Here is a 210,695-nt window from a genome sequence, read left to right on the forward strand (position 1 = left end):
GGGCAGCAGGAGCAACGGGTCCGACCGGTCCAGCAGGAGCAGCAGGAGCAACGGGTCCGACCGGTCCAGCAGGAGCAGCAGGAGCAACGGGCCCGACCGGCCCAGCGGGAGCAGCAGGAGCAACGGGCCCGACCGGCCCAACGGGAGTATTAAGCTTTGCTGATTTCTTTGCGTTGATGCCTCCAGATAATGCAGTACCGGTTGCTCCCGGTACAGCCGTAAGTTTTCCGCGAAATGGACCTACTAGTGCGACTACTATTACCCGTACCGGCCCAAGTACGTTTAATCTGGCTGCAATTGGTTTTTATCAGGTCTTGTTTCAAGTCAGCGTGTCTGAACCGGGCCAACTGGTTTTAACTCTTGATTCGGGAGCAGGAGCGGTTGAACTGCCCTATACGGTAGTTGGGCGAGCAACGGGTACTACGCAAATCGTAGAAATGGCTATTGTACAAACGACAGTCATCAACTCCATACTAACTGTACGAAATCCTGCTGGTAATCTAACGCCACTGACTATCACTCCTTTGGCTGGAGGACAACAATCTGTATCGGCACATCTTGTTATCACTCAAATCGCATAGAAGGAAACTCGAGCTAATCATGCAGTTGCCTGCTGCAATCAAGCCTGGATAGTTCATCCATGCGGAATGAACTAGTGGTAATCTGTTTAAAATATTGTTTTCACCGAACAATAAAGCAAGGGTTTACCAAGGAAAAAGTGCGGGCGACCTATCAATGGCTGATCGATACGACAGATGACGTCGATTTGCAGGATAGTCTAAAGTTTTTGCGCGAGCGGGAGATTATCCGCTCGCAGCGGTTCCGTGAGGCCGGGGAGATTTTGAAGGAGGAGCAGGGGAGATAGAAATTCTATTAGCGAACATAGAAAGGGGAGCCAAAGGGCTCTCTTTTTTGTTTGTGTTTACGCAATCGAAGCGCAGGGGTTATGGTGAACTGGTAGTTAGAAGGGAATAAAAAAAAGCAGCCAGCATTACTATAATGACAAAGGTTTTACAAACCTTAGTCAACGTATAGTTAGGCGGGCTCATAATTGTAATTCAATCCCTTAGAGAAAAGGATTTCCCATTAATTCTGATGTTGACTCGACGCGCCTTTCTTTCTCTTCTTTCATGCTCTCATTCCTCATATGTTTTAGATACGGATTTGCTTGAATAACGTGTGCAGTGGAATGATAGTCTTCCTCTTGATGTACAATCGTGAAGTAGAAAAAGAAGAGGATTTCAAGGATTGACCAATTCTTTAAAAGAAAAGTGTGTTCGACAAAGTTCATATTTTCCCTTTGTGAGAATTAGTGCTTCGGTGGCCGCAATTATTTACGCCAGAGCAGATGGAAGAGGCTGGATTGGGGGCGCATTATGCCAACCATGACAAGGCGCCGCAGAGGAAAAGGCGCGCGCGACCTATCAATGGCTGATCGATATGACGGATGATGGGCCCCCTTTTATTATTGATTCATCCTTTGTTTACGCAATCTTAACAAATATACATATTGATATAGCTATATGGCTATATTATTATTTTTGGTGTGAGGAGGGAGTTCTCAATATGGAATTTACGAAATTAGCGAATGCCTTAAAAGCACTTGGCGACCCGACGCGGCTAAAAATCATTGCTCTGTTGAACATGCGAGATTGGTGTGTTTGCGAGTTTGTTCCGATATTCGGTATATCTCAGCCATCCATTTCAAAACACATGAGTCGGTTGAAAAGTGAGAACCTGGTGACCGAGCAAAGAAAAGGACAATGGGTTGTTTATTCGCTGAATCGAAAACAGTTTGAGGAGATCGGATATTCACTTCATCATCTCCCGGATTTTTCAGATGACATAAGGAAGTTAGAGAGGCAAGGGCTGCTCGTGAAGTGTGAGTAGAAGGGAGTGTTCAATCATGAGTGAAAAAGTTGGGAAACGGTTATCTTTTCTCGATCGCTATTTGACGTTATGGATTTTCGTAGCAATGGCCGTTGGAATTGGGTTAGGATTTCTTTTTCCAAGTCTCGTTACTACGCTTGAAGGATATCAAACGGGGACCACATCGATTCCAATCGCAATCGGATTGGTTCTGATGATGTACCCGCCATTAGCAAAGGTACGATATGAGGAATTGGGAAGAGTATTTCGAGACGTGAAAATAGTAGGATTATCCCTCATTCAAAACTGGGTGATTGGCCCAATTCTTATGTTTGTTTTAGCAATCGTATTTCTTCAAGGATACCCAGAGTATATGGTAGGGCTAATCATGATTGGTTTGGCTCGCTGCATCGCAATGGTTATCGTGTGGAATGACCTCTGCAAAGGTGATAGTGAATACGCGGCTGGGCTGGTCGCATTCAATTCCATTTTCCAAGTGTTGTTTTACTCCATTTACACCTATGTGTTCATCACCGTTTTGCCTGGTTGGTTTGGGCTGCAAGGCATGGTGGTCGACATCGCTATATCAGAGGTTGCAAAGAGTGTGCTCATTTATTTGGGCATCCCGTTCCTTGCTGGGATGATTACCCGCTATTCGCTTGTGAAAATGAAAGGGCGCGATTGGTATGAAAAAGTGTTTCTCCCAAAAATTAGCCCGATCACGTTAGTAGCGCTCTTATTTACGATCATCGTAATGTTCTCGTTAAAAGGGGAAGTCATTGTAGCATTGCCGCTTGATGTGATTCGAATTGCCATTCCGTTGCTCATTTATTTTGTGGTCATGTTCTTGGTATCGTTTCTTATGGGGAAAAAAGCAGGAGCGAGCTATTCCGTCACTTCCACACTGGCATTTACGGCTGCAAGCAATAACTTTGAGTTAGCGATTGCAGTTGCGGTCGGAGTCTTCGGGATTCAGTCGGGAGCTGCTTTCGCGGCGGTTATTGGGCCATTAGTGGAGGTCCCGGTTATGATTGCTTTCGTGAACGTAGCCTTGTGGTTCCAAAGGAAGTACTTTCGAAAATCGGTCACGTAAAAGGGAGAATGAAACATGGAGAAGAAACCACTCGTTTATTTTCTTTGCACAGGTAACTCATGCAGAAGTCAAATTGCAGATGGATTCTTACGGGCTCTCGGATCGGACAAGTATGAAGTGAAGAGTGCCGGCCTTGAGGCGCACGGATTAAATCCACGTGCAATACAGGTCATGAAAGAAGCGGGAGTGGATATTAGCTCACATACATCAGATGTGATTGATGCCGAAATATTGAATCGCGCGGACTATGTCATTACACTCTGTGGTCATGCGGATGAGCATTGCCCGCTCATACCAAATAAAAACGTAGTGAAATGGCACTGGGGATTCGACGATCCAGCAAAGGCAACCGGGACCGAAGAAGAAATTATGGCGAGCTTCCGAAACGTTCGTGACTCCATTAAAACGAGAATTGAGGCCTTTCTAAAAAACGGCAAATAAATTCCATCAAAAAAATTTGATGTTTATAGTTGCAACTGGATAAAATAGGTGATACACTTCAATCATCAAAAAAAGTTGATGGAGGTGATCTCACCGTTGAATGAACTACCGATTGTCAACAATATCGATGACACGCTCGAAATGTACGAAGCAAAGTTTAAAGCCTTAGCGGATAAGAAAAGGTTACAGATCATGTACGAACTTACACAGCGCGGTAAGACATGCGTTTGTGACCTAGCAGAATCAATTGATATGGCTCAATCCAAATTGTCTTACCATCTGAAGATACTTTTAGATGCTAACCTCTTAAAAAAAGAAACCGAGGCAACGATGAATTACTATGAGCTAAATCATAAAGAGGTCAACCATCTGTTATCTGAGGAGCTTTGTTGTCTGTTCAGATCTGAAAACAATTGCTGCTAATTTTTTTTCGTTATTTCATCAATTTTTTTTGATATAAACATCAAAATAAATTGATATTAGGGGGCATTTTAATGAAATATGCACATGTAGGTCTTAATGTTACGAATCTGGAAAAGTCAGTTGAGTTTTACAGCAAGTTATTCGGAGCAGAACCTGTTAAGGTAAAGCAAGACTATGCAAAGTTCCTTCTTGAGAAACTAGGTTTAAACTTCACACTAAACCTTTGTGATGGGGTGAGTGGTAATCAAGTTGGGCATTTTGGAATTCAGGTTGAAAGTACGGATGAGGTTATCGCGCATAAAAACAGACTTGAACAAAATGGGATCCTATCCATGTACGACGAAATGAACACCACATGTTGCTATGCTCTTCAAGATAAATTCTGGATTCACGATCCAGACGGGAACGAGTGGGAGTTTTTCTATACAAAAGCAGATACGGATGTTCACGGTGAAAAAGATTCCGCATGCTGTGTACCTAATTCCAGTGAAGGTTTAAAAGAAAGCAAAGATTGCTGCACAAAATAAAAAAAGGGTGAAGTTTATGTATGACAATTTGTATGTTGAAGAATTTCGGATGAAGCAAAAACAAGAACGGTTAGAAAAACAGTTACGTCAATCGTGGATGTGGGCGTTTACAGTTGATCAAAGCGAAAAGCATGTTCAAGTATCGTCGACAATTAGTTGCCAGCCAACATGCTGCCCGGCAACGTAAGGAATTAGCTTACATTACTTGAGATCAGTTGGTTTTGTCGAATAATGTCTCATCCTTTCGTTTGTTGTAAAAAGTGGAATAGCATACTTACAGACAGCTGACTTCCCAATCAAAGGGGGTCAGCTTTTTTTGCATATTCATCCCTACTCGGAATTCTTACAAACCTCTCAGCGGATTGTTAGGAAACTATCATTCCCCTTTAAATCGATTCTCAGATCAAAACGATATCATCATTCATGTAAGACAAACAACACATCGCCAAGGAGGATGAAATAGATGATGAAGCTCGGATGGAAAATGAACGCAGCAGTGGCGGTACTGATGTGCAGTTCGCTATTGGTAGGGGGACAAGCACACGCAGCTACCTACAGTCATCACCACAGCCATCACAAACATCAAGCACTTGGGCATGCACAGTGGAGTAACTCCAACGGAAGTGGTACGGATTCGTTGCAGTCGTCAACATCAACACCAGATACGCAAACGCAGGCCGGTAACGATACAGCAGCATCGCAGGGCAGTAACGCGGGTGAACAGGTGATCAAAGCAGGGGAAAAATACATGGGGACGCCGTATCAATACGGCTCAAGCCGTTCTGATAAAAGCACAATGGACTGCTCGGAATTCGTGATGTGGGCATTCAAAGAAGGAGCTGGAATCGATTTAGGGCGCGGGGGCGCCAGGTCGGAATACAAAAAGGTGACTCCGATTTCGCGAAACGATTTGCAAGTGGGCGATCTGGTCTTTTTCTCCACACGAGCCACAATGAAATACAGCCCTGGCTCAATTAACCGAATTGGACATGTGGGCATTTACGCCGGTAACAACAAAGTACTTCACACGTATGGAAAAGGCGGCGTAACGTACAGCAACATGTCTAGCGGATGGTGGGACACACATTTCGTCGCGGCGGGTCGTGTTCTAAAATAACGCTTTAATCATTCATAGGAGAACCGTTGGCATTCAATACGCCAACGGTTTTCTTGTTCAGATAAGAATTTATAAAATTCTTATCCAGTATAAGTGCAACCGCGACTTAAGCCAAAAGCATGGCGTAGCCAGGTTTTCTAACGTAAATTAGGCAAGCTTTTACTGCAATGCTAGTACAACCAACCATCCTTTTCCAAAGCTTGTCGAATAGCATGAAGGAAGAGATCGGTAACATCGTCAAACAAACGGAATGAGGGATGTGTAGTGAATTTACAAGGGAGGCGACCGTACAGCAGAATCAGGGGAGTCTCGGTCATAGCGTCTACTAATCGGCCTCAATTTTTTAAAAATCTACTCAAAAATTATCGAAAGCAAAGTCTTGTCAAAAAAGAACTCATCATCATTCTCAACAACGATCGCATGAACCTTCGTACCTATCAGAGGATTGCGAGAAAGTATCAACATGTGTCGGTATACAAATTACCGCAACGGTACACGTTAGGGAGTTGTCTCAATTTCGGGATAACGAAAGCGAAATATGCCTATATCGCCAAGTTTGATGACGATGATTACTATGGACCTCGTTATTTGCAGTCTTCCCTTCGTACTTTTGCACGGACAAATGCACACGTCGTGGGGAAACGTTCGTACTTTTTGTATTTGAAAAAGAGAAAGCTTCTACTCATACGCTTTCCTTTTCAAGAAAATCGATATGTGCGGACGATTGCTGGGGGAACGATAATGGCCAAGCGAAGCGTCTTTACCGTCATTCGCTTCCCGCATCGATCATTAGGTGAAGATGTGGGATTCTATTCAAGATGCAGAGCAAAAGGCTTCCGAATTTTTTCTGCAGACCGATTTAATTATGTGATGGTTAGAAGAATAAATAGAAAGAGTCATACCTGGCAGATCAGCGATCGCCAAATATTATCGGGTTTTCATAAAAAGGTTGGCTACACGAAGCGATATAAGGCGGTTGCAAGAAGGTAATTGCGATCAAACACGACCCATCTATGTATAGATCCCCTTCATAGACGTGCTATTTTTGCTGTCTTTGATTAGGGATCTTTCTTTTGGGCAGGAGCGTTTTTTGTTTCTCCTTTCGCAAACGTGCACCCATGTTTCATCTAGATAACTATTAAACGGTTGATTACTGTCCTCGGTTAAGTGTTGACAATGATTCTCAATCGCTATACAATCGCATTTGTGAGTGATAATGGTTATTATTTTCAATATTGAGTATATAGACATAAGGGGAGACAAACATATGAAAAAAACCAAGTACATCGCAGCAATTGCCGTATCAATCGGACTTCTTACAGCGGGCTGTAGCGCAGGAGAGAAAAATACAGCAACTACTGCCAGCACTGACCAGAATCAAGCCCAATCCGCAAGTCAACAGCCTGCGCAGGAGCAGAAGAAAGAGCAGTCGCCGACCGATTACGCCAAGGAAGCGGAAGCGCTCGTCGCGGAATTGGAAAAAGGAAAAGACGGCGGTACTGTCGATTGGGACAAAGCGCAAAAGATGTACAGCGAGAATTTGAAAGCATTAGTTCAAGCGCGGGACAGCGAAAACGAAGGGCAAGTGAATGGCCAATTGGAAGCTGCCATGAATGCCGGCAAATCCGGTTCTTTGTCTGCAGGAGTTGTAGCGGAGCTGCATGAGAAACTCATGCAAAATATCGGCTTCTTGTCCATGCGTCATGATTTCAAGGAAGCGAATGAAAAATTTAACGATAAAGAGTCTGCCAAACACGAAGTGAACGAAGCCAAAGAATTTTATGATGGTTTGTTAAAAGGAATGGTTGAAAAGCGCGACGCCGCGTATAGCTCCCAAATGGGAAGTGCGATCGATAGCGGGTTCACCGAGATGACGAATGCGATCGATAAAGGGGACAACCTTTCTTTCAATCTGGGCAAACAGATCGTGGATAAAACATTGATGAAGGCGTTCTACTTTGCGTCTGGCGCAGAAAAAGGATATGGCTACAAGCTGGAAAACATGGTTAAGGAAGGAACGAAGGAGGATTTGAAGGCGGAACAGGCGGAAGCATGGGCGTTCTTCCAATCTCTCAAGGGCTATCTCATCGAAAGTGACAAAGCGTCTACCGAATTCATTAGCCAACAGTTTGACCTGAGCAATGATGTGAAAAACATTAAAGGCGACGCGATCAACCAGGCTTTTGTGCGTGCATTCGCAGCGACGGCAAAGGGCGAATATACGGAAACGATGGAAAACTGGGGCAAGGATAAAGCTGTGATCACTGCGCTTGAAGGCGCGCTGTTCATTGATGTGATCAACGCTGATTTGCCAAAAGCGCTCGGCGGTGAAGCACAGGCCAAGACATTGGTAGGGACTGCGCAAAAGCTGCTGGATGAAGTGAAGGCAGGCAACAAGGAGAAAGCGGTGGAACTGCATAAGCAAGTTCTGGCTGCTCTCGATAAAATAGCTGCGTACGGCAAATAAAACGGACAAAAACATGCGTGCCCAACCAAGGGTACGCATGTTTTTTTGGGGGCGAACAACCCAGAAGGCGCGGGAATGGTGGTAGATGAGGTGAAGCGGCGATCATGCAGGCAATCTCACCTATGGTGACTTAATCCTGCTCGACCTCCAACCGATAGCCAAGTCCTCTGATGGTCACGATGCGAAAGGATGATTCATGTGCAGAAAAACGTTCCCTGAGCCGTTTGATATGAACGTCAACGGTACGCTCGTCACCGGCAAAATCCATGCCCCATAATTGTTCAATAAGGCTATCCCGCGTGAACAACTGCCCCGCATTGCTTCCAAGCTTATACAGCAGCTCGAATTCCTTCAAAGGGATGGTAGTCGTTTTGCCGTCGCTGAAAACGACTCGATAGCTTTTGCGGTCCAATGTGATATCCCCAAGCTTTACGATGTTGGAGGTCGCGGTGCGGTACCTTTTGAACAAAGCCTTCACACGCAGTACCAGCTCTACAGGGTCAAAAGGCTTTACGACATAGTCATCGGTCCCCAGCTTAAAGCCTTTAATCCGGTCGGTAGATTCGCCTTTTGCTGTGATCATTAAGATCGGCATGTCGCCAAATTCACGGAGATTTTGGCAAAGCGCCCAGCCATCCATCTGTGGCATCATGATGTCGAGGATCACCATGTCCACATGATTGTTTTCTGCAAATTCGAGTGCATCGGCGCCATTCTCTTTTTCAATAATCTCGAACCCTTCATCCTCCAAGTACAGGCGTACCAGTTCCCGGATGTGTTCTTCATCGTCTACCACTAACACTTTCGGCATTTCTTTTCCTCCTCGAACGTGACTCCCGGAGACGATCAGAGCGCTGCCGATCAACTCCAGTAGATTCACGAATCTTTAGCCAAATTATAGCCCAATTTCGGCAACGCAATAAAACTCATTTTATTTCAACCACAAACGGAAATGCCCGTACGGTTCCGTTTTGTTTAAACTCGGCCCAAATTTTGTAGAGGCCTGGCTGTGCAAAGGTTGTTTGGAATACCGGTACCTTTTCATTCGCCGGATGGACATGAAGGAATCGCTGTGCATGCTCATCCAGAATGACGACGTGCCCCATCGCTCCCAAATAAGGGGTTAGCTTGGATTGGTCCAGGTCAAATGACAAGGTGGCGGGTTCATTGGCTCGCAAAGAGCTCATGGTGAGTTTGACGGTTTCCCCATCGACTTGCTGTACAAGCGTGCGGTCTGGCGTAAGCTCCTTGCCGGCAGCAGTTTGGATCGGATCGCCGACGATAAACGGAACCGGTGTCACATGGTACGCCATATCCTTTGGCTTGATATCGACAAACGCTTTGTAAAATCCATCAGGCAATCCATTTGTGATGCGAAACTCCCCATCGCCCATTTGTTCCGGGTGCAGGTGATAATACTTCTGCAGCCGGTCGTCGACGATAATAAAATGCAACAGCTTTTCATGATTCACTTCCAAATCGTGTACTGGTTTACCGGTCTTATCTTTTAGATAAATCTTGATGTCATCTTTTTGCGCTTTCACGTACACGTTCACTTCACTGTCTTCCCCGTGCTGTGAATTCTCTCCATGGCCTTGGCCGGTGCTGGCGGATTCATGTTGATGCTCGCCTGTTTCTGCGGCAGCGATTTTTGCCTCGGGGACGAGCTTGTCATAGAGTGTGAATCCGCCGATGACGACAGCCATGTACATAATAGCCGCGAATACCCATTTATTCATCATTTACCTCTCCTTGCCGGTTTGTTGATTCTTACTATACCCTCACTCTGTGAACGCAAAATGAACGGGGGTGGGGAGAACTAGTATTTTTGGCGAAGAAAAAGCCCACGTCATCGAGACGTGGACTTTCCTGGGAACGATTTACGAATAGTAATAGAAGTCATCGTACGTTTCTGTCATGGTGGCCGGTACGCTGTTCATTGGGGAAGCCTTTTTGTTCTGTTTTATTTGTTTGTAGTAGATGATATTTTTATACGTTCTCATCTCCGGCAGCTGTTTGAACCAATAGATAGCAGGGGCAAAGTTTGGCTCAATAATCCATATATGGCCTTCGGTGTCGATTCCTACATCAAATCCAATGATTTTCAATCCAGGATAGTAGAGCTCAAGCTGTCTGGAAGCCTCAAGGGAAATGCGTTCAAGTTCATTCATCAATTGGTCGACGGAAGACTGCCCGAGTGAGGATTTGTGTAAAACACTTTCAACGGGGCGGACGAATTCCTCCGGATTGGTTACGGCGTATCCTTTATAGGCTACCTTTGTAAGCATGCCTGTTACGATCCAGCGGCTGTGTTCGTTCAATTGGGTCATGATTCGGATATCAAAAAGCCGGTTATTTACTTTCGCGAAATAGAGGTACTGCTGGATGACATAGTCGCGTCCTTTGGTGATCCGTTTTACACCCTCATAACATTGTCTTGCATTTGCGTAATGCCATTTCCGGTGTCTCATTTGAACGACGTAATGATCTGAGGAGAAAGAAGTGACGACAACAATACCCGCGCCCAATGCCCCTCCGTCCGGTTTTAAGACAACCTTCCGATATTTTTGTAGTAATGTATGAAACGATTGTTCTGAAAAGAGCATTGTCTCTGGTAAATATTCAACTAGATGAACGTTTGTCATCATTTGTTTATGCTTCTGCCATTTTCCCGTCCGTAACGTCTTCATTTACTCACCACCTTCATCATTGTTACCTGATCATTCCCTGATAACGTATGCGATGTCAAAGCGTTTGGATAAGCCAAATATCCAATAAAGAATAAAAAACGTAAGGTAGTGGACAAATGTTGATAGATACTAATCTATTTATGAGATTTTAGTGAATTCGCTTATATCAAAGGATTCTTGTGCTCATATACATGCAGTATAAATAAACCTTATGGACAAATGAAAGGGGATAATCAGAATGGCGAATAGTTTTGACGCTGCAACGCTCGCTGGCTTGATTGGCAAGGTTTTGCGGATTTATAAAGGCGGGCCTGAATCAAAGCTTGGGAAACTTGTCGGCATGAATGGAGACTACCTGTTGGTAGACACGGAAAACGAAGGGGTGATTTATTACAATATCCAGCATATCAAAAGTCTTGTCGAAGATTTGAAGGGAGCCCCTCGATTCCCGGATCGGCCCGCCGACTTTTATACGCGGTATCTGGCGCCTTTGAACCTGAATGCAGTATTAACAGGCATGAAGTATGAGGTTATCCGGGTGGATCGCGGTGGTCCTGAATCCCGTGTAGGCCGACTTGTGGCAATCGGAACCGATTACTTTGTCATTCTCACCAAAGAGGACGGCTTGCTGATCTACCAAACCCAACACGTAAGGAGCATCACCGAAGAGCCAAACCAAAACAGCAAGCCGCTGAACACGTACCCTGGCTTTGTGGAAGCAGCAACGTTAGCAGGAGTGTACACGAACCTGAACAATTACTGGATCAAAATCAATCGCGGCGGCCCCGAATCTGTGGAGGGTGTGTTAAGCGACAACAGTGCGGACCATATCGTGCTTGTGAAAAACAAAGAAATTTTCCGCATTGCGTCCGATCATATTCGTAATTTCAGCTACCAAGACCCCAGCCTCGCAACTCCAGATGAAGCAGAAGCTCAAGCCAATGGTGGTGGAGGCGGCGGGGGCAACAACGACGAAAAAAAAAAAGGGGTAACAACTAACCAAGGCTCGGGTGATGCTGACTCCGGAGAGAATGGGAACGGAAGAAGAAACGTCTGGAATCGAAAAAGAAGAAAGACAAATGCGAGAAGAAACAGGAAACGTTTCTGCAAAAAAGTCTGCCTGAAAAGAATGAAAACAATCAAAATTTGCTTCGGGAAAAGAAGGAAAACAACAAAAATTTGCTGCCGTAAGAGAATGAAAAGAACAAAAATTTGCTTCCGGAAGAGAATGAAAACAAACAAATTTTGCTTCCGGAACGTATCAAAATGCGGAAACCGCAAAGTGAAGTTTATTCAAGTATTGAGAAAAGCAGCGAAACGAATTGTTCGGTCGAGATGTAAATAATCGAAAAAAAACAAACAACTGCCGGAAACAGTGTGTTTGTCGCAAAGGGTTTCGTGGAATGTTCGCCGTTGGTTGAGTAACATCAAAAATTCGGGTAATTGCTTGCGGATGAAGAAGGCAGCCAAAAAATGACCATGAAAGATACAGACAAAGGCACGAACGAGGCATCTTCCTGAACGTTTGGCAGATTCAGTTCATATCAGGCGTAGAAACCCCCAGTAGCAGGGAGAGTGCCTCGTCGTGCCCGCCTGTGGCTGTTTTGAACCTTTCGCTAAAGGAGGTGCAATCAAGATTGACAGGAGTTGATCAGCTTCATCATAAACAAGTTGTGCTTGAGCTCTCTGGAAAACATCTCTTTAAAGGAATTTTAGTCGATTACGGCCTTGATGTGGTCGTCATCTATAATGGGAATGACTTTTTGTACATTCCGATTATGCAGATTCAGAACATGAAGGAAAATCCTTATCCCGATCCACAATTGTACTATCCTACCAACCTGCCGTTTGAAACGAATAAAGAGGGCATTTCATTGCGGAAAATGATCACAAACGCAAAGGGGATGTTTGTGAAGCTGTATGTTGTGGGGAATCAAACGCTCCATGGATACGTGATCAATGTGCTCAATGATTACTTTGTTTTCTATTCCCCTGTATATAAAAATATATTTGTATCCATCTACCACTTAAAATGGTTGATTCCCTATACGCAAAATACCACACCGTATTCACTAAAAAGCCAGCAGATCGCCTTCAATCCTTCCAGCGTCTCGGTTTCCCGTTCCTTTGAGGAACAACTAAAACGTCTGGAAGGGAACATCGTTGTATTCGATATTGGCGATAATCCTGCCAAGTCTGGTTTATTAAAAAAAGCTTCTGACAAAATGATTATTCTTGTAACAGGTGAAGGGGAAGAGATTAGCTGGAACGTACAGCATCTAAAAACGGTCCACACACCGTGATTCGAGATCTATCTTACGTCCCGCTCTGGAGAAAAAAGCCGGTATACTGAAAAATGGGGATTACCGGCTTCCAGATTTATTTTCGCTCCAAACATACATAGGCTTTACCTTGCCAACTTAGCGGAAACGGAAATTTCCATAATCAATGTAACAAATTTCCCCGTTACGCTTTAACCGTAAATTCTTGATGTTAGGCTCTCCGAAACGATTGAATACATCATAGGGGTAGATTCCTCTTCTACGAAAAAGGCTGTTTACATTGCTGAGCTTGCTCCGATAGGTGCTTGATTGCGGAAATTTATGATTGTACCGCTTCATAATGATCCAGGAAAAGTCATTTTGAAAATCTACGATTTTGCCCAAGTGGTTTCTCAGTGAAGATGGGGACGACTGATAAATCATTACTTCTTTTTTGTTGCACATTCTACCGTATTTTGACTTCGCAACTTTCAGTACATAGCCGTAACCCAAATTATAGACGTCACGATACACACCTTGCCCGATCGTTTTGTGCGAGGACATATTTTTTCTGGCACCTCCAAAATACGCTTTCTACTCTCAGACTATTCGCTAGGTACAGCCATGTCCCCCTATCAAATGCTTATTTTTGGAGGCAGATGCGAATTTGGGTCTCGTCGAGTAAGCGCAGCGTGACTTTACAATGATCTACAAATGGGTCTTTCTTTCATAGACGATCGTTGCTCGTATCATCGTTACCGTTGTCTCTGCCCGGTTGGCAATGGTGATTTTGTACATCGTACTCATGTTGCTAAAGATTAGCAAATCACCTTCTTGCAGCTTTACTTCGTGCTTGTCATCGCGTGTGATCGTGATGGTGCCGTCCAAGCAGTAGAACGCTTCATCGACACGGAGCTCTGGATGCTCCCGATTGCCAACCGTTTCAAGGTGCACCCCGGTTTTGATCTGACTTGCCGTAAGTGCTCCTCTGCATCCCACTGCCAGCATCAGATTGAAGTCCCTCACCTTGCCTTTGCTTCGCGTGGTCCATCCGCCGTTGAAGCTGTCTTGTTGAAAAGGCTGTAACGCGATCCGGTGATGCCCTTCGTGCTCAATCAGCAATTCTCCTTCAAGGACCATCAGATGCCGCCAAAAGCCGGGGAGATGGGTGAACACCGATTCTTCCGCCTCTACTTTAGCCGTACTTAATCGCCAAAGGAAATCGCGTCTGCTGTAATCGGCATCTTTCGGAAAAATGGCAAGCTGGGTGGTTAAGCCACCCGACCATTGGGTAGTAGGCTGGTCCTGTTTTCTGCAGATGGTGATCGAATCGTTCATAAGGTAATCCTCCTCGCATGCTAGTTACCTCCATTGTACGAGCGGGTGGCGCCTTTTTATCTGGAGGAATCGGCGAAAAGCAAGCACGATATTGCGAAAGCGAACTAGCTGCATGGCAAAAAGGCGGCTCGGCCTTGGGCCAAACCGCCTTTTTGCGTTATCGTTTCTTCCTTTACTTGGCTTTTACATTTACGAAGATCGGGTTGGAGTAGAACCACAGATCGGCATAGTTTCGCTTGTTGATTTCGGTAAAGCGGGTTTCGTTGTCCGCGATGTCGGTTTTCAGATCGATCAGCGGCTCGCCTTCGCTTGTCTCCCCGGGAACGTTCAACTCCAAATTGGTGCCGCGCAGTCGGAAATACTGGTTTTTGTTCACTTTCGTCGTATACGTGATCACATGGTAACCGTCCCGATCGGTTTTCCAATCTTTGCTCGTGAAGCGCTTCACTACTTTTGTCGTATTGTTGGTGTTTTTGTTGTAGGCGTCTGTACCAGGCTCGGCTTTACCGGTGACTTCTCCGGCAATCAGGTCGACGTGATCGACGGTGACGGGATCCCCGTTATTGTTCTTTTTCGGGCTTTTGAACCGGATCGTCATTTGAACGGTCTGTCCTTTTTTCGCTTTCAGCTCTTCGCCCATTTCGGCTTTGCTGCTTCCGGAGGAAACGTGAAAATCAAGCGCGTTGATCAAATCGCCGAAAACCGAGAACGATTTACCCGAACGCATGCCGTCAAGGACCGCCTGCATGGTTGAGCCTTTGACCCATGTATAGTTTTTGGAATACTCACCCGGCCAGTAGCCGCTCGAGTAGAGGCGGTTATCGCTGATTTCGAAATGGGAGTCGGAATTGGCGAACGTCCAGAATTTGCGCCCCTCGCCCAGAAGAGCATCCCAGGTGCCGCCGACTTTCGCGAGCATGTAATCGGCGCCGCCGTATGTCCGGTTTTCCGGCGTGGTCAAATTCAAGCCGCCGCGGTCAGGTTCCATTTGGTTACCAGGCATGCCCTCAAAGCCAAATACGACATCGGGAGCGATATTATTGAAGTCGCGGAAATCGGCAATGGTGTACACTTGTTTGCGCGAAGGATGGTTTAAGATGGCGTAGCTTGTTTTTTTGTAGTTGTTCTCCAGCCAGGCTAGCGCTGTGCGCGCGTCTTTGGATGTCGTATAGGCTCGTTCATCTTTTGCGTTCCACGCGGCTACTTGCGCTGGATCGAACAGCTTTTCGTCACGATTGGTAAACAAGTATTCGAATTGGTTGGCGGCTTGCAGGCTGTCCTTTGAGCCTGCCCGTTTCCCCACGATCCCGATTCCGACATGCTCGTAGGTAGGCATGTCCCATTCAAATCCCGAGAATATGATTTTATTGCGGTAGTTGCCTTCATTTTGTAGCTGTTTGATTTTCGGTGCTTGGTATTGGGCGATTCCTTGCGACAGCGGAATGGGGCCGCCTGGAATGGGATTTCCTTCATCATCCCGGCTGGACATGCGCAAATGGTCGGAAAGCGCGATCCAATCCATCCCGTACTTGGTAAACGCATGGTCGAGGACGCTTTGTAACGACTGCTGCGCATCGTCGGACTGATAGGTATGGGCGTGATATTCTCCAATCATCCACCGGCCGCGCGACTCGGTATGGCTATTGCCTTCCGAATCTTTCGCCGCCACAGGCAGACCTTGGGAAAGGACGGTCAGGCTGAGGGCCAAAAACGTAACTGATTTGACTTTGTTGAACACGCTATCGATACCTCCGAAGAATGTGAATTTTGACATGCTTTAGCGTACGAGATAAATATAAAGGGAGTATGGGCGGAAGGTATCGTTTTGGTTAATGTGCTCGTGAGGAAGGGGAAACCATGCATGTTTTTGATCGGAGAAATCGCCAGGCTGTTCCAAATAGATATTCGCACGCTGCGTTATTACGATGAGATCGGCTTGTTCAAACCGGCTCATGTGGATGAGCATTCGGGCTACCGGTACTACTCGATTGAGCAATTCGAGCAGCTCAATACGATCTTGTATCTCAAGGCGCTTGCGATTCCGTTGAAGCTTGTGAAGCAGTTTTTGGAAAACCGCGACGTTGATCGTATGCTGCATCTCTTGGAGGAGCAGCAGCGAGAAACGGAGAAGCGGATCAACGACTTCAAGCAGATTCAGAAAAAGATCACGAGCCGTATCGCCCAAATCGCAGATGCGACTAAGGGGCGGGAGCTGGGCAAGATCCGGGAGGTCGAGCTGCCCGAGCGGACAATTGTGCGGTTGAAGCAAAACATCCATAAAACGGATAACATCGAAATGTCGATTCGGCTTTTGGAAAACAGCACGAACATGAAGGCGACGATCTTTTTGGGCAAAGTGGGATTGTCGATTTCACTTGATAACCTGCGGCATAGGACCTTTGATCAGTACGATTCGCTTTTCGTAATTGTTGAAAATGAAAGCTACCGCATGACGGAAGCAACCGAAAAGATATTGCCACAAGGCACTTATGCCACGATCCGGTTTACAGGGACTCATGCCGACGCCGCCCCTTATTATGAGAGGCTGCTGGATTACATGGAAGAAAAAGGATATTCCATCACAGATGACGCCATCGAAATTACGCTGATCGATTACGGGCTGACGAACGACCGATCCAAATTCGTGACCGAAATTCAGCTTTTGGCGAAATGACGGATTGACCCTCCAGCTGCTGGAGGGTTTATTCTTTCTCCAATACTTGTGTAGGAGGGAGTCGTCGTGATCGGGACGATTGTGAATGCTGGTTTGATCGTGGTCGGAAGTGTAATTGGCAGTGTCGTTAAAAAGGGGATGAAGGAATCGTATCAGGATATCCTGATGCAGGCGATGGGACTGGCCGTCACAGCACTGGGCATCTATTCGCTTGCGAAGCACATGCCGAACAGCCAGTATCCGGTATTGTTCATCGTGAGCCTCGCGCTAGGTGGAATCATCGGCGAGAAGCTCAACATGGAAGAACGGTTCAAAACGGTTGTTTCCCGGTTTTCAAAAGGGAATCTGGCAGAGGGGTTATCAACGGCGGTGCTATTGTTTTGTATCGGCACACTGTCCATTGTTGGACCCATTGAAAGCGCACTGAATGGCAATCAAACGTATTTGTTCACCAATGCAATCCTGGATTTGGTCACCTCCATTGTGCTGGCGGCAACGTTCGGCATCGGGATCGCCCTTTCCGCAATCGTCCTGTTTTGCTGGCAAGGATTTTTTTATGTGGCGGCCGGGGCAATTGCTGGCTGGATTACGCCAGCTCTCTTGACCGAAATTTCGATTGTCGGCGCAGCCTTGATCCTCAGCTCGGGATTGAGCATTCTCGGGATCAAAAAGTTCAAAACGATGAACCTGATTCCAGCGCTGCTTGTACCGGCACTCTTCATAGCGGTGAAGAGCATGATCGGAATGTGAAAAAACGAAACCCTCCTTTGGAACGATTCCGAAAGAGGGTTTTTGCCCTACAGCACGATTCTGTTTTCAAAGATGTTTTTCAGTGAAATGTGAGACTTGGAAGGGCCGAGCTGGACCAGTGCATCCTGGAATTCGGCAAGCTCTTCGACAGTGGCTGTTTGGACTTTGATCAAATAATTGTATTCTCCACTGATCCGAAACAGATCGGTCACTTCCTTGGCACCTTTGCAAAATTCAACGAACCGTTCGCATTGCTCCGTTTTTACCAGAATGAAAGTCGTTGTTCCTCTGTTCAATTCACGTAAATTTAGCGCCGTACCGTATTCCGCAATGATGTTCTTTTCTTCCAGTTTGATGATCCGTTCTTTCACGGAGGGCTGTGACATGGAGATTTCCTTGCTAATTTGGGAAATGGGCATGCGGGCATTGTGCTGGAGCAGCAGCAAGATTTTTTTATCGATGTCATCGAGTGGATCACTCATCGGGGCACCCTCCTTTTTGGCGGCTTTACTATCGAAGGCAGTTGGCCTCGGAAAACTTAGTTTCCTTAACCACATTACCATAAAGTCCTTATGTATTGCATGTGAATACAAGGTGTATCTGACTATAATGAAAGCAGCTAACCGATGAGGAGAGATGTGTGATGAGTGTAAAAGGCCTTGCCCATGTGGCCATCCAGGCGAAAGATTATCAGGCGACCATAGCGTTTTATACGCAAGTTCTCGGATTTACCGTCGGCCATCATTGGAGCTTGCCGTCTTTTCAGATTAAGGATGCCTCCATGCTCGTTTCGCTGGACAAACGAACCTGCATCGAGGTCTTTGATGACCAAGCTCTGATTCCCGCACAAGGAAAAAAAGCTTTGTCCGAAAGGGAGGTCGCTCACGGAGCGCTGCTTCATTTTGCCTTTTATGTCGATGATGTAGACGGCATGTATCAAAAATCGCTGGCGCACGGGGCGAGGGCTTGCGTGGAGCCGAACCAGCTGTCGCTCGGCGAACCGCCACTGGTTGTAAGCAATGCGCTGGTTTACAGTCCGAACGGAGAAGTAATTGAATTTCTTGAAGACGTTGATTTTGATCGGTCATCCATCCGATAGATAAATTGGAATATTATGTTACCTTGTCCAGCCCTCAACCGTCTTACGTTTTGATGCGTTACTGAGAAGAAGTTGTGGGAGGGACAAAATGAAACGAATCAGCCAAACCGTTCTGACGCTTACGGCGGCGTGCGTGCTGACCTCATCGCCTGCGTGGGCAGCCCAGCCGGAGCCGCCGGCGCCGATCAAAAAAGTGAAGCAGGATCAGGGCCATGAATTTTCCCAGGAGCTGCAGAAGTCACTCGACCGCCTTGCATCAGCCGTTCCGGTGTTAAAGGACCTGCGTATCGAGGATAAACGCTATGAGGAAAACGATCGGTACCGCTACCCGTTCCCAATCTGGGAAGTGACGTTGACCAGCGAGCCGGAAGCTCGCGGCAGCAAAGAGCGGGGGGCGGACGTTTCCGCTCGCGTCGAGCTGGATGCACAAACCGGCCGCGTCCTTTACTTCGATATCCGCCATCCGGATTGGGCTTCCGCCGAGTATCCCGATGAACAGATTGCCCGGGCAGCCGCGGATGGATTTCTCCAGTCATTTTTTGGTGCAGAGGCAAAGCAATGGAAGGCAACAGAGTCGCTTGGCAGAGGTAAAGCGGGAATGGGCGATGAAAAAGGCAACAAGCTCGAATGGGCGCGTTCTACCGTTCACTATCAAATGCTCATCAATGAAATTCCGCTGATCGGTGATTCGCTCTCTGTTTCTGTGGATGCAGCAGGGCACATCATTCGATACGAGGCTTTTTCCGTTGTTGATCAGGCCCAAGTAAAGTGGCCGGACCCGCAAAAAGTGATCGCAAAAGGGGAAGCGGCGAAACGGTTGCAGGACAAGCTGCAAACGGCGCTGATGTACTCGCTCGATTATCCGATCGCCAAAGAGCAGGATGGGAAGCCGACGGAACGAAAGCCGCTGTTGGTCTATGTCGCCAACCCCGATCTCTGGATCGATGCACTTACGGGCGAAGCGGTCGGAGACGAACAGGCCGCCCCAGAGGAAACCATCCCTGTAAAAGGAAAAGGGAAGGGAACGAACGTCAAAATCAGCTCACGGCAAGAGGCGGAAATCTGGATCAAGTCGCAGTTTGGCATCGATGTCAGCAAGGCGTCATTCGAATACGACGATCACAAGGAAAACATCAGTGAAGGATTGCAACAAATCAAATCGTACCACTGGTCCAACGAGTCGACGGAAGGAAAGCGGGCCTATTCGATGGTAAGCCTAATTACCGATGCGAAAAGCGATCGTCTGATCGATTTCAATCTCAATGTGCCGGACGAATCGGCTGCAACTAAAAGCATCGACGTGGCCGAAGCGAAGAAGAAAGCGATCGAGACGCTGCTGCCTTATCTCGACCCTGCGCTGGAGGAGCTCAAGCTGGTCATGGAGCCTGCGGATAAATGGATCCCGGAGTGGGTTGACAAAAGCAAGCTGAAACAAGAGGAGCAGCGTGAGTATTCCTTTTGGTTCCATGCCAAACGCAACGGTGTCGACGTGCCGGATGAATCCTATCAAGTCGGCGTAGACAAGCGGACGGGCGCCATCGTCGAGCTCTACCTCCATCCGTTAAACGGTGGTGTAGCGCTGCCCGATGCAACCAAAATCATCAGCGCTGCCGAGGCGAAGGAACATTTCAAGAAAGATTTGGATGTGCAGCTCGTGTATTACTGGGAGCAATACGATGGCCAACGGGCACCCGCACCGCAGTTGATTTATCAGCAAAAGTGGAAAACGGATTTTTATTTTATCGACGCCACCACTGGCAAGCCAGTACAAGTGACACAACCATAGGATCGACGTCCAGAGCGAAAAGACGATTTGCCCGAGCGGCAGGTCGTCTTTTTCTTTTGAACGAAAAAAGGCCGACATCTGTCGACCTTTCGTTTTTTTAGTGGAACACCTTGAATCGCTCGTCGAACGGCATGAATTCCTTTTCGCCCGGTGTGGCTGTCGGTTTACCGAAAGGCATTTGCGCAATCAGCTTCCACTCAGCGGGGAGGTTCCATGTCTTACGTACCTCGTCGTCAATCAGTGGATTGTAGTGCTGCAGAGATGCGCCCAATCCTTCCGCCTCAAGCGATGTCCAGATGACAAACTGGAGCATCCCTGACGATTGCTGCGACCAAGTCGGGAAGTTGTCCGCATAGGAGGCGAACTTCTCCTGCAGCCCTTTGATCACGGTCTGGTCTTCAAAATAGAGGACGGTGCCATAGCCGTTGCGGAATTGGGAATTGATCTTTTCCTCCGTCTTGGCGAATTGATCGGCCGAAACCATTTTCCGCAATGTTTCTTTCGTAATATCCCAGACTTTATCATGCTGGTCGCCAAGCAGAAGCACCACTCTCGCGCTTTGTGAGTTGAAGGCGGAGGGTGTATAAGCCACGGCATCCGCGACAACCTGTTTGATGCGCTCGTCTGAGATAGGGGAGCTTTTGCTGATTCCGTAATAGGTTCGGCGCTCTTTTACTGCTGTGTAGAAGTCTTTTGACAAATCGATCTCTCCTTAGCTGGGCCGTTTGGCAAAGTGTGGTACCGTGACCGGTGCAAACACACTCATTTTGTACCAAGCGAAAGGTTTTTACTCGCTGCGCGTAAGCTGACGATTGTGCGAATTGGGCACACAGAGAGCAGCGCATTCACGAAACGCAAAATGCTTGCAGCCGATGCATTTTTGTTGATCGAGCAGTGCCAGTGCGCTGGACAGCGCCTCACCGGTATGCGCAAAAAAACGTTCCTCGCCGATTTTGCACGCCAGTCCTGTCCGTTTCATCATGTCCCGTGGCTGCGGCTGTAGACCGGAAATAAGTACGATTCCGCCACGGCGCTGGAAATCGTTGACGACGCTTAAAAGATTGGCGGCGCCGGTCGTGTCCATGAAGGGCACCTTCCCCATCCGCAGGAGCAAAATGCCGGGATGCTGATGGAGCGTATCCAAAATCCGCTGCTCAAAGATGGATGCCGCCCCGAAAAACAAGGCTCCTTCCACCGTAAAGACGGCGATCTGCGGGCAATCGTGGCCGTCGCGGACCATATGGGGAAGCATTTTTTCATGGGTGACCGTAGGGTCGGGCAGAACCTTCGCCACGGTCAACAGATCGCTCATCCGTTTGACGAACAAGATGACGGCAAGTACCATCCCAACCTCCACGGCTGTGGTCAAGTCAGTTAAAACCGTTAGCGAGAACGTGAGTAAAAGCACCCCTGAGTCGCTCGTCCGCGTTTTCAGCACATGGGCGAATTCCTTGCGCTCGCTCATGTTCCAGGCGACTACCATTAAAATCGGCGCCATGCTGGCCAGCGGGATCGCTGAGGCGAGCGGGGCGCAAAGTAGGAGGACGAAAAGGACGACCAGACTGTGGACCATGCCGGACACAGGGCTCGCAGCTCCCGTCTTGATGTTGGTGGCTGTGCGGGCGATAGCACCTGTGGCGGGGATGCCGCCGAACAGCGGGGCAACGATATTGGCGATGCCTTGCCCGATGAGCTCGCGATTGCTATGGTGCCGCGTTCCGGTCATACCATCGGCGACGACAGCGGAGAGCAGCGATTCGATCCCGCCCAAGAGCGCGATGACAATCGCCGGATGGATCATCAACTTGATTTGTTCGAATGTGACGGAAGGGAAGTGGAAAGCGGGCAAAGAGCTGGAGATCGCTCCATAGGTTGAGCCGATCGTAGCCACTTTTCCGTCAAAAAACCAGGCGGCGATCAAGCTGGACAGCACCAGGCCGACCAAGGAGCCAGGAACCTTCGGCATGTATTTGGGCGTAAGCAGAATCGCGGCCAGGCAAATGAGAGCTGTCGCGACGCTGTACGGATTCGTTGCAGCAAGATGGGTGCCGATCTCGCCCATGTTGGAGAGAAAGTCCTCATGCTTTGGCAAGTGTGACAGTCCCAAAAAGTTGGCGATTTGCCCGGTGAAGATAATAACGGCAATACCTGCGGTGAAGCCGATCGTGACAGGGCGAGGAATGAATTTGATGAGGGCTCCGAGCCGAAACACTCCCATCAGCACCAACAGTACTCCGGCCAAGAGACCGGCAACCAGCAGGTTTTCATAGCCGTATTGCGCCACGATAGCGAACAGGATTGGAACGAAGGCACCGGTCGGGCCGCCAATTTGGAACCGCGAGCCGCCAAAGAGCGAAATCAGAAAGCCGGCGACGATGGTCGTGTAGATGCCGTACTGCGGACTGACGCCAGAGGCAATGGCAAAAGCCATTCCCAAAGGAATGGCAATAACTCCGACAATCAATCCAGATGTGAGATCACGGCGAAAAAAAGCAGCGTTGTATCCAGCGAATCGTTCCCACAGCTTCATTTCTAACCCTTCTTTTTCTTTGTATATTTGATTATTTGAATATATAGGGAATATACATCCGCTACTTCTGTCTGTCAATGAACAATTATAGGTGCTTGGACTGTAGCAACACCGCGCAAACAAAAAAAGAGGACGTTTTCAGTGTGAAAGGTCCTGTGGTGTGTAGATAGGAATTGCTTTGAATTCCTATCCGTTTTTCGTGTTGTAGGCTGGTATGATTCAATCGCGTTCGTTACGGATATTTTCCAAAAGGGAGATGGCGTCTACCAAGTGGTTGTCAAAAATCTGTTTCGCCACGCCGAGCAGGTCTTTGATCAGGGGATCGCGGAGGGAGTAGATGACGGAAGTGCCTTCCTTTGTTCCGTTCACCACGTTTTTGTTGCGGAGGACGGCTAACTGTTGGGAGACGGCAGAGCCCTCGGTACCCAAAATCGCCTGCAGCTCATTCACGTTCCGGTCGCCTTCGGACAATACTTCAAGGATCCGAATCCGCATGGGATGAGCTAATGCTTTGAAAAATTCAGCCTTAAACTGTTGGATTTCACGATTCATTTATCTAATCCCCTTAAAATATGAAGATTTGACTATACAAATAGGATACCACATGGGGGAGGTGAGTTGTAAAATAGTCTGAAGTTGTTATTCTATTATTATATTCAAATAATCAAATATTCATTAATGACTGCGCAGGGGGAGGATGGGGTGCATGCAGACAGGGATTGAGCGTTTCGTTCCCTCCGTAGGTGGAGAAGCCGATTCTGAAGACAACAAAACGTATCCGTACCGCACAACAAAACAAGAAGTCATCGAGATGGGCTTAAAATATCTCGCCGGGGTCGGTACGGATGCGATTTGCCGGGTGTGTATCGCCCATGGCGGCTCGTGCTGTGAAGGCTGCGAGTTTTTGCGCAACGGGGTCGGCTGCCAGCTGCGGAATACGAGCTGTACAGGATGGCTGTGCGGGTTTTTCAAATTCCTTTTTTACGAGATGGGCTTGATTCGGGAGTGGGTTGCCTTCTGGGATCAGGTTCCAGGACGCGACTTCCGCTTTGATTACACACCCTCCCGTTTTCATGTAGAGCTATGGTTGAAGACGCCGAGCATCCGGGTGGTCGCGGAGGCGTTTGCGGACGATTTGCTGGCGCACAAAGATGACAGTCAGCCGTATTGGCTGATCGAGTTCAAGGAAACGTTGGACCAGCATATCGATGAAATCCTCGATTTTGAGGACGAGATGGTAACGCAGACGGTAGAGAAAAAGCTCGCTTACATGACGAGGGATTTCAAACGGTATCATGCGGCCAAAGCGACAATGTGAGTGAGGGGGAGCTTAAGGCAAGGGAGCTGTGAAGCTCTCTTGTTTCATTTTACCGCGACTCCACCAAAAAGGATGGCGTAGCCACGTTTTTTAAACACAAACGTGCACGAAAAATTGTTGCTATATAAAACTAATTACAGTAAAAGAAAATAATTCTTTACAAAAATACAGTATATGAATAATATTATTTCATGATACAAAAATCAGAAAATGGTTTTAATTCTGACAGGGGGTACAGGTCCTGGATCGCATCTATGAAAAAATACGAATGCTGCGCACACAGCAAAACATGACCTTAAAGGAGCTCAGCAATCTGTCGGGCTTGTCGACAAGCTTCTTGTCGCAAGTGGAACGGGGCAACAGTTCGCTAGCCATTACATCGCTGCAAAAAATAGCGGAAGTGCTGAACGTTCCGATTACCACGTTTTTTGAGGAGCAAGCAAACGAGCAGTATTTCGTGCCTGAAAGTGACCGTAAGCAATTTCAGATCGCCGGGTCAGGCTCGATTTATGTGAGATTAGGTGGTGAATTTACGGGGAGGGCGCTGGAGCCGCTGCATGTTACGCTGCTGCCGCGACAAAAGCAAAATTATGTGTTCAACCATCCAGGCGAGGAGTTTTATTATGTGCTGGCGGGCGAATTGATCCTGACGGTTGACGGAACCGAGTATCATTTGGCCAAAGGCGACTCGATCCACTTTCCTTCCACGCTGGACCATATGTTGTACAATCCGACGGAAGAGGACACACAAGTGATCAGTGTGCTTACGCCAGTCATTTTTAAGCCGACGAATGAATCGATACGAAATGAACCGATATCGCAGAAAAAATAACTGAAATTTCTGTTTATTATGACTGCGTAAAAAATGCCGTAGGAAAGGAGCTTTACCATGATTGTGAAACGTGTGCATGAAGTTCAACCGGACAATCGCCAAGACGACGCAACGCTTAAGACGCTGTTCCACAAAGGAATCATCGACGGAGGAAAGGTCACATTCGGTACGGTGGTGATCCCGCCCAAAGCACGTGTTCCACTGACCGGGGAGGGGGCGCATGAACAGGATGAGTATTCCTACATCATCCGCGGTTCCATCCAAACAGGCAGCGGGGGTAAGGAATATACGGTTTCGGCGGGTGAGGCAACGCTGATCCCGGCCGGCGAGCAGCACTGGGCATACAACGCTGGGGAAGAAGACTGCGAGATCGTCTGGATGCTCGTCGATCGTTAATGACGCATGGTGCTTGCGGCGAAGAGCCGTAGCGATAGAAGAAATAATAAGGGGGACATTTCATGAAAAAGGTGCTGAAAATCCTTGGAACGACAGCGCTTCTGGCGAGCTTGGCGCTGGCCGGATGCAGTCAGCCGCAGGCGACCGACAAGCCTGCCGAGCAGGCCAAACCGGAAGGGCAAAAAGCAGCAGCTGACGGGAAAGCTTTTTTGCGGGCGAATCTGAAGACAGAGCCTGTCTCGCTCGATCCGCCGAAGGCGTACGATCCGGTTGCCTTCGAAGTGCTGTACAACGTGCTGGAAGGCTTGGTGAGACTGGATGAAAATCATGTGCCGCAGCCGGCGATGGCAGAGAAATGGGACATTAGCGACGGCGGCAAAACGTACACGTTCAAGCTGCGCGACAGCAAATGGTCGAATGGCGATCCGGTGACTGCGAAAGACTTTGAAGTCGCCTGGAAGCGCATGGTTGATCCGAAGAATGGCTTTCCAGCAGCTTTCCTCGCATTCGTGATCGATGGCGCAGAAAAATTCAACAAAGGCGAAGGCACGGCAGACGATGTGAAAGTGAAAGCGCTGGATGACAAAACGCTGCAAGTGACGCTGAAAGCGCCAACCGGCTACTTCCTCAGCCTCGTAGCGACCCCGGTGTTCTACCCGGTGAACAAAAAGAATGTGGAAGCCAATCCAAACTGGTCGGCGGAAGCGGCGACCATTGTCTCCAACGGCCCGTTCACATTGACGGAATGGACGCACGACCAATCGGTCAAAGCGGTGAAAAATGAAAACTATTGGGATAAAGACAAAGTGAAGCTGGCGGGCATCAACTGGGTGATGGTCAATGATGAAAACACGCAATTCCAGATGTTCCAATCGGGCGAGCTGGATAACATCGAGTCGGTTCCGAAAGATGTGAAAGGGAAGCTGCTCGATTCGGGCGAAGCCAAAATCGCACCGGAAGCGGCAACCAGCTTCTATCGGTTGAACACAGTGATGCCGCCGTTCACGAACAAAAATGTGCGCAAAGCGTTCGCACTGGCAGTTAACCGCCAATTGCTGATCGACAAGGTGATACAAGGCAGACAGGTGCCGGCGATGGGCATCGTGCCGATCGGCTTCCCGCAGCCGGACGGGAAAGACTTCCGCGCGGCAGGAGGCGACTTCTTCAAGGACAATGATGTAGAGCAGGCAAAAGCCTTGCTGGCTCAAGGTATGAAGGAAGAGGGCTGGACGACGCTCCCGGATGTGACACTCACGTATGACACAAATGATTTGAACAAGACCGTCGCACAGGTGCTGCAAGAAATGTTCAAGAAAAACCTGGGCGTAGAGGTGAAGCTGGAGAGCAAGGAATGGAAGGTATTTTTGGCGGAACAGCGCGCAAGCAAGCATCAAGTGTCGCTCTCGACGTACTACGCTGATTATGCGGATCCGCTGAACTTCATTGAGATTTTCCAAACCGGCCATCCAGGTAACCGCATCAATTACAGCAACAAGGCATACGACCAGCTGATCCAGCAGGCAAGCGTGGAGCCGGACGAGTCGAAGCGTTTTACGCTGATGCATGAAGCGGAGAAGATGTTCTTCGACGACATGCCGGTTCTGCCGCTCTACTACAGCACCAAAGTATACATGGAGCAGCCGAATGTCAAAGGCATCCTGCGTCATCCGGCAGCACTGATGGATTACAAGTCGGTCGAAATCGCACCGAAATAATGTTGGAAAGGGGAAGGGCGTAAATCCGTCCCCTTGCCTTTTCCTAAACCCGGACGGACCCGCATAGAGGAGGGATACCTGTGTCCCGTTATTTGATAAAACGCTTCCTGATGGTGCTTTTGACGCTTTGGATCATCGTGACGCTGACGTTTGCCTTGATGCATCTGATTCCAGGCGATCCGTTCGCGGCCGAATCCGGAAAGCTACCTAAGCAGGTGCTGGAAAATTTGCGCGCCAAGTACCATTTGAATGAGCCGTTGCCGGTACAATATGTACTTTACTTAAAAAATCTCGTGTCGCTTGATCTAGGTATGTCGATCAAGTCGGACACGCGCAGCGTCAACAGCATGATCGCGGACGGGGTTTCCGCTTCAGCGGTACTCGGGGCGCAGGCACTGGCGATTTCGCTAATGCTTGGGATCTTCTTCGGCATTGTGGCAGCGCTCAACCGCAGCCGAGGCCTTGATTATTTGATGATGGCGCTGGCCATCATCGGGATTTCGGTACCGAGCTTTTTGATGTCGCCGCTTTTGATCAACACGTTTGCGATCAAATGGGCGATTTTCCCCGTCGCCACGTGGGGGACATGGATGCACACGGTGCTGCCCTCGGTCGCGCTGGCGTTCGGTCCGCTTGCCGTGATCACGCGCTATATGCGCACAAGCATGATTGACGTGTTGAACCAAAACTATATCCGCACCGCGGAGGCGAAAGGGCTGCCGACCGCGCTTATCGTCATTCGGCACGGCATCCGCAACGCAATCATGCCGGTGATTACGTTCCTTGGTCCATTGATGGCAGCCTTGATCACTGGCTCCTTCGTCGTGGAAAAGATTTTCGCTATTCCCGGCATTGGCAAGTATTTTGTGGACAGCATTTTTAACCGGGATTATCCGGTCATTCTGGGCACGACCATTTTTTACAGCGCCGTGCTGGTGTTTACCATCTTGCTGATCGATATCGCCTACACGCTGATCGATCCACGCATCAAGCTGAACAACAAGGAGGGGTGAGAAGATGAACGCGCAGACGAATACGGATGATCTGTTCCGGCCGCTGGTCAGGAAGGAAAAACAGGCGGCAGCGCAACGCCCCAGCCTTTCGTACATTCAGGAAGTGATGCGCAAGCTGGTGAAAAATAAGCTGGCGCTTGTCGGATTGGTGTTCATTTTGCTGATTTTCGCTATGGCGATCATCGGCCCCTCGCTTACGTCCTACAGCTTTGCCGACCAAAGCTTGTTGGATGGCAACATGTCCCCTTCCGCCGAGCATTGGTTCGGAACGGACGATCTCGGGCGCGATATGTTTGCCCGCACCTGGTCGGGGGCGCGGATTTCGCTGACCATCGGGGTCGTGGCGGCGCTCATCGATCTGGCCATCGGCGTTACGGTAGGCGGAATCGCAGGTTACATGGCGGGGCGCGGCAAGCGCGGCGAGCGAATCGATAACATCATCATGCGTGTTATCGAGGTGCTACACGGCCTGCCGTACTTGTTGGTCGTCATCCTGCTCATGGTGGTGATGGAGCCGGGGATCACAACGATTATCACCGCGTTGACTGTGACGGGGTGGATCGGCATGGCACGACTGGTACGCGGCCAAATTTTGCAATTGCGCAATAGCGAATACATTTTGGCCGCACAGGTGCTCGGGGCTTCATTTGGCCGCATTCTTTGGCGCCATCTGATCCCTAACACGATCGGCATCATCATTGTGAACTTGACTTTCACGATCCCATCGGCGATTTTTGCCGAATCGTTTCTCAGTTTTTTGGGCCTTGGGGTGCAGGCGCCGATCGCCAGTTGGGGGACGATGACCAACGATGCGCTTGGTGTCATTTTAACTGGCGACTGGTGGCGCCTTTTTTTCCCGGGGTTAATGATATCGCTGACGATGTTTGCTTTTAACGTGTTCGGGGACGGTCTGCAGGATGCTCTCGATCCGCGTCTGCGCGAGTAGGAGGAGATGACATGGAGCATTTGCTGGATGTGCGCAATCTGAAGGTTCACTTCAAGACATATGGCGGTGAGGTGCAGGCGGTCCGCGGCGTCACCTTCCATGTGGACGCAGGGGAAACAGTAGCGGTCGTTGGTGAAAGCGGCTGCGGCAAAAGCGTGACGGCCCAGGCGATCATGGGACTGATTCCTTGTCCGCCGGGGCGGATCGCGGATGGGAGCATTTCGTTTCAAGGTGTTGAGATTACGAAACTTTCCAAGAAGGAGCTTCTGCAGCTGCGCGGTTCCGGGATCGGAATGATCTTCCAGGACCCGATGACGGCGCTCAATCCGACGATGAAGGTGGGATCGCAGCTGACTGAAGGGCTCGTCCACCATCAGGGTGTATCGCGGGAGCAGGCGCACCAACGGGCGGTCGAGCTGTTGCGGATGGTGGGCATTCCGGATGCGGAGAAGCGTGTGGAGCAATATCCGCACGAATTTTCCGGCGGCATGCGGCAGCGGGTAGTGATTGCCATCGCGCTCGCCTGCAATCCAAAGCTGGTGATCGCCGATGAGCCGACGACTGCGCTGGATGTCACGGTGCAGGCGCAGATTCTCGATCTGTTGAAGGAGCTGCAGGCGACTACTAATATGTCGATCATCATGATTACCCATGATCTCGGGGTGGTGGCCGAAATCGCTCATCGAGCGGTGGTGATGTACGCGGGAATCGTGGTGGAGTCTGGGCCGGTCAAGGCGATTTTTGCAGAGCCAAAGCATCCATATACGTGGGGGTTGCTCCGCTCAATGCCGCGGCTCGACAGCAACGAGAAGGAACCTTTGATTCCGATCAACGGGACTCCGCCCGATCTATTCCACCCGCCGCAGGGATGTCCGTTCGCGGACCGCTGTGATTACGCGATGGAAATATGCGAGCGGCAAATGCCGGCTCCCACATCGTTTGCGGATGGCCATCAGGCGGCGTGCTGGCTGCATGACTCTCGCGCACCACGGATCGAGGAGCTGATTGCAAGCGGGAGGCAGGCATAATGACAGAACCGTTAGTTGAAGTAAAAGAGTTGAAAAAGTATTTCACGCTTGGCACAGGCTTGACGCTAAAAGCAGTGGACGGGGTATCATTTTCCATCCGCAAAGGAGAAACGCTGGGCCTGGTCGGCGAAAGCGGCTGTGGCAAATCTACGCTGGGCAGGACGCTGATCCGCATCTACGAAAGCACGGAGGGTGAAGCCTTCTTCAAGGGGCAAAACATCGGCCGTCTGTCGCGTCAGGAAGTGAAGCGGTTTAATCGGGACGTGCAGATGATCTTTCAGGACCCGCATGCTAGTCTGAATCCCCGGATGAAAGTGGGGGACATCATCGCAGAAGGCTTGGAAATTCATCATTTGAGCAAAGCAGATCGGATGGGGCGGGTCATGGAGCTGCTGGAACAGGTAGGGCTGCGGCGTGAGCATGCGATGCGCTTTCCGCATGAGTTTTCCGGCGGACAGCGCCAACGCATCGGGATTGCTCGCGCGTTAGCGGTCGATCCCCAATTCATTATCGCGGATGAGCCTATTTCCGCGCTTGATGTGTCCATTCAGGCGCAGGTAGTGAACCTGTTGGAAGATTTGCAGGCGGATCGGGGGCTCACCTATCTGTTCATTGCACATGATCTTTCGATGGTGAAGCACATCTCCACGCGGATCGGTGTGATGTATTTGGGGAAGCTGGTCGAGCTGGCCAACAGCAATGAGCTTTACCGTGAGCCACTCCATCCGTACACGCAGGCGCTGCTTTCGTCTGTTCCCGTGCCTGATCCGACTGCTGTACGTGAACGGATCGTGCTGCAAGGAGATCCGCCAAGTCCCGCTGCATTGCCGAGCGGCTGCCGGTTCCGCACGCGCTGTGCGCACGTGAAGCCCGAATGCGCCGAGAGTGAGCCGATGTGGAAAGAAGCAGCGCCAGGCCGATGGGTCGCTTGTCACCTTTATTAAAAAACGTTGAGGTAGGTGTAAATGCATGAACGGTCGATTGCAGGAGCTATATTCCTTTTTGGAAAGCAATGAACTGGACGCAATGGTCATCACCCAGCCCAAACACATTTACTATTTGACGGGTTTTCTCAACGATCCGCATGAGCGTTTTATGGGATTGGTGTTACGTAAGGGAGAGGAGCCTTTCTTGGTCGTGCCGCTTCTCGATCTGGAACGTGCGCAGCAAGGGTCCAGCGTGACGGCTATCTTTGCTGTCTCTGATACGGAAGACCCTTATGCGCTGTTGCAGGAGAAGCTACAGGCTGTCTCGCGGCTAGGCTTGGAAGAGGAGCATCTGAACGTCATTCGCTACCGCGCGATGATGGCTGCGCTGAACGCTATTGAATCCGTCGATGTCACGAAGCCATTGCATGCGATGCGAACAAGAAAAAGCCCGGAAGAGATCGTCGTGATGAAGCGGGCCATCCATCTCATCGAACAGGCGCTGGCCGCCGGGGTCTCCCATGCAAAGCCCGGCATGTCGGAAATCGAGCTGGTGGCTGAGCTGGAATATCAGATGAAAAAGCTGGGGGCGGACAGTCCGGCTTTTAACACCATCGTGCTGTCAGGGGAAAAAACATCGCAGCCGCACGGGATTCCAGGATCACGCCAGCTACAGACAGGTGAGTTTTTGCTGATTGATGCAGGGGTGTTGGTGGATGGCTATCACTCAGATATCACGCGGACGTTCGCTGTTGGGGATATCGATGAAAAGCTCGCTGATCAGTACGATTCGGTCCTCCAAGCCAATTTGGCGGCGATCGCTTCGACCCGTCCGAGCTGTACCTTTGCCAGCGTCGATCAGGCGGCACGCAGCGTAATTGCAGAGCGTGGCTACGGAGAGCATTTCATCACGCGGGTTGGACACGGCCTTGGGCTGGAACTTCACGAATATCCGTCGGTTCACGGGGACAATCAGGATAAGGTCTACGAAGGGTTGGTTTTTACGATCGAGCCCGGCATTTATATCCCGCAGCACGCTGGCGTCCGGATCGAAGACAACGTGTGGGTGACGAAGGACGGCGTTGAGGTGCTGACCTCGTTTCCGAAGGAGCTGACGATCATCGGTCGCTAAGCCACCCAGCTCATTATGCGCTGTAATAATGCAAGGTCAGCCCGATCGAGAAAAGAAGCAGGAGGGTGCCGATGCTTAGCAAGCCGATGACCGCACGTTTGTAAACGTGTTTGCTCTTTTCGGTTAGGATGGGCCTATTTCGATAAAAATCGCTTTCCAGGACGCGAGCCTGTCGGAAAAACATCGCCTTCATTTTGGCAAAGCTTTGCAAAAACAGCTGGAAAAGTCCAGATCGCAGGACGATCAGTGCGCCGCCGAACATGAGCAGCACAAGTCCGGCGAGAAACAGGCGGTTGATGAGTAAAAGCTCGACTTCCGGCGTGACCGCTGACATGGCTTCGCTTCCTTTCCCGTTTTTTTCATTCTTTTCTAAAGATCATAGCACATCATGGCGATTTTGATTGGACGTTATGTGATTATTGTAAAAGAGGTGCATGTTGATGGCTTTGCTCGAGACAGAGCGACTACGGCTGCGCAGGATTTCGCTTGATGACGCGGCATTTATCCTGGAGCTGCTGAATGACCCTGCCTGGATTCGATTCATCGGTGACAAGGGGGTTCGGACGCTTGAGGATGCGCGGAACTATATATTGAATGTGCCGATGAAGATGTATGAGCAAACTGGCTTCGGGCTGTATTTGGTGGAGCTTGGGGAAACCGGTTCACCGATTGGCATGTGTGGCTTGATCAAGCGAGATTCGCTTCCAGACGTGGACATCGGCTTCGCTTTTCTCCCTGCCTATCGTTCAAAAGGATATGCCTACGAGTCCGCTGCCGCTGTTTTGGCTGATGGAAAAGAGACATTTGGCTTGCAGCGGATCGTTGCGATCACATCCATCGACAACCACGACTCGGCCGCACTGCTGCAAAAGCTTGGGATGCAGGATGAAGGACGGATCCGGCTGGCCGATGATCAAGAAGAGCTTCGGCTGTTCGGCATCGCGCTATAATGCATCCAGGTGAGGATCAACTTTCCATTTTCACTGAGGGAGGCCGACCAGAATGGATCGCCAACACGCCTTATTGACTGGACATCAACAGGATGCCAAGGCGATACAACAGATTGAATCGCTGACAGCAGCTTTTTTCCGAGCGTTTACGAATAAAGGAATGGAGCCCCCCGTCGAGACAATCTGTCAGCTCTTTGTTCCGGGAGGGATCGTCATTCGTAATACAACCGGGACGCCTGATATCTACAGCCTCCGCGAATTCATCGAGCCGCGAAAAGAGCTGCTTATGTCAGGGACGCTCACCGATTTCGAGGAGGAAGAGCTCGACAGCCGCACGGAGATATTCGGCAACATCGCCCATCGCTTTAGCCTTTATCGGAAAGCAGGCATCCAAAATGGGGCTGCTTTTGAAGCGAAGGGGATGAAAACCTTGCAGTTCGTCAGTACGCCAGAGGGCTGGAAGCTATGTTCGGTCGCGTGGGATGACGAGCGCGAGGGGCTCGCCGTGCCCGAATAAGCGTGTTTGGTAAAAATAGCAGCGGAAGTGGAAGCTATCATTTTGCTATGATGAAAAGAGAGCAGAGCGCTCTCTTTTTTTTCGTCATCTTCCCGTCACATAGACAAACTATAGTGAGATGATAGACTGCCATCCCTAGGCCTCTGGTGCCGGCGGGAGTACGGAGAGGAAAGGAAGTTTACGGTGAAACGTGTGCTTTTGATCGAAGACGAAATGCCGATCGCCCAGATGCTGACCGCTTATTTGGAGCGTGCGCAGTACGAGGTGACATGGGATATAGGAGAAGGAAACGTATTGGATGTGTATTTGAACTGTCGGCCCGACCTGGTGCTGCTTGACTTGATGCTTCCGGATAACGACGGGTTCGAGATTCTCCAGCAAGTGCGGCAGTACGGGAGCTGCCCGGTGATCATTTTGACGGCGAGGGGGAGCGTTCCCGACCGCTTGCAGGGGCTTGGGCAGGGGGCTGACGACTACATTTCGAAGCCGTTTGACCCCGAGGAGGTGGTGGCGCGGGTACAGGCTGTCCTGCGCCGCTCCGTCTATTTGGAAGATAACAAGGTGATCCGTATGGGGCACTTGGTCATTGATTTTACGGCGCGCACAGCGTCGCTGTATGACCAGCAGCTGGTACTGGCGCCGCGGGACTGGGCCGTCCTCGCCTTTATGGCGAAACATCCGAATCAATGCTTCACGCGGGAGCAGCTGCTCGATCAAGTGTGGGGAATGGATTATGAAGGCGGTGACCGCGCGGTGGATGCGGCGATCAAGCGAATCCGCCAAAGCCTGCAAAAATGGCCGGCCAGCGAGGGTGAAATCCTCACGGTGCGGGGCACAGGGTACATGCTCCATGTTTAGACAGCGCAACCACGAAAAAACCATTCCGTTGCTGCAGTTTTGGACGTGGCGCTATGCCTTGATTTTGCTGGTCACGCTGGTAAGCCTCGGGCTATTGGCGGGCATGTGGATACAGGTAAACGATGATCAGCAGCGGTTCTCGGTGCTGCAGGCACGAGCTGAGCAATTAGGGGATTCCTATACGCGCGCGACAAATGTCCAGGTCAAAATCGTCCGTCAGTTCCAGCTGCAAAAGGGGATCACCGTTAGCTCGGTAGCAACGGCGGTGCCCGCGAAAGCCGCGATGGTAACAGCTACGATGGTTCCGATGGAAATCGCCCGCCCGATCGAGAAATACGACGATTTCATGCAAATCTTCGACACGCATGACAAGGAAATCGCAACGATTAACAGCCGCAGCAGCATGGCCGTGCCCATGGAAGTAGTCAAGACGTCCGCCGATCCGGCTGTACTGGCGCAAGGGCAGTCAGTCCGGGAAAAAATCAAGGTGAACGACGAGACATGGCTGCGCGTGGGCGTGCCGCTCAGCGAGAATGATGTGATCACCGGAGCGCTGTATTTGAGCGCCCCGCTCGAAGAAAACACCGTAAAGATGAACCAGACCTATGTCATGCTGACGCTGATCATCGTAGGGATCGCATTTGGCGGCTGGATTGTGATCTATCTGCTGTCACGGAAGCTGACAAGCCCGCTGCGTCAGCTGGCTGGCGCTGCGATCCAGATTGCGGAGGGCGATTATTCGCCGACCCTGCCGATGATCAACGATGTGAAGGAAGACGAGCTGAGGCAGCTGGTCGCCTCCTTCGATGTTATGACCAAGCGACTGAAGCAACTAGAGCAAATGCGCACCGATTTGCTGGCAGGCGTGTCCCATGAACTGCGGACGCCGGTTACCTCGATTCGCGGCATGGTGCAAGCGGTACAAGGCGGTGTCGTGACAGGTGAGAAAGCGGATGAATTTTTGCAGACAACGCTTGAGGAAGCCAAGCGGATGCAGAAAATGGTGGAGGATTTGCTCGATTTCTCGTCGCTTGAAGCAGGCGTGATCCAGGGAGATCGGAAAGAACTTCTGGCAAGCGAGCTGATCGAAAGTGCCATTTCGCCGCTTCGTTCCTTATCGGCGTTCGCGTCTACACAAATCAAAGCGGAGCCGACTGATGACTCCCTTGCCGTGATCGGGGATAGCGGTCAGCTCAAGCAGATTTTGATCAATTTACTGACGAACAGCGCAGCAGCAGGGGCGACTGAGATTACATTTGCCGCGAGCAGGGCGGAGGATGGTGTCGTCATCGATGTAACCGACAACGGGAATGGCATTAGAGAGTCGGAAGTGCCCTATATCTTTGAACGCTATTACCGCGGGGACAGCAAACGAAAGAAAAAGCACGGCCTTGGATTGGGGCTGCCGCTTTGCCGCCTGCTCGCCCATGCCAACGGTGGGGAACTGTTCCTGCTGCGCACATCGGAACAAGGAACGGTGTTTCGCCTGAGATTGCCAAGCAGATGAGCTGCTTGGCATTTTTTTTGTCCCGCAAAGATCGTGGTGCCAAGCATTTTTGCCCATCGTCATTTTGCCGTCACATCCGTTTTGTACAGTATACGTGTAGCCGATCCGACAAGCAGTGGAAACGGCGAACATCTTGGAATCGCAAAAATCACACAGCGGTCAATACGAAGGAGGAACTTTCAATGAAAAAGAAAATGACAATGGCAGCAGTAGCTTTGGCAGTATCCGCAATGGCAACCTCGGCATTCGCCGCAGAGCCCGTTGCACAAAAAGAAACAATCCCGGCAAAAACGCTGGTTGCGGCACAGGAGCTGAAGGCGCCGGAAGCGGTAAGCTTCCAGGAGTTCGCAAAAGGGCAAGGAGTAACGGTAGACGAGCTGCTGGAGCAGATGGAAAAAGACGGGTCGTTGGCACAGCTTGCGAAAATGAAAGGTCTGTCCCTTGAAGAGATAAAGGATTATTTGAAAGAAGAAGGGAAAGTGGTTGAAGCGTTTGCCACACTCCCTGCTCAAGTCATTGACGTCAAGGAAGGCGTAGCGAAGGAAATTTCGCCAGATGGCAAAACTGAGGGGATGAAAATAACGATCGCGAAGCTTGCAGAAGCAGATAAAGATGGCGGCAAAGGGAACAAGGATGAAGCGGGAACCGCCGTTGCTTTAACCAAAATAGTGACGATTAACGCAAGTGATATCACTGACGACAATCATGCAGGCGATAAAACAGCCATGGTCAAAATCACCCGTTCAATCCCGGCTGTAAAAATGGTCGATGCGGCAGAAGTGAAAGGTCAAATGGCTGCGATTGTTACGACGGGTAACGCGGATTTGACAAAGATGGCCGCTGTCACCGTAAGCTTGAGTCTGGAAGACGTAGCGAAGAGCCAGGGGCTCACGGCAGATGAGCTGCTTGCCAAAATGGAGAAGGACGGCTCCCTTGACGTAATCGCCAAATCAAAAAACATGACAACCGAAGAAGCCATCGACTATCTGAAAAAAGATGCGAAATTTACGGAAGCTGCGGTCATGATTCCGGCAAAGAAAAAATAAGCAAATAGACGAATCCCCTGTTCGCGCAGGACAGGGGATTTTCCTTCGTGAACAGCAAAAAAAACGCCTCGCAGGTGAGTAAGCACCTCGAGGCGTTTTGGTTGTGAAAAAAGGATGTTTTACGTGATTGCCTTGACCAATTTGACCGACTTTTTTTGCTGGCTTCTGCGCTGGGACAGGTTGTTGAACAGCAGGGCCGCAATGACTAAGAAGGTGCCCATGACCTCAACCATCGTGATATGGTAGCCCTGAAAAACGAGAATCGCCAACGTCGTCAACGGCACGAAATTGATGAACAAAATGCCATTAAGCGGTGTGAGCAGCTTGATGCCCGCATTCCAGCAGAGCAGCGCGGCGATCCCTGGTAGAAGCACCATGAAGGCAAGCTCATATTTGACCGAAAGAATCGTTGAAAGCGCCGGAAACGACAGGAAGCCGAGCGCGGTTGCCGCCGACACGACGATCAGGGAAACGATCGTGCCAAAGAGGCAGCTAAGTGTGGAATAACGCAATGCGGACCAGGTGGAAAAATGATTCCCACCCATCGTGTAGATCACCCATCCGACGACGCCGGCAAAAATCACGCCGACTGGAAGCAAGCTGGATTTTGCCATCAGTAGAAAATGAAGGTCGCCTTTGGTGATGACGAGAAGCGCGCCTGCAAACGAGACCAGCATGCTGATCATGGTGAAACGGTTTGGCGTTTTGTGTTTATAAATCCAGAAGACCAGCACGGAAATCATCGGCATCATGGCTTCCATGAGCGAAGCGATGATTGTGCCTGTCCCTGGCAGCGAGCTTTGGCCCAAAAAGACGAGCAGGTTGTAGACGGTAAACGCCATGCTTCCGAAAAAAACAAGGCTTTTGCCCTTTCCTTCCAGCCGAAAGGCGCTCTTGCCTTCTTTCATCAATAAAATCACGGCAAGCAGCAGGCTGCCGATTAAATAGCGAAAGAATGAAAAATAAATCGGATCAATCCGTTGGAAAGCTCCTTCTGCCACGGGAAACATCGCTCCCCACGACATACTTGCAATCAAACAAAAAAGCCCTCCAACCACTACACCATTCTTACCCACAAAAAACTTCCTCCTTGCATCCTTCTGCAGCATCTTGTTGTGAAACATTTTGTTCCTGCATCCGGAACCGAAAAAAAACCGGTGTCGCGATGCCCTTACACATCGTAAGGGATAGGAAGTTGTTAGTAAAATGATTGAAATGAAACTTATCGATCATTTAAAATGATAGCACATAACACATGGAGGAAACGTTGATGGAATTGAACGATTTGACGGTTTTTCAGCGAGTGGCTTTTCACGGCAGCGTAAGCAAGGCGGCAGAGGAATTGAACTACGTGCAGTCCAATGTGACAGCGAGAATCAAGCATCTGGAAACGGAGCTCGGCACCTCGCTGTTTTACCGCCATCGACGCGGGATGACGCTGACTGCTGAGGGGAAAAAACTGATCGAGTATGCTGCCAAGGTTATGGCCAGCGTGGAGGAATTGAAGCGTGCATTCCAAGACGAGGAGACGCCGACGGGTGTGCTGGAGATCGGCACGGTCGAGATCGTCAATTGGCTGCCGCGCATCCTTTCTGCCTACCATCAGCAATACCCGGGCGTCGATCTGTCCCTGAAAGCGGGTGTGACCGAGCAGCTGATCAAGGATGTGCTGGATTACAAGCTGGATGGCGCCTTCATTTCGGGGCCGATCAAGCATCCGCTGATTGAGCAATACATGGAGTGCAGCGAGGAGCTGGTGGTCGTGTCCAAACGTGGGACGCTTACGACGGAAGAGCTGACACATACGCCGCTGTTGCTGTTCAACAAAGGATGTGGATACCGTGCCAAGCTGGGGAGTTGGTTTCGCCGGGAAGGGATTTTGCCCAAGCAGGTGATGGAATTCGCCAGCTTTGAGACAATTATCGGTAGTGTGGCAGCCGGATTAGGCATTTCCATCGTCCCGCGATCGACCGTCCGCTACATGGAGCAAAGCGGGCTGTTGTTTTGCCATGCGATTCCCGAGGAGCACCGGATGATCTCGACGGTTTTCATCCGGCGCAAAGATTCGCACATGACCAGCTCGATCCGCAAATTTATCGAAACGCTGCAGACGACTCCGCTCATCGAGTAAAAGAGTGGGGAACGATCAAAGAAAAGAACTGCCCCGCATCGGTGGAGCAGTTCTTTTTTTGTGCCGAACGAAATACTGCCGCCCGCTCACTGTGACTTGCCGTTTTTGGCTTTGTAATGCTCAATTGCCTGTTCCACATATTCCACCAGCTCCCGGTCGACCGGATATTGCCCTACGGGACTAATCAGGATGGGGGCTCCTGACGATGAGCATGATAGGTTGACTCAAAAAATCAATCGCAACTTATATGACCACAACATCAGTTGCGTTACTAAACATCCCAATCGATTATTTCAGGTACAATTCGGCTAATTTAACTAACTCTTCTTTGCTTATTGGATTGGATGCTTCTATATGATAGAGGATTGTTTGGGTCGTGTTTGGAACGTCATAAACCCATTGGATATTTTTACCTGTCCCAAAATCTGTGAAGAGCATATCTACTCCTTTGACAACCAGCTTTTCCTGTTTCAAGTCCCAATCCTTATGGACGAGAATCGTCTCTTTTTCGCTCGTTCTGGACATCTGGACCGTGATTTGCTTTCCTTGGCTGGTGTAGTTGATGAACATTCTCCAATGATCCTTCGAGAGTTCTACTGGTATCATGGCATACTCTTTTTTGGACTCCTCTGCTTGTTTTTTCAGTTTTTTTACAATCGCGGCCTGTTCTTCCGGGCTGGGAGGATTCACGTTCGTAATGGGTTCGAAGTCAACGCCTGCACTTGTGAACTTGTACTTGCCTTCCAAACTGTCGAAAATCTTGACGGACTGATCCTTCATTTTGGCGCGGAGTGCGGATATATCCGTAAAGTGCATTCTCTTGCTTCTGGTGTATGTTTTCATATCCGGGATGTCCGAGACGATATAGAAGATAGCAGCCGTGCCTTCTTTCAACAAGTCGTTGGCAAATCCGTGGCTTTTTAGCGAGCGTAGTTGTTCTTCCTTAGAAGGCGGAGTATAGTTCACTTCTTCCAGTGTTTTGTGCTCATAAACCACGTTGCCCAGTTTGTTTGTCAATGTATAGTTAACAGCGGCAAAAGCTGAAGAGACTGTCAAAACCATTCCTGCTGCTACCAATAGACCCACTTTGTATTTCACAAAAAATCGCTCCTTTGTTTTTTGTTCGGCATACAGCTTTCCCATCACTTTGCCAGCCAAGTCTATTTCGGGATGAAGTTGGTCATGAAAAAGTTTTCTCAAATCCTGATCCTTGTCCGATCTCATACGATCCCACTCCCTTTTCTTGCGCATAATACTTACGGAATTTTGCAGTCGAACGTTCGTATTTTTTTCGAAGAGTGGCGCTGCTTTGATTCAGAATGAGGCTGATTTCCTGATAACCCTTCTCTTCAACGCACCGTAAAATCAACAGGTTCCGCTCTTCCGAAGACAATTTCGACATGGCTTTATGCACAAACTCATCGAAATAAAGGGCTTCGATTTGTTGATCAATATGCTTGTTTTCTTTCTCATCCCGATAAAAGAATGGCAGATATTTAGCCAGCTTTCGCTTGCGAATCACATCAATGCATTGATGGTACGCAATTTTGTACAGCCAGGCACCAAAGGGGGTATCCCGGTTGTACTTCGCCAAATGGCGGTATGCTTTCAAGAAAACCTCTTGTCCGCAGTCCTCCGCTTCGGAATAATGACCGAGCATGTAATAACAGTAGAGAAAAATCGATTTTTGATAGAGGTGCATGATCTTCTCGAATTTCTCAGTATCACCTTTCAATACTTCATAAATGACCATTTGTAAATCGGTGTCATCCAACCCTCCTCAACTCCTTTCAACCTAAACAACGAATCATCAATACGAGAATGTGACGACAAAATAAAAAAATTTATGGAATGATGTAGTACCCGAACTCCCGCCATTTATGCTGCAACTCTAAGATACAGGGTAAGCGTAAAATAGTCGCCACCTTATGAAAATGGTGGGGACCTCAGTAAGGAGTTATTTATTATTAAATACTCGACAGATCAAGGGTAAGGTCTGCTAGTTCCCAGCAATACGTGGCTTTCTGGACAGGGGTGTAGAGCAAGACTATCATAAGAAGAAAACGACGGGTGTCCGTGTGGCAAAGCGACATGCGGGCAATCGGGATAAAGATCGAGGGTAGCGGACATGGAACGTTTGACAGAACAGATGATACAGGCGATACGAGACGAAGCGCTGCGGACAGAAAAAACGAAACGGCTGCAGCCGCAAGTGTTGGAACTGATTTATGAGCAAAAATGGTTCAAGCTGTTCGTGCCGGAGGAGCTGGGCGGGCGGATGGCCTCGCTGCCCGAGGCGGTGCGCATTTTTGAACGAACGTCATGGATTGACGGCAGCTTGGGCTGGGTCGTCACGATCGGTTCAGGCGGCGGTTTTTTCGTGCCTTTTTTGCCAAAGGAAGCGCGGGAGTCGCTGTTTGCGGCGAAAGAGGCGGTGGTAGCGGGAAGCGGTCATCCGTCGGGGACAGCGTATCCGGTGGAAGGTGGCTATATCGTAAACGGAACGTGGAAATATTGCAGCGGCTCGAGCTACGCGACCGTCTTCACGGCAAACTGTGTGATCGAAGCGGACGAACCGGGGCAAGAGCCGCACATTCGCGCCGTGGCGCTGCGGCCGGATCAGGTGACGATCGTGCACGATTGGAACGCGGTGGGGCTCAAGGCGACGGAGAGCAACACGATGGTGGTGAAGGATGCTTTTGTGCCGCATGATCGGACGTTTACCCTGGTTGAACCGCTCGCTTATACGGATGAGCCGCTTTATCGCTATCCGTTCATTCCGTTTGCCCAGTCATCTTTTGCGGCAGTAGGCGTCGGGATTTGCCGCCGCTTCTTGGAGGAAGCCATACAGTTGGTCGAGCGGAGCAGTGCCGGATGGCAAGCGACCAATCCGCAGCGTGCCTCAGTTGTGATGGACAGGATCAGGGAAGCGGAAGGGCTGTTTGAAAAGTCGGCGCAAGCGTTCTTCACGCAAGTCGATCATTCGTGGGATGTGCATGTAAAAGAGGGGGCCTTGCCGGAGGGAGTGGAGCAGGAAGTGTCGCGCCAATGCAAGGAGACCGCCCGAGCGGCTCTGACGTGCGCGAACGGGCTGCTGCCTTATCTGGGACTGCAAGCGATGCTGGAGGAGACGCCGCTCAATCAGGCGTGGCGTGATTTGAATACCGCATGCCAGCATTCGCTGCTGCTGTCGTTTGAGGATTAAAAGAAACAGCCGATCGGAGAACCATGTGTCTCGATCGGCTGTTTTATTTGGTGCGGCTATGACTCGGCGAAAAATCCCGGGGCAGCCGAATCGCCCGCCTTTTTCTCCAGCCGCTCCAGCCGCTTTCGATAGGCTGCGAGCTCCGTCCGCGGCTTGCTGCGCAGCAGCGCTGTTTTCTTTTGCCAGTGTGCAAATGCTTGCTGGGTGTAATGCAGCGCTTTTTCATAGTCCTTGAACTGATGCTCGCAAAGCTTGGCGAGCTCAACGTACAGCTCCTCGGCGATATGGCCCGGGCTTTTCAAACACGATTCCCATATGGCGAGCGCCCGTCCGTAATCGCGGTGCTTTTTGTACAGGAGCCCCAGTGCCAGTCGCGCTCTGCCATGCAGCGGATGGTCGCTTTTGGCGATCTGCGCATACCCGTGCATGGCTTCGCGGTCGCAGCCGAGCGTGTCGTACCAGCGAGCGATTTCGAACAGCTCATCCAAGGAAGGCGTCCCGCGCTTGTATTCCAGCAAAAGCTTGGAGATGTGGATATAAAGCGTGATCAGTGAGAGCACGTCCCACTCGTTGTGATGCAGAACGCCTTCGATCGGCGCGGGATCATATACGTGGAGATAGTCAAAATAGGCGATCGGCGCGAGATAGCCGGGCAAGTCGTTGGTCCGCTTAACCCCGAGCTTCTCCTGCTCAATAATCCCGAGGCGGCACGATTCCAAATCACGCCGCCACAGCCTGCGCGAACCGTGCAGCAGGTCAAAATGGCCGAATGTCGGCAGCGGGGGAACCTCGTCACGCACCAGCGTATGGCGCGTCTTTACCTGTGGCCAGTCAAACGATTTGCCATTGTACGTGACAAGATGCGTGGCCCCGCGCACATCATGCAAAAAAGATTGGTACAGCGTCGCTTCCGAATGGGGACTCGCCAAAAAATGCTGCTTCACCACGACTTCATCCCGTTCAATGCGGCTGTACCCTAGCAAAAAGATCGTGTTGCCCGTCCCGCCGTTTAAGCCCGTGGTCTCGGTATCGAAAAACAGTAGCTGTTCGGCTAGAGTAGCGGCACCGGACAAAGGGTGGGACAGACCGGAGTCACCCCAGGCTTCAAGCACTTCATGCAGCTGGTCAAAGCTGTAACGACCGTGCCATTTCGCCTGTGGATACCGCACTTCGCGGACCATCACGTAATCCTCTTGGTCGCCGTAGGGCGTGGATTGCAGGGCGTCCCATCGATCCGCAAAAGGGACGATGATGGGAGAAGCGGCAGGGGTGGACGCCGCATTTGGCTGTTCAGACGTTTTTGACGGTTCAGCCAGCTGATCGCCAGCATCCCCGCCTTCATGCAGCGCCTCGCCCCCAGCGTTTGGAGTGGCAACTTGTTTTTGCCCCGCTTCCCGCGTCAAATGAGGCTTGAGTCGGTTCAGCTTGTTTTTAAGAGACATAGTGATGGCCTCCTTGCGCGGTGCGCACTAAGGAGAGGGCGAGCTCTTTCACGCCGGGTTCCATCCCGCCGATGCAGGAAGGGCAGCCAGAGGCGCACGCGCATGACGCGATCAGCCCTTCGGCTTGGCTTAGGATCGTGTCCATTTCTTTGTATACCTGCTCGGAGAGCCCGATGCCGCCAGGATAGCGGTCGTACAGGAAAATGGACGGCTGGCCGGAATGAACGGCTTTGCGCTGGGCGATGACGTGCAGGTCGGCTGGATCGCACATGACCAAAAGCGGTGCCGTGTGCTGGAGAACGTGCGCCAGGCCGATCAGGCCGCGCTCCACGTCCTCTTGTCCCAGCTCATCGAGAAGCGTCTCGGGAAAGCTGATCCACGCCGCATTGGTATGCAGCTCCTCTTCCGGCAGATGGATCGGGCCCGAGCCGATATTTTCGTGCGTCTCGAATTTGATTTTCTTGAAGATCGTGGCCATCGCGTGGACGGAAACCTCACCATAGGCCAGCTGAGTAGTCCCTTGCTGGCGGGCGTTGTCCTCTTCAAGCACCTTTAGCGACACGGCGAGGTTGGCATCGGTATAGTAGTCGACCTGGACCTCGCGCACGAACGCTTTTTTCTCCTCGTAATCCAATTTTTCTACCTGGTATTGAACCCCTTGATGCAAATAGATCGCTTCATCATGCAAAAGCGTAAGCGAGCTGAACCGGTCCATCTCTCCGATGACACGCTCGTTGCCGCGTTCGCTAATATCGACGATCACGACGTTTTCCTGTGAGGCCGAGCGCAGGCTGATGTTGTGCGCAGGAAACGAATCGTTCATCCAAAACCATTTGCCTTTGGAATGATGCAAAATCTGCTCCTCGGTCAAAAACTCGAGAATCTCCAAGATTTCCGCCTGACCGAACAGGTCGCCTTCTTTAAACGGCAGCTCGTAGGCGGCGCACTTGATGTGGTCGACCAGAATGATCAGGTTGTCCGGATTGATCCGCGCCGATTCCGGGCTGCGGTCAAAGAAATACTCGGGATGCTGGATCACGTACTGATCAAGCGGGGAAGAGCTGCCGACCATGACGACAGCGGATTCGCCTTGTCGACGCCCTGCCCGTCCTGCCTGCTGCCATGTACTGGCAACCGAACCGGGATAACCGGTGATGACGCATGCCTGCAGCTGTCCGATGTCGACGCCGAGCTCCAGCGCATTCGTGCTGACGACGCCCATGATGTCGCCCTGGCGCAAGCCGCGCTCGATTTCTCGTCTCTGGCTGGGGAGATAGCCACCGCGATAGCCTTGAATGCTTTTCGGGCCGAGCTTGCGCTTGATCAGCTCCTGCAAATACGTGAGGAGGATTTCCACGCGGACGCGGCTGCGCGCAAACAAAATCGTCTGGATGCCGTTGGTCAGAAAGGCGGAGGCGATATCCCGCGCTTCCAGAGTGGCGCTCCGCCGAATGTTCAGCTGGCGGTTGACGATCGGCGGGTTGTAGAACAAAAAGTGTTTTTTGCCGGTGGGCGCGCCGTTGTTGTCCACCAGCTCCATCGGCTCCTCGGTCAACTGGCTTGCCAGCTCGCGTGGATTGGCGATCGTGGCGGAGGTGCAGATGAATTGCGGCGTACTGCCGTAGTAGGCGCAGATCCGCTTGAGGCGGCGAATCACGTTGGCGACATGGCTGCCAAAAACCCCGCGGTATGTATGCAGCTCATCGATCACGATGTACTGGAGATGCTCGAAAAACGATACCCATTTCGTATGGTGCGGCAAAATGGCGGAGTGCAGCATATCAGGATTGGTGATGACAATGTTGCCTGCCTTGCGCACCATCTGTCTGATGTTCGCCGGGGTATCACCGTCATACGTTTCCGATTTGATCGGCAGTCCCGTTTCGTTAATCAGCTCGTGCAGTTCTGATTTTTGATCCTGCGCGAGCGCCTTCGTTGGGAAGAGATAGAGGGCGCGTGTCTGCGTGTCTTCCGCAATCGACTGGAGCACAGGGAGGTGGTAGCACATGCTTTTGCCGGAAGCGGTCGGCGTGACGGCGACCAGATGGCGCCCTTCACGCGCATGGCGGAAGGCGGTCGCTTGGTGCGTATACAGCGAGGAAATGCCTCGCTTGGTTAAAGTATGGCGGATTCGATCGTCCAGCTCCTCGGGAAACGGCACGGTTTTCGGTTCTCGTGGCGGAATCGTGTGCCAGTGGACGATATGGTCTTTGAAGCGCTCTTCTTGCAAAAAATGTTCAAGGATGTCCGTCAGGCTCTTTTTTCCGATCATATTCATCACCTTCTTCTCCCTCTATTCTACGAATGGATGTTCGGGATGTAAATGGGGCGGGGAATGGATTCCAGCGATCTACCAAAAAAAGAAAAACGCCACCTGCTTTATGCGGGTTGGCGTGGGTCGTTTCCTCTTAAACGAGTGTTTGAAAGTGGAGTTGCCGGGAAAAGCGCATGTGTCATCAGCGGCGTTCGACGAGCCGCAGCAGCAGCTCGATTCGTGGCATGATATAGTCAGGCGTTTCATGGGCACTTAGCACCATCAGTCCGGACAACACCGACAAGTAGCAGGCGATCAGCTCGCCAGCATCGCCCTCGGCCACTTCCCCAGCTTGCTGGCCTTGCTCGAATAAGGGCCGCAGCTGCTCGACGAACAGCTCTAAGGAATACTTCTCGATCAACAGTTTCGCCCGCTCGGGTACGCCCTCTGACGTGCGCGCCTGGTGGATCAGGAGAAAATACGGCTTCCCTCCTTCATCGAGCGTACTTTCGGTCAACATTCTGATTCTCTCAATCGGAGATCCCGGCAGTTCATAGACCCGCTTCATTTCCGCATGCGCTTCGAGCACGGCACCTTCGACGAGTGTCGTGAACAGGTCGTCTTTCGATTTGAAATAGTGGTACAGCAGCCCGTGGCTAATGCCGGCTTCCGTTGCAATCATGCTCATTTTCGTTCCGGCAATGCCGCGGCGGGCGAAAACCTGGAGGGCTGCGGCTATGATTTGTTCTTTACGCTCATCGCGAATTTGTGTTAATTGTTCGTCGTTTAAAGGCGCCATGTTCGTTCACTCCTTTTTACCAGTATACCATTTTGGAAACGGCTAACGGGAAACCGATTACGGCGCGACGTAATGCTGGCTTTGCTGATAAGGGGCCTCCGAAAAGACGGGCAGGATGTCAGCAAGGATGTCTTCCAAAGGTTTGCTGTGTTCCTGGATCAGCTGGGCGAGCAAATGCTGTCCCTCTTCGGAAGCGGACAAAACCGTCTTCACCATATCGGGGGCGAAGAGCGCGCGCGGCGGCACCGACAAAGAATTGACCGCCCAATACAGACCGTACAGCGCCCAGCTTTGCTCGGTTGTCGCGTGCTTCAGGAACAAATCCATGTAGCGCTTACCGAACGCAATGCCTTTCAACGGTTCGGAGCCAGCATACTCGACACCTTCCCATTGCAGGTCGGTGGCGCAATTCAGCCACCAGGCGGGCGCGATTGCCTCTTGCATGCGCCGCAGCGCGGTACGCTCGAATTGGGGCGTGTGTTCATCACGATCATCACGCAAGCTGAGTTCGAGGAGTTCCGCTTGAAGCGCGGCCACCGTCATGCCCTGACCGAAAATCGGGTCGAAGGTGCAGTAGGCGTCTCCCAGCACGAGTAGCCCGGATGGCCACCGTTCCATTTGCTCATAGCGCTGACGGTATGAGTGCGGCATGCGAAAACCCTTGGGAGGGGAGAGCGGCTCAAGCTGTTGCAGCATGTCTGCGATCAGCTGCGACGGAAGCGCTGCGACGGTCTGCTCGAATTGCTCCGCATCTGTCGGTGGATACTGCCCACCGGGGCGGTACAGCAGCATCTCAGCCACATGATTTTCGAGAAAAGAGAAGACCCCTGTAAACGTTCCATTCGTTGGCTGACCGGCGATGTTGATCACATCCCACGTTTCTTCCAGATGAGCCGAGCGAGCGGGAACCCGATAGCGGCGTGTGCTGTAGCCGATATTTGCTTGCAGCATATCCGGCTGCGGGACCGCGTAGCCCATTTGTTCCAGCCATGCTGCCAGCTTGGAGGAACGGCCGCTGGCATCGATGACGAGATCAGCCGACAGCAGCTTTTCATCGTGCAAGCCGCGTTCACGCGTAAAAATGCCGATTACCTCCGATTTGTCTGTACTCGTTGCCAGACCGATGACATCGTGCTTGGTGAGAACATGCACATGGGGGATGCTTTTCACCCGTTTGCGGATGACCCATTCGAGCAGCTCGCGGCTGAACTTGATATCGTCGCGCGGATATTTGCCGACCATGCTGCCGTATTGGTTCATGTGGTGCATGTCTTTGTTCCATGACGATGGAGCTCCCATTGCTACCAGGTCTTTTTCATACCCTGGAAAAAGACGCTCTGTAATCTCCTTGCCGCGAAATGTGAAGCGATGGGGGTGGTACGCATGCGGAGTACCGAGGCGAGTCGCGGGTGTTTCGGGCAGATCGTCCTTCTCAACGATCAAAACGTCCGCATAATGATCGGCCAATACCCGCGCAGCCAGAAGGCCAGCAATGCTTCCTCCGATGACAATCGCTTTTTCTTTCTTTTGCAGGTCGTTCATATTCATCGCTCCTTTGTTTTTGCCAGCCGTGTGGGCTGGTTTTTCCGATTCAACGATGGGGATGAGTTCTAGGGTGAACGATTTGAGTTTTTGGTTGATCGAATCAGTCAATCATAAAATAACCGATTTTCCATAAACCGTCAATCGTTTTCTCAACATGAATGTAAAAATAATGAAAAAACTGGTAAACAAATTGAAATTAATAATTCTGAAGATTATGTACAATCATGATGCTTGTAGAAACATTGACGGAGGTGTCATCCATGGGGGGTTTACGCAAGGCATCATCCTTTCTTCTTACCGCATCTTTATCACTTGGCTTGCTTGTCGGCTGTGGTCAGTCGACGACAGAAACAAATGGCGCAGCGAATCAGAATCAGAATTCAGCGAGCAACGGGCAGGTCACGATCAAGATGGTCGAGAGTATCACAAGCCCACAGCGGACCGAGCTGCTTAAAGAGCTGATCGGCAAATTCGAGGCGGCCAACCCGACGATCAAGGTGGAGCTGATTTCGCCACCATTCAACGGGGCCGACCAAAAAATTACGCAGATGCTGATGGCCAAGGAAGATCTCGATGTGTTGGAAGTGCGCGAATTCAATGCCAAGCAATTTTCCATGAATGGTTTCATTGAAAATTTGAAACCGTTTACAGACAAATGGAGCAATTATGACGCTCTCAACGACATCGCCAAGCGGCGAGCCAATTGGGTGGACAACACGCCGTACTATATCCCGAACGGCTTGTACCAGCGCGTCCTGTTTTACCGCACCGATTGGTTCAAGGAAGCAGGGCTAGAGGTGCCTAAGACGTGGGATGAACTGTATGAGGCGGGCAAAAAACTGACAGACCCCGCCAAAAACCGATTCGGCTACAGCTTCCGCGGCGGGCCGACAGGCTGGGATTACTTGATGATCACGCTGTGGGCCTACAATGGCGCCAAGGTTGATCCGAATAATGCGTTTTTCCTCAAAGACGGCAGCACCATCTTCTCCACACCGGAGTCGCTTGCCGCCACCAATTTTTATAAGCAGATGTACAAAGATGTCTCGCCGCCCGATTCGGTCAGCTGGGGCTTTCCGGAGATGGTCCAAGGCTTCGTTTCGGGAACGACGGCCATGCTAATCCAGGACCCTGAGGTGATCGATGCCGCCAAAGAAAAAATGCAGGAAGGGCAATGGGCAACAGCTCCGCTGCCGGTGGGGCCGTCTGGAATCGCGCAGCAGGTGGTCAGCGGACCGGGCTGGGGGATGACGGCGTACTCCAAGCACAAGGAAGAAGCGTGGAAGCTGATCGCGTTCCTCTCCGATCCAGAGCAGAGCACGTATTACACCAAAAAAAGCTCGGTGATTCCAGTCGTGAAAAGCGCTGCCGAGGATGCTTTCTACAAGGAAGGGTACTATAAGCCGTTCATTGACATGAATACGCAGTCGGACAAATTCGTCGATGTGAGCCGTCCAGTCGATTACAAAGGCTGGGGCGCCTGGCAAAACGCGGCGGACAAAGACATTCAGTCGTTCTTGCTCGGCAAACTATCCGCAGAGGACCTCATGAAGAAGTGGGATCAATACTGGGCGAAGGAAAAAGCCGCAGCCAAATAAACAAAACAGCGTTTCAACAAAAAGAAAATGGGCGGCCCGGCTGCCCATTTTTCTGCAAGACCGCTTGTGAGGAGGAAAGAAAAGTGGAAGCAGAAAAGCAAACTATTCTGGTCGAAAGGCAACAGGCTGTCCATGCGCCTAAAAAACCGTTCCGCTTGTCGCGGGAAGGTCTCTTCATCCTGCTTTGTCTCATGCCAGCGCTGCTCCTGGTGACCGTTTTCACCTATTATCCGTTGGTGAAAGGTGCCGTGATGGCATTTCAAAATTATACACTGTTCGATTTGACCGACATTCATTTCATCGGTCTGGAAAACTTCATCGCCGTTTTTACTAGCCCGGATTTTTTTACCGTGGCGCTGAACAGCTTTTATTGGGTCGCGTTTTCCCTTGTTTTTCAGTTCATTCTCGGCTTTGGGCTGGCGCTCTTGATGCGCAAGCGATTCCGCGGCAGAGGGCTGTACCAAGCGATGGTGTTTTTTCCGTGGGCGATGTCCGGCTTTCTGATCGGGTTGATCTGGCGGTGGATGTTTAATGCCCAGTTCGGCGTCATCAATGACCTGCTGCTGAAAGTGGGACTGATCGACGCGCCGATCCCGTTTTTGGCGGATGGGACGTGGGCGCTTGCGTCTGTCATCATCGCGAACATTTGGTACGGAGTCGCCTTTTTTGCCATCATGATTTTGGCTGCACTGCAGTCGATACCAGGCGAGCTGTATGAGGCAGCTGACATGGATGGGGCGAGCGCCTGGCAGCAGTTTCGCTATATTACCGTTCCTTTCATCATGCCGACGCTGGCAGTCACGATCCTTTTGCGCGTCATCTGGATTCTTAACTTCCCCGACATCATCATTTCGATGACAAACGGCGGCCCTGCCGGGTCTACTCATATTTTCTCGACCTATATGATCGACAAGGTGATTTTTGCGCAGGATTACGGGCAATCATCCGCCATCGGGATTGTGATCGTGCTGATTTTACTCGTGTTTACGGTGTTTTACGCCAAGGCGATGAAAGTGGATAAGGGGGCTGATTTTTGATGGCGAACGTAATGTGGCGCACAGGAAAAGCGGCGCTTCTCGCGCTGTTTCTGGCATGCACGGTCTTTCCGCTGTATTGGGTCGTCATCACCTCATTCAAAGGGCCGAAGGAGATTTTTTCTCTTCCCATCAAGTATTGGCCGGAGAATGCAACATTGGTGAACTACCTGGAAATTTTCAAAACATCGCATTTCCAGACCTACATCTTGAACAGCTTCTTGGTTTCGCTGGTCGCATCATCGATCGTCCTTTGTATCGCGCTGTTGGGCGGCTATGTGCTCGCGCGCTTTTCATTCCGGGGAAAGGGACAGGTGATGTTCGGGTTTTTGGTGACGCAGATGGTGCCGATGTTTATCGGGATGGCGCCGCTTTATGTGATGATGTCCAGCATGAAATTGTTGAACAGCCTGTTTTCGTTGATGTTGGTCTATTCGGTGATGCTGATTCCTTTTTCGACGATTATCATGGTCGGGTTTTTTCAGCGCATTCCAGCTGCGCTTGAGGAGGCGGCGATGATTGACGGCTGCTCGCGGATCAGCGCCTTGTTTCAGGTGATCATTCCGATCATGCTGCCGGGGATTGCGGCGACGTTCATCTTTGCCTTTGTGCAATGCTGGAACGAACTGATCATGGCGGTCATGTTCATCGATGCGGAGACAGTCAAAACGATTCCAGTGGCGATGAACTCCTTCATCAAGAAAACCGATATCGAGTGGGGTGCGATGTCGGCTGCAACGGTGCTGTCGGTGTTGCCGACGATGGTGCTGTTCGCGGTGTGCCAGAGATATTTGGTGGAAGGGCTGACGCAAGGAGCGGTGAAGGGGTGAACGTTCGCCTCTCAGAAAACCTCCCCTTTGCGGGAGTGTTGATGGGACGGGGGTGCGGTGGAGGGAGAATGCCGTTTCCTCCTGCACTCCGTCTTGGGCCAGCAGGGATGTGGGGGGTGTCCGCGAGCAAGGGAGCCGCGGGGCGGGCGCAAAAGGGTGCCTCTTCAGGATGATTAGGCAGAGGTTGCGCCCGGAAGATTCCCCGCGGCTCGCTTGCTCGCTGGGTGGGCCCGGCGAAAGTCGATGCTGGAGGAAACGGCATTCTCCCGGTCGATTCTGCTGTGGGTCAACACTCCAGCTTGAGGGACTGTTTCTTCGTGGCGCTCGGTTCTTTGGATAAAGTTGTGAGGGTTACGCCTCCGACGATGAAAAGCGCGCCGAGCAGTTGCTGGGAGGTGACTAGTTTATCCAGGATGAAATAGCCGAAAATCATTGCCACGAATGGCTCCAGGTTGGAGAACATGGCGGCTTTGGCCGCCCCGACTTGCTGGAGCTGGCTGTTCCAGATCAGGGTGACGAATCCGTGCATGAGCACGGCGGTAAGGATTAGCAGTCCCCATGCCCACAGCTGTCCGCTGATGTGCCAGCCGGTCGCGTTGATCGCTGTGACCGGGATCATGGCGCCGAAGCCGATCAAGGTGGAGTACAGCGTCGTCACGAGCGGCGGGATGCGCTGGGCTAGCATGCGTACCAAGATGATTGAGATCGCAAAGGTGACCATCGTCAGCCCGATCCACAAGAGTCCGACGCTAAGCTGCAGGGCGGAGCCGTTGTAGATGACGAGCATGACGCCGAGCGTGGCGATGATGGAGCCGGCGATCATTTTGGGCGTGAGCCTTTCCCGCAAAAATACCGCAGCCAAAAGCGCGGTGGTGACTGGCGTCAACGCGAGAATGAGCGCCGAGGTCGTCGGATCGGCGGTGACTAGACCTTGGTAAAACGTCCAATGGTTCAGGAACACGCCGATGATGCCGAGTGCAAACAACAGCCCCCAGTCTTTGCGGGATACGCGGCCCAACCGTCGCGTGATTAACGCGTAGCCGAGCAAGAACAGTGTGATAAACAACAGCCGTGTAGCTGCCAGAAAAAAGGGAGAGAACTCGCGGACGAGAATGGTGCCAAAGACGAAATTGCTTCCCCAGACGGTGACACAAAAGATCAATAACAAATAAGAGCGCAGCATAGTGTAAGGTCCCGTTCCTTTCATTCATGTGCAAAATGTTTGCCGACCGCTTTGCTGCACAAATAGAGCAGCACCAGCATTGTCGAGGCGGCCGTACTGATCCAGATCGCTTCCAGGTTGCCTACGTAGGAGCGGCTTACGTAGCCGCAGGCCATCCCGATGAGAGCGGAAAACGGGATGAAATTGCTCACCTTCCCTTTGGCGAGAACCATGACGACGACAGGGATCAGGAGTGCCGCATAGATAATTCCGAAGAAGAAAAGCAGCTCCAATAACGAAGGGGTGAAATAGAAGGTCACAAGAAACGATAACACCCCGAGAATAATCGCGATCAGGTAGCTCATGCGCAGCTTTTGCCGTTCGTCGGCTTGCGGCTTGAACAGCTGATACACATTGCTCACCATCAGGCTGATCATCGAGTGGATGCCTGCGCCGAAAGCGGATGTGATCGCGCTAAAGGAGCAGAGCACAAACAAGACAAGCAGAAACGGATTGTCAATCTTGCGAATCAGTCCGAATAAGAGCGAGTAAATGTCATGAAAGCCGCCGGTAAAAATGACGATCATGATCAAGGCGGAAAAGGCAAGCGGCACCGTCGCCCCGATGAAGCCGGACAAAAGGAAGGCCGGAACGATTTTTTTCTCCTCGATCATGTAGAGACGCTGCCAGGACGCCTGGTCGACGAACACTTGGCCAAACCCGATCAACATGCCGCAGACGATGAACAGCAGCCCTTCGTGATTGTTGGCGACGAGCAGATACGGATGATAAAGACGGATACCCGCATACACATGCTCCACGCCTTTTTCAATGAAAAAATAGACCGGAATGAGGATCGCGGCTGCAAACGTGAAGATCACCTGGATAAAGGCGAACCGATGAATGAGCACGATGCCGCCAAACCCTGCGTACAGCACACAAAGCAGAAAAAAGCAGAGAAGGCCGATCGGAATCGGTATCCCGAACAAAATATTAACCAAAACCCCCGCTGCAAGCCCCTGCATAAACATCGTTTCAAAGCTGATGACAAACAAAACCCCAATCAATACCCAATAGCCAGACCGATTCAGCTTGAAACGGAGGTAGTCCCCGATCGTCAGCCCCTCGGAAAACTCCTGCCTCACCCGCTTGCCCAGCCAGCCGAAAGCAATCAGGCCAAATGCGCCCATGAGCGCATAGCCGATCCCCCCGAAAATGCCGTACCGCACCAATGCCTCCGGAGAGGCGAAAATCGTATTGCCGGTAATCCAGCGCGCCAAAATGGAGACGACACCTAAGCCGATGCCAACCTTTGCTGTTCCCAGAACGTACTCACGAAATGAATGGTAGAACAACCTCATTTCTCCTTTTCACGGTATTCCTTTGGCGTGCTGCCCATCTGCTTGCGGAAGATCGTGCTGAAATAATGCTGGCTGTTGAAGCCGGTTTTCTCCGCGACCGTCGAAATACTCCAGTCGGGGTGGGTAAGAAGCATTTTTTTTGCCATCTGAATGCGGTACTGCATCAAGTATTCCGAGAACGATACGCCCACCTCTTCCGTGAAGCGGCGGCTCAGGTAGGTAGCATTGATGTGGACCTCAGCGGCGAGGTCGGCCAGGTTCAGCTTGTCCGCGTATTTTTCATGAATGATCGAGAGCGCATCGTGAATGACGCGGGAATACTCCGTATGTGCCGTGCTGTTGCGGTATTTGCTGAGGATGTCGACCAGCTCGCTTTCGATGACCGGCTTGGTCATGTAATCGACGACGCCGAGCCGGATCGACTGTTTGGCATAGTGAAAATTTTGATAAGCCGTGACGATGATCAAGTCGACATCGGGATTCAGTTGGCGCAGCTCATCACCCAGCTCCAGTCCGGATTTACCAGGCAGGTTGATGTCCAAGAAGGCGAGGTGAATCTTCACCTTTTGGCAAATTGCCAGTGCCTGGCTTCCGTCGTACGCTTTGTACAAATTCCAGAAAGGGAACAGCGGGGAGATGAGATACTCCAGCTGGTCGAGCTCTAGCGGTTCGTCATCCACCAATAAAACGTTCATGTTGCGTACCTCTTTTCCAACGAAAATAAAAGGAATGCCTTACGTTCAGGGCGCTGTGGGAGAGCCGGATTCATCCGTGGTGGACAAATAAGGCCATTCCACAAGGACCTCTGTGCCGGTTCCTTCGATCGTTTGAATGTGCAGCTTGGCCCGCTCGCCAAAGTAAAGGTGGAGGCGACGCCGGATGTTATCCAAGCCGTGCCCGCTCTTCTCCAGAGCAAGGTCGGCGACAGGATCCATCGATCCGTTGTCCAGCACCTTGAGGATGACCAGATCCTGCTGGCGGTAAAAGTCAATGCAGAGCACCGCCCGGCCGATTTTGCGCTCCAGGCCATGCTTGAACGAATTCTCCACCAGCGTCTGCAGGACGAACGGCGGAATGCGCGCAAGACCGATGCTCTGATCATGGATGGTGAGGCTGATGCTCAGCCGGGAGCCGAATCGCAGCTTCTGGATCTCGATGTAATGCTCCGTATAACGAATTTCTTCCGATAGCAAGATCATCGGCTCATTCGTCTTGTATTTGAACTTGAGAAATTGAGACAGCACCTCCAACGCCCGCACCAGCTCCTCATTGCGCTTCAGGCGGGCGAGGCTCAGAATAACATTCAGCGTATTGAACAAAAAGTGCGGCTGAATTTGCTGGTTCAATTGATTGTACAAAGATTGCTGCAGCTCTTTCTCGAGTTCCATCTTCTTGTTCCGGTTCTCCAGAAGGTCGATCCGCTTCTCGAAAATAAACAGAAACAATAAAGCAATAGCTCCTATGATAGGAGCCAAAATAAAGAGCAGAATGAGCATCGTGAAGCCTTCGAAGCTTATCATGCGATCCATCTACCTTTGGAGTGTTGTGTTTTTACTCTGATTAAACAAGGTGGCAGGCGACCTGATGCGTATTGCTTACGCCTGTCAGCTGCGGAACTTCTGTTTTGCACCGATCGACGGCAAACGGGCAGCGCGTATGGAAACGGCAACCTTGCGGCGGATTGATCGGAGATGGCACATCGCCGGACAGCATTACGCGCTCGCGCTTTTCCTTGCGGTTCGGAACCGGGATGGCGGAGAGCAGCGCTTTGGTGTACGGATGCTGCGGATTTTCGAACAGCGATTTCTTATCGGCGATCTCCACCACTTTTCCTAAGTACATCACCATCACGCGATCGGAAATATGGCGGACGACGCCGAGGTCGTGCGAAATGAACAGATACGTTAGTTTATACTGTCGCTGCAATTCTTTCAATAGATTCAAAACTTGCGCCTGAATCGAGACGTCCAGCGCGGAAACGGCCTCATCGCAGATGATCAGCTTGGGCTCGACCGCAAGCGCACGGGCAATGCCGATCCGCTGGCGCTGACCGCCGGAAAATTCATGCGGATAGCGGTCGATATGGTCGGGGCGCAATCCGACGTGGGCAAGCAATTCGGTGATGCGGTCATGGCGTTTTTCTGCCGGGACGACATTCTGGATCGCCAGCGCTTCGCCGAGAATCTGCCCAACGGTTTGACGCGGGTTGAGCGAGGCGAACGGGTCCTGGAAAATCACCTGCATGTCTTTACGCAGCTTGCGCATGTCCATTTTGTTGAAAGATAGAATGTTTTTTTGATCGTAAAAAATTTCGCCGCCGCTCGGTTCGTCGAGCCGCAGAATGGCGCGTCCGGTCGTCGATTTGCCGCAGCCAGATTCGCCAACGATGCTGAGCGTCTCACCTTCATAGATGGAGAAGCTGATATCGTCTACGGCTTTGACATGATTGACAGTGCGGCCCAAAATTCCGCCTTTGATCGGAAAGTATTGCTTTAGCTGTTTGACCTCGACCAGCGCTTTTTGCTTAGACATAGGTGGCACCCCCGCTTTTCACGTTTGCTTCCGGCTGTTTATCCCATTCTGGCGTGTAGATCCAGCAGCGGATCTGGCTGTTGACATTGACATGCACCAGCTCGGGCAGCGTCGTTTGGCAGATGGAGCGGGCATGCGGGCAGCGCGGGGCGAAGCGGCAGCCCTGCGGCATGTTGTACGGGCTCGGTACACTGCCTTTGATCGCAACCAGCTCGTCCTGGTCTTCATCGAGGCGTGGCAAGGAATTCAGCAAGCCGACGGTGTACGGGTGTTTCGGGTTGTCGAACAGCTCCTCGGCGGTTGTGTACTCCACGACTTTGCCGGCATACATGACGGCGACGCGGTCGCATGTTTCCGAGACGACGCCGAGGTCGTGCGTGATCATGATAACGCCCATGCCGAGCTCTCTTTGCAGCTTTTTCATCAGCTCCAAAATTTGCGCCTGGATGGTCACGTCGAGCGCGGTGGTCGGTTCGTCGGCAATCAGGATTTCCGGCGTGCACGCCATGGCCATCGCGATCATGACGCGTTGGCGCATCCCGCCGCTCAGCTCATGTGGCTCCTGCTTTGCCCGTTTTTCCGGGGAAGGGATGCCGACCAGCCGCAGCATGTCGACAGCTTTGTCCCATGCTTCTTTCTTACCCAACTTTTGGTGCAAGCGAAACACTTCGGCGATTTGCTCACCGACCGAGTAGACCGGATTGAGCGAGGTCATCGGCTCCTGGAAGATCATCGAAATTTGGTTGCCGCGAATCGCACGCATTTCCTCTTCCGATTTTTTCACTAAATCGGTTCCTTTAAACAAAATTTCGCCCCCGACGATTTTTCCGGGCGGGCTTGCGATCAGACGCAAGATCGAGAGCGAGGTGATGCTCTTGCCGCAGCCGGATTCACCGACCAGGCCGAGCGTCTCGCCTTTGTGCAGCGTAAAGCTGATGCCGTCCACCGCGCGGCTCACACCTTCATCGGTAAAGAAGTGGGTCTGCAGGTTGCGGACGTCCAAGATTTTTTCTGCTGTTTTCGCCATGTTGACCCCTCCTTAGTCCAGTTCAATCCGTTTGTTGAAGTATCGGTACAGCACATCGACAGCCAGGTTTACGAATACGAATATTACTGAGGCGACTAACACGCCGCCTTGCACAACAGGCAAATCGCGCATGCGGATCGCGTCGACGATCAGACGGCCCAGACCATTGATCGCAAAAACGGATTCCACAAGTACGGCGCCGCCCAGCAAAATCCCGAACTGCAGACCGACGACGGTGATGACCGGGATGAGCGCGTTTTTCAGCGCATGCTTGTAGACGATCACGCGCTGCTTCAAGCCTTTTGCCTTAGCGGTGCGGATGTAGTCCTGGCGGATCACGTCGAGCATGCTAGAGCGTGTCATCCGCGCGACGATCGCGGCGCCGGATGCCCCCAAGGTGATCGCCGGCAGCACCAGATGCTTCCATGTGCCCCATCCTGCGACGGGGAAGAGGTGCAGCTTCACCGAGAAGTAGTAAATCATCGTCAAACCGAGCCAGAAGCTTGGCAGCGAGACGCCGAGCAGAGCGATGATCATGATCGTAATGTCAGCGAACGAATATTGCTTGGTTGCGGAGATGATTCCAGCCAGCATGCCCAGCACGATCGTGATGAAAATACTTGCAAGCGCGAGTTCGATGGTGATCGGCAGGCGGGTCATGATCTCATCTAGCACCGGCAAATTGGAGCGTAGGGATGTGCCCAGGTCGCCTTGTACGACGTTGCCGACATAATGGATGTATTGCAGCATCACCGGCTGGTCGAGACCGAGCTGATGACGGATTTTTGCGACGTTTTCAGCCGAAGCGCCTTCACCTGCCAAAAGCAGCGCCGGATCGCCCGGCACCATCTGCATGATCAGGAACACGACCAGGATGACGCCCAAAAGGACCGGGATCATCTGGAATAGTCGGCGAATGATGTATACGAACATGTTGCTTTCCCCCCTATTGTTTCATCCTTGGATCGAGCGCGTCCCGCAGACCGTCTCCGAATACGTTGAAGCCGAGCACCAGCGAGGAGATTGCGATTCCCGGGAACATCGCCAGGTACGGTGCAGTGAACAGAAAATCGCGGCCATTCGAAAGCATGGCACCCCATTCCGGCAGTGGCGGCTGTGCGCCTAGTCCAAGGAAGGATAAGCCGGCGGCGGACAGGATCGCGGTCGCCAAGCGGAGCGATGCCTGCACGATGATCGGAGAAAGAATATTTGGGAAAATATGAACAAAGATGATGCGCATGTCGCTGGCGCCGAGCGAACGGATCGCGTCGATATACTCCAGCTTTTTCACCGCCAACGTTGAGCCGCGGACGATTCGGGCGAACATCGGAATCGAAAACACGCCGACCGCAATCATGACATTGATCAGACTCGGCCCCAAAGCGCTTACAATTGCGAGCGCGAGCAAAATGCCGGGGAAGGCGAGCAAGACATCAACGATGCGCATGATGATGGTATCGACCCATTTGCCGTAGTAACCAGACAAGAGGCCGAGTATGACACCGAAAAAAGCGCCGATGAACACCGCGACGAACCCGACCGAGAGCGAGAGGCGCGTGCCGAAAATAACCCGGCTGAGCACATCGCGACCTTTGTCGTCCGTTCCCATCCAATGCTCGGCAGAAGGCATCTTCAATTTGTTGGGCAAATCGATCTGATACGGATCATGTGGAGCGAGAAGTGGCGCGAGCAGGGCAACGAGAATGTAAAAGATGATGACATAGCCGCCCGCCATCGCCAGCTTGTTTTTCTTTAATTTGTTGTAAAACACTTTCCATTTTCCCGGGCGAGCCTGGGCTTTTTCTGTGACCGCTTGTTTCGGTTGAGCATACTCAACGTTCATGGTGCGAACCCCCTTTGTAGATACCAAGTTATCAGAAAACTTCGCAAAGTAAATAAGGTTCGGACAACTCGTAAAGATACTGAAAATAGAGGTAAAAATGTTGCAAATAAAAAACTGAATATTCCCTATAATTTAAACTGTACACCTGGGTCACACCGATTGGAAAACGAGGAAAGGGTGAGCAAATCGTGAGTGCTGCTTATTGGTTAACCAATGTTCGTCTAGAAAGCGGGTACCGTTATGAAAACGGAGCGATTGCCGGTACTGAGACGGAAGCTTGTCATATTCGGATTGAGGGGGGCGCCATCGCGGAGATTGTGTCGGCCGATCGCCCGCTGGAAACGACCCTTGCGACACAAGATGCGGGAGGCTATTTGCTCCTGCCGTCTTTCATTGAAAAACACGTTCATTTGGATAAAACGATTTTGGGCGAGCCATGGCGCGCCGTCATTCCGGCTAAAAGTGTCGTGGGTCGCTGCGAGATAGAAAAGCGTATACTGCCATCTCTGCCGACGACGACACAGGAGCGGGCTGAGATGATGCTGGGCATTTTGCTTGGAAACGGTTCGACGCATGTGCGCACGCATGTCGACATCTATCCTGAGGCGGGCCTGTCCAATCTGGAATCGGTGCAGCGCGCGCTTGAAAGCTATTCCGGCATGCTCTCCCACGAGATTGTCGCGTTTCCACAGCATGGCCTCTTGCGCACGCAGTCCAAGGAGTTGGTTCGCGAAGCATTGCGCCAGGGAGCTGGGCTCGTCGGCGGCGTCGATCCGGCGACTGTGGACAACGACATTGAAGGATCGCTTGCACAGATGATGGAGCTGGCTGTGGAAGCCAATGCGGGCGTCGACCTGCATCTGCACGATTCCGACTACTTGGGTACCTTCACGATGAGAAGGCTCGCGGCAATGACGATCGATGCAGGCTGGCAGGGCCGCGTGGCGATCAGCCATGCATTCGGGCTTGGCGAAGTTCCGGTCGGGGAGGCAGCCGATCTGGCCGCACAGCTGGCGGAAGCGGGCATCACGATCATCACGGGCGTACAACACAGCGCACATTTGCCGCCGGTGCCGCTGCTGCATGAAAAAGGAGTAGTGGTCGCGGCAGGCTGCGATAACGTTTACGATACATGGCAGCCGTTTGGAAACGGCGATGTGTTCGAACGCGCAGGACGCTTGTCCGAGCGGTTCCGCTGGATCGATGAACGCTCGCTGGGGCAGGCCATCGGCTTGATTACCGGTGGAAAAACGACGCTCGATTCAGAAGGCAACCGCGCTTGGCCGAAAGTGGGCGACACCGCGAGCATGGTGCTGGTCGACTCCAGCTGCGCAGCGGAAGCGGTGGCCCGTCGAGCCGAACGTAAAGCTGTCTTTTTTGAAGGTCAGATGGTTGCGGGCGGACACGACCTATGATCGATTTGCTGCTGGTACACGGCGTCGTCATTACGATGGATGCCCAGCGCCGTATTTTGGAAGACGGCGCAGTCGCGATTCATAACGGTCGGATTTTGGCTGTTGATGATACAGCGGTGCTTATCGGCAAGTATGAGGCGAAAAAGGTGATCGACTGCAAGCATCATTGCGTGCTGCCCGGATTCATCGATGCGCACGGTCATGGCGGGCATTCGATGTTCAAAACGATCGCGATGGAAAACCTCAGCTTCTGGATGCCGATCATGACCCACACCTACAAGCATAATGTGACCGATGAGTTCTGGTATTACGAGGGCAAGCTCAATGCACTGGAGCGCCTGCGTGCCGGTGTGACGACAGGCGTGTGTGTGCTTGGTTCGATGCCGCGTTCGGACGATCCGGTTTTTGCCTTGAACCATGCGAAAGCATATGCGGAAGTCGGTGTGCGTGAAATCGTCTGCACAGGCCCGTGCAACCCACCGTGGCCGCATCCGTTCAGCCGATGGGTGGACGGGAAGAAAATCACGCGGGAAGTCACGTATGACGAGGTGCTGCACGGAGCAGAGGCGGTCATCGAGGCGCTGAATCATTCCCATGAGGACCGGATTCGGGCTTTCATCACGCCTTTCGTGATCGTCACCTCGGTGAATCCGTCGGGAGCGACGCCGGCCGATCAGCTGTACGGTTTGACGGCTCATGACCGTTACCAGGCGAAGCGAATCCGCGAGATCGCCCGCAAATACAATACACGGATTCACTCCGACGCGTTTGGCGGGATGATCCATTTGGCGATTCAGGACAAGGAAAACGCGCTGCTAGGTCCGGATGTCCATCTGCAGCACTGCCGTGGCATTTCGTTTGACGAAGCACGGATTTTGGCCGAGACAGGAACAAATGTCAGCTCGGCTCCGGGCGTCAGCCAGATGTTCGAGCGCACGCCGATCACCGAGTTGATCGAAATGGGTGCGACCGTTGCAATCACGACGGACGGTACGTCGCCATCTGCGACGTTTGACATGTTCCAGGCGATGCGCAAGACGCAGATGATTCATCAGGCGGCGCTGCGGGACACGTACTATTTGCCGCCGGGCAAGCTCTTGGAGATGGTCACGATCGATGCAGCACGCTGCGTCGGGTGGGATGACGAGCTGGGCTCGCTCGAGGTTGGCAAAAAAGCGGACGTGATCACGGTCGACATGAACCAGCCGCACTTGGCTCCGGCTTTCATGTATGTACACCGGCTCGTCTACCAGGCGGTGGCGAGCGATGTTGACAACGTCATCGTGGACGGCCGGCTCGTGCTGGAAAACAGGCAGGTTTTGCACGTCGACGAAAAGACCGCTTTAGCTGAGGCAAATGAGGAGGCGCTGCGTACGATTGAGCGCGCCGATTTAAAAAAATATATGCAGCCGACGAAATATTTCTGGGGGCACGCCCGCAATTATGTGGACGAAAAGCGCTTTGACCCAGAAACGCTGCGATAGAGGAGCGAGACAAGGATGATAACGAAGCTGACCGGACGCTTTGTCGTCGGATACGATGGCATGGATCATGTGATTTTGGAGCACGGTGAGGTCGTGTATGAAACGGAAAGCGGGACCATTCTTTTCGTCGGTCACGACTATCCCGATCAGGTGGATGAAGTCATTGACGCCGGGAATGCGGTCATCAGCCCGGGCTTCATCGATTTGAACGCGTTGGGCGACATTGACCATGACATCGTGCATGTGGAAGCAGGCAGTCGCCAGAAAAACTTGTTTTGGTCGGAAACGTATTATCAAAACGGCTATCACGAGGTCATGACGCCGGAGGAAGAAGCGTTCAAATCGCAGTTTGCCTATACGCAGCTGATCTTGAACGGTGTGACGACCGCGATGCCGATCACCTCGGTTTTTTACAAGCGGTGGGCGGAAACGTTTGAGGAGCTGGAGGCGGCCGTACACCATGCCGGCAAGCTCGGCTTGCGCATGTATATGGGGCCGAGCTACCAGTCCGGTATGCGCGTGGTCAAACCGAACGGCGAGATCGAGGTGCTGTGGAACGAGGAAGAGGGGCGTGAGGGGCTGCGCCGCGCCGTAGAATTCGTGAAAAAGTTCGACGGTGCATACGACGGCTTGATCCGGGGGATGCTGGCGCCCGAGCGAATTGAAACGCAGACGCCGGAAAATTTGATCGAAACCAAGCGCTTCGCTGATGAGTTGGGCTGCCCAATCCGCCTACATGCGGCACAGGGTGATTATGAATATCACGAAATTCATCGACGCCACAACAAGACGCCGATTCGCTTTCTCTATGACCTTGGTTTTCTCGGCGAAAGGACCGCGATTCCGCATGCGGACTATGTCGCAGGCTTCAGCAGGGTCGCGATCGGCGAAGGCGACGACCTCGCGCTGCTCGCAGAAACGAAGACGACCGTCATCCATTGCCCGCTCGTTATTGGGCGTCACGGACAAGCGCTGGAGTCGTTCGCCCGCTACAAGCGGCGCGGCATCAACATGGCGCTCGGGACCGATACGTTCCCGCCTGACATTTTCCAAAATATCCGTACCGCGAGCATGGTGTCGCGGATGGTGGAGGGAGAGCAGGCGGACTCGACTTATGCCGATCTGTATCGGGCAGCGACGCTTGGCGGAGCCCGCTTCCTTGGACGAGATGACCTGGGACGGCTGGCGCCGGGGGCGAAGGCCGACATCATCGCGATCGACCTGGACGGCTTCCATATGGGTGCGGTCGACGATCCGATCCGCACGATGTTCATGTCCGGCTCGGGCCGCGATGTGAAGCTGTCGATCATCAATGGGCGGACCGTGATGAAAGATCGTGTAATCCCAGACGTTGATCTAGACGACATCAAGCGCAAAGGCCAAGCCTATTTCGAGAAAATGCGCGCGGGCTATCTGGAGAGGGATTATCAACAGCTGCCTGCGGATGAATTGTTTACACCATCATTTCGAACGGTGAAGAAAGGGTGAGCGATAGATGGCATCTGCCTACTGGCTAACAAATGTACGCTTGGAAAGCGGCTTCCGCTATGAAGAGGAGAGAATCGCTGGCACGACGACAGAGCTTTGCAACCTGAAGATCGAGGACGGCAAAATCGCGCAGATCGTTTCCGCCGATACGGCATTGACGGACGGCCTGCCGCAGCAGGATGCGAAAGAGCTCTTGCTTTTGCCGGCGTTCGCCGACATGCATATCCATATCGACAAAACGTATTACAGCGGACCGTGGAAGGCGTGCACGCCGCCGGTCAGCATTTTCACCCGGATTAAGGAAGAGCAAGAGCTTTTGCCGAAGCTGCTTCCGACCGCGCGCCAACGCGCCGAAAACATGCTCGGCCTGCTGCTGTCGCACGGCTCGACACAGGTGCGCACCCATTGCAACGTCGATCAAGTCATCGGGCTGAAAAATCTGGAAGCGACGCTGCAAGCGACAGAGACATACGCGGCAAAGCAGTCACATGAGATCGTCGCTTTTCCGCAGCACGGGCTCTTGCGCAGCGATTCGGTTGCGCTCGTCCGTGAGGCGATGCGCATGGGCGCGACGCATGTCGGCGGTGTAGACCCGGCCACGGTCGACCTCAACATCGAAAAATCACTTGCCACCATCATGGAGCTGGCGGTGGAGGCAAACGCTGGTGTCGACATCCATATCCATGATCCAGGCCATTTGGGCACTTTCACGTTCCGCAGGCTGGCGGCGATGACCGAGGAAGCAGGTTGGCAAAACCGCGTCACGATTAGCCACTGCATCGGCTTGGCAGATGTGTCGCCGCAAGAGCAGGCGGAGCTAGCCGAGCTGTTCACATCGGTGGGTATCTCCATCACTTCGACCGTGCCGATCAACCGCGCGACGATTCCTTTCCCGATTTTGAAGGAAAAAGGCGTCTCGGTTTCATTGGGTGATGATAGCATCACCGATCACTGGTCGCCATTTGGCCGCGGCGACAGCCTGGAGCGCGCTGGCCGCTTGGCTGAACGCTTCCGCTGGAGCAACGAACGTGCGCTGGCCGAAACGCTAGGCTTCATCACCAATGGCGTCACGCCGCTGAATAGCGAGGGTCAGCGCGTCTGGCCAGCTGTCGGCGACACGATGAGCGGGGTGCTAGTGCATGCGAGCTGCTCGGCAGAAGCGGTCGCCCGCCGCGCGCAGCGCCAGGCGGTGCTGTTCCAAGGAAATGTCGTGTCCGGTTCTGTGTAAAATGAAAACAGGTTGTCGAGGCAAACTCGGCAACCTGTTTTTCTTATTTGTATGCGATCCAGTCATGATCCATGGTGAATGATGTGATTTGCTCGATGTACGTCTTCCGCTTTGACTAAGATATGGTATGTCGTGCCGAAAGCGTCCCCGCTGCCTTCCCCGCCGCCCAAGCATACAGCTTCTGTCTTTGCTTCCACATTCGCTTCGCTGAGCCGTCCCTTACATTTCATATGATCTTCCACCTGTTGCGTCGAGTACACGACAACCCATTTCGTTCGGGCAAACAGCTTGTGGAAAAAATGCCGCATTGTCCGGATCACGTCCTTTTTCTTCCACCATACCAAGCGGGGCAAAAACGAGCAATCCGTCCGAACAAAAATAATGTAATAATGGCAATTTTTAAGCTACAATACGAGTACTAGCAGAAAAAAGAATTTTATCGGGGGGATGGCTCAAATGGATGATCGTTTCAAAATGTACAAGCATGTCGTGCCTGCATGGTTCGTTTCCGTTGTCATTGTATCAGGGCTCGCCCTTTTCCTTTACAGCCAAAGCGTGTCTATCCCCACGCTGGTAACCGCGATCGTGGTGGTGGCCCTGCTGATCGGCGCGACGATGGCTGCGTTTGGCGCGCTGCAGCGCAAACAGCTGGAAGCGTTACTGATGTCCGCAAAAAGCAGCGATGCCGCAGCTGACAAGCAGCAAGTCCAACGAAACGGCAGCATGCTCCAGCTCGCAGCGGCCGCGCAAGGATTCACACAAAAAACGACCAGCACCTTACATACCAAGAACCAGATGGCAGTAGCTTTTCAGCAGATTCGTGCCAATTCAGATGAGCAGCACACACATATCCAGGAAACAAAACGGATTTTGGACTATTTAAACAGCACGGTAGCCCAGATCACCGATCGGACCAAAACGGTGATGAATCACGCGGAAAGCTCTTCTGTCATCGCAGCTGACGGAAACCGTGAGATCAAATCGGCGGTGACGCAAATGCACGCGATTCAGCAAAGCATGGCGACATTATCCGCTGTCATCACCGAGCTGGGCAATCGTTCGAGCCATATCGGCAGCATCGTGGAGGTTATCACGCAGATCGCCCAGCAGACGAATCTGCTCGCGTTGAATGCCGCGATCGAATCGGCGCGTGCCGGGGAAGCTGGCAAAGGCTTCGCCGTCGTTGCAGCGGAAGTGCGCAAGCTGGCGGAGCAATCCAACCAATCCGCCGGACGCATTGCGGATTACATCGGCCTGATCCAAAACGATATTCAGTCGGCGATCAAGACGATGGAGGTCGGGACAAAAGAAGTGACGACCGGGATCGATGTCGTGCATACGGCAGGAAGCTCATTTGACCGCATCCAGCTGTCTGTGAAAGAAGTGGCCGCGCATTTAGAAGAAGTGTTCCTTGCATCCGAACAATTGCAGGCAAACAGTGGGATCACCACCGGGGTCAGAAAGATAGAGGAAGCGATGCGTAGCAATCGCGATTTGTCTGCCAAGGCGATCGCGGAGCTGCAAGCACAGACCGCAGAGATGCGGGAGCTGGCTGAAGCGGCTGCGGCGGTGCAGAAGCTGGCGGCGGAAGTGACAAAGCGATCATAAGTATGTAGAGGCAATAAAAAAGGCGAGACGCACGGTGTCCCAAGAATGGGTAGCCGACGTCTCGCCTTTTTTAAAGAAGCCAATCAAAATCTTTTGCCTGAAAAAATGAAAAATAGTAAAAAATCTGCAAATAGAAGTAAAGATAGTGAAATCAAAATTACAGAAAATTTCTTACTATCAAAATAAGCAAAAAACGGGACGCGCTCGTTTGTGCAAAGCAATTCATATCTTTTTTCTGCAAGAGGGGGTACTTACATGAAGAAACAGATCGTTGGCGCCATGCTTGCTTTGTCTGTAGCATTGACTGGCTGCGCAGCATCACCACAGACCCAAGAGTCGACAGGCGGTAAAACAGAGCCGACCGCCGCAGCTCCGAAAGAAGGAGGCACGTTGGTGATCGCGCGACTCAGCGATGCCAATAACTTGGACCCGCATTTCAGCACGCAGATCAACTCGATGGCTACGATCCAGCACAAGGTATACGAGGGCTTGGTCCTTCTGGATGCCAACAGCGAGTACAAGCCTCTGCTTGCGACCGAATGGAAGCAGCTCGACGATTTGACATGGGAATTCAAGCTGCGCCAAGGTGTGGAATTCCAGGACGGCACGCCGTTCAACGCGGCGGCAGTGAAGAAAACGATCGAACGCATTTTGGATAAAAACAATCCGACTCCAAAAGCGAACATGTTCGGGATGATTAAAGAAGTGAAAGCAGTGGATGACAGTACGGTGCAAATCGTGCTGAGCTACCCGTTTGCCGGATTGCTCTCCATCCTGGCCGCTGCAGAAGGGGTCATGATCAGCCCGGCCGCAATCGATAAATATGGCAAAGACCTGACGAAGCACCCAGTTGGTACCGGTCCGTTCACCTTTGAATCGTGGACCCCGGGCCAGGAGATCGTTTTGGTGAAAAACGAAAAATATTGGGGCACAAAGCCGAAGCTGGACAAGGTCGTCTTCAAAACTGTACCGGAGGATGCGACCCGCGTCGCAATGGTCGAGGCGGGCGAAGCGCAAATCGCCGAGCAGCTGCCTGTGACCGAAATCGAGCGCGTGCAGTCTTCAGACACCGTCACGCTGGGCCGCTTCGAATCGTTCGCCGACGACCATATCGGCTTCAACACGAAGAAAAAGCCGTTTGACGATGTCCGTGTCCGTCAGGCGATCGCACATGCAATCGACAAGGAAGCCATCATCAAAGGGGTATACAACAATGTCGGGAAAGTGGCCAACTCGACGCTGGGGCCAAAGGTCATCGGTTACAGTCCGAATGTGAAAGGGTACGATTATGACCTCAACAAAGCGAAGCAGCTGCTCGCTGAAGCTGGCTATCCAAATGGCTTCAAGGCGACCGTTTCCTTGAATGACAACAAGGCGCGGATCAACGTCGCCGAAGTGCTGCAGTCTCAGCTCAAAGGCATCGGCATCGATCTGCAAGTTAATGTAATGGAATTCGGCGCATACATCGACGCAGCAACCAAGGGCAACACCGATATGTTCATCAGCGGATGGGGCAATGCGACGGGTGACGCGGACTACAACCAATACAACCTGTTCCACAGCAGCTCTGCAGGTTTGCCAGGCAACCATGCCTTCTACAACAACAAGGAAGTCGACAAGCTGATTGAAGACGGCCGCAAAGAAAAAGATCCGGAAAAACGCAAGCAAATCTATGAAAAAGCTCAGGAGATCGAATCCCAGGAAGTGCCGTACATCCCGTACCGCAGCTCTGAAAACCTGGCGGCGATCGCCAAAAACGTCAAGGGTGCTTGGATCAGCCCATCCGGCTATCTGGAGATCAATGATGTGACATTGCAATAAAAATAGTGTGACGACCTAGCGAGGTCTGCCTTTCACAAGGGCAGGCCTCGCTTTTTTTCCCCTTCGGTAACATTTTGCATGTTTTTATTCCTTTCCAGCACATTGGAAAGTTTCAACCTTTGTTCATTCGGGTACATGTCGGAATAACGATCATTGTCCGGCTGGAATGAGCACGGCAAGAGGACAATGAACGATGTATGTAGCCCACGGTGACGTGGAGAGTTAGGAGAGAGGCCTTATGCGTATAAGACTGAAGGGATCATTGAAGACAAGACTCATCGCATCATTCGCTATTTTACTGCTGGTTCCCAGTCTGTTAATCGGCATTCTGTCCTACCAAAGCACGAAAACGAAAGTCGAGGATCAGCTGGTAGTGGGCGGGAAGGATACGGTGTACTTTTTGAACAACACCATCGATATGCTGGTGAGCCCGAAAGTTCACCAGATCCAGTATTTCGCCCAAACCTTGAAAGCGAAGGGCGATCAGCCGCAAGACAAGGAAGAGGCCAAATTGCGGCTGGAGCAGTACATCCACACACAGCCGGATATCTTAAACGCCTATTTGGGAACTGAGACCGGAAAAATGTTTATTACGCCGAACGACAATTTGCCTGCAGGGTATGACCCAAGAAAGCGCGACTGGTACAAACAGGCAATGGAGAAAAAAGGAGAGCCATTTATTACTGAACCGTACCAAGATGCTGGTACTGGGAAAATCGTCGTCTCTATTGTGATGACGACCCAGGATGGAGCAGGCGTAGTCGGATTTGACCTGAGCCTGGAAAATCTGAGCGAGCTCGCCAAAAGCTTCAAGATCGGCAGCGAAGGGTACGCTTATATTTTGGATCAAACGGGAAAAGTGCTTGTCCATCCAACCATGGAAAACGGAACCGAGGCCAAAGGCAGCCAATTTGACCCGCTCTTCGCACGGGAGAACGGCACGTTCAGCAATCAGGAGGGCGGTACTGCGACGCAGACAATATTTGCCACCAACAAGCTGACGGGCTGGAAGCTGGCGGGTGTTCTGCCGGCATCCGAGCTGGAGCAGGCGGTCGCACCAATTTTCAAATCCTCATCGGTGGTCATCGCAATCGCCATCATTTTGGGGGCGGTGGTCATCGTGCTGATCGTGCGGTCGATTACCAAACCGCTGCGCCGCTTGATGGATGCGACCTTCAAAATAAGCCAGGGCGATTTGCGCGAACGCGTTGTCGTTGATGCAGACGATGAGCTAGGGCATCTGGCGGCACGGTTCAATCAAATGGTCGACTCGCTTGCAGCGCTGATTACAGGGGTTCGCCAAACCGTGGACCAGCTGGCACTATCTTCTGAAGAGCTGACGGCCAGCTCACAGCAGACAGCTGAGGCATCGGAGCACATTTCGGCCTCGATTCAACAGGTTGCGGCGAGCACGGAGACACAGGTGCAAAGCGTGCGCCAGAGCGAGCAGTCCATCGGGCATTTCTCCATCGGGGTTCAGCAAATTTCGACAAGCGCCGTGCATGTATCCCAAGCGGCGTCGAACTCCTCCGACCTGGCTGAAACCGGCAGCACATCGCTGGAAACCGCCGTCCGACAGATGGGAAAAATCCACGAAACCATCGCGAATGTGTCCAACGTGATTCAGGGGCTGGGCAATTGCTCGCAGGAGATCGGGCAAATCGTTGAAGAGATTACCGGGATTGCGTCGCAGACTAATCTGCTCGCGCTCAATGCGGCGATTGAAGCGGCGCGGGCAGGTGAGCAAGGACGCGGCTTCGCGATCGTCGCAGATGAGGTGCGCAAGCTTGCGGAGCAATCGTCCCGCTCTGCGGCCAAAATTACGGGGCTGACCGCGACCATCCAGAGCGAAACGACGCAGGCAATCCATTCGATCGCGGCAGGCTCGCAGGAAGTCGAGACCGGCATGAAGGTAGTAGCTGAAGCAGAGGAGTCATTTGGCAAAATCAAGCGCTCTGTGCAGGAAGTCACCGGCCAAATCCAGGAAGTGTCGGCGGCCTCTCAGCAAATGTCGGCAAGTACAGACCAGCTTCTCGGCGCATCTCGGGTCATCCGAGAGCTGGCGGTGGAAACCGCAAACGGTGCGGATGGCATTTCATCCGCAAGCCAGCAGCAGCTGGCAGCGATGGAGGAAATCTCTTCTTCGGCATTTTCCTTGTCTAGGATGGCTGAGGAGCTGCAGGAGATGGTTTCTAAGTTTCAGCTGTAAGCCGAGCGATGTTCAAAAAATCCCCTCGACAGGTCGGGGGGATTTTGCGTTTTTAACAAAAATAAAAATAGTAAAGATAGTATAAAATAATGTAAAGATCATGTAACTCACTTTACTGAATATTTTCTATAATCCTTACTAAGAAGCATGCCGTCAACAATCGGCATGGCTCGACAGGAAAATGAAACAGGGGGTTACGTAATGATGAAGAAACAACATGTGCTCGGATCGATGCTCGCGCTGTCCCTCGTCTGCACAGGCGTTCTCGCCGGCTGCGGATCGCAGCCGGAGCAATCGGCGACATCGGGGTCATCGGCAGAAGCGCCGAAAGCCGGCGGGACGCTGATCGTTGCCCGCAAGGCCGATGCGAACAATCTCGATCCGCAGTTCATCTCCAATATCCCTTCGGCCAACTACATTTTTGGCAAGGTGTATGAAGGCTTGGTCAAAACCGATAAAGGCATGCAATACCAACCATCGCTCGCGACCGAATGGAAACAGGTGGATAACCTGACATGGGAATTCAAACTGCGCGAGGGCGTGACATTCCATGACGGCGCACCGTTTAATGCGGAAGCGGTGAAAAAGACGATTGAGCGCATACTCGATCCGAAAGTGAAATCGCCGCGCGCTAGCGTTTTTTCCATGGTGAAGGAAGTGAAAGCGGTGGACGAGCATACTGTGCAATTCATCCTCTCCTCGCCGTATACGCCGCTGCTGTCGATTTTGGCGAGCAATGAGGGCAGCATGCTGAGCCCGAAAGCGATCGCAGAGCATGCCGACACCCTTTCCAAAAATCCAATCGGAACCGGCCCGTTCAAATTTGAATCGTGGACACCAGGCCAAGAGATGATTCTGGTCAAAAACGACAGCTACTGGGGCCAAAAGCCAAAAGTTGACAAGATCGATTACAAGGTCGTTCCTGAAGATACGACACGCGTCGCGATGGTGGAAGCGGGCGAGGTACATGTTGCCGATCAATTGCCGGTAACCGAGCTGGAGCGAGTGCAAACCTCGCAATCGATGAACCTTGTCCGCGCAGAGGGACTGGGTGTCGAGTACATCGGTTTCAATACGCAGCAGAAGCCGTTTGATGATGAGCGCGTCCGTCAGGCAGTAGCGCATGCAATCGAAAAAGACGCCATCATCAAAGGGGTCTACAACAACGTGGGCAATCGCGCGGTCACAGCGCTTTCGCCGAAAATGGTCGGCTTCAACACCAAGCTGGAAGACTACAATTACGATGTGAACAAAGCCAAGGAGCTGCTGGCGGAAGCGGGCTATCCAAACGGCTTCAAAACCTCCATCGTGACCGATGATCGTAAAGAGCGCATCAATGTGGCAGAGGTCATCCAGTCCCAGCTGAAAGGAATCGGTATCGATCTGGAGATCAAAGTGATGGAGTACGGTGCTTACCTTGATATGACAGACAAAGGCCAGCATGCGATGTTCATCGGCGGATGGGGCAATGCGACGGGGGATGCGGACTACAACCAGTACAACGTGTTCCATTCCAGCTCCAAAGGCAGCGCGGGCAACATCGCCTTCTACAACAACCCGGAAGTGGACAAGTTGATTGTTGAAGGACGCAAAGAGCAAGATCCGGAAAAACGCAATGCAATCTACGCCAAGCTGCAGGAGATCGAGCTGAAAGAAGCGCCAGTCATTCCAATCCGCACCATCGACCATATCGCGGTAGCGGGCAAAAATGTCCAAGGCTTTTGGCTTAACCCGATCGGCTACCTGATGGTGAATGACGTAACCGTCCAATAAAACGAACGACTGTCACCAAGAGGAATGTTTCGTTCGGCAATTTCATGGCGGGCATCCTGTTGTCAGTAAATGTGCACGGAAGCAGAATATTTGATTACAGCAGAATCGCGGACAGCGGCCCGCCCTGAAATCGATGTAAGGTCTAGCAGGATATTGAAAAATAAAACCGTGTGCGAATCGCATTTTGTGCGTGAAACATTCGGTTTTTACTAATTTGATGGCATCTATTAACAAAGAAACACAATGCCTAAAACGATAAACACGAATGAAATGACAAATGTGATGTTGACAGACGATAATCGGATGCTATAGAATACGATTGTCGAAAAAGTTAATAGCATTGTCTAATTCGTATATCCTCAAGATATGGTCTGAGGGTCTCTACAAGGAACCGTAAATTCCTAACTACGAATGATATGCTGACGTATATCATTCCGTAGGTAGGAGTTTTTTTGTTGTGTTCGTTACCTTATTTTTCAATAACTAGTTACTTTTGTCATCGGGAGGAAAAAGAATGAGCAACCAATACGATGTGATTGTAGTTGGAGCAGGACCAGCAGGCATCTTTTTGAGCTATGAATTGACATTGCGTTCACCTGAACTGAAAGTATTGCTGATCGATAAAGGGCATGACATCTATGCGAGGCGCTGTCCGATTTTGGAGGAGAAGATCAAGCTTTGCCCGCCACCAGCAGGCAAAAAAGATTTCGCAGGCTGTTTGCCGGCTTGTTCCATCACGAGCGGGTTTGGCGGCGCAGGCGCGTACAGCGACGGCAAATTCAATATTACGACAGAATTCGGTGGCTGGATGACCGATTACTTGTCGCCTTCAAAAGTGTTGGAGCTGATTCAATATGTGGACAGCATCAATTTGCAGCACGGGGCTACGACATCTATCACCGATCCGACGACCGACACGATCAAGAGCATCGAGCAGCGCGGTTTCGCGGCGGGGCTTAAGCTGTTGCGGGCACAGGTCAGACACTTGGGAACCGAGCAAAATTTAGAGATTTTGAAATCGATATTTGAATATTTAAAAAACAAAATTGACATGATGTTCAAGACGGAAGTGGAAGACTTGATCACCGTGAAGGAAGACGGTCGCCATGTGGTCAAAGGCGTCGTCCTGAAAAATGGGGAGGAATATCATAGCGATTATGTCGCGATCGTGCCGGGCCGTGACGGTTCCGCATGGCTGACCGACATTTTGAAGAAGCGTCGCTTGAAAATGTATAACAACCAAGTCGACGTCGGCGTCCGGGTGGAAACATCCGACGTGGTGATGCAAGAGATCAACGAGCATCTGTATGAAGGCAAATTTATTTTCAACACCTCCGTCGGAACGCGCGTGCGGACGTTCTGCAGCAACCCGTCCGGCCACGTCGTGGTAGAGAACCACAGCGGCATCATGGCAGCCAACGGCCATTCGTACAAAGACCCGGCGCTCGGCTCGAGCAACACCAACTTCGCGCTGCTTGTATCACACAAATTCACCGAGCCGTTCGACAAGCCGAATGAGTATGCGCGCGAGATTTGCAAGCGAGCGAACGATTTGTCCAGCGGCGGCGTGATCGTCCAGAAGTATGGCGACATCATTCGTGGCAGACGCTCGACCGAGGGGCGGATTCGTGAAGGCTTCCTGGAGCCGACGCTGAAGGAGGCAGTGCCGGGCGATTTGGGACTGGTCCTGCCGTACAATACGATGAAAAGCTTGATTGAAATGATGGAAGCGTTGGATAAAGTCACGCCGGGTATCGCCTCGGAGCACACCTTGTTCTATGGAGTAGAGGCAAAATTTTACTCGGCGCGCCCGAAGCTGACCGAAGAGTTCGAGACAGAGATCGCTGGCTTGTACTGCGGTGGCGACGGAGCGGGCATCACCCGTGGCCTGGCGCAAGCGGGAGCGGCTGGCATCTGGATCGCGAGAAGCATCCTGGGCAAATCGGCGGCAAACTAACATACAGAAGCGGTAGGAGAGAGATCGGTGCAGGCGCAAATCGCCTAAGCACCGGTCTTTTTGCTTTAGCTGAAATCTTTTACAATAAAGGAAGAAAAAAAGTCGAAGACCAAGGGGAACGCAATGAAAAAGTCGCTTCGTCTACGTACCATTATTAATTTATTGGTCATTACGAGCATCACGCTATCATTCGTCGGCTGGTACAATTACCGCGAAGCGAAAAAGGGCATCGTCGAATCCTTGGAGTACAACGCTACCACCAAAATCGCCTCCCGCGCCTACGACCTGTCCTCCATGCTGAAGACAAGGCTGGCCGAGCTGACGGTCATGAGCCACACGAACGTGATCCGTCTGGGAGCCGATCAGGAGAAGCTAGCTTATTTGAGCCGGGAAAAAAAACGCCCAGGAAACTCGCTCATCCGCTCATTCGGTTTTGCGGATATGAACGGATCGGTGAAGCTGACCACGGGCGACACAATCCCGTTCGAGTCGAGACAAAATCCATATTTGCGGCTTGCGCAAAGCGGCAAGAGCGTTGTGATGGATCCGATGCGCAGTCAGATTCAACCGTACGGCCTGATTATTCCGCTGATCGCTCCGGTTTATGATGATCAGAACCGAATGATCGGATTTTTGAGCGAAACCTTATACGGCAGAAGCGTGTTAAAGGAGTATACGGATTTCAAGATCGGCAGCTCCGATCAAGTGATGCTGGTGCAGCGTGACGGGCGGATCCTCCATCATGCCGATTCGAGCCGGAGCCTCACCTATTTTTCGCCGGAGGAAGAGACACAGTTGCAAACGGTGCTGACCGATATGACGGATAAGAGCAATGGCTTTCACGAGGTGACGCTACATGGCACGCAGCAGATTGCGGTGTATGCACAGGTGCCGGGTACCGACTGGTTCATGATGCTGCTTGTTCCGTTGGCCGATTTTGAAGAGCCGCTAAAACATGTGCTTTTGACTACTCTGCTTTCGATTCTCGTCAGCGACATCTTCTTGGCTACGATGATTTACCTCCTTTTTGAGAGCGTGCTGAAGCGGATCCAGCAAATTTTGAAGGTGACGGAACGTGTCGCAAATGGTGATCTCAACGTCAAACCGATCCCGATCGCAGATGAGGACGAGATCAGTGCTCTAGCTGTCTCGGTGAACGGGATGGCGGATAATTTGCGCCATTTGTTTGAAGAGCAAAACCGGGTGCAGGGAGAGATGATCATGGCCAGGCAGGAGGCGGAAGAAGCCAATTCGGCGAAAACGCACTTCCTCGCCCGCATGAGCCACGAGATTCGCACGCCGCTCAACGGCATCATCGGATTGACTCAGCTCATGCAAAAAACAAAGCTGACGGATATCCAGATGGATTACCACGGAAAAATCATGGCTTCGTCGCGGGCCCTGCTTTCTACGATCAACGAAATACTCGACTTCTCCAAGATTGAGGCGGGCAAGCTGGATTTGGAGCAGAGCCCGTTCCGGCCTCAGGATGTCATCCGCCGATTGGCTGATACATTGAGTGTCTTTTTAGGCAAAAAACAGATCGAGTTCATCATCGATATGGAAGAGGACATCCCCGATCGGTTGATCGGCGATCAGCTGCGGCTTGAGCAAGTGCTGATGAACTTGTGCAGCAATGCCATCAAATTTACCGAAGACGGCTGCATCGATGCCAAAATCGAGCGGGTCGCTTCAACAGAAGAGACGGTGACGATCCGTTTCAGCGTCGAGGATACCGGCATCGGCATTTCGCAGGAACAGCTCGATAAGCTGTTCGAGCCGTTCACCCAGGCAGACGGATCAACCAGCCGTAAGTACGGCGGAACCGGACTAGGCTTGGTCATCTCGCGCAATCTGATCGAGATGATGGGCGGCCAATTGGAGGTTATGAGCGAACGAGGGAAAGGGAGTAAATTTCAGTTTACGCTTACGTTCCCGATCGCAGCTCAGGTTGCTGGAAAATCTGCCGCGGCGATTGCCGCCTATCAGGACGTACGGGTGATGGTGGTGGAGGATAACCGGCGTGTTCGTGTGGCCCTGCATGAGATGCTGCAAGCGTACTCCTTTAAAAAAGTAACCTGCGTCAATTCCTGGCAGGCCGCCTTCCAGCTACTGGAGCTAGAACCTGCGGGTTACGACTTACTCCTGTTGGACATGGAGGCTCCCGACATGTATGGGCCAGACACGTTAGCAAGACTGCGGGAGATGATTCAGGGCACATGCTGCGCCGCGATTGCGATGACGACGGCCTACGGCCGGGACGAGCTGCTGCGCATGGATGCAGCTGCCAGGCCCGATGCGGTCATCGTCAAGCCGATCTGCCGCTATGGCGTCACACAGACGATCACGGCTGTTCTCGACCGCCGTAGCTCCGAGATGGAAGTCGCGGCCGCTGTGGTTGAGCATCCACTTCACGCAGCGAAAGGAACACGCGGGCACATTTTGCTTGCCGAGGACAATATCGTCAACCAACAAGTGGCGGAGGAGCTGCTGCGCTACCTCGGCTATACGGTGACATTGGCCGCGAGTGGGAAGGAAGCGCTTGACCAGCTGGAGCTGATGGACTTTGATTTGATTTTGATGGACATTCATATGCCGGAGATGGATGGCTATGAGGCGACGACCCGAATCAGGAAAGACCCGCGCTATGCCGATTTGCCGATTGTCGCTATGACGGCGAGCGTGATCAAAAAAGAGCACGACAATTGCTACCTTGTGGGCATGAACGACATCATCACGAAGCCGATCGATGTGAATGAAATGTTCGAAACGATCGGAAAGTGGATCAAAAACAAGAAGAAGGAACCGGCGATCAATGTGGAGCAGGCGTTGCAGAGGCTGGATGGCAAGGTGCAGATATTGACCCATACACTGCAGACGTTTCAGCGGGAGTATCGAGGGTTTGCCGAAGAATTCCGCCAGCGAATGGACGAGCGGGATTGGAAGACCGCGAGAAGGATGGCTCACACGCTCAAAGGGGTATCAGGCAACATTTCCGCAGATGGCGTGTTCACGGCTGTCAATGAATTGGAGCTGGCCGTGCTGCCCGACCAACCGGACCCTACATGGCCAGACAAGCTCGAGCAGGTGGAGCAGCAGCTGCAAAAGGCATTCGAATCGATAAAAATGTTGGGAAATGTCTAACACTTTCTTAACAAATTGTGGATAGTAGCCTATAATAGAAGGAAAGTATGTGGAAACTATTAAATTCTCCTAACACTTTTTTCATGTATGGGAAGGTGTGTTCAGAGATGGATAAGGTACTAATCATAGAAGATGATCCCATCATGGGTGACATGATCGCCATGTACCTCACCGAAGAGGGTTTTTTGGCAAAGCGGGCGGAGCTGGGCAAAAAAGGGCTCGCGCTGTTGCCGGAGTTCAATCCGGATGTGGTGTTGCTTGACCTAGTGCTGCCCGATGTGTCGGGCATGGAGCTGTGCAGCGAGCTACGGCGGATTTCGCCCGTGCCGATTTTGGTGGTTTCTATGAAAACCGACGTGTCGGAACGAGTCGATGCACTGTTGGCAGGGGCGGATGACTTCTTGTGCAAGCCGTTCAGCATGCGGGAGCTGACGGCCAAGATCGGGGCGATGATCCGCAGGACTCATTTGAATCAGGTAGCAGAGAACGCGAGGCAAGGCACTGCCGAAGCAAGCAATGTCGAGAAGCAGGAGCCGATCGTGCTGGACATGGAGAGGCGCGCGATCTATGTCGACGGCTATTATGTCGAGACGACCTTCTCTGAGTTTGAAATGATGCGTCTGTTTTTGACGAATCCGGGCAAAGTATTCAGCCGGGAAGAGCTGATCAATGAGCTGCGCGGCTTCGATTCATTCGTGACGGAGCGCGCGATTGATGTACATATCGCCAATTTACGCAAAAAAATCGAAGAAAATCCGAAAGAGCCGAAGCACATCCGCACCGTCTGGGGTGTGGGCTACAAATTCGTGATGGGGTAAGAGCAAGAACCGCTTCCTTTAAATTGGGAGGCGGTTTTTTTTGTACAGATAAGTGCAACCGCGGCTTAAGCCAAAAGCTTGGCGTAGCCAGGCTTTCTAATGCGAATCTATGTGTTTATTGTTAGGAAACTTCATATACTCCTAAAATCTGTTCCATAACTTTCCTAATTGCTTCACTCCATAATAGAGAAGTAAGAAATGCCCATCTTTGGAGGCGACAAGAGAGTGAATGCAGTTCAGATCGTTTTGCTCATCGGCGAGTTTCTTTTCTTGGCGACGGCATTGTTTCTATTAGGCAACGAGATATACCGACTGTTTTTTTCCAAGACATCACGAGAAGCAAACGGAGAGCGCAACTCTCTTCACACATACAATCCGTTGACCAGTCTGCCCGATCGGGCACGGCTGGAAGACCAACTGCATGATTCGATCGAACAGGCCGCCCATTCCAATGCTCAACTGGCGGTTATTTTTCTGGGCATCGACAATTTCCAACGGATCAATGATACAAGAGGGCACCGATTCGGCGACGAACTTCTCGATGCTGTAGGGGGGCGGCTCATGCAGAGCATGGGGGAGAACGACTCGATCGGACGCTTCAGCGGTGATGAATTTTTGCTGGTTCTGGCTGACATCGAGGACCGACTCGACATCCCGTGTCGCATGAGCAAAGTGGAAAGCTTGTTTGACGCTCCATTTTTCATCCGGGGCATTCCGATCTATTTGACAGCGAGCATGGGGATCGTCCGGTTTCCGGAAGATGGCCGCAGTTCCCAGGAGCTGCTGAAAAAAGCCAACATGGCGATGCATCAAGCCAAGGAAGCAGGGAAAAACCGCTATCTTCCGTATCAAGAAAGCATGCAGCATGAGATCGAGCGAAAGTACATGCTTGAAAACGAGCTCCGCCATGCGCTCGACCGCAATGAGCTGCAGCTGCATTACCAGCCGCAGTTTGAGACGGCAACGGGAAGCATCAGAGGATTCGAAGCGCTGGTTCGCTGGATACATCCGGTCATGGGGGCGATTTCGCCAGCCGAGTTCATTCCGATTGCCGAGGATTCCGGTTTGATCGTGCCGATTGGCAGATGGGTGCTGCGGGAAGCCTGTTTGAAAAACAAACAAATTCAGGCCCTTTATTTCCCGAAATCCGTCATGTCCGTCAACATTTCAGCTGTACAGCTGCTTTCAGGCGGTTTTACCGAAATGGTAGCCGGGGTGCTGCATGAGACCGGCCTCTCACCTGCGTCTTTAGAGATCGAGCTGACGGAGAGCATGCCGATCACATCGTTTGACTCCGCGATCCCGCTGCTGGAAACATTGAGCGGCTGGGGCATCAAGCTATCGCTCGACGATTTTGGCACCGGCTATTCCTCGCTCAGCTACTTGAAGCGCTTGCCCTTTCATACGCTGAAAATCGACAAGATGTTCATCCAGGACATCGCCAAGGAAACAGGGGGAAGCGCCATCACGGAGGCGTTGATCACGCTCGTCCATCAGCTCGGAATGGCCGTCATCGCAGAAGGGATTGAGAATGACGAACAGCTCCGCTGCCTGAAAAAATGGAATTGCGATTGTGTGCAAGGCTATTTGCTGGGCAGACCTGTTCCGTTCGCGGAAGTGCCGGGCTTGTTTCAGGTAAAAGCCTGATTGTTATGTTTTTGTAATACCGATGGCTCGCTTTTTATTCGATTGCAATGCGCGGGAAGGTACGATAGCAGCATAAACCAACCCGAAAGCGAGTGGATCGATCATGACGAAACGATATACAGTACTCGGCGTAGCCGCGATTATGGCGGCAATGAGCTTGGCCCCTGTTGCACCTATCCAAGTAGAAAAAGCCCATGCGGCGTTTGCGGATCTGAGTCAGGCGGGAGGCTACCAGACGGCCGTTCAAGCGCTCACCCAACAAAACGTATTGGCAGGCTACAGCGATCACGCATTCAAACCGGATCAGCCGGTCAAGCGGGCGGAGCTGGCAAAAATGATCGTGCTTGCGCTTGACGTCGAAACCAAGCAATCAGGCGCAAGCCTGCATGATGTCACGCAGAAAGATTGGTATTACAGCTATGCGCAGACAGTGGTGCAAAATGGGCTGCTGGCGGCGCAGAACGGCAGCTTTCACCCGAACGCACACGTGACTGTTGACGAATTGATCACAGCCGTGGCGAAAGCGGCCAAACTGGCACCAGCTGACTTGCAAAACGTGCTCGGAAACGTGAAAAAAGCGCAACAAGCCACACGCGGCCAGGCCGCACAACTGGTTTATCAGGCACAGCAAATCGCAAAAGGTACGCAAAAAGCGCCTCAGACCGGGCAAGAAATGGCTCAGATTCTCAGCAGCACGGACTGGCAGGGTACAAGAGTATACGACAAAGATCATCATGACCTGACAAAAGAAAATGCTAACTTCATCGGACTTGCGAAATATGAAGCGCAAACCGCTCGATATGAATTTTTTGATGCGAAAACGGGAAAAAGTCGCGGCGATAAAGGAACGTTCTTTATCACGAATGACGGGAAGAAGAGAATCCTGATTTCGGAGTCTATGAACTATCAAGCTGTCGTTGACATGATCGAAATCAACAAAGACATCTTTACGTATAAGAGAATGGGAAAAGATGCGAATGGCAACAACGTAGAGGTATTCGTCGAACATGTACCGTTTAAAGGAGAAAAGCTTTCGTTCACGGATCCAGACAAGAAGCTCGACGCGACGACAGGCGATATCGTAACCAAGGTGGATGGAGACAAAATTTTGGGCAGCACCCTTTGGAACGGTACGAAGGTAGTAGATGAAAATGGCAACGATGTCACAGCATACAATACGAATTTCATCAGTTTGGCAAAATTTGATGAGAAGACGAACAAATATGAGTTCTTCAATCTTCAAACAGGCGAAGCTCGCGGTGATTATGGCTATTTCGATATTGTTCACGGAAATAAAATCAGAGCCCATGTTTCCATCGGTGAGCGGAAGTACGGTGCCGTACTTGAACTGACTGAGCTTAACCAAGATCGATTCACTTATAAGAGAATGGGAAAAGACAAAGACGGCAAGGATATCACGGTATTCGTTGAGCATGAACCGTATCAAGGTGCGTTTAAGCCTGAATATAGCTTTTAATGGAAGATTGATGACAGTAAAAAAGAACTGCTGGGAATGTGCCCTGGCAGTTCTTTTTGTTGTTTTCACCACTCCCGCACCATATACCCGACGCCGGGATAGGTCACGATCAGATTGCTCTCCTGATCCACCTGTTTGATCTTTTGCCGGACGCGGGCGATCGCGACGCGTAAATATTCAACATCATCGCGATACTCGCTGCCCCAAATGTCGCTGAGCAATTGCTCATGTGTCATCACTTTGCCGGCATTTTGCAGCAGGAGCACGAACAGCTTGTACTCCGTATCCGTGAATTTGATTTCCGTATCATGCAGCCAAATCCGGCGCTGACCGAGATTGACCGTCAGCGGGCCATTCTGCAGCTCGCTTATGCCAATCGGGTTCACCGGCCTGCTGTCGGCGCGGCGCAGAACGGCATTGACGCGGGCGAACAGCTCGTCGAGTGCGAACGGCTTCGTCAAATAATCATCGGCGCCTTCGTTAAGCCCTTGCACTTTGTCGGTGGAATTGCTGCGGGCGGTCAGAATGATGACCGGCACGTTGGAAAAGCTGCGGAGCCGCTTCAAGACCTCGAAACCGTCCATGCCCGGCATCATGATGTCGAGCAGGATGAGATCAGGGTCAAACAGGTCGATCTGGTCGAGCGCCTCCGAACCGCTGGTGCAGGACGCGGTCTCGAAGCCGATTGATTTGAGATTGGCTGAGATGAAGCGGATGATTTTAGGCTCATCATCCACGATCAAAATTTTGGGTTTCTTCATCGTTATCACCGTCATGTAAAGAGTATAGAGGAACGGATAAAGTAAATGCGCTGCCGGTACCCTCTTTGCTTTCCACGGCAATCCGACCGTGGTGCGCTTCCATGATCCCTTTGCTGATCGCGAGGCCGAGGCCGGTCCCGCCGGTAAGACGGCTTGCGGTCACATCCACCCGGTAAAACCGGTCGAAAATTTTGTCGAGATGATCGCCCGCAATGCCGATACCGTTGTCCTCCACGCGGATGTGTACGAACCGTTCGTCACCGGTTGCGGTCACACGGATGTGCGGCTGCTGCTGGTTATAGCGGAGCGCATTGGTGTAAAGATTGACGAGCACTTGTTCAAGCCGGTTTTTGTCCCCGTGAATCAAGGGGAGGTGCGGCGGGATGTCCGCTTCAAAGATGGCCGCCTCCTGCTGTGCTTTTGGCAGGCGCCGCCACGCTTCCTCGACGATCGGCCGCACTCTGAGCGGCTCAAGGGAGACATGCAGGACGCCGGACTCGATTTTGGAAATGTCCAGCCATTCATCGATCAGCTCCTGAATTCTGCCGATGTCTTCATGCACGCCTTCCAAAAGCTCCCGTTTGAACTCTTCGTCCCATTGTGCATCGCGGCGCAGCAAAGTTTCTACACTGCCCTTGATGCTTGTAATCGGCGTTTTGAATTCATGGGAAGCCAGTGAGATCAGATCGTTTTTGAGCCGATCCACGCGCTGCTCCAGCTCCGCGTGGCGTTTGGCGAGAAAGGCGCCGATGCCGAGCGTGACCAGAAGGGTAAGCACAATGAGCAGGGAGCTCGATTCAAGCGATTTGAAAAAGGCCGCGTTCACCGCCGAGGTCGATTTGCTGACCCAGACGATCCAGTTTAGATCGGGAATGACGTGATAGGCTACCAATTCATCCTGCTTGCGGATGCTGGAATAGAACGTCCCCAGCCCTTGCCCGTTTTCACGCGCGGCTTTTACGACTTCCTCGCCGGATAGGTCACGGATGACGGTGCGAATGCTGGCATCAGGGTGGTAGATCGCTTTGCCCCGGTTGTCCAGCACCACCGGATAGGCGGACGGACCGTAATCGTATTGGGTGACCAGCTTGACCACCTGGCTGACATCGAGCGTTCCGATAACACTGCCCGCGAAATGGCCGCTCGTATACAAGATCGGCACCGCAATCGTGATCAGCGGCTTCGCTGGCTTTTCTTGCGACAAAAAGACTGGTGAAATGGTTGGGCTGCGTGTTGCAGCTACCTGTTGAAAATAGTCGCGGTCATGAAAGTCAGCATGGATCAAGCCTTGCTGAGCCTTGGAATGATAAGCGATGGTTCGGCCCTCGCTATCGGTTGCGTACAGCGTCGTAAACCCGGCGAAATGGCCATTCACCGACTGCAGCAGAGAGGTGATGCGCCGGGGGTCCCGATCGGGCGTGGAAGCGATGTCGGCAGCGATCGTCTCGACTGCAGTGCGATGGTAAAACACGTAGGTTTCGACGGCATCCGCCATCCGCTTCATGGAATCGAGCTGGTTGCGCGTATATTCTTGTGACAGTTGATAAATTTGCACGACCTGGATGCTGCCCAAGAGCACAATCGGGATCAGGGCGATGATCGCGATGATCCAGGTCAGGTGAGAGCGCAGCGTGCGAGGCTTCACAACGATTTCTCCTCATTCATGTGGGTAGAATTGCTAGTTACGATGATGGCATAGAAGCATTGGGAATACAACTTCCAGATAAAGAAAAAAGGCCGGGGAAGGTTCCCCAGCCAAACAATCTCTCACATTTAGGCAAGTGTGCGCATGTATTCAGAAACTTTTTGTAAGCCTTGACGCAGCATTTCGGTCTCGCACGCGTACCCGATCCGCGCCCAGCCCTCCAGATCGAAGCAAGCCCCTGGCGTCATGAAAGCACCTGTTTCTTTGAGCAAGCCTTCGCAAAATGCGACCGATGAAACAGGCAAATCGTATTTGAGCATCGCTGTCGTACCGGCGCGCGGCTTCACATACGAGATCAAAGGCTCCTGCGCCACCCATGCATCCAGAATTGCTAGATTGTCCTTGATGATCTTGCGATTGCGGCTCATGATGCGGTCATAGTTTTTCAATGCATGAACGGCAAGGATGTCATCTAGCATGCCGACGCTGATTGTGTTGTAGTCGCGGTGCTTGATGCATTCGGCAATCACATCGCTTGGTCCGGCGATCCAGCCCAGGCGCAGACCAGCGAGGGAAAGTGCTTTGGACATGCTCGACGTGCTGATCCCTTTTTCGTACAGGTCAGCAACTGATGGAACGACCAGATCATCATCCTGAAGCAAATTACGGTACACCTCGTCACACAGGAGGTAGGCGCCGCAGGAGCGGGCAATCTCGACAATTTGCTCCAGCAGCTCACGCTCGATGATGGCGCCGGACGGGTTGTTCGGATTGTTGATGCAGATCAGCTTGGTATTTTCGTTAACCAGGGAGCGCAGCTCTTCTGGGTCAGGCAGATAGCCATTTTCCGGCTTCAAATGGAGCAAATCTACCGTTGCGCCAAACGAGCGCGGCACTTCATAAATTTGCTGGTAGGTCGGATGGACAGCGACGACATGGTCGCCTGGCTTCACCAAGGAATAGAACACCAGGAAGTTAGCGGCGATCCCGCCGTTCATTACCAGGACGTTATGCGGGTCGACGGACTTATACAGATTGGCGACCAGCGACTTGAACTCCGGCGATCCTTCGATATGACCATACGTCAGTTTTTTCTTGGCGAGGGAACGGAAAAACTCGTCCGGATCAGTGCCATCGATGCTGATCAATTCCTCGACGGTGAGCGAATCGACGCATGTTTCCGCGATATTGTATACCGCGCTCATCTCATACTTGTTCATCCAATCCTCTACTGCAAACAACTTGATATCCACTACAAATCCCCCTTTGTCACAATGTTTTGTTTATAGCGTAGCGACCGTGCCGATTCCTTTTTCTTGGGCTTGTGCCAAAACGTAATCAGCCGTGATCAAATCTTGCAAGGCAATGCCGGTGCTGTCGTAAATCGTGATGTCTTGGTCCGAAAGGCGACCCGGCGTTTTGCCCAAAATGACGCTGCCGATTTCGGCGACGATTTCTTCTTTGGCCAGCAGCCCTTTTTTCACCGCCACTTTCGTTTCCCCGACATTGACTGCTTGTGTTACATCATCGACGAAGACACGTGCAGACGCAAACAGCTGCTCATCGATTTCCTGCTTGCCCTCCATGTCGGCGCCGATGCAGGAGAAGTGTGTGCCCGGCTTTACCCATTCCTTCATGATGATCGGCTTGCGGGACGGCGTCGCCGTGATGATGATGTCTGCCTGCTCCGTTGCAGAGCGGATATCATCTGTGGCCGCGTACTCGATATCGATGCGGTCGAGCAGCGTGTTATATAGTTCCTGGTCATACTTATACGGAGCCAAGAACTTTTCCTTCAAGTGATTTTTCACCGTCGCGCAGAAAGCGGCGGCTTTTTCATACGAATTCGCATTGTAGACGGTCACTTTCTTGATATGCTTCATCGTCATCAGCGTGGCCATGATTTCATAGGATGCCAGATGACCGGAGCCTACGAGCAGCAAATGCTCCGATTCGGGTCTGGCCAAATATTTTGCACCGATTCCGCCGGCGGCGCCTGTGCGCATCAGGGTGACAGGCTCGCCACTCATCATGCCTTTTGGGACGCCCGTATTGCTATCGAGGACCATGACAAAGCCGACGAGGGCAGGCAAGTTTTTGGATGGGTTATCGCCATACCAGCCAACGAGCTTCAAGCCGAAAATGTTGGCCCCGGTTAGGTGGCCCGACTTGATGTCCATGTCCGCTTTGCCTGGAGCAAATTCGTGGAACACCATCGGGAAGAGTGAAGCCTCGTTTTGTTCCTTTAACGTATAAGCGCGCTCTACTAGCTCAATCACATTTTTCATATCAAGCAGTTGCTGCACGCTTGCTTGGTCGATTACTCTGAATGGAAACATTGCGGTTCCTCCTTACCGGAATAGGTGTGACTGTTATGGCTTTGACTTTAGCATAGAATAAAATAATAATTAAATTAGCGTATTTTATAGTAACCATTGAGAACGTACGAAACGAATTGCGTTTGGGGGGAGACAGATGGAGCTTCGAACGTTAAAAACCTTTCAGGTCGTTGCGGATCAGCTGAATTTGACCAAAGCTGCTGAGCTGCTTGGATATACACAACCTACCATCACCTTGCAAATACAGACGCTGGAGCGGGAGATCGGCCATGCTCTGTTTAATCGGGTGGGGAAGAAGACATTCCTGACACCTGCGGGGAAGATGATGAAACACCACGTCGACAAGCTATTCGGGGTCGTTTCCGAGATGGACAAGGCGATCAAGCTGTTGGATGGCCCATACGGAACACTGGTAATCGCTGCGCCGGAATATTATTGGACGCACTACTTGTCCCAGCTGATACGGTCCTACGTCAGCCACCATCCGCAGGTCAAATTAAAGCTCGTCTCTTGCAACAGTGTGGATGCGATCCGCATGATCACGACGAATGAAGCCGATATCGGCATCATTGCCGGGCATAGCGACAGCCAGGAGATTGAAACGCGACTCTTGGAAAAAGAAGAGCTGGTGGTCGTCACTACGCGGGAAATCTATGAAAAGCACGACCGCTCCTACATCATGGAGCATTACCCCTTTATTTATAAAGAAAGCTACAATCTGGCCGGTTTGAACCACCACTCAATCACGGAGATCGACTACCATCCTGCCACAGCAATTGAGAGCAGCAGTGAAGAAGCGATTAAGATCGCGGTGCTGAACCAAACGGGGGTGGCGCTGATCAGCGCCAATTTGATCAAAAATGAGCTGGAATCGGGCGCGTTGGTACCGCTGTACCGCCTCGATCAGCGCTTGGATACGTATTTGATCCATTTGAAAGACCGGGCGGATGAGAACACGATCCGCTCCTTTGCCGAAATGGTCATCGAAGGCTGGCAAGAGGCAGGCGGAATCAGCTGATTCTTGTATGTTTTTGGAAGGACGATACTCGTTGGAGAGCGTCGTCCTTTTTTTCTGAAAAATGTCTCGACGTTTTTCATTAGATTGGATGTGACCGCTTGCTGTGAAGGAATTAAGATGTTTAATAGTTACCATTGAACATCTCAATTAGTTGAGGAGGGTAGGGTGTGCTACCATGTAAAAAAACCAAAGATTTCGACAAAGGAGGCTTGAATCAGCATATGGGTCAATCTAATCTTGCAGTCAACGCACCACAGAAGAAGAAAGCCCGAGAGATCAATGTGTTTGTCTTGCTCTTGATTGTGCTTTTAGTCGCAGCGGTTTCCACGTATGTTCTCCCCTCGGGCGAGTATACGCGGCAAGATGTGAACGGACGCAGCGTCGTAGTGCCCGACACGTACAAAGCGATTGAAGCGAGCCCGGTCAGCTTGATGGGACTGATTGGTTCCATCCATACCGGGATGGTAGAGGCATCGTCCATTATCTTTTTCGTTCTTATTATTGGTGGTACTTTTGGTATTCTAACGGCAACAGGCACGATTGAAGCGTTTATTTCAACACTTTCTCGAAAGCTGGCGAACCAGGAAAAGTGGCTGATCCCGATCATGATGTTGTTTTTTGCGTTGGGTGGAGCCTTGATGGGGATGGCAGAGGAAACGTTGGCTTATCTCGGTATCATGATTCCGCTTGCCATTGCGCTTGGCTTTGACGTGATGACCGGCACGGCGATCGTGCTCATCGGGGCTTCCGTTGGTTTCACGACAGCAGTTATGAATCCGTTTACAGTGGGGATTGCGCAAGGGATTGCCCAGCTTCCTCCTTTTTCTGGAATGGGTTACCGGATTGTATTGTTTGTAGTGATGTATCTGGTTTCGGTATTTTTCGTCTACCGCTATGCGATGAAGGTGAAGCGCGATCGCGGCTACGGCTTTTTTGCAGATGGAAAATACGACAAGGCCGAGACGGCCAATGTGAAACTGGAGACGCGGCACAAGATCGTTCTGGGCTGCTTTTTGTTGAATTTCGTCGTTTTGGCGTATGGTGTCGTCAAATTTGAATGGTTCATTACTGAAATCGCCGGATTGTTCACACTGCTTGGGATTGTGATCGCAATCGTTGGCAAGCTTTCGCCAGGTGAAACAGTCAACGCCTTCATGAAAGGTGCTTCCGGACTGATCTCCGGTGCGCTGATCATCGGGGTGGCGAGAGCGATTGTCGTGATTTTGACGAATGGTCACGTGATTGATACGATTCTGTATAATGCGTCATCGGCAATTCACCATTTGCCGCCATCGCTGTCCGTCGTGGGAATGTATTTGCTGCAAAGCGTAATTCACTTGATCGTTCCTTCCGGCAGTGGACAAGCGGCATTGACGATGCCGATCATGGCGCCTTTGGCTGACTTGGTAGGGGTGACGCGGCAGACCGCTGTGCTGTGCTTCTCCATGGCGGATGGGATCGGCAACATCATATTCCCGACATCGGGCTACTTCATGGCTGGTCTCGCCATTGCGGGAATTCCGTGGAGCCGCTGGGCCAAATGGATTTTGCCATTGATTTTGACACAATACGCAATCGGATTGGTTGCGGTAATCGTGGCTCAACTGATCGGCTACGGGCCATTTTAACGGGAGGCTTGCATTATGCAAAAAATGATTTCTGCAGAACTCGGTGAGTGGGCGATTGCCCACCGCCGTTACTTGCATCAGCATCCTGAGTTGTCAGGTGAGGAATACCAGACACATGCTTATATCAAACGCCATTTGGAAGAGCTGTCCATCGAGATTTTGGATTATCAGGCACCCAGCATCGTCGGTTACCTCAAAGGGACGGACGGCAGCAAAACCATCGCACTGCGTGCGGATATCGATGCGCTGCCTGTGATGGAAGAGGGCGACAAAAGCTATCTTTCCAAAGTGCCCGGCATCGCCCATGCATGTGGACATGACGGACATACGGCCGTTTTGCTCGCCGCAGCGAAGTGGCTGTCGGAGCATCGCAGCGAGGTGAAGTCGAATGTGGTCTTCATTTTCCAATCGTCCGAAGAGCGGGAGCCGAGCGGGGCGGAAGCGCTGGTTCAGCAGGGTGTGCTGGAGAATGTCGACGCCATCTTTGGCATTCATCTGTGGCAGCCTTTGGCAAAAGGACTGATCGGTGCATGCCACGGTCCGATGATGGGGGCTTGCGATGAATTCAAGATTACGATTGAAGGAAAAGGCGGGCATGGCGCGATGCCGCATGAGACGGTCGATCCGATTTTCATCGCCAGCCAGATCGTAAGCGGCCTGCAATCGATCGTCAGCCGCACGCTGAGCCCACTGCAGTCGGCCGTCGTGACGGTAGGCAAGGTCGAGGCGGGCAGCACCTTCAACATCATCCCGAACGAAGCGGTAATGCTCGGGACGACGCGCAGCTTGACAGTCGAGACGCGCCAGCACATTTATGACCAGATGAAGCGGATCGTAGAGGGGATTCCTGTAAGCTTTGGCGCGACCGGACAGATGGAGTACTACTGGGGAACGCCGGCGGTCATCAACGATCGGACACAGAGTCGGTATGTGGAAGATGTGGTCCGCGAGACGTTTGGTGATGCGGTCTACGCAGCCGATATGGAGCCGACCTTGGCTGCGGAAGATTTCGCCCACTATTTGGTGAAATGCCCTGGCGCCTTCATTTTCGTCGGAATGGGTGGGGAGGCGAGCGCCTATCCGCATCATCATCCCCGCTTTGATATTGATGAAGACGTGATCCCGTCCGCCATCGAGCTGTTCATCCAGCTCGTCCTGCGGTTCGGCTGATCCGCTGTTACAAAAATAGCTTCAGGAGGTACGAAAGATGTTGAATGTTTCCTTGCTAAGTGTACTGCAAGCGAAAAAGCGAATTGAACACGAAGTGCTAAAGACACCACTGCTCGCGTCTCCCATCTTGTCCGAACATGTCGGTGCAGATGTGTGGCTCAAGCTGGAGAATTTGCAGAAAACCGGATCGTTTAAGCTGCGGGGAGCGACAAACAAAATCGCTTCGTTGACGGAGGAGGAGCTTGCACGCGGCGTGATTACCGCATCGGCGGGAAACCATGCCCAAGGCGTGGCTTATGCTGCGAAGCGAAAAGGCGTGTCCGCCCTGATCGTCGTGCCTAAAACCGCGCCTGAGACGAAGCGCGCTGGCATTCAGCGGTACGGGGCAGAACTGGTCGTGTTTGGCGACAATTATGATGAAGCTGAGGTGCATGCGTACAAGCTGGCAGAGGAGACAGGCAGAACGTTTGTCCATGCCTTCGAGGATAACGAGATCATTTCCGGACAAGGAACGGTCGCACTGGAAGCGCTGCTGGAAGAGCCGGATTTCGACGCGATTGTCGTCCCTGCGGGAGGCGGCGGCCTGATTTGCGGCATCGCAACCACAGCGAAAGCACTCAATCCGGCGATCGAGGTCATCGGTATCCAAACCCATGCCTCGCCGCCGTGGTACTATTCGTTTAAAGAAGGCAAGCTGGCCGATGTCGAATACAGCGACTCGCTCGCCGACGGCCTGCACGGCGGCATCTCCCAAGGTAATCTTGACCTGGCGCTGAAAATCGTCGATGACTTCATATTAGTAGAAGAGGAGCAGGTCGCTCATGCCATGTACTGGCTGGCCAAAGAGCACCACTACATGGTCGAAGGCTCCGGCGCAGTCGGCATCGCTGCCCTCTTGCACGGCCATCTTCCTCACCTGAAAGGCAAAAAAGTGCTCACGATCGTAAGCGGAAGCAACGTAGACGCCGCTAAGCTTGGCAAAATCATCGGAAGCTATTCTTAATGCAATTGGCAATCAAAAGAAACCGTCAGGGGAATCTCCCGGGCGGTTTTTTCATTTTTACATTTTTTCATTTATCCCCTACAGTACCGAAGGATTTTTGAAAGAAAGCGGAACGGAAGCCTTTACGATGCCCACCAGGCGGAGCGAATCAGCGGGAAACGCTTTGCGCCACATCTACTTCCTGAGATACACCCGCCGCGCAGCGTGTGGCTTTGGGGTGCAGTTTCCCGATGATTTGCGGAGCCGTTCTCCCCGACCCCCAGCAGGCATCGTAACAGCTTCCGTGGAGCTTTCTTTCAAAAATCCCTGCGCTTTTTTTCACATACTCTTAAGCTTTTTGTAAGATTTGCTTTACAGACTCATAAGGACTGGGGGGTAGGATGACATAGAACAAGAAAACAACCAAAAAACGAGGAGGCTTCACCATGAAAAATCGAAAATTGTTGACGGCAGGATTGGGAGTTGGCATCAGCAGCATTGTGTTGCTCACGAGCGCTTACACCGTAATGGCAGATACATCTTCAGGCTACGACCTCTATAAATCGGCAATCAAGCAAACACACGCTGCGAAAAGCATCACAGCGGACGTAAACGTCTCGCTGACTGATAATGGGAAAGAACTGCTGGCCGTGCAAGGAAAAGTGAAAAACGAGGAGGCTGCCAATCTCGGTAGCGGCAGCGTGAACATCAAGACGAACGGAACCGCACACGCGGTGCAGTTTTACCGCCAAGCCGATCAGGTGGTGCTGAAAACGGATGACAGCGACAGCTACAAAGTGTTGAAGCCGGACGCAAATGAACAGCACAAGTGGAAGCAGCACCATAACGCCAATGAAGATGGAACCAACCCAGGTGCCGAAAAAGTCATCGATGCGCTGATGACCAATCTGCAAAATGACATCCAGGTTACACAGGCTTCCGGTGGTGGCAAAGAAGTTTCCCTGCATCTGACCCAACAGCAAATTTCGCCGGTCGTTCAAGCGCTTGGCTCGGTCGTTTTGCAACATGCAGCGAACCATCAGGAGCTGGCAACTGGTGAGGGCCAAGACGAACTGGACCGTCATGCTCCGCAGTTCGCAAAAGATTTGAAACCCGAATTGCCTAAACTGACGCAAGACATCGTCGTGAAGCAAGTGGACGTAAAAGCGGAGATTTCGCAGGACAACTATGTGGACCAGCAAGAAGCAACGCTCACGGTATCGGGTAAAGACGCCAGCGGTGCTTCCCATGAGGTGGTACTGACGATTCATGCAGACTTGTCCAACTTTGGGGATACGAAGGCAGACACAGTGGATTTGACGGGCAAACAGGTCGAAACGATCCAAAAACACTAAAGCAAGATCATAAATCGATGGGAGCGCAGAACGCCAGCACGCACGTCAAGGCGATCTGCGCCTCCGTTATATGATGAACGGGAGGGAGATGCAGCATGGAAGCCGTTTTGGAAGTAAAAGCTGTAACCAAGCGGTACCGATCGGACAGGGGCATTGACCGCGTGTCGTTTACCGTCTACAGCGGGGATATTTTTGGCCTGTTCGGCCCGAATGGGGCTGGCAAAACGACGTTGATCAAGAGCATCACCGGTTTGTGCCGGGCAGACGCGGGTCAGATCGCGATTTTTGGCCATAGCCTCACGGAGCAGTTCGAGCAAGCGATGGAGCACGTCGGCTGCATCGTGGAAACCGGAATTTCGCACGATTATTTGACACCGTACCAAAATCTGCAGCTCGTAGCGCGCTATTATCCGGAGGTCACCCGGGAGCGGATTGACGAAGTGCTGGAGCTGGTCGGGTTGTCTGCGCACAAGCATGAAAAAGTGAAGGGCTTTTCCTCCGGGATGAAGCAGCGGGCGGCCTTGGCGGCGGTGCTGTTGCCCAAACCGCGCCTGGTCATCCTTGATGAACCGACGACGAGCCTCGATATCGAAGGAGTCCGCGATTTCCGCCTGATTGTCAATCGGTTGGCGCAAGAAGAGCAGACCACGTTTCTCATTTCCAGCCATTCGATTCATGAGATGGAGCGCATGTGTAACCGGATCGGCATCATGTATGGCGGCGTGATGGTAAAAGAAGGTCTCGTCAGCGATCTTCTGTCCGACGGGCAGACGCTCGAGGATGTTTATTTGTCCCAGATCGACCAGGCAAAGGGGGCGTAACGACAATGGGAAAACTGTATGCAAGCATAGCAAATGAAACGCAGAAGATGCTGGCGCAAAAGACGACCATTGCCTTTTTGGCACTGACGCTCCTGCTGCCGCTGGGTTCGGCGCTGCTCATCACGTTTGTGAAAACAAACGCTGCGATTCAGATCATGGCCGGCTCCAATTTTGCCATGACGATGCTTTGGCTGTATGTATCATTTTGCTTGCCCTTATTCGTATTCATGTTCGCAGCCAATCTATTCGTCGGCGAGGCGGGAGACCGTTCCTTGCGTCTGGCCTTGCTGAGTCCCGTCTCGCGGCTAAAGGTGTTTTTGGGCAAATTGACGGCGCAAAGCCTGTTCATCGTGGTAGGACTTGCACTGATGTATCTTGCTTCCGTTCTTTTTGGAGGGTTTTTGCTGCATGAGTGGAATATCGATGAGTGGATGCCGATTTTGGGCGCGTACAGTTTGGCAGCGATTCCGATGATGGTCTTGGGCGCCTCTGCAGCATGCGTGGGACAGCTGTTCCGCAGCGTGGGCGGCGCACTGGTATTTGGCCTTTTCGCGTACGGTGTGGCCAAAATCATTCCTTATCTGTCGCCTGCTATCGGAAAGGTGCTGTTCACGAACTATACGGATTGGTACACGTTATGGCTGGGAGGAACAGCTACGGGTGGACGCTTGTTGATGATCGCAGTGATTTTACTTTCCTCTGCGGTGCTGTTCGTTTCGGGCGGCTATTACCTCTTTGAGAAAAAAGAAATGTAAACGAGGGATTCGCATGTCAATCCGGGTGAGATTGCTGTTATCGTATATCGCGATGCTAGTGGTACCGATTTTTTTCTTCATCGTGGCCGTCTTTTTCATCGTGCTCGCTTTTTTGGGCGATATCAAAAGCGCGAAAGACTTTTATCAGATCGATTTTGGCAATGATGAATCGTTTTCGCGCGTAGTCGCTGGCGATCAACAAATTTTGACGGAGCTGGTGGGGATCGCTAAGTATGCACCGCAAACATTTGCGGATCAGCAGTTTCTGCGCGATCGGGATCAAGAGCTGAATGCGATCAAATCCGGACTTATCATTCGCAGCGGCAATGAAATTACGTATGTGTCGCCTGCGCTGAATTCCCCAGAGCTGCTTGCCCAACTGCCCGGGTACGGAAGCGGCTCCATGAAGCACAAAAATGACGATCTGATACTGAATCAAGATTCGTATACGTATCAGCAGCGAGATGTGCTGGTGAACGGTAAGGAACAGGTGAGCGTGTTCGTCCTGAAAAATTCCGGCCACTTCCAGCAGCTGGCCCATCGGTTTTTTCCGCTGATTTTCATCGCGCTTCTGGTCGCCCTGGCTTTGACTAACGGCTTACTGACCTACTGGGTATCACGCAGCATCCTGCGTCCGCTGGGTGCGCTAAAGCAGGCTACCGAGCAGATCAAGGAAGGCAACCTCAGCTTCAAGCTGGTGCCGCAAACGAAGGATGAAATCGGAGCATTGAGCGTGGCGTTCGAAGAGATGCGCGGAAAGCTGAAGGAATCGATCGAGCTGCAGCTGCAGTACGAGGAGAATCGCAAGGAGCTGATCTCCAATATTTCGCATGACCTAAAGACGCCAATCACCGCGATCAAAGGGTATGTGGAAGGCATCAAGGATGGCGTCGCCAATACGCCGGAAAAGCTGGACAAATACTTGACGATCATCGATAGCAAGGCGACGGCGATGGACCAGCTGATCGAGGAGCTGTTTTTGTTCTCCAAGCTGGATTTGAAGCGGTTGCCGTTTACCTTTGAACAGGTTGATATCAATGAGTATTTGCAAGATTGCACGGAGGAGCTACAGCTGGAGCTCGAGAAGCGCGGCATCGCCGCCACTTTCCAGCCGTCGGTAAAAAGCCCGCTGTTGTGCACGGTGGACCGCGACAAGCTGAAGCGCGTCATCACCAACATTGTGGGGAACAGCGTGAAATACATGGATCGCGAGCATGGCCGTATCACGCTTGCCGTGCAGGAGGAGAAAGATATGGTACAGGTGCAGATCGGAGACGACGGGCCAGGCATCAGCGCAGAGGCGCTTCCCTTCATTTTTGAACGGTTTTACCGCGCAGACCAATCGCGCAATACGAGCACCGGCGGAAGCGGATTAGGTCTTGCAATCGCCAAGCAAATCATCGAAGAGCATGGAGGCCGTATATGGGCCGAGAGCGGGTCGAATCGCGGCACACGCATTTCCTTTACATTGCGCAAAACGGAGGGGTGACAATACGTGAAAAGAATTCTGATCGTCGAAGATGAAGCAAGCATTGCGGAGCTGCAGCGCGATTACCTGGAAATCAGCGGCTACCACGTCGACATGGAAAACACGGGAAAAAGCGGCTTGGAGAGGGCGTTGGCCAATGACTACGACCTCTTGATTCTGGACGTTATGCTGCCTGAGATGGATGGCTTCGAAATCTGCAAGCAGGTGCGCAGCAAAAAGGATATCCCTATCCTGATGGTATCGGCCAAAAAAGAAGATATCGACAAAATTCGCGGCCTTGGCTTGGGCGCGGATGATTACATTAGCAAGCCGTTTAGCCCAAGTGAACTGGTGGCGCGGGTGAAAGCGCATCTCTCCCGCTATGAGCGTCTGATCGGCGGGCAGACGGTGAAAAAGGAAGAAATCTCGATTCGAGGGCTCACGATCGACAAAGCGTCGCGCAGGGTGTTCGTGAACGGGAAAGAAGGGAGCTTCACGACAAAGGAATTTGAATTGCTCGTGTTTTTGGCTAGCAATCCGAACATCGTTTTCAGCAAGGAGCATTTGTTTGAACGCATTTGGGGAATGGACTCGATGGGCGATGTGACTACTGTGACCGTCTTCATCCGCAAGCTGCGCGAAAAAATCGAAAGCGATCCGTCCAACCCGCAGTATATTGAAACCATTTGGGGTGCGGGATACCGGTTTAATGTATAAATGAAAAAGCACCTGGGGAATCGTGTTCCGTCGGGTGCTTTTTGTTTTTAGTGTACGGAGAGTGAGTGTCGATTGATCAAGGCTGACTGGTTGCACTAGCGGAATCAATCAGCTTTTCCACGATTGCAGGGAGCAGGGTGATCGCGGTGCTGTCTGTCCCGTACGTTTGGCTGTCGGCATAGGTGCCTTCCATCAGCAATATCAGCGTGTACGCCAGCTCGCACGGATTGGCTGCCCCAAGCGCGGTGACGATTTCGGCGAATTTCTCGTACAGCTCTTTTTGATGCGCACAGACCAGCTGCCGCGCAGGATGATTTTTATCAGGGAACTCGACGGCGACGTTCAGAAAGCAGCAGCCGCGGAACTTCTCCGCAGACGCTTTCGCAGCCAGGTCTCGAAAAAACTGCAGGAGCTGCTGTCGGGGCTCACCGGGATGCTTCGCCATGCTCGTTTCCCATTCGTCGCGGAATGCGGCCTGTTTTCGTTCCAGATAGGCCAGAACCAGATCGGTTTTCGATGAGAACTGGCGGTATACGCTCATTTTGTTGAGTCCGGCCTGCTCCACAATCGCATCGACGCTCACCGCGTGTACGCCTTCTCGGTAGAAAAGCTCATCGGCAGCATTCAGGATGATTTCCTGTGCTTCGGCGCGGGGGACACGATTTTTTTTAGTCGTCATTGCCTTCACTCCAGATGATTATAAATTCCACACGTCCGCTACGATTTCGTACGAGCGGAGGCGTTCCGCGTGGTCATATATATTGGAGGTTATCATAAATTCGTCGGCTTGTGTTGCATCCAACAATGATTGCAGCCCTTTTTGGACCGTTTCCGGACTGCCGATGACAGACGAGCGCAGCTGTGCGTTCAGCGTCAGTTTTTCAAAATCTGTCCATAGCTCCTCGATGTTGTCGACAGGTGGCTGTATTGGCTTCAAATCGCCCCGGATGAGGTTGAGGAACGTCAAATAGAGGGAGCTGGCCAAATAGCTGGCACGCTCGTCCGTATCGGCAGCGACCACGTTGACCCCGAGCATGGCATATGGCTCATCCAACACCTCGGATGGACGGAACGAATTGCGGTACGTATGCATCGCGGTTTGCATGTAATTCGGCGAAAAATGACCAGCGAATGCAAAGGGCAGCCCCAACTGTCCGGCCAGTCTTGCGCTAAAATCGCTGGAGCCGAGCAGCCAGATCGGGATGTCCAGTCCTTCGCCAGGGATCGCCCGTACGCCTTTTGCCGGCTCATCTTCCGGGCGTGGACGCAAATAGTCGCGCAGCTCCTCTAACAGCTCGGGGAAATCGTCGCCCGTGCTTCTCAAATCGCGTCGCAGCGCACGCATCGTCCGCTGATCGGAACCTGGCGCGCGTCCCAGTCCCAGATCGATGCGTCCTGGATAGAGAGAGGCCAGCGTGCCGAATTGCTCCGCGATGACCAGCGGGGCATGGTTCGGCAGCATGATGCCGCCTGAACCGACGCGCATTGTCTTGGTGCCGCCTGCGATATGCCCGATGAGCACCGAGGTTGCGGAACTGGCGACGCTCGGCATGCTGTGGTGCTCAGCCAGCCAGTAGCGGTGAAAGCCCCAATTTTCTACGTGCTGGGCCAAATCGAGGCTGTTGCGGTATGAATCGGATGCTGTGCCGCCCTGTACGATCGGGGAAAGATCGAGGACGGAGCGTTTGATGTCGCGAAGAAGTTTCGTGCTTTCAGACATGGTGAAAAATCTCCTTTGCCAGTGTATTTATGATTTTGTTACTGATTAGTCACAAAAGGTATGTACCTGTCATCATACGTACTGGGTAGTAACATGTCAAGCTGGCGATGTTCAGCTTGAGCACAGCCAAAAGCGGCAGGCTGCGCCACATCGAAAAAAACCGGCGCTTCGCAAATGGAAGCGCCGGTTTCGGCATGCAGCGACTGTTCTTCAAGCAGAAGGAGTACGGCTCGCGCGCGAACGGGAGACAGGGACCGCCGTGAAATAAAAATAGACGAACGCGATGACGCTGACAGCCGTAACGATCCAAACCAATGCGGGCGAGACTTTGTCCCACAGTCCGGTCAGCGAAAGAAAAGCGGGGATGGCTGCCGTTACCCACGATTGGATCAACGTGACCAAGCCGGTATAGCGGCCGATCTCTTTTTTAAGCCCCAGCAGGATGAAGAAGAGCGTCCAGAGAAACGCCCACATGAGCCAGATGATGCCGAATTTATAGTCACCGAATTGAATGAAATTCACCAAGGAGTAGCCGACTGCCAAAATCGCCACCCACAGAGAGTACCAGCCGACACCGCTCGTATCCAGCTTGCACAGGTTGGTGATGCCGACGTACAGATAGGTGAAGCCGAATAGAAAAATGCCTGAAGCCCCAAAAATGACGTCTGTGTCGCCTTTTGCCGTCATGATCAGATAAAGCGGTGTGATCACCTGGAGCACGCCGACAAACAGGTTGAAGATGCCCGCGCTTTTTCCTTCCACTTTGCCCAGAAGCATGATGCTGTTGAGAAACAACACACCTCCAACGTACAACAGCCCGACGTTTGACATCGGCTATCCCTTCCTTTATGTGCTCAATGCCCGACCATCCATGGGCGCTTGGCAGCATGATGATGGGTATGGTTCGCTTTTCCGTGCGTGTGGCCATGGCAGCTGCTTCCGTCATGCGCATGCGCGTCCTTTTTTACGATCTTGGGCTCGACCCCGCGTTCAATTCGCTGGCGCACCGCTTGTGGCGTCATGATCAGACCGGGGGCCGAAAACATCCGCCGGGCGCTTTGCTCACAGACGGGACAGCCGACATGAGTGGTCACCTCGCTCATGCTCATCCAGCGAATAAACGGTCCGCACTCCTCGCACAAATACTCGTATCTCGGCATGATAGCAGCTCCTTTGCAAAATCTATTTATCCAAGTGAACGGTGGAACGGAGCAGGGCGAGTCACCCCGCCCCGCAGTCGGTTATTTCGGCAAAATGTTGCGGTCGAAGATGCTGGTCGGAATGGAAAGCGTGCAGCACGCATTCGGGATATCGACGATGCCGGCGATTCTTCCCTCGACAGGAGCAGTGCCGAGCAGCATATACGCTTGCTCGCCAGTGAAGCCCATGGCGGTTTTTAAATATTCGATCGCGTTCAGGCAGGCGTTGCGGTAGGCGACATGTGCATCCATATACAGCTGCTCGCCTGTCGTCTCGTGGACGGAAATGCCTTCAAAAACAAGGTATTCCGTGTAGTTTGGCTCCACCGGACCTGGCTTGAACACCGGGTTGTTGACGATGTTGTATTTGGCCATCCCGCCTTTGATGACATCGACGTGCAGATCCATCCAGCCGGCCATCTCGATGCCGCCGCAGAAGGTGATTTCGCCGTCACCCTGCGAGAAGTGGAGGTCGCCCATCGACAGCTTGGCGCCATCGACATAGACAGGAAAGTAAATGCGGGTGCCTTTGGAAAGGTTTTTGATGTCGCAGTTGCCGCCGTGCTCCCGAGGAGGAACAGTACGCGCCGCTTCTCTGGCGATCCGTTCGAATTCTGCTCCCTTCAGCTTGCCGAGCACCGCGCTGTGCGACGTGGGCAAATTGGCGAGAGGTGGGACGCGCTCCGGATTTTTCGCGACCAAATCACTCTCGCGCCGGTTCCATCGATCTAACAGCTGGTGAGAAGGAGCCGTACCGATCAGCCCGGGATGGAGGATGCCAGCGAATTTGACCCCCGGAAGATGGCGGGAGGTGGTGTAGATGCCGTGGAAATCCCAGATGGACTTGGCTGCCTGCGTGTAGTGATCGACGAGGAAGGAGCCGCCGTTTTCTTTGGCAAAGATCCCGTTGAAGCCCCACTCGGAATTGGGTAGGGCGCCGATGTCAAGGATGTCAACCACCAGCAAATCGCCGGGTTCTGCGCCATTTACCCACACCGGACCGCTGAGCACATGCACGCGATTGAGGTTGACATCGCGAATGTCAGAGGGATCGTCATTGTTAGCGATTTGGCCATCCGTCCAGTCTTTGCACTCCATGCGGAATACAGCGCCCGGATTGACCGAAACCGTTGCGGGAATATCGGGATGCCACCTGTTGTGGCCGGGGGTCTCCTGCTCTTCCATCGGCTTGTTCAAGTCAACGCGAAACAATACATCAGGCATGCTACGTCCTCCTTTTTTCTCGACAGAGATTAGTTACGTACAGTCATTCCTTAAAAGCAAATGACGTGCCACCATGATGGGGGATTGTTTCGCGTTGACGGTTCATCCCTTATGATTAGCAGGTAAATTTTTGAATTTACATATATTTGAATGGCAATTCCTGTATACTGGATAGAAGCGTTTGTCCCAAAACGGGGCACGGCAAAACGCTTTCTTTTGTTACGAATCGCGTTCTTTTTCACATCAGCATCGTTCGTTGTCGGTCGCTTTGGTATGTGCCTCAAAATCGGACAGTGTATCATGATCGGACAATCAAACTTTTTGCTAAGGAAGGGCTGCGAGTGAAAATGATTCAAGTTGGCGTGCTGCTCTCGTTTTCCGGAATTACCTCCGTCACCGAGCGTTCACACCATCGCACGATTTATTCGGCATTGTACGATCATTCTCTGCCTCAAATCTCCGCTTCTGTTCCAGTGGAACTCATCATGCGCGACATGCAAGCGAGCCCCGTCATATGTGCCGCTCAAGTACGGCAAATGGCCCAGCGCGGGATCAAGATTTTCATGGGAATCGTCACCTCGGCATGTCTGAACGCAATCCGCCCCATTCTCGACCAGTATGATTGCCTTTTATTCTGCTTTATGCCAAGCGAAGAAGAGCAGCCCAGTCGGCAGCTGCCGCAGCAAGCGCGTGGGACAGCCGCTACATCTCGATCTGGTTGCACTCCATCCGTGGAGCAGCACCAATGCAGCACCAGCCTGCTGCTCGCGGCATTAACGGATGTGCAAGCATTTTTGCCGCTCACTTGGCTTGGGTACCTGTGCGGAAAAACCTATGCCGCATCGCTCGGGCATACGTACAGGGAATTCATCTCAGACGTTTGCCGCCACATACATACAGGAAGCGATACGCAAGCCGCCGATTCCTCCCCCTTTCCTGCCATTCAGACGAAAAGCCAACGCTATCGAGTTGAGCTCCAATCAGCGCGCATCGCAGCTCACTCGGCGACCAATACGTTGCTTTTGGGAGAGACGGGGGTTGGAAAAGAAGTGCTCGCCCGTGCGATCCATGCGTCAAGCATGCGAAAGCACAGCCCGTTTATCAGTGTGAATATCGCAGCTTTGCCGCGTGAGCTGGTGGCAAGTGAGCTGTTTGGGTACTGTGACGGCGCTTTTACAGGTGCGAAAAAGGGTGGGCAAATCGGTAAATTCGAAGCCGCGAACGGCGGCACTTTGTTTCTCGACGAAATCGGGGAGCTGCCGCTCGATCTACAGGTGGTGCTCCTGCGCGTGCTGGAGGAGCGCAAAGTGACGAGGCTTGGCGATCATGACGAAAAGCCGGTAGACGTCCGAATCATCGCAGCGACCAATCGGGTATTGGAAAAGGAAGTGAAGAGCGGTCGGTTTCGAGCCGATCTGTACTACAGGCTGAATGTGCTGCAAATCCGCATTCCGCCGTTGCGGGAGCGCAAGGAGGACATTGTGCCATTGGCGGAGGTGCTTCTCAAACAGCTTCGCGCCCAGTACGGGACAGGGCCGGTCGGCATCAGCTTGGAAGCGCAGGAAGCCTTCCTCTCGCATGACTGGCCCGGGAACATCCGTGAGCTGCGCAACGTGATGGAGCGCGCTTTTTTGCTGGCAATCCATGAGACGACGATTTCACCCGGACATTTGCCGAATGAATGGATTGTGAGAGATGGCGGTGGGGAGACGTTCAGAGGAAGTGTGCCTATGCTGCGCGACATGGAACGGCAGACGATCCAGCAGGCGATCGCAGCGACATCATCGCTCAGCGCCGCCGCTAAAAAGCTCGGGATCGCCCGAAGCACCCTGTACCGAAAGATGGCGGAGCTTGAAATGGGGCAAGAAGGGCTTTGGCCTGCCCAAAAGCAGGGCAGAGGCAGAATATAAAAAGAAAAACCCTGTGGCATCGCGACATGCCTACAGGGTTTTTTGCGCTTTTGCAGCGACGGTTTTTCGCTTCGAACCGAGCAATCCGGTAAAAGACAGCGTATAGAGCAAGAGGCCCAGCCAAATGAAAGAAAAGCTGATGGCATGCACATAGCTGAACGTCTCATGATAGACAAAGATGCCGAGAAAGAGCTGGATCGTCGGGGATAAATATTGAAAAAAGCCGACCGTCGACATCGCGACTGCTTTTGCGCCGCGGGCAAACCAGAGCAGCGGCAGCGCCGTGACAACTCCGGAACAGAGAAGGACGAAAAATTCGAGCCAGGAAATATTCCCGACGAGCCCCGTACCGTTGATTTCTACGTACAGAATGTAGGCGAGCGCAAACGGCATCGCCATGAACGTTTCCATCGTGAGCCCGGTGAGCGAATCGACTTTGACCAGTTTTTTCGCCAAACCGTATACCGCAAAAGTCGTTGCCAGCGACAGGCCGATCCACGGGAACTTGCCGTACTCGACTGTCAGGACGGTCACGCCGATCGCCGCCAGCGAGAACGAGACGATTTGCCAGAAGGTTAGCCGCTCGCGCAGGACGATGATGCCTAGTGCCACGCTGAGCAGCGGATTGATGTAATAGCCTAGGCTCGTTTCCACGATGTGACCGTGGTTGACCGCCCAGATGTAAATGTACCAGTTGCTGCTGATAAATAAGGAGCAAAGAAAAAGAGCCAATATATTTTTTTTGCTGCGAAAAACCGCTTTAATCTCCGGCCAACGACCCTGCGCGAAAATCAGGACCGTCACGAACAAAAACGACCAAAAGATGCGATGGGCCAGAATTTGGTCGGAAGGGATATTCGCGAGAAACTTCCAGTATAGCGGCAGCAAGCCCCACGCTGAGTAGCAAGCGATTAAGAGGCCAATTCCTTGCTTTGCGCTCCGCCGTTCTTCATCCATTGATCATGCAACCCCTTTCCAAGCTTTATCGCAATTTTCATTATGACAGAAAAACATGCGAAAACGAGAGCCAATTGATTGAAATTGCATACTTGGTCAGCTATTCTGATTGCATGTAGCAGGCGAAAAGGAGTGAGCAATCGTGTATCAGTTTGATGATGTGATTGACCGCAATGGCACCAGAAGCCTGAAGTGGGACGACCGGCGCCGCTTTTTTGAGGATCGCGACGTGCTGCCGCTGTGGGTGGCCGATATGGATTTTGCCAGTCCGCCCTGTGTGACAGAGGCGCTGGTGAAGCGCGCGCAGCATCCGATCTACGGCTATCCGAGCAAGCCGGCGGAATTGAACCAAGCGTTGATCGGCTGGATGAAGCGCCGATTTGACGTGGAGGTCAAGGAAGGATGGCTCGCCACAGTACCGGGCATTGTACCGGGGCTGCATTTTGCCATCGATGCGTTGACGGAGCCCGATGAGAAGGTGATTGTGCAGACGCCGGTCTATCAACCGTTCTACCAAGCGGTGCGCAACCGCGGACGGCAATTGATAGAGAATCCACTGATAGAAGTTGATGGTGACTATCAGATGGATTTTGATGACCTCAGACGAAAAATCGACGAAAAGACACGCATGCTGATCTTGTGCAGCCCGCACAATCCGGTGGGACGTGTCTGGCGAAAAAACGAGCTGATGACTTTGGCGGAAATCTGCCTGGAGCATGACATCATCGTCGTTTCCGATGAGATTCATTCCGACCTGGTTTATGAAAAAGGCAGTCATACTCCGTTTTATTCGTTGTCCCCGGAGATTGCTGACAAATCGCTCACGTTCGTTGCGCCAAGCAAAACGTTCAACCTGGCTGGACTGTTCTCGTCGTTTGTCATTTCACCCAATGCGCGCATGCTGCGCCAATTCCAGGTGGCGATGTCCCGAACGGGCGTGGAGTTTATCAACATGTTTGGAATCGAGGCGATGACGGCAGCGTACCAGGGGGGAGATGAGTGGCTAGACCAGCTGCTCGTTTATTTGCGAGGGAACGCCGACTATATTCGACAATTTTTGCAAGAACACGTGCCACAGGTGACGATGCGGGTACCGCAAGCGACCTATCTTGGCTGGATGGATTTTCGCCAGCTCGGGCTCCCGCCTGCGGAGATCAAGCGGCTGATGATCCATGAGGCGCTGCTTGGCCTCAATGACGGTACGGGCTTCGGCGAAGCGGGAGCAGGCTTCCAACGAATCAATTTCGCCTGTCCGCGCTCGACCTTAGAAGAGGCAATGCACCGTCTGGAGCGGACGTTTCAACCGCTTGGTTAATCAGAAAAAGCGGATGCGACGAGCTTTCACACAGGCGCGAGCGACCGCCATTTTCATTTGCCTGAAAGTTCAGCATTGCATCTTGACAGCTTTTGACCAGTCACTATATAGTAGGACATAAGTTAATAGCGCTGTGGAGATTTAGGAGATCAGCTAATATTTGCAAGTGAGGGCATGCGTATGCCGTTCACCTTGCGAGTATTAGCTTTTTTGTTTTCTCTCCAAACCTTCAGAAAGGAGTAGACAAATTGTAAGCGCTTCAGAAAAAGCGGTTTCAACAGTTTTTCAGCAAAAAAAGGGGGACGGGACATGTCTGCTTATGTTGGTGAATTGATTGGTACGATGATCCTGATTATTTTGGGTGCAGGCGTTTGCGCGGGGCAAAACCTGAAAAAAGCGTACTCGCAAAATGGAGGATGGATCGTCATTACGCTTGGATGGGGTCTCGCGGTCGCATGCGGCGCATACGCGGTAGGCAGCATCAGCGGTGCGCATCTCAATCCGGCGCTCACGATCGCGCTTGCGTGCATCGGGCAGTTTCCGTGGGAACAGGTGCCGGGCTATATCGCGGCGCAATTTGTCGGCGCTTTCATGGGCGCAACGTTTGTCTGGCTGTTTTACTATCCGCATTGGAGAGAAACGAGCGATGTTGGAGCGAAATTGGGCGTATTCGCAACCGGGCCTGCAATCAAAAATATAGTAGCCAACCTGTTTAGTGAAATTCTTGGTACATTCTTTCTGGTCTTGGGATTGCTTGCCATCGGCGCGAATAAATTTGCAGAAGGACTGAACCCGTTCGTCGTCGGCTTCCTGATCGTGGCGATCGGCTTGTCGCTGGGCGGAACAACCGGCTATGCGATCAATCCGGCTCGCGACCTTGGACCGCGCTTGGCACATGCGCTGCTGCCGATTCACGGAAAAGGGGATTCCAACTGGGGTTATGCGTGGATTCCGGTTGTCGGACCGGTCATCGGTGCTGTAAGCGGGGCGTTCTTTTACAAAGCGTCCTTTGTGGACCACTCGCTGGCAGGCGTAATCGGCCTCGCCGTGTTCATGGTGATTGGGATTGTGGTCGGAAACATGAGCAAAAACGTGAAAGTGGAACAGACAAAAAAATTAGCAGGATAACAACCCTGCCAGAGAAAAAGTGTAGGATACCTATTTCCTTATTATAAGGAGGAACTGTGAAAATGGAAAACAAATATATGCTTTCGTTGGACCAAGGAACGACAAGCTCCCGTGCAATTCTGTTCGATAAATCCGGCGCCATCATCGGGGTGGCCCAAAAAGAATTTACGCAAATCTATCCGAAGCCAGGCTGGGTCGAACACAACGCCGAGGAAATTTGGGAATCGCAGCTGGAAGTATTGAAAGCGGTTTTGTTGGAAAATCACGTGAAGCCGGAGCAAATCGCCGGAATCGGAATCACGAACCAGCGTGAAACGACAGTCGTTTGGGATAAGCATACAGGCAAGCCGGTCCACAACGCCATCGTGTGGCAAAGCCGCCAGTCGATCGACATTTGCAACCAGCTGAAGGAAGCGGGCTATGACGAGACAGTACGCGCAAAAACCGGATTGCTGATCGACGCATACTTCTCCGGGACAAAAGTCAAATGGATGCTCGATCATGTGGAGGGCGCTCGGGAAAAAGCAGAGAACGGCGACCTCTTGTTTGGAACGATCGACACATGGCTGATCTGGAAGCTGACGGGCGGCAACGTGCATGTGACCGACTATTCCAATGCGTCCCGCACGCTGATGTACAATATTCATTCCCTGGAGTGGGACCGCGAGCTGCTGGAAATGCTGCAGGTGCCTGCGAACATGCTGCCAACGGTACGTCCTTCCAGCGAGATATATGGGTATACCGATGAAAAATTGTTCAGCGTGGGCATCCCGATTGCGGGTATCGCGGGCGACCAGCAAGCGGCGTTGTTCGGCCAAGCGTGCTTTACTGAAGGAGCGGCGAAAAACACATACGGCACCGGCTGCTTCATGCTGATGAATACGGGCGAAAAAGCGGTGGCATCGCAAAACGGACTCTTGACCACAATCGCATGGGGTGTGGATGGCAAGGTCGAGTATGCGCTGGAGGGAAGCATTTTCGTTGCGGGCGCGGCGATCCAATGGCTGCGCGACGGCCTTAAGCTGCTGGCGAAGGCGTCCGATTCGGAAAAGCATGCGACAGCGGTCGATGGAACAGATGGCGTTTACATGGTTCCGGCATTCGTCGGCTTGGGCGCACCGTATTGGGACATGGAAGCGCGCGGCGCGATTTTTGGCCTGACACGCGGCACGACGGAAGATCATTTGATCCGCGCAGCACTGGAATCGCTGGCGTATCAGACACGCGATGTGCTGGAAGCGATGGAGGCAGACTCCGGTATTAAGCTGCAGAAGCTTGCAGTCGATGGTGGCGCGGTCGCGAACAACTTCCTGATGCAATTCCAATCCGACATCTTGGCTACGGCCGTCGAGCGTCCGCGCGTCAATGAAACGACCGCATTGGGCGCAGCGTATCTCGCGGGCCTCGCCGTCGAATATTGGAGCGGCAAGGAAGACATCATCCATAACAAAGTGGTGGAGCGTTCGTTTGAGCCAGCGATGGCGGAGGAAAAACGCCAAAGCTTGTATGAAGGCTGGAAGCAAGCAGTAATTGCCACCATGGGATATAAGGCTTCGCATTGATTTTTGCACGGAACAGGAATAGAATATAGATAAGTTAATTATGCTGTGGAGACGTTGGAGACAGCCAGTATCAAAAGGGCAAATGCAAAATTGCGTTGCTTCTTTTGAATATTGGCTGTTTTTTGTTTTTCCCAGCAGAGAAGGGAAGAATCGGACCATGAACAGTCAACCTACATTGTCATCATTTCAACGCGAAGCTTGTTTGGAGGAGATGGAAAACGAGTGTCTCGATCTGCTGGTCATCGGCGGAGGAGTAACGGGTGCAGGCATCGCCCTTGATGCGGCTTCGCGCGGTCTTTCGGTCGGATTGGTGGAAAAACAGGATTTCGGGGCAGGTACCAGCAGTCGTTCGACCAAGCTGATTCATGGAGGATTGCGCTATTTGAAGCAGGGTGATGTCAAGCTGGTGCAAGAGGTCGGCAAGGAGCGGGCGATTTTGTTCCGCAATGCACCGCACATCGTCATTCCGGAAAAAATGATCCTGCCGATTGTCGAAAAAGGTACGTACGGCAGGCTTGCCACCTCGATCGGACTCTATGTGTACGACCTTTTGGCGGGCGTCGAGAAAAAAGAGCGCCGGATCATGCTGTCCAAAAAGCAGACGGAGGAACGGGAACCGCTCTTGCGCCGGGATATTCTCAAAGGCGGCGGCCTTTACTATGAATACCGCACGGATGATGCGCGCTTGACCATCGAGGTGATGAAAACAGCGCGTGCCCACGGGGCCAAATGCGTCAATTATACGGAAGCGACGGATTTTCTCTATGAAAACGGCAAGGTTGTAGGCGTCAAGGTGCTCGATTTGGCCACGGGAAAAGAGCATGCGCTGTATGCGAAAAAAATCGTTAATGCAGCAGGGCCGTGGGTCGACGGACTGCGTGACAAGGACAAATCGCTGTTTGGCAAACGACTGCATTTGACAAAAGGCGTGCATCTGGTCGTTCCTTATGAGCGCTTGCCGCTCAAGCAGTCAGTGTATTTCGACGTTGCGGGCGGGCGGATGATCTTTGCGATTCCGCGCAACAACGCGACATACATTGGGACGACCGATACGAATTACCAAGGCGTGCTGGAGCGTCCGACTGTCAGCCAAGAGGACGTCGACTATTTGCTCAAGGCCGTCAACGATATGTTCCCTTCCGTCAAGTTGACCGAGCAGGACATCACCTCCAGCTGGGCAGGATTGCGCCCGCTGATTCACGAAGATGGCAAGTCGCCGTCTGAGCTGTCGCGCAAGGACGAAATTTTCTATTCCAAAAGCGGGTTGATCACCATCGCCGGCGGCAAGCTCACAGGCTTCCGCAAAATGGCGGAGCGTATTGTGGATGTGGTGGCAGGGCAGCTGGCGCAGGAGGATGGCCGTTCATTCCGTCCGTGCCATACCGATCAAATTGTACTGGCCGGCGGCGACTTCTTGAAGGCGACACAGATTCCCGGCTTTATCAAAGCGCAGGCACAGCGTCTGCAAGCTGTAGGAATCGGCGAGGACAGTGTCGGTGCATTAGTAGGAAAATACGGGACCAATACCGAACAAATAGTAACGTCTTGCCTGGAACTCCTGGCGCAGGGCAAAACGCCGCAAGAAGCCTTGTTGTCCGCAGAGCTGCAATATGGAATCAACGAAGAGATGGTTATGTCGTTGAGTGATTTTCTTATCCGCCGCTCGGGCAGACTGTTTTTTGAGCGGAATACGCTGGCGTCCCTTTATCCGAAGCTGGCGGATGAGCTCGGGAGCGCGTTTCATTGGACACAGGCGAAAAAAGAGCGTGACATCACTGCGTTTGAAAGTGAGTACCACTTGGCAAAAACATTCCAGTAGGAGTGACCCTTTTGACAAATAAAATCGAACAAACCATCCTGCCGGCCGCACGCAATCTGAAAGAATTCGATGAGCTGCTGGAAAGCTGCTATGAGCGAATCATTTTGCTCAACGCTCACGTCGCCCAAGTGAAACCGTTGGGAAACCGGGCCCGAGCGTTCGGGAAAAAATTACTGATTCACGCCGATTTAATCGACGGCTTGAAATCGGATGAATATGCTATGGAATTCATCGCGCAGGAAGGTAAGCCCGAGGGCATCATCACCACGCGCAACAACGTGATCCTGGCAGCGAAGAAAAAAGGACTGGTCTGCATCCAGCGCTTGTTTCTTATCGATACGATGGCGCTGGAGAGCAGCTTGGCCCAATTGGAGAGAACCAAGCCGGATTATGTGGAAGTGCTACCGGGCGTCATCCCGCACTTGATCGAGGAGATCATCACTCGCACGCAAATTCCCGTCATCGCAGGCGGTTTTATCCGGACGCGGGAGGATGTCGATCGCGCGCTTCAAGCGGGTGCTACATCCGTAACCACTTCGCGCAAAGAACTATGGTCGAAAAGATAGTCTGGCGTGATATAATCTCTTCCATAAGCTATTGATGGCTCGAAGGGAGATGTGTCATGTGAAACAGTTGAAAACCGTTTGCCCGCACGATTGTCCCGATACATGCTCGATCATTGCTACCGTAAATGAGGAAGGGCGCGTCGTCACGACCAAAGGAGACCCGGACCATCCGTTCACTCGCGGCGCACTATGTTCCAAAGTCCTCCGCTATCCGGAACGTGTCCATTCCAGCGAACGTCTGCTGTATCCGCTCAAGCGAACCGGACCCAAAGGAAGCGGGCAGTTCGAGCGGATCACTTGGGAGGAGGCGCTCGACACGATCGTAAGCCGCCTGCGCGAAGAAACGGCGCGCTACGGGGGCGAAACCGTCTATTGTTTTCACGGAAGCGGGAATATGGGCGTTATTCAGATGAACGCGCATGTTCCGTTTTTTCATAAAATGGGCGCGAGCCAAGGGCGTGGCGATCTCTGCTCGCCGGCTGCGAACGAGGGATGGCTGTATACGGTCGGAAGCCTGGTGGGCAGCCGCCCTGAGTCGGTAGCCCATACGGATCTAATGCTTGTCTGGGGCAGCAATATGGCGTCGAGCAACATGCACATGCTCGCGTTTTTCAAGCAAGCGAAGAAGAACGGGGCCAAGATGATCGTCATCGATCCGTACCGCAACCGCACGGCCAAGCAAGCAGATTGGTATGTACAGATCAAGCCGGGCACGGACGCCGCATTGGCGCTCGGCATCATGCATGTGCTGGTGGCTGAAGAGCTGATCGATCGCCCCTATATTGAAAAATACACGCATGGATTCGAGGAACTGTGTGCGACACTTCCGGACTATTCGCCTGAAAAAGTGGAAGCGATTACGGGCGTGAGCGCAGATGATGTGCGCAAGCTGGCCCGGATGTACGGACAAGCGCGCGCTCCGTTCATCCGCGTCGGCATCGGCCTCTCCCGCAACCGCCGCGGCGGCATGTCCGTTCGTTCGATCGCATGCTTGCCTGGTTTGGTGGGCGCGTACCATAAGAAAGGCGGCGGCGCGATCATGTTCACGTCGGACGCGTTCCCGAAAAATATGGACGTACTGGCTCGTCCTGACCTGCTTCCGGAAGACACGCGCGTGCTCGACAACGTAAGGGTCGGCTCCAATCTGCTGCATGTGCAAAATCCGCCGATTAACTGCTTTTTCGTCTCGGGCGGCAATCCGGCGATCACGGCACCTGACGTTGAGTTGATCCGCAAAGGGTTGACCCGCGACGATCTGTTTACGGTCGTGCATGAGCAGTTCATGACCGATACGGCGAAATATGCGGATATCGTCCTGCCGGCTACGACATCTTTCGAAAATTTCGACGTGTTCAAAAGCTATGGGCACACGTATATGCAAAAAGTAGACCCTGTGATTGCGCCGCTGGGCGAGGCGCTCAGCAACCGCGAGCTGTACTGTGAACTGGCGAAGCGCATGGGCTTTACCGAGGACGTGTTTACGTTATCCAACGAGGAACTGGCTCTCGCGCTCTTCCCGACAATCGCTGCGGATGAAGTGAAACGTACTGCATTCCTTGCGGGGGAGACGCTGGAGCTGATCGATTTCGACACGGTATTCGCCAATGGATTTGCGACCCCGACGGGCAAGCTAGAGTTTTATTCGGAGCAGATGCTCCGCGATGGATACCCCGCGGTGCCGACTTATCGCGAGGTCGAACAGGAAGAAGGGGCCCTTCATTTACTGACCCCACCTGCACACTACACGCTGAACTCATCGTTTGGGGCGGTCGACAAGCTGCGCGAACAGGAGCAGCGGCCGACGCTGCAGGTGAACCCGGTAGACGCATTGGCGCAAGGCATCGAGGAGGACGGCTGGATTGAGGCGTACAACGAGCGCGGCTCGCTTACGCTGTGGGCCAAGTTGACCGAAGACGTGCCGCCTGGTGTCGTCGTCGCCGAAGGGGTATGGTGGACACAGCATACACCGGACGGCAAATCAATCAACTTTTTGACTAGCGAACGGCTGACCGATATGGGTTGGGGAAGTACGCTGCATGATAATCGGGTGTCAATTCGCAAAGAGGCATAAAACAGGATGGGAAAAACTTGGCGCTTTTGGTGGCCAAGTTTTTCGCTTTTTTCAGGCCAAAGCTACTTGGTTTCAACTTTCAATAGCTTGTAAAGTACTTGATCCTTACTTCTAAATGATGTACATTAATTTTACATTGACATTACTGCAGGTCTAAAAAGGAGGAGCCATGTCACCACGTACCAAAGAACAAAATGATGCGATCCGGGAGATGCGGATGAACCAAATTATGCAAGCGGCTGCGGAAGTATATTTGGAGAAGGGCATTCAATTGGAAATACGCGATGTTGCGGTCAAGGCAGAGCTCGGCTACGGAACTGTGTATCATTACTACAAAAATAAGCACATGCTTTTGGAAGATTTACTGTGGGATGCCCTGAATCGAACGGAGACGGCAGTACTGCCCGCTTTGACGGGGGACGGCGGCAGTTTGCTTCAAGCTGAGTCGTTCTCCAGGCTGCTCCTGCAAACGTGTATCCAGGATCCTTCCGTATTTATTTTGCTTAAAACGGTTGCGGATAATTTTCATCACTTCCCGGGAAACCGGTTCATCAAGCTGTTTGCCGATTTTCAGGAACGGATCTATTTGCCGTTTGTGGAAATGATTCGCGAAGGAATCGGTTCCCAATCATCGGAGAAAACAGCAACTCTGATATTTGGCTCGCTCGTTGGCTGCGCAGCATTGAACATCCACCACAATATGCACAACGAGATGGACGTGGAAGGGATCGTCGATATGATTTTTTCAGGCATACAGTCAAAGGAGAAATGAATGGAATGGTCATCCTGAAATCAAGAGCAGAAATTGAAGAAATGAGAAAAGCCGGCCGAATTGTCGCTGCTTTTCATCAAGCAATCGCAGGTATGATCCGGCCGGGTGTCACGACGCTCGAGATCGAGTCGTTCGCGGTGCGGTTCCTGAAGGAGAATGGAGCCAAGGCTTATACGATAGGCTACAACGGCTATCCGTTTGCGACATGTGCGTCTGTCAACGACGTCATTGCACATGGTTTTCCGAGCCGGAAGCCGCTCAAGGAAGGCGACATCGTCAAAATCGACATCGTTGCGGAGGCGGATGGCTGGATCGGCGATTCAGCTTGGTGTTATGCGGTCGGCGACGTGTCGGAAGAAGCTCGTAATCTGATGCGAGTAACGAAGGAATGCTTATATCTTGGTATCGAAAAGGCTGTCGTCGGAAACCGGATCGGCGATGTGATGCACGCGGTTCAAACGCATGCCGAGCGAAACGGATACTCGGTGGTTCGCGATCTGCTCGGTCATGGCGTAGGAAGGGAGATGCATGAGGAACCTAATTATCCCCACGTCGGGAATCCGGGCAAAGGGTTCCGCTTGAAGGAAGGGATGGTTTTAACGATCGAGCCGATGCTGAATGCCGGAAAAGCGAAAATGACGATTGATGCCGACGGATGGACCGCCAGAACCGCTGACGGCAAGCTTTCCGCACAGTACGAGCATACGGTCGCCATTACTGCGGATGGTCCGATTATATTGACCGCACAATAGAATTCATTCCTTATATTGTTCAAATTTGATTTTGAACAAGCAAAAAAATCGGCCACTGCTCGCGTTTTTGAACACAGCAAGGCAGCCGATTGATTGTTGCTAACTGGGGACCATAGTTGAACAACAACAGCGGCAGTCTAAGACTTTATCAGGGTCTTAAACCACCGCTTTTTCTTTTTATGGAACAGTCTATTCCTTATTTTCCAAAGTTCGCCGAATTCTCAGTCGAAAAATCTTGTTAGATCAACGGAATCATTTTTTCTTATTTACAAACCGACCGTCGGTATGTTACGCTAAATCCAGATCAAAGAACGGTTCAATCAAAGGAGATGTTCACAAATGAGCGTGCCTCAATCCATGAATAAGAAAAAAATCATCCGTGGCATCGTGATGACGCTGCTGATCAACGGCGCCCTTCCGCTTGCCGTATACCAAATTTTGCTGGGCTATACATCCAGCTTCGTCGCTTTATCGATCGCGGCTGCGATCCCGTTGGTTGATAACCTGTTCAGCCTGATTCGCTACCGCCGCCTCGACGTTTTCGCTTCCTTCATGCTGCTTGGCTTTATTCTGAGCCTGGCCGCGGTTTTCATGGGGGGAAACGAGCAGCTGATTTTGCTGCGTGAATCATTTGTCACCGGCGCGCTTGGCTTGCTGTTCTTCTGTTCCTTCTTATTTCCGCGCCCGCTCATCTATTACTTCGCGCTCCGTTTTACCGTAGGGAACGACCCGCAACGCGTTGCCGAATTCGCAGCGAAATGGCAGCATGCGCACTTCCGCTTTGTTTTGCGCATCATGACGCTTGTGTGGGGAGTGGCCCTCGTCGGGGAAGCCGCTGTGCGCTCCTATCTGGTTTACCACCTGTCGATTACGCAGTTTCTGGCCGTATCCAATTTCGTCGTCTACGGCTTCATCGGGGCTGCGATTTTGTTCACCGTCTATTTCCGCCGCTATGCCCTCAAACGGATTGCCAAATAGGGAGGTATCTGCCATGGAAATCGTTCAAGCGACTCCCGCACTCGCAGGATCCTTGCCCGCGCTGTTTTCCGCGGCGAAAAAACATCTGCGAAGCCAAGGCATTAAGCAGTGGGACTTTTTCTACCCGAATTCCTTTCTCATCCGAAACGATGTGAAAAAAGGGGAGCTGTACGGAATTCTCGAAGATGGTCGGTTTATCGCAGCAGTCACGTTAAATACGGTAACGCCGCGCGAGTACGAGCAAATCTCATGGACGCATCACCGAGCGCTCATCATCCATCGACTGGTCGTCAGCCCGGATGCGCAAGGCAGGGGGATTGGGAAGCACATGCTCTCCTTTTGCGAAAATTTTGCCCGCGCGCATCAGTACGACAGCATTCATCTCGATGCGTACACGGACAATGCGGCAGCCGTATCGTTATATGACCGCAACGGCTACCAGCGCCGGGGCGAGGTGCGGTTCCCAATGCGCCGGCATCCGTTCATTTGTTTTGAAAAAGTATTATAAACCACCTTCCATTCGTCGGTAGATGCCCTGTGGCCTCTATCGTTTTTTGATAGTGCCCAGGCGAAACCAAGACTTCCAACGCACATGCTATAATAAAAAGAATGAAGGCTGTAAGGTGGAGGTGGCCGTGATGGGATCGCTCATGCATGACTGGGCAGACGTATTCGATGCCGTTCATAACGATATGATTATTACAGATGGCCGCGGCGTGGTCGTTTATGCCAACAAGGTGTCAGAAAAGCTGTATCTGATCCCGCGCGAAGATATTATCGGCAAATCCGTTTATGAGCTGGAGGATGCCAAAATTTTCTCCCCTTCGATCACCAAAATCGTATTGAAGGAAAAGAAAAAGCAGACGCTGATCCAGGAGACGAAATCCGGCGCAAAAGTGCTGGTGACGGCGAATCCGATTTTTGACGAGAACGGGGAAATCAAATGGGTCGTCAGCTATTCCTATGACGTGACGGAGCTGCTCCACCTGAAGGAACACGTCAGTCAAATGGAAGAAGATATGAAAAAGGTGCAGGATGAACTGAATGAGCTGCGCATGCAAAAGCATCTGGAGGACGGCATGGTCGCTTCCAGCTCGGCGATGAAGCAGGTGAAGCAAGCGGTTGAGAAAATCGCTGATTTCGACGTAACAATCCTACTGACCGGAGAATCGGGTGTCGGTAAAAATGTGATCGCCCGGTTCGCCCATGAGTATAGCAGTCGCAAAGACGCGCCGTTGGTTGAAATCAACTGCGGCAGTATTCCGGAGTCGCTTTTGGAATCGGAGCTGTTTGGATACGAGCCGGGCTCGTTTTCCGGCGCTCAGCAGAAAGGGAAAAAGGGCTTGGTGGAGGAAGCGGAGGGAGGCACGCTCTTTCTCGATGAGATTGGGGAATTGCCGCTTAACCTGCAGGTGAAGCTTCTCACGCTGATTCAGCAGAAACGGTTTTATCGGATCGGTGGCACCAAGCCGCGTCAGGTGGATTTTCGACTGATCGCCGCAACAAATGTCGACCTGAAGGAACGGGTGGATGCGGGGACGTTTCGTAAGGATCTGTTTTTCCGGCTGTCCGTGGTCCCGATTCACATCCCGCCGCTTCGCGAACGGCCGCAGGATGTATTTGCGATGATCACTGCCTTTACCATACGGTTCAATGCACGCTATCAAAAGGATAAAAGCTTTGACGAACCGGTGATCGAAGAGCTGCTGCGCTACCGCTGGCCAGGCAATGTGCGCGAGCTGGAAAATTTGGTGGAGAGGCTCATTCTCACATCAGAGGGAAAAAAGATCGGCGTGGAGGATCTGCCCGAAGCGATGCGAAGCAGCGGAATCAAATCATGGAGAGCCCAAGAAGGAAAGACGCTGGAGCAGATGATGGAAGAGTACGAGTCTCACATCATCCGCAATGCGTTTGCGCAATACAACAGTACGCCCAAGCTGGCCCGCTATCTGGGTATAAGCCAACCCACGGCGGTGCGCAAAGTGCGGAAGTATGTGCATCAAAAACAGGAAATATAATGGACTGTCGGCATCGTGCCGATGGTCCTTTTTTCTTTACAAAAGTAGGGGGAATCCCCTATGGGCTTCAAAAAAGCGCTTACAGTACACTTAGGCTACATCAGTAACGCAGGTAAACCTCCAACGAAAGGGGATTTTTATGGCAAAAGAGATGCATTACACCGTGGCCATCGTGGGGGCAGGCAGCGCAGGGGTCTCGGTCGCGGCCCGGCTGATTCGCGAGACGGGCAAGCTGCGCGGACAGATCGTCATTATCGATCCCGCCACGAAGCATTACTATCAGCCGCTTTGGACGCTAGTGGGCGGAGGGGCAGCCAAGAAGGAAGCGACCGAACGCGATCAAGCCAGTGTGATCCCGGACGGGGTGGATTGGCTGCAGGAGTCGGTGGAGCTGTTCCAGCCTGAAGAAAAGTGGCTCCAAACGCACGAAGGGACGAGAGTCAGCTATGACTATCTGGTTGTAGCCGCTGGCATCCAGATCGATTGGGACCGGATAAAGGGACTCAAGGAGAGCATCGGCAAAAACGGCGTTTGCAGCAACTACTCCTACCAATACGTCGACAGCACGTGGGAATTCATTCGCTCGTTTACGGGGGGACATGCGATTTTCACCCAGCCGAATACCCCGGTGAAGTGTGGCGGCGCGCCGCAAAAAATCATGTACTTAGCGGACGACTATTTCCGCAAGTCAGGCGTGCGCAGTAAATCGCAGGTGACGTTCTGCTCGGCGAACGCCAATATTTTCGCGGTGAAAAAATACGCGGATACGTTGGAGAAGGTGATTGTGCGCAAGCAGATCGATACCCGTTACCGGCGCAATCTGATCGAAATCAAGCCGGAGACAAAAGAAGCGGTGTTTCAGCATCTGGATACAAATGAGCTGGAAACTTTGAAATACGACATGATCCATGTGACGCCACCGATGCAGGCGCCCGATTTCATCGCGAAAAGTGCATTGGCCGATGCGGGGGGCTGGGTTGATGTGGACAAATTCACGCTCCAGCACAAACGCTATGACAATGTGTTCGGGATCGGCGATTGCAGCAATTTGCCCACGTCCAAAACAGGAGCTGCAATCCGGAAGCAGGCACCGACCGTCGCGCTGAATTTGCTTTCGCTGATGAAGGGCGAACCGCCCACAGCCGAATATGATGGGTATACGTCATGCCCGCTGGTTACGGGCTACAACAAGCTTGTATTGGCTGAATTTGATTACAACCTGATGCCGCAGGAGTCTTTTCCGTTCGATCAGTCACAAGAGCGGATGAGCATGTACCTGCTGAAAAAAGAAGCGCTTCCGATCATGTATTGGGACGGCATGCTGAAAGGGCTCATGTAAAACCGCCATAAGTGAAAAGGAGGCAGGCAAATGGAAATCGCACAGCAACAAGGGACGTTTCCCGACGCAACCAAGCTGGAGGCCGAATGGACGAATGCCGCATTGCTGCAGGAGCTTGCCGATCCGGCCGTTCAGGATTCGCTGGTTGAGCTGATTCGCAAGCTGCCGCGCATTGCAGAGGCGGTGAGCACGGCGGAACGGGGGATCGAGCTCGTTTCTGCCGTAGCGGGCGACAAGGCGACGCTCTCCTCGGTCACAGAACGGATCGATCAGGCGTGGGCGAAATTGAATATCGATCACGAGACGTTGGATGCCCTCATTACGCTGATCGAAAAGCTGCCAAAGCTGGTGAAAATGATCACGGTGTTCGAACAGCTGTATGACACGGCAGAAGCGGTGCTTTCGGATAAGCAATCGATGAATCAATTGCTCGGCGGTGTGAAGGAGCTGGCATCCCCCGTCACCGAGCCGCTTGAAGAAGGCATTGCCGTCTTGAAAGAGGCAAAAGCACGGGCAGCAACGAGCACACAGCGGTTTTCGCTCTTTGCCGTCATGCGCATGCTGGGCGATCCGACGGTCCAGAACGGGCTGCGTTTCACGCAATCGCTCCTGGATGTCGTTGCCGAACGGAAAAAACCATAGAGGAGGAAGCTTTACCATGCTGTTGCGTTATTTTTACGACGAAAAACTGGCGCATGCGTCCTATTTGGTCGGGTGCCAAAAAACGGGGGAGGCGATCGTTATCGATCCATCCCGCGACATTGCTCCTTATCTTGCGGTGGCGAAAGCGGAGGGTGTACGGATTGTCGCCGCGACGGAAACACACATCCATGCTGATTTCGTCTCCGGGGCGCGGGAATTGGCTGTCGGCCAGGGAGCAAAGCTATTTCTCTCCGATGAAGGGGATGAGGAGTGGAAATATCAATACTTGGCCAGTCTACAGCATCAGCTGCTGAAGGATGGGGACCAGTTCGCGATCGGCAACATTTGGTTTGAGGTGATGCACACCCCTGGGCATACACCAGAGAGCATTTCGCTCGTGCTGACGGACAAAGGCGGAGCCGCTGATCGACCGATGGGGATTTTCACCGGAGACTTTGTGTTTGTCGGCGATGTGGGCCGTCCGGATTTGCTGGAAAAGGCAGTCGGTGTGAAAGGCTCGGCAGGCGGTGGGGCGCGCCAGATGTTCCAGTCGCTCAAGCGCTTCAAGGAGCTGCCCGATTATTTGCAGGTGTGGCCGGCACATGGCGCTGGCAGCGCATGCGGAAAGGCGCTGGGCGCAGTCCCCTCCTCGACGGTCGGCTATGAGAAGCTGTTCAACTGGGCGCTTGCGATCGATGAGGAAGAAGCGTTCGTTGCTGCGTTGCTTGATGGTCAGCCTGAACCGCCCGCCTATTTCAAATATATGAAACTGGCCAACAAAAACGGACCAGCCTTGCTCGCTGATCTGCCGAAAACAGAACAGTTGTCACCGGCGGTCGAGACGGTTTCCACGCTGCTTGCTAACGGTGCTGCCATCCTGGATACGCGCGCGAGCAGCCACTATGCCAAAGGGCATATCGAAGGGACATTCAATATTCCCTATAACAAATCGTTTACCAGCTGGGCGGGCTGGCTGGTCGATTACGAACGGCCGCTGAACCTGCTCTGCGATCCGGCGCAGCTGACCAGTATGCTGCGGGATTTGCGCGCGGTGGGAATTGATAACGTGCCCGGCTTCATCGATCTGACGGTGTATGACAGCTATGCGGAAGCTGCCGTTCAGCTGGAGGTATATGAAGAGGTGGATCCAGCCCAAATCGCCGCCCAAGTGGAGAGTGGGGATGTCTACGTACTTGACGTGCGCAATCAGAGCGAATGGAAGGAAGGGCATATTCCCGGCGCTACCCATATTATGCTCGGGACGCTGCCCAGACGGCTCGCGGAGGTTCCGGCGGAGAAACCGCTTGTGGTGCAATGCCGCTCCGGCGCCCGCTCCGCAATGGCTTGCAGCATCCTACAGGCGAATGGACACAAGCGGGTCATGAATTTGACCGGGGGCATCCTGCAGTGGGCGAAAGCTGGTTTGCCACAGGTGTAAAAAAGCGGACACAGAAGGCAGGGATCGGCGACTTAAGCCAGAAGCTATTGTGAGGTGGACCACTTTGCCAACTGAGGATGTGCGGAACATGCAGCAGAAAGATTATTTGAAGCAAGTGTTTGACCATTTGCAGGACGGCATCATCATCTTCGATAAGGAACGCACCATTTTGGCGATCAACCCGTCGGCAGAGAAGCTGACGGGTTGGCACCTAGGCGGCGCGGTGCCGTACTGCTCGTTTTGCCAGACGCGCGAAGTCCCGCCGGGTGAGGAACGCTGCTATCTGGTAGCCAAGCGAGAAGTCCCGTACTTTTTATCGTCCATGCCGACGTATGAGGGCCATTACATCGATGTCGAGATGAGCACGGCGGTCATGTACGAAAATGAGGAGCAGCATCAGCAGGAAGTACTGCTCGTCCTAAAAGACATGACGGTCAAGAAAAAAGAAGAAGAGGCGCGCATATCCAAACTGCTTCTGCACAAGACGCTGGAAGCGCAGGAAAACGAGCACAAGCGACTGGCACAAGAGCTGCACGACAGCGTCGGTCAGTCGCTTTATTCCATATCGGTCGGGCTGCAAGCGATCCAGGCGCAGATCGACCGCGATGAAGCGTTCAAATCGTACATGGGCGAAATCGTCCACGAGCTGGACAAGGTTGTCAACGACGTGAAGCTTTACTCGCTGCAGCTGCGGCCGCACAGCCTCGATCAGCTCGGCCTCGTGCCGACAATCAGCAATCTCATTCACAACCTGAACAAAACGCACGCGGCCAACATCCGCTTTATCCAAAACATGGACAGCCTGCGGTTGAAGCCGCTATTGGAAATCAATTTGTACCGGGTGACACAGGAGGCACTTCACAATGCCCTGAAATACTCGAAGGCTGATGAAATCGAGGTTTTCCTCAGTTGGGAAGATGAAGGGCTGACGCTCGCCGTGCGCGATCGAGGCGTCGGTTTTTCCCGCGAAGCGATTCAGGAGGGCTTGGGCTTGAAGCATATGGAGGAGCGGGTGAGCCATATGAACGGCCAATTGACCATCCACTCCATTCTCGGAGAAGGTACTGAAATTATCGTGACCGTGCAGGAACGGGAGGGATTTGACAGTGATCCGCGTTCTTTTGGTTGATGACCATACGATGGTGCGTAAGGGAATTCGCATGCTTTTGCAGGCTTATCCCGATGTGGAGATCATCGGCGAGAGCCATGACGGCAACGATGCGATCTTGAAGGCGGCGCAGCTTTTGCCGGATGTCGTTTTGATGGATTTGTCGATGCCGGGCGGTTTGGACGGGTTTCGGGCAAGCCGGGAGATCCATAAGCAGCTGCCGAAAAGCAGGATTGTGATTTTGACGATGTTTGATGAGGAGATTTATATTCAGCAGGCGGTGCAGGTCGGGGCATACGGCTATATTTTGAAAAACAGCCACGGTGAGCTGCTGATTGAGGCGATCCGAAATGTCCAACAGGGCAAACGGTTTTACAAGACATCGATCGCCGACGAAAAAATCAGGCAGTGGATGGGACAGCAAGAGCAGGCGAGCATCGCGAATCAGCGCAGCCGCGTGCTGGGCTCCATCCTGACCGATCGGGAGACCGAGATCGTCCGCCTGATCGCGCTCGGGTACGCCAACAAGGAAGTGGCGGACAAGCTGATGATCAGCGTCAAGACGGTCGAAAACCATAAGACGAATATCATGCAAAAGCTGGAGATTACGACGAAGCGGGAACTGATCCAATTTGCGCTGCGAAATCATTTTCTGGATTTGGCGCTGTAACGATAACCGATAAATGGGTACACCGGGCACTTTGCTGCTCGGTGTACCCTTTTTTGTACAGATAAGAATTTATAAAATTCTTATCCAGTATAAGTGCAACCGCGACTCCGCCAAAAAGCATGGCGGAGCCAGGTTTTCTAATTTGCGGTCTTATAGCGAACCGAAAATGATATTGACAAACGCTAACTGGTAATGATAATCTTTCTCAATAAAAAGAGTGGTGAAATCTTACATTTGTTTTTACTATATGACAAGGAGGATTTGAGGATATGAGAAAAAGCATGTTTGCCTGCCTTTGCAAGCTGTTGCTGGCTTTTTCGCTAGCCGGCTGCGGAAATAGCGGCGGAGCTGGCACCGGAACAGATTCAGCAGCAAGCGGAAGCGCCGAAACGAGCAAACCAGCGGATGCTGCTGCCTCCCGTACCTATAAGCACAGCATGGGCGAAACGCAAATTCCAGCCCATCCCGGGAAAGTGGTCACACTGCAATATGTCAGCCAGATGATGGCTGTCGGGATCAAGCCGATCGGGGCGCCGGGCTACTTGCTTGAGGATATGGGGGACAAGGTCAAAGGGATTGAAAATATCGGCAACGTTGAAAAAGTGAACTATGAAAAAATCATCGCTATTCAGCCGGACCTGATCATCGCCGGCGATGCCGACCAGGACATGTATGACAAACTGTCCAAAATCGCTCCGACCGTCGCGATCCCATGGATGGATTATGACATGCCGGGCCACGTCAAAGTGATCGGCGATATTTTGAACCGCCAAAAAGAGGCGGAGGCGTGGCAAAAAAGCTTTGACGAGAAAGTAAAGGCGACAGAAGAGCAAATCAAATCCCTTGTTCCAGCAGGCAAAACCGTCGCCATTTATAACGTGCGCCCGAAAGAGCTGTACGTGTATGGCGTGCGCAATTTTGGCTACACGATCTATAAAGCGTTGAACCTGACCCCGCCAGCTGCTGTTCAGAAGGAAATCGACAAGGACCCGAACTTCTGGGCGACCTCGATTTCGCTCGAAAAGCTGCCTGAATTCGCAGCGGATTATGTATTTGTGTCGACGTTCCAGGATGATGACTCGAAAAAGCATCTGGAAGACATTCAAAAGAGCGCGCTGTGGAAAAACCTCCCGGCTGCGAAAGAAAATCACGTGTATGTGCTGAATTTCGATCGATGGTTCGGCTATACGCCGGATGATGTCGAATACCAGCTGCAAGATATGGTGAATATGTTGAAGAAATCGTGAAACAAACAAACCCCCGCTTTTCGGACATCGTGTCGAAAGCAGGGGTTTTTTCGATTATATAATAGAAGAAACAGAAGTTTGTTCGGTAAACAATTTGCGGATGCACACCCGGAGCATATTCGGCAGCTTCACGAAAGCAAAGTCGGTATCCAGCCGCTCCGTCCATTTATGCGCATCACGGCCCACTGGGCCCAGGTTGAGGACCGGGACATCAAAGCGCTCGAGCGCTTCCAGTGGCACGCTGTAGCCGCGGTTCCACAGCGGCATGTTGGTGGTGAGCGGCGTCAATGTGGAAGCCGGATGTTGCAAGCCGACATAGCTGAGGTCGGAGATGCCGCCGAAATAGTTTTGCTTTTTCAGCTCCACACCATGCTGTTCGTTCGCATACGCGATCATGTCGGACACGACGGACGAAATCAGCGGATTGCGGCGAGAGCAGACCGCAGGGTAGTATGGAGGCGCAAAGAACAGGACGATCATAGGGGACAGCTCTTTGCAAAGGATCGCGAGTTCATCGACCAGGTTGATCGTGACATCGCGCTCATCTTGTTTGGTTGTGTTGTTCAGCACGTCTTGGCGGATGCGTTCCACACGCTCATCGCCGTATGTTTCGCCCGCGTATTTCAGCAGTTCGTCGTACGTGTAAACGTTCACGTTGATATCGGTAGGCGTGAAGGAATCGAGCTGGGCATAGCGCTCTGCATTGGCTGCATACGATTCCTTGATTTGCTCGGCAGCCATCGTAGCCAGACGGCGCATCCCGGTGACGATTTCCTCCATCGTCCATTCGTACAAAAAGAGGTTAAAGAGCGTGACGGATCGGTGCGGAATCTGTACCGAGTAGTCTTTCTTCAAGCTTTTTAAAATTTGGTTGGTCGGGGGGGGTGTGACCTCGTTCTCGACACGTTCGCAAAACGCGGTATTGAGCTCCATCATCGTCGTGATGTGGGACGACATGAAATTGCCGTTCAAGCCTGCCAGCGGCTCGCCCACATGGGTTTCTTTTCCGTAGCAGAGGAAACCGGGCATGACCTTGCCGATCGAGCCGTTGTAAATGTACGCATTGCGGTCGCCCGGATAGCGGGTAAACATCGGCTCGGAGTTGAGCACGGTTTTGTAGCTCAGGTCGAATTTTTCCGCCCACTCCAAGAGCAAAGGCACAGCTGCTTTCATCCCGACGGAGTTGACTTCTTCATCAGGAACGGTGAGCAGCAGCAGGTTGCCGTCAAAACCGCCGTCACATGCTTCCTCGATCAGCGACATATGGAGGGCGAGGCCGCATTTCATATCCATGGTGCCACGGCCAAACAGCCAGTCACCTGTCCCCAGGTCTTCCTGGACGTCAGCTGGCATATCTGCTTTGTTGGCGCGGAACATCTCGCTCAATTTTTTCGGTGCAAAAGCAAATTCCTTCCAGTTGCCGTAATCCTCCACATCGACCACGTCAAAATGGCTGACCAGCACGATCGTGTCTTTCGTTTCCGGCTTGTTTTTGACCAAGGCAGTGACGAAATAACGCCCATCTCCGGTCGGATGTGCATGGAGATGCTCAGGATGCTGCTGGAAATATGGGAGCGCCTGCAGCTGTTCGACTACATAGCGCGGGAAGGCGATTTCCGCTTCGGAACCAGTGATGCTTGGGATGCTAACCAAATTGCAGAGCAGATCAGTCATTTGTTCTTTTGTAGACCATTTGTAAGCCATGATGAGCACCTCTTCTTTTGTTATATTTCCACATAGTGAAAAACGTTTCCGTTGCGTGGATAAAAAAATTACGGCGTTTTGCCGATTTTTTGTGAAATTAACTGGGCAGCGTCCTTCACCTTTTCAATCAGGTAGGCGAGCCGCTCGTCTGTGATCTGGTAGCTGAGTACACCGATGCTCAAAGCTCCGACTACTTTATGTCCATAGCCGATGATCGGAGCGGCGATGGAGGCGGTGCCTTCCGTTCGCTCACCATAGCTTATGGCGTAGCCGTGCTGTTTAATGTCAAGCAACTGATTGCGCAGCTCCTGTCTTTTCTCTTGTGTCGGAATCAGCGTTTCAATCGTTGCTGTCATTTCGCGTTCTTCAAAGTTGGCCAAAATCGTTTTGTTGCCAGCTCCAATGTGGAGCGGAATCCGTATGCCGAGATTGTCGATGATCCTAACCTTGAGTGGACTATCGACGCGCTCGATGATAATCGCGTCTGTGCCGTGGGGAATATTGAGATACGTGCTCTCTTTTACCTCTAATGCCAGCGCTTCCATAATGGGGCGAGCGACAACGCGGTAATCGACATTCTCCAGCAGCCGCAAGCCGATTTCCATCCAAAGATGACCTGCTTTGTATTGTTTTGTTTCGGCGACCTGTTCGACCAACCCATGCTGAATCAGTGTACTGATAAGGCGATGGACGGTGCTGATCGGCAGCTTAGTTTTTTCGGCAAGATCAGAGATGGACCAATGGAGTTTGGTTTCATCCGAGATTAAGGCTTGCACGATCTGCATGGCGCGGTCTATCGATTGTACCATGTGCTGCCTCCTTCCCAGAGGATAAGTATGAATGGTTATGAATGAGATATCGCCACTTTTATTTAACAGAAATATAGCCAAATTGTAAACTATTAAATTGTTGTGTAAAGTCATTGACAAGAAAAATTCTGCCTTATAGAGTATAACTATATTTTCGCATTGTGAAAATAGTTCCACAATACGGAAAAATCATGAAACAATCTGCGGAGGTGCACCATGTTTACTAGAGCAATCGTAAAAAAACCGGGCAAAAGCTATGTGAATGGCTTGACTACATCAAATCTGGGTACTCCCAATTATGAACTGGCGCTGGAACAGCATGCGAGTTACATTGAAGCGCTGAAAACAGTCGGAGTTGAGGTGACGGTGTTGGAGGCGGATGAGCAGTTTCCGGATTCCACATTCGTTGAGGATACAGCGGTTTTGACGGAGAAATTCGCTATCGTGTCGAATCCGGGGGCAGAAACTCGTAACGGCGAAATCGTCCATATGCAAGAAGTTTTGAAAGGCTTCTATAAGGAGCTGGAATATATCCAAGCGCCAGGCACGCTAGATGGTGGCGACGTCATGCAGGCAGACAACCGTTTCTACGTAGGTTTGTCCACACGCACAAATGAAGAAGGCGCCAAGCAGTTCAAGGCGATTGTTGAAAAATACGGTTACACGGCAGAAATCGTGCCGATGAAAGAGTTTTTCCACCTGAAAACCGGTCTCGCGTATTTGGGCAACAATGATCTGGTCGTAGCAGGCGAATTTGTGGATCACCCGACCTTTGCCGAGTTCAATCAGATCGTGGTCGATGCGGACGAAGAGTATTCGGCGAACTGCATTCGCATGAATGATTACGTCATCATCCCAAAAGGTTTTGAAAAATCAAAAAAACGTATTGTCGACGCTGGCTACAAAGTGATCGAGCTGGAAATGTCCGAGTTCCGTAAGCAAGACGGCGGTTTGAGCTGCCTGTCGCTGCGCTTCTAATCTGATTTCTCCTCAGCATAGGGAGAATGGAGGGGTCTTTATGAAGTATGGCAGCCAGTCGATGGTTGGCAAACTGGAAAGCGTATTCATCAAGCGCCCGGCTGAAGCTTTCATCAGCCAGGAGCATCTGGAGCAAAACTGGCAGGCGTACAATTACACCAGCTGCCCGGATTATGCCGAAGCGGTCAAGGAATATGAAGCATTTGAAGCAATTTTGCGTAAGCATGTGCCGAACGTCGTGCATTTGCCTCAATCCGATTTGACTGGGCTCGATTCGCTCTATGCGCACGATTCTGTCAAAATCACTTGCAACGGTGCGATTTTGCTGAAATCCGGCAAGACGCTGCGTCAGGGAGAGCCGCAATTGCTTAAGCAAGTATTGGCTGAACACGGCATCCCTGTACTTGGTGAACTGACGGGGGAGGCCCGCGCGGATGGTGGCGACATCGTCTGGCTCGATGAGCGTACGGTGGTAGTGGGCCGCGGCTATCGAACCAATGACGAGGGTATTCGCCAGCTGCGCGAATTGATGGCGGGTGTGGTGGACGAGTTCATCGTGGTGCATCTTCCACACGCGAATGGTCCGGAGGAGTGCCTGCATTTGATGTCGTTCATCAGCATGGTGTCCCAAGACCTTGCTGTGGTACATTCGCCATTGATGCCGGTCATGTTCCGCGAGATGTTGCTTGCGCGCGGCATGAAGCTGATTGAAGTACCTGAGGCTGAGTACAACAATCTCGGCTGCAATGTTTTGGCGCTGGCACCGCGCATCGTCATGATACCGGCCGGCAACCCGCACACCAAAGCTGCTATGGAGGCGGAAGATGTGACGGTTTATGAATACAAGGGAGACGAAATCTCCTTTAAGGGCACGGGCGGCCCGACTTGCCTGACTTGCCCAGTTGAACGCCTGTAGCCATTTGGCTGCAGGCACTCGTTATCTGCGAAATCGGAGGGATAGGATGAGTCAGGAAACAAAAAACGCAGAAAAAGGACCTCAATTGCAACGTACGATGAAAAGCCGCCATCTTTTCATGCTGTCGCTTGGCGGCGTAATCGGCACTGGTTTGTTTCTGAACGCAGGATTGACGATTAATCAGTCGGGACCTGGCGGAGCGATGCTTGCCTTTTTGTTCGGTGGAATTTTGCTTTATCTGGTCATGACCTGCTTAGGGGAGTTGTCGGTGAAAATGCCGGTGACCGGAGCTTTTCAAACGTATGCGACGAAATACATCGGCCCTGGAACAGGCTTTGCAATCGGCTGGATTTACTGGCTCGGCTCAGCTACGACCGCCGGTGTCGAATTTACAGCTGCGGGCATTCTGATGCAGCGATGGTTTCCCAACACGCCCGTTTGGATTTGGTGCGCAGTATTCATTCTTTTGCTGTTCTTGATGAATGCGCTTACAACAAAAGCGTTTGCGGAGTCAGAGTATTGGTTCGCAGGGATTAAAGTCGTTGCTGTTATCCTATTTTTGATCATTGGCGTAGCTGCTATTTTTGGTATTGTTCCGATGCATGGCAAGCCTGCTCCTTACTTCTCCAATCTGATGAGCGGCGGCGGCCTTTTCCCTGCTGGGATTTCAATCGTTTTCGTCACGTTGATGAACGTGATCTTCTCCTATCAAGGCTCCGAGCTGATCGGGATTGCGGCAGGGGAGAGCGCAGAACCGCAAAAAAACATCCCGCGCGCCATTCGCAACGTGGTGTTCCGCATCCTGATTTTTTATGTGGCTTCTGTGGCAGTGTTGTCACTGCTTTTCCCATCCAAAGACCTGGGCATTTTGGAAAGCCCATTTGTCACCTTGCTGGATGACGTAGGCATTCCGTTTGCTGCCGACCTGATGAATTTCGTTATTTTGACCGCGATTTTGTCCGTAGGCAACACATGCCTGTACGCATCGACACGCTTGATGTTTGCGATGTCCCAAGACAAAATGGCACCTGCTGCCTTTGGTCGCCTGACCAAAAACGGGGTGCCGCTCAATTCGCTGCTTGCCACGCTGATCTTCTCGCTGCTGTCTCTGTTGACGAGCATTTTAGCTGCTGACACCGTCTATGTGCTGCTCATGTCAGTGTCAGGCATCGCAGTCACGCTATCTTGGATGGGCATTGCGCTATCCCAATTCAATTTCCGCCGCAGTTACTTGAAAGAGGGCGGAAAGCTGGAAGATTTGAAATACAAGTCACCGCTTTATCCGATTACGCCGATCCTGTGCCTGGTGATGTGCGGAATCGTCCTGATCTTCCCAGCGTTTGACCCTACACAGCGGGCTGGTCTGTACTACGGACTCGCGGTTACCGCGATCTGCTATATCGTTTACTTTGCAAAATTCGGGCGCAAAAAGAAGGATGCGTCGAATACCCCTCCGTTTTCGTCGTAACCATATCAATAAAACCTTAACCTCTCCATGATGCGGAGGGGTTTTTTCATAAGGGCAACTAAGGCACCCCCAAAAAGCTTGGCGCAGCCAAGTTTTCTAAATGAAAAAATTCCTATATACTGGAATGCAAAGGAGTATGGAAGGGGAGTTAAAATCGCCATGGAGATCGTTTCCATCAATGTGGGGAAGCCCATTACGGTGACGTATGAAGGGAAAGAGCTGGAGACAGGCATTTTTAAGCAGCCTATCGAAGGAGCCGTTTTTTTATCCAAGCTGAATTTCGCCGGTGACGGTCAAGCAGACCTGAAATTTCACGGAGGAGTCGACAAGGCTGTCTGTGTCTATTCCCATGAGCATTATCCGTTTTGGGAGCGTGAACTGCACAGACCCATGTCATTCGGGGCATTCGGTGAAAATTTGACGGTGACCGGGATGACGGAGGACCTCGTATGCATCGGCGATACATACCAGCTGGGCGAGGCGGTCGTGCAGGTGACGCAGCCGCGTCAGCCTTGCCATAAGCTCGCAAAGCGTTATGATGTCGCGGATATGCCGATCACGGTGCAAAACGTAGGGTTCACCGGCTTTTATTTCCGTGTGTTGCAAGAAGGCCACGTATCCAAAGAAGATCGACCGGTGCTCATAGAGCGTCATCCGGCCAAACTTACCGTGGCGTTCGCCAACCAGATCATGCATCACGACAAGAAAAATCAGGATGGTATCAGACAGCTGTTGGCTGTAGAGAAGCTGTCCGCAAGCTGGCGCAAAACGTTAAGCAATCGTTTAGAAGGCGACGAAGTCGATACGATCGCCCGTTTAAACGGTTGATTAATGGGGTTACCGGGAAAACAAGCTTATGTAAAAAGACCGCATCCACATGTCCAATCAACACAAAGGTGCGGTCTTTTCATGCTATTTCATACTGAGCCGACTGGCAAACACAAGCTCCGCACTTTGTTTCAAACGGGGAATGCTTTTGCGCAGCACATCGGCTGTCTTTTTGCCCGGTGGTCCCACATGGCCGATCGCGATGTAGTTTTCGTCATTGCTGTTCAGATATTTGCACAGCAGGTCCATCTGCTTGGAGATATGGTTATAGGTGTAAACATCGTCAAAAAAGAGCCGATTCATCATGTACGGGACGCCCATTTCCTTTGCCAGCGCAGGAATTACGCTTTTATGGGTCGTCCGGCTGTCGAGAAACATAAGCCCCCGTTCCTTACAGACGGTAAGGACGATCCGCATAACCCGTTCATCGGCAGTCGCCTTTGAGCCCATGTGGTTGTTGATGCCGATCGCATGGGGGACATCGTCGATCGCAGCTTGTACTCGCTTGCGGATTTCAGCATCGGAGAGATCAGTCGTAATCGCGCCTGGGCCTAACCAGCTGCGCTTTCCTTTGACAGGCTCCATTGGCAAATGGACGAATACCTCGTGGTGTTTGGTATGAGCCAATTCGGCATCTTGTTTGGTTGAAGGCATGAATGGCATCACCGCAACCGTAAGCGGGATGGGCAAGTCCAGCATTTCCTTGGTTCCATCCATATTGTTGCCGAAATCATCGATGACGATCGCCAGCTTTTGCACAGGTGTCTCGCCGTGAGCGGCTTGGCTAAACGGAAGCAGGGCAACCGCTAAAAGCCCGAAGCTAACGATCATTCGACTGTAAATTCCCTTCTTCAAACGCATACACCTCCCTATTACTTTTCATCCAGGCTGATATTTGTAATTTTCCAGCGGCTACCTGGCGACACGCGTTCTAACCGAAATGTCCAGGTGTTTTTTTGCTCGCGTCTGTTGACCCATTTGCAAGAAAGCTCTACCGGTATGGTGGCGACCAAAAGGTCTGGGTTGCGATTTTGCCACTCTTCGCTTTCCCGTTTGAATGTTTCTAGCTCTTCAGAAGGAAACGGCATCTGAAAATCATTTGCCGTGGTCATCAGCTGTGTCGAACGGTCATGCTCATGCAGCGATGTGAGGAATATATCGACCACGCGCATGGGCGTCGCTTGCATAAGCTCCTGTTTCAGCTTTCCTGACGCTTTCAGGATCATCAAGCTGTGGGAAGGATCAGGCTCATTGCGTCGATGGGTTGAGCTCCCTTGAAAATGAATACAAAAATGGCCGGGGAAGTTATTTCCGGCGATTGCGCCTGCCCCATGGGGCATCCCATGCATGGAGGCTGCGTATGTATGACCATCGATGGTCAACAGAATCGCCCGACGTTTCCAGCTCCACTTCCCATCGTAAACCCGCTTCATCGTAGCGGTATCCTCGCTTGTCAAGGGCTGCACGTCAGCATGGTTGCTTCCGGCCCGGCGCTGAACATGAAAGGATTCGCCCGTTTCGAGGTCTGTCACGGTCGCAAAATCCATCCGAGCGAAATCATCTTTGACCTTTACCCAGTCGAGTGGTTGTCCGTAATGCGCGTTTTCTGCCAAATCGACCCATTTCTCAAGCTGCTTGCGCACGGCATTCGACATCACGAGCTGGGTTTGACGTGCAGGTTCAAACAGCTGGGAATAGGAGTCGAAGACAAATTCCCGATCGCCAATTGTGATTTGCGCACGTGGAAGCTCGGGATGCACCTTTGCTGCAACAGATCGGCTGCGCAAAATTCGTTTTGCCAGCCAGGCGGGCTGCTTGATCTCCAACGTGGTGCAAAAGGGGGAGTCCGGCGATGTGGTTACGGTGATGATGCTGCTTGGCGCTTCCTTCGCGCCGACCATGACAGGGGCGAACAGCAGCAGGGTCAGGCAGAACAGGGACGCGTACAGCTTTTTGGCAGTCATGGCCATTGGATGAATCACCTCTGCCGTTTAGTATGTGCAACTGCAAGGAAACAAAACGACTTCCTTCGTTCTCGTTTCATGAAAGCGGACAGTAAAAACTGGATGCTTGATATTGAATGAGCCGATCAAAAGCGATTCACACTATCACGTGAATGAATGCAAAGGGGAACGTAAAATGCCCCGCCAAGAGGAAGGGAATCGGATGAAGCGATGGAAACGCAGTGTCAAGATGATGCTTACCGGCTTGGCAGCAATGATTGTTTGTCTCGGTTCACTGCAGAATACACATGCTGACGGGATCCATTTGCCGATCGATATCATGATCGATGTGGGGCATGGCGGCATCGACAGCGGGACGACTTATGGCAGTATTGAAGAAAAAAACATCAATCTGCAAATCGCCATGAAAGTGTATAAAATGCTGAAAGCGAGAGGCTACAACGTATTGATCAACCGAACGGGCGATTATGCACTCAGCGATGACAACGAATGGCTGCACAGCCGTTCCCGCCATATTCGCGATCTTGCCCAGCGCAAGGAATTGGCCGTGGAAATCGTCCCTCAAGTTCTGATCAGCCTTCATGTAAATTGGGCCAAAAACCGGAGGGAGTCAGGACCCGTAATTTTGTATCAAAAACGAGGCCAGAGCTATTTGCTGGCCCATGTTCTTCAGCAAAAGTTGAACGGGTTGTATCAGTCGAATGAGACGCCGCGAACGGGGAAGACCTATTACTTGCTCAATCGTACGGAAAGCCCCGCTGTGATCGTGGAGATGGGCTTTTTAAGCAATCTGTCCGATCGGGCACGCTTGACCAACCCAAAAGGTCAAAAAGAAATCGCCGATACCATCTGCGAGGCTGTGCGCGAGTATCTGGTTCTCTGCGGCAATTTGCACGACGGAGAAAAAAGGGATGCCCATTAATCAGCATCCCTTGCCAAAACAGGCAGTTCGACATGAACGATCGTCCCCCCTGATGCGGAGCGTCGAATGGAAATTCGGCCTCCGTATTCTTGTACAATCGACTTGGCGATGGGCAAGCCGAGTCCGCTGCCTCCACGATGCCGATTGCGTGATTTGTCCACACGGTAAAATCGCTCGAATACATTCTCCATTTCTTCCTCAGGGATGCCGATCCCCGTATCCTCAACAAGCAAGTGTACCCACCCTCTTTCCGTCGTCGCCGTTAACGCAACTTCTCCCGTTTCTGTATACTTTCGTGCATTGTCCAGGAGTATATCTAGCAGCTGCCTGATCTTCGGCGGTTCCATTGTCATGGCGATTGGCTCTGTCCAATTGACGGACAAGCTGAGATGCTTGGGAAACGTCGACGTCCACACATTGCGGATCTCCTTGAGTAACGGGACCATCGACTGCATCTTTTTCCCGTCGTCTTCGCCGATCTGCGACACGTGCTGGAATTTGGCCAGCGAGAGCATGTCGTCGATCAGCGAAAAGAGGCGGGAACATTCATGGTCCATGGCAATGAGCGCCTCATCCCGTATCGCCTGATTTTGTTTTCCCCAGCGGTGCAAAAGCCTGACATAGCCGTCGATGATGGCGAGCGGCGTGCGGAATTCATGGGAAGCGTCCGCGATAAATTGCTGCTGCTTTTTCATGGCTTCCTCCACGCGGTCTAGCAGCGAATTGAACGCACGAACCAAATCATTGATTTCGGCAGACGTGCCATGCGCGGGGAGGCGGGTGGAGAGATGAGAGGGGCGGATTCTCCGGATATCAGTAATCAGACGGTCAAGAGGAGAGAGCCCGACCCTTGCGAGAAAATAGCCCCCGAAGCTGGAGATGACCAGCGTCACAATCGAGGCCACGCCGAGCATCAGGAGCAAAATGTGCAAGTACGGATCAAGCAGCTCGTTTTCCTGTTTGACGCGGATGGTGAGTGGCGGGTGAGCCCCGTCCAGTAAAATAGGCGCTTCTCCGATCAGCTGCGCGGGGAGGCCTTTTAGCGGGTCGGTCACCCAGTCAGGTCCGACGACCGAGGCGAGGCGCTTTCCTTGGTGATCGAGCAAAATGATGGCTTGCTGCTTTGTTGCATAGTTCGTCAGCAGCTGTTTCACGTAATTAGCGTCCAGGTACTTGTCCTCGGTTAGCTGTGTTTTTAGGTCAGCCGCGATGGCCTCTGCCTTTTGGTCCAGCAAATGCTGCTCGTGTATGTAGACCAGCTTGGAGGTGCTCCAGTATATGAATGTCGTGAGAATCATCAAAAGGACCATCATGCCCGCAACAAAGAGCAGCGTCAAACGCCATTTCAGCGAAAGGCGGAGCAGCTTTCTGATACCACTGGTTGTGGAGGTCATCGCCATCATCCTTTCTTGGTTTGCATTACACCCGCATCGTATAGCCTACACCGCGGATGGTATGGATGAGCTTGACCGGGTGATCGGAGTCGACCTTGTTGCGCAAATAGCGAATGTAGACGTCGACCACGTTGGTGTTTCCCATGAAATCAAACCCCCATACGGCAGAAAGTAGCTGCTCGCGGGACAAGGCTTGTCCAGGGTGCGTGGCCAAATAGATCAGAAGCTCGAACTCCCGGGGAGTAAGGGACACCTCTTCTTCGTCGCGGAAAACACGACGGGAATGAGGCTCGATTGTCAACGTATCCATCGTGATTAATTCCACTTCCTCAGATTGGGGCTTGCGCAAATTGACACGAATGCGGGCAAACAATTCCTCGATGGCAAAAGGCTTGGTCAAATAATCATTCGCTCCGCTGTCCAGTCCGGCTACTTTGTCCGGCACCTCGCTCCGCGCCGAAATCATGATGATCGGGACATCCTTGACCTCGCGGATGCGGCGACAAACTTCCGTGCCGGATAGGCCGGGAAGCATCACATCTAGCAGGATCAGATCGTACGGCTGATCGAGTGCCTGCTGCAAGCCAGTAGTGCCGTTGTGCTCCAGGTCGATTTCATATCCCTCGTTTACTAATTCGAGTTGCAAGTAACGAGCAAAGTTTTGCTCGTCCTCCACAAGCAATATGCGACCTTTTCCTTCAAGCGATGTCATCTCCTTACACCTCATCCATCAGCTGTAAATTCTCATCAAATTCTCATGAAATTCTCGTCTAAATCTTAGTTTTCGGCTGTAACATGTCATTTATACCGCAAGACACCAACATCTAAGGAGGATGAGAAACATGAATAAGCGGAACTGGATGATGAGCGCAGCTATGGCTGTTCTTGTGTGTAGTTCTCTTTTGACTGGTGGACAAGCATATGCCTATTCCAGCACTACGGCCAGCAACGTGATCAAAGCAGGAGCCAAATATATGGGTACTCCTTATGTATGGGGATCTAGCCGTTCAACGAAATCAACGATGGATTGCTCCGAGTTTGTCATGTGGGCGATGAAAGAGGGCGCCCATATCAACATGGGAAAAGGTGGGGCACGTTCCCAATATACAATCGGTAAGCAAAAGGGCAAGGTTGTCAAATACAGCGAGCTGAAAAAAGGTGACATTGTATTCTTTTCAACCAAAGCGACGATGAAATATGCAAAAGGTTCTATCAACCGCATCGGTCATGTCGGTATTTATGCAGGTAACGGAAAAGTGCTGCATACGTATGGGGCAGGAGGCGTCCGCTACAGCAACATGGCAAGCGGATGGTGGAAAGATCATTACGTCACAGCAGTTCGCGTATTGTAATACGCGAATACATAAAAACCGCGGGTAGCGTTCGACGCACCAGCGGTTTTTTTGTCCTATTTTTTTAACGCGCCGCCGATGCCGGCGACAAAGGTCGGAACCCCGGCAGCGACAAAGACCAAGGCCCAATCGCGGAACGACAAGCCGGTTGTGGTGAAAATCTCCTGCATCGGTTTCAAGTAGATCACGCCGATCATGAGCACGAGGGAGGAGAGCACGGCCCAGATGAGATACATGTTGCCAAAGGGATTGCGGTGGAAGACAGATCGTTCGCTGCGGCAATCGAAAACATGGATCAGCTGCGCCAAAACAAGTGTGGCGAAGGAAACGGTTTGGGCGTGCACCAAATCGTCGGGATTTTCACGCAATGTCAGCCAAAAGGCGGCGAGCGTCATGGCACCGATCAAAAAACCGCGGCTGATGATTTTCCAACCGAGCCCGCGGCCGAAAATGTTTTCGGTTTTCTTGCGCGGATTTTGCTCCATGATGTTCGATTCGGCTGTGTCCACACCAAGGGCCATCGCGGGCAATCCGTCCGTCACCAGGTTCACCCAGAGAATCTGGATGGGGACAAGCGGCAGCGGCAAGCCCATCATCATGGCGAAAAACATCACGAGAATTTCTCCGACATTGGACGCGAGCAGGTAACGAATGAATTTCCGGATGTTGTCGTAAATGTTGCGCCCTTCTTCCACAGCGGAGACGATCGTCGAGAAGTTGTCGTCGCGCAAAACCAAGTCGGACGCTTCCTTGGTGACATCAGTTCCGGTAATACCCATGGCGATTCCGATGTCAGCCAGCTTGATGGCAGGTGCATCATTGACGCCGTCGCCGGTCATGGCGACGACATGACCGTTTTGCTGCATGGCTCGGACGATGCGCAGCTTGTGCTCGGGGGAGACGCGTGCATACACCGATGCTTTTTCCACCGAACGGCAAAGCTCTTCGTCGCTCATTTGCGACAGGTCGCGGCCCTCCAGCACGCCACCTTCGTGTGTCAAAAGCCCGATCTGTCTGCCGATAGCCTCGGCAGTAATCTTGTGGTCTCCGGTAATCATCACGGTTTTGATCCCGGCTTGACGGCATTGGTAAATAGCATCTTTTACTTCTGCTCGCGGTGGATCGATCATGCCGGCCATTCCGACAAAAACCAGGTCGTTTTCCAACTGAAGCGCGGCCATTCCCGGCTTGTAGCCAATCAGCGGTTTGTAGGCAAAACCGAGTACCCGCAGCGCCTGCTTGGCCATTTGCTCGGCATGGAACAGCACTTGCTCGCGAAGCTGGGACGTCAGCGGCTGTACCTCGCCTCTCCAATGAATTTTGGAGCAACGCGCAAGCAGCGCTTCTGTCGCGCCTTTCGTGTAGAGCGTCAGCTTTTTATCCGGTGTGCAATCGACCACGGACATCATTTTGCGGTCTGAATCGAAGGGGAGTTCATCGATTCGGGCTGCCTGTCCGGCCTGCGGCCGTTTCATCCCTGCGAAACCTTTTGCTGCCAGCACAAGCAGCGCACCTTCCGTGGGGTCCCCTATAATGCTCCAGCTCTCTTGGAAAGAGGCGAGCACCAGCAATTTCCGCTGCTTTTGCTCTTCGCGCACGAGCTGGGCATTGTTGCAGCGCTCGGCGATATGCAGAAGCAGGCGGAGCGATTCATTTTTGCTTGGATCGACCGGTTTGTTCTCCACTAGGATCTGTCCGGTTGGGTCGTAGCCGTTGCCGGTCACATCATAGCGGACCCCGCCGATGCTTGCTTGGGTGACCGTCATTTTGTTTTGGGTCAACGTCCCCGTTTTATCGGAGCAGATCACGGAGGCGCAGCCCAATGTCTCGACAGACGGCAGTTTGCGCACGAGCGCGTTTCGCCTGATCATCCGCTGGACGCCGAGCGCCAAGGCGATAGTCACGATCGCGGGCAGACCCTCAGGGATGGCCGCGACAGCCAGACTGACACCTGCGAGGAACATCGTCATGAGATCGTGGCCGTGCATCACGCCTGCCCATATCACGACGGCGGTCAGGCAGACAGCGACTACGATCAAGATTTTTCCCATTTGCTCCAGGCGATGTTGCAGCGGAGTTGTACTTTGCTCCGCTTCATTGATCAAGTGGGCGATTTTGCCGATCTCCGTAATCATCCCTGTTTTCACAACTACGCCTTTGCCGGTGCCGCCTGACACGAGTGTCCCCATAAAGGCCATATTGTGTTGGTCGCCGAGCGGGATTTGATCGGCAGAGGCTGCGGTCACGAGGCTTTTGTCAGTTTTGCTTACGGGGACAGATTCGCCCGTTAGTGCCGACTCTTCCACTTCCAGCCGATTGGCCTGGATCAAGCGAAGATCTGCGGGCACACGGTCTCCCGCTTCGATCAAAACAAGGTCACCGGGAACAAGCTGGGAAGCGGGGATGATTTGCTGCTTGCCTTCGCGAACGACTTTTGTCATCGGGGAAGCGAGACTTTTCAGTGCTTGCAGGGAGCGTTCGGCGCGGACTTCCTGGATGAAGCCGAGAATACCATTCAAAAACATAATGGCGAGAATCGCGATCGCATCGAGATATTCTCCGAGGAAAAAGGAGATAATCGTGGCGACAATCAAGATTCCGACCATCATATCTTTAAATTGGGAGAGGAATACTAAGAGCAGAGAGGCTTGCTTAGCTTCCTTCAACTGATTGGGGCCGTATTTTTTCATCCGGCTTTCCGCTTCCCTGTGGGTTAGACCCTGTGCGGGATCGCTGCCTAGAAGCGCAGCGGTCTCCATCGCGGCCAGCTTGGGCCATTGGCGGGTAGAGTGCATGGACACGGGCGATCTCCTCCAACATTTCATCTCATGTTTCATGTGTATGCAGACGAGCAGTCCGCTAGAAGGCCAAGCCGAATTTCGTCGATTGCTTGGGCTAGGCGGAATCACTTCTGTTGTCCGATGCATACGCTAAAGCGACGTCAGCTTAGAGGTGATTTGGCATGAGTGGATTGTTGTCGCTGATCCTGGTCTCCATCGCGATCAGTTTGGATGGGCTGGGAGTGGGAATAACCTATGGGCTTCGCAAAATGCGGATTCCTTTCGCGTCGCTGTTGGTGATCGCGTTTTGTTCATTCTCGGTGGTTTACACGGTCATGCTTTTTGGGAGTACTCTGACCCAATGGTTGAGTCCCGAGATGAGCAAACTGATAGGGGCAGCGGTGCTAATCATAATTGGATTGTTGACGCTGTGGAAAATCTGGCGAGGTAAGGAAGAGGAAGAAAAAGAGCCGGAGATTCAGGAAGGGCCGATTCGCCAAATTCGCATGTTTGGCCTGATCATTCAGATTTTGCGTGATCCGGAGCGGGCCGATGCGGACCGTTCGGGCGATATTCGTGGTTGGGAAGCCGTCATGCTGGGGATGGCGCTGTCGCTTGATGCATTTGGAGCGGGGATCAGCTTGTCGCTATTAGGCTACCATCCGCTGATCGTTGCGTTTTGCGTCGCATTTTCCAGTGCGGCGATACTGGCAATCGGGATCGCAGCCGGAAGACGAGTGCAGGGATTGGGCTGGGCGATGCGGTTGACGTGGTTGCCGCCGCTTTTGCTGATCAGCATTGGCTTGATGAAGTGCATGATGTAAAACACACTGCTACTACATAGCAAAGGAGGATACTATGCACAAAGTAGTCGTATTGGGGACGGGACCTGCCGGTTTGACGGCAGCCATTTATTTGGCCCGGGCTGAAATGAAGCCGCTGGTCATCGAGGGGACAGAACCGGGGGGACAATTGACGCTGACGACAGAAGTAGAGAATTTCCCCGGATTTCCCGAAGGGATCATGGGGCCGGAGCTGATGGCCAACATGCGCAAGCAGGCCGAACGGTTTGGCGCCGAATTTCAGACCGGCTGGGTGACAGAGGTCGATTTATCGAAACGCCCCTTTACGATAAAGGTGGAAGGAGCGGCAGAGATTCAGGCGGAAGCCCTGATTCTCTCCACTGGCGCATCGGCCAAGCTTTTGGAGATACCAGGCGAGAAGGAGAACATCGGGCGCGGGGTGAGTACCTGCGCGACCTGTGACGGCTTCTTTTTCCGCGGCAAAAAAATCATTGTGGTAGGGGGCGGGGACTCGGCGATGGAGGAAGCCAATTTCCTCACCAAATTCGCCTCCGAGGTCAAGCTGGTCCACCGCCGCACCGAGCTGCGAGCCTCCAAAATCATGCAGGAGCGCTGCCGCGAAAATCCGAAAATCAGCTGGGGCTTAAACCGCGCGCCCGTGGAAGTAGTTGCAGGCGAAAAAGGCGTGACGGCGCTTAAGGTGAAGAACAACGAAACGGGCACCGAAGAAGTGATGGAGACGGACGGTATTTTCGTCGCCATCGGTCACCGACCCAATACAGCGTTTCTTGGCGGACAGCTTGAGACGGACGAACAAGGCTATATCAAAGTCACACCGGGCTCGACGATGACATCAGTCGAAGGTGTATTTGCGTGCGGTGATGTGCAGGATCACAAATATCGGCAGGCCATCACAGCGGCAGGGTCAGGATGCATGGCGGCGCTTGATTGCGAACGCTTCCTGGAAGGGAATGCGATGCTCGATTGGGGATTGGCAACGGCAAAAGGCTGAATGCCGATCAAAATAGAAAATATATTGGCTGGCTAAACTAACCGCCAATTGGCTGAGGTGAAAAAAACCTCCCTTTCTATAATGGATGGAAAGGGAGGTTTTTGCATGTAACAAAACCTCCATCCGAAGCAAAGGTGCTGTTGAAAGGGGTTTTGTTTATGGATGAAGCAAAGCGGGAATCAGCTGGACTACTCTATGGATTTTTCGGCGTATTGGCATTTAGCTTTACATTGCCGATGACGCGGATCGCGGTAGAAACCATGAATCCGACATTCGTGGGATTGGGGCGGGCGGTAATCGCAGGCATTTTGGCAGGAATCGTGCTGATGATCAAGAGGGAGCGGTTCCCGACAAAAGCGCAGCTGAAAAGCTTGGCAATCGTTGCGATCGGTGTAGTCATCGGCTTTCCGCTGCTCACCTCATGGGCAATGAACCAGCTACCAGCCAATCACGGGGCTGTCGTCATAGCGCTGCTTCCCCTCGCCACTGCGGGAGTCGCTGTTTTTCGCGTCGGGGAAAGACCGTCGCTTGGCTACTGGCTCGCCAGCATCGCAGGGAGCTTGATCGTCCTGTGCTTTACGTTTCTCAACGGGATCAACGGTTTGCACTGGGCGGATCTCGCCTTGATCGGGGCTGTGCTTTTGGCTGCGGTCGGATATGCCGAAGGAGGCAAGCTGTCCGCTGAAATGGGCAGCTGGCAAGTCATCAGCTGGGCGCTTGTCTTGATCATGCCGTTCCTGCTGATCCCAGTCGCGTTTGCTTTTTCCGACGAACTGTTGCAGGTGCCGCTGGCGGGCTGGCTTAGCTTTGGGTATGTCAGCGTTATCAGCCAATTTGTCGGGTTCCTGTGGTGGTACCGCGGCATGGAACTCGGTGGCGTAGCCAGAGTCAGCCAAATCCAATATGTACAGCCATTTTTATCGATCATATGGGCCGGGCTCTTGCTAGGGGAAACGATAACGATGACGACTGTCGTCCTCGCCCTTGGCATCGTTTTGACTGTGGCCAAAGGCCGGAAAACATCCGTCCGCCGGCGCGTCACCCAAGAAAAATCAGCTTGATGCTAGTTCAACCACAGCCGAAACAAACCTTCCGTAATGCCGAGATTGTACATGTAGAAAAAGCCGAACGCAGTGCTGATCGCGCCGGTTAGTATACTCAAGGCCCGGTTGACCGATAGCTTTTCCAAAGTCAGCACAAAAGGGAGGCCGATCACAGTTGTAAACAGGAGCATTCCCAAGACGGTTCCCAAACCAAAAATCAAAATGTACAGCGCGCCTTCCCACACCGTCGATACGGTTGACATGGTGAGAAGAACCATCGCCGCGCTGCCAGCTAGCCCATGGACGAGTCCGATCAAGACGGATTTTACATAGGGCATTTCTTTTTGTTCATGGACATGCTTACTTTGCACCGCTCGTGCAGCCTTTCCGATATTGGTAAGCCCAAGATAAACCAGCATGATACCAACGGTAAATTCCAACGACAGGGCCCACTTTTCCGGAATGTTTCCCTTCAATAGAATAAGGATGAGTCCGACGACCACCAAGGTGGCCGTATGTCCAATCCCCCAAAAAACCCCTGCGAGCGAAGAGCGGAATAAGCTTTTGCTGCGGCTTGCGATCGTGGAGACCGCGATCACATGGTCAGGTTCGATGGCGTGCTTGATGCCGAGGAGAAAACCAGCCCACAAAATCATAGACAACTCCAAACCAATGTCCTCCTTTAAAAAAATCGCATTCTTTATGATAGCATACGGTCTGTGACAGGGGATTGGTTTTTCACTATGCATTTAATAAACATTTTGGTTTTTAATATATGATAAATTGTGGTATAATTTCCATATATGCATCAAGCAGTGCGAAGGAGGATTTCGGATGAAAATCATGGTGATGTGCGGCAGTGCGACAAAGTATTCCAATACACGCGGATTGATCAGATGGATCGAGAAAGCGTTGCATGAAAAAGGAGTAGAGGTTCTGAAATTCGATGCGGGCCAGCATCTTTTGCCAATCTACAACGGCGATGATGAGCAAAACGAGCTGCCTGAGGTGAAGCGCTTGCGTGTCCAAGCGGAACAGGCGGATGGCTTTTTCATCTGCACGCCGGAATATCATTCGGGCATGAGCGGCGCGTTGAAAAACGCATTGGACTTTCTCGGGTCTCGACATTTCCGGCAAAAGCCGGCAACGCTCTCAGCGGTTGCGGGTGGAGGCAAAGGAGGAATCAATGCACTCAACAACCTGCGCACCGTTGTTCGCGGTGTGTATGGCTTAACGCTGCCTGGGCAATTCGTTGCGGATCCTGACCATTTTGACGGAAAAAACGAGCTGGTGAGCTACGAGGCGAAAGAGCGCTTGTCACTGATCGTGGATGAGCTTGTGGCGCTTACGCAGCGTCTTGCCAACGGAAAAGCATAAAGATGTCGACTAGAAGGAGGAGGGACCTGATCGCAGGTTCTCCTCCTTCTTTTTCTGACGCCAACTTCAAAAAGAAAGAGGCGCAAAATTGCGACCTTTGCTACAATAAGCAAGCAATCAAAAAAATTTTTCTGAGGGGGGTGAGCCAACATGAATCAACTTACAGCAATAATCAAGCGTTATGATACGGTAATCTGGGTACGTTTTACAGGCGTCGTCCTCACTTCTGTTACAGGCTTCATGCTGCGCCCGTTTCTGGTCCTGTATCTGTACGACAAGCTCGGAGGATCCGTTTTGCTACCGATGATTGTCATCGGTCTGCAGCCGTTAATCGGGATGCTGGTAGGTTGGTGGGGAGGTGGCTGGACTGATCGGTTTGGGCGAAAGCCGCTGATGATGGCTGCACTAATCATTCAGGCACTTTCGATGGCAGGAATGGGCTTTGCCGAATCGGTATGGCAGTTCGCCGCTTTGGCGATCATGAATGGATTGGGCATGTCGCTCTTTTTCCCTGCAGCCAATGCACAAGTGACCGATGTGGTTCCGGAAGAGAAGCGCGCGGAAGTGTTCGCGCTCTTGCATACAGCATTGAATGTGGGCTCCGCTGTAGGGCCGATGCTGGGCATGCTTGTGTTCAAACAAAATCCGACGCTCGTGTTCGGTATCGCGTCAGCTGCCTTTCTCGCCTATGCCATCATTTTGTGGCGCAATGTGCCGGAGACGTTGCCGGTCGTGGCCGATCAGGCGACGGGCAATCAGGCAAAGCCGTCAAAGCTCGTGCTGTCCGAGCATCGTCCACTTCTCTGGTTTACGGTGCTGGCTGTGCCAATCAGCCTGCTGTACGCCCAAATGGAATCGGTGTTTCCTTTGCATCTGCGCAACCAGACGGCAGATTATCAAACGATCTTTGCCACGCTGATGTCGATTAACGGTACAAGCGTGATTCTGTTCCAGATGTGGATTGTCCGCTGGACGCAAAACGCCTCATCCATGAAAATCATTTTGATTTCTTACATGCTTTTGGCGGTCGTTGCGGTAGGATACGGCTTCGCCCCGTTTTTCGGCCTGCTGGTAGCGGTCGAGCTTCTGTTCACCTTAGCTGAAATGCTGGTTGGCCCCCACATGCAAAAGGTCGTTTCCAGCATGGCGCCGCAAGAGATGAGGGGGCGCTATTTCTCGATCTACGGCATGAGCTGGCAAATCGCACGAGCCATCGGGCCATCAATGGGCGGGCTTCTGTTTACGCATTATGGCGGCCAATTCGCATTTTCAGTGTTCAGCGCGCTGTTATTGGTAGCTGGTGTCGCACAGTACGCGTTGCTGCGCAGTATTCTCGCCAAATCGGCAAAAACCGAAGTAGCGGGTTGAAGGAAGCAGGTTTTTGTCTAACGATTCTCAGCCGGAAAAGGAAGGAAACAGCAGAGGGTTCCAGAATAAATTTACCCAATACAAATTTTGGAAACGCGTGAATCAAAAAACAAAAACGTATTGGAGGATGATTTCAATGAGAACATTCCGTAAAGCTGTTTCCGTCACTTTTTCTTCTGTTTTGGTTTTTGGCAAAGTCCCCTTCAACGCTGTATCCGCAAATGGATTGGACACGTTGAAGCCGCAGAAATCCAAAAAAGCGATTACCAACATCAATGAAGATGTTGCACGCGTGACCGGCCTAAAAGGCGCAAAAGGGGTTTTTGCCAGCTTTGGTACTGAGGAAGACTTCGTGCATACGGATGTTGCGGGTAAAGTCGCAGTCGTAACACGTGGACTGATTTCTGTTGGTGAACAGATCAAGAATGCGATTGCCGCAGGGGCAGTGGCCCTGGTTATGTTACTCGCTTACTCGCTATGCCAGGCGAAAGAAACTGGGATGAATGAGCGCGCCAAAGGAAAAGAAAGCGATGGCTTGCTTCTATTCGCTGTTCCAGTTATTTCAGATGAAATCGCGGATGCGCAGATCCATGCCGCATCACACAGCACACCTCAGCAAAAAGAAATATCGCCAAAGTTGGAGCTACGCCGCATCGAAAGCTTTTTGAAAAACAAGCGAGCGTATGCCTTCATTAAACGAATCCGCTCATCGGGAAGGTCGCACGATTCTCCGTATACAGACATGCAGCTGTCGGCATTGTCTTTTTCAACGTGAGAAAAGACAGAGAATCGGTGTGCAAATGATGCAGGGAAAGAGAAAGAAGGGGAGTCGTGCGCGTTTTCAAAAATAAATCGACAAAGCAGACGCTGGTGAGAGGGAGCCGCCTACTCTAGCCAAGGTCTGCTTTTTGCTGTGCTCATATGAAACAGGGCTACGCCAAAGTTGGCGCAGCCCTGTTTGGGTTTTACGGTTCCAGCGTTACTTTCACGCGTACGGACTTGGTCACGGATTCATCTACAGCGGATGCGATCGTAACGGTAAGCGTTACATTTGTGCTTTCCTTCGGCACTTCTTTCAGTACCCCATTTTTATCGATCAGCTGAGTGTTGCTGCTGCGTGTTACCGCATACGTGACGTCATCGTTATCAGCAGGCAGTTCGAGAACAGCTTTGTCCACTTCAGTCGTGTTCACGACTTTTGCTTTGAAGCTAGCGGCTGCTTTGTTCACGGCTTTTTCTAGCAGAGCGCGTTCAGGCGCCTCGGAAATGCCGAATGTGTTCCATACTTCATATTCGTTCACGATGTTATCGCCAGCATCTTTGCTTGGATCAACCACTTGGCCGACGAGGCGCAGTTTGTACGTGCCTGGATCAAGCGCTTTTCTTTCCAGATTTCCGTTTACATACGTTCCATCGAGGTTGGAGAAGCGAACCAGACCAGGAGTGAACGGTGCATAGGTAGGCTTACCTTTGTCATCTGTATTCACCAAGGAAGCGAGCGTACCGATATACGTATCGTCAAGCGACCAAGCTTCCAGGTTCAGCACATTGATATCCGATGCCTGCACGAGAGCAGTTGCTTCTGTCGTGTCGTGATAGCCATCTTTATTTGGCGAAATGAGCGTGTTGGTCAGTTTGAACTGATCGAAACCGAATTTGGTATCTTCGCGTTTCTCACCAACATGCACGACGAATGGCAGATGCAGGTCTGGATTGCCGTCCTCGCTCTTCAGCAGGACTTCCCCTTCGTACACGCCGTCTTTTGCGTCTTTGGAAGGCGTCAAGGACAGCTCGAATTGTGTTGCGTCGCCGCCGTCAGCGGAGATCGTGGATTCGGACAGGTCTACGTTGATGTTGTCCGTATCCGGCGTTTCTTTTGGGTCGTACGGATCGGTCGTTACGCTGTCATGCATAATGACTTCAGCTTTGTAGGAAACCTCGTTCTTGGATGTGTTTTTCAGCTGCAGCGTTACGGTTTTTTCGTTGCTGCCTGCTTTCATCAAGCCGAAGCTGTAGTTGTCACCGTAGTTGGTAACCGGTTTTTGCGTAAGGTCCTTGTCGAGAATCTTGATTTTTTCCACCGTTTGCAGAACAGCCGGCGTTTTCATCGCAGCTGCGCCGTCTACGCGTCCAGCACCTTGGGAGTACACGTCGTACTCGGTGTTTTCTTCATCCGAGATGCGTACGGACGTATTGGCCAAAGCGGCTTTCACATCAAATGGCGTCCAATTCGGATGCGCTTCCTTCAGCAGCAAGGAGAGACCGGCGATATGCGGCGTTGCCATGCTCGTACCGTTTTTGCGGCCGTAAGCTTGTTCATACGTAGCGCCGTCGATCAGCTTGCTCCACGCAGGAACGCTGGAAAGGATCGAAACGCCAGGTGCGGACACGTCAGGCTTGATGCTGTAATTTCCGTCAAAAGCCGGGCCGCGCGAACTGAAGTCGGCCATCTTGTCGCCTTCGTCAAGGGTTTTCGGATAGTCCTTACCGAATGTGAAGGTGAGCGATTTCGCTTTTTCCGGATTGGCGCGCAGCTCTTTTGCCAGTGCCCATCCATCGGTTCCCTTCATATTGAAAGTAGGGATCGCATCGAGTGCGTCGCCGAGGAACGTGCAATAGCCTTCGCGTCCAGGAACTGTCTCATCAGCTAGACCGTCTCCATCTTTGTCGTTGCCATTGTAAATGATGACGGCGATGGCACCTGCATCTTTTGCATTTTTGATTTTATCGACGAAAGCGAGCGTACCGCGGGAAATGAGCGCGATCTTGCCTTTCACGTCTACTGTGGAGAAGTCGCTTACAGAACCGAGGTTTGCATAAACCACAGGCACTGGCGCAGTCCCGATAATGGAAGCGAAATCTTCCTGCAAGGTTTTCCAGCTCATCAGCGGGAGCGAGTATGTTTGTCCCAAAGAAGAGGTGGCGGTTGAATCAAATTGTGTCGAAGGGGAGGAAACAGCCCCTACGGTAATTGGGAGCAGAGCACCTGCCGGCGAACCAGCTGTGTAATAGAACTGTCCTTCTTTGTCGCGAGCGGCGTTACCGTTAGCGATAACGGTGATGGTGCCTGCGAGCATCGCGTTGTTAACCGCGATGGAGTCGGCAGAATCGGAGTTTTTCTCCAGATCGGAACCGAGGGACAAGTTGATGACGTCCATATGATCGCGAACCGCTTTTTCGATACCGTCGATTACTTGCGCGGAGCTTCCGCCGCCACGACCGAGCACGCGATATACATACAGGTCAGCCTCGTAAGCAATACCGCGAACTTGCACGTCGGACGTTGGGTTGGAAGCGCGACCTACAATTGTTCCGGACACGTGCGTGCCGTGGGAAGAGCCTTCGTAGCCTTGGTGCAGGCGATCGTCCTCAGGCGAAATCGGTGCTTGCTCGTACGGATCTTTGTCATTGTCGAACGAATCGTATCCGCCTTTGAAAGCATCTTTCAAATCCGGGTGGTTATAGTCGACACCGGTATCGATCACGCCGACTTTCAGCCCTTTGCCCGTCAAGCCGGAAGCCCACATTTCAGGTACGCCGATTTGGGCAAGTGGGTTTACATCGTATTTGCCGCCTGGCAGCTCATCAACATTTTCGACTTCAGGAATCGAGTAGTAATGATTGTTGGAGAAAATATATTTTACGCCTGGTACTTTCGCCAGATCTGGAATATCGCTTGCAGCAAGGTTTACCGCGAAGCCGTTGAATACATAGGAATATTGCTGTTCAACATCGAGTTTCACCCCGAGCTTCTTGGCAGCCTTGATAACGGATGATTGCTCTTTTTTGAGCTGGGATTCGACTGCCCGCTCGGAGAAGCTTTTCTTGCCAGAGGTGCTTTTCGCTACGGCAACTGGGTCCGTTTCCAATTGCACGATGACACTGACCGTATCGTCGCTCTCGGTATCCAAGCTTTCGGAATAGCGGCTTACCTTGGAGCTGATGTCAGCTTGTGCTTTGGTGATCTCATTTACTTTCGCCAGATCACTTGCGGCTGCTTGTTCTGATGCGTACACGTTGTACGGCACTCCGCTGAGTAGCAATCCTGAAGAGAGTGCTGCTGCAGCAATTGTTTTGATTGTTTTTTTCAAAGCGTTTCCCCCCTGAAGATTTTTTTGCAAGCATGTTCAATTGCAACTCATTGAATTCGTCGAATGATCTGCAATTTTAGATAATTTTAACAAAAGGAGTCAAAATCCTTTTTTTCAAAAAAAAATTTTGCAACTAAAATCGTTTTTGATCGAAAAAAGGGAGAAAGAAGCCTGCAACCAATTGCTTCATCCGTTGTGGAACACTATAGTTAAAATTAGGAAGGGAAGGTGGACAGAATGTTTGCAACGCGGTTTTGTGAGGTGTTCTCGGTCAAGCTGCCGATCGTTCAAGCAGGGATGGCCGGGGGAATCACCTCGCCCGAATTGGTGGCAGCAGTATCGGAAGCGGGCGGGCTCGGAACTTTGGCTGGGGCATACGTGAAGCCGGATGCTTTGCGTCAATCCATCCGGGAGGTCAAGCAGCTGACAAAGAAGCCGTTTGGCGTCAATCTGCTCCTCTTTGAAGAAACGGTTCCATCGGAAGTTTCCGGTGACTTGGTAGACTGGTTGAATAAAATGCGCGATGAGGTCGGGCTCTCGCCTTGGAATGGAGAGCTTCCCCAATCTAAGGAGGATTTGGACGAATGCTTTGCTGTCATCGTGGAAGAGCAGGTACCGGTGTTTAGCTGCGCATTCCAATCGCCTGGCAAATACGGAAGAGCGGCGAAGCAAGCGGGGATGAAGCTGATTGGCATGGCGACGACACTGGAAGAAGCGCGCATGCTGCAAGCGGAGAATGTGGACGCGATTGTGGCCCAAGGCGGAGAAGCCGGTGGTCACAGAGGGACGTTCCAGCCTGGCAACGAGGGCGATGGGGCATGCATCGGCACGATGCCGTTGGTTTCACTTGTCGCTGATTCGCTGCCTGACATGCCGATCATCGCAGCAGGTGGGATCATGGACGGGCGCGGCCTGCTCGCTGCATTATCGCTCGGGGCAGATGCGGCCCAGCTCGGGACGAGATTCCTCGTTTGCCGGGAAAGTCTCGCGCATCCCGCGTATCAGGAGATGCTTTTGCATGCCAAGGAGACCGATACACGCGTTACCCGGGCATTTTCCGGGCGACCTGCCCGTGGTTTAAACAACCGTTTAATTGAGTCGGCGCAAATGGAGAAACTGCAAGCGCTGCCCTATCCGGTGCAAAATGCGCTGACGCGTGAAATTCGCGCTGCCGCTGCACGATTGAACAAACCGGAGTACATGTCGCTTTGGGCAGGTCAAGGGGTGGCGATGCTGCGCCAGACGCAAGGTGCCGCAGAGATTATAAACGACATCATGGATCAGGCCAATGCGGCGTGGGAGCGAATGATTCAACTGAGAAGGGGCAGGTGAGGGACGATCGATTTTCGGATATTGCAAACGTTTGTGGTGGCGGCAGCGAATGAGAATTTTCACCAGACTGCGGAGGCGCTGTTCATTGCCCAGCCGACTGTCAGCCAGCACATCCGCCTTTTGGAGCGCGAACTTGGCATCCAGCTGTTTATGCGCGTAGGCAAGTATGTGCGGCTGACGCCTGCTGGAAGGCGCTTTTTACCCCATGCAAAAGGAATGCTGGAGCAGTATCATAACGGACTCGACGATTTGCTCTCCTGGCGGCAGGGATACCGCGAGACACTGCAGCTGGTCGCCTCGCCGATCATCGCCCGCACCTCGCTTCCGCATTTGGTGCATCGGTATACGAGACAATTTCCGGATGTGGACATCTCCATCAAAATCGCTGATTCGATCGAAATCGGTCCGATGGTGCAATCCGGACAGGCCGACCTCGGCTTGTCCCGGATGATCCCGGGCGAGCTGCAGCTTGATACATTTTTGATCCAATATGAGCCTGTCGTTTTCGCTGTCCCACATAATGGAGGAGATATGGAATCACCGCTTCCGGATTGGGAGCAGGAGCTCTCAACCAAACGATTGCTTACACACAATCACCCCGTGTATTGGGACGATCTGCTTTTGCTCTTGCGCAGGCGAGGGATACCGCTGCGGTCGATGGTCGTTTCACATGTCGACATTACCAAACGCTTTATCGAAGAAGGTCTTGGCGTCTCTTTTCTCCCACGTTCCGCGATCATACGCGAGCTGTTTGAAAATCGCTTCATCGAGTTGGAAACACCTGGAATCGAGCTGCCTAAAGCGGCATCCTATCTGGTTTTGCCCAAGCAGTCGGTACCCGTGGCGACAGAGCGGTTTGTCGAAATTTTGCAGATGTTGTATCCGCCGCTTGCGCCTGTATAATTGATTACGATTTGTAATCGATTGTAGAACATTATTTTATTTTTCGATTAGCCTTCGACTTGATATACTAAAATCAAAGATAAAGGGGTGAAGGACGATGAGTGAACAAATCATTGCAATCGGACTAGAAGGAATTGTCGTGGCCGAGACGGACTTGAGCCTAGTGGATGGCATTAACGGCCACTTGGTATATCGAAATCATTGGGCCCGCGACCTGGCTATTCACCATACCTTTGAAGAAGTGGCGCACCTATTGTGGTACGGCGCCTTACCAAATAAAGAACAACTCCGCGACCTGGAGGAAAAGCTGATTGCTGAGCGCGAGCTGCCTGCGCACGTTAAGACAGCCATCGACTGTATTCCGCATGATATCGATATGATGAGCGTGCTGCGCTCCGGTGTCTCACTGCTCGGTTTGACCGGAAACGACTGGCCACCGACCATCGAGCAAGTGATCTCGCTGACAGCGAAGATGCCCTCGATCGTCGCGTACCGCGCTGCGCGCCTTGCTGGCCGCGAGCCGCTTGTGCCGCATAAAGAGCTGCGTCACACCGCCAACTACCTATATATGCTGACTGGCAAGGAGCCGAGCCATGCGCATGTGCGTGCGCTAGATGCGTACTTGATTTTGACCCAGGAGCACGGCATGAATGCTTCAACCTTTGCGGCACGCGTCGTATCGTCGACACGTTCCGACCTCATTTCCGCGATCACGGCCGCTATCGGGGCATTGAAAGGACCGCTGCACGGTGGAGCACCTTCGGAAGTGACGGAAATGGTGGAAGCGATCGGAACCAAGGAAAACGCTGAGCCTTGGCTGCGCCGTGCGCTCGAAAACGGTGAGCGCCTGATGGGCTTCGGTCACCGCGTCTACAAAACGACCGACCCGCGTGCTGCTGCGCTGCGCGTCGTCGCCTCCGAGCTGTCGAAAGACGATCCGTGGTTCGATCTAGCGACACATATTGAACAAGTGGCGCTGCGCCTGCTTGAAGAGTACAAACCGGGCCGCAAGCTTAACACCAATGTCGAATTTTTCGCTGCTGCCGTCATGCGGGCGGTAGGTCTACCGGACAGCTTGTTCACCCCAACGTTTGCGATCAGCCGCGTGGTAGGCTGGAGCGCACATGTGCTGGAGCAAGCGGCGAATAACCGGATTATCCGGCCGCAGTCGAATTATACCGGGGTTATGCCGGAGTAGTTGTCATAAATAAGCGGAGAGGATGGCTCAAGCTATTCTCTCTTTTTTTACGAACTTTTTATTGGAAAAACGGGCGGAAAGTTAAAGATTTCCTCGCAAAATGTCGATAACTTAAACGATATGTATTTTGTTCTGGAATGATCGGTAGGAGGTGTGCTGGTACACAGCTTGCATAATGATATCTTGGTTCTAGAAAGGAGAGTATGACATGCATTTTCATAGAAAAATGCTACATCTGTTTTTGATTCTTGCATTGATAGTCACGATGCTGCCATTCTATCCGTCAACCGGACAGGCAGCCGGCGAGATGTTTGTATTTACGGATTTGCCGACGACCGTCAATTCGAATCGCGTTACATTGAATGCTTCTCTTAATGGAGTATCTTCAACCGGTATTACATATATGGTAGAACGCATGTCTCAAGACGAGAAAACCGTACTCCAAACAAAAGAGAAGAGCGCCCTCGGGATATCCGTATCATCTGATGGCAAAAAAATGACGGCTTCTGTCGAGCTCTTTGCGGGGAAAAACCGTATTACCTTCTTTGGTACGCGTGGTTCAACTACTATCCAGGAAGTAATCAAGAAGCCTAACGGCGATCCACACCTCATTGAGTACGTAGATACACCGATCCTTTACAATCTTGCATTTCTGGGCACAGGAACGAAGCAGCAAATCAATGAAACCGGACTGACCGTCATTTCCAACCAATACGCCAGCAACCCGAGCCAAGCGTTGTTCTCCATTGAGGGGAATGCGCCGAATGCACGGGAAGTCATCATTGAGTATGGGGATAATAACAGCCGCAATGCTTCTGTGCGTGAAGATGGTTCGAGCTATTTTATCTTGAATCAGATCAAATTGAAAAAAGGGAAGAACACCTTGAAGTTCAAGGTGAAAAATGATACGCAGACGATCGAGTTGGTTCGTGATGTCGTTTATTACAATGATGCGGTGACGTTTTATGATGTAAAGTTGAATCATACGGGTGCTGCGTCTGCACAGGATTTGAATTTGCTAGGAATTTATAATGTTCCTAATAACACGGCTGCAAATTTTGATGTTACAGGTAGAGTAATTGTACCAAATGATTATTCAACGAGTGCGGCACAGTCGATGCGGATTGAAGCGGCGTATCGCTTGGCTGGAAGTGATACATCTGCTTCTGGAACGAATACGTTTAATCCGGATTCGAGCGACAAGATTGTCCTGAAGTTTTCTGGGGAAGTTCAGGGAGCAACATCTTCGATGAGTACCTCCCAGTTAAAGGATTTACTTGATTTCCAGACCCGTTCAATGGCTCGACCTTTGTCACTCAACGATAAAATTAGCGACTCAACGGCGTCATGGCGTCCGGGTACAGTTAACGGCGTAAATGTACCGAACTCCGAGTTGGTGATTAGCATCGGCACCAACGATTTAGCAAACGGGGTATTCAATGATGTAGGTAGATTGGTGTTAAAAAAGGATGTTGTGGCTAAAAACGATATCAATAAACGGATTGATGTTCTTGCCACGAATAACGAAACCGTGGCGGGAATTACTGGGGTCAAGGAAGTAAACACCATTACGGTGACGGCAGGGGCCTCTTCAACCGGGACAATGGGTATTCAGTTTAATGATGGTACGATTAACAAGACGATTCCGGTGACAGTTACAGCAGGGGATTCTGCTGCAACTGTGGCGACAAAAATTAATGTTGCTTTGGGAGCAGATCCGGCAGTTAGCCCTAGCTATTCAACCAGCGCGGCGACCAACAAGGTTGTCATAACCAAAAATGTTGCAGGAGCAGTCAACACTACTATTAATGTATTGCCTTTGGTAGCAACGGGAGTGACACTCACAAAAGTGCAAAATGCCAATGGTGATGCTTCCACACTAGCATCTTTTGACATAACGGTTACCTCACCAGCTACTGCCACAGGCCGAATTAACGTGACATTCAATGACGGAACGATTATCAGCACCGTACCTGTTGATGTGACGGTTGGGGATACAACTGGAGCAATAGCTACTAGTATTAAGACTGCATTGCTTACCATTGCGGGCATGAGCGCAACTTATGATGTTAACGTGAGCAGTAATGTAGTGAATATTTCAGGAAAAGCTAATGGACAACATATCATCACTGTGAATGCGGTTGATCTTACAACAGGTGTTACAGGCAGTAATGCAGAGACGACGCCAGGTGTAACAGCGGTTGCAGAGGTAAATACAATTACGGTAAATCATACTGCACCTCCTGGAAACTATACTGCTTATTTTTCTGACGATCTAACAGATCAAATTGCAGTAAATGTAACCATAGCTCCATCAGATGATACTGAAGAGGAAGTTGCTACCGCAATCGCCACTGCTCTGAGTGCTAATGGCACCATTACGGCGAGATATACAGTTGCAAACCCCTTGACGACACGGCTAATCACTTTGACGAGTAAAACGGCCGGTAGTGTAAAGCCAGCCATCATCATCGTTGGTGAAAATGAATATACCAAAATCATCCGGCTCGCAGGTTCCTTTGACCCAAGTAACCCCTATATCACTGAGGCGTACGTACAAGGAAACGACACGGCTACCAGTACACGGGGAGTCGATGCGGGAGAAAAACTGATCATCAAGCTCCAGGATAGTGCGAATGCGACACTTCCGACGTCCAATTATTCAGGATATGACAAAACCCAAATTGACGGCATGGCTAGTGTACAAAATGCGATTACTTTGTCCGTTTTGGATACAGGAGCAATCAAGTCAGATCGATACACGATGTTTTATAATGCTTCGCTACGCCAAATTGAAATCACGTTTGACAGCATAAACAATCTAAATGATGAATTGGCGAATACTCGTTCTTTTGATAACGGGGTAGGGAATAAAAAAGCAGTTGCGATTTATTTGAACAAATTCTTGACATCGTCTAACGTGGCGATCATTTCATCGATGGTTCCTGATGTAGGAACTGTCCGAATTGGTGGCACCTATGATGGAAGCGGACGAACACCCAACCCAGATCCCGCGAAAATTGCGGCCGATTTTGCTCATGTCATTTATCGGGATAGTGGATTGACTAACATGGGGCAGCATGACATTCAACTTAAAAAAGTTGCTGGAGCTAAAGCATCCGACTACAATGACAGTGCTCCCTATTACATCTTTGAATTCAGTTATTCAGGAACAGCTTTCCCTAATCAAGGCTATACGCTTAATTTCGGATCTCCCGTGTTTCTGCAATTTGAAGCGCTAAATCCAAGAAAGACACGTCAAATGAATGGATTGCCGCAATATGAAGGTACTGATGTGACAGATTTGGGATACACCTTGCAAAATGCGACAGATCCATACATCGATTCCTTGAGATATAACGACACGGAATCACCTACAACATCTTATTCCGAGATTGATGGTAAAACATCTCGCAGTCTGGTTGACGATGTGGTGGTTAACCGGATGCCGTTCGCGGTGAAATTGAATATTAATAACTTCACTAATTCACTCGGAACTACTACGGTTACATCACAGTCTGTTTCAGGTTCTACCAGTGCAGCTACGATAACTGCTCCACTCAGCAATGGAACTGGTGGTATCTGGTTCTGGATTACGCAGTTACCGTACAATGGAACGCAGACATTGACAATCAGTACGGTTGTGAACGGTAAAACGATCTCAAAAACAGTACGCGTCACAGTGGTTTCCGGCGTACAAGCCCGCTTTAACAAAATAACGGAAGGTCAGGTCATTCAATATGATCCAACTGACCTGTCGAGTATTACAAATAAAATCGTCAAGGATGGATTGCAAGACCTGCAAGGGGAAATTATCAACGTCCCCATCACGAAAGACGATTACTTTAAGCCAACTCAGAAAGTTTTCCTGACCATCAATAACAACCCTGTGCAGATCGAAGCAGCGGATGCCAGCAAGCCGAACCAATTCGTTCTCTACGATGGTGATCCTACTCCTGGCACCATCGAGAGCAATATGGCTTCGAAGCGCGACGAAATCCGCAACATGTTCAACGATGGCCAAAACACGATCCGTTTGGAATATATCGATGATGTCAAAGGAATCAAATATTCCAAGGAATACAACGTGACATTGTTCTCCATCAACTTCCCGGAGATTCCGAAGAGTCCGGATGGGGACATTTATCCGATAGGTACAGACAAAGCAGACACGAAACGCGACTCTCGTTTCCAAGGTTCCAACGGGGTTTATACTACCAAGGAAGCAGAAATGAACATTGTCGGTTCGTTCGGTTTCATCAAACTTGGCTCTTCATCGACAGCGATTAACGCAAAACGTTCCAGTCTTCCATCCAATCGCTACAAATTGGTGATCAAGGGACCGAATAATCAGAGATGGGAATGGGATCTCAAAGAGAACAAGTTTAAAGATTCGAATGGTAATTCGTATTCAGGCTCGAGCCCGTCGGACAATTTGACGGTTGTCTATAATGCTGGCTCTACGCCGGAGGATCAATTCTTTACCTTCATGCTGAAGAATCAGAGGCTTCCATCTGATGGCAACAAGGCAGTCTATAACTTCTACGTGTACAACAACGGAGAGGATAACCCTACATCCGTAGGTTCTTTCCGACTGGAAGTGGGAACCTCTGGTTTGCCATACAAAATGGTTCGTCCGATTCTGCCTCAACAATCGACAATTAATCAAAACTATTTGGAAGTCGTTCTGTATTCGGAGAATGCGGACAAAGTAGTTGTGAACAAAGTTGACGCACAAAAGATTGACTTCAACGACAAGGAAATCAGCGGCAACGATTATCAAGGTGCGTTCCGTGCAGTCGTCAAGGACTTGAAGCCAAATAAAAAGAACAAGATTACCTTTACAATCACACGGGGAAAAGATACGATTACCGATTCCTTTGAAGTTTTCTATGCCCTGGAAAACATGCCGGGGGCACAGTTCCTGGAGGAAATGAAGCCAAGCCACAAAGTGTTTGACAGTAAGGTAATGCTGACATTCCCGAAAGATACGTACCTGCGCAGGGTTGACTATGAAATCCCAGAATCACTGCGTACCCAGTTGTTTAAAGGCCACAGCATTTTATTTGGGATTGCCAACAACCAGGATGGTGTTGTTGACCGGTATGACTATTTGAATCCAAAGCCGCGTAACTTTGGTAAACTGGTTGACGAGCTGGCATATCATTTTGCCAACTCATTTGACAAACACTTTATCAAGGCGAGTGAAGTCTACTGGCTTGATGCCGGACTGGCGGACGATCCAGATACTGACCAATATGATCCGGTTGATACGGGGATCTTACCACACCAGTTGGGCGACTTGCCGTCTTTTGACCGCGTGCCATTCAACCGTCGTTTGGTTCCGAGTAAGCGGGGAACGATTGAAATTGCGTACAATCCGAACATTGTGAGCGGAGTCGGCAATAACATCACCGTTATGCGATATGATTCCGACAATGGCTATTGGGAGAACTTGGGCGGAACCGTCAATGCTGGAAAGCATACGATTAAAGTTCCGTTTGACAAGTTCGGCTACTATGTTGTAGCGAAACTGAATGATTCCTTTACGGATGTAATCAGACACCCTTATGCACGCAACAGCATTGAGGCAATGTATAGCAAAGGGGTTATTCGCCCACGTAACTACACCACATTCGATATCGATGTTCCGACGACACGAGCGGAATTCACCGCAATGGTAGTACGGGCTCTACAACTTCCGCTTGTGGAAAGACCGGATACGTACAGCTTTGTAGATGTGCCGACAACGATTGATGCGAATGCGCTGTGGGATTATCGTTACATCGAAACAGCCGTGCGCTTGGGTCTTGTAAGGGGAACGATGCCGAGCTTCTTCGAACCGGATAGCAAGATCACACGCCAGGATGCTTCTATTATTTTGGCGCGAGCCTTGCAATTGAAGCTGGAAACCGACCCGGTCAAGAATGCGAAGGATCTGAGCAAGCTGTTTAAAGACTACAATCAGATCGATCCGTATGCGCGTCCAGCGGTTTTAGCAGTCGCCAAGAAGAAATTTATCATGGGTTCGCCTATCGATCCTAATGATCCTAAAAAAGGTTACATCTTTGAGCCGAATGCCAGCATGCTCCGCGGTGATGCATCTATTTTGATATCGCGCGTGATGACGGATCTTAAAAAGATTCCTGCAGTTGGCGAAGTGAAGCAATAACTCGTACAAACAGCCCTTCAGGATTGTTCTCCGGAAGGGCTGTTGTATCTTGCGTAGTATGCATTCATATAGAAGGATAAATGGGAAAGGAGATAACGGATGAAAACCAAAACAATGGCTGCGTCCCTTGCCGTATTTCTTGGTGTTGTAGGGACGGCATATGCGGCGGGTGTAAGTCCATATGGCCAAACAGGGAATTTTGAAAATGTATTGCTGACGGTCGATAATAAACCTACACAAGAGACAGGTGTGCTGATTAACGGCCAGCTGTATGTTCCGGCAAAGGCGCTTTCTGACCAAAGAAAGCTGGCTTATTACTATGACAAAGATTCGTACAATGCATATCTCTTTTTTGGTGGCGGTGACAATGATAAAAATGTGTCGGCGAACGTAGCCATGTATACCAATAACCACAAAAGCCGGCAACAAATCGAAAGCGAGATCATGAAGGGAATCCCTTACGAAACAAATGACTACCATTCTGGGATGATGATGCAAGATATCAATAATATCGCGGGTATGATCAAAGGGCTTTTGTCGACCTCCGATATGATTGAATATACCATCCAAATGAAGCTGAGCCAAAATGTACAGCCGAATATGGATACGCTGCGACAACAGATTCTCTATCGCTCCATCCCTTTTGATATTATGGAAGATCGAATGAATGCCTTGGCTAATGAGCTGGGCAGGCAGCTTGGATCAAAAGAAAGAAGAAGGATGGAAGACATAATCGATGATATTCAAACTGCCGTCAAAAGGAAGGAAAAAGCGTTGAACGCTTTGGACGATTGGCTCGATTCATCTAGCAAGCGCGATCTCGAAGATGTGAGAGACTATGAGGCGGATGTGAAAAAGTACATGTATCAAGCACTCCTCGATCTTACCGGAGAAGATTTGAAGAACCCGGGTAAAGTGAAAAGCGATGGCTTGAAGCAAAAAGTGGATAAATGGATTAGAGATAAGTCATCCAAATAAGCAATAGAGGCTCCGATTGAGAACCAACAACTCAAGCGGAGCTTTTTTTATCTACGGATGTTTCACCCAGGTTTCCCCCATCCAAAAACCGAAACCACGGCACCACCACCCCCACGAACGCCGCCAAACAAATCACTCCGCCAATAAACGCAAAAATCGGCCGTATTCCCCAAATAGGTGCACACACGCTGCCAAAGAGCGTACCGAGCGGCATGACGCTGCGGATAATCAGGAGGCGCACGGAAAAGACGCGCCCGCGCATGTCTGCGGGAACCGTACATTGATACAGTGTTGTGCTGTGCACCTGAAAAAAGGGGGAGGTGATCCCGGCAAAGAGTTCGATCAGAAGCGCAATCCAGATGTGATGAACTAACGATAATGCGAAAAACGTCGAGCCGCCCAGCAAAATCGAGCCAAGCATCACGATGCGAAGCGGCAGCCCCTGTCCCAGCCAACGACGAAAATGGAGACGAAGACGGGGTATAAGACGAAGGCGTGGGTCAGCGCGAAGACTGAGATTGGGATACTGACCTGAATCAGTACGCAGAACGGAACCAGAGTGGCGGCTAGAACCAGAGCTAAACCGAGGCACCAACAGACTGCCGAGAAAATACCCCAAAGGAAACATGGCGATAAACAATCCATATGTAAACGAGCTGCCGCCAAGCGTTTGAACCACAAAGGGGAGATAGAGCACCATCGTGACGCCGACAGCGAATTGGACAAAGGCAAGAAACACACTGAGCCAGACCAACTGCTTATGGGCAAAAAAATAGCGGAAGCCCGCAATAAGCTGAGCGGCCCAAGTTTCCCGCTTTTGCTCCTGTTGCTGGTGGATGGGGCGGCACCGCAGCAACAATGCACCGCTTGCCAGATACAGCAGAATAATGCCAGTCAGGGTAAAAGGAGCGCCAATGAGTGCCACGAGCAGACCGCCTGCAGGAGGGCCCAGAAACATCATCAGCCGGGATGTTCCGTCGATGACAGCGTTTGCTTGAGGAAGCTGCTTTTCATCCAGCAAGGAGGGGAGCAAGGCCATGCTGGAGGGGACATAGAGAGGCTGAATCAGTCCGTTCCCCAGTGAAACCACAAAAATGTGCCAAGGCTGCAAATGTCCGTTCAGACTCATTAAGAGCGGAAAGCAGAAGAGCAAGGCTCGAGCGATCTGGGAAAAGAGCATGACACGCTGCTTGTTCCATCGGTCTAAATAAGGGCCGATGACCAATTGGACCAAAAGCGAGGGGAGCATATAAATCAGCCACATGCTGCCAAGCGCGGCTTCCAGTCCCGTCCCGGTGATTTGGAACAATAGCCAGGAGTTGGCGACTGTACCAAAGCTACCGCCAAGTGAGGAAGCGGCTTCTCCAATCCAAATGCTGGTGAAAGACGGATTGCGATAGAGCACACGACTAGGCGTTGGCATCATCGTCTGGGCCCTCCGACTGTTCCTTTTGCAAAAAGGCAAGCAAATCGTTTGCAAGAAGCTCCAGTGGTTGTTTTTCCAGTCGATAGGCAGTGCCCTCGGTTGTGACCAGGCGGGCTGACCGAAGCAGCATCAGGTGATGGTGGACGGTCGATTTGGCCAAGGACAGCTTTTCCGTCAGCTCCTGCAGCGTATAGTCACGATGGTACAGATGCTTGACCAGCCGAAGCCGGTGTTCATCGCCAAGTGCCTTGTACGCGCCGGTCAACCGCAATGGTGGTGCGTACAAGTCCGGCGTTTCCGTTAGGCTGTCGTCGGCGACCGGATAGTAAAAAATTTTGGTGCCTACACAGTCGGACTGGATGTTCCACGGGCGATAGGTCACATGGGGAATCAGTACGACACGAGTGACAGAAGGTTCAGGGACATAGCGAATTCCGCCAGTTGCCCACTCCACAAATTGCTCGGAAGCGAGCTTTTGCTGCATGTGCTTTTTTGCCGCAAGATCGCAGGCAAGAATGACGGCAAGCTCCTCCTGCTCTGGAAGCACGTGCGTTTGGTACCAGCCTTCCATCACGGCGAGCAGATGCTCACGGAGCTCACCAGGATCGACCTGCTGTAAAAAGCGTAAGTAAGCGGGGAAAAACTTGTGATCCCGGCAGCGCTCCACCAGCTGATCGATAGCGTCGGCATCGCCCGAGGCAGCTTTCTTTCGCAACGCTTCCTGTTTCTTTCCTACGTATGGATAACTATGATAGAGCAATTCGATGTCGGAAAGGGAGCGGATGAATCCAAGAAACGACTCCAGATCAGAAAAGTCATCCGCGTGCAGCAGCTGCAACAGCGTTTTCCATGTATTGTTGCGTTCGAGATAATCGAGCTGCACCTGCATGTCCAGCGAGAGGGAGTGGCGGGCGTTTGCCCAGTAAGATGTATCCTTTTCCAAAGACGGATGTATTTCATGATAAGTGGCAGCGGCCAAACCGAGTGCACATTCGAAAAGAAGCGAATGCTGAAGGACGACATCGTATGTTTCGCGTTCATGGGAGAGCTGCAAAAGTTTCATTACAATCACCACATTCCATTTTTTACTACATTCTAATATTTTCGAATTTAAAATTCAATAAAAATAGAACGTAGAGATCATGATCAACGCGGTGACCGGAAGATTGCAAATCTGCAGTGAGCGAAACACAAAAAAGGCCAGCCAGATTTCTCTGACTGACCCATTTCCTTATGAAACGTGAAGCATGATAGCGGTTTTTTACACGGTTTGCTTCAGCGCTTGATCCAAATCTTCTAAAATATCATCGATCGCTTCTGTACCGACGGAAAGGCGGAGCATTTCCGGATTCACGCCTGCTGCGCGCTGCTCATCCTCTGACAGCTGCTGATGCGTCGTGCTTGCAGGATGGATGATGAGCGACTTGGAGTCGCCAACGTTTGCCAGATGGGAGAATAGCTTAGTCGACTCAAGCAGCTTGCGACCTTCGTTCACGCCGCCTTTGACACCGAATGTAAGGATGGCACCTTGCCCTTTCGGCAAATACTTTTGCGCCAGCTTGTATTGGGAATCGCTTTCGAGCCCTGGGTAGTTGACCCATTCCACTTGCGGATGCTCGGACAGGAATTTGGCGACAGCCAGCGCGTTTTGGCTGTGGCGCTCCATGCGCAGGTGCAAGGTTTCCAACCCTTGCAGGAACAAGAAGGAGTTGAACGGCGATTGGGCAGCGCCGAGGTCGCGCTGCAGCTGCACGCGAGCCTTGATGATATAGGCCAGGTTGCCAACAGCCTCGGAATAGTTCACACCGTGATAGCTTGGGTCCGGGGTAGTCAGGCCTGGGAATTTACCATTGTTCCAATCGAATTTGCCGGAATCGACGATGATGCCGCCGATCGATGTACCGTGTCCACCGATGAACTTGGTCGTGGAATGTACGATGATGTCAGCTCCGAAATCAAATGGACGGCACAGGATCGGGGAGGCGAATGTGTTGTCGACGATGAGCGGCAGGCCATTTTCGTGCGCGATAGCAGCGATCGCTTCCAAGTCCGCTACGTTGATGCGCGGATTGCCGATCGTTTCGATGAACACCGCTTTCGTTTTTTCATTGATTTTTTCACGGAAATTACCCGGGTTGGACTGATCGACAAAATGAACCTTGATGCCCAGTTTTGGGAACGTGTGATAGAAGAGATTGTAGGTACCACCGTACAGGCTGCTGGACGCGACAATCTCGTCGCCAGCCACTGCGATATTTAGCAGCGCGAACGTAATCGCCGCTTGTCCGGAAGCGGTCGCCAATGCTCCAACGCCACCTTCCAGCAATGCCACGCGTTTCTCGAACACGTCGTTGGTCGGATTCATGATGCGCGTATAAATATTGCCGAACTCTTTTAACGCAAACAGGTTGGCCGCATGGTCCGCATCGCGGAAAACATACGAGCTGGTTTGGTAAATCGGCACAGCGCGGGAACCGGTAACCGGGTCAACCTCTTGTCCGCCGTGCAGGGCGAGTGTTTCAGGCTTCCATTGTGGATTGGTAGTCATGGCTCTCTCTCCTTCTCATTTATCATAAAATAAAAAAGCCTTCTTCCGAGGAGAAGAAGGCTTTTGTTTGCGAACGAACGCCAAACGCCAAGTTCATCTCTCAGAATCCATCGATTCTGCAGGATTTAGCACCTTGCATGTAGATCATGCCGGTTGCCGGGCTTCAAAGGGCCAGTCCCTCCGCCACTCTTGATGAGTTGTGAATTTTAAAATTAGTGGAACGATTCTTATTGTAAGGGATGAGTGGAAGGGTGTCAACCAAAAAAACCCAAGTAAACGGAGGGGAATTATAATATTTTCAAAATTGTAACCGATTCGCCGTATCTTGTTCACAAGCCCTGCATGCTAGCGATTCCACTGTTTACGCCTGTTTCTATTCGATGCGCGCTATGTTCGGGGACGGCCGTGGCTGAGTCGATAATAACGGAAAGATGTGGTATGATGATGCGAGGATTGTAGTTTGCTGGGAATCATCATAACAGGAGGCTGACATAGATGGAACAACAAGTAAAGGAAATACTGCCGGATGACCTGATCGCTAAGTTGGAAAAAGGTGAAAAGCTGCAGCTGGTTGATGTGCGCGAGCTGGAGGAATGGAACGCGGGCCACATGAAAGAAGCGAAGCTGATCCCTCTCGGCTTTTTGCCACACCGTCTGGATGAGCTGGACAAAGAAACTCCGCTCATCATGATTTGCCGCAGCGGGGCGCGCAGCCATCGCGCATGCGAGTATTTGACGGAGCTGGGGTTTGATGCGACCAATCTGGTAGGCGGCATGCTGGCTTGGCCGGGCGAAGTGGAAAAATAAGATATGAGTTTGCAGGCATTGGGCTTTTTGGCCTGATGCCTTTGTTTCGTGTGCAATCGAACCGAAACGATTAAAAAATCGGACAAGAAGGAGAAGGGAACCATGAGGAGTTGGAGACGATTGCTACCGGTATTCGCGCTTGTGTTGGCGATGCTCGCAGGCTGCGGAGCAAAGGATGAGACGCAAAAAGAACCGATTAAGCAGCAGGCGAGCGCCGATCAGTATACAGCCGATCTGCTCATCACACCGGGCATTGTCGGACCGAATACATATGAGATCACGATCACAGACGACAAGCAACAAAAGGTGGAAACAGGCAGCGCTAAGCTGACTTTCGCGATGCAGGGGATGGATGACCACGGCAAAAGCGAACAGCAGCTGAAAGCAAAGGACGGCAAATGGACGGCGGAAGGTCCGCATCTGATGATGGACGGCACATGGGATGTCAAGCTGATCTGGACCGACGAAAAACAAAACGTGCATACGTTTACGTACAGCGTCACCGTACAAAACTAGTAGATAGAGTCAAAGGAGAGGGACACCCATGCGGAAGTATTGGCTTGCCATCTTGGCAAGTGTGATTGGACTCGCAGTCATCGGTTATTTCGGATACAGCTATTACGAGCAGAAGCACCGATTGCCGGTCTATAAAACCATGCCTGATTTTGCCCTGGAAAATTTGGACGGATCGCCGTTCCATTTCAGCGATACCGACGGCAAGGTACGTCTTGTCGCCTTTATTTTCACCAACTGCATCGACGTTTGCCCGCCGACGACCTTGAACATGGCCAAAATTCAAAAGGAATTGAAGGCAGAAGGATTGTTCGGCAAAGATGTGCAGCTGATGACGGTCTCGTTTGATCCGGAGCGAGATACGCCAGCTGTTTTGCAAAAATACGCAGACAGCTTCGGAGCGGATCAGACAGGCTGGCACTTCCTGCGCGGTGAGGAAGCGACGGTGGCTCAGGTCGCGCAAAGCTTTGGCGTCGGTGTCTTGAAACAGCCGGATGGCACGTTTGTCCATACGATGAAGATCTTTTTGATCGACAAGGAGAAAAAAATGCGCGCTATTTATGGCATGGCCGCAGAGATGGATATGGACAAAATCATCGGTGACATGAAGCGAGTGGCAAACGAATAAGCGGTTCCTTCCGCCTCATTCATCTGCAGGCGAATCAGTTTTTCGGATGCTCGCTCAAACTGGATTCGCACATAAACAGCCCAGACCCGTCCGTTCTTTTTGAGCAGCAGTTTGAACGTTTCTTGGGCGATGCCCGGGGCTGGATACGTTCGGCCTACATGAAGATAATCGATGATGGCGGTATTCGGATACCGCTTCATCGTTTCGGCTACCGCCAGTCGGCCCCATTTGGCATAACCCGGTTCAGGCGCAGGTGTTGCCACCAAAGAATGTGCATGGGCCTCGGGCTGGCCAGGTAGTACGGCGGCAAAACAAAGCGCGCAGCAAAGCCATAGGCAAGATAGACGTTTCATGCCTGCTCCTTTCGTTTACAGAGGACCTGTGTTCTTCCTAGTCTGACCGCAGTCATTGCGGTTATGCAAAAAGCGAGCGGGATGGCTTGTCCAATTGAGTGGAAAGAAATCACCAGCATTATGGTACAATAGATAGGAAGTAGAGGAACGGTAGGAGGTATTGTTTTGAGTGAAGTAAAAATCTTTGGGCTTGGCGGTTTGGGCGAGATCGGGAAAAACATGTACTGCGTAGAGTATGAGGACGAAATCATCGTCATCGACTGTGGCGTCAAGTTCCCGGAAAACGAGATGTTCGGCATTGATCTCGTCATCCCAGACGTCTCTTATTTGATCGACAACAAGCACAAAATCAAAGGATTGTTTTTGACACATGGCCATGAGGACCATATCGGTGCGATTCCTTTTGTGCAAAAGCAGGTGAAAATGCCGATTTACGGCGGGCGCCTGACGCTCGGCTTGGTGAAGTCCAAGCTGGAAGAGCACCGGATGGTAGCGGAAGTGGAAATGAATTTCGTCAACGAAGACTCGGTGATCGCTTTCAACCATATGACGGTTTCGTTTTTCCGCACCAACCACAGCATTCCTGATTCATACGGTATCTGCATCGAAACGCCGCAAGGGAAAGTTGTGCACACCGGCGACTTCAAACTGGATATGACACCGGTCGGCCATTCCACGGAGTTTGCCAAAATGGCGAAGATCGGCAACGGCGATGTACTCGTGCTCCTTTCTGACAGCACAAATAGCGAACGTCCTGGCTTCACCATGTCTGAGCGTTCAGTTGGCGAGGGCATTCTCGATGTTGTGACGAAAGCGAGAGGGCGCATCATTTTGGCGACGTTCGCCTCAAACGTACATCGTCTGCAGCAGGTTGTGGATGCAGCCAAGGCGCAAAACCGCAAGATCGCGGTGATCGGACGCAGCATGGAGAAAGTCTTTTTGATCGGGCAGGAGCTGGGCTATATCCAGATTCCAGAAGGCATGCTGATCGATATCAAAACAATCGACAATTATTCGGACAACCAGATTTTGATCATCTGCACAGGCAGTCAAGGGGAGCCGATGGCAGCGTTGACCCGGATCGCTTCAGGATCGCACCGCACCGTGCAAATTTACCCGGATGATACCGTGATCATCTCTGCATCGCCGATTCCGGGGAATACGGTGAATGTCAGTCGGACGATCGACAAGCTGTACCGCGCTGGCGCCAATGTGATCCACGGTTCAGTGTTTGACATCCATGCGTCCGGTCACGGAAGCAGCGAAGAGCTGAAGCTGATGCTCAGCTTTATCCGCCCGCGTTACTTCATCCCGATCCACGGGGAGTACCGGATGCTCAAAACCCATGCCAAGCTTGCCATGCAAGTCGGTATCGAGCCGAAAAACATTTTTGTCATGGACAATGGCGAGTGCATGCGTGCAACCCGCGAATCCGTTACGATGGGCAAGGTGCCGGCAGGCGTCGTGCTGATCGACGGCAGCGGGATCGGCGATGTCGGCAATATCGTGCTGCGCGACCGCAAGCATTTGGCGGAAGACGGCTTGATCGTAGTTGTCGTCAGCATCGACATGAAAAATTTCAAAGTGCTGACAGGTCCTGACCTGGTAAGTCGCGGATTCGTCTATGTGCGCGGCTCGGAAACGCTGATTCAGGAAGCGACGGTTCTAGTGAAACAGAAGCTGCTGGAAGCCATGGATAAAAAGGTCAAAGACTGGTCGGAGCTGAAAGCGCAGATCAATGAGGTGCTGAAGCCGTACATCTTTGAAAAGACGGGACGCAATCCGATGATCTTGACCATCTTGATGGAAGTGTAACGACACTTCCGCTATTTTCTGCTGATACATGAGCAGGGTATAATAGAAGCATCAACAGCATCACACCAAAAACGTCGAGGCGTTTTTTACAAAACAAGAGGAGTGATCCAAGATGATGTCTTATGAGGCATATATGAACCAAGTGATTCAGCCGATGCGCGATGAATTGACGCGCCACGGATTCAACGAACTGCGTACGCCAGAGGAAGTGGAACAAGCTTTCTCCGATATGAAAGGTACCGCACTGGTTGTCGTGAACTCCGTTTGCGGATGCGCAGCGGGCTTGGCTCGTCCAGGTGTGGCGCACTCGCTGAACAACGAAGCGAAACCGGATCATCTCTACACGGTGTTCGCTGGACAAGACAAAGAAGCGACAGCGAAAGCACGTGAATTCTTCACAGGCTATCCGCCATCATCCCCATCCTTCGCTCTGTTGAAAGACGGCGAGCTGGTTGCAATGGTTGAGCGCCATCAAATTGAGAACAACTCGTTGGAAGGCATTTCTCATCTGCTCACGACTGCCTTTGACAAATACTGCAAATAAATGCAAACGCGAGCGTACGGACGAGATCCGTTTCAAGTATCGCTGCTCGGTTTTGGTGCACAGCGCATCGTTGATGAACATGATTGCACCGAAGAGCAGGCGATCGAGATTATCCGCCGTGCGGTAGAGCTGGGGGTCAATTATTTTGATACAGCCCCTAGCTATAGCGACGGCCAGTCGGAATCCCGGGTGGGCCTTGGACTTAAAGGGCTTCGCAATCGCGTTCACATCACGACCAAAACAGGGGGCCGCACGCGGGATGCCGCCTTGCGCGATCTGGAAGGCAGCTTGAAGCGGCTGCAAACCGATTATGTCGATGAATGGCGCATCCACAATGTCATGCAGCCCAAAGATCTGGCAGCGGCGTTCGCCAAAGACGGTGCGATTCAGGCGCTGCTGGAGGCGCGCGAGCAAGGGCTTGTCCGCAAGCTCTCCATCAGCGGCCACACCGATCCGCGCTTGTTGGCCGAAGCGATCCGTCGCTTCCCGTTTGACAGCGCGCTGGTGGCGCTCTCCGCATTGGACCATTTCATCTACAGCTTTGCGCATGATTTTGTTCCGTTGGCAGTGGAAAAAGGTGTCGCTGTCATCGGGATGAAGGTGATGGCGCTAGGCAAACTGGCACCTTGGACCAGTCAAGCATTGCGCTATACATGGAGTTTGCCAGTCAGCACCGCGATTCTCGGCGTAAGTAAGATGAGTGAGCTGGAGCAGGATGTGGCGGAGGCGAATGCCTTCACCCCAATGGACGATATTGAACGCCTGGCGTTTTTCCAGGAGATCATGCCGCTGGTTCGCGCCGATGTGCTGCGCTGGAAAGCGGGCGAATGGATGTCGGGCGAGTGGTACAAACTGCCTGAGCTGCATTTTCCGAAACAGTAAACACAACAAGACCACCCATTTTCGTTGGGTGGTTTTTTTACAAGAAAAAGGAGGGGATCAGGTGTCGAGCCTTCTGGAAGTGAAAGGCGTATCAGGCGGGTATTTTGCGAGCCAGCCGGTCATCAAGGATGTCTCCTTCCGTGTCAACGAAAGGGAAATCGTTGCGCTGATCGGATTAAATGGTGCGGGAAAAAGCACGACCATCAAACATATTCTGGGGTTGCTTGAGCCGAGAGAAGGGGTTATCAGCATCGCGGGCAAAACGTTTCAAACCAACCCGGATACATATCGATTCTCGTACGCCTACATTCCCGAGTCTCCCATTTATTATGAAGAACTATCTCTATGGGAGCACTTGGAATTAATGGCCATGAGCCACGGTCTGGAGCGATCGATCCTCATGGAACGTGCGGAGCCGCTCCTGAAAGAGTTTCGGATGGAGGCGATGAAGGATCGATTTCCGCAGCAATTTTCCAAGGGCATGCGACAAAAACTCATGATCATGATGGCCTTGCTCGTTGAACCACCTCTCTATATTATCGATGAGCCGATTTTGGGATTGGACCCGCTGGCGATCCGGTCGTTGATGAACTGGCTCAACCGGTGCAAGGAGCAAGGGGCGGGCATTTTGATGTCGACGCACATTTTGGCGACGGCCGAGAAAGTGTGCGATCGGTTTCTCATTATGCACAAAGGCGAGATCAAGGCTGAAGGAACGCTGGATGAGCTCCGCCGATCCACAGGATTGCACAACCACTCGCTGGATGACATTTATCTTCAGATCGTAGAGGATGGGGATCAATCGTGAAGCTGGATGTTGAGGCGTTATTTCACGAGCGGTTCAGGCGGTTCTCCATCGAATTCGTGCGTTATTCACAGTATCTGGCTAATGGAGGCGTGCTTTTTTTCACCATCATTCTGGGCGGAATCCTCGCCTTTTATTACCGCAGCTTCGTTGAGCTGATTCCACCTTGGCTGCCAATTCCGTATGTTCTTGCGCTTCTACTCGCTGCATTCACTGCGAGATGTCCGCATCGGACATTCCTGCTGGAGGCCGACCTGCTATTCCTCACGCCGCTCGAGACCGACATGAGCCGGTATTTTCAAAAGACAAAGCGCTACAATTTTTTCGTGCAGAGCGTCTGGCTGTGCGTCCTACTTCTCATCTGTTCGCCGATGTATACGGGGACGATGAGCGTGGGGCAAACGCAGCTGGTGTTTTACTGGTGCGTGCCTCTGGTGCTGAAAGGCTGGAACGTGTACAGCAGCTGGATCGTGCTGAGGCTGCCTGACAAGAGAGATCAGCGGCTGCTGACGCTGGCACGATTCGTTTATACCTACTATGTTATCGCTTGGACGCTTGGTGAGGGACAGCTGTTCGCTTATCAACACATCCCGTTTGGCGGCCTTTTGTGTATTGTTCCGCTCTTCTGGTTTCACGTCCGGCTGCAAAGGATACGGACGCGGCATTCGCTCAAATGGTACGCGCTTTTGGAAATGGAAAACGGATTGAAAAACAGGTTTTATCGAATCGTCAACCAATTCACCGACATTCCTGCGCTGCAGCACCGTGTTAAGCCGCGCCGCTGGCTCTATTGGGTTACAAGTCTGATCCCGTATCGCCAGTCGAATGCAGCGCGCGTGCTGTTTTTCAAGACGTTCATCCGTTCGGGAGACTATGCGGGCGTCTATGTCCGGCTCGTTTTGCTAGGAGCCCTTTTGGTCATGATTTTGCCCAATCCGTATGTCAAAATCATCGTAGCTGTACTGTTTCTCCTGATCGCGCGCAGCCAGCTTGCAGGGATCCGGAAGCATCTGCAGGCCTCTGGTCGGCTAGCGCTTTTTCCGATCAATGAGACCGAGCGTAAGCGTTCCTTTCAATGGGGATGCCGTCTGTTGCTGCTATTGCAAGCCGTGGTGTCGATAATAGCAGCACTGTTGTAAAAAACAAACCACCCCGTTTATTAGGCAGGGTGGTTTTTGGCATGTTTTCCTTGGTTTTCGCGGTTGAACGCGGCATGGAACAAAAAGAGAAAGATCGCCACGACGGAAACGATGGTGCCCAGTAAAAGCACTGGGGTAATACCACCTTCATCATACAGTCGTCCGAACAGGAGCGGTCCGAGAACCCGGCCGATGCTGCCGAAGCTGCCTGCGACGCCGAGATAAAACGGGGCGGCGAGGCCGGTTTTTTCGCTAATGAAAGCGGGAATCGCGGGCGCCATCAGCATTTCGCCCAATGTGATGATGACCATGCCCAGCACGAGCATGTAATAGCTGTCATGATAAAACAGAATAAAGCCGAACCCGCAGCCGTAGCAGATGGCGTTGGCCACCAGTTGGGAGGAAATCGTGCGGGCCCAGAGCCGTTTGATCAATGAAGTGATCGGCTGCCCGAAAAAGATCACGACTCCATTCACGGTCCAAAGGAAGCTGTAGGCGGTGTAATTGTAGCCCATATCGGTCAAGTAAGGCGCGACGCCCGAATTCCACAGCGCCATCGAGAACCAGATGGAGGCGGAGCCGAGTCCAATAAACAAATAAATCCGATATTGCATCAAGAGATAGAGGGGGCTTTGCTCCGATAGATTGGAAATCGCGCTTACGCTGACCTCCCGTTTATCGACCAGCGTCATACCCCGCATAAACCAAAGAATAAAAAGCGCGAAGCCGATCGTGCTCAAGCTGTTAAACAAAAACGTAAACGAAAAGCTGAGCGAAGCGAGGACGCCGGCCAAGGAAGTACCGATCGCCATCCCGATATTGTTGCTCACGTAAACGATGTTGAACAGCTCATTCCGTTTCTCTTTCCAGCGAAACCCGATGAATGCCTGTATCGCCGGCGTGGAGACGGAGTTTAATAGACCGAGCAGGGACATGATGAAAACATAGACAGACCAATCACGTGTAAAAAGTATGGAAAGCTGAGAGATGCCACATAATAACAACGAGCCGACGATCAGGGACTTGGCGCCAAGGCGGTGAAACAGGCTTCCGCCGATAAATTGCCCCGCAATACCGGCCAAAGATTGGAGCATAAGGACGAAGCCCGCATCGGCCATAGGACGGTGAAGCTCATGATAGACATACAGTGTGGTCAGCGGCCACATGAAAGCGCTACCTAAAGAGTTCACAAAGCTAGCTGCAATGAAAACGATCGCCTCTTTTGGATAGGCGGAAAGCCACTTCATGTTTTTCACCTGATTTCTGCGAATGGTAAGTAGCACCAGTATACTTCTTTAAGAAACACTTAGTAAATGAAAAAGTTTACAAACAAATAAATTTTAATTGGAGATTTAATATTCTTTATCGTTTTTAATAAAAATAACCAAAAATAAAACATAATTAAATAAACTTCAATATAGTTTAAAAATTTTTCAAATAGTTGTATTCTAATAAAAGATTTTTGATTAAGGGGGAAAAATAAGTTGAAAAAGAATGTTTTTGTCCTTGTCAGCTCTGTTCTCGTCTTAGGCGCTGCGCTTGCAGGTTGCGGTGGCAACTCGGCAGCTCCAGCACCTGCTGAAAATAACAATGGTTCCGCTGCACAACCAGCGAAAAATAATGGCCCACAAACTCTTCGTCTGAACTTGCACTCCGAGCCGCCAACGCTCGACCCAGGTATCGCGGAAGACTCGACTTCCGGTGCGGTTATCCGCGCGACGTTTGACGGTTTGACTCGCACAGGCCAAGACGGCAAACCGCATGAATCCGTTGCGGAAAAAGTGGATGTTTCGAAAGACATGCTGACGTACACCTTCCACCTTCGCGATAGCAAATGGAGCAATGGTGATCCTGTAACAGCGAAAGACTTTGAATTCGCTTGGAAGCGCGCGCTCGATCCAAAAACAGCTTCCAACTATGCTTATCAGCTGTACTACATTAAAAACGGTGAAAAATTCAACAAAAACGAAGCGAAAATGGATGACGTTGGCGTAAAAGCGTTGGACGACAAAACGCTTCAAGTCACACTCGAAAACCCAACTCCATACTTCTTGGAGCTGACCGCTTTCTATACGTACTACCCAGTTGACCAAAAAGTCGTAACTGCTGATCCAAAATGGGCGACAGAAGCGAAAACCCACGTGGGTAACGGTCCATTCAAACTTGAGGCTTGGGAGCATAAGAGCAAGCTGACTCTGGTTAAGAACGATAACTACTGGGATAAAGATACTGTCAAATTGGACAAAATCGACTTCTCTATGGTTGAAGATGAGAATACCGAACTGTCCATGTTCGATAACGGTGAACTTGACTGGGCAGGTGCTCCACTGAGCACAATCCCAACCGACGCGATGCAATCGCTCAAGGATTCCGGCAAGCTGAACATCCAGCCAATCGCCGCAACCTATATGTACAAGTTCAATACGACAAAAGCGCCATTCAACAACGCGAAAATCCGTAAAGCGTTTGCTTACGCGATTGACCGTAAATCGATCATCGATAACGTAACCCAAGCAGAACAAGCTCCAGCAACCGGTTTGGTGCCAACATCCATGATCTTGAACAAAGATGGCTACTTCAAAGACCATGATGTGGAAACAGCGAAAACATTGCTGGCTGAAGGTATGAAAGAGCTCGGCATCACTAAGCTGCCGCCGATCACACTGTCCTTCAACACATCCGAGGGTCACAAGAAAATCGCTGAAGCGATCCAAGACCAATGGAAAAAGGAATTGGGCGCTGACGTGAAACTGGAAAACAAAGAGTGGAAAGTTTACCTGGAAGATATGCACCAAGGTAACACGCATGTATTCCGTTCCGGTTGGACCGGCGACTTCAACGATCCAATCAACTTCCTGGCTCTCTTCAAAGAGAAAAATGGCGGTAACAACGATACGTTCTGGGAAAACAAACAGTACCAAGAGCTGTTGAACAAATCTGCCCTGGAAGCTGATCCGGAAAAACGGAAAGCCATTCTTGCGCAAGCAGAGCAAATCTTGATGGATGAAATGCCAATCGCGCCTATCTACTTCTATACGAACTCTTACGTGAAAAAAGACAACGTAAAAGGCGTTTTGATGGATGGATTGGGCTTCATCGATTACAAATGGGCTTCCATCGAGTAAGATACGCATGACAAAAAGAGGACCTGCCAGTCAGGTGCCTCTTTTTTTTCGTGGCTATGGACATCCGACCAATCCAGTTCTCTTCTCTTGTCATAGTGTAATGTGAGCAATCAGTGCTGTTCAAGAGGAGGAGAAGCATGGACATCAATAAGTGGATGAATATTGCGAAAGGGATTTCGAAAGATAAGCTGAAAACCGATTCCGGCTTAAAGGAAGTTATCCGTGATTTAGGGAAAAAAGCCGGAAAAAATCTTTCCGACGATGATGTAAGTAAATACGCATCGATGTTCAGGAAAATGGCCAAAACCGAAGACGTCGGAAGCTTGCTCGGCAAGCTGCAAAAAAAGGGCGTCAAGACCGATGATATCAAAAGCATCAAAAGACGGCTAAATAAGTAGGGAGGGCGAGCGAGATCGCTACGAAAAAGAAAAAATTATCCTCCCAAAGAGACCAGATCAAGGAATTAACGACCAAGATCACTCAATTATCCGTGGCGTCGCAATCACATAATGATATCTTGGTTCGGGAATTGTCCGGCATGAGACAGGACATGGCTTTGTTGAAGGCAGAGCTGGCGAAAAAAAATAAGGAGCGGGCGGGACGATCCGGATTCCGTCCACCCCGGTTATTCAGCCGTTCGCGTTCACAGCCTGTCGTGGAGGAAGCCCCCGTGCAAGTACCGTCCATCAAACTGGACGACTTGCTGCCGCTCCTGCCGCACTTAAGTGGTGTGATACCGCAGTTGGGCAACCCAAAGGTCGCAGATGCGATGAAGATGCTGTCCAATCCGGCAGTTATGTCGCTGATCCAGCAATTTTTGCAGGGGAATATGGGCGGCTTGCTCAAGCAAAATTCGCCAACAGTTGTCCAAACCCAAAGGAGAAGAGCCCTTCTGTGAGAAGTGGCTTTCTCTTTTTTTTAATGGGCACTGCTATAAGTGCTACCGCAAAATTCGGCGCAATCGCGCAGATTCGGTCAATTAGTTCGAAAAGACTACAAACTTTTTAAGGACAAGCATCGTCTAATATAGAGTGTGGAGAATACGCAGCTTAAGGGAGGACAGCGATGAGAAAGAGTTATGCAGCATGGATGCTTCTGCTGTTCAGCTTTTGCCTGCTGCCTGGTCTAGCAATGGCAGCACCAGCCCAGGCACAAGATCAATTAAAGCTGATGGTAGAAGGGAAAAGTGTCGATGCGGATGTCCCACCGGTGATTGACCAGGGACGGACACTTGTGCCGGTCCGTGTAGTTGCTGAGCAATTGGGCGCTACGGTGACTTGGGATGATGTATCGCGGTCGGCAACGATTGTGCGTGGACAAACCACGCTGGAATTGACGCTTGATCGCAAGGCTGCTCGGAAGAACGGCAAGGACGTACAACTTGATACCGCGCCGAAAGTACATAATGGCCGAATGCTGTTACCGTTGCGTTTTGTCAGCGAATCGCTGGGGCTTACGGTCGGTTGGGAAGAAGCGACGCGAACGGTTATTGTGAATAGTCCGCTAACCGTCTCTGTCAACGGTTCTGGACTGGCTGCCGCGTCTACTGTCTACGTAATCGATGGTACGGCTTTTGTACCTGTCGATGCGCTTGCCAATTCATTTGGTTTGAAAGATTGGGTGAATAAGCAAACGATTCACCAGACGAGGACAATTGATTCCGTCCGGGTTGCACCACTTGATGAAATGAGAGACCTTTTAGGAGTGGATGCGCAGTGGGATCAAAAAAACAGCCGTATCACCTTTACACGCGATACGAACTTTACCGGGGTAGAGGTTGACGGAGAAAAAGTTTCGATCAAAACCACGAACCGAGTCACCCCCGCATCTTTCACATTGGAAGGGCCTCACCGGATTGTCATGGACTTCCCGCAAACGCATTTGTCTAGTAAAATGCAAAATGGACTGGATAGTTCCTATCAAGGAATCGCGTACCAAGCCAGTGCGGCAAACGATTCCGATGACCGGGAAACTACGCAAAATAACCGGGTAAACGATCAAGCCGCCGAAATGCCGTCCTGGCTTTCGGGGATTGAGGAGAACAATGATTCAGAGGATGTAGCGGTAGATGCACTCAGCCAAGTAACAGCGGCATCAGTTCCGGTAGCCTCGGATGCGAAGCCGCCACTGGTTACGACGATCCGCTACAGCCAATATCAGCCGGATGTGGTCCGAGTCGTTGTCGAGCTGTCACAAAAAAGCAATTACGATCTGTCTCAACAAGAGGACGGAGTGTCTGTAACGCTGAAGCCGGCTCCGAGAAAAACAGGTTACCTGATTGTCATCGATGCCGGTCATGGCGGGCACGATAATGGTGCGTCTGGTGTAGCAGGCAACAAAGAGAAGGATTATAATCTGGCTGTCGCCAATAAAGTGGTCAAGCTCCTCTCTCAATACAAAGAGTTCCAGGTCGTTGCCACCCGCTCGACAGATGTATACCTGACCTTACAGCAGAGAGTTGAGATTGCGAACAACATGGGGGCAGACTTGTTCCTGTCGGTGCATGCCAACTCGTTTACGCCTACCTCTCGCGGAACAGAAACATTTTATTACAATGCGAACAGTGAGGCATTTGCCCGCCTTGTTCACAGCTATCTGGTGAAGGCAACAGGCTTCCCTGATCGAACCGTTCAGATTCAACCGTTTTATGTGATCAAAAATACCAAAATGCCGGCCACGTTGACCGAAACAGGATTTTTGACAAACGAGATTGAGAATAAGCAGCTGATGTCACCTGCGTTCCAGGATAAAATCGCGCAAGCGTTGGCTACAGCAATCCGCGAATATTACTTGCAGAATCAATAAGCGGATATAAGCGCAAGGGGGATTTTGGATGATGAAACGTATGAGAACAGGCCGATTGCTTTTACCTGTGTTAGCCGCGATGTTGCTTATGTCAGCATGTGGGACGGGAACAACACCGCAAACGCAGACACCGCCGGGAACTGAAACACCGGCAGGGGAGCAAAACAGCGGGACGGGTCAGACGACGGCTCCAAAACCGGAAGAGCAAAAACAGAAAGTGTTGGTTTACTACTCAGACGATAATTTAACCAAAATGGAAAAAGAAGAACACGAAATCACCTTTGAAAAAGATGACGAGAAGTACAAAAAGGCGATGGAGCTGTTGGGGAAACCGGCCAATAAAGGGGATCAGCCGCTTTGGGCGAATTTCGCTTTCCACTCCATCACAATCAATAAAGGCGAGCTGACTATCGATGCTGATAGCAAAAACCAGTACAACATGGGATCGACCGGCGAAATGATGGCGATCGAAGCGTTGCGCATGACCATGTTCCAATTCCCTGAGGTGCAAACCATTCATATTATTCAGGATGGCAAACCTGTGGAATCGTTGATGGGCCATGTCGATGTAAGTGAGCCAATTACCCGGTAATGGCCAGGAAAAGTCCGAGAAGTTCTCGGGCTTTTTCTTTTTTCCGGGAAAACTTGTCCCATTTCTTTAAATAACCTTTACATTCGCACCACAAAACGATAACAATCGGCGTGTATAGTTAGGAAAAGATTCATGATTATCAATTCGCATGCAGTTCAGCAGCTTTTATCAAGAAGAATCGAAAAATAGAAAAAGGAGCTGCTCCTCGATGAGTATCATTGACGTACGCGACCTCAATCTCCATTACGGCGCGCAACATGCCTTGACCAACATTCAAATCGAAATGCAGGAAAATAGCATTACAGCGTTTATCGGACCATCCGGCTGCGGGAAATCCACTTTTTTGCGGACCTTAAATCGGATGAATGATATGATTCCCGGCGTCACCATTGAAGGGCAGGTGCGCATTGCAGGGGAGGATATTTACCAATCCTCTGTCGATGTAGAAATTTTGCGTAAAAATGTGGGCATGGTGTTTCAGCAGCCCAATCCTTTTCCGAAAAGCATCTATGATAATATTACGTTCGGACCTAGGCTGCACGGGGTAACCCAGCGGAGCGTTCTCGACGAAATTGTGGAAAAAAGCCTTCGCGCAGCCGCACTATGGGACGAGGTGAAGGATAGCTTGAAAAAGCCGGCGCACGGCCTCTCCGGGGGACAGCAGCAGCGACTGTGCATCGCTCGCGCTTTGGCAGTCAACCCGCAAATCTTGCTGATGGATGAGCCAACATCGGCACTCGACCCGATCTCTACTGCCAAGATCGAAGATTTGCTGGAAGAACTCAAAGCGACCTATACCATTGTGATCGTGACACACAATATGCAGCAGGCAGCCCGTATTTCCGATAAAACGGCGTTTTTCCTACACGGGGAGCTTGTCGAATATGATGTGACCCCAACCATCTTCCAAAATCCGTGCGACAAGCGTACGGAGGACTATATTACCGGACGTTTCGGTTAAAACAACAGACGCCATTCCATAGGGCGTCTTTTTTGTAATGCAACCGCGGCTCCGCCAAAAAGCTTGGCGTAGCCGGGTTTTCTAATGAGTGCAGCAGTGGGCCAACCATATTTTTCACTTTACAGCGAATCGCCCATCACACATAATGGGTATCTGTTGATACGTAATGCATCTGAGGAGGACCTCATTGTGGGAATGTCTGTTGTGGCTTTTGTTATCTTTGCGTGTACGCTGGCTGCCGTCATCACGAAGCCTCGCAATCTTTCCATCGGATGGTCCGCGATGGGGGGAGCGGTCGTCGCCATTTTGGCCCGTGTCGTTTCTTTTCAGGACGTGTGGAACGTTACCTCGATCGTCTGGAACGCGACGTTTTCACTCGTGGGGATCATTTTGATTTCGCTGCTGCTCGATCAGATCGGTTTTTTTGAATGGGCAGCTTTGCATATGGCGCATATCGCCAAAGGAAACGGCCGTTTGATGTTCGTCTATGTGATTTTGCTCGGGGCAGTGGTGTCCGCCTTTTTTACCAATGATGGTGCTGCCCTTATCCTGACCCCGATCGTGCTGGCACAGGTGAGGGTGTTGAAGCTCGATGAGCGGATGGTGTTGGCGTATGTTATGGCAAGCGGTTTTATTGCGGATACGTCATCGCTGCCATTTATTATTAGCAATTTGGTGAATATTTTGTCTGCCGATTATTTTGACATCGGATTTGCCGAGTATTCGCTGTACATGCTTTTGCCCAACCTGTTTTCAATTGCGGCGAGCGTTGGCGTGCTGCTGCTTTATTTCCGCAAACGCATACCGGCAAGCTATGATGCGAGTCGCCTCGCGCAGCCGCGGGAAGCAATCAAGGACTTGTCCTTGTTTCGTCTGTCCTGGGCCATTCTCGGCGTGCTGCTGGTGAGCCTGTTTTGCAGTGGATGGATGCATGTTCCGGTCTCGTTGATTATCAACGGGGTTGCGCTATTCTTTCTGCTGATGGCCCGCCGCTCTAAGTCCGTCCAGACGTGGAGCTTGATTAAGAATGCGCCCTGGGTCGTCATCGTATTTTCCATCGGGATGTATGTTGTCGTCTGGGGACTGGGCGGTGTCGGGTTAACCGATCTGCTGGCCCGTTGGATCCGCTTGCTTGCTGATCATGGCGTTGTGGCGGCAGCGCTGGGCATGGGGTTTTTGGCAGCGTTTCTCTCGTCTATCATGAACAATTTGCCGACAGTCATGTTTGATGCGCTTGCGATAAAAGCCGCGCATACGACCGGAATTGTGCAGGATGCACTGATTTATGCCAATGTGATCGGCAGTGACCTTGGTCCCAAAATAACACCGATCGGCTCTTTGGCGACATTGCTGTGGCTGCATGTGCTTCAGCGCAAAGGGGTCAAGATTGGATGGGGAGCTTATTTTAAAACGGGAATTGTTCTGACGCTGCCGATTTTGCTGTTCACATTGGTCGGTCTTATCGTGACACTGTTGATCAAGGGAAGCTGAACACCTGGCCTTTTGCATAGTCATCATTCATAAAACGTCATGTGTGGCATCGATTCTTTGTAATAGTTCAGCCTGTCTTCACGCGTACCGGTATGGAACTCGAACTTGTGTCCGTCCGGATCAGTAAAATAGAGGGAGCGTCGGTCACGCTCGTCACGCTTACGGCCTGGGAGAATGGTTACGCCCAGGTCTTTTAGTTTTTGCTCCAACGAATCGAATTCGTCCTCAGTGACTGAAAACGCAATATGGGTGTACGAATGCTGGATTTCATTACGCGGGATCGATTCTTCGACGTTAAGGGCAAGCCAGAGACCATCTAAATCAAAATAAGCCAGCTTGCGTCCTTTCACCAGCAGCTTTGCCCCCAGCGCATTTTGATAAAACGCGATGGACGTTTCGAGATCGGATACGGAAAACAGCAAGTGATTGATCTTCATTAGCCTACCTCCATTGGAAATATCGCATACTCTCTCAGTTTGTGGAAAAAATACGATGGAATCAAACGTTTTTTTCAAATTTACACCAAAAGGTAGGGGGATCGCGCTATGTGGGAAGGTTGGCCGATAGAACGCATATTGCTGATTTTTGTCGGACTTGCTTTTGCTTTGATTTTCATCCAGGTTACCATGTTTCACTCGCGCCAAAACTTTCGGCATTGGGCAATGTGGGTACCGGTAATTGAAACCCCGGTTTTTGCCGTTTTGGCTATTGCATTGGCTTTTACGCAGCCGATGTGGCTTTTGTGGACGTTTACCATCTTGATGTGGGTCGGCGTCGCGGGCGGCTTGTACGGCGCCTCGCTGCATGCCGCCGGAGTGAGACAGCGCGTCGGGGGATTTTCGCAAAGCCAAAATTTCCTCGTGGGGCCGCCCATCATTTTGCCATTATTAATCAGTGCGTTCAGCGGACTTGGCTTGATCGCGCTCTATTGGGGGTGAAACGATGACGGAGACGACAAGGTACCCAGCTTATGACGTGTGGGAGCAGCACGCGGAATGGGATGAACATACCCAGCACGTTGTCGGCAAGCGGCGGATGGCCAAGCTGGCAAACCGGTTTTTCACCCATGCGGAAGGGTTGCAGATGCAGACGGTAGCTGCGCTTTTGATCGATGAGAATCGCCAGGAAGTGCTCTCCTTTGTTATGGAGCATCTCGATGAAAAGCTTGTCAGCCCGATTGGCGAATCACAGCGAAAGGTGGGAATTCCCGTGCGGTCCGAGCTTTATCGGAAAGGGTTGGCGGGAATTGACGAAGCGAGTCATGCTGCTTACCGCGCAAGCTTCCTCGCACTTGATCGCGAACGACAACTGGACATTTTGTCACACGTTGCGGAGGGGAAGGCGGCACAGACGGAGGCGTGGAAGGCATTGCCACAAAAAGAGTTCTTTAAAGCACTTTTGAATGATGTAGTGAGCGCGTGCTATTCGCACCCGGCCATTTGGTCGGAAATCGGCTACGGTGGCCCTGCTTATCCACGTGGGTACGTGCGGGTGGAAAAAGGATTGGTTGATCCGTGGGAGGCAAAGCGAAATGGCGAATAAAGAGCGACTTGATTTTGCAGCCAAGCGGAAATATGCCGATGGAGCTGATGTTTGCATTGTTGGGGCAGGCGCGGCAGGTGGCGTGCTTGCTTACGAGCTCGCGAAGGAAGGGTTAAAGGTCGTCGTCCTGGAGGCCGGGCCATTTTGGGACCCGCAGCACGACTTTGCCAGCGACGAGCTTGCGACCCGGCGATTGGCTTGGCAGGCAACGCGCCTAGTGGACGGAGCCAATCCGCTCAAGCTCGGACACAACAATTCCGGACGCGGTGTTGGCGGAGGCACCGTGCATTTTACTGGGGTCTTCCTGCGTTTTCATGAAAGTGATTTCATGACAAAAAGCGTGGATGGGGTCGGTGAGGACTGGCCAATCCGCTATCAGGACCTTGCCCCTTATTATGATTACATCGAGCGGGAAATCGCGGTATCCGGCCCTAACCATTTTCCTTGGGGCTCTTACAACGGGCCGTACCCGTACCCGGTCCGCGAGCCGATCAGCGCCAATGCACAGCTGTTCCGCGAGGCTTGCGAGCAACGGGGGATCGAGAGCGTTGTAGCCCCGCTGGCGATTTTGTCAGGACCTTTCGATGGAAGGCCGCCTTGCATCAATCGCGGTTTTTGCAATCAGGGCTGTATGCCCAATGCCAAGTACAGCGGGTTGATCCACCACATCCCCAAAGCGATCGATCTGGGAGCGGAAGTTTTGGCGGATTGCATGGTGACACAGGTGCTCACGGATGGGACAAGGACAACCGGCGTAGTATTTGACCATGATGGGGAGAGCTATGTACAAAAGGCGCGGGTGGTCATTCTAGCGGGATTTGTGGTCGAGACACCGCGGCTTTTGCTGCATTCGGCAACGCCGCATTTTCCGGAAGGTCTGGCCAATTCCAGCGGATGGGTGGGCAAAGCAATCATGCCGCATTCCAGCCAGGATGTGTACGGCTTGCTTCCAGAGGAGGTGCGCTTGTACAAAGGCACGCCCGTCCTCGCTCTCACCCAGCATTTTTATGAAACCGACCGTGACCGAGGATTCGCACGCGGTTATACGCTGAGCGCTCATGGCTCCCGGCCGGTAGGGATGGCATCCGCGATTGCGACCGAACAACAAAATGGGAAGATGCTTTGGGGTCAGAAACTGCGCCGCACCATGCTTGATTACAACTGGTATGCGCGCATTACCTTGGTAGGCGAAGTGCTACCCAATCCCGATAACAAAGTCTCATTGGCGAATGAAAAAGATGAATACGGAATGCCTTTAGCGCGGGTGACTTTCAGCTATGGAGAAAATGACAAACGACTGATTTCGCACGCGATTGAACAGATGAACGAGCTGATTTTGGCGATGGGGGGCAAACCTGCGCATGTTGTCGAGGATACGGCGCATTTGATGGGAGGCTGTCGGATGGGGGATGATCCCAAGACCTCTGTCGTCGATTCATTCGGACGCTGTCACGACATACCGAATCTGTATATCGCCGGAGCAAGCACATTTGTCACGTCCAGCGGGGCCAATCCGACCAATACGGTCATGGCGTTGGCGGCCCGCACAGCTGATCATTTGGTCGAGGTGATGCGTGCAGGGGAGTTGTAAAAAAATATTTCGCATGAAAAATTTCGCATAAAAGTTTCGTTCCCTATCCCACTATTCCTATAGTATACTGTTTACATGTAATAAAGGGAAAAGCGGGGGAGAGGAATGGAAGGTTCAGAAATCGTTCAACTAATGTATCTGGCAGACCTGTTTAAGCTGCTTGGTGACAAGACTCGTCTTACGATCATGGCTCTGCTGTACGTTCAATCCCTGTGTGTTCGTGATTTAGTGGAAATATTGCAAGTGTCGCAACCATCGGTGTCCCAACATCTAGCAAAGCTGCGTATTCAGGGATTAGTGAAAGAAACGCGCCAAGGTGCATGGGTTTTCTACTCGATCAATTCCGAGCATATGCCGATTGTCAAAATGATCTTGGATCAAATGCCAGATATGCAACACACGATTAAAACCGTGCAAAATGAACAAGTAAAAGCCGCTTATTGAGAAGCTGGCTCGTAAAGGAGCGTCGGACGTAAAACCGTGCGCTCTTTTTTTTACGTGCAAAAATTGACAGGCATTCGTGGGGCGTTCATCCTTGGGCAGCCACCCCGAAACGGTTTTTTTTTACTATTTCCTACAGGGATACATCGCTTCGAAGGTGCACACATTATAGTCGTACCGGAGGAGGTGAATCAAACATGGCGAAACGCAATAAAACCGCTGGTATGACTCCAGCTGCGCAACAAGCGCAAGCGCAAAACACAGCGACTGAATTCGCAAGCGAAACAAACGCAGCAGAAGTTCGTAGCCAAAACCAACAATCTGCTGCTCGCGCTGCACAAGCGCAAACGCAAAACACAGCGACTGAATTTGCGAGCGAAACAAACGTGGCAGAGGTTCGTAAACAAAACCAACAATCTGCTTCCCGTTCTGCTCAGCAAAACAACATCAATCAATAGTCGACTGTATTATCCCTCCACCATTTGTGGAGGGATTTGATTTTTTCTGTGGAACTTGCCACAATGGGAGCGTGATGAAGCGGGGAGTGATACAGTGATTATTGGAACAGGCATCGACCTATTGGAAATCGAACGGATCTCACAGATCGACAAGCGGCAGCCAAAGCTTGTAAACAGGGTGCTGACAGAAAGTGAAATGGCAGCGGTGCCTGTAAAGGAACCGCGTAGAACCGAATACATAGCAAGTCGCTATGCCGTTAAGGAAGCAGCCTCCAAAGCATTTGGGACAGGAATTGGAGCTTCCCTCGGCTTCCATGATATCGAAATTCGCAAGGACCGGCTCGGCAAGCCATGCCTCGATGTGACAAAAGAAGCGGTGGAGCGATGCTTCCCTGCAGAAGATCCGACCCGTTTGCGTTTTCATGTCAGCATTTCCCACAGTAAGCAGTTCGTCGTCGCTCAAGTCATCGTCGAACGAACCTAACTTGTCTGCATACTGGGACGAGAATGGACATAGATATATATCGCATGGAGTAGGAGGGACGACCTGACGGGTTCGGGAACACGTTGTCCGCCAGCCAAACGGGCGATCTATCATGATCTTTTTCGTCAAAAGAGACAAGTCCGGTCAGCTGCAGGCTGCCAAATTTCCTGGGAAATTGACAGGCCTCCCTCCAGTGTCGAAAAAGACTAGGAGGAGTTGAGTTACATGAGACGAAGGGCTATTTGGATCGCGCTATTGTTGATGTTATCTCTTATTTCCACCGGCTGCTTTGGCGCCAAAACGCCGGAGGACGTAGTGGAAGATCTAAGCAGTAACCTCAATAAAATCAATGGCTACAAGTCCAGTGCGGTGCTCACGCTGCAAATGGGATCGACACCACAGGAGTACAATGTGGAAGTATGGTATGCCAAGCCGACAAAGTATCGTGTCGCGCTGACATCCAAGCAGCGAAATATTACCCAGATCATCCTGCGTAACGATGAAGGGGTTTTTGTCCTCACGCCGCACCTGAACAAGAGCTTCCGTTTCCAAAGCGGCTGGCCGGAAAACAACGGGCCTCTCTACTTGTACGAAACGTTGGTACACAGCATCGTGGAAGACAACGAACGCGTTGTAAATATGGCTGACAAGCAGTATGTCTTCGAGGTAAAAGCCAATTACAGCGGGAATCGTTCGCTGGCAAAGCAAAAAATATGGATGACAGAAGATTTCAAACCGACGCAAGCGGAAATTATGGACAACAATATGAACACATTGGTCAATATCAAATTTAACGAATTCACCTTCAATCCGACTTTTGACAAGGACGCATTTGACAAAGATCGTAATATGACCAGCTCGATTACAGCCGTTCCGACACTGGCGACAAACGGAACGCCGTTGAAGAAGCCGAACGACCAATTCGGCGTCATCGAGCCAACTTACTTACCAAAAGGTGTTCAGCAGGTGGATATCGAACCGGTGAAGGTCGATGGACAGCGCGTTGTCGTCCTGAAGTACCAGGGTGCGTACAATTACCTACTGTCTGAATCCCGCCCTACAGCTGCTTCTGTTTCCTATGAACAAGGCATGCCGCTTGATCTCGGCTTCACGGTCGGGGTACTGACGCAGATGGGTGAGAACCGCAGGTTGCTGACATGGGAGCTGGATGGGGTGGAGTTCCAGCTGAAAGGCGACCTGCCTGAAGAAGAAATGGTCAAAATCGCTGACTCGATGTACGGGTTAGGTGGGAAATAACCAACGGATGCCCCCCTTGCTAAATCGGCAGGGGGTCTTTTATATAAGTGCTAGCCATGTTTTCTAAACGTAAAACGAGGATTCAAGCTGTCCAATTTGCAAATACACGCGCGATTGAGCCAAAACGTGAGGATTCCAACGAATCGATGAGTTTATTAGCATTGGTTAATATTGTCATCGTTTTCATGCGAGATAGCGCCGGTTTTTGCGGGGGTTGCCGATTTGCAGGAGAAAATACGGATGATTACAATAGAAGCAAGTGGATGCGTAAAGACAAAAAATCCGTTTTTTGATCCAAAGCTCTCATCAACGCAACGAAGCGATGTACCACAATTGCTAGCTGTCATTGCGAAAAAATCGAACTTTTACCTGTTACAACAGGCAATATGATTAGGACTGTACCGATTGTAACGGCTTTGATAGGGAGCGTCTCAAGGGAGGCGTATTAATATGGCGACGATTGTCGAGATGATCGCAATCTTGTTCCGTTGGAATAACCGTCAGTAACCTGTGTGAAAGCCGTATCCACTGTAACACCAATGTAAGAAACTGCAATAAATAAACCAGAGTCGAGTTGGACTCTGGTTCTTTTCTTTTCATCATCGGCAAACGGGTCAGGGAGTTCTGCTATGCTTATTCCTCAAGGGGCCAATTAAATCCCCCAACGTTACCCAATCTTTTTCAAATCCTTGATTTTACCGGGGGAGTGACAGTCTTTGTTCATTGACACGCCGTGGCAAAAAAGGATAAGATACGCATAGCAAATGATGAGGTGAGAAAAGGAATCTATGAAAAAAGGAACGGACGAAATTCTGTATCAAGCGGAAGCTCAGTATAAGGATTTGTTATTGCGCAAAACGTTCGGGTTGCGCATTTTAGAGACCGTTGTTTTCATAGTGGGGATGCTTTTGGCTTCTGCGGTGTTTAATTCGGAAACGCTTGTTTTCAAAATAAGCGCATTTGTTATCGCATTTGCAGTCGTCGGTTTGGCGCCGTTTGTTTACAAAGTCGTGCTGCGACCGCGTTATACGCTGACGAAATCTCACTTGGTCATCTCCATTTCTGGTAAGGAACGCTCCTTTCCGCTCAATGAAGTGGAAGCAATCATCGAAGGGCGTCATATGTATCGATTATCGGGTAAACGCGAGGCCCTCATGGTGTCGCGCGATTTTCTTGCTCATTTGAATGAGCGCATTTTCCTATTCCAGCGAAAAAATAAGAGGCGATAAACGATGAAGCCATATTGCAGGGATACATGGGTTGAAGTGAATCTTGATGCGATAAGTGCCAATGTCCGTACGTTTCGTGCGCATACCCCCAAACAGACGGGCATTATGGCAGTGGTAAAGGCGGATGGGTATGGTCATGGCTCAGTACAGGTTGCCCGTGAAGCGATTGCTGCCGGGGCAGACACACTTGGCGTGGCCATGCTGGATGAAGCGATTGTATTGCGAAAGGCTGGCATCACGGAACCGGTGCTGGTGCTCGGATACACACCGCTCGACAGTGTGGAGAAGGCGCACCGATGGGACGTGGAGTTGACCGCGTACCAGGCAGACTGGATTCGGGAAGCGGATCGGCTGCTCTTGCAAAGCGAAAATCCAGCTAAGCCGCTCGGCATTCATTTGAAAGCCGATACAGGCATGGGACGCATCGGTGTAAGGGAGATTCCAGAATTACTCGAGGTGACGGAAGCGCTGGCAGCTGCTAAGCGACTCGCCTGGACCGGGATCTTCACTCATTTCGCCTGTGCGGACGAACCGGATACGAGCCATGTTAAAGCGCAGCATGAACGCTTTCAGGAGATGCTGGCGGCGTTGCGCGAAATTGGCTATCAATTGCCTTTGGTACACTGCTGCAATTCAGCGGCTGCAATCGTTTTTCCCGAATGGGGTTATGATACAATCCGTCTGGGCATAAGCTTATACGGATTATACCCGTCGCCATACCTCAAAGAGCGTCAAGATATTCAACTTGTCCCTGCGCTCAGTTTGAAGACGCGTATCGCGCATGTGAAAACGGCGGCGGAGCCGTTTACGGTGAGCTACGGCGCGACATATACGGCGCAGCCAGGGGAGCAGGTCGCGACATTGCCGATTGGATACGCGGACGGATTTTCCCGCGCATTTTCCAACCGTGGCATCGTGCTGCACAATGGAATGCGTGCGCCTGTCGTCGGCAGGGTTTGCATGGACCAAACGATGGTTCGGATTGATCAAGGCAACGCCCGTGTCGGGGATGAGGTTGTCCTGTATGGGAAGCAAGGAACCGAGGAGTTTTCGCTTGATGAGGCTGCTGCGATCCTCGGTACCATCAATTATGAAGTTCCGTGTATGCTGAATGCGCGCGTGCCTAGAATCTATTTGCGAAACTACGAGTGTGTCGAAATATGCCAAGGGATCGTGAAGGGATAAGATGTATGTAATTTTCTAGCCGATCCGTTTGCATGATTCAGCAGGAATTAAGGTGAAAAAGTCGAATAGGTATGAGGTATATTTTTGCATCTTGTTCGACATAATGGTATTGTCGCGAATGGAAGTCCGGTATAATCTTTTATTTCCGTGGGTATTGGTTGGAGGTGGATTTGTCTTGTCTAAGCCAAATACAAAACGCATCATGATAAGCTTGCCGCAAAATTTACTACAGGAAGTAGACGGGGTTATAGAAAAAGAGAAGTCCAATCGGAGTGAATTTGTACGCCAAGCGATGAGTTTATATTTAAAAGAACGTAAGAAACGTTTCATTCGTGAGACGATGCAAAAAGGATATATGGAAATGGCAAAAATCAATTTGAGAATGGCGTCGGAAGCATTCGGAGCTGAAGAAGAAGCTGATCTCACCTTGGACCGCTTAGTAAGCGGGGTGTAACGTGTGATTGTAAAACGTGGCGATGTTTTTTTCGCGGATCTTTCCCCTGTGGTAGGCTCCGAACAAGGGGGCGTCCGACCAGTATTAGTGATTCAAAACGATATTGGCAATCGGTTCAGTCCTACGGTTATCGTAGCAGCGATAACGGCCCAGATTCAGAAGGCAAAGTTGCCGACGCATGTGGAAATTGATGCGAAAACCTATGGTTTTGATCGCGATTCTGTCATTTTGCTTGAGCAGATTCGGACCATAGACAAACAGCGTCTCACTGATAAAATTACACATTTGGACGAAGAAATGATGGAACGTGTGAATGAATCCCTGCAAATCAGTTTGGGATTAATCGATTTTTAACGGAGAGCCGTGAGTGGCTCTTTTTTTGTTAAAAATTTTTTGATCGATTCCACGTTTATTTGGGAAGTATTTCCTCAGTTTGCCGAAACGAAAATCGAAACCAATCCTATTCTTTTTAAGAGAATACGTTGTATACTTAATGTACTAGTTGGATGACAAAAAGTGACAACATTTTACGCCGCAGGAGACGGGAAGGAGCGCCTTACGAATATGGAGATGCCATACTGTATCCCAATTCTTACTGAACAGGATATTGTAACTGCCAGGCAAATGGGGCGAAAACTGGCGAAGGATTTGGGATATGGCATGATTTTTCAGTCCCGTATTGCAACTGCTATTTCAGAGCTGGCCCGTAACATCTTCCTGTACGCTGATAGTGGAAGCGTAAAAATTAATATCATTGAAAAAGAAGGAAAAGTAGGATTGGCGGTCGTTGCCGAGGATCAGGGACAAGGCATTCGAGATATCAAAAAAGCGATGGAAGACGGATACAGCACCTCGGGCGGGCTTGGCGCCGGACTGCCGGGAGTCAAGCGTTTGATGGATCAGTTTACGATTGAAAGTCAGGCAGGCAAAGGAACACGGGTTGAAATTGTGAAGTGGCGCGATTAGGACAGGAGGAGCAGCAATGCAGAAAGAAAACCTGCTGACTCAGTATCAGGAGATCTTGCAGGCGTACCTCCAGGAAGGCGGGGAAAACCAGCTTTATCTCGGGCAGCAGCTGAGCAAATGGTTGCTCGCGGGAAATGTGCCGCCGGAAGAGGTCATTGAGCTTCATTTGGGGGCATTGTCAAAAAAGACGGAGGTTTCTGAGGAGATTCGCGCGTCTTTTGAAATGCTGACGGAAATCATGATTGAGTACGGAAATGCGATACGGGAAAATCGAAGCTTGCGCTCGCGGCAAAAGCAGATGGAATCGGAATTCGAAATCGCCGTCGCGATGCAGCAGACGATGCTTCCTGATGAAGTGCCGGATTTCCCTGACCTCGATATCGGAGTTGTGCATGTTCCGGCTAATCAGGTAAGCGGAGATTATTATAATTTTGTGCAGCGCGAGGATCATGCGTTCAGCGTTGCGATTGCCGACATCGTCGGAAAAGGGATGCCTGCCGCCCTCTGTATGTCGATGATCAAATTTGCGATGGATTCGTTCGATGAATCCAGTGTCAAACCAGGGCGGATGCTCCATCATTTGAATCGGGTTGTCGAGCGGAATATTGATCCTAGCATGTTTGTCACTATGTTGTTCGGCAGATACGATACAATGCGCCACCGTTTTCGTTATGCGGTAGCGGGACATGAGCCAGGTTTTTTGTTTTGTGCACGAGATGAGAAGTTCACCGATTTGGAAGGAAAAGGGTTGGTCCTGGGCATGCTGCCGGAAACCTGTTTCAGCGAAAAGGAAGTGGCGCTGGAAAGTGGGGACATGCTTATTTTGATGACAGACGGGGTTGTGGAACGGAAGATCGGGACACGCTATTTCCAGCGTGAGGATCTACTCCCTTACCTACATGCTGAAATCGGTCTCTCCGCACAGGAGATGGCTGACCGAATTTATCGACGCTTGTTGCTCCTATCCAATTTCGAATTGCAGGATGACTATACGATGATCATCATACATCGGCTTTAAAGCTGCATTGTGGTAATACGCTTGCTAAGAGGGGGGATAGATATGAATTTGATGATTCGGGAGCAGGAAACCGAGCAAGGCGCAGTAATCTTGTTTTTGCAAGGAGAAGTGGATGCGTTTACAGCGCCGAGGGTAAGCGAGCGCTTGACGCCGATTATCCTAAGCAAACGTTATGCATCTGTAACGATTGACTTGGCCGAGGTTACCTACATGGATAGCACCGGAATCGGTGTTTTGATCGGAGCGTTGAAGGCATCCAAACAAAGCGGCTGCAGCATGCTGGTGCGTCGGATTCCATCGCGGATCGATCGGCTGTTTCAGATTACCGGCTTGAAGGATATTCTTACCATAGTGCCGTCAGAAGGAGGAGAGGAAACGAAATGAACATAAACGGTTCTGCCGATGTGATCGATTTAACGATTCCTGCCAGATTGGAGTACATAGGGGTCGCTCGTTTACTTGTATCAGGTGTTGCCAATCGCGCTGGCCTCACCTATGACGACATTGAGGATGTCAAACTGGCGGTCGCCGAGGCGTGCACGAATGCCGTCCAGCATGCCTATCTGGAACAGGAAGGCAGCATTCGCATCCAATGTCAGCTGTTTTGTGACCGTTTGCTGATCCAAGTCGCAGATGATGGGGTCAGCTTTGATATGGAGCGGGAAAAAATGAAAATGGGGCCGATTGATCGGGAGGCGAGTATCGAAACGATAACGGAAGGAGGGCTTGGGCTCTTTCTCATCCATTCTTTGATGGATGAAGTTGACGTGCGGAATGATCAAGGCATTGTGGTATCGATGGTGAAGTATGTGCAGCGAGACGGGGTGGCAGAAGATGTCGATGCATTCACAAGGACAGAGATTTAGCCGCGATGAAATATTCCGCTTGATCAAGAAATTCCAATGCGAGCCTACTGATGATGTTCAGAATAGCCTGGTAATTCAGTTTGGTGAAATGGTTCAGTCGCTTGCGAGTCGCTTTGCCAAAGGGAGAGAATCGGTGGAGGATCTCAGCCAGGTAGGGATGATCGGGCTGTTGGCAGCGCTAAGGCGATACGATGAATCGTACGGCCGTAATTTTGAAAGCTTTGCCGTGCCGACGATTGTCGGTGAAATCAAGCGATACATACGTGACAAGACATGGAGCGTTCATGTTCCTCGCAGAATCAAGGAGCTCAGCCCCCGCATCAAGAAAGCGGTGGATGCCCTGACGATCGAGCTGCAACGATCTCCGCAAATCAGTGACATCGCCAACTATTTGCAAGTGAGCGAGGAAGATGTGCTGGAAGCGATGGAGATGGGTCGAAGCTATCAGGCGCTTTCCATGGATAATGAAATTGATGCGGACCAGGAAGGCAGCTCGATGACGTTGCTCGATTTGGTGGGCAAGCCGGACGAAGGCTATCAGCGAGTAGAAAGGGAGCTCATGCTGAAAAAAGTGCTGCATGTGCTCAATGAAAGAGAAAAGGAAATCATTCAGCTCACCTTCTATCAAAACCTGAGCCAAAAACAGGCGGGTGATCTGCTTGGCATTTCGCAAATGCATGTGTCGCGCTTGCAACGGCGTGCTTTGATGAAGCTGCGTGAAGCGATGCGTATCGATAGCGGTGATCTCGTGGAACGATAACGAAAAGTCAACTCGAATGAGAGGAGCTCATGTCGAGTTTTTTGTTTTACCGACGCGTCGAAATGCGTTTGTGGTACAATATTACAGCTAATAAACTTACGGGAGGCAATGTGGCTGATGGAAATGAGCTTGATGATACATACGATTGCAAATGAGCTGCAAATCAAGCAAGGTCAAGTGGAGCAGACGATCGGATTGCTGGATGAGGGCAATACCGTTCCATTCATCGCACGCTACCGCAAGGAAATGACCGGACAGCTAGATGAGACGCAGATACGCGACATCGAAGAGCGCCTGCGCTACTTACGCAACCTCAGCGTGCGCAAGGAAGAGGTGCTGCGCCTAATCGAGGAGCAAGGTAAGCTGACGGACGAGCTGCGCGCCGCGATCACCCAATCGGCAAAGTTACAGGAGGTTGAGGATCTGTACCGCCCCTACCGACAAAAACGCCGCACGCGGGCGACTGTCGCCAAGGAAAAGGGGTTGGAGCCACTGGCCAACTATTTGATGAGCCTGCCGCGTGATGGTGATCTGTTGACTGAAGCTGCGCGTTACATCAATCCGGAAAAAGAAGTCGAAACGGCCGAACAAGCCATCAACGGAGCGTGTGACATCATCGCCGAACAAATTTCCGACGATGCCGACATCCGCAAATGGATTCGGGAAACAACCTATCAAAAAGGCGTCCTCACCACCGAGCAAAAGGAAGCGGAGGAGGATGGCAAAAACGTCTACCAAATGTATTACGCTTATACCGAGCCGGTAAAAAAAGTTGTGCCACACCGCGTTTTGGCGATCAATCGTGGTGAAAATGAAGGGATTCTCAAAGTGACAATCGATGCTCCTGTAGAGGAGATCCGGAGCTTCATCCAGCGCAGGCTAATCAAAAAGCCGACAGTGGCTAAAGAACTGCTGGAGTCTACCATCGATGATGCGTACAAGCGCCTGATCGCCCCATCCATCGAAAGGGAAGTGCGTGCCCAGCTTTCGGAAGCTGGAGAGGAGAGAGCCATTCATATTTTTGCGGAAAATCTGCGCAACTTGCTGCTGCAGCCGCCTGTGAAAGGAAAGGTCGTGCTCGGCGTTGACCCTGCGTACCGGACAGGCTGCAAGCTCGCGGTCGTGGATGACACGGGGAAATTGCTGGAGGTTGCCGTCGTCTATCCGACTCCACCGATGAACAAGGTGGAAGAGGCGCGGAAGAAAGTAAAAGCGCTGATCGACAAGTATAGCGTCGAGCTGGTCACGGTCGGAAACGGCACGGCATCTCGGGAAACCGAGCAGTTCATCGCCGATACGTTGAAGGAAATCGACCGCAAGATTTTTTATATCATCGTCAACGAAGCCGGCGCATCGGTTTACTCCGCCTCGCCGCTGGCAAAGGAAGAGTTTCCTGAGCTGGACGTGGCTGAGCGGAGTGCCGTCTCGATTGCCCGTCGCATTCAAGACCCTCTCGCGGAGTTGGTGAAGATCGATCCGAAATCGGTCGGGGTGGGGCAATACCAGCATGACGTCTCGCAATCCCGCTTGGCCGAGAGCTTGCAATTTGTCGTAGAATCGGCGGTAAACCATGTCGGCGTTGATGTGAACACCGCTTCTCCCTCGCTGTTGCAGTACGTGTCCGGCGTCAGCAAACAGGTGGCCAGCAATATCGTTAAGTTTCGTGAAGAAAACGGACGGATCAATCAGCGCGCCCAGCTGAAAAAAGTGCCGCGACTCGGAGCCAAAACGTTCGAGCAGTGCATCGGCTTTTTACGCGTGATGGATGGCGCGAATCCGCTGGACAAAACGCCAATCCACCCGGAATCGTATGATGCCACGTATCAACTGCTTAAGGCGCTCGGCATCGAACCTGAGCAGCTGGGAAGCGACGAGTGCCGTGAGCGTTTGCTTGGCGTCGACCTCAAACGCATGGCCGAGCAGCTAGCAATCGGTGAGCCGACGCTGAAAGATATCGTGGACAGCCTGCTTCGCCCGGGTCGTGACCCGCGCGATGAGCTGCCTAAACCTCTTTTGCACCAGGATGTTTTGAAGCTGACTGATTTGGTCAAAGGCATGAAGCTGCAGGGTACCGTACGCAATGTGGTCGATTTCGGCGCATTTATCGACATCGGTCTAAAAAACGACGGGCTCGCCCATATTTCGCAGCTGAAAAAAGGATTTGTCAAACATCCACTGGATGTGGTGGCGGTTGGGGATATTGTCGATGTGTGGGTGTTGGACATTGACGAAAAACGACAGCGTGTCGGATTGACGCTGATCGGACCAGCGTAAGCAGCAAACGCGGTTTTTCCATGCAATGAAAATGAACATGAAAAAGCGACCGTCCTATTGCTGAGAACGGTCGCCGTGTTTTTCAAGATACAGGAACCAACAACTGTTTAATAAACGGATTTGCCTCACGTCTTTCCCGAAAAAGGCCCGTTGCAGTTGCCTACGCATCCATTGTGGCATGAAGGCACCTCCTGCTGTATCGTAAGCTACCAGCAGTGTATGCGAATGCCACAATGGCGGTTACCCTGTCGTACTATTCTTCTTCACGCAAAAACTCCAGTTGGGCTTGCAGGGCGCGGATCTCCGTCAACAGGGAGATGAGCGGGTAATTTTCTTCCTTGAGCTTGGCGAAGCGCTGCTCCAGATCAGTCACATATTCGAGACCTTCTTCGATGCGACAGGTGGGGGATACTACTTCCAGCTGGCTCATCTCGGCCAGAACGACAGGCAGAGCAGGGCGATCAGCGATTGTCAGTTTGTCGACTTCTTTGTGCAACCGTTTCAACAAAGCGACCAATTGATACATGTATGATTCAGGCAGGGCGACAAAACGCAGCGTATCCTGTTCATTCAGCAATAAATAGCGCATAAGGGCCTCCATTTTTTCGACAGTGATTCATCGACAAGTGTAGCGTATTCCCTAGCCGGAATTCAAGGGAAATTAAGAAAATGCAGCAGGGGGGAGAATGTGACCGATCAGGAGTTGCAACAGTTGACGCAGGAAATCTCGCTGCAGTTTTTTGGGGTGCCGTTCCGCCATCAGGCACGGTTCAACAGTCGGCTACGGACGACCGGAGGCAGGTATTTGCTCCGATCACACGATATCGAGCTCAATCCCAAGCATTTGGAAGAGCATGGGGAGGAGGAGCTGCTGGGCATTCTAAAGCATGAGCTGTGCCACTATCACCTTCATCTGCAGAAAAAAGGCTACAAGCACGCTGACCCGGAGTTCAAGGCATTGCTCCAGCGGGTGGGAGGCAGCAGGTATTGCCAGCACGTCGGAGGTAAGCCTGAAGCTCGACCGTTCCTTTATGAGCTGAAATGCAAGGACTGCGGGATGAGCTATAAGCGGAAGCGGAAAATGGACCCGGCGCGCTATGTATGCGGACGCTGCAAAGGAAAACTTACATTGTTGGAGCTGAAATAGCCAAAAAATGTTTTAGGGCGGTAAAGCGACGGGGTTCCTTGCGATAGGGGAACGGCACGGGTATAATGGTTGAAAACAAGGACAAAGTGAGGCGGTTACGGTGGCAAACGATGAATTCTCCTACATCCGTCAGTGGACCGGACGATCTGCCGGTCAGGCAGGAGACGGTTTGGTGGTGGGGATCGGGGATGATGCTGCCGTTTTTTCCGTGTCTTCAGATAAAGAAGTGATTGCTTGCTGTGATGCGATGGTAGAGACGGTGCATTTTTTGCGGGAAACGATGCACCACACCGATGTCGGGTACAAATCGTTCATCAGCAACATCAGCGATATCGCAGCGATGGGCGGTGTTCCCCGTTTCGCAATGGTGACGATTGCCAAGCCCGCTGCCTGGACACCAGAGGAATGCAGCCAGATTTACGACGGCATGTATGAGGCATGTAGGGAATATGGGGTTCGGATCATCGGCGGGGATACCGTTTCGGCTCCGGACGCCCTTCATTTGTCGGTGACGATGCTTGGCGAAGTGGAAAGAGGCATGGCGCTTCTGCGTTCGGCGGCAAAACCCGGCGACGCCGTGTTTGTGACGGGTACAGTGGGAGGAGCCGCTGCAGGATTGGATCTGCTGTTCAAAGTAAAAGAACATGGCACGCCTATGCAGTACGATCCGTACTGGGAGCCGTTGGTCCGTCTGCATCAACGACCGAGCGCGCAGGTGATGGCTGGCAGGCTTTTGCAGCAGGCGTCGGGGATCGGCGCGCTGAACGATGTGAGCGACGGACTCGCTTCCGAGCTGTGGGAAATCGCGGAAGCAAGCGGTGTGGCCATCTCTGTGGAGCGGGACATGCTCCCGATTGCCGGACTTGTACGAGAGTATGCCGAGACGGTCGGCAAGGATGCGGTTGACTGGGCTTTATACGGGGGCGAGGACTACCAGCTGGTGGGGACTGTGCAGGGAACAAAGGCGGAGATTCTGGCGCAAATGTTCGCCCGGCAAGGATTGTCCTTTTCGCTCATCGGAAAAATAGAGGCGGGATCGCCGCAAGTGTTTTTGCAAGCACCGGATGGCAGCAGCAAGCGATTGAACAAAGACGGCTACAATCATTTTCGGTGAAAGGCCGCGGGGAACCGGCAAGGAGGGTGCGAATGGAAAAGACGTACAAATGGCGGCTGGACAATGCGGGAAAGACGCGTGATTTCGCGGCAGCGCTTGCCGCGATGCTTGCGCCAGGCGATTTTTTGTCGTTGGAAGGCGATTTGGGCGCTGGCAAAACAACTTTTACCCAAGGACTTGCCCAAGGGTTGGGGATCAAAGGCGCAGTCAATAGTCCGACCTTCACGATCATGAAAGAGTACGCTGGCCGGCTGCCACTCTACCATTTTGATGTGTACCGCGTGGGCGAGGACATCGAGTCGGTTGGCGCGGATGAATACTTTTATGGCGACGGTGTTTGCGTGGTGGAATGGGCCTCGCTGATCGAAGCGTGGTTGCCTCAGGACCGCCTGACGATCATGCTTGGCAGAGGCGATGAAAATGATGTTCGGTTCATAGCGCTGTCCCCGCAAGGGAAGCGCTATGTCGAATTGTGCGAGGAGTTTGAGCGTAATGCGGGTTTTGGCGATCGACACGTCTAATTTGGTATTAAGTGTGGCAATTGTCGAAGAAGCGCGCGTTTTGGGCGAGCTGACAACCAATTTAAACAAAAACCACTCAGTGACGCTTATGGATAGCGTTTCTTATTTGATGGGGCAATTGGGGATCAAGCCAAAAGATCTTTCTGGCATTGCGGTTGCCAAAGGACCTGGTTCTTACACCGGTGTGCGCATCGGAGTGGCGACGGCCAAAAGCATGGCTTGGTCTCTGGGGATTCCGGTCATCGGGATTTCTAGCCTGCAGACGCTGGCTTGCAATGCAGCTGGGTTTGAAGGAGGCATTGTGCCGCTGTTTGACGCCCGGCGCGGCCAGGTTTATTCCGGCTTGTTCCGGACCGGTCAGCGCGCCTCAGTGGAGATGGAGCTCACGGAGCGGATCATTTTGCTGAAAGAGTGGCTCCCGATCGTTTCACAGCAAGTTGGGGAAAAGCCGCTGCTATTTCTCGGCGACGATACGGCGATGCATCGGGAGACGATTGTGGAGATCGTGGGCAGTCAGGCGCAATTTGCTTCTGCAGCCGACAATTTGCCGAGGGCTTCGCACATCGGTATGGTAGCGTTGCCGCTGTTGGCTGACGCGGGATCGCCGCATGAGCTGATGCCGGAATATTTGCAGGTGGCTGAGGCGGAAGCCAAGTGGCTTGCGGCGAATAAACAATAAAACATTCATAAAAAGAGGGAATCTCATGGCGGAAAAGGATTGGCTCACTTTTCGCTTCATGACGTTGGATGACGTTGAAGCAGTAGGGGAGCTGGAAAGGTTGGCATTTCCGCTGCCTTGGCCAGTCGATGCGTTTGTCAATGAACTGACGATCAATCAAAATGCGAAATATTTGCTGGCCATCGCAGATGAGAAAGTGGTGGCATACTGCGGCGTCTGGGTGATCCTCGACGAGGCGCATATTACCAACATCGCGGTCCATCCGGATTACCGTGGGCGCAAGATCGGCGAGCGGCTCATGCGTCAGATGATGGGACTGGCCCGTCTGTTCGGCGCGGAACGGATGACGCTGGAGGTGCGTCCGTCCAATACGACGGCGCGCAATCTGTACGGCAAACTCGGCTTCATCGCTGCCGGGGTAAGAAAAGGCTATTATTCCGATAATAATGAAGATGCCATTATCATGTGGGTGGAATTGAATGAAGATGAACAGGAATGAATCGGATCGTCCGGTATACATTTTGGGTATCGAGACGAGCTGTGACGAAACATCGGCGGCAGTCGTGCAGGATGGGCGGATTGTGCTATCCAACATCATCGCGTCGCAAGCTGACATTCATAAACGGTTTGGCGGTGTAGTGCCAGAGGTAGCATCTCGTCGTCATGTGGAAAACATTACGCTCACCATTGAGGAAGCGCTGCAGGTGGCGGGGAAAACGCTGGACGATATCGACGCGATAGCCGTCACATGCGGCCCGGGATTGGTGGGGGCGCTGCTGGTCGGTGTGGCGGCGGCCAAAGCGATCGCCTTTGCACGGGAGATTCCGCTGATCGGGGTACACCATATCGCCGGCCACATTTATGCAAACCGGCTTGTGGAGGAAATGCAATTTCCGCTGCTCGCGCTGGTGGTTTCGGGTGGGCATACGGAGCTTGTGCTGATGAAGGAGCACAACCATTTCCGCATTCTCGGGGAAACTCGCGACGATGCTGCCGGAGAGGCATACGACAAGGTGGCGCGAGCGCTTTCCTTGCCATATCCGGGAGGGCCGCATATCGACCGGATGGCGGCGGAAGGCAATCCGTCTGTTCCGCTGCCTCGTGCATGGTTGGAGCCGGACTCGTATGATTTCAGCTTCAGCGGTCTTAAATCGGCGGTTTTGAACACATTGCACAATGCTGCACAACGGGGCGAAACGATCGATCCGGTCGATTTGGCAGCAAGCTTTCAGTCGTCGGTTGTGGAAGTGCTTGTGGAAAAAACCATTCGCGCCGCCAAAGAATTCGATGTGAAACAGGTGGTGCTGGCCGGTGGCGTCGCTGCGAATAAAGGGCTGCGCATGGCGCTGCAGCATCGATGCGAAAAGGCGAATGTTCCACTGGTCATTCCGCCGTTTGTGCTTTGCACGGATAATGCGGCCATGATCGCTGCTGCGGGATTCGTCTCGTATCAGCAACGAAAATTTGCTTCACTTGATCTGAATGGAACGCCAAATTTACCTCTGGAAACCTCTGCTGAGTAAAACTCGGCAGAGGTTTTTTTGTCGAGTGGCTCCACCAATGGTTAGGTGGAGTCGCGTTTTTCACATTATCCACAGGTTTTGTGGAGACTGACAGATTGCCCAAATGATTTGTTGTGAATAATGGTGATAAAGCTTGAAATAGGCTTGTTAAAGATAGTGAAATATTGTGTGGGCAGCTGTGATTTTTGTGGATAAACATGTTGATAAACCATCCGTAATCCACAGGTCATCATACAGTTATCAACAGGAGGCACCATGAGTTATAAACAAATTGTGCAAATAATGTGGATATTATTGCTGCTTATCCCCATGTTTGTTCAAGCGGATAGCGGATTGGCGGTAGCTTCAGACACAAGGCAAGCGGTTGTCGTTTTTATCGACGGGCTCTCGTTTGCGGATGTGGACAAGTTGAGAAATCATCCACAGATTGAAGCGGCGCTTTCTTACACAGCATTTGGAGCGATGAGCATCCGTACGCCGGGAGCCCGGACGGCGGAAAATGCGTATTTGCTGATGGGGAGCGGCACGCAGGCAATATATACTGCTGCGAGCGGTACCGCTTATTCTCCTGAAGAGCTGCTTTCAAACGGCGAACAAGCAGGGGAACGGATGAAGCAGGTAGGGCGTTTGGACGGAGGAGGGGCGGAAACCGCAGCTGTTTTGTTTCCGGGAATCCAGCGTCTGCTGAATGACAATCGGGATCGCCCTTTCACGGAACGGATCGGATTGCTCGGGAGCACTTTGAAAGAACACGGCATGCGCGTGACGCTGCTAGGAAACAACGATTATGGTACCGTTCGGCAGAGGCCGGCGGCGCTCTTCGCGATGGACAGGGAAGGTAGGATCGCAGATGGGGATGTCACAGCGGGAACGCTCATGCAGGCTCCCACGTACCCTTACGGCGTGAGAACTGATTATGAAAAGCTGGCCAGGAGAGCGGCTATGCAGCAAGGTAGCGGCATTACCGTCATAGAGCTCGGTGACCTTGCCCGTCTCTACAGGCTACAGCCGATGATGAGCCCGGAACGGTTCGAACGACAATACCAAGCGGTGATATCCGATCTGGGACGATTTCTCGCCCAGCTCACCGCTGACCAACAGGCGAAAAAACAAATGGTCATGGTCGCTTCCTCTGGTGTCAATCCTGCGGCACAAAAGGAGAAATCGCTTTTGCTGCCGATTCTGGTCTGGCAGGAAAACCGAAGCGGCTCACTTTTTTCTTATACAACACGACAAGACGGGTTGGTGAGCGGTCTTGACGTGATGCCAACGCTGCTCTCATGGCTTGATCTGCCGATCCCCGCTGAAGCGACAGGTCATGTCATTCGGGCCAAGGCTGCGGATGGGCTATCGATGGATGAAATGTTTGCGAGAGTGAATTGGATCGACCACGTGTACCGGTACCGTTCCACCGTTCTTTCCGGCTATGTGATCATGCAGATCGTCGCGCTTGTTGCCGGACTTGCGATCTGGCTTTGGCAGCGCAGAATGGGGGTGTCGATCGCAGAGGGCGTGAAGCGTCCCGTGCGAATTGTGCTGTTTTCCCTTTTGTTTTATCCGGGGCTGTTGCTCCTGGAACCTTTGCTTCCTTGGCGGTTACCGCCTGTCGTGATCCTTGCCTTGCTGTTCTTCGTTACGATGATTATCGCGACTGGGCTGGAAGGGCGTGGGTTTGTCCCGGCGCTGATGATGACGGGTGGACTTACGGCTGCCGGCATATTGGTGGACGGGTTCATGGGCGGACACATTATCAGCCGCTCTTATCTTGGCTACGACCCGGTTATCGGCGCGCGCTTTTACGGATTGGGAAACGAATTGGAAGGCGTGCTGATCGGTGCCAGCATCCTTTTTGCAGCTGCAGTCTACGAAAGGGGTGGCAGGCGGTGGGGGTGGATATGTGATTTTGCAGCCATCCTTGTTTTCGGGGTAGTGCTCATCTATATGGCTTTGCCATCATTGGGGGCAAATGCAGGTGGGTTCTTGGCGGGGGCGATCGGATTCGGAATGGCGATGCTGCGATTCCGCCAAGTGACCATAAAAAAGCGAGAACTCCTGCTCTTTGCAGGAATTCTCGCTGGTGGAATCGGTATTTTGATTGTAGCCAACCTTTGGTCCGCCGAACCGCTCACACATGTGGGCAAGGTTGCCAAGCAAATCATGGCGGGCGATTGGGCAGCGATCGCACAGATCGTGGAACGGAAATTGGCGATGAATGTGAGGTTGATCCGCGTCTCGCTTTGGAGCAAAGGTTTTTTTGTCTCGTTGATCGCTCTCGGAGTACTGACATTTTGGTCAGGCCGCTTCATGCAGCACCTCGCCCGAAAATGGCCGTTTCTCATCGGCGGGTTCCGCGGTATTGTGGCAGGTTCTCTCGCCGGATTGATTTTGAACGATTCGGGGATCATCTCTGCCGCCACATCGATCATTTTCTTTGCCATCCCGGCGTTGTATGCGGCGCTTGATGATCGTGCCCTTTCGGCTGACCGGTCAGCGTAGCTTGCGGGACGGATCGACTACGCGATCCTGTTATTCGGACAGCTCCTGCCACTCCTCGTACAGCGACTCGATTTGCGTTTTTGCCTGCTGAATCTGATCGTTGCGCTGCTGGGCCTGCACATGGTCGCTGTATACTTCCGGAAGACAGAGCTCACTCTCCAGGCGGGCGATCGTTTCCTCACATTGCATGATCGTAGCTTCAATTTCTTCCAACCGTTTTTGGCGCTGCCGCTCGCGGCGTTTGGCATCCTTATCCTGCTCGTAGCTGCTTTTTTCCACAGGCTCGGAGGAAGTGCCGCGTTTTGCAGCATTGGCTGCAGCTTGCTCAGCAGCCATTTCCGCCAGTTCCTGCTTTTTCTCGACAAAGTAATCGTAATTTCCGAGGTAGCTCGTGACGCCCTCAGGTGACAGTTCGAGCACGCGCGTCGCGATCTTGTTCAGAAAGTAGCGGTCATGCGAAACGAACAGGATGGTGCCAGGGTAATCATACAAAGCGTTTTCCAGCACTTCCTTGCTGAGGATATCCAGATGGTTGGTCGGCTCGTCGAAAATGAGGAAATTGGCTTGCTTCAAGAGGAGCTTGGCCAAGGAAACCCGCGCCCGTTCGCCACCGGACAGCTCGCCGATCCGCTTTTGCACGTCGTCTCCGGAAAATAGGAAGTTGCCGAGCAAGGTGCGCACATCTTTCTCCGGCATGAGCGGATAATCATCCCAAATTTCAGCAAGAATCGTTTTGCTTGTATTGAGGTGCCGCTGCTCCTGATCGTAATAGCCAATCATCACATTGCTGCCCATTTGGAACGTGCCTGCATGCTGATGTAATTGGCCGACGATCGTTTTGAGCAGCGTCGATTTGCCGATCCCGTTCGGCCCGACCAATGCCACTCGCTCTTCTCGCTCGATTTCGAAGCTGAGATTACGGGAGAGGACGGCGTCCGGATAGCCGATGGACAAACTGGACGCTTTCATCACCACATGTCCGCTCATTTTGGAGATATCAAAAGAAAAGTTAGCCGATTTGTTATGCGCGATCGGCTTATCCATCCGGTCCATTTTTTCCAGCGTTTTGCGTCTGCTCTGCGCCCGTTTGGTAGTGGAGGCGCGCGCGAGGTTGCGAGCGATGAAATCTTCGAGCTTGGCGATTTCCTCCTGCTGCTTATCGAATTTTTTCAGCTCCTGCTCCAGCGATGCGGCCTTCAGGTCGAGAAAGCGGGAGTAGTTTCCGACATAGCGGGTCGCTCGGGTGCGCTCGATCTCATACACCACATTGACCAGCTTGTCGAGGAAATAGCGGTCATGAGAGACGATCAGGACTGCTCCCTTGTAATTTTGCAAATAGCCTTCAAGCCAGGTGAGGGTCTCAATATCCAAATGGTTCGTCGGCTCGTCTAACAGCAGAAGGTCTGGCGATTGGAGCAAGAGCTTGGCCAATGCGAGGCGGGTCTTTTGTCCACCGCTGAGCGTCTTGATCGGAGACTGATAGTCCATTTCGGCAAAACGCAGGCCGTGCAGCACGCCGCGGATCGAAGCCTCGTAGCTGTAGCCGCCGCGTTCCTTGAACGCCTCGGATCGTCGGGAGTAATTCTCCAGTATTTGCTGGTAGCGCCGCTCGTCAGCGAGGACAGCCGAATCGCCCATCATGGCTTCCAGCTTGCGCAATTCCGCTTCTTCCTTTTGAAGATCGGTAAAGACTGTGAGCATCTCCGCCCAGATCGAGTTTTCCGATTCCAACCCCGTGTTTTGCGCCAAATACCCCATCGTCACTTCCTTGGGGATGCGAACCGCGCCGCTGTCATAGCTGAGCTGTCCGGCGAGGATTTTCATCAAGGTGGATTTGCCCGCGCCATTGACACCGACTAAACCGACGCGTTCTCCTGTTTGTATTTGAAGGGAAATATCTTGTAAAATAACATCGATACCATAAGCTTTTTGGATGCGTTCTGCTTGTAATAAAATCATGATTTCACCTCAAGGTAATTCATTCTATCTAGTGTATCCCAATGAAGAGAGAGTGGACAAGGGGAGAGGAATTTCATATGGAGATGAAAGCACGGAAACAGGCTTTGCGAAAGCAGGTGCTTGCACAGCGCCAAACGTTGTCCGAGCAGGAGCGATGCGAGCGGTCGGCTAAGGCTGTACAGTTTCTGATGCAGTTTGAAGATTTGGCCGCCTGCAAAACCGTGATGGTATTTTATCCATTCCGTGACGAGATTGACACCCGACCGTTTTTAGCGCATGCGCAGAAACGGGGGCAGGAAGTCTGGCTGCCGTATACCGATATGGAGAATAAGCGGATCATACCTTATGTTTATACCGGGGAAGATTGCCTCAAGCTAGGAACGTATGGAATCTACGAGCCGGACATTGCCCGCTGTGAGCCCGCCGATGTGGCGAAGCTCGACGCTGTCGTACTGCCTGGCGTAGCTTTTGACCGTAGCGGTGGAAGGATGGGTTATGGTGCCGGTTATTACGATCGGTTTCTTGCCGGATTGCCTGGAGTTCCGCTCTTGATCGGTCTTTCGTTTGACGTGCAGGTAGTCGATGAAGTTCCGACAGAGCCCCATGATTTTCGCGTTCCGTACATTGCAACAGAATCTGGTATATCTGCTACATTTCCGCCACAGTTCGAACGCAGCTAGAGCGGACTGTTATAGTATAATGGAGTATTGACTGGAGGTATGAACATGTCCCAATGGAAAATCGGTGTCATTACCGCAAGTGATTCAATTGCCCGCGGAGAGCGGGAGGATGACCGCATCGAGTTGCTCAAGGTGTTAGTTCGCGAATGGTTAAAATGTGAAGTTGCCGTTCATCGCAAAGTTCCTGACAACATGGAAGAGCTGCAAGAAACGATGATAGAGCTGGTGGACCGTGAAAAGTGCGATTTGTTGATTGTCGCTGGCGGAACCGGTTTAAGCCCAAGGGATGTTACGCCTGAGGTGACCCAGTGGGTGATTGACCGTCCTATGCCTGGACTGGTTGAGGAAATGAGACGCGCAGGCATGCAGCAGTCAAGACGTGCCATGCTGACCCGCGCAGCTGCCGGAACTCGGGGCAATTCCTTGATCTTCAACCTGCCTGGACATCCGAAAGGCGTCAAAATCTGCTTTGAAGCGATTGCGGATATGCTCCCAGACGCACTTTACATTCTGCAAGGAACGGAAAAGGCGGATGAGGATTGGGGCGGATTGGGTTGGTAAACAAGCCTTCTTTTAAAGAGGTACCAGTCCGCGAAGCGGTTGGGCTCGTCCTACCGCATGACATGACTCAGATTTTGCCTGGCGAGTTTAAAGGGCGTTTGTTTAAAAAGGGGCATGTGATTACGGAAGACGATATTGAGCCCTTGCTGTCGATCGGCAAGGAGCACATCTACATACTGGACATGCCCGAAAACTGCTTGCACGAAAACGAGGCTGCCGAACGTATCGCGGCAGCTGTCGCAGGGCCGTCACTTACGAAGACAGAGCCTTATGAAGGGAAAATTAGCCTGAAGACGCCTGTTCTCGGTTTGACTAAAATCAATGAGGCGGCGATTCATGCCATCAACAGTCTGGAAGCGATTGCACTCGCGACGGTCGAAACCAATCAGGTGGTGCAGCCGGGAGGATCGGTGGCGGCTACGCGCATCATCCCGCTGATCATCGAGGAAGAGCGCATCGTGGAGCTGGAAAAACTGGCAGCGACATTCGCAGGTCCGATCGTCGATGTTATTCCGTTCCCAAAGCGGTGCATCGGTTTGGTCACGACTGGCAGCGAGGTGTTTGGCGGACGCATCGCTGACAAATTCGGTCCGGCAATCAAAGCGAAGGTGGAGGCGTTCGGTTCTGAAGTGGTCGAGCAGCGCTTTGCACCGGATGATAAGGCGTTGATCGAGCGGGAGATTCGTTATTTTGTTGATCAGCAGGTGGATCTCATTCTGGTGACCGGCGGCATGTCGGTTGACCCGGATGATCGTACACCAGGGGCGATCGCAGGTGCGGGGGCAGAAGTGGTCCGTTACGGGACGCCGATGCTTCCGGGGTCGATGCTGTTGGTTGGCTATATCGGGAATATCCCGATTTTAGGCTTGCCAGGCGCAGTCATGCACGAGCCGTTTACATCGTTCGATGTGTTTCTCCCGAGGATATTAGTCGGCGAACGCATCGTGGCGGAAGATATGACACGGCTAGGCTATGGCGGCTTGCGCAAATGTTAATAGAAGCACAAATTGAAAGGGGCGCTTTGAGATGAGTTCGATTGGGATTCCTGGATTAATTCTTATTTTGCTTTTGGCACTTGTACTGTTTGGCCCGAAAAAGCTCCCTGAATTGGGACGTGCCGTCGGAAACACCCTGAAAGAATTCAAAAATGCGACACGCGGCCTGACCAAGGACGAGGACGAGGAAGAAGAGCGTAAAAAAGTAGAAGCGGCTCCGGTTAACGCCCAAGAAAAAGATGCAATTGACCGTGAGAAGCTGGAGAAAGAGATTCGCGAAAGAATCGAACGCGAGCGTATGGAAGCGGAAATCCGTGAGAAACTGGAAAAAGAGCGACAGCAGGCGAAAGAGGAGCAGCAAAAAGCGCAATAACGTAAGGTGGGTGCTAGGATGAGTGTCGACCGTGATATGACGATGATTGAACACCTAACAGAGCTGCGCAGACGAATCATTTGGGTTCTTGCTGTGTTTGCGCTTGCCCTGATCGCAGGATTGTTTCTGGCGAATCCCGTGATCACGTATCTGAAAGAAAGCCCTTTGGCTGGAGGAGTTCCTCTTAAGTCGTTCCATCCTTCCGACGCTCTCCAGGTTTACATGCAGTTTGCTTTTGTTATCGGAATGATCGTGACGCTGCCGGTAGCCTTGTTTCATATCTGGCGGTTTGTCAGTCCTGGATTGCGCTTGCAGGAACGACGCATGACCCTCTATTTCATCCCTGTGGCATTCTTTCTGTTTATTGCAGGGCTCGCGTTTGGCTATTTCGTCGTTTTCCCGATGGTCATGCAGTTCATGGCAGGGATCACAAAAGGGATGGAAGCTGATCCGAACTATGGGATCGCCCAATATTTCAGCTTTTTGTTTAACATGGTTATCCCGTTTGGGGTGCTGTTCGAACTCCCGATCGTGGTGATGTTCCTCACGCGATTGCGGATTCTTAACCCGATGCGTCTGGCGAAAATGAGACGGATCGCGTACTTTGTGCTGGCGGTCATCGCCATCACGTTAACCCCGCCTGATTTTCTCAGCGACTTCATGGTGATGATCCCGCTCCTTATTTTGTATGAAGTGAGCATTTGGCTGTCCAAAGTCGTCTATCGTAAGCAGCTGAAGGAAGACGAGGAATGGGAACGTAATTATGACACAATGGAAGAAAACCCTCTCACGCCGTAAAAAGGCGGAGAGGGTTTTTCTTTTTCGGCAATACTAAGGGAAAAAAGGCGAAAGGTGGATTGCGATGCAGTTTTTTCTGGCGCTTTGTTTGCTGTTTTCCCCATTGGAGTCTGCGGCTGCTGAGCAGGTAGAGTTGTTCGATACAGAACAGGAGCGTGTGGTGCAGACGTTTACGAATTCGTCGGCATTTCAAGAGGAGGCGCTACATATTTTAGACAGTGTGACTGGGAGGGTGCTGGAGCTATCCCCATCACTGGAGCATGCGCTGATTGTGAAAATCCCACTCGCCCCACCGAAATCGCTTGTCGTACCTGCGGCGAAAATTGACGAAAAGGTTCTGTCGGTTTTTGTCATCATACCCAAGCAGCAAAACCGCAAGCCGTGGCTGATCGTACATACGAAAAAGGAAGAGACGCTATTGCTCGAATTCACCGCTGGGATCGCCCGGCTGCGCCAGTTGATCGGCAAGCCGTCATGACTCAGCGGGTAGCGGTTGTCGTCACGAAGTCTTGCGTATAGTAGTCGAGGTAGACACCTACACCTAGCTGACGAAACCCTTTTTCCAAAATGTTTTTCCGGTGGCCTGGGCTGTTCATCCAGTTTTCGTAGGCTTCAATCGCATCCGGAAATCCTGCTGCGATATTTTCGCCGGCCATTTTGTAGGTCACGCCTGCTTGTTTGAGCCGCTCAAAGGGGTCCAACCCGGTGATCGTCGAGACGTGGTCGAAATACTGGTTCATCTCCATGTCTTTGCTGTGCAGACGCGCGACGTTGGCGGCAGTATCAAGTGCAGTGAGGGCAGGGAGCTTGTTGCGGTAGCGGATGACGTTGGTCAGATCGAGGATTTGCCGCTCATGCGCACTGTTCACGTACTCTTGCTGCTTGATAGAAAGCCGTGGTGGGTCAAAGTTGGGAGCAGTTCCTTGATAGGTCCATTTTGTTTCGAAAAAACCGCCCCGCAAAAGCGCCAATCGGTCGATTAAACGCAGGGCGGTTACGTTTGCGTTGTTTTGCTTATCGAGGTAAAAAATGATCGGCGTTCCTTGGCTGATCACGAGCGGGCGATCTTTCGGCTGATTGGTAATTTGGACATTGGCTTGCTGGAAGGAAAAGGAGACTATGGGTTGAATTGAATATTTACGGGAAAGAGATTGATAGGTTGTGCCGATTCCTACGCCTTCAATCTGTGCGGTGGAAGCATTTGAATACAGATCAACCACTTTTCCGTCCATGATCCCAATCTGTAAATAGCGGCTGAGATCGCGGTTGTAAATCCACCACTCATATCCGAGCTGAGCGGGCTCCTTGCGAGCGGGTGCCCCAAGGGCGGTCAGTACCTCTTGTTGGCCCATGCCGAGAGAAATGCCATAAAGCGAAGGTTCATCCGTCTTGGGGGCGGGTGCCGCAGTTTGTTTAGCAGGCTTGCTTGTCTTGGCAGGTTCGGCTTGAAGCGGTGCCATCGCCGGGACCGCCGCAGGTTTAGCGGGTCGTTCGCCAAGCCATACTGTTGAGGTGGTAGGGTCGATTCCGACAGGCTTGTTCAATTTTTGGCCGACAAGCGAAAGTGGTACATATACAGTGCCCTGGTAAGTGATCGCCGACGGTTGAGAGGAGTTCGTGTTTCCGATTGGCTTACCGTCGATATACAAAGTGAGAGTGCGTTGCGTGACGTTGACTGGTGCTCGGTGACCGCCTGCGAAAATTTGCGAGATTGCCAGAGACAGTACAAGAAGCAGGGCGGCGACAATCCATTTGCGCAAAGGTATCCCTCCTAAACGTTGCATGTAAAACTAGCTTTGCTCTTAACTATATGAGGGAAAGAGGTTGCTAGAACCCGAAATATTTTTAGGGACAGGAACGGGTCGCTTTTGAAGCGAGCTGACAGGCTTTTTCCATTTTATGAAAATTGTAAAGATGGATTTCACACAAAAACTGCCGAAAACTACTTGCAATGTGAGAGTCGATTCATTATTATAGGTATTGGGTGTTAGCACTCCTCTCCGGTGAGTGCTAACAACGAAATACACATCTACATATTTTTGAGGAGGGTGTTTTTTGTGTTAAAGCCATTAGGTGACCGTGTGGTAATTGAAGCAATTTCCAAAGACGAAACAACCGCTAGCGGGATTGTTCTCCCAGACACAGCGAAGGAAAAACCACAAGAAGGCCGCGTTATCGCAGTCGGTTCCGGTCGCGTAGCTGACAACGGCGAGCGCATCGCATTGGAAGTGAAAGAGGGCGACAAAGTCATCTTCTCCAAATACGCAGGTACTGAAGTGAAAGTGGACAACAAAGAACTGTTGGTTCTGCGTGAATCCGACATTTTGGCAATCATTGGATAAACTAGCTTTATCCATTCGCAATGCGTCGATATAATCCAAACTATCCTTAGGAGGTTGAGCTTTCATGGCAAAACAAATTAAGTTCTCCGAAGAAGCACGCCGTTCTATGCTGCGCGGTGTTGAAACACTCGCAAGCGCGGTTAAAGTAACCCTCGGTCCAAAAGGCCGCAACGTAGTATTGGAGAAAAAATTCGGTTCCCCGTTGATCACGAATGACGGCGTAACCATCGCGAAAGAAATCGAGCTGGAAGACGCTTATGAAAACATGGGTGCTCAGCTGGTTAAAGAAGTAGCGACCAAAACAAACGATGTTGCTGGTGACGGTACTACCACTGCGACTGTTCTGGCTTATGCGATGATTCGCGAAGGTCTGAAAAACGTTACAGCTGGCGCTAACCCAATGGTTATTCGCCGTGGTATGGAAAAAGCAGTTCGCGCTGCTGTTGAAGAAATCAAATCCATCGCAAAACCTGTAGAAAGCAAATCTGCAATCGCACAAGTTGCGTCTATTTCTGCTGACGATCAAGAAGTAGGTAACCTGATCGCAGAAGCGATGGAAAAAGTGGGCAAAGACGGCGTTATCACTGTCGAAGAATCCAAAGGCTTCAGCACTGAGCTGGAAGTCGTTGAAGGTATGCAATTCGACCGTGGCTATGCTTCCCCATACATGATCACGGATACAGACAAAATGGAAGCTGTTTTGAACAATCCGTATATCCTGATCACTGACAAGAAAATCGGTAACATCCAAGAGATCCTCCCTGTCCTCGAGCAAGTGGTACAAAGCGGCAAACCGCTCTTGATCATTGCTGAAGACGTTGAAGGTGAAGCTTTGGCTACCTTGGTTGTGAACAAACTGCGCGGTACTTTCACAGCAGTTGCTGTTAAAGCACCTGGCTTTGGCGATCGCCGCAAAGCGATGCTGCAAGACATCGCGGTCTTGACCGGTGGTGAAGTGATTACGGAAGAATTGGGTCTCGACCTGAAAGCAACCAAAATCACTCAACTTGGCCGTGCAAGCAAAGTTGTTGTTACAAAAGAAAACACTACAATCGTTGAAGGTAGCGGCGAAAAGGCTGAAATCGATGGCCGTGTAGCTCAAATCCGTCAACAAATCGAAGATACAACTTCCGAATTCGATCGTGAAAAACTGCAAGAGCGTCTGGCTAAATTGGCTGGTGGCGTTGCGGTTGTTAAAGTTGGCGCTGCGACCGAAACTGAATTGAAAGAGAAAAAACTGCGCATCGAAGATGCTTTGAACTCTACTCGTGCAGCGGTTGAAGAAGGTATCGTACCTGGTGGTGGTACTACCCTGATCAACGCAGCTCATGCTGTTCAAGCAATCCAAGCTGAAGGCGACGAAGCTGTTGGTGTGTCCATCGTTCTGCGCGCTCTGGAAGAGCCAGTTCGTCAAATCGCAACCAATGCAGGTCTGGAAGGCTCTGTAATCGTAGATCGCCTGAAAAAAGAAGCTGTAGGTATCGGTTTCAATGCTGCTACCGAAGAGTATGTAAACATGCTCGAAGCAGGTATCGTTGACGCTGCGAAAGTAACTCGTTCCGCACTGTCCAACGCTGCTTCCGTAGCTGCAATGTTCTTGACTACCGAAGCGGTTGTTGCTGATAAACCAGAAGAAAACAAAGCTCCTGCAGGCATGCCTGACATGGGCGGAATGGGCATGATGTAATTCATGCTTACGGAAAGAGGCGAACCTTGTGTTCGTCTCTTTTTTTGTTTTGCTGATATACGTTATGTTAGAAATAAACAAGTTTTCTTGTGGTTAAAAAAATATTCGATTTCTGCTTGCGTTATGCAGAGTTGTTTGCTATTATAGTTTTTGTCGCTTCTGGGACAAGGATGATTTTGAAAAAACGAAATAAAAAAACCTTGACTCGAAACGGTGATGTATGATAAAGTTTAAAGGGTCGGCGCTGAAAAAGTGAACGACGCGAAATGAAAGAAATGCTCTTTGAAAACTGAA

General features: G+C 51.6%; 193 protein-coding genes, 5 pseudogenes and 2 riboswitches. Of the genes and pseudogenes, 143 read left to right on the forward strand and 55 right to left on the reverse strand.

The genetic code is table 11. From position 1 onward, the window contains the following. The 12 genes and pseudogenes from EDM56_RS04640 to EDM56_RS04695 all read left to right on the forward strand — a co-directional run. Nucleotides 1-581: pseudogene (locus EDM56_RS04640) on the forward strand (collagen-like protein); the annotation flags it as partial. A 128-nt stretch (nucleotides 582-709) separates the two neighbouring features. Next, nucleotides 710-865: pseudogene (locus EDM56_RS04645) on the forward strand (manganese catalase family protein); the annotation flags it as partial. Between the two features lie 471 nt (nucleotides 866-1,336). Then, nucleotides 1,337-1,452 (forward strand): annotated as a pseudogene (locus tag EDM56_RS04655) (spore coat protein CotJC); the annotation flags it as partial. A gap of 114 nt (nucleotides 1,453-1,566) precedes the next feature. Further along, entirely contained in the window at nucleotides 1,567-1,890 is a 324-nt protein-coding gene (locus tag EDM56_RS04660) for an ArsR/SmtB family transcription factor (RefSeq protein ID WP_122916907.1), read from the forward strand. Between the two features lie 16 nt (nucleotides 1,891-1,906). Next, on the forward strand, nucleotides 1,907-2,962 hold the full coding sequence (gene arsB / locus EDM56_RS04665) for an ACR3 family arsenite efflux transporter (RefSeq protein ID WP_122916733.1): 1,056 nt from the start codon (nucleotides 1,907-1,909) through the stop codon (nucleotides 2,960-2,962). Between the two features lie 15 nt (nucleotides 2,963-2,977). After that, nucleotides 2,978-3,403 carry an arsenate reductase (thioredoxin) gene (gene arsC, locus EDM56_RS04670; protein WP_122916734.1) on the forward strand — a complete coding sequence of 142 codons (426 nt, stop codon included), beginning with the start codon at nucleotides 2,978-2,980 and terminating at the stop codon, nucleotides 3,401-3,403. A gap of 141 nt (nucleotides 3,404-3,544) precedes the next feature. After that, complete coding sequence (locus tag EDM56_RS04675; RefSeq protein WP_246009270.1) at nucleotides 3,545-3,826, forward strand: ArsR/SmtB family transcription factor; 282 nt, start codon at nucleotides 3,545-3,547, stop codon at nucleotides 3,824-3,826. Nucleotides 3,827-3,897: 71 nt separating this feature from the next. After that, nucleotides 3,898-4,353 carry an ArsI/CadI family heavy metal resistance metalloenzyme gene (locus EDM56_RS04680; protein ID WP_122916735.1) on the forward strand — a complete coding sequence of 152 codons (456 nt, stop codon included), beginning with the start codon at nucleotides 3,898-3,900 and terminating at the stop codon, nucleotides 4,351-4,353. 463 nt (nucleotides 4,354-4,816) lie between these two features. Then, a complete protein-coding gene (locus EDM56_RS31775) occupies nucleotides 4,817-5,470 on the forward strand; it encodes a C40 family peptidase (protein WP_246009263.1) in 654 nt (217 codons plus the stop codon). Between the two features lie 264 nt (nucleotides 5,471-5,734). Then, a pseudogene (locus EDM56_RS32200) lies at nucleotides 5,735-6,148 on the forward strand (glycosyltransferase family 2 protein); the annotation flags it as partial. A gap of 63 nt (nucleotides 6,149-6,211) precedes the next feature. After that, nucleotides 6,212-6,460 carry a hypothetical protein gene (locus EDM56_RS32205; protein WP_425456283.1) on the forward strand — a complete coding sequence of 83 codons (249 nt, stop codon included), beginning with the start codon at nucleotides 6,212-6,214 and terminating at the stop codon, nucleotides 6,458-6,460. Nucleotides 6,461-6,737: 277 nt separating this feature from the next. Continuing rightward, entirely contained in the window at nucleotides 6,738-7,937 is a 1,200-nt protein-coding gene (locus EDM56_RS04695; protein WP_122916737.1) for a hypothetical protein, read from the forward strand. A 130-nt stretch (nucleotides 7,938-8,067) separates the two neighbouring features. Here EDM56_RS04695 and EDM56_RS04700 read toward each other — a convergent pair whose 3' ends face one another. The 3 genes from EDM56_RS04700 to EDM56_RS04710 form a co-directional block, all read right to left on the reverse strand. After that, nucleotides 8,068-8,748 (reverse strand): response regulator transcription factor, encoded by a 681-nt coding sequence (locus EDM56_RS04700; protein WP_122916738.1) that lies wholly within the window; start codon nucleotides 8,746-8,748, stop codon nucleotides 8,068-8,070. Nucleotides 8,749-8,863: 115 nt separating this feature from the next. Then, complete coding sequence (locus EDM56_RS04705; RefSeq protein WP_122916739.1) at nucleotides 8,864-9,676, reverse strand: hypothetical protein; 813 nt, start codon at nucleotides 9,674-9,676, stop codon at nucleotides 8,864-8,866. A 141-nt stretch (nucleotides 9,677-9,817) separates the two neighbouring features. After that, nucleotides 9,818-10,627 (reverse strand): YheC/YheD family protein, encoded by an 810-nt coding sequence (locus tag EDM56_RS04710; RefSeq protein ID WP_122916740.1) that lies wholly within the window; start codon nucleotides 10,625-10,627, stop codon nucleotides 9,818-9,820. A gap of 238 nt (nucleotides 10,628-10,865) precedes the next feature. Between EDM56_RS04710 and EDM56_RS04715 the strand changes: the two genes are divergently transcribed. After that, nucleotides 10,866-11,972: a hypothetical protein gene (locus EDM56_RS04715; protein WP_122916741.1), complete on the forward strand. Its 1,107-nt coding sequence runs from the start codon at nucleotides 10,866-10,868 to the stop codon at nucleotides 11,970-11,972. A 292-nt stretch (nucleotides 11,973-12,264) separates the two neighbouring features. Next, complete coding sequence (locus EDM56_RS04720; RefSeq protein WP_122916742.1) at nucleotides 12,265-12,930, forward strand: DUF2642 domain-containing protein; 666 nt, start codon at nucleotides 12,265-12,267, stop codon at nucleotides 12,928-12,930. Nucleotides 12,931-13,596: 666 nt separating this feature from the next. Here EDM56_RS04720 and EDM56_RS04730 read toward each other — a convergent pair. Together EDM56_RS04730 and EDM56_RS04735 are read right to left on the reverse strand one after the other, a co-directional pair. Continuing rightward, nucleotides 13,597-14,226, reverse strand: a complete 630-nt coding sequence (locus EDM56_RS04730) for a HutD/Ves family protein (protein WP_122916744.1) — start codon at nucleotides 14,224-14,226, stop codon at nucleotides 13,597-13,599. A gap of 172 nt (nucleotides 14,227-14,398) precedes the next feature. After that, nucleotides 14,399-15,964, reverse strand: coding sequence for an S-layer protein (locus tag EDM56_RS04735; protein ID WP_122916745.1), 1,566 nt, complete (start codon nucleotides 15,962-15,964; stop codon nucleotides 14,399-14,401). Between the two features lie 123 nt (nucleotides 15,965-16,087). On the opposite strand from EDM56_RS04735, the gene EDM56_RS04740 reads away from it, so the two are divergent. Continuing rightward, entirely contained in the window at nucleotides 16,088-16,900 is an 813-nt protein-coding gene (locus EDM56_RS04740) for a MerR family transcriptional regulator (protein ID WP_122916746.1), read from the forward strand. 66 nt (nucleotides 16,901-16,966) lie between these two features. Then, nucleotides 16,967-17,650, forward strand: coding sequence for a DUF554 domain-containing protein (locus EDM56_RS04745; RefSeq protein WP_122916747.1), 684 nt, complete (start codon nucleotides 16,967-16,969; stop codon nucleotides 17,648-17,650). A 47-nt stretch (nucleotides 17,651-17,697) separates the two neighbouring features. On the opposite strand, the gene EDM56_RS04750 is transcribed toward EDM56_RS04745, so the two are convergent. Continuing rightward, entirely contained in the window at nucleotides 17,698-18,132 is a 435-nt protein-coding gene (locus tag EDM56_RS04750) for an Lrp/AsnC family transcriptional regulator (protein ID WP_122916748.1), read from the reverse strand. Between the two features lie 161 nt (nucleotides 18,133-18,293). On the opposite strand from EDM56_RS04750, the gene EDM56_RS04755 reads away from it, so the two are divergent. Continuing rightward, the gene (locus EDM56_RS04755) at nucleotides 18,294-18,749 is read left to right on the forward strand and encodes a VOC family protein (protein ID WP_122916749.1); all 456 of its coding nucleotides are present in this window, start codon (nucleotides 18,294-18,296) and stop codon (nucleotides 18,747-18,749) included. Nucleotides 18,750-18,837: 88 nt separating this feature from the next. After that, nucleotides 18,838-20,535 carry a YcdB/YcdC domain-containing protein gene (locus EDM56_RS04760; protein ID WP_122916750.1) on the forward strand — a complete coding sequence of 566 codons (1,698 nt, stop codon included), beginning with the start codon at nucleotides 18,838-18,840 and terminating at the stop codon, nucleotides 20,533-20,535. Between the two features lie 97 nt (nucleotides 20,536-20,632). On the opposite strand, the gene EDM56_RS04765 is transcribed toward EDM56_RS04760, so the two are convergent. From EDM56_RS04765 to EDM56_RS04775, 3 genes are all read right to left on the reverse strand, one after another. Then, entirely contained in the window at nucleotides 20,633-21,235 is a 603-nt protein-coding gene (locus EDM56_RS04765) for a nitroreductase family protein (protein ID WP_122916751.1), read from the reverse strand. 87 nt (nucleotides 21,236-21,322) lie between these two features. After that, on the reverse strand, nucleotides 21,323-23,065 hold the full coding sequence (locus EDM56_RS04770; protein ID WP_122916752.1) for a SulP family inorganic anion transporter: 1,743 nt from the start codon (nucleotides 23,063-23,065) through the stop codon (nucleotides 21,323-21,325). Nucleotides 23,066-23,284: 219 nt separating this feature from the next. Next, nucleotides 23,285-23,617 (reverse strand): ArsR/SmtB family transcription factor, encoded by a 333-nt coding sequence (locus EDM56_RS04775; RefSeq protein ID WP_122916753.1) that lies wholly within the window; start codon nucleotides 23,615-23,617, stop codon nucleotides 23,285-23,287. A 154-nt stretch (nucleotides 23,618-23,771) separates the two neighbouring features. Here EDM56_RS04775 and EDM56_RS04780 point away from each other — a divergent pair, with 154 nt between their 5' ends. The 9 genes from EDM56_RS04780 to EDM56_RS04820 all read left to right on the forward strand — a co-directional run bounded on the left by EDM56_RS04780 (nucleotide 23,772) and on the right by EDM56_RS04820 (nucleotide 32,371). Further along, nucleotides 23,772-24,383, forward strand: a complete 612-nt coding sequence (locus EDM56_RS04780) for a hypothetical protein (RefSeq protein WP_122916754.1) — start codon at nucleotides 23,772-23,774, stop codon at nucleotides 24,381-24,383. A gap of 241 nt (nucleotides 24,384-24,624) precedes the next feature. Then, nucleotides 24,625-25,215, forward strand: a complete 591-nt coding sequence (locus EDM56_RS04785; protein ID WP_122916755.1) for a helix-turn-helix domain-containing protein — start codon at nucleotides 24,625-24,627, stop codon at nucleotides 25,213-25,215. Nucleotides 25,216-25,272: 57 nt separating this feature from the next. Then, nucleotides 25,273-25,611: a cupin domain-containing protein gene (locus tag EDM56_RS04790; protein WP_122916756.1), complete on the forward strand. Its 339-nt coding sequence runs from the start codon at nucleotides 25,273-25,275 to the stop codon at nucleotides 25,609-25,611. A gap of 62 nt (nucleotides 25,612-25,673) precedes the next feature. Further along, entirely contained in the window at nucleotides 25,674-27,326 is a 1,653-nt protein-coding gene (locus tag EDM56_RS04795; protein ID WP_122916757.1) for a peptide ABC transporter substrate-binding protein, read from the forward strand. 80 nt (nucleotides 27,327-27,406) lie between these two features. After that, entirely contained in the window at nucleotides 27,407-28,339 is a 933-nt protein-coding gene (locus EDM56_RS04800; protein WP_122916758.1) for an ABC transporter permease, read from the forward strand. A gap of 4 nt (nucleotides 28,340-28,343) precedes the next feature. Then, nucleotides 28,344-29,285, forward strand: coding sequence for an ABC transporter permease (locus tag EDM56_RS04805; RefSeq protein ID WP_122916759.1), 942 nt, complete (start codon nucleotides 28,344-28,346; stop codon nucleotides 29,283-29,285). Between the two features lie 11 nt (nucleotides 29,286-29,296). Beyond that, entirely contained in the window at nucleotides 29,297-30,313 is a 1,017-nt protein-coding gene (locus tag EDM56_RS04810) for an ABC transporter ATP-binding protein (protein WP_122916760.1), read from the forward strand. Continuing rightward, nucleotides 30,313-31,257 carry an ABC transporter ATP-binding protein gene (locus EDM56_RS04815; protein ID WP_122916761.1) on the forward strand — a complete coding sequence of 315 codons (945 nt, stop codon included), beginning with the start codon at nucleotides 30,313-30,315 and terminating at the stop codon, nucleotides 31,255-31,257. Before EDM56_RS04810 ends, EDM56_RS04815 begins: the two co-directional genes overlap by 1 nt. A gap of 25 nt (nucleotides 31,258-31,282) precedes the next feature. Beyond that, a complete protein-coding gene (locus EDM56_RS04820; protein WP_122916762.1) occupies nucleotides 31,283-32,371 on the forward strand; it encodes a M24 family metallopeptidase in 1,089 nt (362 codons plus the stop codon). 13 nt (nucleotides 32,372-32,384) lie between these two features. Here the strand turns inward: EDM56_RS04820 and EDM56_RS04825 are convergent, their stop codons facing one another. After that, nucleotides 32,385-32,705: a DUF3899 domain-containing protein gene (locus tag EDM56_RS04825; RefSeq protein WP_122916763.1), complete on the reverse strand. Its 321-nt coding sequence runs from the start codon at nucleotides 32,703-32,705 to the stop codon at nucleotides 32,385-32,387. 106 nt (nucleotides 32,706-32,811) lie between these two features. Between EDM56_RS04825 and EDM56_RS04830 the strand changes: the two genes are divergently transcribed. From EDM56_RS04830 to EDM56_RS04850, 5 genes are all read left to right on the forward strand, one after another. Beyond that, the gene (locus tag EDM56_RS04830; RefSeq protein ID WP_122916764.1) at nucleotides 32,812-33,321 is read left to right on the forward strand and encodes a GNAT family N-acetyltransferase; all 510 of its coding nucleotides are present in this window, start codon (nucleotides 32,812-32,814) and stop codon (nucleotides 33,319-33,321) included. 52 nt (nucleotides 33,322-33,373) lie between these two features. Next, nucleotides 33,374-33,838 (forward strand): DUF4440 domain-containing protein, encoded by a 465-nt coding sequence (locus EDM56_RS04835; RefSeq protein ID WP_122916765.1) that lies wholly within the window; start codon nucleotides 33,374-33,376, stop codon nucleotides 33,836-33,838. Between the two features lie 183 nt (nucleotides 33,839-34,021). Then, nucleotides 34,022-34,696, forward strand: coding sequence for a response regulator transcription factor (locus EDM56_RS04840; protein ID WP_122916766.1), 675 nt, complete (start codon nucleotides 34,022-34,024; stop codon nucleotides 34,694-34,696). Further along, entirely contained in the window at nucleotides 34,689-36,203 is a 1,515-nt protein-coding gene (locus tag EDM56_RS04845; protein WP_122916767.1) for a HAMP domain-containing sensor histidine kinase, read from the forward strand. The genes EDM56_RS04840 and EDM56_RS04845 overlap by 8 nt, the downstream gene beginning before the upstream one ends. 182 nt (nucleotides 36,204-36,385) lie before the next feature. After that, nucleotides 36,386-37,249, forward strand: coding sequence for a hypothetical protein (locus tag EDM56_RS04850; RefSeq protein ID WP_122916768.1), 864 nt, complete (start codon nucleotides 36,386-36,388; stop codon nucleotides 37,247-37,249). 119 nt (nucleotides 37,250-37,368) lie between these two features. Here the strand turns inward: EDM56_RS04850 and EDM56_RS04855 are convergent, their stop codons facing one another. Next, nucleotides 37,369-38,325, reverse strand: a complete 957-nt coding sequence (locus EDM56_RS04855; RefSeq protein WP_122916769.1) for a DMT family transporter — start codon at nucleotides 38,323-38,325, stop codon at nucleotides 37,369-37,371. A 194-nt stretch (nucleotides 38,326-38,519) separates the two neighbouring features. Between EDM56_RS04855 and EDM56_RS04860 the strand changes: the two genes are divergently transcribed. Next, nucleotides 38,520-39,380 (forward strand): LysR family transcriptional regulator, encoded by an 861-nt coding sequence (locus EDM56_RS04860; protein ID WP_122916770.1) that lies wholly within the window; start codon nucleotides 38,520-38,522, stop codon nucleotides 39,378-39,380. A gap of 288 nt (nucleotides 39,381-39,668) precedes the next feature. Here the strand turns inward: EDM56_RS04860 and EDM56_RS04865 are convergent, their stop codons facing one another. Together EDM56_RS04865 and EDM56_RS04870 are read right to left on the reverse strand one after the other, a co-directional pair. Then, nucleotides 39,669-40,604 carry a DUF4367 domain-containing protein gene (locus tag EDM56_RS04865; RefSeq protein ID WP_122916771.1) on the reverse strand — a complete coding sequence of 312 codons (936 nt, stop codon included), beginning with the start codon at nucleotides 40,602-40,604 and terminating at the stop codon, nucleotides 39,669-39,671. Next, the gene (locus EDM56_RS04870) at nucleotides 40,561-41,133 is read right to left on the reverse strand and encodes an RNA polymerase sigma factor (protein ID WP_281274941.1); all 573 of its coding nucleotides are present in this window, start codon (nucleotides 41,131-41,133) and stop codon (nucleotides 40,561-40,563) included. The genes EDM56_RS04865 and EDM56_RS04870 overlap by 44 nt, the downstream gene beginning before the upstream one ends. A 375-nt stretch (nucleotides 41,134-41,508) precedes the next feature. On the opposite strand from EDM56_RS04870, the gene EDM56_RS04875 reads away from it, so the two are divergent. Then, nucleotides 41,509-42,585, forward strand: a complete 1,077-nt coding sequence (locus EDM56_RS04875; protein ID WP_122916773.1) for an acyl-CoA dehydrogenase family protein — start codon at nucleotides 41,509-41,511, stop codon at nucleotides 42,583-42,585. Between the two features lie 56 nt (nucleotides 42,586-42,641). Here EDM56_RS04875 and EDM56_RS04880 read toward each other — a convergent pair whose 3' ends face one another. From EDM56_RS04880 to EDM56_RS04895, 4 genes are all read right to left on the reverse strand, one after another. Next, the gene (locus EDM56_RS04880) at nucleotides 42,642-44,027 is read right to left on the reverse strand and encodes a ribonuclease H-like domain-containing protein (protein WP_122916774.1); all 1,386 of its coding nucleotides are present in this window, start codon (nucleotides 44,025-44,027) and stop codon (nucleotides 42,642-42,644) included. Next, entirely contained in the window at nucleotides 44,017-46,299 is a 2,283-nt protein-coding gene (locus EDM56_RS04885) for a DEAD/DEAH box helicase (RefSeq protein ID WP_122916910.1), read from the reverse strand. Before EDM56_RS04885 ends, EDM56_RS04880 begins: the two co-directional genes overlap by 11 nt. A gap of 184 nt (nucleotides 46,300-46,483) precedes the next feature. Beyond that, the gene (locus tag EDM56_RS04890; protein WP_122916775.1) at nucleotides 46,484-47,080 is read right to left on the reverse strand and encodes a TetR/AcrR family transcriptional regulator; all 597 of its coding nucleotides are present in this window, start codon (nucleotides 47,078-47,080) and stop codon (nucleotides 46,484-46,486) included. Nucleotides 47,081-47,137: 57 nt separating this feature from the next. After that, nucleotides 47,138-48,622 carry an FAD-dependent oxidoreductase gene (locus tag EDM56_RS04895; RefSeq protein WP_122916911.1) on the reverse strand — a complete coding sequence of 495 codons (1,485 nt, stop codon included), beginning with the start codon at nucleotides 48,620-48,622 and terminating at the stop codon, nucleotides 47,138-47,140. Nucleotides 48,623-48,885: 263 nt separating this feature from the next. Here EDM56_RS04895 and EDM56_RS04900 point away from each other — a divergent pair, with 263 nt between their 5' ends. From EDM56_RS04900 to EDM56_RS04910, 3 genes are all read left to right on the forward strand, one after another. Next, a complete protein-coding gene (locus EDM56_RS04900) occupies nucleotides 48,886-50,223 on the forward strand; it encodes an ABC transporter substrate-binding protein (RefSeq protein ID WP_122916776.1) in 1,338 nt (445 codons plus the stop codon). Between the two features lie 83 nt (nucleotides 50,224-50,306). After that, on the forward strand, nucleotides 50,307-51,260 hold the full coding sequence (locus tag EDM56_RS04905; protein ID WP_122916777.1) for a carbohydrate ABC transporter permease: 954 nt from the start codon (nucleotides 50,307-50,309) through the stop codon (nucleotides 51,258-51,260). Then, entirely contained in the window at nucleotides 51,260-52,087 is an 828-nt protein-coding gene (locus EDM56_RS04910; RefSeq protein ID WP_122916778.1) for a carbohydrate ABC transporter permease, read from the forward strand. Before EDM56_RS04905 ends, EDM56_RS04910 begins: the two co-directional genes overlap by 1 nt. Nucleotides 52,088-52,373: 286 nt before the next feature. On the opposite strand, the gene EDM56_RS04915 is transcribed toward EDM56_RS04910, so the two are convergent. Genes EDM56_RS04915 through nikC form a run of 8 tightly spaced genes read right to left on the reverse strand, consistent with a single transcriptional unit; the run spans nucleotide 52,374 to nucleotide 60,012 of the window. After that, nucleotides 52,374-53,270, reverse strand: a complete 897-nt coding sequence (locus EDM56_RS04915) for a DMT family transporter (RefSeq protein ID WP_122916779.1) — start codon at nucleotides 53,268-53,270, stop codon at nucleotides 52,374-52,376. 20 nt (nucleotides 53,271-53,290) lie between these two features. Next, on the reverse strand, nucleotides 53,291-54,604 hold the full coding sequence (locus EDM56_RS04920) for a sodium:solute symporter family transporter (protein WP_122916780.1): 1,314 nt from the start codon (nucleotides 54,602-54,604) through the stop codon (nucleotides 53,291-53,293). A 2-nt stretch (nucleotides 54,605-54,606) separates the two neighbouring features. Continuing rightward, entirely contained in the window at nucleotides 54,607-55,305 is a 699-nt protein-coding gene (locus EDM56_RS04925) for a response regulator transcription factor (protein ID WP_122916781.1), read from the reverse strand. A 45-nt stretch (nucleotides 55,306-55,350) separates the two neighbouring features. After that, nucleotides 55,351-56,130: a sensor histidine kinase gene (locus EDM56_RS04930; protein ID WP_122916782.1), complete on the reverse strand. Its 780-nt coding sequence runs from the start codon at nucleotides 56,128-56,130 to the stop codon at nucleotides 55,351-55,353. 40 nt (nucleotides 56,131-56,170) lie between these two features. After that, the gene (locus tag EDM56_RS04935; protein WP_122916783.1) at nucleotides 56,171-57,142 is read right to left on the reverse strand and encodes an ABC transporter ATP-binding protein; all 972 of its coding nucleotides are present in this window, start codon (nucleotides 57,140-57,142) and stop codon (nucleotides 56,171-56,173) included. Beyond that, complete coding sequence (locus tag EDM56_RS04940) at nucleotides 57,135-58,169, reverse strand: ABC transporter ATP-binding protein (protein ID WP_122916784.1); 1,035 nt, start codon at nucleotides 58,167-58,169, stop codon at nucleotides 57,135-57,137. The genes EDM56_RS04935 and EDM56_RS04940 overlap by 8 nt, the downstream gene beginning before the upstream one ends. Before the next feature lie 12 nt (nucleotides 58,170-58,181). Beyond that, nucleotides 58,182-59,102 (reverse strand): nickel ABC transporter permease, encoded by a 921-nt coding sequence (nikB, locus tag EDM56_RS04945; RefSeq protein ID WP_122916785.1) that lies wholly within the window; start codon nucleotides 59,100-59,102, stop codon nucleotides 58,182-58,184. A 13-nt stretch (nucleotides 59,103-59,115) separates the two neighbouring features. Continuing rightward, entirely contained in the window at nucleotides 59,116-60,012 is an 897-nt protein-coding gene (gene nikC / locus EDM56_RS04950) for a nickel transporter permease (protein WP_122916786.1), read from the reverse strand. Nucleotides 60,013-60,200: 188 nt separating this feature from the next. Here nikC and EDM56_RS04955 point away from each other — a divergent pair, with 188 nt between their 5' ends. Genes EDM56_RS04955 through EDM56_RS04970 form a run of 4 tightly spaced genes read left to right on the forward strand, consistent with a single transcriptional unit; the run spans nucleotide 60,201 to nucleotide 65,627 of the window. Continuing rightward, on the forward strand, nucleotides 60,201-61,427 hold the full coding sequence (locus EDM56_RS04955; RefSeq protein ID WP_122916787.1) for an amidohydrolase: 1,227 nt from the start codon (nucleotides 60,201-60,203) through the stop codon (nucleotides 61,425-61,427). Then, entirely contained in the window at nucleotides 61,424-62,911 is a 1,488-nt protein-coding gene (locus EDM56_RS04960) for an amidohydrolase family protein (protein WP_122916788.1), read from the forward strand. The genes EDM56_RS04955 and EDM56_RS04960 overlap by 4 nt, the downstream gene beginning before the upstream one ends. 15 nt (nucleotides 62,912-62,926) lie before the next feature. Continuing rightward, on the forward strand, nucleotides 62,927-64,399 hold the full coding sequence (locus EDM56_RS04965; RefSeq protein ID WP_122916789.1) for an amidohydrolase family protein: 1,473 nt from the start codon (nucleotides 62,927-62,929) through the stop codon (nucleotides 64,397-64,399). A gap of 7 nt (nucleotides 64,400-64,406) precedes the next feature. Continuing rightward, entirely contained in the window at nucleotides 64,407-65,627 is a 1,221-nt protein-coding gene (locus EDM56_RS04970; RefSeq protein ID WP_122916790.1) for an amidohydrolase family protein, read from the forward strand. 62 nt (nucleotides 65,628-65,689) lie between these two features. On the opposite strand, the gene EDM56_RS04975 is transcribed toward EDM56_RS04970, so the two are convergent. Beyond that, nucleotides 65,690-65,947, reverse strand: a complete 258-nt coding sequence (locus tag EDM56_RS04975; RefSeq protein WP_122916791.1) for a hypothetical protein — start codon at nucleotides 65,945-65,947, stop codon at nucleotides 65,690-65,692. A gap of 136 nt (nucleotides 65,948-66,083) precedes the next feature. Here EDM56_RS04975 and EDM56_RS04980 point away from each other — a divergent pair, with 136 nt between their 5' ends. From EDM56_RS04980 to EDM56_RS05020, 10 genes and pseudogenes are all read left to right on the forward strand, one after another. Beyond that, entirely contained in the window at nucleotides 66,084-67,235 is a 1,152-nt protein-coding gene (locus tag EDM56_RS04980) for a methyl-accepting chemotaxis protein (protein WP_183192297.1), read from the forward strand. Between the two features lie 255 nt (nucleotides 67,236-67,490). Continuing rightward, nucleotides 67,491-69,056 carry a glutathione ABC transporter substrate-binding protein gene (locus EDM56_RS04985; RefSeq protein WP_122916793.1) on the forward strand — a complete coding sequence of 522 codons (1,566 nt, stop codon included), beginning with the start codon at nucleotides 67,491-67,493 and terminating at the stop codon, nucleotides 69,054-69,056. A 238-nt stretch (nucleotides 69,057-69,294) separates the two neighbouring features. Then, nucleotides 69,295-71,265 carry a methyl-accepting chemotaxis protein gene (locus tag EDM56_RS04990; RefSeq protein WP_122916794.1) on the forward strand — a complete coding sequence of 657 codons (1,971 nt, stop codon included), beginning with the start codon at nucleotides 69,295-69,297 and terminating at the stop codon, nucleotides 71,263-71,265. A gap of 204 nt (nucleotides 71,266-71,469) precedes the next feature. Beyond that, nucleotides 71,470-73,038, forward strand: a complete 1,569-nt coding sequence (locus EDM56_RS04995; RefSeq protein ID WP_122916912.1) for a glutathione ABC transporter substrate-binding protein — start codon at nucleotides 71,470-71,472, stop codon at nucleotides 73,036-73,038. Between the two features lie 329 nt (nucleotides 73,039-73,367). Then, a riboswitch (purine riboswitch) is annotated at nucleotides 73,368-73,466 on the forward strand. 86 nt (nucleotides 73,467-73,552) lie between these two features. Continuing rightward, a complete protein-coding gene (locus EDM56_RS05000) occupies nucleotides 73,553-74,995 on the forward strand; it encodes an NAD(P)/FAD-dependent oxidoreductase (protein ID WP_122916795.1) in 1,443 nt (480 codons plus the stop codon). Between the two features lie 123 nt (nucleotides 74,996-75,118). Further along, nucleotides 75,119-78,139: a response regulator gene (locus EDM56_RS05005; RefSeq protein WP_122916796.1), complete on the forward strand. Its 3,021-nt coding sequence runs from the start codon at nucleotides 75,119-75,121 to the stop codon at nucleotides 78,137-78,139. Between the two features lie 107 nt (nucleotides 78,140-78,246). After that, nucleotides 78,247-78,957, forward strand: a complete 711-nt coding sequence (locus tag EDM56_RS05010) for a response regulator transcription factor (RefSeq protein WP_122916797.1) — start codon at nucleotides 78,247-78,249, stop codon at nucleotides 78,955-78,957. A 225-nt stretch (nucleotides 78,958-79,182) separates the two neighbouring features. After that, nucleotides 79,183-80,604, forward strand: a complete 1,422-nt coding sequence (locus EDM56_RS05015; RefSeq protein ID WP_183192298.1) for a putative bifunctional diguanylate cyclase/phosphodiesterase — start codon at nucleotides 79,183-79,185, stop codon at nucleotides 80,602-80,604. Between the two features lie 151 nt (nucleotides 80,605-80,755). Continuing rightward, nucleotides 80,756-81,085 (forward strand): annotated as a pseudogene (locus tag EDM56_RS31780) (S-layer homology domain-containing protein); the annotation flags it as partial. An 87-nt stretch (nucleotides 81,086-81,172) separates the two neighbouring features. Beyond that, nucleotides 81,173-82,081: a DUF4822 domain-containing protein gene (locus EDM56_RS05020; protein WP_246009272.1), complete on the forward strand. Its 909-nt coding sequence runs from the start codon at nucleotides 81,173-81,175 to the stop codon at nucleotides 82,079-82,081. A gap of 65 nt (nucleotides 82,082-82,146) precedes the next feature. On the opposite strand, the gene EDM56_RS05025 is transcribed toward EDM56_RS05020, so the two are convergent. The 4 genes from EDM56_RS05025 to EDM56_RS05040 form a co-directional block, all read right to left on the reverse strand. Next, the gene (locus tag EDM56_RS05025; protein ID WP_122916799.1) at nucleotides 82,147-82,842 is read right to left on the reverse strand and encodes a response regulator transcription factor; all 696 of its coding nucleotides are present in this window, start codon (nucleotides 82,840-82,842) and stop codon (nucleotides 82,147-82,149) included. Continuing rightward, on the reverse strand, nucleotides 82,811-84,487 hold the full coding sequence (locus EDM56_RS05030; RefSeq protein WP_122916800.1) for a sensor histidine kinase: 1,677 nt from the start codon (nucleotides 84,485-84,487) through the stop codon (nucleotides 82,811-82,813). The genes EDM56_RS05025 and EDM56_RS05030 overlap by 32 nt, the downstream gene beginning before the upstream one ends. Before the next feature lie 128 nt (nucleotides 84,488-84,615). Beyond that, complete coding sequence (locus tag EDM56_RS05035; protein WP_122916801.1) at nucleotides 84,616-85,740, reverse strand: aminotransferase; 1,125 nt, start codon at nucleotides 85,738-85,740, stop codon at nucleotides 84,616-84,618. 30 nt (nucleotides 85,741-85,770) lie between these two features. After that, the gene (locus EDM56_RS05040) at nucleotides 85,771-86,826 is read right to left on the reverse strand and encodes an ornithine cyclodeaminase family protein (RefSeq protein WP_122916802.1); all 1,056 of its coding nucleotides are present in this window, start codon (nucleotides 86,824-86,826) and stop codon (nucleotides 85,771-85,773) included. A 136-nt stretch (nucleotides 86,827-86,962) separates the two neighbouring features. On the opposite strand from EDM56_RS05040, the gene EDM56_RS05045 reads away from it, so the two are divergent. The 9 genes from EDM56_RS05045 to EDM56_RS05085 all read left to right on the forward strand — a co-directional run bounded on the left by EDM56_RS05045 (nucleotide 86,963) and on the right by EDM56_RS05085 (nucleotide 96,740). Then, nucleotides 86,963-87,844 (forward strand): LysR family transcriptional regulator, encoded by an 882-nt coding sequence (locus EDM56_RS05045; RefSeq protein ID WP_122916803.1) that lies wholly within the window; start codon nucleotides 86,963-86,965, stop codon nucleotides 87,842-87,844. A 221-nt stretch (nucleotides 87,845-88,065) separates the two neighbouring features. Next, a complete protein-coding gene (locus EDM56_RS05050) occupies nucleotides 88,066-89,472 on the forward strand; it encodes a YfcC family protein (protein ID WP_122916914.1) in 1,407 nt (468 codons plus the stop codon). A 15-nt stretch (nucleotides 89,473-89,487) separates the two neighbouring features. Beyond that, nucleotides 89,488-90,642 (forward strand): M20 metallopeptidase family protein, encoded by a 1,155-nt coding sequence (locus tag EDM56_RS05055; RefSeq protein WP_122916804.1) that lies wholly within the window; start codon nucleotides 89,488-89,490, stop codon nucleotides 90,640-90,642. Nucleotides 90,643-90,679: 37 nt separating this feature from the next. Then, nucleotides 90,680-91,645, forward strand: coding sequence for a threonine ammonia-lyase (locus EDM56_RS05060; protein WP_122916805.1), 966 nt, complete (start codon nucleotides 90,680-90,682; stop codon nucleotides 91,643-91,645). Between the two features lie 425 nt (nucleotides 91,646-92,070). Then, nucleotides 92,071-92,979 (forward strand): hypothetical protein, encoded by a 909-nt coding sequence (locus EDM56_RS05065; RefSeq protein WP_122916806.1) that lies wholly within the window; start codon nucleotides 92,071-92,073, stop codon nucleotides 92,977-92,979. Between the two features lie 95 nt (nucleotides 92,980-93,074). Then, nucleotides 93,075-93,800: an ABC transporter ATP-binding protein gene (locus EDM56_RS05070; RefSeq protein WP_122916807.1), complete on the forward strand. Its 726-nt coding sequence runs from the start codon at nucleotides 93,075-93,077 to the stop codon at nucleotides 93,798-93,800. A gap of 5 nt (nucleotides 93,801-93,805) precedes the next feature. Next, a complete protein-coding gene (locus EDM56_RS05075) occupies nucleotides 93,806-94,555 on the forward strand; it encodes an ABC transporter permease (RefSeq protein WP_122916808.1) in 750 nt (249 codons plus the stop codon). Nucleotides 94,556-94,568: 13 nt separating this feature from the next. Further along, nucleotides 94,569-96,044 carry a sensor histidine kinase gene (locus EDM56_RS05080; RefSeq protein ID WP_122916809.1) on the forward strand — a complete coding sequence of 492 codons (1,476 nt, stop codon included), beginning with the start codon at nucleotides 94,569-94,571 and terminating at the stop codon, nucleotides 96,042-96,044. 6 nt (nucleotides 96,045-96,050) lie between these two features. After that, a complete protein-coding gene (locus tag EDM56_RS05085) occupies nucleotides 96,051-96,740 on the forward strand; it encodes a response regulator transcription factor (protein ID WP_122916810.1) in 690 nt (229 codons plus the stop codon). 76 nt (nucleotides 96,741-96,816) lie between these two features. Here the strand turns inward: EDM56_RS05085 and EDM56_RS05090 are convergent, their stop codons facing one another. The 5 genes from EDM56_RS05090 to fmdA form a co-directional block, all read right to left on the reverse strand. Then, nucleotides 96,817-97,419 carry a TetR/AcrR family transcriptional regulator gene (locus EDM56_RS05090; RefSeq protein ID WP_122916811.1) on the reverse strand — a complete coding sequence of 201 codons (603 nt, stop codon included), beginning with the start codon at nucleotides 97,417-97,419 and terminating at the stop codon, nucleotides 96,817-96,819. An 18-nt stretch (nucleotides 97,420-97,437) separates the two neighbouring features. Further along, the gene (locus tag EDM56_RS05095; protein ID WP_122916812.1) at nucleotides 97,438-98,460 is read right to left on the reverse strand and encodes an LLM class flavin-dependent oxidoreductase; all 1,023 of its coding nucleotides are present in this window, start codon (nucleotides 98,458-98,460) and stop codon (nucleotides 97,438-97,440) included. 210 nt (nucleotides 98,461-98,670) lie between these two features. Then, nucleotides 98,671-99,291 (reverse strand): AmiS/UreI family transporter, encoded by a 621-nt coding sequence (locus tag EDM56_RS05100; protein WP_122916813.1) that lies wholly within the window; start codon nucleotides 99,289-99,291, stop codon nucleotides 98,671-98,673. A gap of 23 nt (nucleotides 99,292-99,314) precedes the next feature. After that, nucleotides 99,315-99,620 (reverse strand): FmdB family zinc ribbon protein, encoded by a 306-nt coding sequence (locus tag EDM56_RS05105; protein ID WP_122916814.1) that lies wholly within the window; start codon nucleotides 99,618-99,620, stop codon nucleotides 99,315-99,317. 81 nt (nucleotides 99,621-99,701) lie between these two features. Beyond that, nucleotides 99,702-100,883 carry a formamidase gene (fmdA, locus tag EDM56_RS05110; protein ID WP_122916815.1) on the reverse strand — a complete coding sequence of 394 codons (1,182 nt, stop codon included), beginning with the start codon at nucleotides 100,881-100,883 and terminating at the stop codon, nucleotides 99,702-99,704. A gap of 347 nt (nucleotides 100,884-101,230) precedes the next feature. Between fmdA and EDM56_RS05115 the strand changes: the two genes are divergently transcribed. Then, nucleotides 101,231-102,793, forward strand: a complete 1,563-nt coding sequence (locus EDM56_RS05115) for a sigma 54-interacting transcriptional regulator (RefSeq protein ID WP_246009273.1) — start codon at nucleotides 101,231-101,233, stop codon at nucleotides 102,791-102,793. A 30-nt stretch (nucleotides 102,794-102,823) separates the two neighbouring features. Here EDM56_RS05115 and rarD read toward each other — a convergent pair whose 3' ends face one another. Continuing rightward, nucleotides 102,824-103,750 (reverse strand): EamA family transporter RarD, encoded by a 927-nt coding sequence (gene rarD, locus EDM56_RS05120; RefSeq protein WP_122916817.1) that lies wholly within the window; start codon nucleotides 103,748-103,750, stop codon nucleotides 102,824-102,826. 142 nt (nucleotides 103,751-103,892) lie between these two features. On the opposite strand from rarD, the gene EDM56_RS05125 reads away from it, so the two are divergent. The 17 genes from EDM56_RS05125 (at nucleotide 103,893) to EDM56_RS05205 (ending at nucleotide 123,175) form a co-directional block, all read left to right on the forward strand. Then, nucleotides 103,893-105,065, forward strand: a complete 1,173-nt coding sequence (locus EDM56_RS05125) for a MalY/PatB family protein (RefSeq protein ID WP_122916818.1) — start codon at nucleotides 103,893-103,895, stop codon at nucleotides 105,063-105,065. A gap of 309 nt (nucleotides 105,066-105,374) precedes the next feature. Further along, nucleotides 105,375-106,193, forward strand: a complete 819-nt coding sequence (locus EDM56_RS05130) for an MIP/aquaporin family protein (RefSeq protein WP_122916819.1) — start codon at nucleotides 105,375-105,377, stop codon at nucleotides 106,191-106,193. Nucleotides 106,194-106,255: 62 nt separating this feature from the next. Next, nucleotides 106,256-107,755 carry a glycerol kinase GlpK gene (glpK, locus tag EDM56_RS05135; RefSeq protein WP_122916820.1) on the forward strand — a complete coding sequence of 500 codons (1,500 nt, stop codon included), beginning with the start codon at nucleotides 106,256-106,258 and terminating at the stop codon, nucleotides 107,753-107,755. Nucleotides 107,756-107,912: 157 nt separating this feature from the next. After that, nucleotides 107,913-109,574: a glycerol-3-phosphate dehydrogenase/oxidase gene (locus EDM56_RS05140; protein WP_122916915.1), complete on the forward strand. Its 1,662-nt coding sequence runs from the start codon at nucleotides 107,913-107,915 to the stop codon at nucleotides 109,572-109,574. Between the two features lie 11 nt (nucleotides 109,575-109,585). Beyond that, nucleotides 109,586-110,140: a glycerol-3-phosphate responsive antiterminator gene (locus tag EDM56_RS05145; protein ID WP_122916821.1), complete on the forward strand. Its 555-nt coding sequence runs from the start codon at nucleotides 109,586-109,588 to the stop codon at nucleotides 110,138-110,140. A 58-nt stretch (nucleotides 110,141-110,198) separates the two neighbouring features. Then, nucleotides 110,199-112,211 carry a molybdopterin-containing oxidoreductase family protein gene (locus tag EDM56_RS05150; protein WP_183192300.1) on the forward strand — a complete coding sequence of 671 codons (2,013 nt, stop codon included), beginning with the start codon at nucleotides 110,199-110,201 and terminating at the stop codon, nucleotides 112,209-112,211. Between the two features lie 169 nt (nucleotides 112,212-112,380). Further along, a complete protein-coding gene (locus EDM56_RS05155; protein ID WP_122916823.1) occupies nucleotides 112,381-112,983 on the forward strand; it encodes a TetR/AcrR family transcriptional regulator in 603 nt (200 codons plus the stop codon). A 5-nt stretch (nucleotides 112,984-112,988) separates the two neighbouring features. Beyond that, entirely contained in the window at nucleotides 112,989-113,735 is a 747-nt protein-coding gene (map, locus tag EDM56_RS05160) for a type I methionyl aminopeptidase (RefSeq protein WP_122916824.1), read from the forward strand. A gap of 339 nt (nucleotides 113,736-114,074) precedes the next feature. Then, the gene (locus tag EDM56_RS05165) at nucleotides 114,075-114,713 is read left to right on the forward strand and encodes a VC0807 family protein (protein ID WP_246009264.1); all 639 of its coding nucleotides are present in this window, start codon (nucleotides 114,075-114,077) and stop codon (nucleotides 114,711-114,713) included. A 13-nt stretch (nucleotides 114,714-114,726) separates the two neighbouring features. Then, nucleotides 114,727-115,221, forward strand: a complete 495-nt coding sequence (locus tag EDM56_RS05170) for a GNAT family N-acetyltransferase (protein ID WP_183192301.1) — start codon at nucleotides 114,727-114,729, stop codon at nucleotides 115,219-115,221. A 130-nt stretch (nucleotides 115,222-115,351) separates the two neighbouring features. Then, complete coding sequence (locus EDM56_RS05175; RefSeq protein ID WP_183192302.1) at nucleotides 115,352-116,731, forward strand: sigma-54 interaction domain-containing protein; 1,380 nt, start codon at nucleotides 115,352-115,354, stop codon at nucleotides 116,729-116,731. Between the two features lie 139 nt (nucleotides 116,732-116,870). Next, entirely contained in the window at nucleotides 116,871-118,070 is a 1,200-nt protein-coding gene (locus tag EDM56_RS05180; protein ID WP_122916827.1) for an NAD(P)/FAD-dependent oxidoreductase, read from the forward strand. Between the two features lie 30 nt (nucleotides 118,071-118,100). Continuing rightward, complete coding sequence (locus EDM56_RS05185) at nucleotides 118,101-118,712, forward strand: helical membrane plugin domain-containing protein (RefSeq protein WP_122916828.1); 612 nt, start codon at nucleotides 118,101-118,103, stop codon at nucleotides 118,710-118,712. Between the two features lie 16 nt (nucleotides 118,713-118,728). Continuing rightward, the gene (locus EDM56_RS05190; protein WP_122916829.1) at nucleotides 118,729-120,150 is read left to right on the forward strand and encodes an MBL fold metallo-hydrolase; all 1,422 of its coding nucleotides are present in this window, start codon (nucleotides 118,729-118,731) and stop codon (nucleotides 120,148-120,150) included. 88 nt (nucleotides 120,151-120,238) lie between these two features. Next, nucleotides 120,239-121,279 (forward strand): sensor histidine kinase, encoded by a 1,041-nt coding sequence (locus tag EDM56_RS05195; RefSeq protein ID WP_122916830.1) that lies wholly within the window; start codon nucleotides 120,239-120,241, stop codon nucleotides 121,277-121,279. Then, on the forward strand, nucleotides 121,257-121,928 hold the full coding sequence (locus EDM56_RS05200; protein WP_122916831.1) for a response regulator: 672 nt from the start codon (nucleotides 121,257-121,259) through the stop codon (nucleotides 121,926-121,928). Before EDM56_RS05195 ends, EDM56_RS05200 begins: the two co-directional genes overlap by 23 nt. Before the next feature lie 269 nt (nucleotides 121,929-122,197). Further along, the gene (locus tag EDM56_RS05205) at nucleotides 122,198-123,175 is read left to right on the forward strand and encodes an ABC transporter substrate-binding protein (protein ID WP_122916832.1); all 978 of its coding nucleotides are present in this window, start codon (nucleotides 122,198-122,200) and stop codon (nucleotides 123,173-123,175) included. A gap of 54 nt (nucleotides 123,176-123,229) precedes the next feature. Here EDM56_RS05205 and EDM56_RS05210 read toward each other — a convergent pair whose 3' ends face one another. Beyond that, nucleotides 123,230-124,879 (reverse strand): M20/M25/M40 family metallo-hydrolase, encoded by a 1,650-nt coding sequence (locus EDM56_RS05210; protein ID WP_122916833.1) that lies wholly within the window; start codon nucleotides 124,877-124,879, stop codon nucleotides 123,230-123,232. A 68-nt stretch (nucleotides 124,880-124,947) separates the two neighbouring features. Beyond that, nucleotides 124,948-125,688 (reverse strand): IclR family transcriptional regulator, encoded by a 741-nt coding sequence (locus EDM56_RS05215; RefSeq protein ID WP_122916834.1) that lies wholly within the window; start codon nucleotides 125,686-125,688, stop codon nucleotides 124,948-124,950. A gap of 216 nt (nucleotides 125,689-125,904) precedes the next feature. Between EDM56_RS05215 and EDM56_RS05220 the strand changes: the two genes are divergently transcribed. From EDM56_RS05220 to EDM56_RS05235, 4 genes are all read left to right on the forward strand, one after another. Next, entirely contained in the window at nucleotides 125,905-126,666 is a 762-nt protein-coding gene (locus tag EDM56_RS05220; protein ID WP_122916835.1) for a dimethylarginine dimethylaminohydrolase family protein, read from the forward strand. A gap of 40 nt (nucleotides 126,667-126,706) precedes the next feature. Further along, complete coding sequence (locus EDM56_RS05225; RefSeq protein ID WP_122916836.1) at nucleotides 126,707-127,582, forward strand: dimethylarginine dimethylaminohydrolase family protein; 876 nt, start codon at nucleotides 126,707-126,709, stop codon at nucleotides 127,580-127,582. A gap of 46 nt (nucleotides 127,583-127,628) precedes the next feature. Next, nucleotides 127,629-129,050, forward strand: a complete 1,422-nt coding sequence (locus EDM56_RS05230; protein WP_122916837.1) for an amino acid permease — start codon at nucleotides 127,629-127,631, stop codon at nucleotides 129,048-129,050. Nucleotides 129,051-129,209: 159 nt separating this feature from the next. Continuing rightward, a complete protein-coding gene (locus EDM56_RS05235; protein WP_122916838.1) occupies nucleotides 129,210-129,878 on the forward strand; it encodes an MOSC domain-containing protein in 669 nt (222 codons plus the stop codon). Nucleotides 129,879-129,962: 84 nt separating this feature from the next. On the opposite strand, the gene EDM56_RS05240 is transcribed toward EDM56_RS05235, so the two are convergent. Then, entirely contained in the window at nucleotides 129,963-130,739 is a 777-nt protein-coding gene (locus EDM56_RS05240; protein WP_183192303.1) for a divergent polysaccharide deacetylase family protein, read from the reverse strand. 11 nt (nucleotides 130,740-130,750) lie between these two features. Continuing rightward, complete coding sequence (locus tag EDM56_RS31370) at nucleotides 130,751-131,848, reverse strand: hypothetical protein (protein WP_183192304.1); 1,098 nt, start codon at nucleotides 131,846-131,848, stop codon at nucleotides 130,751-130,753. A 196-nt stretch (nucleotides 131,849-132,044) separates the two neighbouring features. Between EDM56_RS31370 and EDM56_RS05250 the strand changes: the two genes are divergently transcribed. Next, nucleotides 132,045-132,764: an N-acetylmuramoyl-L-alanine amidase family protein gene (locus tag EDM56_RS05250; protein WP_246009265.1), complete on the forward strand. Its 720-nt coding sequence runs from the start codon at nucleotides 132,045-132,047 to the stop codon at nucleotides 132,762-132,764. Here EDM56_RS05250 and EDM56_RS05255 read toward each other — a convergent pair. Further along, on the reverse strand, nucleotides 132,761-134,158 hold the full coding sequence (locus tag EDM56_RS05255; RefSeq protein WP_122916839.1) for a HAMP domain-containing sensor histidine kinase: 1,398 nt from the start codon (nucleotides 134,156-134,158) through the stop codon (nucleotides 132,761-132,763). The two genes, EDM56_RS05250 and EDM56_RS05255, sit on opposite strands and share 4 nt — an antisense overlap. 25 nt (nucleotides 134,159-134,183) lie before the next feature. After that, complete coding sequence (locus EDM56_RS05260; protein ID WP_122916840.1) at nucleotides 134,184-134,870, reverse strand: response regulator transcription factor; 687 nt, start codon at nucleotides 134,868-134,870, stop codon at nucleotides 134,184-134,186. Nucleotides 134,871-135,000: 130 nt separating this feature from the next. On the opposite strand from EDM56_RS05260, the gene EDM56_RS05265 reads away from it, so the two are divergent. Continuing rightward, complete coding sequence (locus EDM56_RS05265) at nucleotides 135,001-135,510, forward strand: C40 family peptidase (RefSeq protein ID WP_246009266.1); 510 nt, start codon at nucleotides 135,001-135,003, stop codon at nucleotides 135,508-135,510. Nucleotides 135,511-135,566: 56 nt separating this feature from the next. On the opposite strand, the gene EDM56_RS05270 is transcribed toward EDM56_RS05265, so the two are convergent. Next, the gene (locus tag EDM56_RS05270; RefSeq protein ID WP_122916841.1) at nucleotides 135,567-138,305 is read right to left on the reverse strand and encodes a calcium-translocating P-type ATPase, SERCA-type; all 2,739 of its coding nucleotides are present in this window, start codon (nucleotides 138,303-138,305) and stop codon (nucleotides 135,567-135,569) included. Between the two features lie 167 nt (nucleotides 138,306-138,472). On the opposite strand from EDM56_RS05270, the gene ytaF reads away from it, so the two are divergent. The 3 genes from ytaF to EDM56_RS05285 all read left to right on the forward strand — a co-directional run bounded on the left by ytaF (nucleotide 138,473) and on the right by EDM56_RS05285 (nucleotide 141,166). Then, nucleotides 138,473-139,114 carry a sporulation membrane protein YtaF gene (ytaF, locus tag EDM56_RS05275; RefSeq protein WP_122916842.1) on the forward strand — a complete coding sequence of 214 codons (642 nt, stop codon included), beginning with the start codon at nucleotides 138,473-138,475 and terminating at the stop codon, nucleotides 139,112-139,114. Between the two features lie 34 nt (nucleotides 139,115-139,148). Continuing rightward, complete coding sequence (gene trxB, locus EDM56_RS05280) at nucleotides 139,149-140,105, forward strand: thioredoxin-disulfide reductase (protein ID WP_122916843.1); 957 nt, start codon at nucleotides 139,149-139,151, stop codon at nucleotides 140,103-140,105. 158 nt (nucleotides 140,106-140,263) lie between these two features. Continuing rightward, nucleotides 140,264-141,166: a DMT family transporter gene (locus tag EDM56_RS05285; protein ID WP_122916920.1), complete on the forward strand. Its 903-nt coding sequence runs from the start codon at nucleotides 140,264-140,266 to the stop codon at nucleotides 141,164-141,166. A gap of 2 nt (nucleotides 141,167-141,168) precedes the next feature. Here EDM56_RS05285 and EDM56_RS05290 read toward each other — a convergent pair whose 3' ends face one another. Next, nucleotides 141,169-141,804, reverse strand: coding sequence for an urease accessory protein UreH domain-containing protein (locus EDM56_RS05290; RefSeq protein ID WP_183192307.1), 636 nt, complete (start codon nucleotides 141,802-141,804; stop codon nucleotides 141,169-141,171). Nucleotides 141,805-141,982: 178 nt separating this feature from the next. Between EDM56_RS05290 and EDM56_RS05295 the strand changes: the two genes are divergently transcribed. From EDM56_RS05295 to EDM56_RS05305, 3 genes are all read left to right on the forward strand, one after another. Next, complete coding sequence (locus EDM56_RS05295) at nucleotides 141,983-142,525, forward strand: NADPH-dependent FMN reductase (RefSeq protein WP_122916845.1); 543 nt, start codon at nucleotides 141,983-141,985, stop codon at nucleotides 142,523-142,525. Between the two features lie 150 nt (nucleotides 142,526-142,675). Continuing rightward, nucleotides 142,676-143,893, forward strand: coding sequence for an MDR family MFS transporter (locus tag EDM56_RS05300; protein WP_122916846.1), 1,218 nt, complete (start codon nucleotides 142,676-142,678; stop codon nucleotides 143,891-143,893). 136 nt (nucleotides 143,894-144,029) lie between these two features. Continuing rightward, nucleotides 144,030-144,668, forward strand: a complete 639-nt coding sequence (locus tag EDM56_RS05305; protein ID WP_183192305.1) for a PA domain-containing protein — start codon at nucleotides 144,030-144,032, stop codon at nucleotides 144,666-144,668. Nucleotides 144,669-144,858: 190 nt separating this feature from the next. Here EDM56_RS05305 and EDM56_RS32040 read toward each other — a convergent pair whose 3' ends face one another. Beyond that, nucleotides 144,859-147,984: a S8 family serine peptidase gene (locus EDM56_RS32040; RefSeq protein ID WP_122916848.1), complete on the reverse strand. Its 3,126-nt coding sequence runs from the start codon at nucleotides 147,982-147,984 to the stop codon at nucleotides 144,859-144,861. A gap of 237 nt (nucleotides 147,985-148,221) precedes the next feature. Between EDM56_RS32040 and EDM56_RS05315 the strand changes: the two genes are divergently transcribed. The 5 genes from EDM56_RS05315 (at nucleotide 148,222) to EDM56_RS05335 (ending at nucleotide 158,567) form a co-directional block, all read left to right on the forward strand. Beyond that, nucleotides 148,222-149,316: an NAD(P)H-dependent flavin oxidoreductase gene (locus tag EDM56_RS05315; protein WP_246009267.1), complete on the forward strand. Its 1,095-nt coding sequence runs from the start codon at nucleotides 148,222-148,224 to the stop codon at nucleotides 149,314-149,316. A 6-nt stretch (nucleotides 149,317-149,322) separates the two neighbouring features. Next, entirely contained in the window at nucleotides 149,323-150,219 is an 897-nt protein-coding gene (locus tag EDM56_RS05320; protein WP_122916850.1) for a LysR family transcriptional regulator, read from the forward strand. A gap of 97 nt (nucleotides 150,220-150,316) precedes the next feature. Continuing rightward, entirely contained in the window at nucleotides 150,317-151,417 is a 1,101-nt protein-coding gene (locus EDM56_RS05325) for a citrate synthase/methylcitrate synthase (protein ID WP_122916851.1), read from the forward strand. Nucleotides 151,418-151,625: 208 nt separating this feature from the next. Next, the gene (locus EDM56_RS05330; RefSeq protein ID WP_122916852.1) at nucleotides 151,626-157,589 is read left to right on the forward strand and encodes an S-layer homology domain-containing protein; all 5,964 of its coding nucleotides are present in this window, start codon (nucleotides 151,626-151,628) and stop codon (nucleotides 157,587-157,589) included. 99 nt (nucleotides 157,590-157,688) lie between these two features. Then, nucleotides 157,689-158,567 (forward strand): hypothetical protein, encoded by an 879-nt coding sequence (locus tag EDM56_RS05335; protein WP_122916853.1) that lies wholly within the window; start codon nucleotides 157,689-157,691, stop codon nucleotides 158,565-158,567. A 31-nt stretch (nucleotides 158,568-158,598) separates the two neighbouring features. On the opposite strand, the gene EDM56_RS05340 is transcribed toward EDM56_RS05335, so the two are convergent. From EDM56_RS05340 to EDM56_RS05350, 3 genes are all read right to left on the reverse strand, one after another. Further along, nucleotides 158,599-159,993, reverse strand: a complete 1,395-nt coding sequence (locus EDM56_RS05340; protein ID WP_122916854.1) for an MFS transporter — start codon at nucleotides 159,991-159,993, stop codon at nucleotides 158,599-158,601. After that, a complete protein-coding gene (locus EDM56_RS05345) occupies nucleotides 159,977-161,056 on the reverse strand; it encodes an ArsR/SmtB family transcription factor (protein WP_122916855.1) in 1,080 nt (359 codons plus the stop codon). Before EDM56_RS05345 ends, EDM56_RS05340 begins: the two co-directional genes overlap by 17 nt. Before the next feature lie 198 nt (nucleotides 161,057-161,254). After that, the gene (locus EDM56_RS05350) at nucleotides 161,255-162,541 is read right to left on the reverse strand and encodes a homocysteine synthase (protein WP_122916856.1); all 1,287 of its coding nucleotides are present in this window, start codon (nucleotides 162,539-162,541) and stop codon (nucleotides 161,255-161,257) included. Nucleotides 162,542-162,631: 90 nt separating this feature from the next. Beyond that, nucleotides 162,632-162,740: riboswitch (SAM riboswitch) on the reverse strand. Between the two features lie 296 nt (nucleotides 162,741-163,036). Here EDM56_RS05350 and EDM56_RS05355 point away from each other — a divergent pair. The 3 genes from EDM56_RS05355 to EDM56_RS05365 all read left to right on the forward strand — a co-directional run bounded on the left by EDM56_RS05355 (nucleotide 163,037) and on the right by EDM56_RS05365 (nucleotide 164,489). Then, nucleotides 163,037-163,348 (forward strand): rhodanese-like domain-containing protein, encoded by a 312-nt coding sequence (locus EDM56_RS05355; RefSeq protein ID WP_122916857.1) that lies wholly within the window; start codon nucleotides 163,037-163,039, stop codon nucleotides 163,346-163,348. 102 nt (nucleotides 163,349-163,450) lie between these two features. After that, entirely contained in the window at nucleotides 163,451-163,864 is a 414-nt protein-coding gene (locus EDM56_RS05360) for a FixH family protein (protein WP_122916858.1), read from the forward strand. 28 nt (nucleotides 163,865-163,892) lie between these two features. Next, nucleotides 163,893-164,489, forward strand: a complete 597-nt coding sequence (locus EDM56_RS05365) for an SCO family protein (protein WP_122916859.1) — start codon at nucleotides 163,893-163,895, stop codon at nucleotides 164,487-164,489. On the opposite strand, the gene EDM56_RS05370 is transcribed toward EDM56_RS05365, so the two are convergent. Continuing rightward, nucleotides 164,420-164,842, reverse strand: coding sequence for a DUF3889 domain-containing protein (locus EDM56_RS05370; RefSeq protein ID WP_122916860.1), 423 nt, complete (start codon nucleotides 164,840-164,842; stop codon nucleotides 164,420-164,422). The two genes, EDM56_RS05365 and EDM56_RS05370, sit on opposite strands and share 70 nt — an antisense overlap. Before the next feature lie 165 nt (nucleotides 164,843-165,007). On the opposite strand from EDM56_RS05370, the gene rnjA reads away from it, so the two are divergent. The 5 genes from rnjA to EDM56_RS05395 all read left to right on the forward strand — a co-directional run bounded on the left by rnjA (nucleotide 165,008) and on the right by EDM56_RS05395 (nucleotide 170,027). Then, complete coding sequence (rnjA, locus tag EDM56_RS05375; RefSeq protein ID WP_122916861.1) at nucleotides 165,008-166,657, forward strand: ribonuclease J1; 1,650 nt, start codon at nucleotides 165,008-165,010, stop codon at nucleotides 166,655-166,657. Nucleotides 166,658-166,769: 112 nt separating this feature from the next. After that, nucleotides 166,770-167,201, forward strand: coding sequence for a BrxA/BrxB family bacilliredoxin (locus tag EDM56_RS05380; RefSeq protein ID WP_122916862.1), 432 nt, complete (start codon nucleotides 166,770-166,772; stop codon nucleotides 167,199-167,201). Continuing rightward, complete coding sequence (locus EDM56_RS05385) at nucleotides 167,202-168,083, forward strand: aldo/keto reductase (RefSeq protein ID WP_122916863.1); 882 nt, start codon at nucleotides 167,202-167,204, stop codon at nucleotides 168,081-168,083. A gap of 61 nt (nucleotides 168,084-168,144) precedes the next feature. Then, a complete protein-coding gene (locus EDM56_RS05390; protein WP_122916864.1) occupies nucleotides 168,145-168,891 on the forward strand; it encodes an ABC transporter ATP-binding protein in 747 nt (248 codons plus the stop codon). Next, a complete protein-coding gene (locus EDM56_RS05395) occupies nucleotides 168,888-170,027 on the forward strand; it encodes an ABC transporter permease (RefSeq protein ID WP_122916865.1) in 1,140 nt (379 codons plus the stop codon). Before EDM56_RS05390 ends, EDM56_RS05395 begins: the two co-directional genes overlap by 4 nt. A 20-nt stretch (nucleotides 170,028-170,047) precedes the next feature. Here EDM56_RS05395 and EDM56_RS05400 read toward each other — a convergent pair whose 3' ends face one another. After that, on the reverse strand, nucleotides 170,048-171,274 hold the full coding sequence (locus EDM56_RS05400) for an MFS transporter (RefSeq protein ID WP_122916866.1): 1,227 nt from the start codon (nucleotides 171,272-171,274) through the stop codon (nucleotides 170,048-170,050). A gap of 237 nt (nucleotides 171,275-171,511) precedes the next feature. Between EDM56_RS05400 and EDM56_RS05405 the strand changes: the two genes are divergently transcribed. The 7 genes from EDM56_RS05405 (at nucleotide 171,512) to EDM56_RS05435 (ending at nucleotide 179,001) form a co-directional block, all read left to right on the forward strand. After that, on the forward strand, nucleotides 171,512-173,152 hold the full coding sequence (locus EDM56_RS05405) for a peptide ABC transporter substrate-binding protein (protein WP_122916867.1): 1,641 nt from the start codon (nucleotides 171,512-171,514) through the stop codon (nucleotides 173,150-173,152). 137 nt (nucleotides 173,153-173,289) lie between these two features. Continuing rightward, the gene (locus tag EDM56_RS05410; RefSeq protein ID WP_122916868.1) at nucleotides 173,290-173,550 is read left to right on the forward strand and encodes a hypothetical protein; all 261 of its coding nucleotides are present in this window, start codon (nucleotides 173,290-173,292) and stop codon (nucleotides 173,548-173,550) included. A 140-nt stretch (nucleotides 173,551-173,690) separates the two neighbouring features. Further along, on the forward strand, nucleotides 173,691-174,050 hold the full coding sequence (locus EDM56_RS05415) for a hypothetical protein (protein WP_148040359.1): 360 nt from the start codon (nucleotides 173,691-173,693) through the stop codon (nucleotides 174,048-174,050). Between the two features lie 167 nt (nucleotides 174,051-174,217). Continuing rightward, entirely contained in the window at nucleotides 174,218-175,957 is a 1,740-nt protein-coding gene (locus EDM56_RS05420; protein WP_122916870.1) for an N-acetylmuramoyl-L-alanine amidase family protein, read from the forward strand. Between the two features lie 28 nt (nucleotides 175,958-175,985). Then, nucleotides 175,986-176,549, forward strand: coding sequence for a GerMN domain-containing protein (locus tag EDM56_RS05425; protein WP_246009269.1), 564 nt, complete (start codon nucleotides 175,986-175,988; stop codon nucleotides 176,547-176,549). 208 nt (nucleotides 176,550-176,757) lie between these two features. Further along, nucleotides 176,758-177,510 carry a phosphate ABC transporter ATP-binding protein PstB gene (gene pstB, locus EDM56_RS05430; RefSeq protein ID WP_221175964.1) on the forward strand — a complete coding sequence of 251 codons (753 nt, stop codon included), beginning with the start codon at nucleotides 176,758-176,760 and terminating at the stop codon, nucleotides 177,508-177,510. A 195-nt stretch (nucleotides 177,511-177,705) separates the two neighbouring features. After that, nucleotides 177,706-179,001, forward strand: a complete 1,296-nt coding sequence (locus EDM56_RS05435; RefSeq protein ID WP_122916922.1) for an arsenic transporter — start codon at nucleotides 177,706-177,708, stop codon at nucleotides 178,999-179,001. 23 nt (nucleotides 179,002-179,024) lie between these two features. Here EDM56_RS05435 and fosB read toward each other — a convergent pair whose 3' ends face one another. Then, on the reverse strand, nucleotides 179,025-179,438 hold the full coding sequence (gene fosB / locus EDM56_RS05440; protein ID WP_122916872.1) for a metallothiol transferase FosB: 414 nt from the start codon (nucleotides 179,436-179,438) through the stop codon (nucleotides 179,025-179,027). Between the two features lie 108 nt (nucleotides 179,439-179,546). On the opposite strand from fosB, the gene EDM56_RS05445 reads away from it, so the two are divergent. The 18 genes from EDM56_RS05445 to EDM56_RS05530 all read left to right on the forward strand — a co-directional run bounded on the left by EDM56_RS05445 (nucleotide 179,547) and on the right by EDM56_RS05530 (nucleotide 193,526). Further along, the gene (locus tag EDM56_RS05445; protein WP_122916873.1) at nucleotides 179,547-179,939 is read left to right on the forward strand and encodes a hypothetical protein; all 393 of its coding nucleotides are present in this window, start codon (nucleotides 179,547-179,549) and stop codon (nucleotides 179,937-179,939) included. A gap of 4 nt (nucleotides 179,940-179,943) precedes the next feature. Further along, nucleotides 179,944-180,543 carry a gluconate 2-dehydrogenase subunit 3 family protein gene (locus EDM56_RS05450; protein WP_122916874.1) on the forward strand — a complete coding sequence of 200 codons (600 nt, stop codon included), beginning with the start codon at nucleotides 179,944-179,946 and terminating at the stop codon, nucleotides 180,541-180,543. Beyond that, the gene (locus EDM56_RS05455) at nucleotides 180,533-182,134 is read left to right on the forward strand and encodes a GMC family oxidoreductase (protein WP_122916875.1); all 1,602 of its coding nucleotides are present in this window, start codon (nucleotides 180,533-180,535) and stop codon (nucleotides 182,132-182,134) included. Before EDM56_RS05450 ends, EDM56_RS05455 begins: the two co-directional genes overlap by 11 nt. Nucleotides 182,135-182,239: 105 nt before the next feature. Next, nucleotides 182,240-182,578 (forward strand): ArsR/SmtB family transcription factor, encoded by a 339-nt coding sequence (locus EDM56_RS05460; protein ID WP_122916876.1) that lies wholly within the window; start codon nucleotides 182,240-182,242, stop codon nucleotides 182,576-182,578. 194 nt (nucleotides 182,579-182,772) lie between these two features. Further along, a complete protein-coding gene (locus EDM56_RS05465) occupies nucleotides 182,773-183,033 on the forward strand; it encodes a gamma-type small acid-soluble spore protein (protein WP_122916877.1) in 261 nt (86 codons plus the stop codon). A 94-nt stretch (nucleotides 183,034-183,127) separates the two neighbouring features. Beyond that, nucleotides 183,128-183,517 (forward strand): holo-ACP synthase, encoded by a 390-nt coding sequence (gene acpS, locus EDM56_RS05470; RefSeq protein ID WP_122916878.1) that lies wholly within the window; start codon nucleotides 183,128-183,130, stop codon nucleotides 183,515-183,517. A 225-nt stretch (nucleotides 183,518-183,742) separates the two neighbouring features. After that, nucleotides 183,743-184,774, forward strand: coding sequence for a DUF4367 domain-containing protein (locus EDM56_RS05475; RefSeq protein WP_122916879.1), 1,032 nt, complete (start codon nucleotides 183,743-183,745; stop codon nucleotides 184,772-184,774). 47 nt (nucleotides 184,775-184,821) lie between these two features. Beyond that, on the forward strand, nucleotides 184,822-185,067 hold the full coding sequence (locus EDM56_RS05480; RefSeq protein ID WP_122916880.1) for a hypothetical protein: 246 nt from the start codon (nucleotides 184,822-184,824) through the stop codon (nucleotides 185,065-185,067). 495 nt (nucleotides 185,068-185,562) lie between these two features. Further along, nucleotides 185,563-186,003: a hypothetical protein gene (locus tag EDM56_RS05485; protein ID WP_122916881.1), complete on the forward strand. Its 441-nt coding sequence runs from the start codon at nucleotides 185,563-185,565 to the stop codon at nucleotides 186,001-186,003. A 3-nt stretch (nucleotides 186,004-186,006) separates the two neighbouring features. Continuing rightward, nucleotides 186,007-187,188, forward strand: coding sequence for an alanine racemase (alr, locus tag EDM56_RS05490; RefSeq protein ID WP_122916882.1), 1,182 nt, complete (start codon nucleotides 186,007-186,009; stop codon nucleotides 187,186-187,188). A gap of 202 nt (nucleotides 187,189-187,390) precedes the next feature. Beyond that, on the forward strand, nucleotides 187,391-187,642 hold the full coding sequence (locus EDM56_RS05495) for a CopG family ribbon-helix-helix protein (protein ID WP_122916923.1): 252 nt from the start codon (nucleotides 187,391-187,393) through the stop codon (nucleotides 187,640-187,642). Between the two features lie 3 nt (nucleotides 187,643-187,645). After that, complete coding sequence (locus tag EDM56_RS05500; protein WP_122916883.1) at nucleotides 187,646-187,996, forward strand: type II toxin-antitoxin system PemK/MazF family toxin; 351 nt, start codon at nucleotides 187,646-187,648, stop codon at nucleotides 187,994-187,996. A 210-nt stretch (nucleotides 187,997-188,206) separates the two neighbouring features. After that, nucleotides 188,207-188,608, forward strand: coding sequence for an anti-sigma regulatory factor (locus EDM56_RS05505; protein WP_122916884.1), 402 nt, complete (start codon nucleotides 188,207-188,209; stop codon nucleotides 188,606-188,608). Nucleotides 188,609-188,624: 16 nt separating this feature from the next. Next, nucleotides 188,625-189,626 (forward strand): PP2C family protein-serine/threonine phosphatase, encoded by a 1,002-nt coding sequence (locus tag EDM56_RS05510; RefSeq protein WP_122916885.1) that lies wholly within the window; start codon nucleotides 188,625-188,627, stop codon nucleotides 189,624-189,626. Nucleotides 189,627-189,668: 42 nt separating this feature from the next. Continuing rightward, nucleotides 189,669-190,010 carry an STAS domain-containing protein gene (locus EDM56_RS05515; RefSeq protein WP_122916886.1) on the forward strand — a complete coding sequence of 114 codons (342 nt, stop codon included), beginning with the start codon at nucleotides 189,669-189,671 and terminating at the stop codon, nucleotides 190,008-190,010. Continuing rightward, the gene (gene rsbW, locus EDM56_RS05520; RefSeq protein ID WP_122916887.1) at nucleotides 190,007-190,492 is read left to right on the forward strand and encodes an anti-sigma B factor RsbW; all 486 of its coding nucleotides are present in this window, start codon (nucleotides 190,007-190,009) and stop codon (nucleotides 190,490-190,492) included. Before EDM56_RS05515 ends, rsbW begins: the two co-directional genes overlap by 4 nt. Then, a complete protein-coding gene (gene sigB, locus EDM56_RS05525; protein WP_122916888.1) occupies nucleotides 190,461-191,252 on the forward strand; it encodes an RNA polymerase sigma factor SigB in 792 nt (263 codons plus the stop codon). Before rsbW ends, sigB begins: the two co-directional genes overlap by 32 nt. Nucleotides 191,253-191,369: 117 nt before the next feature. After that, nucleotides 191,370-193,526: a Tex family protein gene (locus tag EDM56_RS05530; protein ID WP_122916889.1), complete on the forward strand. Its 2,157-nt coding sequence runs from the start codon at nucleotides 191,370-191,372 to the stop codon at nucleotides 193,524-193,526. A gap of 54 nt (nucleotides 193,527-193,580) precedes the next feature. Here EDM56_RS05530 and cmpA read toward each other — a convergent pair whose 3' ends face one another. Both cmpA and EDM56_RS05540 read right to left on the reverse strand, forming a co-directional pair. Beyond that, complete coding sequence (gene cmpA / locus EDM56_RS05535) at nucleotides 193,581-193,706, reverse strand: cortex morphogenetic protein CmpA (RefSeq protein ID WP_122916890.1); 126 nt, start codon at nucleotides 193,704-193,706, stop codon at nucleotides 193,581-193,583. 73 nt (nucleotides 193,707-193,779) lie between these two features. Further along, nucleotides 193,780-194,115 (reverse strand): hydrolase/acyltransferase, encoded by a 336-nt coding sequence (locus EDM56_RS05540; RefSeq protein WP_122916891.1) that lies wholly within the window; start codon nucleotides 194,113-194,115, stop codon nucleotides 193,780-193,782. A gap of 99 nt (nucleotides 194,116-194,214) precedes the next feature. Here EDM56_RS05540 and EDM56_RS05545 point away from each other — a divergent pair, with 99 nt between their 5' ends. The 7 genes from EDM56_RS05545 to EDM56_RS05575 all read left to right on the forward strand — a co-directional run bounded on the left by EDM56_RS05545 (nucleotide 194,215) and on the right by EDM56_RS05575 (nucleotide 201,006). Next, the gene (locus tag EDM56_RS05545; protein ID WP_122916892.1) at nucleotides 194,215-194,673 is read left to right on the forward strand and encodes a SprT family protein; all 459 of its coding nucleotides are present in this window, start codon (nucleotides 194,215-194,217) and stop codon (nucleotides 194,671-194,673) included. A gap of 100 nt (nucleotides 194,674-194,773) precedes the next feature. Further along, a complete protein-coding gene (gene thiL / locus EDM56_RS05550; protein ID WP_122916893.1) occupies nucleotides 194,774-195,787 on the forward strand; it encodes a thiamine-phosphate kinase in 1,014 nt (337 codons plus the stop codon). Between the two features lie 32 nt (nucleotides 195,788-195,819). Next, nucleotides 195,820-196,308 (forward strand): tRNA (adenosine(37)-N6)-threonylcarbamoyltransferase complex ATPase subunit type 1 TsaE, encoded by a 489-nt coding sequence (gene tsaE / locus EDM56_RS05555; RefSeq protein WP_122916894.1) that lies wholly within the window; start codon nucleotides 195,820-195,822, stop codon nucleotides 196,306-196,308. Continuing rightward, nucleotides 196,280-196,987 carry a tRNA (adenosine(37)-N6)-threonylcarbamoyltransferase complex dimerization subunit type 1 TsaB gene (gene tsaB / locus EDM56_RS05560; RefSeq protein ID WP_122916895.1) on the forward strand — a complete coding sequence of 236 codons (708 nt, stop codon included), beginning with the start codon at nucleotides 196,280-196,282 and terminating at the stop codon, nucleotides 196,985-196,987. The genes tsaE and tsaB overlap by 29 nt, the downstream gene beginning before the upstream one ends. Nucleotides 196,988-197,012: 25 nt before the next feature. Then, the gene (gene rimI, locus EDM56_RS05565) at nucleotides 197,013-197,486 is read left to right on the forward strand and encodes a ribosomal protein S18-alanine N-acetyltransferase (RefSeq protein WP_122916896.1); all 474 of its coding nucleotides are present in this window, start codon (nucleotides 197,013-197,015) and stop codon (nucleotides 197,484-197,486) included. Then, nucleotides 197,467-198,510: a tRNA (adenosine(37)-N6)-threonylcarbamoyltransferase complex transferase subunit TsaD gene (gene tsaD, locus EDM56_RS05570; RefSeq protein ID WP_425456282.1), complete on the forward strand. Its 1,044-nt coding sequence runs from the start codon at nucleotides 197,467-197,469 to the stop codon at nucleotides 198,508-198,510. Before rimI ends, tsaD begins: the two co-directional genes overlap by 20 nt. Before the next feature lie 255 nt (nucleotides 198,511-198,765). Next, nucleotides 198,766-201,006, forward strand: a complete 2,241-nt coding sequence (locus tag EDM56_RS05575; protein ID WP_122916897.1) for a hypothetical protein — start codon at nucleotides 198,766-198,768, stop codon at nucleotides 201,004-201,006. A gap of 30 nt (nucleotides 201,007-201,036) precedes the next feature. Here EDM56_RS05575 and EDM56_RS05580 read toward each other — a convergent pair whose 3' ends face one another. Next, nucleotides 201,037-202,965 carry an ABC-F family ATP-binding cassette domain-containing protein gene (locus EDM56_RS05580; RefSeq protein ID WP_122916898.1) on the reverse strand — a complete coding sequence of 643 codons (1,929 nt, stop codon included), beginning with the start codon at nucleotides 202,963-202,965 and terminating at the stop codon, nucleotides 201,037-201,039. 77 nt (nucleotides 202,966-203,042) lie between these two features. Between EDM56_RS05580 and EDM56_RS05585 the strand changes: the two genes are divergently transcribed. From EDM56_RS05585 to EDM56_RS05610, 6 genes are all read left to right on the forward strand, one after another. After that, nucleotides 203,043-203,645: a 5-formyltetrahydrofolate cyclo-ligase gene (locus tag EDM56_RS05585; protein ID WP_122916899.1), complete on the forward strand. Its 603-nt coding sequence runs from the start codon at nucleotides 203,043-203,045 to the stop codon at nucleotides 203,643-203,645. A gap of 45 nt (nucleotides 203,646-203,690) precedes the next feature. Beyond that, nucleotides 203,691-204,206, forward strand: coding sequence for a MogA/MoaB family molybdenum cofactor biosynthesis protein (locus EDM56_RS05590; protein WP_122916900.1), 516 nt, complete (start codon nucleotides 203,691-203,693; stop codon nucleotides 204,204-204,206). Then, nucleotides 204,200-205,201 carry a molybdopterin-binding protein gene (locus EDM56_RS05595; protein WP_122916925.1) on the forward strand — a complete coding sequence of 334 codons (1,002 nt, stop codon included), beginning with the start codon at nucleotides 204,200-204,202 and terminating at the stop codon, nucleotides 205,199-205,201. Before EDM56_RS05590 ends, EDM56_RS05595 begins: the two co-directional genes overlap by 7 nt. Nucleotides 205,202-205,232: 31 nt before the next feature. Continuing rightward, complete coding sequence (tatA, locus tag EDM56_RS05600) at nucleotides 205,233-205,574, forward strand: twin-arginine translocase TatA/TatE family subunit (protein WP_122916901.1); 342 nt, start codon at nucleotides 205,233-205,235, stop codon at nucleotides 205,572-205,574. A gap of 18 nt (nucleotides 205,575-205,592) precedes the next feature. Beyond that, on the forward strand, nucleotides 205,593-206,372 hold the full coding sequence (gene tatC, locus EDM56_RS05605) for a twin-arginine translocase subunit TatC (RefSeq protein WP_122916902.1): 780 nt from the start codon (nucleotides 205,593-205,595) through the stop codon (nucleotides 206,370-206,372). 64 nt (nucleotides 206,373-206,436) lie between these two features. Next, nucleotides 206,437-206,850 carry a hypothetical protein gene (locus EDM56_RS05610; protein ID WP_122916903.1) on the forward strand — a complete coding sequence of 138 codons (414 nt, stop codon included), beginning with the start codon at nucleotides 206,437-206,439 and terminating at the stop codon, nucleotides 206,848-206,850. Between the two features lies 1 nt (nucleotide 206,851). Here EDM56_RS05610 and EDM56_RS05615 read toward each other — a convergent pair whose 3' ends face one another. Further along, entirely contained in the window at nucleotides 206,852-208,132 is a 1,281-nt protein-coding gene (locus EDM56_RS05615) for a CAP domain-containing protein (RefSeq protein WP_122916904.1), read from the reverse strand. A gap of 297 nt (nucleotides 208,133-208,429) precedes the next feature. Between EDM56_RS05615 and groES the strand changes: the two genes are divergently transcribed. Both groES and groL read left to right on the forward strand, forming a co-directional pair. Then, nucleotides 208,430-208,714, forward strand: a complete 285-nt coding sequence (gene groES, locus EDM56_RS05620; protein WP_122916905.1) for a co-chaperone GroES — start codon at nucleotides 208,430-208,432, stop codon at nucleotides 208,712-208,714. 64 nt (nucleotides 208,715-208,778) lie between these two features. After that, on the forward strand, nucleotides 208,779-210,401 hold the full coding sequence (gene groL / locus EDM56_RS05625) for a chaperonin GroEL (protein WP_122916906.1): 1,623 nt from the start codon (nucleotides 208,779-208,781) through the stop codon (nucleotides 210,399-210,401). Nucleotides 210,402-210,695 lie beyond the last annotated feature (294 nt).

The sequence above is a fragment of the Brevibacillus fluminis genome, assembly GCF_003710825.1.
Lineage (GTDB): Bacteria > Bacillota > Bacilli > Brevibacillales > Brevibacillaceae > Brevibacillus_D > Brevibacillus_D fluminis.

Excerpts from the sequence above, each read along its gene's own strand:
- EDM56_RS04660 (WP_122916907.1), top strand. The coding sequence starts at position 1,567 with ATGGAATTTACGAAATTAGCGAATGCCTTAAAAGCACTTGGCGACCCG.
- arsB (WP_122916733.1), top strand. The coding sequence starts at position 1,907 with ATGAGTGAAAAAGTTGGGAAACGGTTATCTTTTCTCGATCGCTATTTG.
- arsC (WP_122916734.1), top strand. The coding sequence starts at position 2,978 with ATGGAGAAGAAACCACTCGTTTATTTTCTTTGCACAGGTAACTCATGC.
- EDM56_RS04675 (WP_246009270.1), top strand. The coding sequence starts at position 3,545 with ATGTACGAAGCAAAGTTTAAAGCCTTAGCGGATAAGAAAAGGTTACAG.
- EDM56_RS04680 (WP_122916735.1), top strand. The coding sequence starts at position 3,898 with ATGAAATATGCACATGTAGGTCTTAATGTTACGAATCTGGAAAAGTCA.
- EDM56_RS31775 (WP_246009263.1), top strand. The coding sequence starts at position 4,817 with ATGATGAAGCTCGGATGGAAAATGAACGCAGCAGTGGCGGTACTGATG.
- EDM56_RS32205 (WP_425456283.1), top strand. The coding sequence starts at position 6,212 with ATGGCCAAGCGAAGCGTCTTTACCGTCATTCGCTTCCCGCATCGATCA.
- EDM56_RS04695 (WP_122916737.1), top strand. The coding sequence starts at position 6,738 with ATGAAAAAAACCAAGTACATCGCAGCAATTGCCGTATCAATCGGACTT.
- EDM56_RS04700 (WP_122916738.1), bottom strand. The coding sequence starts at position 8,748 with ATGCCGAAAGTGTTAGTGGTAGACGATGAAGAACACATCCGGGAACTG.
- EDM56_RS04705 (WP_122916739.1), bottom strand. The coding sequence starts at position 9,676 with ATGAATAAATGGGTATTCGCGGCTATTATGTACATGGCTGTCGTCATC.
- EDM56_RS04710 (WP_122916740.1), bottom strand. The coding sequence starts at position 10,627 with ATGAAGACGTTACGGACGGGAAAATGGCAGAAGCATAAACAAATGATG.
- EDM56_RS04715 (WP_122916741.1), top strand. The coding sequence starts at position 10,866 with ATGGCGAATAGTTTTGACGCTGCAACGCTCGCTGGCTTGATTGGCAAG.
- EDM56_RS04730 (WP_122916744.1), bottom strand. The coding sequence starts at position 14,226 with ATGAACGATTCGATCACCATCTGCAGAAAACAGGACCAGCCTACTACC.
- EDM56_RS04740 (WP_122916746.1), top strand. The coding sequence starts at position 16,088 with ATGTTTTTGATCGGAGAAATCGCCAGGCTGTTCCAAATAGATATTCGC.
- EDM56_RS04750 (WP_122916748.1), bottom strand. The coding sequence starts at position 18,132 with ATGAGTGATCCACTCGATGACATCGATAAAAAAATCTTGCTGCTGCTC.
- EDM56_RS04755 (WP_122916749.1), top strand. The coding sequence starts at position 18,294 with ATGAGTGTAAAAGGCCTTGCCCATGTGGCCATCCAGGCGAAAGATTAT.
- EDM56_RS04760 (WP_122916750.1), top strand. The coding sequence starts at position 18,838 with ATGAAACGAATCAGCCAAACCGTTCTGACGCTTACGGCGGCGTGCGTG.
- EDM56_RS04770 (WP_122916752.1), bottom strand. The coding sequence starts at position 23,065 with ATGAAGCTGTGGGAACGATTCGCTGGATACAACGCTGCTTTTTTTCGC.
- EDM56_RS04775 (WP_122916753.1), bottom strand. The coding sequence starts at position 23,617 with ATGAATCGTGAAATCCAACAGTTTAAGGCTGAATTTTTCAAAGCATTA.
- EDM56_RS04780 (WP_122916754.1), top strand. The coding sequence starts at position 23,772 with ATGCAGACAGGGATTGAGCGTTTCGTTCCCTCCGTAGGTGGAGAAGCC.
- EDM56_RS04790 (WP_122916756.1), top strand. The coding sequence starts at position 25,273 with ATGATTGTGAAACGTGTGCATGAAGTTCAACCGGACAATCGCCAAGAC.
- EDM56_RS04795 (WP_122916757.1), top strand. The coding sequence starts at position 25,674 with ATGAAAAAGGTGCTGAAAATCCTTGGAACGACAGCGCTTCTGGCGAGC.
- EDM56_RS04805 (WP_122916759.1), top strand. The coding sequence starts at position 28,344 with ATGAACGCGCAGACGAATACGGATGATCTGTTCCGGCCGCTGGTCAGG.
- EDM56_RS04810 (WP_122916760.1), top strand. The coding sequence starts at position 29,297 with ATGGAGCATTTGCTGGATGTGCGCAATCTGAAGGTTCACTTCAAGACA.
- EDM56_RS04815 (WP_122916761.1), top strand. The coding sequence starts at position 30,313 with ATGACAGAACCGTTAGTTGAAGTAAAAGAGTTGAAAAAGTATTTCACG.
- EDM56_RS04820 (WP_122916762.1), top strand. The coding sequence starts at position 31,283 with ATGAACGGTCGATTGCAGGAGCTATATTCCTTTTTGGAAAGCAATGAA.
- EDM56_RS04825 (WP_122916763.1), bottom strand. The coding sequence starts at position 32,705 with ATGTCAGCGGTCACGCCGGAAGTCGAGCTTTTACTCATCAACCGCCTG.
- EDM56_RS04830 (WP_122916764.1), top strand. The coding sequence starts at position 32,812 with ATGGCTTTGCTCGAGACAGAGCGACTACGGCTGCGCAGGATTTCGCTT.
- EDM56_RS04835 (WP_122916765.1), top strand. The coding sequence starts at position 33,374 with ATGGATCGCCAACACGCCTTATTGACTGGACATCAACAGGATGCCAAG.
- EDM56_RS04845 (WP_122916767.1), top strand. The coding sequence starts at position 34,689 with ATGTTTAGACAGCGCAACCACGAAAAAACCATTCCGTTGCTGCAGTTT.
- EDM56_RS04850 (WP_122916768.1), top strand. The coding sequence starts at position 36,386 with ATGAAAAAGAAAATGACAATGGCAGCAGTAGCTTTGGCAGTATCCGCA.
- EDM56_RS04860 (WP_122916770.1), top strand. The coding sequence starts at position 38,520 with ATGGAATTGAACGATTTGACGGTTTTTCAGCGAGTGGCTTTTCACGGC.
- EDM56_RS04865 (WP_122916771.1), bottom strand. The coding sequence starts at position 40,604 with ATGAGATCGGACAAGGATCAGGATTTGAGAAAACTTTTTCATGACCAA.
- EDM56_RS04870 (WP_281274941.1), bottom strand. The coding sequence starts at position 41,133 with ATGGTCATTTATGAAGTATTGAAAGGTGATACTGAGAAATTCGAGAAG.
- EDM56_RS04875 (WP_122916773.1), top strand. The coding sequence starts at position 41,509 with ATGGAACGTTTGACAGAACAGATGATACAGGCGATACGAGACGAAGCG.
- EDM56_RS04880 (WP_122916774.1), bottom strand. The coding sequence starts at position 44,027 with ATGTCTCTTAAAAACAAGCTGAACCGACTCAAGCCTCATTTGACGCGG.
- EDM56_RS04885 (WP_122916910.1), bottom strand. The coding sequence starts at position 46,299 with ATGATCGGAAAAAAGAGCCTGACGGACATCCTTGAACATTTTTTGCAA.
- EDM56_RS04890 (WP_122916775.1), bottom strand. The coding sequence starts at position 47,080 with ATGGCGCCTTTAAACGACGAACAATTAACACAAATTCGCGATGAGCGT.
- EDM56_RS04895 (WP_122916911.1), bottom strand. The coding sequence starts at position 48,622 with ATGAACGACCTGCAAAAGAAAGAAAAAGCGATTGTCATCGGAGGAAGC.
- EDM56_RS04900 (WP_122916776.1), top strand. The coding sequence starts at position 48,886 with ATGGGGGGTTTACGCAAGGCATCATCCTTTCTTCTTACCGCATCTTTA.
- EDM56_RS04910 (WP_122916778.1), top strand. The coding sequence starts at position 51,260 with ATGGCGAACGTAATGTGGCGCACAGGAAAAGCGGCGCTTCTCGCGCTG.
- EDM56_RS04915 (WP_122916779.1), bottom strand. The coding sequence starts at position 53,270 with ATGCTGCGCTCTTATTTGTTATTGATCTTTTGTGTCACCGTCTGGGGA.
- EDM56_RS04925 (WP_122916781.1), bottom strand. The coding sequence starts at position 55,305 with ATGAACGTTTTATTGGTGGATGACGAACCGCTAGAGCTCGACCAGCTG.
- EDM56_RS04930 (WP_122916782.1), bottom strand. The coding sequence starts at position 56,130 with ATGATAAGCTTCGAAGGCTTCACGATGCTCATTCTGCTCTTTATTTTG.
- EDM56_RS04935 (WP_122916783.1), bottom strand. The coding sequence starts at position 57,142 with ATGTCTAAGCAAAAAGCGCTGGTCGAGGTCAAACAGCTAAAGCAATAC.
- EDM56_RS04940 (WP_122916784.1), bottom strand. The coding sequence starts at position 58,169 with ATGGCGAAAACAGCAGAAAAAATCTTGGACGTCCGCAACCTGCAGACC.
- nikB (WP_122916785.1), bottom strand. The coding sequence starts at position 59,102 with ATGTTCGTATACATCATTCGCCGACTATTCCAGATGATCCCGGTCCTT.
- nikC (WP_122916786.1), bottom strand. The coding sequence starts at position 60,012 with ATGAACGTTGAGTATGCTCAACCGAAACAAGCGGTCACAGAAAAAGCC.
- EDM56_RS04960 (WP_122916788.1), top strand. The coding sequence starts at position 61,424 with ATGATCGATTTGCTGCTGGTACACGGCGTCGTCATTACGATGGATGCC.
- EDM56_RS04965 (WP_122916789.1), top strand. The coding sequence starts at position 62,927 with ATGATAACGAAGCTGACCGGACGCTTTGTCGTCGGATACGATGGCATG.
- EDM56_RS04970 (WP_122916790.1), top strand. The coding sequence starts at position 64,407 with ATGGCATCTGCCTACTGGCTAACAAATGTACGCTTGGAAAGCGGCTTC.
- EDM56_RS04980 (WP_183192297.1), top strand. The coding sequence starts at position 66,084 with ATGGATGATCGTTTCAAAATGTACAAGCATGTCGTGCCTGCATGGTTC.
- EDM56_RS04985 (WP_122916793.1), top strand. The coding sequence starts at position 67,491 with ATGAAGAAACAGATCGTTGGCGCCATGCTTGCTTTGTCTGTAGCATTG.
- EDM56_RS04990 (WP_122916794.1), top strand. The coding sequence starts at position 69,295 with ATGCGTATAAGACTGAAGGGATCATTGAAGACAAGACTCATCGCATCA.
- EDM56_RS04995 (WP_122916912.1), top strand. The coding sequence starts at position 71,470 with ATGAAGAAACAACATGTGCTCGGATCGATGCTCGCGCTGTCCCTCGTC.
- EDM56_RS05000 (WP_122916795.1), top strand. The coding sequence starts at position 73,553 with ATGAGCAACCAATACGATGTGATTGTAGTTGGAGCAGGACCAGCAGGC.
- EDM56_RS05005 (WP_122916796.1), top strand. The coding sequence starts at position 75,119 with ATGAAAAAGTCGCTTCGTCTACGTACCATTATTAATTTATTGGTCATT.
- EDM56_RS05010 (WP_122916797.1), top strand. The coding sequence starts at position 78,247 with ATGGATAAGGTACTAATCATAGAAGATGATCCCATCATGGGTGACATG.
- EDM56_RS05025 (WP_122916799.1), bottom strand. The coding sequence starts at position 82,842 with ATGAAGAAACCCAAAATTTTGATCGTGGATGATGAGCCTAAAATCATC.
- EDM56_RS05040 (WP_122916802.1), bottom strand. The coding sequence starts at position 86,826 with ATGTTTCCATTCAGAGTAATCGACCAAGCAAGCGTGCAGCAACTGCTT.
- EDM56_RS05045 (WP_122916803.1), top strand. The coding sequence starts at position 86,963 with ATGGAGCTTCGAACGTTAAAAACCTTTCAGGTCGTTGCGGATCAGCTG.
- EDM56_RS05050 (WP_122916914.1), top strand. The coding sequence starts at position 88,066 with ATGGGTCAATCTAATCTTGCAGTCAACGCACCACAGAAGAAGAAAGCC.
- EDM56_RS05055 (WP_122916804.1), top strand. The coding sequence starts at position 89,488 with ATGCAAAAAATGATTTCTGCAGAACTCGGTGAGTGGGCGATTGCCCAC.
- EDM56_RS05060 (WP_122916805.1), top strand. The coding sequence starts at position 90,680 with ATGTTGAATGTTTCCTTGCTAAGTGTACTGCAAGCGAAAAAGCGAATT.
- EDM56_RS05065 (WP_122916806.1), top strand. The coding sequence starts at position 92,071 with ATGAAAAATCGAAAATTGTTGACGGCAGGATTGGGAGTTGGCATCAGC.
- EDM56_RS05070 (WP_122916807.1), top strand. The coding sequence starts at position 93,075 with ATGGAAGCCGTTTTGGAAGTAAAAGCTGTAACCAAGCGGTACCGATCG.
- EDM56_RS05075 (WP_122916808.1), top strand. The coding sequence starts at position 93,806 with ATGGGAAAACTGTATGCAAGCATAGCAAATGAAACGCAGAAGATGCTG.
- EDM56_RS05080 (WP_122916809.1), top strand. The coding sequence starts at position 94,569 with ATGTCAATCCGGGTGAGATTGCTGTTATCGTATATCGCGATGCTAGTG.
- EDM56_RS05090 (WP_122916811.1), bottom strand. The coding sequence starts at position 97,419 with ATGACGACTAAAAAAAATCGTGTCCCCCGCGCCGAAGCACAGGAAATC.
- EDM56_RS05095 (WP_122916812.1), bottom strand. The coding sequence starts at position 98,460 with ATGTCTGAAAGCACGAAACTTCTTCGCGACATCAAACGCTCCGTCCTC.
- EDM56_RS05100 (WP_122916813.1), bottom strand. The coding sequence starts at position 99,291 with ATGTCAAACGTCGGGCTGTTGTACGTTGGAGGTGTGTTGTTTCTCAAC.
- EDM56_RS05105 (WP_122916814.1), bottom strand. The coding sequence starts at position 99,620 with ATGCCGAGATACGAGTATTTGTGCGAGGAGTGCGGACCGTTTATTCGC.
- fmdA (WP_122916815.1), bottom strand. The coding sequence starts at position 100,883 with ATGCCTGATGTATTGTTTCGCGTTGACTTGAACAAGCCGATGGAAGAG.
- EDM56_RS05115 (WP_246009273.1), top strand. The coding sequence starts at position 101,231 with ATGATTCAAGTTGGCGTGCTGCTCTCGTTTTCCGGAATTACCTCCGTC.
- rarD (WP_122916817.1), bottom strand. The coding sequence starts at position 103,750 with ATGGATGAAGAACGGCGGAGCGCAAAGCAAGGAATTGGCCTCTTAATC.
- EDM56_RS05130 (WP_122916819.1), top strand. The coding sequence starts at position 105,375 with ATGTCTGCTTATGTTGGTGAATTGATTGGTACGATGATCCTGATTATT.
- glpK (WP_122916820.1), top strand. The coding sequence starts at position 106,256 with ATGGAAAACAAATATATGCTTTCGTTGGACCAAGGAACGACAAGCTCC.
- EDM56_RS05140 (WP_122916915.1), top strand. The coding sequence starts at position 107,913 with ATGAACAGTCAACCTACATTGTCATCATTTCAACGCGAAGCTTGTTTG.
- EDM56_RS05155 (WP_122916823.1), top strand. The coding sequence starts at position 112,381 with ATGTCACCACGTACCAAAGAACAAAATGATGCGATCCGGGAGATGCGG.
- map (WP_122916824.1), top strand. The coding sequence starts at position 112,989 with ATGGTCATCCTGAAATCAAGAGCAGAAATTGAAGAAATGAGAAAAGCC.
- EDM56_RS05165 (WP_246009264.1), top strand. The coding sequence starts at position 114,075 with ATGAGCGTGCCTCAATCCATGAATAAGAAAAAAATCATCCGTGGCATC.
- EDM56_RS05170 (WP_183192301.1), top strand. The coding sequence starts at position 114,727 with ATGGAAATCGTTCAAGCGACTCCCGCACTCGCAGGATCCTTGCCCGCG.
- EDM56_RS05175 (WP_183192302.1), top strand. The coding sequence starts at position 115,352 with ATGGGATCGCTCATGCATGACTGGGCAGACGTATTCGATGCCGTTCAT.
- EDM56_RS05180 (WP_122916827.1), top strand. The coding sequence starts at position 116,871 with ATGGCAAAAGAGATGCATTACACCGTGGCCATCGTGGGGGCAGGCAGC.
- EDM56_RS05185 (WP_122916828.1), top strand. The coding sequence starts at position 118,101 with ATGGAAATCGCACAGCAACAAGGGACGTTTCCCGACGCAACCAAGCTG.
- EDM56_RS05190 (WP_122916829.1), top strand. The coding sequence starts at position 118,729 with ATGCTGTTGCGTTATTTTTACGACGAAAAACTGGCGCATGCGTCCTAT.
- EDM56_RS05195 (WP_122916830.1), top strand. The coding sequence starts at position 120,239 with ATGCAGCAGAAAGATTATTTGAAGCAAGTGTTTGACCATTTGCAGGAC.
- EDM56_RS05205 (WP_122916832.1), top strand. The coding sequence starts at position 122,198 with ATGAGAAAAAGCATGTTTGCCTGCCTTTGCAAGCTGTTGCTGGCTTTT.
- EDM56_RS05210 (WP_122916833.1), bottom strand. The coding sequence starts at position 124,879 with ATGGCTTACAAATGGTCTACAAAAGAACAAATGACTGATCTGCTCTGC.
- EDM56_RS05215 (WP_122916834.1), bottom strand. The coding sequence starts at position 125,688 with ATGGTACAATCGATAGACCGCGCCATGCAGATCGTGCAAGCCTTAATC.
- EDM56_RS05220 (WP_122916835.1), top strand. The coding sequence starts at position 125,905 with ATGTTTACTAGAGCAATCGTAAAAAAACCGGGCAAAAGCTATGTGAAT.
- EDM56_RS05225 (WP_122916836.1), top strand. The coding sequence starts at position 126,707 with ATGAAGTATGGCAGCCAGTCGATGGTTGGCAAACTGGAAAGCGTATTC.
- EDM56_RS05230 (WP_122916837.1), top strand. The coding sequence starts at position 127,629 with ATGAGTCAGGAAACAAAAAACGCAGAAAAAGGACCTCAATTGCAACGT.
- EDM56_RS05235 (WP_122916838.1), top strand. The coding sequence starts at position 129,210 with ATGGAGATCGTTTCCATCAATGTGGGGAAGCCCATTACGGTGACGTAT.
- EDM56_RS05240 (WP_183192303.1), bottom strand. The coding sequence starts at position 130,739 with ATGCGTTTGAAGAAGGGAATTTACAGTCGAATGATCGTTAGCTTCGGG.
- EDM56_RS31370 (WP_183192304.1), bottom strand. The coding sequence starts at position 131,848 with ATGGCCATGACTGCCAAAAAGCTGTACGCGTCCCTGTTCTGCCTGACC.
- EDM56_RS05250 (WP_246009265.1), top strand. The coding sequence starts at position 132,045 with ATGAAGCGATGGAAACGCAGTGTCAAGATGATGCTTACCGGCTTGGCA.
- EDM56_RS05255 (WP_122916839.1), bottom strand. The coding sequence starts at position 134,158 with ATGACCTCCACAACCAGTGGTATCAGAAAGCTGCTCCGCCTTTCGCTG.
- EDM56_RS05260 (WP_122916840.1), bottom strand. The coding sequence starts at position 134,870 with ATGACATCGCTTGAAGGAAAAGGTCGCATATTGCTTGTGGAGGACGAG.
- EDM56_RS05265 (WP_246009266.1), top strand. The coding sequence starts at position 135,001 with ATGAATAAGCGGAACTGGATGATGAGCGCAGCTATGGCTGTTCTTGTG.
- EDM56_RS05270 (WP_122916841.1), bottom strand. The coding sequence starts at position 138,305 with ATGCACTCTACCCGCCAATGGCCCAAGCTGGCCGCGATGGAGACCGCT.
- ytaF (WP_122916842.1), top strand. The coding sequence starts at position 138,473 with ATGAGTGGATTGTTGTCGCTGATCCTGGTCTCCATCGCGATCAGTTTG.
- trxB (WP_122916843.1), top strand. The coding sequence starts at position 139,149 with ATGCACAAAGTAGTCGTATTGGGGACGGGACCTGCCGGTTTGACGGCA.
- EDM56_RS05285 (WP_122916920.1), top strand. The coding sequence starts at position 140,264 with ATGGATGAAGCAAAGCGGGAATCAGCTGGACTACTCTATGGATTTTTC.
- EDM56_RS05290 (WP_183192307.1), bottom strand. The coding sequence starts at position 141,804 with ATGATTTTGTGGGCTGGTTTTCTCCTCGGCATCAAGCACGCCATCGAA.
- EDM56_RS05295 (WP_122916845.1), top strand. The coding sequence starts at position 141,983 with ATGAAAATCATGGTGATGTGCGGCAGTGCGACAAAGTATTCCAATACA.
- EDM56_RS05300 (WP_122916846.1), top strand. The coding sequence starts at position 142,676 with ATGAATCAACTTACAGCAATAATCAAGCGTTATGATACGGTAATCTGG.
- EDM56_RS05305 (WP_183192305.1), top strand. The coding sequence starts at position 144,030 with ATGAGAACATTCCGTAAAGCTGTTTCCGTCACTTTTTCTTCTGTTTTG.
- EDM56_RS05315 (WP_246009267.1), top strand. The coding sequence starts at position 148,222 with ATGTTTGCAACGCGGTTTTGTGAGGTGTTCTCGGTCAAGCTGCCGATC.
- EDM56_RS05325 (WP_122916851.1), top strand. The coding sequence starts at position 150,317 with ATGAGTGAACAAATCATTGCAATCGGACTAGAAGGAATTGTCGTGGCC.
- EDM56_RS05330 (WP_122916852.1), top strand. The coding sequence starts at position 151,626 with ATGCATTTTCATAGAAAAATGCTACATCTGTTTTTGATTCTTGCATTG.
- EDM56_RS05335 (WP_122916853.1), top strand. The coding sequence starts at position 157,689 with ATGAAAACCAAAACAATGGCTGCGTCCCTTGCCGTATTTCTTGGTGTT.
- EDM56_RS05340 (WP_122916854.1), bottom strand. The coding sequence starts at position 159,993 with ATGATGCCAACGCCTAGTCGTGTGCTCTATCGCAATCCGTCTTTCACC.
- EDM56_RS05345 (WP_122916855.1), bottom strand. The coding sequence starts at position 161,056 with ATGAAACTTTTGCAGCTCTCCCATGAACGCGAAACATACGATGTCGTC.
- EDM56_RS05350 (WP_122916856.1), bottom strand. The coding sequence starts at position 162,541 with ATGACTACCAATCCACAATGGAAGCCTGAAACACTCGCCCTGCACGGC.
- EDM56_RS05355 (WP_122916857.1), top strand. The coding sequence starts at position 163,037 with ATGGAACAACAAGTAAAGGAAATACTGCCGGATGACCTGATCGCTAAG.
- EDM56_RS05360 (WP_122916858.1), top strand. The coding sequence starts at position 163,451 with ATGAGGAGTTGGAGACGATTGCTACCGGTATTCGCGCTTGTGTTGGCG.
- EDM56_RS05365 (WP_122916859.1), top strand. The coding sequence starts at position 163,893 with ATGCGGAAGTATTGGCTTGCCATCTTGGCAAGTGTGATTGGACTCGCA.
- EDM56_RS05370 (WP_122916860.1), bottom strand. The coding sequence starts at position 164,842 with ATGAAACGTCTATCTTGCCTATGGCTTTGCTGCGCGCTTTGTTTTGCC.
- EDM56_RS05380 (WP_122916862.1), top strand. The coding sequence starts at position 166,770 with ATGATGTCTTATGAGGCATATATGAACCAAGTGATTCAGCCGATGCGC.
- EDM56_RS05385 (WP_122916863.1), top strand. The coding sequence starts at position 167,202 with ATGCAAACGCGAGCGTACGGACGAGATCCGTTTCAAGTATCGCTGCTC.
- EDM56_RS05400 (WP_122916866.1), bottom strand. The coding sequence starts at position 171,274 with ATGAAGTGGCTTTCCGCCTATCCAAAAGAGGCGATCGTTTTCATTGCA.
- EDM56_RS05410 (WP_122916868.1), top strand. The coding sequence starts at position 173,290 with ATGGACATCAATAAGTGGATGAATATTGCGAAAGGGATTTCGAAAGAT.
- EDM56_RS05415 (WP_148040359.1), top strand. The coding sequence starts at position 173,691 with ATGAGACAGGACATGGCTTTGTTGAAGGCAGAGCTGGCGAAAAAAAAT.
- EDM56_RS05420 (WP_122916870.1), top strand. The coding sequence starts at position 174,218 with ATGAGAAAGAGTTATGCAGCATGGATGCTTCTGCTGTTCAGCTTTTGC.
- EDM56_RS05425 (WP_246009269.1), top strand. The coding sequence starts at position 175,986 with ATGATGAAACGTATGAGAACAGGCCGATTGCTTTTACCTGTGTTAGCC.
- pstB (WP_221175964.1), top strand. The coding sequence starts at position 176,758 with ATGAGTATCATTGACGTACGCGACCTCAATCTCCATTACGGCGCGCAA.
- EDM56_RS05435 (WP_122916922.1), top strand. The coding sequence starts at position 177,706 with ATGTCTGTTGTGGCTTTTGTTATCTTTGCGTGTACGCTGGCTGCCGTC.
- fosB (WP_122916872.1), bottom strand. The coding sequence starts at position 179,438 with ATGAAGATCAATCACTTGCTGTTTTCCGTATCCGATCTCGAAACGTCC.
- EDM56_RS05445 (WP_122916873.1), top strand. The coding sequence starts at position 179,547 with ATGTGGGAAGGTTGGCCGATAGAACGCATATTGCTGATTTTTGTCGGA.
- EDM56_RS05450 (WP_122916874.1), top strand. The coding sequence starts at position 179,944 with ATGACGGAGACGACAAGGTACCCAGCTTATGACGTGTGGGAGCAGCAC.
- EDM56_RS05455 (WP_122916875.1), top strand. The coding sequence starts at position 180,533 with ATGGCGAATAAAGAGCGACTTGATTTTGCAGCCAAGCGGAAATATGCC.
- EDM56_RS05460 (WP_122916876.1), top strand. The coding sequence starts at position 182,240 with ATGGAAGGTTCAGAAATCGTTCAACTAATGTATCTGGCAGACCTGTTT.
- EDM56_RS05465 (WP_122916877.1), top strand. The coding sequence starts at position 182,773 with ATGGCGAAACGCAATAAAACCGCTGGTATGACTCCAGCTGCGCAACAA.
- EDM56_RS05475 (WP_122916879.1), top strand. The coding sequence starts at position 183,743 with ATGAGACGAAGGGCTATTTGGATCGCGCTATTGTTGATGTTATCTCTT.
- EDM56_RS05485 (WP_122916881.1), top strand. The coding sequence starts at position 185,563 with ATGAAAAAAGGAACGGACGAAATTCTGTATCAAGCGGAAGCTCAGTAT.
- alr (WP_122916882.1), top strand. The coding sequence starts at position 186,007 with ATGAAGCCATATTGCAGGGATACATGGGTTGAAGTGAATCTTGATGCG.
- EDM56_RS05495 (WP_122916923.1), top strand. The coding sequence starts at position 187,391 with ATGATAAGCTTGCCGCAAAATTTACTACAGGAAGTAGACGGGGTTATA.
- EDM56_RS05505 (WP_122916884.1), top strand. The coding sequence starts at position 188,207 with ATGGAGATGCCATACTGTATCCCAATTCTTACTGAACAGGATATTGTA.
- EDM56_RS05510 (WP_122916885.1), top strand. The coding sequence starts at position 188,625 with ATGCAGAAAGAAAACCTGCTGACTCAGTATCAGGAGATCTTGCAGGCG.
- EDM56_RS05515 (WP_122916886.1), top strand. The coding sequence starts at position 189,669 with ATGAATTTGATGATTCGGGAGCAGGAAACCGAGCAAGGCGCAGTAATC.
- rsbW (WP_122916887.1), top strand. The coding sequence starts at position 190,007 with ATGAACATAAACGGTTCTGCCGATGTGATCGATTTAACGATTCCTGCC.
- sigB (WP_122916888.1), top strand. The coding sequence starts at position 190,461 with ATGTCGATGCATTCACAAGGACAGAGATTTAGCCGCGATGAAATATTC.
- EDM56_RS05530 (WP_122916889.1), top strand. The coding sequence starts at position 191,370 with ATGGAAATGAGCTTGATGATACATACGATTGCAAATGAGCTGCAAATC.
- cmpA (WP_122916890.1), bottom strand. The coding sequence starts at position 193,706 with ATGCCACAATGGATGCGTAGGCAACTGCAACGGGCCTTTTTCGGGAAA.
- EDM56_RS05540 (WP_122916891.1), bottom strand. The coding sequence starts at position 194,115 with ATGCGCTATTTATTGCTGAATGAACAGGATACGCTGCGTTTTGTCGCC.
- tsaE (WP_122916894.1), top strand. The coding sequence starts at position 195,820 with ATGGAAAAGACGTACAAATGGCGGCTGGACAATGCGGGAAAGACGCGT.
- tsaB (WP_122916895.1), top strand. The coding sequence starts at position 196,280 with ATGCGGGTTTTGGCGATCGACACGTCTAATTTGGTATTAAGTGTGGCA.
- rimI (WP_122916896.1), top strand. The coding sequence starts at position 197,013 with ATGGCGGAAAAGGATTGGCTCACTTTTCGCTTCATGACGTTGGATGAC.
- tsaD (WP_425456282.1), top strand. The coding sequence starts at position 197,467 with ATGAAGATGAACAGGAATGAATCGGATCGTCCGGTATACATTTTGGGT.
- EDM56_RS05575 (WP_122916897.1), top strand. The coding sequence starts at position 198,766 with ATGAGTTATAAACAAATTGTGCAAATAATGTGGATATTATTGCTGCTT.
- EDM56_RS05580 (WP_122916898.1), bottom strand. The coding sequence starts at position 202,965 with ATGATTTTATTACAAGCAGAACGCATCCAAAAAGCTTATGGTATCGAT.
- EDM56_RS05585 (WP_122916899.1), top strand. The coding sequence starts at position 203,043 with ATGGAGATGAAAGCACGGAAACAGGCTTTGCGAAAGCAGGTGCTTGCA.
- EDM56_RS05590 (WP_122916900.1), top strand. The coding sequence starts at position 203,691 with ATGTCCCAATGGAAAATCGGTGTCATTACCGCAAGTGATTCAATTGCC.
- tatA (WP_122916901.1), top strand. The coding sequence starts at position 205,233 with ATGAGTTCGATTGGGATTCCTGGATTAATTCTTATTTTGCTTTTGGCA.
- tatC (WP_122916902.1), top strand. The coding sequence starts at position 205,593 with ATGAGTGTCGACCGTGATATGACGATGATTGAACACCTAACAGAGCTG.
- EDM56_RS05610 (WP_122916903.1), top strand. The coding sequence starts at position 206,437 with ATGCAGTTTTTTCTGGCGCTTTGTTTGCTGTTTTCCCCATTGGAGTCT.
- groL (WP_122916906.1), top strand. The coding sequence starts at position 208,779 with ATGGCAAAACAAATTAAGTTCTCCGAAGAAGCACGCCGTTCTATGCTG.